Genomic DNA, 170,749 nt, shown 5'->3' with positions numbered 1-170,749 from the left:
TGGAAGAACCCCGAGGACCTCACCGAGAACCAACGCGCCAAACTCGAATGGATCGCGGCCACCAGCCCCAAGCTCCACCGCGCCTACCTGCTCAAGGAAGGCCTACGCCACGTCTTCAAAGTCAAAGGCGAACAAGGCAAACAGGCACTCCAACAATGGCTCGCCTGGGCCAGCCGAAGCCGGATCAACGTCTTCGTCGTCCTCGGCCGCAAGATCCGCCGCCACCTACCCGCGATCCACGCAACACTCACCGAACGGATGTCCAACGCCATCGTCGAGTCAGTCAACACCAAAATCCGACTCCTCACCCGAGTCGCCTTCGGATTCCACGGCCCCGAACCCCTCATCGCCCTCACCATGCTCAACCTCGGCGGCTACCGCCCCAACCTCCCAGGCCGAACCTGACCCACGGATCAGTCACAACAGCCGGAATTTCCATGGTGAACGTGGTCATTTTTGCGGAGCGGATCATGTGAGGTCGAGGAGGCGGTCGAGGAACGGGCGCTGCCCGGAGACGATCTTCTCGCGTGCGGTTGCCGGCGTGAACCACTCGACCCGGTCAACCTCGGGGAACCGCTGGACGCGCCCGGAGCCGCGCGGCCACTCCAGCTCGAACGTCCCCGGCGTGACCGAGGCCGGGTCCAGGTCGCCCTTGAGCGCCCAGACCGTCACCGTCTTCCCGCCGGACTGGCGGACGCTGCCGAGCTCGACCAGCTCGCCGTCGGGAACGGGCAGCCCCAGCTCCTCGGCGAACTCGCGCCGCGCCGCGGCCTGCGCAGTCTCGTCCTCGCCGTACTCGCCCTTCGGCACCGACCACGCGCCGGAGTCGCGCCGCGCCCAGAACGGCCCGCCCATGTGGCCCAGCAGGACCTGGACGTCACCGCCTGTGCGACGGAACAGCAGGATGCCCGCGCTACGTTGGCCCGACATGCCGAACAGTGTGCCGCACCCCGACGACATGGTCGCCTCCGGTCACGGTCGACACCACGACCCGAGCCATTGGGCGGACGTGGGCCGTTCGCTCGTGACGAGTCCCGGCGTCCACCGGCCGTCGACGTTCTCGGCGCTGCTGGCCTCGACGCTCGGTGACACCGGCGGGAGAGTGGTCGTCGACGCCGGCTGCGGTGCGGGCCTCGTGACACTGGCCGCGCTCGCGGCCGGCGCCGAGCACGTCGTCGCGCAGGACACCGACCCCGCGTCGCTGGCGGACACCGCCGCCAACGTCGAAAGTGTCCTCGGAGTCGAGGCGCGCTCCAGGCTGACGTTCTGGGAGGCGGACTGGCGGCTGCTGGCGCCGATGCACGCGGACGTGCTGGCGGTGAACCCACCCCAGCGCCCGGCCGAGGTGCTGGCCGACGTGGACGCCGAGGTGCTTCATCTGCACGACGGCGGCGGGCGCGACGGGTTCGACGGGCTGCGTCTCGTGCTGGCGCACACGAGCGCGTCGACGGTGCGGACCACGGCGACCTCGGTCCTGGACCTGCCGGCGGCCCTGCGCGGGTTGCTCGAGCTCGGCTGGGACGAACCGCGGGTGTTCGGTTCCGCCGAGCTCGAGCACGATCCCGCGTGGCGTCGGCTGCTGCCGGGCCTGCGTGCCCGGGTGGACGTCCTGGAGTTCAGCCGGCCGGCGTGACCGGCCGGGCCACCAGGACGCCGGCCCGGCCGGCGACGCGGGTGACCACGAACGTGACGACGCCGTCTCCGCGGGGCCGGACGGCGGCGCGCAGCTTCTCCGGCACGACGTCCACGCCGCGCTTCTTCACCGTCACGACCCCGATGCCGTGCTCGCGGACATACCGGCGCAGCACCTTCACGTCGTAGGGCAGCGTGTCGGTGATCTCGTAGCCGCGCGCGAACGGTGTCGGCGCCGGCCGGTCGGCGCTGACGTAGGCGATGGTCCGGTCGAGCTGCCAGCCGTCGACGAGGCCGGCCACGGCGGTGACGAGGCCGGCGCGGATCACCGACGGGTCCGGCTCGTACAGGTAGCGTCCGGGCGGACGAGGCTCGGCCGGGCCCGGATCGTCCGCGTCGGTCAGCGTGTCACCGCCGGGCAGCAGCGTGGCGCGCCGCGTCACGCCGGATCCGCTCAGATCGCCGGCCCACAACGCGGCTTCCTTCAACTCGCCCCGGTCGGACACCCACTCCGCCTCGACCGCGGCGGGAACCCGCTCGTGCGGGATTCCGGGCGCGACCTTCACGCAGGCGGTGCCGCTCAGCAGGGTGCGGACGAACGCCCACGGCGGCGTGTAGGCGTCCGGGTCGAACGTGCGCCCGCGCCCGCCGCGACGGGACGGGTCGCACAGCACCGCGGCGAACGGCGAACGGTCGACCGTTGTGACGTCCGCCTCGACGACCCGCGCTGTGCGCTCCAGCCCGAGGGCCGCGACGTTCGCACCCGCCACCGCCGCCGTGACCGGGTCGTCGTCGACGCCGGTCACGTCGAGACCGGCCCGTGCGGTGGCGATCAGGTCGCCGCCGATGCCACAGCACAGGTCGGCCACGGCCGCGCCGGCACCCAGGGTCGCGGCCATCCGCGCCGCGCGGTGCCCGGCGACGGCGGCACGGGTGGCCTGCTCGTAGCCGTCCACGGTGAACAGCATGCGAGCGGCGTCGCCGGCGTCGAACTTGTCCGCCGCGCGGGCGCGCAGCCGGGCCTGAGTGAGCGCGGCGGCGACGAGCTCCGGCGGATGGTCGCGCCGCAACCGGGTTCCCAGCGCGAACTCGTCCTCGACGCCGTAGCGGCGTGTCGCTTCGGCGAGCAACGTCGCGCCGTCCGTCGTCAGCAGGGCGCGTACGGCGTCCAGATCCACCCCAGCACCCTCGCACGGATGGGGAGTACGGCGTGAGCCGCCGGCCCCGCCCGCGGCTCGCTCGTTCCTCGCTCGCCGATGCCCGTCCGAACCCTGGCCGGCGTCCCACGCCGCACTCGATTCACGCGTCCGTGCGCTGGTGGCTCGCTCGCCGATGCCCGTCCGAACCTTGGCCGGCCCTCACGCGTCCCACACCCTCACGCTCGCGGCTCACTCGTCCGCGGAGAACACGCCGGACTCCACCGCCGTGACCGCCAGCGCGGTCCGGGACGACACCCCCAGCTTGCGCATCGCCGAGCGCAGCTGCTGGTCGACGGTCGCCGGCGACTTGGCCAGGATCCGGCCGATCTCGCGGTTGGTCTTGCCGGCGACGACCAGCCGCGCCACTTCGAGTTCGCGCGGCGAGAGCCGGTCGCCGTACCCGTGCCGGCCGCCCCGCCACAGGCGCGGCACCACGGCGTCGTGCTCGCGGAGCCGCTGCGCGACCCGGTCGGCGTCACCACGGGCACCGAGCCGGAACAGGTGCTCGTACACCTGGGCCAGCAACTCGCGTCCCTGCCGGCCCCGTCCCGCCGCGAGCAGCGCCTCGGCCCGCCGCTCGCGGGCGAGCATCGCATCGTACGGCCGCGGCAGCGTGTCCCAGGCCCGCGCGGCGCGCGCGAAGCCGGTGCCCGCGCGGGCGTGGTCGCCGTCCGCCACCGCCAGCAGCGCGCGGCACACCGCGAGCGCCGCGCGCGGGCCGGGCGCGGTGCGGCCACGCAGCCCTCGTGCGAACCGGTCGGTGAGCCTCGCCGCCTGCTCGGCCCGTCCGGCAGCGACCTGCGCCTCGACGCGCGCCGGGGCGATCTCGCTCGCCCACACCCACACGCCCTTCGCCTGGACCGTGCGCATCGGCTCGTCGGTGATCCGTAGCGCCCGGTCGATCTGCCCGTCCGCGAGCCGGATCCGGGCCAGTGCCGCGGCCGCCTCCACGGTGTCGTCGGCGGCGCCGAGCCGGGCGGCCTCGTCGAGCACGAGCTGGAACCGCTCCTCGGCCTCTCGCCGTCGACCGGCGGCAGCGGACAGCCGGGCGGCCAGCCTGACGCCGGCCAGGTAGAGGCTCAGCCGGTCACTGTTGGACTCGGTGAGCGCCTCCGCACGCTGGGCAAGCTCGTCCCACCGGCCGGTGAACCAGTCGAGGTTGGCCTGTTCGAGCAGGATGTTGTAGCGCAGCCGCTCCGCCTGCTCGGTCTCGGCGAACGTCATGGCTGCTTCCAGGTGTCTGTGCGCCTGCGCGTACCGGCCCCAGACCAGCGCCCCGGTTCCGATGTTGGCGTTGATGCGGGCCAGGTCGAGGCGCTCGGCCGGGGTCGCGCCGCTGTCCGGGATCTCGGCCACGACGTCCCAGGCCTCCTCCTCGCCGAGCATCAGCAGCGCGGCCGCGCGGTTGCCGGCCAGCGACAACCGGTCGGCGGCGCTGCTGATGCCGGGGGTGAGCTCGGCCGCGCGGCGCAGCCAGCGCAGATGTGTCGACGCCGGCCACGGGCCGGCATAAGCCCAGCCGAGGTAGGTCATCGCTCGGGCCGCCTCCACCGGATCGTGGTCGAGGTGCGCGACGGCCTGTTCGAGCTCGTTCAGCGCGGCCTCGGCCTCACCGCCGTTGATCAGCAACCGGCCGAGCGGGTTGCGGATCTCCGCCTGCTGCCGGTCCGTGAGACCGCCCGAGTCGAGCACGTCCCGCAGCGTCCGGACCAGGTGATGGTGCAGCTCGTCGACCGGCTCCCGGCGGCCCAGGGCCGCCAGCGCGGCAGCGCGCGCGATCCGGGTTCGGTCCGGCGCGGGCAGTTCCGCGGCGGACAGCAGGTCGTGGAGCAGGACGACCGCGGCGGTGTGGTCGCCGGAGGCCATCGCTCGCTGCGCGCCCTGCTCGGCGTACGACGCCCACAGCGTGGCGACGCCGGCCTCGCGGAAGTGCCGCGCGAGCTGTGCGACCGGCGGCGGGTCGAACTCCGCCAGCGCCCGGCCGGCGCGCAGGTGCATCTCTCGCCGGTCGGCCGGAGGCATGGCCTCGTGAACCGCGGTCGCCGCGAGCATGTGGCGGAACCGCCACCGGCCGCGGTCGTCCCCGTCGAGCATCCCGGCCGCCGCTGCCTCGGTGACTCCGTCCCGGCACACCGGTGTTTCCAGGCCGGCAGTGGCCGCCAGCGTGTCCTCCCCGGACGGCTCGGCGAGGGCCGCCGCGGCTCGCAGCACCCGCTGCGCGGCGGGCGACAACCGCCCGACCCGCTCCCGGGTCGAGTCGCGCACCGTAGGCGGCACCTGCAGCTCGCTCAGGCTCAGCCGCACCCACTGCCCGGCGCGGAACACCAGGTCCGCGCGGTCGCAGAGCAGACGCACCGACTCCTCCACGGCCAGCGGTATGCCGTCGGTGCGCTCGTGCAGGAACGCGGCGAACTCCGCCGACATCGGCTCGCCGGCCAGCATGGACGACACGAGCGTCGCCGTCCCGGCTCGGTCGAGCGGCGCCAGACTGAGCCGCAGCTGGGTGACGCCGGCCGGTATCCGCGACGACAGCCGCAACAGCAGTGACCGGTCGCCCACCTCCTCGGGCCGGTAGGTGACCACCAGGTTGGGCCCACCGGTCTGCTGGCGGGAGGTGAGGAACAGCAGGAACTCCAGCGTCACCTCGTCCGCCCAGTGCGCATCCTCGACCACGAGCAGATCGACACCGAGAGCGCGGATCAGTTCGTCGAGCGCGCGGAACAGCCGGTGCCGCGCGGCCTTGGCATCGCCCGGCGACTCCGGCGCGGGCGGCAGGTCCGCCGACCATTCCGGAAACAACGGCCGCAGCGCACCGGCCAGTTCGGTGAGCGCCAGGTCGGGCACCCGCGGGCTGGTCCCGCGGAACGCGTCGACGATGGGGCCGAGCGTGAACGAGTCGCGCAGCGGCGGGCACACCGACACCAGCGCGTTCGGCCGCAGCGGCGAGGCGGCAGCGAGCGACTCCTGCAGCAGTCGGCTCTTGCCGATGCCGGCCTCGCCCTCCACCAGTACGAGCGCGGGTGGCCGGGACAGCGCGTCCACCAGCGACGCCACCTGGCGGTCACGGCCCACGAACTCCGGCGTGGACACCGCTGGCGGATCTCTGACGTCGATCGCCGGCGGGAGCTGAACCATGCGTGATGATCTCGCGCCGGGTCAGCGCTGCGCAAGCCTGCGGTGCTACCCCGGCCGGCGCTGTACGACGTCGGCGACCACCGTCGTCACGAGCCTGTGCACGGTTGCCGGGCTCGGCGAGCCGGGGCCGGGATCCGGGTCCGCCGACAGGAGGTGCCCGCCCCCGACCAGCGAGAGGGTGAGTGAGTCGATGTCGGCGTCTGGTGCGATGCGGCCCAGGTCGCGCTCGTCGGCCAGGTAGGCCGAGACCGCGGCCGAGGCCTGCGAGAGGACGGCGATGCCGCCGCCGGGCATGGCTCGCCGCAGCCGGGCGCGCAGCTCGTCCCGGAAGGTGATCAGCGGGATGATCGCTGCGGGGACCGGCCCGAACAGAGTGGTCAGCGCGGTGGTGAGATTGTCGGCCACCGTGCCGGTGCCGGCGGACTCGCGCAACGCACTCACCTGTTGTTCGAGCCGCGCGGCCCGGTCGAGGACGAGGTCGGTGAGGAAGGCGTCGAAGTCGCTGAAGTGCCGGTGCAGGACGCCCTTGGCGCAGCCCGCCTCGTCGGTGACGGCCCGGCCGGTCAACGCGCTCGGCCCTTCGCGCAACAACACGCGTTCGGCAGCGTCGAACAGTTGCTGGCGCGCGTCCTGAAGGTGCACCCCGGTCGGCACTGGGCGATCCTCTCGTCGGTCGGGTGTCGATTGTCTAGTGGGCGCATGCCCACTAGAGTGACCACATGCCCACTTTACCGCCCGAGCAGCCCGGAACGTCTCCTGTCGAGATGCACCGAGCCCGGCGTACGGCCGAGTCGTTCGGCGCGGACGCGCAGCGCTACGACCAGGCTCGACCGCGGTACCCAGAGGCGCTCGTGGCGCGGATCGCCGCCGGGAGCCCCGGACCCGACGTGCTCGACGTCGGCTGCGGCACGGGTATCGCGGCCCGCCAGTTCCGGGCCGCCGGGTGCGCGGTGCTCGGTGTCGAGCCCGACGCGCGGATGGCCGATGTCGCCCGAGCACACAGCCTGCCGGTCGAGGTGTCGACGTTCGAAGCGTGGCAGCCGGCCGGCCGGACGTTCGACGCCGTCGTCGCCGCCCAGTCGTGGCACTGGGTGGACCCGGCCGAGGGTGCCGCGAAGGCGGGCCGGGTGCTGCGCCCGAACGGGCGGCTGGCGGTCTTCGGGCACGTGTTCGAGCCGCCGGTCGAGGTGGCCGAGCCGTTCGCCGCCGCGTTCCGGCGAGTAGCGCCCGACTCCCCGCTGAACGATCAGCAGGCCCGGCGTCCGCTCGAGGCCTACCAGTCCGCATACGCGACGTTCGCCGACAGGATCCGTGCGACCGAACGCTTCGACGAGCCCGAACAGTGGCGCTACGACTGGCAGCGGTCCTACACACGGGACCAGTGGCTGGACCTGCTGCCCACCACCGGCGGCCTCACCCGGCTCGAGCCCGACCAGCTGGCCGAGATCCTGGACGCGGTCGGGCGCGCCATCAACGCCCTGGGCGGACGGTTCACGATGCACTACACCACGCTGGCCGTGACCGCCGTGCGGGTTCGGTTGTGATGGTGGTGCGTTCACCAGCGCCGGTGGACGCACCACCATCACATGCAGGTCAGGTCGACGGTTGCCTCGTCGCCAGCACGCGGCGGAGGACGACGCGTTCGACCAGCGTCCACGTCGTCGTCGTGACCAGGTAGACGACCGCGGCCAGCGGCACCACCGGAACCGCAACCACCACGAGGAACGGCAGCACACCGGTCACTCGCTGCATCGTCTCCGCCGCCTCGGTCTCGGGCTCGACGGGCGCAGGCGGCGTGGTCCGCCGCTGCAGCCAGGCGACGACCCCCAGTGCGAGGCCGAGCCCGGCGAACAGCGCGACCGCGACCGGGTCGCCGGCGGCCGCCATGAGACGCTCTCCCAGCGGCACGCCGAACACCGTCCCGGCCAGCAGGGTGTTCGGCTCGCCGTGCACCTCCGGCGACAGGAACAGGCCGTAGACAGCGAGGAACACCGGCGCCTGCAGCAACGCCGGCAGACAGCCGGCCAGCGGCGACGTGCCCTCGTCGCGGTACAGCCGCATGGTCTCCTCGCGGAGCCGTTGCGGGCGGTCACCGTACGTGCGGCGCAGATCGGCCAGCCGGGGCGCCAGCCGGCGGCGGGTGAACTCGGCGCGCACCTGGCTCCAGCCGACGGGCACCAGGGCGGTTCGGACGAGCAGGGTCAGGACGACGACGGACAGGGCGGGCGCGGCGGCACCGGCCAGCGGGGACAGCAACCCGACGAGGGCGGTGACGACCGAGGAGACGAGACCAACGAGAAACGCGACAGGACCGAACGTGTACATGCGTGGATGAGCCCTTCGGTGCGGCGGGACGACGGCACACGGGTGCGTCTCCGCGGCAGATGCGGCCTACGGCCCGAAGGAGAGAGTCGAGGGAGAAGTCGAGGTGGCCGGCGCCGCTACGCGGAGACGACCATGCGTCCCGGTGCTCGCGGCCGAGGGCGGCCGGGCGCGTCGGGATCGCGGACGACGATCCTGCCCAGGCGTGCGGCGTGACGGCGCAGCGACCGCGACCGGACGGTGGCGTCGGTACCCCGGACCGCGGGCGCGACCCGCACCAGCAGGGCGGCGACCAGGACCACTACCGCCACCGACAACACGCCGGCGGTCAGCCCACCGGGGACCGCGGCGCCGGGACCGGCGCCGAACAGTGCCACGAACGTCGCCGTGAGCGCGAACAGCACCTGAGCCTCCGGTGGTCGGGAGATACTCCAGATTACCCCCGGCCGAGCGCGACCGTCGTCGTCACGGCTCCGTCGTCCGAGCCCGCTTGCGCCACGGGTCGCCGGTCCAGTTGCCGGCGTGGATCATCCCGACGGCGAGCCATCCGAGCCCGAAAGCCACGCCGCCGGCCACGGGGCGCGCGGGGATGTCCGCCAGCCACGCGCAGGTGGCCCCGACGGCAATCGCGATCGTTCCGACGGCGACGGCGGCGTGCGGGGAATCCGGGAACGGCGACGGGTTGGCACCACGTCCGGCGCTCCCCTCGAGGTAGTACGGCAGTCCGTTGCCGATCATGAAGCCGGCGACGAACGCGAGAGCGACGGTCACGAGCACAGCGGCACCCCTTCGGATCCTTGTCGACGACGTCCGTGATCATTCAGTACCCTTCGAGTCCGCCTCCGGTGCCGTCCGGCACGCCGGCGAGACGGGCGCTGTCCGCCCAGAGCCTGGCCATCACGTCGTCGTCCAAAGCCAGTTCGGATGGGTCGGGCCAGGTGAGAGCGCCACGGCGGAGTGCGGCGTAGACGCGGCCCGAAGGTGCGCGGTGCCGGCGCAAGGCGAGGCCGGCCAGCGTCCGACCGGCGACGTCCACGTCGGAGAACCGGGGTTACCGCGCGTCCCAACGGGCTGCTGAAGAGCCACGACGCGAACCACAGGGCGGCGGAGCCGTCACGGGCGAGGTCCGTGCCGGGCGTGGATCCCGGGTCGTACGCGACGGCGCAGATGCCACGAGTCGCGGCGATCGGACGTGCGGCGAGCGCCCGCGCCGTCAGGACGGAGCACAGCTTGGATGCCGCGTAGGCACGTCCACCGGCCTTCCTCGAATCGCCGTCGAGGTCAGGGTCCTGCTGTGCATGCTCGACAGGTCGAGTGATTCGACCGGCACACCGGCCGGCCCGGGCCGGCGCGCTCCGAGTACGACGTGGACGTCCTCGGTGGCCGCGAGGCTCTGGGCCGCAACGGCGCCGATGCCGGACGTGCCACCGGTCATCACCACCGACGTCATGGCTGTGCCTTCGCCGCGACGAGTTCGAGACGTCCCGGGTGCCGGGGGAGATGGCGGCCGGGCATGAGACCTCCTCGTCTGGCGCGCGTGGCGGCGCGGTGCGCCCCGTGCGTGGCTTCGTGGGTAGGCTTGTGCGGGACGGGCGTCCCGCTTTTACTATACGGGATGGCCGTCCCGGATGTGAAGGTCTCGAAGGGAAGACGGAGGGGCGGGCAGCGTGCGAGCCGATGCGAGGCGCAACAGGGAACGCGTGCTGGTTGCCGCAACCGAGGCGTTCGCGACTGACGGCCCCGGCGTGACCGTCGCCGAGATCGCGCGGCGCGCCGGCGTCGGCACCGGCACTGTCAGCCGGCACTTTCCGACAAAGCGAGCGCTCTACGACGCGATCGTCCAAGACAAGATCGAGAAGCTCGAGACGGAGGCGGCAGCGCTCGCGGAGCGGCTCGAGCCCGGTCCGGCCTTCTTCGCGTACTTCGCGCACATGGTCGACCAGGCCTCGGTGGACTACGGGCTTGCCGGCGCACTCTCTCAGCTCGGTTACGACGTCGAGGAGGCCGCGGCGCGCGCCGGATACGACATCAAGCGCTCGCTCGGCAGCCTTCTGCGCGCGGCGCAGGAGGCCGGGGACGTCCGCGACGACATCGACGTGGACGACGTGAAAGCGCTGATCGCGGGCTGCTTGGCGCGCGACGACAGCACGGATCCGGACGCGCGCCGCCGCGTCCTGGAGATCACCGTCCAGGGGCTGCGCGCGCACAGCTGAAGCGGCCCGAGGCCGCAGCAGCCGGCGGCTATGCCCCCAAGCCGCCGTCAAGGCGGAGAACCGAGCCGGTGACGGTCGTCCCGGGCGCGATGGCGTTGACCCGGATGCCTTCCGGTCCCAGGCTCGCGGCGGCGGATGCCGCGGCCACGGGGACCTGTCCGCGCTGCAGCTCCTGAGCGTCATCGGCACCCAGACGACGGATCCGACCACGTGACGTACTACGCGCCGTCCGCGAACGGTGCCATCCGGAGCATCAGGCGATCCCACAGCCGGTCTCCGGTGGCACGACGCAGCTTGGGCATGATTCGGGCCTGAGCCCCGAGCCGGTAGCGGGTCGGCGGACGCCGCGAGGTGACGGCGTCGACGATCGCGGTGGCGACGTCGTCGGCGGCGAGGACGCCCCTCGCTCCTGGCCGGTGCGCGCGCTCGGTCATGGCGACGACGTTTCGCACGAACGCGTCGTACGCACCGGTGCCGCCCTCGGGGATCTTCGCGCGGCCCGTGTCGATGAAGTCGGTCCGGACGGCTCCAGGCTCCACGAGGACGACGCGGATCCCGAAGGGCGCGACCTCGAGCCGGAGGGCGTCGCTGAGCGCCTCGATCGCATATTTCGACATGCTGTACGCACCGGACGCCGGTGGGGTGACGAGGCCGGCGGCAGAGCCGACGTTGACGATCGTGCCCGCATGCTGCGCGCGCATGCCGGGCAGCACGAGCTGACACAGGCGTGCGGGCCCGAAGACGTTGGTGTCGAACTGCCGCCGCAGAGCTTCGGGCCGAAGATCCTCCAACGCGCCGATCTGGGTGTATCCGGCGTTGTTGACGAGCGCCCCGACCGCCCCGTGCTCGGACTCGACGGACCTGACCGCCGCCACCATGGAGGCGTCGTCGGTGACATCCAGCCGGAGCGTCCGGCACCCTGCGGCAGCCAGATCTGCGAGCTTCTCGGGGTGGCGCGCTGACGCCCACGTCGGCAGACCCGCTCGGGCCAAGGCGAGAGCACTCGCCCGTCCGATCCCGGAGGATGATCCGGTGACGAGCACCGCTGGAGAACGGTCCATGATATCGCTCCTTGGTCGCGAGGCGGACGGTCGAGTTCGGCCGGCGCACGGGTGCGCCGTTCTTGCTGCTCGGCGGCCTGCTCGGAGGCGACGGCGTCGTGCCGCGCGTCGAGACGAGGCCGCACATACGGACCGGAATCGGGATGACGATCCCGCTTATGCTGGATTGTAAACGGGATCGGCATCCCGCTCAAGCGTGGAAGGCACCCGGCGAACTGGTGGACCGGGCCCTGACTGCGCAGCGTCGACGATCGGGACGGGCCGAGTCCTGGCACAATCGGCCCGATGCAGATCGGCGTGCTCGGACCGTTCGAGGTGCGCACGGACGACGGCGTCCTGGCCGACGTGCCGGGCGCGCGGTTGCGCGCGCTGGTGATCGCCCTCGCGCTCGAACCGGGGCACGTCGTCCCGAAGGGGAGGCTGGTCGACTGGATCTGGGGCGAGCACCCGCCCTCCGACGCGGCGAACTCGTTGCAACGGTTGGTCTCGCGGCTGCGGAAGGTGCTGCCGGAAGGATCGGTCGAGGGGCGGACCGACGGCTATCGGCTGGCGGTGGACCCCGATGTCGTGGACGCCGCCCGGTTTGAACGCCTCGTCGGCCGGGCCCGCGAGGACGAGGACGCACGGAAGGCGCCGCTGCTGCGCGAGGCACTCGCGTTGTGGCGCGGCGCGGCCATGGAGGACGTCGGTCTGCATGACAGCGCCGCGTTCGACGCGGCCGTCACCAGGCTCGAGGGGCTGCGCCTGACGGCCGTGGAGGACCGGTTCGAGGCGGAGATCAGCCTCGGCCACGCGGCGGAGCTCGTTCCGGAGCTGACCGACCTGGTGGCGGCGCATCCACTGCGCGAACGGCTGGTCGCCGCGCTGATGCGTGCTCTCGCCGCGGCCCGTCGCGGCAGCGAGGCGCTGGTCGTGTACGAGCGCACGAGGGAGGCCCTGGCCGATGCGCTGGGGGTCGACCCCTCGCCGGAGCTGTCGGCCTTGCACGTCGCGCTGCTGCGGGGCGAGGTGGGGCAGCGGGAGGAGACCCGCACGACCAACGTGCGGGCCGAGCTCACCAGCTTCGTCGGCCGCGACGCTGACGTCGCCGCGGTCCGCGGGCTGGTGGGGGAGCACCGGCTGACCACCCTGATCGGGCCGGGCGGCGCGGGCAAGACCAGGCTGGCCACCGAGACCGCGCGCACGCTGAGCAGCGGCCTGCCTGACGGGGCCTGGCTGATCGAGTTCGCCCCGATCGGCGCCGACGGCGACGTGGCGCAGAAGGCGCTGGCCGGGCTCGGGCTCCGGGACGCGCTGCTCGGCGCGGCACCGAGCGAGGACCCCGTCGAAGGGCTGGTCGCCGCGGTCCGCGATCGCGAGATGCTGCTGATCCTGGACAACTGTGAGCACGTGATCGAGTCGGTGGCGGCGCTGGCCGAACGGGTCCTCGGGGAGTGCCGCCGGCTGCGGATCCTGGCGACCAGCCGGGAGCCGCTCGGTATCACCGGCGAAGCGTTGTGGCAGGTCGAGCCGCTGGCGATGCCCACCGGCGCCGGCCGGGCCGAGTCCGCGTCCTCGCCGGCACTCCGGTTGCTGCGGGATCGTGCCGGCGCGGTACGCCAGGATCTCGGCACCGACGAACACACCGAGGCGCTGATGGTGCGGATCTGCCGGGCCCTGGACGGAATGCCGCTGGCGATCGAACTCGCCGCCGCCCGGTTGCGCACCATGACCGTGGAGCAGCTCGCCAACCGGCTCGACGACCGGTTCCGCCTGCTGACCAGCGGGAGCCGTACCGCACTGCCACGGCACAAGACGCTGCGCGCGGTGGTCGACTGGAGCTGGGAGCTGCTCACCGATGCCGAGCGGACCGTCCTGCGCAGGCTGTCGGTGTTCTCGGGCGGGGCGAGCCTGGAGGCGGCCGAGTGGGTCTGTGTCGGCGACTCCGTCGAGCAGGACCAGGTGCTCGAGTTGCTGACCTCGCTGGCTGAGAAGTCACTGCTGGTCACCGAGGGCGATGACGCCCCGCGCTATCGGATGCTCACCACGATCAAGGAGTACGCCGCCGATCGGCTCGCCGAAGCGGGGGAGCCGGATCAGGCCCGTGGAGCTCACCTGGCGTTCTTCACCGAGCTCGCCGAGACCGCGGAGCCACATCTGCGCCGTGCCGAGCAACTGGAATGGCTCGCCACGCTCGAGGCCGACCACGACAACCTCAGCGCCGCGCTACGGGGAGCGATCGCAGCCGGTGAGGCGCAGGCGGCGATGCGGCTCGCGGCCGCCACCGGATGGTACTGGTGGCTCTGCGGGCGTCGGGCCGAGGGCCTCGAGCTGCTGATCGCGGCCGCCAACGTTCCCGGCGAGGCGTCCGACGACGCCCGGGCGATGGCGTACGGGATGGTGGTGCTCTTCGTGACGTCCGGGCAGGGCGACGAGCACACCGGCGCGGAGTGGATCCGCAAGGGGTATCGGTTCAGCCGGCAGTCCAGCAGCGACAACCCGCTGCTGGAATTCGCGATCCCGCTGGAACGCATGCTGAATGCGCCGGACGAGGCGGTTCCCGCGCTCGAGTCGTTGCTGGACAGCGTCGACCCCTGGGTCCGTGCCATGGCTCGTTGGCAGGCGGCCAAGATGCGGACCATGTTCGGTCAGGGCGGCCGGGAGGTCGAGGCCCAGCTGGAGCTGGCGCTCGCGGAGTTCCGGACGCTCGGTGAGCGGTTCGGGATCTATCTGGCCCTGTCCACGCTCGCGAGCAGACTCGCTGTGCGGGGCGAGTTCGCTGTCGCCTGCGAGTACTACGAACAGGCGGTCACGGTGCTCACCGAGCTCGGCGCCGTCGAGGACGTCATCGAGGTGCGCACCCAACAGGCCCCGCTGTACTGGCTGAACGGCGACCACGACGCCAGCGCGGCCGCGATCGCCGAGGCCGAGCGGAGCGCCGAAGGTGTCACCTGGCCGTACGCGCTGGTCGCCCTGGCGCTGGCCAAGGCGGGGCTCGCACGTCTGCGTGGCGACGCGGCGGAGGCGCGTCGCCAACTCGGCCTCGCGACCACCCTCCTGGGCGATGCCGCGGACCGGCCGCACGTCCGCGCACAGATCCACGATCTGCTCGGCTACCTGGCCGACGATCTCCGCGAGTCGCGTACCCACCGCGTGGCCGCCTGGGAGGCGGCGTCCGAGGGAGGAGCCCCACCCGTCATGGCCCACATGCTGGTCGGGGTCGCGGACCTGGCTGTCCGCCTCGACCGGTACGAGCAGGCGGCGCGGTTGCTCGCGGCCAGCGCCGGCGTACACGGGCTGCCGGATCGCTCGCACCCGGATGCGGCGAGGATCGAGCAGGACGCGCGTCGTCACCTCGGCGACGCGCGGTTCGCCGAGGTGACGCGGGAGGGGACGCAGATGAGCTGGTCCGAGTTGGTCGAGGTGACGCTCGCGTCGTGACGGGTCAGGCGGCCGCTCGCTGAACGGTGATGTCGCCGTGCCGCGTGCGGGCGTGGACCGAGACCTTGGCGTCGGCCGGGCCCGGCGCTGCCTGCGAGGACACGAAGTCGTGCACCGCACCGCGCTCGCTGTCGGCATCGACGGACACGGCGGCGCCCTCGCCGACGCCGACCTCGATGTCTCCCGAGCCGTTCATCAGCTTCGCCCGACCGTTGGTCATCCGGCCGACCCGGACGGTGCCTCCGCCGATCGTGGCGGCGACGTTGCCGTCGGCGCGGTCGATGCCGAAGTCGCCACTGCCGCTGCTGATGTCGACGTCGCCCGAGGCATGACCGATCCAGGTGTGCCCGCCCGCGTTCTCGAGCCCGACGGTGCCGTCGGCCTCGTCGATGCGCAGCTTGAACGTCGCGCCCTGGACGCCGGCCCGCCCGGCGATGCGACCGACCGCGATCTCGCCGCTCGAAAGGTTCGCCTGCAAGGCGCCGACGCGGTCCAGCCGCACCTGACCCGATGCCATGTGCACTTCACAGGTGCCGACCGGACCGTCGACCCGAACGTCCGAGGACCACAGGTAGGCGGCGAGGTCGGATCCGGCGGGCAACTCGATCGTGATGGCGGCGGAGCCCGACTTGTCGCCGGCCTTGGTCGTCTTGACCGACAACCGACCGTCGGCGAGCTCGACCCTGGTGGCCGCGGCCACCTTGACGTCCTTCCGGCTCGCCGGATCGATGGGCTCGACCAGCACGACGGTGTCGGGACGGTCGCTCGCGGTGAGCCGTACGCGCGCACCGGCGACCTCGACGATCGCGGAGATGGGGCCTGGCGTGGTGAATGTGGTCACGATGGATCACGCTCGCTTCCTGAACGTGGCGGACGCCCACAGGTAGCCGCCGAGAGCGATCCCGACGCACCAGCTGATGGCGGTGATCGCGTCGCCGGAGGACGGTGCGCCGGCCAGCAGCCCGCGCAGGGTCTCGATGATCGGCGTGAACGGCTGGTACTCCGCGAACTGCCGCAGCCCCGGCCCCATCATCTCCGCCGGGACGATCGCGCTGCTGAAGAACGGCAGCATGACCAGCGGCACGGCGGCGATCCCCGCCGTTTCGGGAGACTTCGCCGCCATGCCCAGCGCGACGGTGAACCAGCCGGCCGCGAAACCGAGCAGCACGACCATGCCGAGCACGCCGAGCCAGTCGAGCGGACCCGCCGACGGGTCGAATCCGATCAGGAAGGCCGCTGCGACGAGCGCCGCGATGGCGAGCAGGTTGGTCAGCACACTGGCGACGACGTGACCGTTCAACACTGCGCCGCGGGAGACGTCCATGACCTTGAACCGGTTGATGATGCCCTTGGTCATGTCCGAGTTCACCACGGTCGCCAGGCCTCCCAGCCCGTAACAGACCGCCAGCAGCATCAGGCCCGGCGTCGCGTAGTCGACGTAGTCGACGCCGACGTCGAAGGCGTCTCCGAACATGTACACGAACATCAGCAGGATGATGACCGGCATCAGGACCGCGTTGAACACCGAGGTCGGGTTCCGGGTGACGTGTTTGATGTTGCGCCGCAACATCACCATCGAATGGGACTTGCTGTTCGTCGTGGCGCTCATGTCGCCGCCTCCGTTTCCGGCTCCGTGGTGTGGCCCGTCAGGGCGAGGAAGACGTCGTCGAGGTCGGGGGTGTGCACGGTGAACTCCTCGGCGCTGAGCGAGTGCTCGTCGAGCCGGTCCAGCAGCGCCCGCAGCGATTTCGTCCCGCCGTCGCCGGGAATCCGCAGCGCCAGCGCCTCGTCGTCGCGCGTGGAGTCGGGGAAGAGCGGCGCAGCCGCGTCGAGTTCGGCGACGGTGGTGAACCGGAGCCGGACGTGCGTCCCGGGGATCTGACGTTTGAGCTCGTCGGCGGTGCCCTGGGCGACCAGGCGGCCCTGGTCGAGCACCGCGATCCGGTCGGCGAGCTGGTCGGCTTCGTCCAGGTACTGGGTGGTCAGGAAAATCGTCACGCCGTCGGCCACCAGCTCACGGACGATCTCCCACATCGTGCGGCGGCTGCGCGGGTCCAGCCCGGTGGTCGGCTCGTCCAGGAAGATGATCCGCGGGTTGCCGACCAGCGTCATCGCCAGGTCGAGCTTGCGGCGCATACCCCCGGAGTAGGTCGATGCGGGCTTCTTCGCCGACTCCACCAGGTCGAAGCGCTCCAGCAGCTCGGTGACGACCCGGTTGCCGTCGCCGGGCGTCGTCCGGCTCAGGTCCACCATCAGCTGCAGGTTCTCCCGGCCCGTCAGCAGCTCGTCGACCGCCGCGAACTGACCGGTGACCCCGATCGCCGCGCGCACCGCCTTGGCCTCGGTGGCGATGTCGTGCCCGGCGACACGTACCGTCCCGCCGTCAGCTTGCATCAGGGTGGTCAGCACGTTGACCGCCGTGGTCTTGCCCGCCCCGTTGGGGCCGAGCAGGGAGAAGACCGTGCCAGCGCGGACGTCCAGATCGATGCCGTCGAGGACGATTGTGTCCCCGAATGCCTTCCGCAGCCCCGAGGCTGCGATCGCTGTGTTCGTCATGTCGCCACCATCGCCACCCCGGCTGACACCGAGCTGACGCGTGGCTGACACGGACGGTGACACGGACGGTGAGAAGGCTCCCTGGCACTCACCTTGACCGAGTGCTAAGAGGCGACTAGGTTGAGGTTTGGCACTTTCACCATGAGAGTGCCAACGGCCGATGTCGCCGGCACCCGCGACGGCGGCGGCAAGCGGCCCGTCCATCTTCAAGCATGCGCGACATCCCGCGAAAGGGGAGGTCAGACAAGTGTCGGTCTCCATCAAGCCACTCGAGGACCGCATCGTGGTCAAGCCGCTCGACGTGGAACAGACTACGGCATCCGGGCTCGTGATCCCGGACACAGCCAAGGAGAAGCCCCAGGAGGGCGAGGTCGTCGCCGTCGGCGAGGGCCGCTGGGACGACGAGGGTGAGAAGCGCATCCCTGTCGACGTGAACGTCGGCGACGTCGTTCTGCACTCGAAGTACGGCGGCACCGAGGTGAAGTACGGCGGCGACGAGTTGCTCATCCTCTCGGCCCGTGACGTGCTCGCCGTCGTCCAGAAGTGACGCACTGAGCACCGAGTCATGTGAGTGACGGCGCCCCGGTCGTGGCCGGCTCGCGATGAGCCCGCTGACGCATCCGGGGCGCTCTCTCGTTCGAAGGGACCGCTAACCCCATGCCCAAGATCCTCGAGTTCGACGAGGATGCGCGGCGGCGGCTCGAAGCCGGCGTCGACGCACTCGCGAACACCGTCAAGGTGACGCTCGGCCCGCGCGGTCGCAACGTCGTCCTGGACAAGAAGTACGGCTCGCCCACCATCACGAACGACGGCGTGACCATCGCGCGTGAGGTGGAGCTGGAGGACCCCTACGAGGACCTCGGCGCGCAGCTCGCCAAAGAGGTCGCCACCAAGACCAACGACATCGCCGGTGACGGCACGACCACCGCGACCGTGCTGGCACAGGCGATGGTGCACCGTGGTCTGAAGTCCGTCGCCGCGGGCGCCGCCCCGCTCGGCATCAAGCGCGGCATCGATGCGGCGGTCGAGGCCGTGACCGCCAGGCTGCTCGAGTCGGCCCGTCCGGTCGACGAGAAGTCCGAGATCGCCTCCGTGGCGGCCAACTCGGCGCAGGACGAGCACATCGGCAAGCTGATCGCCGAGGCGTTCGACAAGGTCGGCAAGGACGGTGTCATCACCGTCGACGAGTCGCAGACCTTCGGGACCGAGCTCGAGTTCACCGAGGGGATGCAGTTCGACAAGGGCTACCTCAGCCCGCACTTCGTCACCGACGCCGAGCGGCAGGAAGCGGTGATCGAGGACGCGTACATCCTCATCACCCAGGGCAAGATCTCCGCGATGAACGAGCTTCTCCCGCTGCTGGAGAAGATCGTCCAGGAGAGCAAGCCGCTGCTGATCATCGCCGAGGACGTCGAGGGTGAGGCGCTGTCCACCCTGGTCGTCAACAAGATCCGCGGCACGCTCACCACGGTGGCCGTGAAGGCTCCCGGGTTCGGCGACCGGCGCAAGGCGATCCTGCAGGACCTCGCCGTGCTGACCGGTGGCCAGGTCGTCGCCGAGGAGGTCGGGCTGAAGCTCGACCAGGTCGGCCTCGAGGTGCTCGGCAAGGCGCGCCGCATCGTCGTCACCAAGGACGAGACCACGGTCGTCGACGGCGCCGGCGCACAGGCCGACGTCGACGCCCGGGTCGCGCAGATCCGTGCCGAGATCGAGAACAGCGACTCCGACTGGGACCGCGAGAAGCTGCAGGAGCGGCTGGCGAAGCTGGCCGGCGGCGTCGGCGTCATCAGTGTCGGTGCGGCCACCGAGGTGGAGCTCAAGGAGCGCAAGCACCGCATCGAGGACGCCGTCTCGGCGACCCGCGCCTCCATCGAGGAGGGCATCGTCGCCGGTGGCGGCTCTGCTCTCGTGCACGCGCGCAGCGCGCTCGACGGCGGCCTCGGCCTGACCGGCGACGAGGCCACCGGCGTGGACATCGTTCGCGACGCGCTGGTCGAGCCGCTGCGGTGGATCGCCGAGAACGCGGGCGAGAACGGCTACGTGGTCGTCTCGAAGGTGGCCGAAGGGCCGCTGGGACACGGCTACAACGCCGCCACCGGCGAGTACACCGACCTGCTGCCGCAGGGCGTGCTCGACCCGGTGAAGGTGACCCGGTCGGCGGTGGCCAACGCCGCGTCGATCGCGAGCCTGCTGCTCACCACCGAGGTGCTGGTCGTGGACCAGCCCGAGGAGGAGGAAGAGAGCGGGCACAGCCACTGACCCGTCTCGAGTCCTCTCGTGGCCACGGCCCGGACACCGACCAGCGGTGTCCGGGCCGTCGCTCGTTCCGGGTCGACGCGCGGTTGCGCAGGCCGGGTGAGATGATCCGGCGATGGCACGCCGGTGGCTGTGGTCGGTCCTGTTCGTCTGCGTTCTCGCGCTGCCCGGCTGCGGCGACGACGCCGAGGTGCAGCAGGAGCTGGCCGACCGCGCCGCCGAGATCGGCGTCTCCGCGGAGCTGATCCGGGTCGTGGATCTCCCGGACCACCAGCCCGCATGGCAGTCCGTCAGCGCCCCGGCCGGCGCGGTCGACGCCGAGACACTGCGGCAGGCCGTCGAAGGGGCGCACGCCCCCGACGCGGGCGAGCTGGAGGAGCTGTTCCCCGCGGAGCACAGGCCGCCGGAGCGTACCCCCGTCGAACGCGGTGATCTGCCGCCGCACGGTGACGGCGCACCGCAGAACCCCGACGGCACCGGTCAGGAAGGCTGAGCGTCAGCGCCGGCGACCGGTGGCGCCCGAGCCCTCCACCCAGCGATGGCCGTCGCTGTCACGCTGCAGCACGAACGCTGAGCCGGTGAGAGCGTCACGAGCAGATGGCGGCCGGTTGCACGTCAAGAGTCTGGGAACGATCTTGACACATGTGGGATATCTGATGTGGGATGTGTTCGACTCCAAGGAGGGATCACCGTGGGCAGACTCACTCGTCCCCGCACCGTCGCCGGCGTCGTCACCGCGCTGGCCACCGCACTCGCGCTACCGGGAGCCGCCACCGGTGCCGAGCCGGCGCCGGCGGACCAGCAACGCGGCGTCCAGCAGACCGCCGTTTTCGAATCCGGGACGCACGGCTACGACACGTTCCGCATCCCCGCCATCACCCGGGCCGAGGACGGCACGCTGCTGGCCTTCGCCGAGGGCCGAGTCGGCGGTGGCGGCGACACCGGCGATATCGACCTCGTCCTGCGCCGCTCGTCGGACAACGGCAGGACCTGGGGCCCGCTCCAGGTCGTCGGAGACAACGGTGCGAACGTTTTCGGCAACCCGACGCCGATCGTCGACCCCGCCTCCGGCGACATCGTCCTGCTGACCACGCACAACGCCGGGACCGCCAGCGAGGCGGAGATCATGCGCGGCGAGGTCACCGACGAGGAGAGCCGCCGCGTCTTCGTCCAGCGCAGCACCGACGAGGGCGAGACCTGGTCCGAGCCCACCGACATCACCGCGGACGCCAAGCTGCCGCAGTGGCGCTGGTACGCCACCGGCCCGGTGCACGGCATCGCACTGGAACACGGGCCGCACGCGGGTCGTCTGGTCGCACCCGCCAACCACTCGACGAGCCCGCCGCCCGGGTCGGGCGACACCGGGCGGGAGTCCAAGTACTACGGTGCGCACTCCCTGTACAGCGACGACGGCGGGCGCACCTGGCAGATCGGCGGGATCGACACGCCGCGGAACGGGGTGCTCAACCCGAACGAGAGCACGGTCCTCGAGCTTTCGGACGGAACGCTGTACTTCAACACCCGTGACCAGAACGGCACCAGCAGCGGCACCCGCGCCGCGACCACCAGCAGCGACGGCGGCGAGTCCTTCGACGCGCCCTACGAGATGGTCGACGGGCTGAGCGCTCCGGTCGTGCAGGGCTCGGTGCTGAAGCTGTCGCCCCGGGCCGACCGGCACGAGCGCATCGTCTTCTCCGCGCCGGCCGATCCGGGCGCGCGCCGCGAGCTGACGCTGCGCACGAGCTTCGACCAGGCGCAGAGCTGGGAGAGCAGCCTGGTGCTGCACGAGGGCCCGGCCGCCTACTCCGACCTGGTCGAGACGTCGAGCCACGCCCTCGGCGTCCTCTACGAGAACGGGGACGACAGCGCCTACGAGCGGATCACCTTCGCCTCGGTGCGGATCCCGATGCTCGACCGTCCCGACCAGGGCGAGCCGCCCGCCGTCATCACGCCGGACGTGTCCGGCTCCGGGCGCCACGGCGTCGTCGGCGGTGCCGCCGAGGTCACGTCCGGAGCGAGCGGCTCCGCGCTGACGCTCGCCGAAGGTGCGTACGTCGAGGTGCCCGCGTCCGACGGCCTGGGCGTCGGCGACGGGCCGTTCACCGCCGCCGCCTGGTTCCGCACCGAGTCCGGAGCCGCGCAGTCCGTGCTGTGGGCGTACGGCGTCGGCGGCGGAGTGCCGCAGTGGTGGATCCGCGCGGAGCCGGGCAGTGACCGCATCCGCGCGCTGATCGAGACCGACGCCGGCGTGACGTCCGTGGCCGCTCCCGGCGCGTACGCCGACGGCGAGTGGCACCACGTGGCGCTCACCCGCGGCGCGGACGGGGTGACGTTGTACGTCGACGGCGAGGCTGCCGCGACGGCGGGCCCGCTCGGCGGAGCCGTCTCGTCGGAGACCAGTACCGGTCTGCACGTGGGACGGCGCCCGGACGGGGCGAACGCGCTCACCGGCGCCGTCGACGACGTGTGGTACCTCGGCCGGGCCCTGTCGCCGGCGGAGGTCGCGGCCCTGGCCGCCGACGACGCCGCGCCGTCCGGCCGGGCGCTCGTGCACCTGCCGCTGGACGAGCTGCGTCGAGACGTGCCGGCAGGGCCCCGCGAACAGAGCTGACGACCCGGCCGGGAATGCCCGGCTCCCCTTGAAGGGTTGCATCCTCCGTGCTTGCCTCGGGCGGCACGGAGGATGCACGCGTCGAAGGGGAGCCGATGGCGAACGGCGGAGCACGGGTCGGATATGCGGCGATGCTGGAGCGCTTCCACCCGTCGGATGTCGTGGCGCTGGCCGCCGAGGCGGAACAGGCCGGGTTCGACGGCGTCATGGCCGACGACCATTTCCAGCCGTGGACGGCGCACCAGGGCCAGGCCGGGTTCGTGTGGAACGTGATGACCGCGATGGCCGAGCGGACCCGCGGCGTCGTGGGCGTCGGGGCCACCTGCCCGTCGTTCCGCTGGCATCCCGCCGTGGTCGCGCAGGCGGCGGCGACGCTGGAGTCGATGTACCCGGGCCGGCACTGGCTCGGCGTCGGCTCCGGCGAGGCTATCAGCGAACACGTCGTCGGCGGCTACTGGCCGGAGGCGCCGGAACGGATCGCGCGCATGTTCGAGGCGGTCGAGATCATCCAGAAGCTGTTCACCGGCCGCGACGTGCGCCACGACGGGCGCTTCTTCACCCTCGAGCGCAGCCGGCTGTGGACCATGCCGGAAGCCCCGCCGCCGATCTACGTCGCGACCTCCGGCCCGGTCACCGCGCGGCGGGCCGGGGCGAGCGCCGACGGCATCATCACCGTCGCGACGACGCCCGAGAAGGTGGCGACGCTGTTCGCGCGGTTCGACGACGGCGCCCGCTCGGCCGGCAAGGACCCGGACACCCTGACGAAGGTCGTGCAGGTGCACCTCGCCTGGGCGCCCGACGACGCCGAGGCGGCCGAGCAGGCGGTGCGCGAGTGGCCCAACGGCGCGATGCGGTTCTCGAAAGCCGACATCCGCTCGCCGCACGACTTCGAGCAGATGGCCCGGATGGTGCGCCCGGAGGACTTCGACGGCCGGCTGCTGGTGTCGTCGGACCCGGACGCGCACCGGCGCGAGATCCAGAGCTATCTCGACGTCGGCGCGACCCACGTGTACGTGCACAACGTCAACGCCGACCAGCGCACCTGGCTGAAGGTGTTCGGTCGCGAGGTGCTGCCCGCGCTGACCCCGTAGGGCGCCGGCTCTCTCCCATGATCATCGGCACTTTCCTGGCCATGCGGCCGGAAAGTGCCGATGATCATGGGGACTCGGGCAGCGGCGAGAACGTCAGCACCGGGCGACCGGTCCGCGGGTGCGGCTGGACGTCGCAGTCGACGCCGAACACCGCCCGGACGACCTCCGGCACCAGGACCTCCTCGGTGGGCCCCGCCGCGGCGACCCGTCCGCCGTCCAGCACCACCAGCCGGTCGCAGTACGCCGCCGCGAGGTTCAGGTCGTGCAGCGCGGCCAGCGTGGTCACCCGCAGGTTCCGTACCACGTTCAGCAGTGTCAGCTGGTATCGGATGTCCAGGTGGTTGGTCGGCTCGTCGAGCAGCAGCAACCGTGGCTGCTGCGTCAGCGCCCGCGCCAGGTGGACCCGCTGGCGCTCGCCACCGGACAGGGTGTGCCAGTCGCGGCCGGCCAGCTCGGCCATCCCGACCGTGCCCAGCGCGTCGAGCGCGCGGTCCTCGTCGTCGGGGGCGGGTCGGTGCGGCGTGCGTCCCAGCAGGACGACGTCGAGCACCGTCATCGGCACGTCGGTCGTCGACTCCTGCTCGACCACCGCAACCCGCCGGGCACGGTCCTTACGGCGCATGGACAGCAGGTCGTCCTGGCCAAGGGTGACGGCGCCGCCGTCCGGACGGGTCGTCCCGGCGACCGCCCGCAGCAGGCTGCTCTTGCCCGAGCCGTTCGGGCCGAGCAACCCGGTCACCGTTCCGGGCGGCACGCGGACGTCCACGCCGTCGACGATCACCGTGCTGTCGACGGCCCACGAGATGCCGGCGGCGCGCAGCTCCTCGGCGGTCGCGCCGTCCGGGGCCCGGACGTCGTCACGCTCGGCGACGATCGTGTGCTCGGCGGTCATCGGCCCACCTTTCTGCGGCGGAGGAGGAACGCGAACGCCGGCGCGCCGAGGAAGGCGGTGACCACCCCGACGGGCAGCTCGCGCGGATCGAACAGGGTGCGGGCCAGCGTGTCGGCCCAGATCATGAACGTGGCGCCGACCAGCGTGGCCAGCGGCAGCACCCTGCGGTGCCCGGAGCCCGCCACGAGCCGGACGGCGTGCGGCACCATCAGCCCCACGAACCCGATCGCGCCACTGACCGCCACCGCGGCGCCGGTGAGCAGCGCGACCAGTGTCAGCAGCGCCCAGCGGGTGCGGTTGACGTCGATGCCCAGGGTCGCCGCCGTGCCGTCGCCGAACGCGAACGCGTCCAGGGTGCGTGCGCGCGACAGCAGCACCGAACCGACGACGACCACGGCGACGGTCACGATCGCGACGTCTCCCCATTGCGCGCCGCCGAGCGAGCCCAGCAGCCAGCTCAGGATCTCGCGGTACGAGTCGCCGGTCGCCGACCAGAAGATCACGAACGAGGTCGCGGCCGAGCACAGGTACGACACCGCCAGCCCGGCGAGCACGGTGCGCGTGGGCGCGAGCTCGCCGCGGCGGTTGGCCAGCGCCAGCGTGACCATCAGGGCCAGGAGCGCGCCGGAGAACGCGGCGACCGGAAGCGCCAGCTGCCCTACGCCGAGCACCAGGACCAGCACGGCGCCCACCGACGCGCCCGACGACAGCCCCAGCAGGTACGGGTCGGCCAGCGGGTTACGGGTCAGCGTCTGCATCACGGCGCCGCAGACCGCCAGCGCCGCCCCGACCGCGGCCGCGGCCAGCACCCGGGGCAGCCGCAGCTCCCACACGATGCCGTCGCGCAGTGTCGACAACGGCGAGGGTCCGAAGCCCAGCCGGTCGAGGCCGAGGTGCGTGCCGATGGAGCGCCAGACGTCCCAGGCGCCGATGTCCGCGGAGCCGAACGTCACGGTGACCGTCACCGACGCGAGCAGCAGGGCGGCCATCGTGACGACCCAGACCGAGCCGCGGGCCCGCGGGCGCCTCGTCACCGGCGGCCGGCCGTCAGCGCTGGTGGCTCCGGCGGGTGCGCGAGTGGTGTCCGCGCCGGCCTGCTGGACGGTCGTGCGCTCGCTCATCCGGTGCTCTCGGCGCCGAGGTCGAGCCGGCGGAGCTGTTCGGCGAGATCGACGACCGCGGGCGCGTTGCGGACCCCGGCCTCCGCGGCGGGGAAAGGCAGCCTGATGTATCGCTGTTCGGTCACCGCCGGCAGCGCCGACGTGGCCGGGTTGCTCTCGAGCTGGTCGATCTTGTGCTCGGCCGTGTTCCACGCCGCGTCCACCAGCACGATGACATCCGGGTTGCGGTCGACGACGTCCTCCCAGCCGACAGTGGACCAGGTGTCGTCGATGTCGCCGAAGACGTTCCGCAGCCCGAGCGCGTCCATCATCATCGCCGGCGCGCCGATGCCCGCGCCCACGTACGGCGCGTCCGAGCCGGAGCTGTACCACATCGCCGTCAGGCCGTCCCCGGGTGCGTCGACGCTGTCGAGCATGCTGCGCTGTTCGGCGACGAGCTCGTCGGCGCGGCCGGTGACGCCGAAGATCCGCGCGATCTCGTGCATCTGGTCGAACAGCTTCTCGAACGTCATCGGGTCCGGCTGGTACTGCGGATCCTTGCAGGCGGCAGGGGAGACGTAGGTGTCGATGCCGAAGTCCGCCAGCGCGTCGCGCTCGCCGGCGGTGTCGACGGCGAAGTTGCTCTCCCAGCCGCCGTAGACGAAGTCCGGCTCGACGTCGAGCAGTGCCTCCTGGCCGGGCACCTTGTCGGACAGCACCGGGACACCGTCCAGCTGGTCGGCGTAACGCTCCGGAACCGGCCCGTCGGAGAACGCCGTGCCGACCAGGCGATCACCGAGCCCGAGGGCGAGCATCATCTCGGTCGACGTCGACTTGATGGTCACGACCCGTTCCGGCGGGCTGTCCACGGTGACCTCGAAGCCGCAGTTGTCGACGGTGACCGGCTCGGCGCCCGCAGCGCTGCCGGCGGACCCGGACGACCCGGCGGGCGCGGTCTCGTCGGCTCCGGCGCAGCCGGCGAACAGGGCGGATGCGGCGGTGCCGGCGGCGATCGTCACGGTCAGACGCCGGCGGCGCGCGGCCGGGGTCCGGGCAGGTGTGTGCGGACGCGTGCTGCGGTGGGCCACGGGTTCTCCATCGATGGTGCCACCGGCGCCGTGACCACACGGGCACGGATCCGCCGGTGAACGGGACCGGTCGTCGGAGACGGTCAGTCGACCGTCGCACCCGCTACCCACTGATCGGGCAGACGCATCAGGGACACAAGTGGTGGCCCGGGGCTGTCGTCATGATAGGCGCGAATCGTGCGGGCGGGCCAGTCGCGCGCGTGGGCGATCGCCGCTCGCGAACGTGCCGTCGACGCTGCCCGGTGGGTTACGGTGAGGACCGTGCCGCCACGTCAACCCGCGCTCGTCCCGCGGATGAGCCCGTTCACGTCGACGATCTTCGCCGAGATCACCGCGCTGGCCACCAGCACCGGGGCGATCAACCTGGGCCAGGGGTTCCCGGACACCGACGGCCCTCAATCGCTGCTGGACGACGCCTGTGCGGCCATCCAGGGTGGGGCGAACCAGTACCCGCCCGGTCCGGGCGTGCCGCAGCTGCGTGAGGCCGTCGCCGAGCACCAGAAGCGTTTCTACGGGCTCGACGTCGACCCGGAGCGGGAGGTCCTGGTCACCGCGGGCGCCACCGAGGCGATCGCGGCCACCGTGCTCGCGCTGTGCGAGGCGGGCGACGAGGTCGTGACGTTCGACCCGGTGTACGACTCGTACGCGGCGTCGATCGCGCTGGCCGGTGCGGTACGGCGCACCGTCGCGCTGCGCTGGCCGGACTTCGCTCTGGATCCCGACGCGCTGCGGGCGGCGTTCAGCGAGCGCACCCGGGTGGTGCTGGTGAACACGCCGCACAATCCGGCGGGCAAGGTGTTCACGCGGGCGGAGCTCGAGCTGATCGGTTCGCTCGCCCGCGAGCACGGCGCGATCGTGGTGACCGACGAGGTGTACGAGCACCAGGTCTTCGACGACGCGGAGCACGTGCCGATGGCCGCCCTGCCGGGCATGGCCGAGCAGACCGTGACCATCTCGTCGGCCGGCAAGACGTTCTCGGTCACCGGCTGGAAGGTCGGCTGGCTGCACGGTCCGGCCGAGCTGGTCTCCGCCGCGCGGGCGGTGAAGCAGTTCCTGACGTTCGTCAACGCCGGGCCGATGCAGCCGGCCGTGGCCTCGGCGCTGTCGCTCGGCGACGACTTCTACACCGGTCTCGCCTCCGACCTGCGGCGCAAGCGTGACCTGCTGTGCGCGGGGCTGCGTGCCGCCGGGTTCGAGGTGTCGGTGCCGCAGGGCACGTACTTCGTGATCGCCGATCCGACGCCGCTCGGTCACGACGACGGTGTGCAGCTGTGCCGCCGGCTGCCGGAGCTGGCCGGCGTGGTGGCGGTTCCGGTCTCGGTGTTCTACGACGACCCGGAGGCAGCCCGGCCGCTGGTGCGCTTCGCCTTCTGCAAGCGCGACGACGTGCTGCACGACGCCGTCGAGCGGCTCGGGCGGCTACGACCGGCCTGAGCGGCCCGCACACGTCGGGCATCCGGACGGTGGTCGGCCGGCACCGAAGGCCGGTGCATCAGTGCTCACTCGGTGAGCGTGAACTCCAGTGCCCTGCGTGCCGTGCCGGCCGGCGCTCCCTCGGCGACGTGCAGCAGTGCGGCTCGCCACGCCGCGGCCAGGATGACCGCCGCCGCATCGAGATCGTCGGGTAGCAGCGAGCGCAGCAGCCGCCCGACCGGATCCGGCCGGTCGGACGGTGCCGGCTCGCCCAGCAGCCTGCAGGCGTCGAACCGGACCGCGGCGTCGAAAGCGACCAGAATCGCTACCGCGACCGCGGGACGACCGGTGCCGCCGGCAGCGGCGGCCGCGCCCTCCATCCGGTCGGTGATCCGCTTCTCCAGGTCGTCGCGGACCACGGTGTAGAGCCCCAGTTTCGAGCCGAAGTGGTGGTAGAGCGAGCCGGTCGTGACGCCGGCCTTGGCGGCGAGGTCGGTGACGCCCGCGTCCTCGAAGCCCGACTGCTCGAAGTGGTGCAGCGCGGCCTCGATGAGCCGCGCCTTGACCGAGCCCGGTACCGGCACCCACTCCTGCATGGCTTCGAGTATAACGCATTGACGGGATTCCGTAATCGCATTACGGTCGGTGCCATGAGACTTGCGTTCTTCTACCAGTCGGTCCAGGACCTGCCCGCCGCCCTGGCGTTCTACCGGGACGATCTCGGCCTCGACGAGGCCTGGCGCGAGGGGGAGTCCACCGTCGCGTTCGAACTTCCGGGCTCGTCCGTGCAGCTCATGGTCGACCAGCGGCCGAGCGACGACGAGCGGTGGGAGTCGGGTGCGGTCTTCGAGGTCGACGACGTAGAGGCCTTCGTCAAGGAGCGCCATGGCTTCCGGTGGCTCGGCGAAACTCTGGAGATCCCGGGCGGGCGGCTGGCAGCGTTCGCCGACCCGTCCGGCAATGTCATCCAGGTCCTGGACCAGAGCGCCGAAGGTTCCGATCAGAGCTGAGCGGTGCCGCCCCGGCGGCCCTGGCCGATCCTGCCCCACGGCTTGTAGACGGCGAGCACGAAGGCGACCAGCAGCGCGGTCGTGGAGACGACCGGCGGGAAGATCAGATCACCGACCGAGAGCGTCGTGACCTCCCCCGACTCGAACAGGCGGGCACGCTCGGCGGCCTCGGACACACCCGGCCGCAACGCGACCAGGACCAGTGTGGCGAGCAGCACGTTCAGCACCAGCTTGACGGCGACCCACCAGTACCGCACCAGGCCGTACTTGCTGCCGAGCCCGAGAACGACCCCGCTGACGAGGCAGACGACCCCGGCGGTGAACAACGACCAGACCGCGAACATCTCCAGCGCCCGGTAGGTCAGCGCCAGCGTCGTGTCGTCGCCGCTGAGCAGTGCGGTGAAGACGAGCACCGCCATGACGACGTCGATGCCGAGCCAGGCGCCGGCCGAGACGACGTGAACCAGCAGCACGCTCTGGCGTGTCCGGCCGCGCAACCGTCGTGGCCGCGACGTTTCGGCGATGACCTGTGCCATGACCCCACTCCTCATCGGTGACCGTGTGTGTCGTCGGGACACGATCACCCGGCGGGTGCGTCACCGTCGTCGGCAGCCGGACGTATCCCGCGTCTACGCAGACCTGCGCAGGCCCGTGCAGGCAGCCGGACAAGCCCGCGCTGACCGGCCGCGGACGCGACGAGGGGCCGGCACCTGCCGGTGCCGGCCCCTCATCGGTGGCGGGCATTCGCCCGCGAGTGGCTCAGAGGACGCGCACGCCCGTCGCCTGCGGCCCCTTGGGGCTCTGCGACAGCTCGAACTCGACCTGCTGGTCCTCCTCGAGAGTACGGAAGCCCGTACCGTCGATCTCGGAGTAGTGCACGAAGACGTCCGGTCCGTCGGTGCGGGAGATAAAGCCGAAGCCCTTCTCCGCGTTGAACCACTTGACTGTTCCCTGAGTCATTTCTGCTCCTCACAGGGCTGGATGTCGGAGCATGCACTGTGCGATGCCCCGGGCCGGTCCAGACGCGGCTACTCCAGATACCTGAGAGCGAGCGGCGCGCCCGCAACGTCGTTCATTGCGAGCATGCTGAAAACACGAACACAAAAACTACGACCGCCCCGTACAACCCGGGGGTCGACGGATCTATTCCCGGCTCCCGGCGACGATCCGACGCGGGATCTCCGCGGCCGGGGCCGTCACCACACGCCCGTGTACGTCAGCGCGAAGGTGATGCACGGCGCGAGGAACGCGACCGCGAGCACCACGACGTTGCGGAACGACGGCTCGGTGGTGACCAGGCGCCGATAGGCGGCGACCAGCAACGGCACCATGACCACCTCGAGCGCGAGCATGCGCCGCGGGATCACGGTGCCGGTGGCGGCCAGCACGACGGCCAGGACCGCCGCGGCCGTCCACGCCGTGAACCCCAGCATGCGCACGCGCGCGAGGCCCAGCCGGACGGCCACCGTCGTGTAACCGCCGGCCCGGTCGGCGTCGAGATCGGCGACGGTCGTGGGGACGTACAGCGCGACCGCCACGAGCGTGCCCAGCACCGCCATCACCCAGGGGAACGCGCCGACCGGGCGCACCGTGACCCAGCCGGCCAGCAGGCCGAACGCGCCGAGCGCGATCGCGTTCACGGCGATGTCGGCGCCGGGGCGGACCTTGAGCCGAAGCGGCGGAGCGCTGTACGCCCAGCCGACGAGCAACGCCGTGACCGTCCCCAGTGCGAAGGCGAGGCCGACGTTCCAGGCCACCGCCACGGCCAGGGCGGCGGCGACGCCGGCGACACGCTGGGCCGCCGACGGTGTCATCCGCCCGCTGGCCAGCGGCGTCCCGGCCTTGCGGGGGTTGAGCCGGTCGCCGGCGACGTCGTGCGCGTCGTTGACGGCCAGCACCGCCCACCACATCAGCGGCCCGATCACCAGTCCTCCGGCGGCCACCTCCGGCAGCGCGGACACCGGTGGCAGCAGCCGGCGCGTCGCCAGCACGACGCCGACGTAGTAGGGGACGAGCGACACCGGCCAGAACCACGGCCGTCCCAGCGCGACCACGTCGCGGACGAAGCGGGCCGGCGCCGGCCGGGAGACGGTGCTCGTCATGGAACGATCCTCGCGGCGGCGCCCCGGTGCCGGCCTCCCTCTCGAGAGGGAGCGGGATGCTCCCGCCGGGGGAGCCACGGCCGGGAAGCCACGGCCGGGAAGCCACGGCCGGGAAGCCATTGCCGGGGCGCCACGGCCGGCGAAGCCCGGCCGCGTGCCGTGGAATGTGGGCATGCGGTGGAAGCGTTGCGCTGGCAGGCCATACGATTGGCCCACCGCCACCGACGACCACTCAGGATCGTGTCATGGACCCCATGCAGTCCGGCATGCCCGAGACGCTCGCGCCTCTCGGGCTCACCTTCGACGACGTGCTGCTTCTGCCCGCCGAGTCCGACGTCATTCCCAGCGAGGCCGACACCACGTCCAAGGTGTCGCGCAACGTCACCGTCAGCGTGCCGCTGCTGTCCAGCGCCATGGACACCGTCACCGAGTCGCGCATGGCCATCGCCATGGCGAGGCAGGGCGGGCTCGGGGTGCTGCACCGCAGCGTCTCCATCGACGAGCAGGCCCGGCAGGTCGACCTGGTCAAACGGTCCGAGTCCGGCATGGTCACCGATCCGGTCACCATCGGCCCCGACGCCACGCTGGCCGAGATGGACGCGATGTGCGGGCACTACCGCATCTCCGGGCTTCCGGTGGTCGACGACGCCGGCGTCCTCATGGGCATCGTCACCAACCGCGACATCCGCTTCGTCCCCGCCACCGAGTACGACCACCGGCTCGTCCGCTCCGTCATGACGCCGATGCCGCTGGTCACCGCGCCCGTCGGTATCAAGCCCGACGACGCGTTCGCGCTGCTGGGCGAGCACAAGATCGAGAAGCTGCCGCTGGTCGACGGCGACGGCCGGCTCAAGGGGCTCATCACCGTCAAGGACTTCGTCAAGTCCGAGGAGTACCCGAACGCCACCAAGGACGCCGAGGGACGCCTGCTGTCGGCGGCGGCGGTCGGGTTCTTCGGCGACGCGTGGGAACGGGCCATGACGCTCATCGACGCCGGCGCCGACGTCCTCGTCGTCGACACCGCGCACGGGCACACCAGCGCCCTGCTCGACATGGTCGGCAAGCTCAAGGCCGAGCCGAAGGCCGCGGGCGTCGACGTCATCGGCGGCAACGTCGCCACCCGGGCGGGCGCGCAGGCGCTGGTCGACGCCGGGGTCGACGGCATCAAGGTCGGCATCGGCCCGGGCTCCATCTGCACCACCCGCGTGGTCGCCGGTGTGGGCGTGCCGCAGGTCACGGCGATCAACGAGGCGGCCCAGGCGGCGCGGCCGGCCGGTGTCCCGGTCATCGGTGACGGCGGGCTGCAGTACTCCGGCGACATCGCCAAGGCCATCGTCGCCGGCGCCGACACCGTCATGCTCGGCTCGCTGTTGGCGGGCGTGGCGGAGAGTCCCGGCGAGCTCATCTTCATCAACGGCAAGCAGTTCAAGTCCTACCGCGGCATGGGCTCGCTCGGCGCGCTGCGCAAGCGCGGGGCGTCGGACACCGGGTCGCGCGACCGCTACTTCCAGGCCGACGTCGTCGCCGACGACGAGCTGGTGCCCGAGGGCATCGAGGGCCAGGTGCCGTTCCGCGGACCGTTGGGCAGCGTGACCCAGCAGCTCATCGGCGGGCTGCGGCAGTCGATGTTCTACACCGGCGCGAGCGGCATCACCGAGCTGCAGCAGCGGGGCCGGTTCGTGCGCATCACGTCCGCAGGGCTGAAGGAGTCGCACCCGCACGACATCCAGATGACGGTCGAGGCGCCCAACTACTCCGGCCGCCGCTGAACCGTCCTCTGATGATCAGGTGACGAACGCGCTGCTTCTCCGCGCGATGTTGCACCTGATCGTTTTCTGTCCGGGTCGTGGACATGATCAGGTGACGTGCGGGACCGACACGCTGCGGTGATGTGCTGCTGGCGACACCTGATCGCCGTCGCAGCGATGATCAGGTGAAACAGCGACGATCAGGTGACGGATGACGGGAGCGGGCTCGGGCGACCGTCCGGTCACGGATGCCCGGGGCCTCCGATAGCCTGGTCCGCGTGGCGGAGATCGAGATAGGCCGCGGAAAGCGCGGTCGCGAGGCGTATTCGTTCGACGACGTGGCCATCGTGCCGTCGCGGCGCACCCGCGACCCCGAGGAGGTGTCGACGCACTGGCAGATCGACGCCTACCGGTTCGAGACACCGATCGTCGCGGCACCGATGGACTCGGTGATGTCCCCGGCGACGGCCATCGCGCTCGGCAAGGCCGGTGGCCTCGGCGTTCTCGACCTCGAGGGGCTCTGGACCCGTTACGAGGATCCCGAGCCGCTGCTCGAGGAGATCGCCGGACTGGAAGAGGGCAAGGCGCTCAACCGGCTGCAGGAGATCTACGCGGCGCCGGTCCGTGAAGAGCTGATCGCCCAGCGGCTCGGCGAGATCCGCGCCGCCGGTGTCACCGTCGCCGGCTCGCTGTCGCCGCCGCGGGTCAAGCGCTACTACCAGGCGGTCGTCGAGTCCGGCGCCGACATCGTCGTCATCCGGGGGACCACAGTGTCCGCGGAGCACGTGTCCGGCCGCGCGGAGCCGCTGAACCTCAAGCAGTTCATCTACGAGCTGGACGTCCCGGTCATCGTCGGCGGCTGCGCCACGTACCAGGCGGCGCTGCACCTGATGCGCACCGGCGCGGCCGGCGTGCTCGTCGGGTTCGGCGGCGGCTCGTCGCACACGACGCGCTCGGTTCTCGGCGTGACGGTGCCGATGGCCACGGCCGTCGCCGACGTCGCCGCGGCGCGGCGCGACTACCTCGACGAGTCCGGCGGCCGGTACGTGCACGTCATCGCCGACGGGTCCATCGGGCGCTCCGGCGACATCGCCAAGGCGATCGCCTGCGGGTCCGACGCGGTGATGGTGGGCTCGCCGCTGGCCAGGGCGGTCGAGGCGCCGGGCCGCGGCTGGCACTGGGGCTCGGAGTCCCACCACGCCGAGCTGCCGCGCGGCGAACGGATGGAGGTCGGGACCATCGCCTCGCTCGCGCAGATCGTCGACGGCCCGTCGTTCCTGCCGGACGGTTCGATGAACCTGGTCGGCGCGCTGCGCCGGGCCATGGCCACGACCGGCTACACCGAGGTCAAGGAGTTCCAGCGGGTCGAGGTCACCCTCCTGCGCTGACCGCCGGGAACGACCACGTTCACCATGGAATTCCCTGCGTCACCACCCGTACAGGCCTGGTGACGCAGGCACACGCCTCGTGATGCGGCCGCGCCTTGGCGTGCCGCCCGACCGCGCCCCACTCGTCGAGCCCTCCCGGATGTCGGCGCCACACCGTACGCTGTGCACGATGAGCATCACGGCCGTCAGTGTCGACGACGTCGTCGACCGCCAGACCCTCGACCGGCTGACCGATCGCGTCGTCGCGACGCCCCGGGCGGAGCGGGCCGACGCCGTCGCCCCGTTCACCGGCCGTGCGTTCACCGACTTCCCGCTGTCCACGCCCGAGGACGTGCGCACCGCCGCGGCCGCCGCGCGCGATGCGGCGGCCGGATGGGCGGCTCGCCCGGTCGCCGAGCGCGCCCGCATCGTCGGCCGCGTCCACGACCTCGCCCTCGACCGGCGGTCCGAGCTCGCCGACCTGGTCCAGGCCGAGGCCGGCAAGGCACGCCGGGACGCGTTCGAAGAGATCGCCGACGTCGCGCTCGCGGCACGGTACTGCGCCGCCCGCGGCCCGCAGGTGATGCGCGACCGGCGGCGGCTGGGGCTGATCCCGGGCCTCACCCGCGCGGTCGAGATGCGTCGGCCGAAGGGTGTCGTCGGGGTCATCTCGCCGTGGAACTACCCGCTGACGCTGGCCATCTCGGACTGTCTGCCGGCGTTCGTCGCCGGCAACGCGGTGGTGCACAAGCCGGACTCGCGCGGTGTGCTGACGGCGCTGGCCGCGCGGTCGCTCGCGGTCGAGGCGGGGCTGCCCGAAGCGCTGTGGCAGATCGTCACCGGCGACGGCCCCACCATCGGCGGCGCGGTCGTCGAGCACGCCGACCACGTCTCGTTCACCGGGTCCACGGCGGCCGGCCGGACCATCGCGAGCCGGCTCGGAGAGCGGCTCGTCGGCGCTTCCCTCGAGCTCGGCGGCAAGAACCCGATGCTCGTCCTGGAGGACGCCGACGTCGACCGGGCGGCCGAGTCCGCCGTACGCGCGTGTTTCTCGAACGCCGGTCAGCTGTGCGTGTCGGTGGAGCGTGTCTACGTCGCTGCCGCGGTACGCGACTCGTTCCTCGACCGGTTCGTGAGCAGGGTCCAGGCGCTGCGGCTCGGGCCCGCGTTCGACTATTCCTGCGACGTCGGCTCGCTCGCGTCGCAGGAACAGCTCGACAGGGTCACCGCCCACGTCGACGACGCCGTCGCCCGGGGCGCGCGGGTGCTGACCGGCGGCGTCGCCCGTCCGGAGCTGGGGCCCTGGTTCTACGAGCCCACCGTGCTCGACGGCGTCCGGCAGGGCATGCCCGTCGCCACCGACGAGACGTTCGGGCCGGTCGTCGCCGTGCACGGTGTCGGCTCGGACCAGGAGGCGGTGGACGCCGCGAACGACTCCGCGTACGGCCTGAACGCGTCGGTGTGGACGCGTGACCTGCGGCGTGGCCTGCGGGTGGCGCGACAACTGCGGTCGGGCATGGTCAACGTCAACGAGGGGTACGCGGCCGCGTGGGGCAGCCACGACCTGCCCATCGGCGGCCTGGGCGCGTCCGGGCTGGGCCGGCGGCACGGCCGCGACGGCATCGAGCGCTACACCGACACGCAGGCGGTGGCGGTGCAGCGCGCTCACGGCATCACCCCGCTGCCGGGCATGGACCACGGCGGCTTCGCCGAGTTCATGACGCGGTCGCTGCGGGCGATGCGGAAGGCCGGGCGGCCGTGAGGCTGCACTACGACGTCCTGGTCATCGGCTCCGGCTTCGGCGGCAGCGTCACCGCGCTGCGGCTGACCGAGAAGGGCTACCGGGTCGGCGTGGTCGAGGCGGGGGCACGGTTCGACGACGACACGCTGCCGGCCTCGTCGTGGGACGTGCGCCGCTTCCTTTTCGCGCCCGCGCTGCGGTGCTACGGCATCCAGCGCATCGACACGTTGCGCGACTGCGTGATCCTCTCCGGGGCGGGTGTCGGCGGCGGTTCGCTGGTGTACGCCAACACGTTGTACGAGCCGGCGGACGCCTTCTACCGCGACTCCGCGTGGAGCGGCATCACCGACTGGCGTGCCGAGCTGGCTCCCCATCTGGACCAGGCCACGCGCATGCTCGGCGCCACGACCTATCCGCGGATGTCCCCGTCGGATCACGTGTTCCAGCAGGTCGCGAGCGACATGGGCGTGGGCGGCACGTTCCGCCGGGCGCCGCTGGGCGTGTTCTTCGGTGAACCGGGTGTGACGGTGCCCGACCCGTACTTCGGCGGTGCCGGACCGGACCGCGCCGGCTGCCTGCACTGCGGCGAGTGCATGACCGGCTGCCGGCACAACGCCAAGAACGCTCTCACCAAGAACTACCTCTACCTCGCCGAGCGGGCCGGCGCGCAGGTCCACGAACTGTCCACGGTGCGCTCGTTGCGCCCGCTGCCGGCAGGGGGGTACGGGGCGCTGGTCCGTCGCACCGACGCGCCCGGGGCACAGCCGACGATCATCACCGCCGACCAGGTGGTGCTCAGCGCGGGCCCGCTCGGCACTCAACGGCTGCTGCACCGGATGCGCGACGAGGGCCACCTGCCGCACCTGTCCGACCAGCTCGGGGTGCACACCCGCACCAACTCCGAATCGATCCTCGGCGCCATCGCACCGGACCGGCGGCACGACTTCAGTGAGGGTGCGGCCATCACCTCGTCGTTCCACCCCGACGAGCACACGCACATCGAACCCGTCCGCTACGGGCACGGCAGCAACGCGATGTCGCTGTTGCAGACGGTGCTCACCGAGGGCGACGGCGCACACGTGCGGCTCGGGGCGTGGGCGCGCGAGATGTGGCGGCAGCGGCGCGGCCTCGCCGACCGCTACGACGCGGCGCACTGGTCCGAGCGGACGGTCATCGCGCTGGCGATGCAGACGCGGGACAACTCGATCACCACCTACACCCGCCGGAGCCGCCTGACCGGACGCCGCCGGATGACCTCGCGGCAGGGCCACGGCGAGCCGAACCCGACGTGGATCCCGGTGGCGCACGACGCGGTGCGCCGGATGGCCGCGCTGGTGGACGGTGTCGCCGGCGCGACCCTCGGTGAGCCGTTCGGACGGCCGATGACCGCGCATTTCATCGGCGGGTGCACCATCGGCGCCACGGCCGACGACGGTGTGGTCGACCCGTGGCACCGGGTGTACGGGCATCCGGGTCTGCACATCGTCGACGGCTCGACCATCTCGGCGAACCTCGGGGTGAACCCGTCGCTGACCATCACCGCGCAGGCCGAGCGGGCTTTGGCGTTCTGGCCGAACCACGGCGACGCGGACCCTCGTCCGCCGCTCGGCGCCACGTACCGCCCGGTCGACCCGGTCCCGCCGCGGGAGCCGGCCGTGCCACCCGGCGCCCCGACCGCCCTGCGCCTCACATCGCCGTGACCGGCTGGTCGCGCAGCTGCGCCAGGAGCCGCTCCACCTCGGCGAACTCGTCGGCAGACAATGGGCCGTGTTCCATCGCGCCCGCGTTCTCCTCGACCTGAGCGACCGTCCTGGCGCCCGGGATCGGGATGGTCACGTCGCTTCGCGCCCAGATCCAGGCGAGGGCGCCCTGGGCCAGGGTGCGCCCCGAGCCGGTCAGGACCTCGCGGACGGCGGCGATCGGTTCCAGCCACTCGGGTGCCGGCCGGCCGTCGCGGAAGTAGGCGAGCCACTCGGGGGCGACACCGCGGACGTCGTCCGGTCCGAGCGTCGACGACGCGGTGAACTTGCCGGTGAGCAGCCCCATCGCCAGCGGGCTCCGGTTGAGGCTGGCGAGCTGGTGCGTCTCGCACGCCTCGAGCACCGCCGCCGCGTCGTGCAGCACCGAGAAGGCGTGCTGGACGGCCGTGCAGTGCCGCCCCTCACGCCCCCACGCGCCCGCCCGGTCGGCGTAGTCCGTGCTCCAGCCGTACCAGCGCAGCTTGCCGGACTCGACGAGCTCTTCGAGCGTGCCGAGCAGCTCTTCCGCCTGGGGGATCGGCAGGTCGTTCAGGTGCAGCTCGTACAGGTCGATGTGGTCGGTGCCGAGCCGGTGCAGCGACCCCTCGACGGCGCGGTGCAGGTACTCGGGGGTGGGGTCGGTGCCGGTGAGCTGGCGCGTCTCCTCGTCGATGGTGTTGCCCCACTTGGTGGCGATGACGACGTCGTCGCGGTGGTCGGCGAGGGCGCGGCCGAGGATCCGCTCGCTGTGCCCGGTGCCGTAGGCGTCGGCGGTGTCGAACAGTGTGACGCCGAGATCGAGGGCGCGCCGGACGGTGCGGATCGACTCGTCGTCGTCGACCTCACCCCAGCCGAGCGGGTTCGTGCCCGCCCAGAACGGCCCGCCGACGGCCCAGCAACCCATGCCGAGCGAACTGACCTCGATGACGCTGCGTCCCAGTGTGCGTGTGGTTGCTGTCATGTCGGTAACTTGTCAGTTCGAGCGTGCTCGAAGTCAAGTGCTCCGACGATGGTGTCGGCGGCTTCTCGCAGCGGTACATCGACGACGGACCGACCCAGGAGCGATCACGTGACCTCGAACGGCGCAACGATCGACGGACGAGTCAGGCTGCACGACGGGTGGACGGTGCGCCCGGTGGGCGGCCCGGTGCCCGGGCCGCTCGCGGGCCGGGACGTGCCCGCGACGGTTCCGGGGTGCGTGCACACCGATCTGCTGGCCGCCGGCGACATCGCGGACCCGTTCCTGGACGACAACGAGCGCAAGCTCGCCTGGATCGGATCGTGCGACTGGGAGTACCGCACCCGCTTCACCTGGTCGCCGGACGGTCACGACCGCCACGATCTCGTCTTCGAGGGCTTGGACACGGTGGCCACCGTCACCCTGAACGGCCGGGAGCTGGCGCGTACCGCGAACCAGCACCGCACCTATCGGCTACCGGTCGACGACGTCCTGCGCCCCGGCGAGAACGAGCTCGTGGCGGCGTTCACGTCGCCGGTCAAGCACGCCGACCGGCAGAGCCTGGCGCTCGGATACCGCCCACACACCAACCACCATCCGTACAACGCGATCCGCAAGATGGCGTGCAACTTCGGCTGGGACTGGGGCATCGACGCCGCGACCGTGGGGATCTGGCGCCCGGTGACGCTGCACGCGTGGTCGGGTGTGCGGCTGGCCGCTGTACGACCGGTGGCCACGGTCGACGAGGACGACACCGGGCGGGTCGAGGTCGGCGTCGAGTTGGAGTGGGCCGATGACGCGGCCGGGCGCGACCCGGCGGCCGGTGCCGGTGCGGATGCCGAGGCCGAGGTCGCGGTCGACGTGGACGGGGTCACGCGGCGCGTCCGGGTCGCATCCGGCCGGTCCGAAGCCGTCGCCGAGGTCGAGCTCCCAGGGGTACGGCGCTGGTGGCCTCGTGGTCACGGTGCACAGCCTCTGTACGACGTCACGGTGACCGTCGGCGACGGCGCGAGGGTGAGCGACGACTGGCGGGGCCGGGTGGGGTTCCGGACCGTCCGGCTGGACATGACGCCGGACGATCAGGGCACGCCGTTCGTCGTCGTGGTCAACGACCGGCCGGTGTTCGTCCGTGGCGCCAACTGGATCCCCGACGACGCGTTCGTGCACCGGGTGAGCGCGCGGCAGTACGCCGAACGGCTCGACCAGGCCGAATGGGCGAACGTCAACCTGGTGCGGGTCTGGGGCGGCGGCCTCTACGAGTCCGACGACTTCTACTCCCGCTGCGACGAGCTCGGCATCATGACCTGGCAGGACTTCCCCTTCGCCTGCGCGGCCTATGCGGAGGAGGAACCGCTGCGCGGCGAGGTGGAGGCCGAGGCGCGCGACAACGTCACCCGGTTGCTGCCGCATCCGAGCCTCGTGCTCTGGTGCGGCAACAACGAGAACATCTGGGGTTTCCACGACTGGAGGTGGGAGCCGCGGCTGCGCGGACGGACGTGGGGTCTGGGCTACTACACGGAGCTGCTGCCGCGGCTGTTGGCCGAGCTCGACCCGCAGCGGCCGTACGTCCCGGGCAGTCCGTGGTCGGGGACGCTGGACGTGCACCCCAACGATCCCGACCACGGTGCGGTGCATCTGTGGGACCTGTGGAACCAGCGCGACTACCCGGACTACCGGGCGTACCGGCCGAGGTTCGTGGCCGAGTTCGGCTGGCAGGGGCCGCCGACATGGTCGACGCTGCGGCGGGCGATCTCGGACGACCCGCTCACCCCGGAATCGCCGGGCATGATCGTGCACCAGAAGGCGTCGAACGGCAACGACAAGCTCACCGACGGACTCGTGCGCCACCTCCCGCTGCCCGACGACATGGACGACTGGCACTGGGCGATGTCGCTCAACCAGGCGGTGGCCGTCGGCGTCGCGGTCGAGCATCTGCGTTCGTTGGGTCCGCGCTGCGCCGGCAGCGTGGTGTGGCAGCTGAACGACTGCTGGCCGGTGACGTCGTGGTCCGCTGTCGACGGGGACGGTCGTCCGAAACCGCTGCTGTACGCGTTGAAACATGCCTACGCGGACCGGCTGCTGACGCTGCAGCCGCGGTCGCCGCTGCCGGTTGCCGGGCGCGGCGCGTCGCTGCCGGCGAGCACGGGCAGCGGCGCCGACGGCCTCGCCCTGGCGATCGTCAACGACTCCCCGCAGGCGTGGACCGGCGACGTCGTGCTGCGGCGGCTGTCCTACGACGGCGCCGAACTGGCCACGGTGACGGTTCCGGTGGACGTCGCGGCCCGCAGCACGGACACGCTGGACGTTCCCGGTGATGTCGCGTCGGTCGCCGACGTGAACGGCGAGCTCGTGCTGGCGACCCTGGGCGGCGAGCGGGCGTGGTGGTTCTTCGCCGAGTACCGCGACTCCGAGCTGAGCTCCCCGGATCTACGGGCCGGGGCCGAGCGTGTCGACGGCGGATACCGGGTGCACGTCACCGCGCGGGGCCTCACGCGCGACGTCGCGCTGCTGGCCGACAGGGTGCACCCGGACGCCCGGGTCGACGACATGAAGGTGACGCTGTTGCCGGGGGAGCGGGTGTCGTTCTTCGTCACGGCGCCGGACGGGCTCGACCCCGCGGCGTTCACCGCGCCGACGGTGCTGCGTTCGGCGAACGACCTGCTCGACTGACGGACGGCGCGATCACCGTCGCCCCGGGCCGTCAGTTGCGGAGGGTGCGCACATGGCACCGGATGCCGGGTGTGGTCGCGAGCTTCTCGTCCACCGTCACGAGGTCGACGTTCAAGCTCTCAGCCAATGCGACGTATGCGGCGTCGTAGGGCCACATGTTGTGCCGTAGTTCCCACACTCTGGTGAGCAGCAGGCGTTGGTCGTAGCGCCGTAGGTTCATCGAACGAAGGAGCTCGAGTGCTCGTCCGCCCTCGTCTGCAGGGAGCTTACGGCCGAGAACGAGGTCGCGCAGTGTCGATGCGCACTCCAGATCGACTGCGTGCGGCGCGGCGAGCTGCTCACCCCGGACGCCGTCCCGCACCTTCGCCGCGACGGCGTCCGCACCGACCAGGAACTCGACCAGCGCCGAGGTGTCGAGAACGATCACGCGCCGCGTGCCGCACGTGTCTGTGCGATGGTGTCGGTGACGTCATCGGCCGTCACCGACGATCTCGCCGCTATGGTCCGTGCCTGCTAGGCGGCTTCGTCGAGGGTGAGGACGGCAGCCTCTGTGTCGAGAGCATTCTGCGCCCCACGCAAGCGTTCTGCATCCATGTGCGCGGAGTGCAACCCGTGGCCCGCCGCAACGGTCAGCGGGCCTCGGCCGACGCGGGCGTGCCGTGCCACGACTCCCACAGGGCGGCGTACGCGCCGCGCCGCGCGACGAGCTCGTCGTGGCTGCCGAGCTCGGAGATGACGCCGTCCTCGACGACCGCCACCCGGTCCGCGTCGTGCGCCGTGTGCAGCCGGTGGGCGATGGCGATCACGGTACGTCCGCGCAACACCGCGGACAGTGACCGCTCGAGGTGCCGGGCGGCCCGGGGGTCGAGCAGCGACGTCGCCTCGTCCAGCACCAGAGTGTGCGGGTCGGCCAGGACGATCCGCGCCAGCGCGATCTGCTGTGCGAACGCCGGGCCGACCACGTGGCCGCCGGAACCCACCACCGTGTCGAGGCCGTCCGGCAACGCGTCGGCCCAGTCCAGCGCGTCGACGGCGGCCAGCGCGTGCCGCAGCTCGTCGTCGGAGGCCGACGGAGCCGCCAGCGCGAGATTGTCGCGCAGCGTGCCCACGAACACGTGATGCTCCTGGGTGACCAGGACGACCTCGCGGCGCAACTGGTCGACCGGGAGATCGACCAGCGGCACACCCCCGACGTCGACACTGCCGGTGCGCGTCGGGTGGATCCCGGCCAGCAGCCGCCCCAGTGTCGACTTGCCGGCCCCGGAAGGGCCCACCATCGCCAGCCGTTCACCCGGAGCCAGCCGTAGTGAAACCCCGTGCAGGACGTCCTGTCCCTCGACGTAGGCGTACCGGACGTCGTCGCCGCGGATGTCCTCGCCGTCGGGCTCGGCGCCGGACGCCTGCCGGTCCGGCGGCACGTCGGCGACGCCGATGACCCGCGCGAACGACGACATGCCGACCTGCAGCTCGTCCAGCCACGACACCAGCCGGTCGACCGGGTCGACGATCTGCACCATGTACAGCACGACGGCCGTGACCTGCCCCGCCGTGGCGTGCCCGGCGGAGGCCAGCCACGCACCCCAGGCGAGGGTGGCGACGACGGGCAGCACGTACGCCATCTCCGCGGTGGGGAACCAGACCGTGCGCAGGAACAGCGTGCGTCGTTCGGCGGCGTAGGCCTCGCGGAGGTCGTCGTCGGTGCGGGCGACCCGGACCTCGCTCAGCCCGAGCGCCTCGATGGTGCGGGCGCCGTCGACGGTCTCGGAGACGGTGCCGTCGAGCGTCGCGTACGCGGCCCGCTCCCACAGGTACCCGTCGCGGGCACGGTTGAGGTACCAGCGGGTGCCGGCGTAGAGCAGCGGCAGGCCGACGATTGCCCCCACAGCGACCAGCGGCCCGGCGACGACCGCGGCGCCGAGCGTCAGCACGGTCGTGACCACGGCGACCAGGATCTCGGGGATGGCGAAGCGGACCGTGCGCGACATCGCGTCGATGTCGCCGGTGGTGCGCGCGACCAGGTCGCCGGTACCCGCGCGCTCGACCGTGGACAGCGGCAGCGACAGCACGCGCGCGATGAACGTCTCTCGCAGCTCGGCGAACACCCGCTCACCCAGGATCAGTGAACGGTTGATGGCGACCCGGGTGAGCAGCGCCTGCACGATGATGAAGCCCGCGAGCAGCGCCGCCAGCAGGTCGACCCGGCCGGTGGAGGGGTCCCGGGTGACGCTGTCGATGATCCGGCCCAGCAGGAACGGCCCGGCCAGCCCGGCGGCGGCCGCCACGACGTGCACCGCGAGCGCGGCGCACAGCTGCCGGCGGTGCCGCAGGAACAGGCGGCGTGCCTCGGCGCGAACCTCGGCCGGGGACGCCACGGGCAGGGCGCTCACGCGGGTTCCTCCTCTCGGGTGACGGTGCGGCGGTAGGCGGGTGTGGTGGCCAGCAGTTCGTCGTGGGTGCCGGTGGCGGCGACGCGTCCCCGGTCGAACCAGACGACGGTGTCGGCGGTGGACAGCAGCAGCGGGCTCGCGGTGACGACGACGGTGGTGCGCCCGGCCCGCGCCGCCCGCAGGCGTTCGGCGACGGCGGCCTCGGTGTGCGCGTCGACCGCGCTGGTCGGTTCGACGAGCACGAGCACCTCGGGGTCGCTGACCAGCACGCGGGCGAGCGCGACGCGTTGGCGCTGGCCCCCCGACAGCGACCGGCCGCGTTCCTCGACCAGCGAGTCGAGCCCGGCGCGCAGCGTCTCGAGGACGTCGCCGGCCGACGCGGTGGTCATCGCGTCGACGAGGCGGGCGTCGTCGTGCCGGCCGTGCGGGTCGAGGCCGCTGCGCAGCGTCCCGGTGAACAGCGTCGGCTCCGGCTCGCTGACGACGACCCGGCCGCGGACCTCGGACAGCGGGAGACGGTCGACGGGGACGCCGTCGAGCAGCGCTCCGCCCTCGGGGACCAGCCGGCCCAGCCGGTCGGCGATCGCGGCGGTGAACGACGCGTCGTCGGCCACCAGCATGGTCAGCTCACCCGGAGCGGCCCGCAGGCCGGTCGCCGGGTCGGCGAGCTCGCCGGCGGCGGTGGCTACCGCGTCGGTGCCGGTCACCGGCGATCCGGACACCGTGGCGCCGTTGACGGCGGGTCGCGGCCTGCCGTCGTCGTCGCTGCCCGCACCGGTGTCCGTTCCCGCATCGGCGTCGTCGCGGACGTCGCGTTCGACGGACAGCACCCGCAGCACCCGGCGCGCCGCGACACCGGCGCGGGTGAGCGCGAAGGCCATCTCGCCCGCCGTGCGCACCGGCAGCACGAGGAAGAAGGCGTAGCCGTACAGCGCGACCAGCGCGCCGGGCTCCACCGTCCCGTCCAGCACCAGCCGGGCGCCGACCCAGGTGAGCAGCACGAGGAAGATGCCCGGGAGCAGCACCAGGACCGCGTCCAGCATCGCCTGCGTGCTGGCGACCCGCACGCCGGATGCGCGGACGGCCTCGGAGCGTTCGGCGTAGCGCCGGTTGAACACTTTCTCGCCGCCGATGCCGCGCAGCACCCGCAGCCCGCCGACCGTGTCCGCGCCCAGCGCCGTGAGGTCGCCGAGCGCCTCGCGCTGGACGTGCTGGCGTTGCTGAAGCGGGCGGACCAGCGGCCCCAGGGCGACGACCAGCAGCGGGACGCCGATGAGCACCATCAGCCCGAGCGCGACCGAGGTCTGCAGCACGATGACCGAGACCACCACGTACGAGACCACGGACCCGGCGAAGCGCGGCGTGACCTCCATGGCGTGCCCGATGTGCATGGAGTCGCTGGACGCGGTGGCAACGATCTCGCCGGTGGGCATGGTCGCCGGCACCGCCGGTCCGCCGCGCGCGCTCTGCCGGCCGACCAGCTGGATGACGCGGAACGCCGCGTGCAGCCAGTTCCGGACCGCGGCGCGGTGACGCATCATGCCGGACAACGCCTGCGTGACACCGAGAACACCGACCAGCGCCGCCCAGCGCCAGGTGGATTCGGTGTCGTCGGCGACGATGCCGTCGATGCCGTGCCCGATGGCCCAGGGCATCAGTGCCTGGGCGAGCATCCAGGTGATGCCGAAAACGGTGCCGAACGCGAGCGTGCGCCATTGCCGCGCCGCGATCCATGCGAGGAACCGCGGCCGGGAGCGGATGTCCGGAATGCCGGGGTCGGTCAGTGGAAGGGGGCGCACGGTTGACCACGGTACGAAGCGGTACTGACAGCCGCACCTGAATTTCGCCGCGTGGACACGCGTCCGCCGAGGCCGTGAGCAGGGTGATCGGGGTGCCGGGACGTGGCGGAGAAGGCCACTCGTGCGGATGTGCCAGCCGGCGCGGTCTCCGATACGCTCAGGCGGGTGGTCGACACCTCACATGACACAGTCCTCGTCGTCGATTTCGGCGCCCAGTACGCGCAGCTGATCGCCCGCCGGGTGCGCGAGGCCCGCGTGTACTCCGAGATCGTCCCGCACACCATGCCGGTGGAGCAGATGCTCGCCCGGAACCCGAAGGCCATCATCCTCTCCGGCGGGCCGGCCAGCGTCTACGCCGACGACGCGCCGTCGGTCGATCCGCGGCTGTTCGAGACCGGTGTCGCCACGTTCGGTATCTGTTACGGCTTCCAGGCGATGGCCGCGGCACTCGGAGGGCAGGTCGCGCGCACCGGGATGTCCGAGTACGGCCGCACGTACGTCGAGGTCGACCGCCCCGGAACGCTGCTGCAGGGCGTGGACAGCGGGGCGACGGTGTGGATGAGCCACGGCGACTCGGTCACCCGGGCGCCGGGCGGGTTCGACGTGCTCGCCGCCACCGACGGCACGCCGGTCGCCGCGTTCGAGGACCCCGAACACGGGTACGCCGGCGTCCAGTGGCATCCCGAGGTGCTGCACACCGAGCACGGCCAGGCGGTGCTGGAGCGCTTCCTGTACGACATCGCCGGGGCGCGTCCCACGTGGACCATGGTGAACATCGTCGAAGAAACCGTGGAGAAGATCCGGGCGGTCGCCGGCGACAAGCAGGTGATCTGCGGCCTGTCCGGCGGTGTCGACTCCGCCGTCGCCGCCGCGCTGGTGCAGCGGGCCGTCGGCGACAAGCTGACCTGCGTCTTCGTCGACCACGGCCTGATGCGCGAGGGCGAGGCCGAGCAGGTCGAGCGCGACTACGTCGCCGCCACCGGGGTGGACCTGCACGTCGTCGACGCCGTGGAGCAGTTCGTTTCCGAGCTCAAGGGCGTCTCCGACCCGGAAGAGAAGCGCAAGATCATCGGGCGCGAGTTCATCCGGGTCTTCGAGCACGCCGCACGCGACATCGTCGCGAAGGCCGGCGCCGAGGGCGACACGGTGGAGTTCCTGGTCCAGGGGACCCTCTACCCCGACGTCGTCGAGTCCGGCGGTGGCGAGGGCGCGGCCAACATCAAGAGCCACCACAACGTCGGCGGCCTCCCCGAGGACCTCCAGTTCACCCTGATCGAGCCGCTGCGCACCCTGTTCAAGGACGAGGTCCGTGCGGTGGGCGAGCAGCTGGGGCTGCCGGCCGAGATCGTGTGGCGCCAGCCGTTCCCCGGGCCCGGGCTGGCGATCCGGATCATCGGCTCGGTCGATCACGCCCGGTTGGAGGTGCTGCGCCGCGCCGACGCCATCGCGCGCGCGGAGTTGACGGCGGCCGGGCTCGACCGCGACGTGTGGCAGTTCCCGGTCGTGCTGCTCGCCGACGTGCACTCGGTCGGGGTTCAGGGCGACGGACGCACCTACGGGCACCCGATCGTGCTGCGGCCGGTGTCCAGCGAGGACGCCATGACCGCGGACTGGTCGCGGCTGCCGTACGAGCTCATCGAGCGGATCTCCACCCGCATCACCAACGAGGTCGGCGAGGTGAACCGGGTGGTTCTCGACGTCACGAGCAAGCCGCCCGGCACCATCGAATGGGAGTGAGGCGAGCACCGGCCGGCTGAGGGTCGCCCCCGTGCTGTCGTGCCGGTTGTGCCTGGTTCGGCACCGCCGTTCGGCGCCGTGTCACGGCCCGTTCGGGGCGTGGTGGCCGCTGTGACACGGTCGCTCCGTAGTCTGACCAGCGTGTTCCGCACCTCCACAGGACCCGCGGCACCGGTCGTCGTCGCGCACCGCGGCGCTTGTGGCTACCGCCCCGAGCACACCCTCGCGGCTTACCGGCTCGCGATCGACCTGGGCGCCGACTACATCGAGCCGGACCTCGTGCTCAGCGCCGACGGTGTCCTCGTCGCCCGGCACGACGCTGAGCTCGCCGCGTCCACCGACGTGGCCGACCGGCCCGAGTTCGCGGCGCGGCGACGGACCGCGACGGTGTCCGGCCGCGAGGTGTGCGGGTGGTTCGTCGACGACTTCACCGTCGCGGAGCTCAAGACGCTGTCCATGCGCGAACGCATCCCCGGTTTGCGTCCGCGCAACCGGGCCTACGACGGCCGGTTCCGGATCCCCACGTTCGACGAGATCGTCGACGAGGCGATCCGGGCGGGACGCGAGCGCGGCCGTCCGGTCGGGCTGTACGTCGAGCTGAAACGGGCGACCGACCTCGCCGAGGCGGGGCGGGAACCCGAGGACGCGCTACTCGACGCGTTGCGGGGGTTCCGGCTGGAGCGCGCGGGCGTGCGCGTCCTCGTGGAGAGTTTCGAGCCGTCCGTGCTGCGCCGGCTGGCCCGGCGGTCGTCGCTGACGCTGGTGCAGCGTGTCGACATCGCCGGACGGCCGTACGAATGGGAACGCGCGAGCGACGGCCGCCGGTACGCCGACATGCTGACCCCCGGCGGGCTGCGGGAGATGTCGTCGTACGCGTCCGTGCTGGGAGCGCACAAGTCGCTGCTGCTGCCACGCGACCCGGAGGGCCGGCTCGGGCGGCCCGGTCGGCTGATCGGCGACGCGCACGAGCTCGGTATGGCCGTGCACGCCTGGACGTTCCGTAACGAGAACACGTTCCTGCCGGCCGAGCACCGGCGGGGGAGCGAGCCGGGCGCCCACGGCGACGCCGCCGGCGAGTACGCCGCGTTCTTCGCGGCCGGGGTCGACGGTGTCGTCAGCGACCATCCGGACACGGCACTGGCCGCACGCGCCGAGTACCTCGCGGGTCAGACCCCGGCGTCGTCCGGTTCGCGCTCGCGGCGCAGCTTGTTCAACGACGCCATCAGGCCGGCCAGGCCGATGGAGACCAACAGGACGGGTGCGGCGACCTCGAGGCCGGACAGGCCCAGGACGTCGTAGTGCATCAGCGGCCACATGGCGCTCACTCCAAGGAACAGAAGTCCGAAGACGAGGGATACGACGTCGGTGTCATGGCGTTTCATCGGGTCACCTCGAGATCACCCAGGCCTACTTCGAGGTCGAGTGTGATGGTCCCGCCGCCGGGACCGTCCGGGCCCCGGTTGATCGTGTCGATGCTCCGCTGGACCCCTTCCTGCGAGTTGCCGAAGACGACCATGTCGCCCGCATCGAGCGTCGCTGTGACGTCGACGTCGGCGTCCCGGGGAACCACGACGGTCATGTCGCCGGCACCCAGCTGGACCTGCAGCGTGACGGACTCGCCGTCGGCCAGTGCCAGGTCGGACAGGTCGTAGTTGACGGTCCCCGCGCCGCGGGTGATGACGTTGTCGGGTATCTGCTCGGGCCGGGTGAACCGGACCATCTCGTCGGAGCCGAGGTCGTTCATGTCCCATTGCGACGCCCACGTCGCGGGCACCAGCATGATGGTCAGCAGGACCCCGAGCACGATGAGCCCGCGCGAGCGGCCGCGCCAGGTTCCGACCAGCAGACCGACCGAGACCACGGCCAGCGGGAGCGCCACGTACGCCGCCACCGGAATGGCCGCCCAGTACACGTCCTGGACGGCCAGGACACCGACAGCGACGATCGCGCTGCAGAACGTGAGCGGCCCGAGCGTCGAGCGTGTCTTCGGCGCCGGTGCGGGCGCAGGCTCGGGCGGGGGAACCGGCTGCCGGCTGATGCCCCAGTCCGGTCCCTCCGGCCAGCCGCTGGACGGTCCGACGTTCGCCGGTGCCGCCGTGACGTGCTCCGGGGCGGCGGTGTTCGCGTCGGCGGCGCTCGCGTCGGCGGTGCTCGCGTCGGCGGTGCTCGCGTCCGCGGTCTCCGCGGGGGTCGTGTCCGGGTGTGTCGTGTCCGCAGCGGCGGCGTCGTGGCCCGGCACCACCGGGCCGGTCGTGGACGGCGCGCTCTGCGACCCGGCGGCCGGGCGGGCCGCGTCCGCACCGGACAGGCGCCACCCGGTCGTGGGCTCGGTGGCCAGGCCCGGCGGGCGGACGTCCGACGGGTCCGGCTGCCCGGTTGCCGGTGCGGCGCCGAACCCTGCCTGCTCGGGTGGCGGGGTGGCGGCGCCGGCGGACGCGTCGTCGTCGTCACGCCGGCGGATCAGGGCGAACAGGCCCGCGGCGGCGAGCAGCAGGAGCACGCCGCTGTCCCAGGACCCCGCGATGATCCCGGACGCCGTGACCACCCCGAGCAGCGTCAGGCCCAGCGCCAGTGGAATCGAACCGGAGCGCCGGTCCTCGCGCCGGCCCAGCGCATGGTCCAGAACCGAGCCGTCCTCGTCCTCGGCCGGTATGAGCAGCCACGCCACGGAGTAGAGCAGCACGCCGATGCCGCTGAAGATGGCCAGCACGACGGTGGTGATGCGCAGCAGGACCGGGTCGATGCCCAGCCTGCGGCCGAGCCCCCCGAGCACGCCGGCGACCACGCGGTCCGACCGGCTGCGCCGCAGTGAGCGGAACTGCTCGGACACCCGCGGCGGCTGCTGCGTCGGCGAGGGAGGCGGTAGATCGGTCATGTCATCGATGATGCATCGGCGTTTCACCTGCGTGCATCGGGGAACACCCGGAGTTCGTCCTGGATTCGACTCGGGGGCCTCCCTCATGGCACCGGGCGTCCGCGCGTGTGAGTATCGAGGGCATGAGCCCGGTTCCGACGCCTCGGCTTGCCCGCCGGTGGGCAGGCCGGGTCCTGCGCGGGTCCGGGAGCGACGGACGCGACGACGGCGAGCGCGCGGCGGGGGACGGCGTCGCTGGTGAGCGCACCGCGGAGGACGGCACCGGCGGCGACCGCACGGCGGGGGATCCGTCCCGTCCGGACGGGACCGGCGTCCACGACGAGTCTCCGGAGTCCGGCAACCCCTACACCGTGCCCGGGTCCGACGCGAGAGCGCACCGAACGGCCCGCGGTGACGGACGCGGACAGGCCGGGACGCACCACGAGGACCCGGCGGCGCCGCCGACATTCGCGCGCCGCTCGGACGGACGGATGGTCGCGGGCGTGGCGGTCGGCCTGGCCGCCCAGCTGAAGGTCCAGCCGCTGACCGTCCGCATCATGTTCAGCCTGCTGAGCGCCGTGTCCGGGTTCGGCATCGTCCTCTATCTCGCGTTGTGGATCTTCACTCCGCTGGACCAGACCGTCCAGCGCGAGGCCGACGACGCCTCGCCCGCCGGAGTCGCCGCGGCCACCAGGTCGGGCAAGCGCCGGCGTGGCCGGCTGGCCCAGCGCACCGGTGACCTCGGACAGCTGGCCGCGCTGGTGCTGCTGGGCGGCGGGGTCTGGCTGCTCGTCCAGCAGACGCCGCTCGGTATCAGCCCCGGGCTCTTCTTCCCGTTGCTGCTGGCCGCCGCCGGGCTGACGATGGTGTGGCGCACCGCCGACGAGCAGGAGCGCCAGCGGTTGTCCGTCCTGTCGCCGTCGGTGCCGTGGCTCGCGGCCGTCACCGGGGGCGGCGGCTGGCTCGCGGCCATGCGCATTCTCGCCGGCGTCAGCGTCGTCGTGGCCGGCGTGGTGGTGTTCCTGGTCGGCCAGGGCCAGCTCGACGCGACGGTCGACGCGCTCGGCGGGTTCATCGTCGTGCTGGTCGGCATCGGACTGATCACCGGGCCGTGGCTGTGGCGGATGTGGCGCAACCTCGAGTCCGAGCGGCGCGCGCGCATCGTGTCGCAGGAACGCGCCGACATGGCCTCGCACCTGCACGATTCGGTGCTGCAGACGCTGGCGCTGATCCAGAAGCAGGCGCACGACCCGCGCGCGGTCGTGCGCCTGGCCCGTAGCCAGGAGCGTGACCTGCGGTCCTGGCTCTACAGTGACCTCGTGGACGACGGATCGTCGCTGGCGGCGGCGCTCACCAAGACGGCCGCCGAGGTCGAGGACGCCTTCGGTGTGCCGGTGGAGGTCGTCACCGTGGGCGACGCCGAGATCGACGACGCCGCCAGGGCCATCCTGAAAGCGGCTCGCGAGGCCACGGTGAACGCTGCCAAGCACTCCGGCGCGGACAAGGTCGACATCTTCGTCGAGGCGGGCGAGGACGGCGTGGAGCTGTTCGTGCGTGACCGGGGCGCCGGGTTCGACCCGGACTCCATCCCCGACGACCGTATGGGTGTGCGACGCTCGATCATCGACCGGATGCAGCGGCACGGGGGCGAAGCCACCTTCCGCTCCGCCCCCGGAGAAGGAACCGAAGTCAGACTGTCGACGAGGAGTAGCTCGTGAGTGAGACACCACCAGAGGAGCAAGGGTCCGGTCGGTCCGGTCCGGTGTCGGTCGTCCTCGTCGACGACCACGCCATGTTCCGCACCGGCGTGCGAGCGGAGCTCGCGCAGTCCGCGGACGCGGTGACCGTCGTGGGCGAGGCGGAGGACACCGCTGGGGCGGTCACCGTCGTGACCGAGCAGCGCCCGGAGGTCGTGCTGCTGGACGTGCACCTGCCGGGCGGCGGCGGTGCGGAGGTCATCCGCCAGGTCCATGCGGCGGCGCCGGACGTGCGCTTCCTCGCGCTGTCGGTCTCGGACGCGGCCGAGGACGTCATCGGCACCATCCGGGCGGGCGCACGGGGGTACGTCACCAAGTCGATCACCGGAGACGACCTCGTCGCGGCCATCGGCCGGGTCGCCGACGGTGACGCGGTTTTCTCGCCCCGGCTCGCCGGCTTCGTGCTGGACGCGTTCGCCGGGTCGGAGGCGCCGAGCGTGGACGACGATCTCGACCGGCTGACCCAGCGTGAGCGCGAGGTGCTGCGGCTGATCGCGCGCGGGTACGCCTACAAGGAGATCGCCAAGGAGCTGTTCATCTCGGTCAAGACGGTCGAGACGCACGTGTCGGCGGTGCTGCGCAAGCTGCAGCTGTCCAACCGGTACGAGCTGACCCGCTGGGCCGCCGACCGGCGGCTGGTCTAGGGCCGCCGTACCGAGGCGTCGCCCGCCGAGGCGTCGCCCGCCGAGGCGTCGCCCGCCGAGGCGTCGCCCGCCGGTGCGTCGGCGCCGGCCGTTTCGTCTCGCGTGCCGGCGTCCGGAGCGCCGGGTTCCTCCGCCTGGTGGACCATGACCACCAGGTCGCCCCCGGCGCCGTCCGGCTCGATCGCTCCACCGGGGACGGTGCGGGTCGCGACGAACGACTCGGACTCGTACAGCGAGCGGGCGCGGACGTTGGTCGTCTTCACGTCCAACCAGACCTTGGACGCGCCGTACTGGTTGTAGGCACGCTCGACGGCCGCGTTGATCAGCACCCTGCCGTACCCGTGCCCGCGCATGTCGTCGCCGACGACCACCCGGCGGATCTCGACGACGCGGTCACGCCGCAGCAGGCCGGACAGGACGGCGAAACCGACCGGCTTGCCGTCCTGCTCGACCAGGAGATGTTCCTGGTCCGGGTCGGCGAAGCTGCGCCGGTGCCACTCCAGACCGGTCTCGCCGAGCCAGCGGATGGTGTCGTGGCTGGTCTCCAGGGCGGTGACGGCCTCGAGGTCGGTCAGTGCTCCGCGGCGGGTGGTGCTCACGTCGTGGACTATAGTCCGCCATCGTCGTGTACGACAGTCCGTAGTAGTGTGATCACCCCGTCGTGTGGAAGGTGATCATGGAGTACGTCTACGACCTCGTCCTGGTGCTGCACTTCGTCGGCCTCGCCAGCCTCCTGGGCGGAGCCATGGTACAGATGTCGGCCCGCGACGGCAGAACGATCAACGCCGCCATGGTGCACGGGGCGTTGACGCAGCTCGTCACCGGTGTCGCGATGGCCGGGATGGGCGACGCGGTCGGTTCGCTGGACATCGACGTCAACCACGCGAAGATCGGGGTGAAGCTCGCGATCGCGCTGGTCGTCACGGTCCTGTGCTGGGTGAACCGCCGCAAGGACACCGTGGCCGGCGCGCTGTACGCCACCGTGTTCGCACTGACGCTGGCCAACGTCGTCGTTGCCGTGTTCTGGGGCTGAGCGTGCTCGCCGGCGGGTGCTGCGGGCCGTCCGTGCCGGGTGCGGCGTGCGGACGCTGTCCGGCCTGACGCTGTCGGTGTGGAGGCATAGGCTTGGTGCGCGATGAGCGCACTTTCCGACGACCTCAGCCTGCCCACGTCCGCGGCCTCCGGCGACGCGGCGAAACGCCCCGCGGACGGTGCGGAGTCGTACCTCGACGGTCTCAACCCGCAGCAGCGGCAGGCGGTGATCCACGAGGGCGGTCCGCTGCTCATCGTCGCCGGTGCCGGTTCCGGCAAGACCCGCGTGCTCACCAGGCGTATCGCCTACCTGCTGGGCCAGCGGGACGTGCATCCGGGGGCCGTGCTCGCCATCACGTTCACCAACAAGGCCGCCGGCGAGATGAAGGAACGGGTCGCCGAACTGGTGGGCCGGCGGGCGCGGGCGATGTGGGTGTCCACGTTCCACTCCGCATGCGTGCGCATCCTCCGCAGTGAGGCGAAGCGGTTCGGTTACACGTCGTCGTTCTCCATCTACGACCAGGCGGATTCCCAGCGGCTCATGACCCTCGTCTGCCGCGAGCTGGACCTCGACCCGCGGCAGTACCCGCCGCGTCAGTTCAGCTTCGCCGTCAGCAACTTCAAGAACGAACTGATCGACTACGAGACGGCAAAGGCGCAGGCCGAGTCGCACAAGGCGAAGATGCTCGCCGAGGCGTACGAGCTGTACCAGCGCCGGCTGACCGAGGCCAACGCGTTCGACTTCGACGACCTCATCATGACCACGGTTCACCTCCTGCAGGCGTTCCCCGAGGTCGCCGAGAACTACCGGCGGCGGTTCAGGCACGTCCTCGTCGACGAGTACCAGGACACCAACCACGCCCAGTACGTGCTGATCCGCGAGCTCGTCGGCAAGACCGCCGACGCCTCCGTGCCGTCATCGGGGGACGGCGACGCGGGCGCGGGCGCCGCCGCCGTCGAGCCCGCGGAGCTGTGCGTGGTGGGCGACGCGGACCAGTCCATCTACGCCTTCCGTGGCGCGACCATCCGCAACATCCTGCAGTTCGAGTCCGACTATCCGGACGCCACGACCATCCTGCTCGAGCAGAACTACCGGTCCACCCAGACCATCCTGTCGGCGGCCAACGCCGTCATCTCCCGCAACGCCGGCCGCAAGCCCAAGCGACTGTGGAGCGAGGGCGGCTCCGGCGCGAAGATCGTCGGTTACGTCGCCGACGACGAGCACGCCGAGGCGCAGTTCATCGCCGACGAGATCGACCGGCTGAACGACGAGGACCTCGCCAAGCCCGGCGACATGGCGGTCTTCTACCGCACCAACGCGCAGTCGCGTGTGCTGGAAGAGATCTTCGTCCGCGTGGGGCTGCCGTACCGCGTCGTCGGCGGCACCCGCTTCTACGAGCGGCGCGAGGTGCGCGACGCGCTGGCCTACCTGCGGTTCCTGGCCAACCCCGACGACACCGTCTCGCTGCGCCGCATCCTGAACGTGCCCAAGCGGGGCATCGGCGACCGGGCGGAGGCGACGGTCGAGGCGCTGGCGCAGCGCGACGGCATCAGCTTCTGGCAGGCGTTACGGCGGGCCGCCGACGCTCCCGGCATCGCCGCGCGTTCGGTCAAGGCCATCGAGGCGTTCGTCGCGATCATCGACGACCTGCGGTCCATGGTCGAGAACGAGTCCGGGCCCGCCGAGATCCTCGAGGCGGCGCTGGACCGCTCCGGCTATCTCACCGAGCTGTCCGAGTCCGACGACCCGCAGGACGAGACCCGCGTCGACAACATCCGCGAGCTGGTCGCCGTCGCCGGCGAGTACGAGGCCGGCGAAGAGGCCGAGCGGACACTGACCGGGTTCCTCGAACAGGTCAGCCTGGTCGCCGACGCCGACGAGATTCCCGAGGGCGACGACCACGAGGGCGTCGTCACGCTGATGACGCTGCACACCGCCAAGGGCCTGGAGTTCCCGGTGGTGTTCCTCGCCGGCATGGAGGACGGCGTCTTCCCGCATCAGCGCTCGCTCGGCGGTGACGCGCACGACCTGGAGGAGGAGCGCCGGCTGGCCTACGTCGGCATCACCCGGGCACAAGAGCGGCTCTACCTCACCCGCGCGCTCATGCGCAGCGCGTTCGGCGCCCCGAGCCACAACCCGGCGTCGCGGTTCCTGCCCGAGATCCCCGAAGAGCTGGTCGAGTGGCAGCGTACCGAGGCCGACCAGACGAAATGGCGGACGCCGCCCCCGCCCCGCCGCCGTCCGGCCGGCGGCGGGCAGACCCGTGAGGTGCCGGCCCTGTCCACCGGCGACAAGGTCAACCACGACACGTTCGGCCTGGGCACGGTCATCGCCACGTCGGGCAGTGGTGAGCAGACCCAGGCGACGGTCGACTTCGGCGAGTCCGGGTTGAAGACCCTGCTCCTGCGCTACGCCCCCGTCGAGAAGATCTGAGAGCCCGTCCCGGAGCCCGCGAGTCTCCCGAGGCCTCCGTCCCGGCCCTGGGCCTCCGTCCCGGCCCTGGGGTCTCCCTGGGCGCCCTGCCTCTGCCTCGGTGGTTGATCGTGGAGTTCTTCGGGCGCACACCTGCGCCCGGGTGACTCGCCATTCAGGTCACCTGATCGTCATTTGTGCACCTGATCGACGGTGAGCGGACGATCAGGTGACGCAAGTTTGCCGCGACCGGGAAGACCTCGAGCGGGATGTCACCTGATCATGTCCGGCATACGGATGGCAAATGATCAGGTGACATCCCGCGACCCACGGGCGGTCATTTGTCACCTGATCAAGATTCGACCCGGTTCGTTTGTCATACCGACGGCCGTCCACAAGCAAGTCGAGGTAGGCGATCGATCCACAGATCCGCCTGCGGACCTAGCGGCCGACCGTCCTCCCTCCGGAACCTGGCAGACATGACCAGCCGGGCCAACAGCGCCGTTCACACACACGAGCACCTCTCGCGACTGATCCAGGAGAACGCAGGTGTTCTGCACCGTCGGGAGATCCCGCCGGACATCGTGCCTCTCGTGCGTCGTGAGCTGAACGCGGGCCGGTGGCAGCAACTTGGTCGCGACGTCGTCGTGACACACAACGGGCCGCTCGACCAGGAACAACGCCAACTTGCGGCACTGAAGGCATCCCCACCGCGCTCGGCGCTGTCGGGCTTGACAGCGGCGGAACTCGACGGCCTGGTCGGATTCACATCACCCGTCATCCATGTGACGCAGCCTTGCGGCACACGCCGGTCCAGGATGTCAGGCGTCGAAGTTCACTATTCGCGCATCTTGTGGTCGGAAGACGTCCACCCGCTCAAGGTGCCGCGCCGGACGCGGCTACCAAGGAGCCTGGTGGATGCCGCCTCGTGGTACGACCCCGAGCGGATGACTCGGGCTGTCATTCTGGCGGGCGTACAGCAAAGGCTGGTCACGCCCGCTGGGCTGCAAGAGGCACTTTCGCGGCGAGGACCGTGTCGACGTCATGCCCTGATCAGCGAGGCTATCGTGGACGCCGAGGGTGGCCTTGCGTCCGTGCCGGAACGGGACTTCGACGTCATCGTCCGGCGATTCGATCTTCCCGAGCCGACGTGCCAACGTGTGCTCCGTCACCCTGACGGCCGCCGTTATCTCGATGCCGATTGGGCCGAGTTCGAACTCGCGGCCGAGATCGACGGTCGGCCGCACATGAGCGTGGAACTCTGGGACGCTGATCTGGACCGTGCCAACGAGATAGCCATGGGCTCCAGGACCTTGCTGCGCTTCACGTCGTACGCGGTCCGTCACCGGTCAGTGTCCGTGGGCACGACGTTGACGCGGGCGCTGATGGCGCGGGGATGGCCTGGTCCCTCACGGACGTGATGGCGTCGACTCTCACGGTTGATCCACGAGCTGCGAGTTGGCATTCCCAAACGATCAGGTGACATGAGAGCGTCTCCCGGCGCCGGTCAGTCACCTGATCGTTTTCCGCCCACCATATGGACATGATCAGGTGACGCGCCGCGCCCGTAGGGCTGCTGTCTCGGTCACCTGATCGCCGCACCCGTGATGATCAGGTGAAAAAACGACGATCAGGTGACCGAGAAGGGGTTGGCGGTCAGCCGCGGCGGAACAGGAGGGCGCGTTTGACCTCCTGGATCGCCTTGGTGACCTCGATGCCGCGGGGGCAGGCGTCGGTGCAGTTGAACGTCGTGCGGCAGCGCCAGACGCCGTCGCGGTCGTTGAGGATCTCGAGGCGCTGCTCGGCGCCCTCGTCACGGGAGTCGAAGATGAACCGGTGCGCACCGACGATCGCCTGCGGTCCGAAGTACTGGCCGTCGGTCCAGTACACCGGGCAGGACGAGGTGCAGGCGGCGCACATGATGCACTTCGTGGTGTCGTCGTAGCGGGCGCGGTCCTCGGGCGACTGGCGGCGCTCGCGCGACGGATCGTTCCCCGAGGTGACGAGGAACGGCATGATCGAGCGGTATGCCTCGAAGAACGGCTCCATGTCGACCACGAAGTCCTTGAGCACCGCCAGGCCCTTGATCGGCTCGACGGTGACGGGCTTGTCCAGCGGCAGGTCCTTCAGCAGCGTCTTGCACGCCAGCCGGTTCCGGCCGTTGATCCGCATCGCGTCCGAGCCGCAGATGCCGTGCGCACACGAGCGCCGGAACGTCAGCGACCCGTCGATCTCCCACTTGATCTTGTGCAGCGCGTCGAGCACCCGGTCGGTGCCGTACATGGTCAGGGTGTGGTCTTCCCAGCGCGCCTCGGTGTCCTGCTCCGGGTTGAACCGGCGCAGCCGCATCGTGACCTGGAACGACGGCACCGCGTCGGCCGCGGCGGGTGCTTGCTCGACAGTGGCGGTCGCCATCAGAACTTACGCTCCATCGGCTGGTAGCGGGTGACGACGACGGGCTTGAAGTCCAATCGGACCGTGGCGTCGCCGTCGGAGGACTCGGTGCGGTAGGCCATCGTGTGGCGCATGTAGTTGACGTCGTCGCGATTCTGGTAGTCCTCGCGGAAGTGCCCGCCGCGCGACTCCTTGCGCTCCAGGGCGCCGGTGACGATCACCTCGGCCAGTTCGAGCAGGAACCCCAGCTCCACCGCCTCGAGCAGGTCGGTGTTGAACCGCCGGCCCTTGTCCTGCACGGACACGTTCGCGTAGCGCTCACGCAGGGCGTGGATGTCGGCGAGCGCCTGCTTCAGCGTCGCCTCGGAGCGGAAGACCTGCGCGTTGGCGTCCATGGTCTCCTGCAGCGCACGCCGCAGCGCCGCGACCCGCTCGCCGCTCTCACGCTCGCGGATCCCCTCGAGCAGCGCGACGGTGTCGGCCTCGGGCGATTCCGGCAGCTCCACCCAGGGCGCGCGTTCGACGAACTTCGCCGCGGCGATACCGGCGCGCCGGCCGAACACGTTGATGTCCAGCAGCGAGTTCGTGCCCAGGCGGTTGGCTCCGTGCACGCTGACGCAGGCGACCTCGCCCGCGGCGTACAGCCCGGGCAGCACGTGGTCGTTGTCCGCCAGCACCTCGGCGTCCACCGTCGTCGGCATCCCGCCCATCGCGTAGTGGGCCGTCGGGAAGACGGGCACCGGCTCGGTGTACGGTTCCACGCCCAGGTAGGTGCGGGCGAACTCGGTGATGTCCGGGAGCTTCGCGTCGATGTGGGCCGGCTCGAGGTGGGTGAGGTCGAGCAGCACGTAGTCCCTGTTCGGCCCGGCGCCGCGGCCCTGCCGGACCTCGTTGGCCATCGCCCGGGCGACGACGTCGCGTGGGGCCAGGTCCTTCAGGGTCGGCGCGTACGTCTCCATGAATCTCTCGCCGGCCGCGTTGCGCAGAACGGCGCCCTCGCCGCGGGCGGCCTCGGACAGCAGGATGCCGAGCCCGGCCAGACCGGTCGGGTGGAACTGGAAGAACTCGAGGTCCTCCAGCGGCAGCCCGCGCCGGTAGGCGATGGCCATGCCGTCGCCGGTCAGCGTGTGAGCGTTCGACGTGGTCTTGTAGACCTTCCCGGCGCCGCCGGTGGCGAACACCACCGCCTTCGCGCGGAAGACGTGCGTCTCGCCGGTGGCGAGGTCGTAGGCGACCACGCCGGCGGTGCGGCGGACCCCGTCGACCTCGTTGAACAGCAGGTCGAGCACGTAGTACTCGTTGAAGAACGACACCTCGTGCTTGATGCACTGCTGGTAGAGCGTCTGCAGGATCATGTGCCCGGTGCGGTCGGCCGCGTAGCACGACCGCCGGACGGCCGCCTCACCGTGCTTGCGGGTGTGCCCGCCGAACCGGCGCTGGTCGATCATCCCGTCCGGGGTGCGGTTGAACGGCAGCCCCATCTTCTCGAGATCCAGGACGGCGTCGATGGCCTCCTTCGCCATCACCTCGGCGGCGTCCTGGTCGACGAGGAAGTCACCACCCTTGACGGTGTCGAAGGTGTGCCATTCCCAGTTGTCGTCCTCGACGTTGGACAGCGCGGCGCACATGCCGCCCTGGGCCGCGCCGGTGTGCGAGCGGGTGGGGTAGAGCTTGGTGAGCACGGCCGTACGGACGCGTTTCCCCGATTCGAGGGCGGCGCGCATCCCGGCGCCGCCGGCACCCACGATCACCACGTCGTACTGGTGCGTCTGCATGGTCGAGCCTTCCTTGGAGCGAGTGCGGCTAGGGAGCCGGGCAGAACGACGGCAGCAGCTCGGCGGCCGCGTCCGGCGGGCACGGGTCGAACGTGAAGATCACCAGGGTGCCCAGCACGATGGTGACGGTCGTGGCGGTGTACAGCCCGACCTTGAGCCAGAACCGCAGCTGGTCTCGTTCGGCGTAGTCGTTGATGATCGTGCGCAGCCCGTTGGTGCCGTGGATCATCGCCAGCCACAGCATCATCAGGTCCCAGATCTGCCAGAACGGGCTGGCCCACTTCCCGGCGACGAACGCGAAGTCGAGAGCGTTGATCCCGTCGCCGACCATCAGGTTGACGAACAGGTGCCCGAAGATCAGCACGACGAGCAGCACGCCCGACACGCGCATGAACATCCACGCGTACAGCTCGGTGTTGGTGCGCCCGCGCAGCCGTCGCGGGGTGCGGGGGGCCGGGACGGACGGAGTGGTCGGCATCGCCATGAGCGCGGATCAGCCCCCGAACACGTGAGAGAGGTGGCGGACGACGAACGGCGCCATGAGCGCCACCCACAGCGCGCCGACGCCGACGAGCATCCGGCGCTGGTGCCGCGGGCCCTCGGACCAGAAGTCGATCAGGACGATCCGCAGCCCGTTGAGCGCGTGGAACAGCACGGCGCCGACCAGGCCGACCTCCATGACGCCCACGATCGGGTTCTTGTACGTGCCGATGACCTCGTTGTACGCCTCCGGCGACACCCGGACCAGGGCGGTGTCGAGCACGTGCGCGAACAGGAAGAAGAAGATGCCCACCCCGGTGACCCTGTGGGCCACCCACGACCACATGCCTTCACGGCCGCGGTAGAGCGTGCCTGCCGGTGCCTTGGGCACTCTCGCCTTGCCTTCCGATCTCGATGTCGGCCCGGTGCGGACGCGGTGCGCGGCCAGCCGGGCCGGCCGGCGCATGCTTGCCCGGCCGGCGTTCATCGTACTGACGGCGTCGGCAGAGCTCCGTGGTGGATGTCACGAATAGGCAGTTCAGCCGGGTGAGAGGGCGGTGACATCGGTCACTGAGGGTGACCTCACTCTGCGCTCACGCTGCGGCGAGTTGGCCGTGCTGGGCGATCGCGGTGTCGTAGTGGCCGAGCAGCTCGTCGCAGGTGGCTTCCCAGGAACGGCGGTGCACCGAGCCGCGGGCCGCGGCCGCCATGTCGCGGCGTAGTGGGGCGTCCGACGTGATCCGCTCGACGGCGGTGCGCAATGCGTCCGGGTCGTCCGGGTCGACGAGATAACCGGACGTGCCGTGGTCGACCAGGTCGACCGGCCCGCCCGTGTCCGGAGCCACCACCGGGACGCCGGACGACAGCGCCTCCTGCACGGCCTGGCAGAACGTCTCGGCCGGCCCTGTGTGCACGAAGACGTCCAGGCTCGCGTAGGCACGGGACAGGTCCGCGCCGGTCCGGAAGCCCAGGAACGCGGCGTCGGGCAGTTCGGCGCGCAGCTCCGGCTCGCTGGGGCCGCCGCCGACGACGACGAGCCCTGCGCCGGGCATGTCACGCAGCGCGGTCAGCGCACCGACCCGTTTCTCCGGGGCGAGCCGTCCGACGTAGCCGACCAGCGCCTCGCCTGCGGGCGCGAGCTCACGACGGAGCTCGTCGTCGCGGTACGCCGGATGGAACCGCTCCAGATCGACGCCGCGGCCCCAGCGTCGTACCCGTGGGAAGCCGTGCTCGACCAGCCGCCGGGCGGTGTCGGTGGAGGGTGCGAGCGTGACGTCGGCCTGGTCGTGGATGCGCCGCAGCCACGACCAGATGGCGTCGTCACCGATGGAGCGCCACAGTCGGTAGCCGCGGGCGAACCCGGCCAGGTCGGTCTGGAACACCGCCACCGTCGGCAGCCCGAGCCGCACGGCCGCGTTCATGCCCGCTTTGCCCAGCCACACCGGCGAGGCGAGGTGCACCACGTCGGGCGCGAAGTCCCGCAGTGTCCGAGCGACACGTCGCCGGGTGGACAGGCCGACCACGCTGTCGTCGTTGCCGGGCAGGGTGAACGAGGCGACGCGTGCGACGGGCTGGCCCGCGTAGCTCGACTCGCCCTCACCGGGCGCCACCACCAGCACCGTGTGCCCGCGGCGAGTGAGTTGTTCGACCACGCGGCACACCGAGTTCGTGACACCGTTGATCTGGGGTAGGAACGACTCCGTGACGATCGCGACCCGCATGACCATCACGGTTGCCGGGCGCGGTGGCGTCGTGGCGAGACCGGCATGAATGGAGGGTGACGTGCGGACGTCGGCTCGTGGATCACCGGTGTTCGACGTCTCAGTATCAGAGATGCCCGGTCCCCACCGGTGGCGGCAGCGTTCAAGATCGAAGTGACCGGGGTGTCGACAGGGAGTAGCGGGTGACGACGGAGATCGGAACGCCTGCACGGGTACTGCTCGTCGGGAAGAGAGTCCGGGTTCTCGACGAACTGGGGACGGCATTGCGCGCTGTCGGCATGGTCGTCCGGGAGGAGACCGACGTCGACCGGGCCACCACCGGCATCGACGGCGCGTCCGTCGACGTCCTGGCGCTCGGCCGGACGTTCACCGGGTCCAAGCGCGACCGCATCGTCACCGCGCTGCGCGCGCAGAACCCCCGGCTCAAGGTGGTCGAAGGGCTGGCCCCGATCCCGGAGCTGATGGTGGCGCAGGTGCGCGAGGCCGTGGGCACCCCGGACCGGGACAACCGCATCGTCGGCGCGGCGGCCTACGAGCGTGGCGACAACAGCATCGTGCTCATCCTGCGCCGCGCGGCGAACCTCGACGTCACGCTGTACCGGCTGGACCCGATGTACCGCGTCCATCGCCTCGAGGCGTTCACCGGCCCGCTGGGTCCGGGCAAGCAGCGGTTGCCCCTGGGCAGGCGCGTCGGCCGCGGCGAGCGGTTCCTGGTGGTCCAGGCCGATCAGGAGACGACGGTCCATCCGCTCGGCTAGCGCCGGGTGTGGACAAAGTCACCTGCCTGGTCACCACCCGGCGGTACCGGTGAGTCACTACCGTGGTGGCACGCTCGTCCGATCAGGCGCGCTCACAGCGCTCTCGGCGACGCGGCCGCAGCGAGGACGAGGAGGTTCCGCGTGACCAGCCGAACGGAGTCCGGGCTGCCCATCGAGCCCGTGTACGGGCCGCAGCACCGGTCGGGCCGGCCCGAGGACGAGCGGCTGGGCGAACCGGGCGGGTATCCGTTCACTCGCGGTGTCTACCCGACGATGTACACCGGCAGGCCGTGGACGATGCGCCAGTACGCCGGCTTCGGCACCGCCGAGGAGTCCAATCGCCGCTACCACCAGCTCGTCCAGGCCGGCACCGGTGGGCTGTCCGTCGCGTTCGACCTGCCGACGCAGATGGGGTTCGACTCCGACGCCACGGTGGCCTCCGGCGAGGTCGGCAAGGTGGGCGTGGCCATCGACTCGCTGGACGACATGGAGCGGCTGTTCGACGGCATCCCGCTGTCGGACGTGTCCACGTCGATGACGATCAACGCCCCCGCCGCGCTCCTGTTGCTGCTGTACCAGCTGGTCGGCGCCGAACAGGGGGTCCGTGGTGACCAGCTGACCGGGACCGTGCAGAACGACGTGCTCAAGGAGTACGTCGCGCGCGGGACCTACATCTATCCGCCCGCGGAGTCGCTGCGGCTGACCAGCGACATCTTCGGCTACTGCCGGGCTGAGCTGCCGCGCTGGAACACCATCTCCATCTCCGGTTACCACATGGCCGAGGCGGGGGCGACGCCTGCGCAGGAGGTCGCGTTCACGCTGGCCAACGCGCGCGAGTACGTGCGAGCCGCGTTGTCCGCCGGGCTCGCCGTCGACGAGTTCGCACCGCGGCTGTCGTTCTTCTTCGTCGCACGGACGACGTTGCTGGAAGAGGTCGCCAAGTTCCGGGCGGCGCGACGGATCTGGGCGCAGGTCATGCGCGAGGAGTTCGGCGCGGCCGACCCGAAGTCGCAGATGCTGCGGTTCCACACCCAGACCGCGGGCGTCCAACTCACCGCGCAGCAGCCCGAGGTCAACATGGTGCGGGTCGCGGTGCAGGCACTGTCCGCCGTGCTCGGCGGCACCCAGTCGCTGCACACGAACTCCTACGACGAGGCCATCGCGCTGCCCACGGAGAAGGCGGCACGGCTGGCGTTGCGGACCCAGCAGGTGCTGGCGTACGAGACCGACGTGGCCAGGACGGTCGATCCGTTCGCCGGGTCGTACGCCGTCGAGTCGCTCACCGACGAGATCGAGGGCGCGATCCGGCAGCTGATGGACCGGGTGGAGGAGATGGGCGGCGCCGTCGCCGGCATCGAACGCGGCTTCCAGAAGACCGAGATCGAGAAGTCCGCCTACGCCGTCGCGACAGAGATCGACACCGGCGAGCGCACGGTCGTCGGCGTCAACGCGTACACCGACGACGGCGACGAGCCCTACGAGCCGCTGCGGGTGGACCCCGCCATCGAGCGAGGCCAGACCGACCGGCTCGCGGCGCTGCGCTCCGGGCGCGACTCCGACGCCGTCGAGCGCTCTTTGGATGCCCTGCGCGCGGCCGCGTCGGGAACGGACAACGTGCTGTATCCGATGCGCGACGCGCTGGCCGCGCGCGCGACGGTGGGCGAGGTGTGCACGGCGCTGCGTGACGTCTGGGGTGTGTACACGCCGCCGACGGGGGTGTGATCCGGGCCGCTCGTCGCCCCTAGGATGTGCCCCAATCTGTCGGAAGACATGTGTGAAGACGTCGTGTCGGGTGCGAGGGCCGTTGCATGAAAAGACGTGTACTGGGGCACGTGTGCGCCGTCGTCGCGGTGTGTGCCGTCGTCGCAGGCTGCTCCGAGCCGGACCAGCCTGCGGGGCTGTCCGCGGAGACGTCGGACGGGAGCGGCGCGTCCGGGACACCGCCGGCGTCGGATGAGCCGACGTCCGGTGCGGCGTCGGGCGCATCGGGCGAACCTGGGGAACCGACGGGGTCGGGGGAACCTGCCGAACCCACGGAGCCGAACCCGTCGTTCACGCAGCCGTTCGTTCCCGGCGAGCCGAGCGTCATCGAGCTGCCGGAGCAGTTGCCGATCGAGGTGCCCGACGACGCGACGGCCGCGGAGAAGGCCGTGCTCGACGCCGCCGGGGAGTTCATGGCCAGCTGGGACGCGGTGCTGTTCGGCGCCGGCGTGGAACGCTCCAGGATCCGTGAGACCGCGACCGGTGAACAGTTGCAAGGGCTGCTGAGCTACGGGCGGAAGTCCCCGTTGCGGGCCCGGGTCACCGTGGGCGAACCCACCGCGATCGATCTGATGGACGTCTCGGTCGACGGCGACACCGCAGAAGTGGACATCTGCATCACCATGACCGACTGGGTGGAATACAACGCGGGTGCGGCGGAGGAGCTCGACGAGGTCGAGCGGCAACTGCTGACGATGGTCCGCAAGGACGGCGACTGGCTCGCGTCGAACTCGGAGGAGAAGGACGACGCGTCCTGTTCGTGAACAAGGGGCTGACGGTCCGCAATATCGGATGCTATTTTCAGCGTCGAACTCGGCGCGCGACTCGATCAAGGATGGGTGTCCCGTTATGCACCGCAGTGCCCGAATCGCCGTGTCTGTGTCGGCCGCCGCGCTCGCGGCGGCGGTCGCCGCGCCGCTGCCGGCTGGGGCTCGCGACGACGGGACCGGAGGTGAGGGCACCGGCAACGGCTACGAGGTCGGCGTCGAGGTCACGATCAGCGGCGACGGTGCGCCGGGGACGGGCGGCACCATCGAGGTCTCGTTGCCGCCGGTGTGCTGGTGGGAGCCGATCCCGAGTAACGTCGCAGATCCGCCGGTCGACGCGACAGATCCGAAGTCAGTGTACGAGTGGTTCAAGGACATTCTGCCGCATCTCTCCGGTCACGCCGCCTCGGGCAGGCTGGCGTTCCCGGACACCCAGGTGTTCAAGGACGCCATCAAGCGGGAGAAGGCAGGCGAGGACATCACCTGGTACCAAATCTCGTCGAACTCGAAAGACGTGAAGCCGTGTTCGCCAGAAGTGCATGACGTCCCGCCACAGCGCGGTGACGAGGTCGCTCAGATTTACGCGCCGTTCGTTGCCGGCGAGCCGCCGGAGCCCGCGGTCGATCCGGAGACGCTGGCGATCGAGGCGCGTGAGCTGATGGTCATCGACGAGCCGGATGTGGAGCGCAACCCGAAGATCGACGGCAGTGGTCCCGTCGGTGCCACTTTCGTGAACATTCCGACATGGTTCTGGGTGACCGACCCGGAGATGGTCGGCGGGGCCGAGGGCACCCGGACCATCCGCGCCGAAGTCCTCGGGACGGGTGTCTGGGCCGAGGTCACCGCGGAGACCGGCGGACTGTCCGTGGCGTACCCGGGTGGGTCGCAGCAGTGTCCGCCCGAGGTGGCGCTGCGCGAATGGTCACCCGGCTCGTCCGACGCCGCAGGTTGCACCGTCTCGTTCCCGCGCGCGTCCGTCGGCTTCCCCGACGGGTACCCGGTCGAGGCGTCGACGCAGTGGAACGCCACCTGGGAGGGCGAGACCGGCGACGGCGAGTCCGTCGGCGGCGAGCTGGACCCGCTGCAGCGCTCCACGACGGTGAACGTTCCGGTCGCCGAGGTGCAGACGTTGGTGCAGGGCGCGCGCTGACCAGCACGGCAAAACCTTGTTCGACCGGTCGTGAGGCGGCGGTTCGACGGCGAGTAGGTCACATCTCGGTTGCGGGCGTGGTGCTGGTGTTCAGTCCTTGAGATTCGCAGATATCCTGCGGCGATACTGAGAACGTCTCGGGGGCATGGAGGACTTGTGAAGACAGCAGCGCGTTCCGTCGCCGTGGCCGGAGCGGTGGCCCTGTTCGCCGCCTCGTGTGGCGAGGCACCAGAGGACGAAGGCAGCGACAGCGCCACCGGTAGTGCCGCCACGGGGTGCATGGTCTCGGACGAGGGCGGCATCAACGACAAGTCCTTCAACGAGACTTCGTACAAGGGACTCCAGCAGGCCGAAGAAGAAGGCATCATCAGCGAGGTGAGCTTCGCCGAGTCGCAGTCGGAGGCCGACTACGAACCGAACGTGCGCGAGATGGTGCAGCAGGACTGCTCGATCATCGTCACCGTGGGGTTCGCGTTGGCTGCGGCCACCGAGCAGGCGGCGAACGCCAACCCGGACGAGAAGTTCGCGATCGTCGACTACCAGTACAAGGACGCGAACAGCGAGGTCTACGAGATCGACAACGTCAAGCCGCTCGTGTTCAACACGCACGAGGCGGCGTTCCTCGCCGGCTACGCCGCCGCGGCGTACACGAAGACCGGCAAGGTCGGCACCTGGGGTGGCGCCAAGTTCCCCACCGTCACCATCTTCATGGACGGCTTCTACGACGGCGTGCAGTACCACAACCAGCAGAAGGGCACCAACGTGCAGGTGCTCGGCTGGGACAAGGAGTCGCAGGAGGGCCAGTTCGTCGGCGACTTCGAGAACACCGGGCTGGCGAAGCAGATCAGCGACAACCTGATCAGCCAGGGCGCCGACGTGCTGCACCCGGTGGCCGGGCCGCTGGCCGCCAACGCCGCCACCGCCGCGCAGCAGGCCGGCGACGTCGCCGTGATCTGGGCCGACTCCGATGGGTTCGAGTCCGCGCCCGAGTTCAAGGACGTCATCCTGACCAGCGTGCTCAAGGGCATGGACAACGCCGTCAAGGCTGCGGTCGAAGAAACGGTGAACGGCAACTTCAGCAACGAGCCGTACGTCGGCACGCTCGAGAACGGCGGTGTCGGGCTGGCCCCGTTCCACGAGTTCGAGGACGAGATCTCACAGGAGACCAAGGACGAGATCGACCAGATCCGCGAGCAGATCATCTCCGGTGACCTGGTCGTCGAGTCGCCTGCGGCCTTCTAGGTGATCGCACCCGCCCCGACCGGCCGACGCGGCAGCAGGTCACGTCGGCCGGTCGGGGCGCGGTCGCGCGAGGTACTGACGGCACCAGCCGCACATGCCGCGAACCGGGAGTTCGCACCACAAGGAAGGCGGTCGGTCGATTGAAGCTGGAGCTGCGGGGAATCACCAAGCGATTCGGCCCGCTGGTGGCCAACGATCACATCGATCTGACGGTTGAACCCGGAGAGATCCACTGCTTGCTCGGCGAGAACGGCGCCGGGAAGAGCACGTTGATGAACGTGCTGTACGGCCTGTACCAGCCGGACGACGGCAAGATCACCGTCGACGACACGGAGGTCGTCTTCGACGGGCCGGGTGAGGCGATGGCGGCAGGAATCGGCATGGTCCACCAGCACTTCATGCTGGTACCGGTCTTCACCGTCGCCGAGAACGTGATGCTCGGCCAAGAACACGTCGGGCGCGGGGGGCTGCTCGACATGGCGGCGGCCCGGCGCGACGTCACCGAGATCTCCGAGCGCTACGGGTTCCACGTCGAGCCGGACGCCACCGTCGAGGACCTTCCGGTCGGGGTGCAACAGCGAGTCGAGATCATCAAGGCCCTCGTCCGGCGCGCCGACGTGCTGATCCTGGACGAGCCGACGGCCGTTCTGACTCCGCAGGAGACGGACGAGCTGATGGCCATCATGCGCCAGCTCAAGGCCGACGGCACATCGATCGTCTTCATCACGCACAAGCTGCGTGAGGTACGCGCGATCGCCGATCGCATCACGGTCATCCGTCGCGGGGCGGTCGTCGGCGAGGCACAGCCGGACGCGACCGAGGCGGAGCTGGCGTCCATGATGGTGGGCCGCGCGGTCAGCCTGACCGTGGACAAGGAACCGGCCGAGCCCGGCGCGGCGTCGTTCGTCGTGTCCGGCCTGACGGTCGCCGACGATCAAGCCAACATCACCGTCGACCACGTCTCGTTCGACGTCCGCGCCGGCGAGATCGTGGCTGTCGCCGGGGTGCAGGGCAACGGACAGACCGAGCTCGTGGAGTCGATCCTCGGGCTGGAGGAGCACGTCACCGGATCGGCCCGGTTGGCCGGGCAAGAGCTCGTCGGGCGCAGTGTCGACCAAGTCCTGCGCGCGGGGGTGGGCTTCATTCCCGAGGACCGCACGGTCGACGGCCTGGTGGCCGGCTTCTCCGTGGCAGAGAACCTCGTGCTCGATCTGTACCGGCGCCGGCCGTATGCCCGCGGACTGTCACTCAACGGTTCGGAGGTCGCCCGCAACGCCGAACGACAGGTCGCCGAGTTCGACATCCGCACCTCGAGCGTCAGGGCCCCCGCGGGGACCCTGTCCGGCGGAAACCAGCAGAAGGTCGTGGTGGCGCGGGAGATGTCCCGTCCGCTCGAGCTGTTGATCGCGGCCCAGCCGACGCGCGGACTCGACGTCGGCTCGATCGAGTTCGTGCACAAGCGCATCGTCGAAGAGCGCGACCGCGGGGTCCCGGTACTCATCGTGTCGACCGAGCTGGACGAGATCAGCGCCCTCGCGGACCGCATCGTCGTGATGTATCGCGGCGGCGTCGTCGGGATCGTGCCCGGCGACACCGACCGGGACGTCCTCGGCTTGATGATGGCCGGCGTCTCCGCGGACGAGGCCGGGGCCGTCGCGTCGGCGCACCCCACCCAGGTCGAGCATTCGGACTCGCTCGACCTGCCGGTGGGGCGGACGGACGGCGGGCGCGCGAGCGACGCGACCGCCGGTGAGGACGGTGGCCGGGGTGGAGAGACCTCATGAGTGAGCAACAGCAGACAACGTCCGACGAGCGGGAGGGTGAGGAGCCCTTCACCCAGCGTTTCGTCCGTGAACTGACGACCGGCAGCGTCATGGTCACGTTCCTGTCGGTGGTGCTGGCGTTGATCATCGGGGCGATCCTGATCGCGGTGTCCGACCCCGAGGTGCAGGACTCGGTGGGCTACTTCACCGACCGGCCCAGCGACACGTTCTCGGCGATCGGCGATGCCGTCGGCGGCGCCTATTCGGCACTGTTCACCGGGTCGATCATCGACTTCAGCGAGTACACCGTGGGACGGGCGCTGCTGCCGTTGGGCGAGACGCTGACCAACGCGACACCGCTGATCGCCGCCGGGCTCGGTTTCGCGTTGGCGTTCCGGGCCGGCCTGTTCAACATCGGTGGCGAGGGGCAGATCATCCTCGGCGCCATTTTCGCCGGGTACGTCGGGTTCGGCATGGACCTGCCGGTCGGCATCCACCTCGTCCTCGGTGTGGCCGCCGGCATGCTCGGCGGCGCGTTGTGGGGAGGCATCGTCGGTTTCCTCAAGGCACGTACCGGTGCACACGAGGTCATTGTGACGATCATGTTGAACTACATCGCGCGGTTCCTCATCGCCTACCTGCTCACCACCTCCGTGTTCCAGCGCGCCGGTGCCTCGAACCCGGTGAGCCCACAAGTGCACGACAGCGCCGTGCTGCCGACCTTCTTCGACAGTTCCCGGCTGCACCTCGGGTTCATCCTGGTCTTCGCGGCTGCCGCCGGAGTGTGGTGGCTGTTGTCGCGCAGCACCGTCGGATTCGAGTTCCGCGCGGTCGGCGCCAATCCGCACGCGGCCCGCACCGCGGGGATGTCCGTCGCCCGCGCGTACATCCTGGTGATGGTGCTCGCCGGTGCGCTGGCCGGGCTGGCCGGTGTGGCGCAGGTGCTCGGCACCGAGCGCTACCTCACGTCGGGCATCTCCTCGGGCATCGGATTCGACGCGATCACCGTCGCGCTGCTCGGGCGGGCGAACCCGTGGGGGACCGTGGCGGCGGGCCTGTTGTTCGGGGCGCTACGGGCCGGTGCGGTGACCATGCAGGCGAGCACCGGGACGTCGGTCGACATCATCCTGGTGATCCAGTCGCTGATCGTGCTGTTCATCGCGGCGCCACCACTGGTCAGAACAGTCTTCCGGGTCCGGGTACGTGACACCGGCGGAGTCGGCGCGCGGTCGATGGGGTGGGGTTCGTGAGCCAGACAGTCCAGGCCGCGCCGGACGAGAGCCGGCAGACCGTGGTTCGCCCCGGGTGGAAGACACCGATCGTGCTCGTGGTGTTCGCCCTGGTGGCGTTCGTGTTCTTCGGACTGCTCGGCGACTCCGGCCGCACCAGCACGTTCCGCGTCTCCACCTCGGCAGACGCGTGGCAGATCGAGCCACTGGCGCTGTCGTCCCGTCCGGTGGCGTTGGCTTTGAGCGCGTTGTGCCTGGCCATCGCGGTGTATGCGATCGCACTGGTGCGGCGCGGGCAACAGGTTCCGTTGTCGTTGACGGTGATGTTCGGCGTCGCGTTCGTGCTGGCGTTCCTGGTGTGGGCCGTCGCCGGCGAGCAGATCTCGCTCACGAGCTTGCTGCAAGGCGCGCTGGCGCTATCGGTGCCGCTGGTGTTCGGGGCGATGTCCGGCCTGCTCTGCGAGCGTTCCGGGGTCATCAACATCGCCATCGAGGGTCAACTACTGGCCGGCGCGTTCCTCTCCGCGGTGGTGGCCAGCCTGACCGGGAGCGTCGTGGCGGGGCTGGTGGCCGCGGTGGTCGCCGGTCTGCTGGTGGCGTTCGTCCTGGCCACGTTCGCGATCAAGTACATCGTCAACCAGATCATCGTCGGCGTCGTGCTCAACGTCCTGGTGCTGGGCGTGACCAACTTCTTCTACAGCCAGTTGCTGGCTCCCGAGAGCGCGACATGGAACAGCCCGGACACGCTTTCTCGCGTGCGGATCCCGCTGCTCAGTGAGATCCCGGTGCTCGGCCCGGTCATGTTCAACCAGACGGTCATCGTGTACATCATGTACATCACGGTGATCGGCATCCAGGTGTCGTTGTTCCGCAGCCGCTGGGGGCTGCGGGTGCGTTCCGTCGGCGAGCACCCCGAGGCGGCCGACACCCTGGGGATCGACGTCAATCGGACGCGTTTCCGTAACGTGCTGCTGGGCGGCATGGTGGCCGGGTTCGGCGGTGCGTTCTTCACGCTCGGCAACGTCGGTTCGTTCAGTCAGGACATGTCAGCAGGACAGGGGTTCATCGCGTTGGCGGCGATGATCTTCGGCCGGTGGAACCCCATCGGTGCGCTCGGCGCGGCCCTGCTGTTCGGGTTTGCGAACAACCTGCAGAGCGTGCTCGGCATCATCGGCACGCCCATCCCGGGCGAGTTCATGCTGATGCTGCCCTACGTGCTGACGATCTTCGCGGTCGCCGGGCTGGTGGGCCGGGTGCGGGCTCCGGCCGCCGACGGACGGCCGTACGTGAAGTCATGACCGTCGACTGGGATGCGCTGCGCGCGGCTGCCACCGAGGCGGCTGCGCACGCGTACGTTCCGTACTCGTCGTTCCCGGTCGGAGCTGCGGCGCTCGTCGACGACAGGCGCGTGGTGACCGGCTGCAACGTGGAGAACGCGTCCTACGGGGTGACGCTGTGCGCCGAGTGCGGGCTGGTGTCGTCGCTGGTGGCCGGTGGTGGTGGGCGGCTCGTGGCGTTCACCTGTGTCGGCGGCGCCGAGCGCCGGGTGGTCATGCCGTGCGGCCGCTGCCGGCAGCTGTTGTGGGAACACGGCGGGCCGACGCTGCTGGTCGAGACTCCGCACGGTGTGCTCACCATGGACGAGGTCCTGCCCCAGGCGTTCGGCCCCGACGATCTCACCTCCTGACCGTCGCCGCCGTGGAATGATCACGTTGACCATGGAATTCCCTGCGTCACCACCCGTGTAAGCCTCGTGATGCGGTGGGAATCCTGGTGATGGCCACCCCACGACCGACCAGCCCACGGAGGACCTGCGGATGCACCTCGAGAGCGCACGTGAGATCAAAGCCGAACTGCGTCGGGAGGCAGCGCGGGTGCGTCCCGTCCCGGTCGAGCCGCGCACCGTGTCCGGAGGCGTGGCCGTCGGCATCTGCGTCCGCGGATCCGGCACGTACGGTGTCGCCGTCCGCTCGTTCGGTCGGTCCGAACTGACTGACTTCGTCTCCGTCCGCGGGCAGGAACTCGCCGGCGACGAGTGCGACGTGCGTGACGTCGGCATCGTCCGTGCACTGCAATGGGACCCGGCGGAGCTGCAGCGTCGACAGCGACCGCTTCGGCCCGGCCTGTCGGTGGCGCACGTCGACGTCACGGCCGGCACGCTCGGCGCGTTCGTCACGTCCGCCGACGGCGACGGTACGGACCTGCAGATCCTGTCGAACAACCACGTACTCGCGAACTCCGGACAGGCACGGGTCGGCGACGCGGTGACGCAGCCCGGCGCGGCCGACGGCGGCACGGACCCGGCGGACCGTGTCGGCACCCTGTCACAGGTCATCGAGCTGCGCACCGACGGGACGAACGTCGTCGACGCGGCGACCGCTGAGCTCGCCGAGGGCTCGGAGATCGAGCCCGCCTACCCGAGCGGCGTGCTCGACAGCTGGTCGGACGTGCGTGACGACCTGGAGGTGGAGAAGGTCGGCCGCACGACCGGAACCACCCGGGGACGTGTGACCGCCATCGAGGTCGACGACGTGGGCGTCGAGTACCCGATCGGTGTCGTGGACTTCGAGAACCAGATCGAGGTCGGCGGTATTGGTGGCAGCGCGTTCTCCGCCGGTGGTGACAGCGGCTCGATGGTGTACGACGTCGCCGGTCGCTCGGGGGTCGGGTTGCTGTTCGCGGGCAGTGAGCGCGGGGGCGAGGACGGGCTGGGGCTGACGTACTGCAACCCGATCGGCGATGTGCTGCGCATGCTGGGTGTGCGGCTCGTGGCCGGGGAGGGGTGAGACGGAGGCGGCGTCCGTCCCGTCCGGGCTGGGGCTTGTGCATCACGAGGCGTTCGCATGCGTCACGAGGCTTGCAGGGGTGGTGACGCAGGGAATTCCATGCGGGACGTGATCATTCTCGGCGCGGTGGGCGGGGCGGCATGGCCGGGTGGAGAACGATCCGGGATGATCGGCGTATGAACGACGCCGCGAGTGGGACAGAGCCGTTCGACGTGGTCGACGTCATCCGGGCCAAACGCGATCACGCCGAGCTGCCGGACGCGCAGATCGACTGGGTGGTCGACGCGTACACGCGCGGCATCGTGGCGGACGAGCAGATGTCCGCTCTGGCCATGGCGATCCTGCTGAACGGCATGTCGCGGCGCGAGATCGCCCGGTGGACCGAGGCCATGATCGGCACCGGCCGCCGCATGGACTGGTCGGGCGTGCAGCGGCCGACCACGGACAAACACTCCACCGGCGGTGTGGGCGACAAGATCACGCTGCCGCTGGCGCCGACGGTGGCGGCGTGCGGCGCCGCTGTGCCGCAACTGTCCGGGCGCGGGCTCGGGCACACCGGAGGGACCCTCGATAAGCTCGAGTCGATCCCCGGCTGGCGGGCGTCGCTGTCCCCGGACGAGATGCTGTCGGTGCTGCGCGACACCGGCGCGGTCGTCTGCGCCGCCGGGGCCGACCTGGCGCCCGCCGACAAGCGGTTGTACGCGCTGCGCGACGTCACCGGAACCGTCGAGTCGATTCCGCTGATCGCGTCGTCGATCATGAGCAAGAAGATCGCGGAGGGTACGGCGGCTCTCGTCCTGGACGTCAAGGTGGGGTCGGGCGCGTTCATGAAGGACGTCGAGTCCGCGCGTGAGCTGGCCGAGACGATGGTGGCGCTGGGTACCGACGCCGGGGTGCGGACGGTCGCGCTGCTGACGAACATGGCGACGCCGCTCGGGCTGACGGCGGGGAACGCCCTCGAGGTCGCCGAGGCCGTCGAGGTGCTCGGCGGCGGCGGCCCGGACGACGTCGTCGAGCTCACCGTCCGGCTGGCTCGCGAGATGCTGGAGGTGAGCGGCCAGGGAGGAGCCAAGGACCCCGCCGACGCGCTGCGCGACGGGACGGCCATGGACGTGTGGCGTCGCATGATCGCCGGCCAGGGCGGCGATCCGGACGCGGATCTGCCCCGGGCACGTGAGACCCACACAATCCTCGCGCCCGCCGACGGCACCCTCGCCTCGCTCGACGCGTACCAGGTGGGGGTCGCCGCATGGCGGCTGGGCGCGGGGCGCGGTCGGCAGGACGAGCCGGTGCAGGCAGCGGCCGGGGTCCGGATGCACGTCAAACCCGGTGCGGTGGTGCGTTCCGGGGAGCCGTTGCTCACCCTGCACACCGACGAACCGGCGCGCATTCAGCGGGCCGTCGACGCTCTGGACGGCGCGTACGTGATTGCTCCCGCGGGCTCGCGGCCGGATCTGCTCCCGCTGGTCGTCGACCGCGTCTCCTGACGCCCGGCGCACGCCCGGCGGATCGACGGGGCCACGGCGACTACGCTCGGCTCATGATCAGCCACATCACGACACCACAGCGCGTGCCCGTCCCGGGCGGCAAGATCATCGACGAGTACGTCGGGCGGGCGTCGAGCGGCGACGAGAACGTCTCCGTCGCCCGCATGAGCGCACCACCGGGATGGGACGAGCCGGCTCAGACGCCACGGTTCGACGAGGTGACGCTGGTGATCAGCGGCAGTCTGATGGTCGAACACGACGGCGGGAGCACGGAGATCGCCGCCGGAGAGGCGGTCCGGACCCCTGCCGGGGAACGGGTCCGCTATGTCGCCGGCGAGCGCGGGGCGGAATACGTCTCGGTCTGTGTTCCGGCATTCGAGATCGGTCTCGCCGGTCGTGAGGACGGCCCGGGGCCGGCTGCGTGATGCACACGTGCCTGCACGTGAACTCCGGCCTTCTGCATGTGCATGTCGTCATTCCTGCGCACGCTGAAAATCCGGATGCATGTGCAACAGCGAGTGCTGGCGGTGGCATTCGACCGTGGTGAGCACCCGAATGAATCGGACATTTCGGCATAAAGTGTCGCAGGCTCACCAGTCGTCGCCGGTCGCGGTCGGGTCGACGAGGCCGGGTGGCGCGTCGACCTGATCGGCGTCCGGGTCGAGGCGGATGATCCACTCGCCGTCACGCCGGATCGGCCGGGCCTCCCAGCTGTGCTCCGCTGCGTTCCAGGTCAGAACGTACTCGATATCGCGGCGAAGCATCCGTGAACCCCCAAGTCCCCGTGGTTGAACTCGGCGGGTTGCCGGGATCGGGGTGGTATCACCGGCAACCCGCCTCAAGTCACGGCATCCATGAACGGTGTCGAATCGGGAGAAAAGCCACCGGCCATGACTCGTAAAACGATCATTTCTCCGAAAACCCGTGATCGCCAGGGTGGTGAGGCGGGAGGATTCGGGGGATGGTTCGGGATTTCGGCCATCTCCTGACAGTACGAGTTCGACAATGTCACCATGGTCTTCCCCGCATATGTGGAGACATGGTGCGCGAACCGAACGATCACCTACGGACAGCCCGAGAGAACGTGCCGTCGCGGGACGTCCCGGGCGTGCCGATGTCTCGGCAGGAGCTGGCCGATCAGGTCAACGCACACCTGCTCGAGTCCACCGGACGCGTGCACGAGCTGGACGACAACTACATCGGCAAGCTCGAGCGCGGCGTCATCCGGTGGCCGCAGTCGTCCTATCGCGAAGCACTGCGAGCGGTGCTGGGCGTCGGCTCCGACCGCGAGATCGGTTTCGTCAACACCCGACGACTGGCCGCTGCCGCAAAGCCGCCGGCCGCCACGGCGGCGACGGAGCCGGACGTGAAGCGCCAGGAGTTCCTCCGCGCGGCGTTCGTCGGCGTGGGCGCGCTGACCTCACCGTCGGCGCTGCTGGAGATGCTCTCCCCGCTACGCTCCAGCGACGCACCCCAGCGGGTCGGCTCCGGCGACGTCGAACAGGTCCGTGGCGCGGCCGAGCTGCTGGTCAGCTGGGGGCACAGCCACGGGGGTGCGGGTGTGCGCGAGGCCGCGTACGCGCAGCTGCGCTGGTTCGCCCAGTTGCTCAACGCGCGTAGCTCGGCCGACGTCCGCGTCGAGGTGCACGAGGCCGTCGGCCTGCTGGGACATGCCACGGCGCACATGGCGTTCGACGCCTGCGCGTACGACGAGGCGCGGCAGACGTTCCGGTTCGCGCTCGCGTGCTCCGAAGAGGTACAGAGCTGGCACCTGCGGGCCAAGGTGCTGTCGTCGTTGGCGCGGCAGGAGATCTGGCGCGGCAACCCGGACGAGGGCCTGACGTGGGCCGAGCTGGCCCTCGTCCGTGCCGATCGGCTGACGGGCTCCGAGCGGGCGATGCTGCACACCGCACGTGCCCGGGCACTGGCGAAGATGGGCCGCTACGACGAGACGTTGCGTGCCGTCGGCGCCGCCGACGACGCCTTCGGGCACGCCGAACCGTCCCACGATCCGCCGTGGATGTCGTACTACGACGCCGCCCAGCACGCCGGCGACACCGGGCACGCGTTGTTCGACCTGAGTATCCAGGGGCACAGCACGGACGCCGCCGACAGGCTCAAGACGGCGATCGACGGGCACACCGCCGAGTACGCCCGCTCGCGAGCGATGTCACAGACCAAGCTCGCCTCGCTGACCATGGCCACCGGCGATCCGCACGAGGCGGCGCAGGTGGGGTTGGTGGCGGTCGACGACGCCGGCCGGCTGCACTCCCGCCGTGCCGCGATGGATCTCGCCGAGCTGCGTGACTACGCCGGCAGGCATCGCGGCCTCGCCGAGGTCGGCGAGCTGCGGCACCGGCTCACCGCCACCTTGACGTGACCCGGCACGGCCTCGATCAGGTCCTCGATCACGCGTGCCGTCGCGCCGGTCTGGACGTGCGGGGTGCGGAGCGGATCCGGGTGGCGGAGAACGCCGTGTACCGCCTCGCCGGCGGCGTGATCGCACGGGTGAGCCGGGCCGGCCAGACCCCCGCCGCCGTCACCGAGGTCCGCGTCGCCCGTTGGCTGGAGCGCTCGGGGCTCCGAGCGGCCCGCGTGGTGCCCGGCATCGAGCAACCGGTCGACGTCGACGGCACCGCCGTGACCTTCTGGCGGGAGCTACCCGCCCACCACGACGGTGAGCACCTGCACGTCGCGTCCGTGCTGCGGAGGCTGCATGGGCTGCAGCCTCCGCAGGAGTTCCGGCTGCCGCCGCTGGCGCCGTTCGTCCGGGTGCGCGATCGGCTGGGTTCGGCGGAGACGATCTCCGCGGCGGACCGGACGTGGCTGCTCGCGTATCTCGACGACCTCGAGCGGCGCTATGCCGAGCTGCCGGCCGGTTTGCCGCACGGCGTCGTCCACGGGGACGCGTGGGTGGGGAACGTCCTCGTGGACGACGAGGGCACCCCCTGGCTGATGGATCTGGAGAGGTTCTCGGTGGGGCCGCCGGAGTGGGACCTCGTCTCCACGGCAGTGCGGCTGACGTCGTTCGGCACGTTGGACGCGCGCGAGTACGAGGCGTTCTGCATCGCGTACGGCCATGACGTCACGCAGTGGGCCGGGTTCGCGACGCTGCGCGACATCCGCGAGCTGCGCGCCTGCTCGTACATGCTGCAGCACGCCGCCACCGGGGCCGCCGCGCGGGACGAGGCCGCACGGCGCGTCGCGTGCCTGCGCGGGCATGGCGGGCCGCGGCCGTGGCGCTGGAAGCGCATCGTGTGACCGGCTTCGTGTGACCGATGCCGTGCGCGGGCGCGGGCCGGGCGGCGGCGTCCTCAGCGGAGCCGGTCGACCAGACCGTAGGTCTGCGCTTCTTCGGCCGAGAGCACGCGGCCGGTACGCAGGTCGGCGCCGACGTCGTCCGGAGCGCGGCCGGTCGTGGTGGCGACGAGGTCGCGCAGGCGCGCGCACTGGCGTTCGTGCTGCTGGGCTTGGACGGTGAGCTCGTCGGCGGTTCCGTCGGCCGAGCCGCGCGGCTGCGAGAGCACGATGGTCGTGCCGTGATGCGCGACGCGTTCGTCTCCGGCGCACGCGACCGCGACGGCCGGCCCGCAGACCGTGCCGTGCATGAACACGCTCACCGTCGCCGAGACCGTCTCGACCGTGTCCGCGAGTGCGAGAGAGGCGTCGAGCTCGCTGTCGCGGCAGGTCAGATGGAGCTCGATCGGGGCGTCGTCGCGCCGGTCGAGCAGGAGCAGTTGGCTCGCACCGCGGTTGGCCAGCGCGGTGTCGAGAACCCCGCCGAGGTACACGATGCGCTGCTGCAGCAGCCGGTCGGTGAGGTCGTCCCCGGGCGGCGCCGGCACGGCTTCCTCCCAGCTCGGCACCGTCGGGCCGGGCGCCGGGGGTTCGGGCTGGTGCGGCGACGGATGCCAGGGCGGACGCGGATGCGACGGCGGTGGTATCTCCTGGCCCGCCGGTGGGCCGCCGAAGGGGGTCGTGTGGATCATCGAATAGCACCTCCGCGCGAGGGTGGGGCTCACCACCAGCATGCGCGCGACCTGCTCACGCCGTCCACGGGTCGACGCGCAGGAGGAAGCCGCGGATCTCCAGGAAGTCGGCGAGGAACTGCCGGTGCTCGCCGCAGGCGGCCCAGACCTTCTCACGCTCGGGGGTGTGGACCTTGGGGTTGTTCCACACGACGGCGTACTCCGCCGTCGCCCGGCAGCCCTTGGCCGAGCAGGTCGCGGGCTCACGTGCCGCCGACGATGCGTCGCTCACACCGACCACCCTGCCACGCCGGCGCACGCGTCGTCGTGCCGGACGGTCGTGTGCCGGAGCCAGGGCCGGGGCCGGCACCGGGGCGGGTGCCGTGGCCTCGAGCGTCACACGCATGTGCCCACGGAACACGCATGTGCCCTCTTCCCATGCTCGACCCAGGAACGGATGATGGTCGCTGTTACAAACCATTCCCCAAGGAGACGATCAATGACCAACAACGGGTACGGGCCCGGCACCGGTCCGCCGCCACGGCGGCCGAGCGAGGACGAGCTCGTGAACATGGTGGCAACGGCCGGGTCCGGCGTGCTGGCCGTGAACACACCGGACGGACATCCGCATCTGAGCACCATGCTCTACACCTGGGATCCCGCCGAGCGGATCGCGCGGTTCTCGACGACCGCGAAGCGGCTCAAGACCCGCCATCTGCGCCGCGACCCGCGCAGTGCCCTGCACGTCTACGGCTCGGGGCTGTTCGCGTTCGCCACCGCCGAAGGGACGGCCGAGCTCTCCGACGTCAGCACCGAACCCGGCGACGCGGCGGGACGCGAGCTGCTGGCGTCCACGAGCATGCCGGTCGATCCCGGCGACGAGGACGCGTTCCTGCGGCAGATGGTCGCCGACGAGCGTCTGGTGATCAGACTGCGGGTGACGCGCCTGTACGGCGTCGTCTTCGACGAACTGGTGCAGTAACGTGCAGGCCCCATGAGCACACTACTGCGGCTGAGTGACGGAAGCTCCACCCGCTGGGTCGTCCGGCGCGACGGCGTGGACGCGGAGCTGGACCTCTCGCTGGCCGAGCTGTTGCGGCTGCCGGTGACCGACGCACGTGCCCGGATCGACGCCGCGGTGCCTGGCGCCACTGCCGGCGACGCCGCCGTACTGGCTCCGGTCGACCGGCAGGAGGTGTGGGCCGCCGGTGTCACCTATCTGCGCAGCCGGGACGGGCGGTCCGAGGAGTCCGGCCACGGGGACATGTACCAGCGGGTGTACGACGCCGACCGTCCGGAGATCTTCTTCAAATCCGTCCCGGAGCGGGTGGTTCCCGACGGTGCCGCGGTCGGCGTCCGCACCGATTCCGGGTGGGACGTGCCCGAGCCGGAGGTCGGCCTGGTCCTGAACTGCTACGGCGAGCTCGTCGGCTACGTGCCCGGCAACGACATGAGCAGCCGTTCCATCGAGGGCGAGAACCCGCTCTACCTGCCGCAGGCGAAGATGTACGAGCGGTCGTGCGCGCTGGGCCCGGGGATCGTGCCGGCCTGGGAGGTTGGCGAGCCGCTGCCGGTGTCGCTGCGCATCGAACGCGACGGTGCCGCGGTGTTCGAGGGGACGACGTCGACCGCGTCGATGAAGCGCAGCTTCGGCGAGCTCGCGGACTGGCTGTTCCGCGCCATGGACTTCCCGGACGGCGCGGTGCTGCTGACCGGCACCGGGCTGGTTCCGGGCGCGGAGTTCACGCTGCGCGCCGACGACGTCGTCGTGGTCGACGTCATCGGGGTCGGCACGCTGCACAACCCGGTCGCCGTCGTGGGCCGGTGAGACGTCGTCCCTCGGGGGTGTCTGGTCAGTCTGCCGAAACAGTCCGCGGGATGGAAAGCCGCCCGGGGCCATCACCAGGATCGTGCACGCGTCACCAGGGCTGGTAGAGCGGCGGCGACGTCAGGCGGCGGCGACGTCCAGCGCCTGCCGGGCGATCTCGAACTCCTCGTCCGTGGGCACGACCAGGACCGCCACCTCGGCCCCGTCCGGCGAGATGATGTGCGAGCGGCTGCCGGCGAACGAGTTCCGCACGTGGTCGACCTCGATGCCGAGGCGGCGCAGCCCGGACAGCGAATGGGAGCGCACCCACGCGTCGTTCTCGCCCACGCCGGCGGTGAAGACGACCGCGTGCGCCTGGCCGAGAACGGCGAGGTACGCGCCGACGTAGTGCCGGACGCGGTGGCAGTACACCTCGCGAGCCAGCCGCGCGTCCTCGTCGCCGGCGCGTGCGCGACGGTGTACCTCGCGCATGTCGTTGGCCCCGGCCAGGCCCAACAGCCCGCTCTGCCGGTTGAGCAGGTCGTCCAGCTCGTCGATACCCAGGCCTGCCTCACGGCGCAGGTGCGACAGCACTCCGGCGTCGATGTCGCCGGTCCGGGTGCCCATGACCAGCCCTTCGAGCGGTGTCAGGCCCATCGAGGTGTCGACGGAGCGCCCGCCGCGCACGGCCGTGGCCGACGCGCCGTTGCCCAGGTGCAGCACGATCAGGTTGAGGTCCTCGACGGAGCGTTCCATCAGCCGTGCCGCGGCCCGGCTGACGTAGGACACCGACGTGCCGTGGAAGCCGTAGCGGCGCACCCCGTGCTCCGCCGCCGTCCGCGACTCCAGGGCATACGTGTACGCCGACGGCGGCAGCGTCTGGTGGAAGGCGGTGTCGAAGACGGCGACGTGCGGAACGTGCGGCAGCGCCCGGCGAGCCACCCGGACACCGGCCAGGTTCGGCGGGTTGTGCAGCGGCGCCAGTGACGACAGCACGTCGATGCTGTGCTCGACGTCGTCGTCGATCAGCACAGGCTCGGCGAAGCGGTCGCCGCCGTGGACCACCCGGTGGCCCACCGCCGCGAGCTCGACCTCGGACAGCGGGTGCTCTCCGGATTCGAGCGCGCGCAGGATCACGTCCAGCGCGGCCTCGTGGTCGGCGGCGGCGACGTCGTCCTGGACGGTACCGTCCGTGCTGCCCGGGCCATCCTGGTCACCCGTGCCGGCGTCGTCGCGGCGCAACCGCGCGGACGGCTCGCCGATCCGCTCGAGCACCCCCTTGGCCAGGGACTTGCCGTTGGCGACGTCGACGAGCTGGTACTTGATCGACGACGATCCGCAGTTCAGGACGAGCACGGTCGTGGTCATCGGGAGGTTCCGTTCGGTGAGGGGCTGTCGGTGTGGGCGGCTAGCATGCCGCCATGCCTACGAACCGCATGCAGATCGGGTTGTGCTTCGACCGGACGTTCCCGCCGCAGCTCGTCACGGAGCTGGCGCGAGCGCTCGACCGGGGCGGTGCAGGTCAGCTCTGGGTCATCGAGGACTGTTTCTACACCGCCGGGGTCAGTCTCGCAGCTTCGGCGCTGACCGTCACCGAACAACTCGAGGTCGGTATCGGCATTCTGCCGGCGGTCGCGCGCAACCCCGCGGTGACGGCCATGGAGTTCGCGACGCTCGACGGTCTCGCTCCGGGGCGGCTGCTGCCGGGCATCGGACACGGCGTGCAGACGTGGATGGCGCAGATGGGCGCGCGGCCGGCCTCGCCGCTCACCTCGCTCGAAGAGGTGCTGGTCGCGGTCGGCCGGCTGCTCGCGGGCGAGAACGTCACCACGCACGGGCACTACGTCGATCTCGACGGCGTCCAGCTGGACCAGCCGCCGGCGAGCCCGCCGCCGCTGCTCGCGGGCGTGCGCGGTCCGCGTTCGCTGGCGATGGCCGGCCGGGTCGCCGGCGGAGTCGTGCTGGCCGAGCCGGCCGGGCCCGCGTACGTCCGCTGGGCGCTGGAGCAGGCGGGCCGGCGGCCGGACGACTTCCACGTCGCCACCTTCGGTGTGCTGTGCGTGCAGCGTGACCGCGAAGAGGCCTACCGCATCATGGCGCCGTGGCTGGCCCGTGTGCTGGACGAGGCCACCACCGCGATCACGGCCGTGCCGTTCTACGACGACCTCGCGGCGCGCTATGCGGAGAAGGGGCTGGACGGCCTGGTGAGCATGCCGCCGCAGTGGTGGACCGAGCTGGCTCCGATCGGCACCATGGACGACGCGTTCGAGCACGTCGACGCGCTCGAACGCGCCGGTGTCCGCAGCGTCGGGCTGTACCCGTCCCCGGATGTCGAGGTCGCCCGTGGCCAGGTCGCCGACATCGTCGCGCTCGCCGCGCGCTAGGCGCCGGGTCACGTCGGGCTCTCGTGCTCTGCCGCGGCGACCGACTGCGCCTGGATCGCCGTGATCGCGATGGTCGTGACGATGTCGCGCACCGACGCGCCCCGGGACAGGTCGTTGACCGGGCGGCGCAGGCCCTGCAGTACCGGGCCCACGGCCACCGCACCGGAGCTGCGCTGCACCGCCTTGTAGGTGTTGTTGCCGGTGTTGAGGTCGGGAAAGATGAACACGGTGGCCCGGCCCGCGACGTCGCTGCCGGGCATCTTGGTGCGGGCCACACTCGCGTCGACGGCGGCGTCGTACTGGATCGGCCCCTCGACCGACAGGTCCGGTCGCCTGTCGCGTACCAGCGTGGTGGCCTCGCGCACCTTGTCCACGTCCGAGCCGGAACCGGACTCACCGGTCGAGTACGACAGCATCGCGATCCGCGGCTCGACACCGAACTGGGCCGCCGTGCTCGCCGACGAGATCGCGATGTCGGCCAGCTGCTCGGCGGTCGGGTCCGGGTTGACGGCGCAGTCGCCGTAGACCAGCACCCGGTCGGGCAGGCACATGAAGAACACGCTGGACACGACCGACACGCCCGGGACCGTCTTCACCACCTCGAACGACGGGCGGATGGTGTGCGCGGTGGTGTGCGCCGCACCGGACACCATCGCGTCGGCGAGGCCGAGCAGCACCATCAGCGTGGCGAAGTAGGACACGTCGGCGACCTGTTCGCGCGCGGCCTCCATGGTGACGCCCTTGTGCTCACGGAGGGCGGCGTACTCGCGGGCCAGACGTTCGCGGGGTTCGGCGCCGGCCGGGTCGACCACCTGCGCGGCGTCGAGGTCGAGCCCCAGCCGGACGGCGGCGGCGTCGACGTCGTCGCGGCGTCCCAGCAGGGTGACGTCGGCGATGCCGCGGCGCAGAACCGTGTCCGCCGCCTGCAGGACGCGGTCGTCGTCGGCCTCGGGCAGCACGACGTGCCGGGGGCCGGCGCGGGCGCGCTCGATCAGCTCGTGCTCGAACATCAGCGGCGTGACGACGTCGCTGCGGGCGACGTCGAGGCGGTCCAGCAGCTCCGCGGCGTCGACGTGATCGTCGAACAGGGCGAGCGCGGTCTGCACCTTGCGGGTCGAGTCGTGGGTCAGCCGGCCGCGCACCGCGGCCAGCGTCGTCGCCGTCTGGAACGTGTCGCCGGGCACGGTGACGATCGGCAGGCCCAGGTCGAGGCCGTCGATCACCTGGACGATCTGCGGCGGCAGCTCGAAGCCGCCGTTGAGGACCACGCCCGCCAGTGTCGGGAAGGTCGTCGACGCGTGCGCGGTCAGCACGCCGAGGACGACGTCGGTGCGGTCGGCGGGGGTGATGACGACGCCGTCGTCGACCAGCCGGTCCAGCACGTGCGGCACGGTCATGCCGGCGACGACGAGACCGCCCGCCTCGCGCCCGAGGCGGGCGGGGTCGCCGCGGAACAGCTCGCCGCCGGAGGCGTGGAGCAGGTCGCCGACCGTGGGCGCGGACAGCAGCGGCCTCTCCGGCAGTGCGTACGCGGTGCCGTGGTCGCGGAGCGCGGCGCGGACGGCGTCGAGGCGTTCGGGCCGGACCCGGTTGGCGACGACGGCGACGAGCGTGCCGTAGTTGGCCGCCAGTTCGGTGGTGGCCATCTCGGCGACGGCGCGCACGTCGTCGGCGCTGCGGTCGCGGCCGTTCAGCACCAGGATCACCGGAGCGCCGAGGTTCGCCGCCACGCGCGCGTTGAACGAGAACTCGGTGGGACTGTCCACGTCGGTGTAGTCGCTGCCCACCACGACGACCGCCTCACAACGCGCGGCGACCTCGCGGTAACGGTCCAGGATGGTGCTCATGGCTGCGTCCGCGTCGGCGTGCACCTCGTCGTAGGTCACGCCGGCGCAGAGCTCGTAGGGCAGGTCGACGCCGTCGTGCTCGAGCAGCAGCTCGAGCACGTAGTCCGGCCGGGGTCCGGAGCGCACGATCGGCCGGAAGACGCCGACGCGTCCGAGCCGCCTGGTCAAGGCTTCGAGGACGCCGAGGGCGACGGTGGACTTGCCGGTCTCCCCGGTGACCGACGCCACGTAGACACTGCGGACCACGAGCGCGAGGCTATCCCGCGCACGGAGTAGCGTCGAAGCATGACACCCACCCAGGACGAGATCGCGACGGCGCCGAAGGTCTTGTTGCACGACCACCTCGACGGCGGGCTGCGACCCGAGACGGTGCTGGAGCTGGCGGCGGACGTCGGTTACGAGCTCCCGGCCGGAGACGCCGAGAGCCTGCGGTCGTGGTTCGTCGACTCGGCGTATTCCGGGTCGCTGGAGCGCTACCTCGAGACGTTCGCGCACACGGTCGGCATCATGCAGACCAGGGAGGCGCTGACCCGGGTGGCGGCGGAGTGTGCCGAGGACCTCGCCGCCGACGGCGTCGTCTACGCGGAGGTGAAGTACGCGCCGGAGCTGCACGTCGCCGGCGGACTGAACCTGGAGGAGGTCGTCGAGGCGGTGGAGGCGGGGTTCCGTCTCGGCGAGTCGCGGGCGGCCGCGGCGGGCCGGCCGATCCGCGTCGGTTCGCTGCTGGCGGCGATGCGCCAGGCGGCCCGGTCACGCGAGATCGCCGAGCTCGTCGTGGAGCACCGTGACGCCGGCGTCGTCGGCTTCGACATCGCCGGGGCGGAAGCGGGGTTCCCTCCTACCCGGCATCTCGACGCGTTCGAGTTCCTGCAGCGCGAGAACGCGCACTTCACCATCCACGCCGGTGAGGCGTTCGGGTTGCCGTCCATCTGGGAGGCGCTGCAGTGGTGCGGGGCGGATCGGCTGGGACACGGCGTGCGCATCGTCGACGACATGACGGTCGCCGCGGACGGGACGGCCACGCTGGGACGGCTGGCGGCCTACGTCCGCGACAAGCGCGTCCCGCTGGAGCTGTGTCCGTCGTCGAACATCCAGACCGGCGCGGCGGACTCCATCGCCGAGCACCCGTTCGGCCTGCTGGCGAGGCTGCGCTTCCGGGTCACCGTGAACACCGACAACCGGCTGATGAGCGGGACGTCCATGTCGCACGAGTTCGCGCTGCTGACCGACGCGTTCGGGTACGACCTCGACGACTTCCAATGGTTCACGGTGAACGCCCTGAAGAGCGCGTTCATCCCGTTCGACCAGCGCCTGGCGCTGATCAACGACGTCGTCAAGCCCGGGTACGCGGCGCTGAACGCGAACCGCGCGTTCGCCCACGTGCGCGCGCCGTCGTCCTGATCGGGCGAGGCTCAGCCGCCCTCTTTCGGCATGATGATCCACAGCGCGATGTAGACCAGCACCTGGGTGCCGGGCAGGATGCACGAGGCGATGAAGATCACGCGCATCGTGGTGGTCGTGGTGCCGAACCGCCGTGCGAGTCCGGCGCACACACCGGCGATGATCTTTCCGTCGCGGGGGCGGACGAGGTTCCGTCGGCCCGAGTGATTCAGGCTCATGGTTCAACGGTAGACCTGTGCGCGGCGGCGTTCATCCCACTCGTGGATGGCCGTCCCCCGAGGTCGGAGTTCAGGGCATCCCGGACGGCGCCTCGGTTGCGGCCCTGATGGCGGCCCGGACACCGTCGGCGCCGACCGGCCGGGCGCCCAGCGTCAGCTGACGACGGACGAGCGCCCGCTCTCGCCGGGCCAGGCCGATGCCGCGGCGTACGAGTGTCAGCGGTGGTTTGCGGCGCTCGGCGAGGTCGCGTGCCAACCGGCGGAGAAAGTTCTTCCATGGGCTGCGGCGCACGACGAGGGCGTCGGCCAGGATGCCGCGCTCTCGACACGCCGCGACGATCTCGCCGGCGAACAGCCCTTCGGCCACGATCACCGCGGCCGCGCCCACGTCGACGGTGTGGCTGCCGGTGGCGCTGTCGACGCTGATGTCGTAACTGGGAATCTCGGCGGTGCCGGTCCGGCACAGGTCGGCGAGCGTGTCGCAGGCGCGTTCACCGTCCCAGGCGCGCGGGTCGTCCCAGTCGATGATGCCCAGGTCGGGATCGCGTGGCATGCCGGGGTGGTCGCCGTCGTGGTAGAAGTCGTCGAGGTTGACCACCGGTAGCCCGCTTTCGCAGGCGAGCCGGGACTTGCCACTGCCGGACGGACCCGCGAGAAGAACGACTCGACGCACGACAGACAATTGTCGCACGGAGCAGGCGTCCGGAACGGCCGACTATACCCGCCCCGGGTATACACTCGAGGGGCGCGATCCGACGAACCCAGGAAGGGGCTGACCGTGGACGACATGCCGCAGCTGGATCGGCACGCCGACGAGCACGGTGGCACGCACGGCTACATCCACCGCAAGGACGACTACCTGAAGCGGCTGAGCCGCATCGAGGGTCAGGCCCGGGGACTGCAGCGGATGGTGGACGACGAGAAGTACTGCATCGACATCCTCACCCAGGTCTCGGCGATGACCAAGGCGCTGCACTCGGTGGCGCTCGGGCTGCTCGAGGAGCACCTCAGTCACTGCGTGCTCGAGGCGGCGCGCTCCGGCGGGCCGGAGGCCGACGAGAAGGTCAAAGAGGCCTCCGACGCCATTGCGCGACTCGTGCGATCATGACCGACCATGGATGCGGACACGTCCGGGGCGTCGTCCTCGTCCGCCACCGACGACGCTGATCCCGGCGACGACACCGTCGCGGCGCCGGGCCGCCGTCTGCGCGCTGTTGAGCCTGCCGGTCGTGGCCCTGACGACGATCCCGGCCCTGCGGTTCACGTCGTGGCAATGGCTGTCGTTGGCATTGACGGCGGTGGTCGTGCTCTGGGGCGGTTGGGACATTCACCGGACCACGTGGACGAACCTGCGCCACTACGTCTACACCCGGGACGTGCCCGTGTCCCTCGGCACGTGGCTCGCGCTCGGATGGTCGGTGTACATGCTCGTTTTCGGCTCCGCCGGCGAGCCGGGGACACATGGGTTCGAGCTCACGGTGCCGCGCACCGACGGCGAGCCGGCGATCTACTTCGGCGCCGCCGGCGGCCTCACCACGGTGGTCGTGGCGGGACGCTACCTCGACTGCGGGTCGCGGCAGCGCTGGCGGCGTCATCCGTTCCGGAGTCCCTGGCACAGGTCACGATGCGTGCCGAAGACGAGGGTGACACGGTTGTCTTCGTCGGCTGGGACGGCGCCACGCGCGGCGTGCTCGTCGTCGCCGACATCGTCGACGAGACCGCGGCACGAGCCGTCGCCGAACTGCGTGACCTCGGTCTGAACCCGGTACTGCTGACTGGCGACGACGAGTCGCCCCCGTGGTCGGTGGCCGAACAGGTCGGCATCGACGAGATCGTGCCGGAGATGCTGCCGGCCGGACAGCTCGAGCCGGTCGCCCACCTGCACGAACGCGGCGCGGTGGTCTCCATGGTCGGCGATGGTGTGAACGACACGGCGGCCCTGGCCGGATCCGACCTGGGACTGTCCATCGGCACGTGCCCGGACGTGGTGCCAGAGGAGCAGGACGTCACGCTCGTGCGCGGCGACCTGCGGACGGCCGCCGAGGCCGTCCGGCTGTTCCGGCGCATCCTTTCCATCGTCAAGGCGAACGAGTTCTGGGCGTTCGCGGTCCACTTCGCGGCCCTGCCGTTGGCGGCGACGGGAATGCTGAGCCCGCTGGCCGCGGTAGCGGTGACGGCGATGTCGGCTGTGGTCGTGGTGGTCAACAGTCTCCGTCTGCGCTGGTTCAGGGCTTCGGCGCCACTGACGTTCCGTTGCAGTTCGCGGGCCCGGCCTCGTCCACCGACGTCACCGGTCGGGCAACGGCCGAAGATCGGTGCATGAGCGCAGCGACGCGAAATCGCCGGACATCTGCTCGGCATCAGCACCGGTGACGAAGTCGGGCAGTCCGTCGGAGCCGATCCGCGCCGGCGTCCAGGTGGCGTCGGTGACGCCGGTGCCGTCGGCCGTGACGGTGAGCACGCCGGTGGGCGACGTCGTCGGGCTCTGCGTGTACCAGGCGAAGTTGCCCAGGCCATAGGCGACGTAGGTGCCGTCGAGCGTGCCGGCACCCTGAAGGCGGTGCGCATGGCTGCCGACGACGACGTCCGCGCCGGCGCCGGCGAGGGCAGAGGCAAGATCGCGCTGGCTGTCGCTCGGGCAGCGCTCGCCCTGGACGCCCCAGTGCAGATAGACGGCCACGACGTCGGCCGTGTCGCGTGCGTGCCGGACGGCGGCGAGCAGCCGTGCGGGGTCGAGCGCCACCGCGACGCCTCCCGACGACGCGGTGGCCGCCCAGTGCGCCGTCGGATCCGCGGTCGGGTCGTCCGGCAGTGACGCGCCGAGCACGGCGACCGTCGTGCCGCCCACCTCGTGCAGTGCCGGGGCGAAGGCGTCGTCGGTGTCGCGGCCGATGCCGACGACGTCGATCGCGGGCTCCCCGGTTCGCGCGTCGTCGGCGGCCGCCAGGGTGTCGGCCAGGCCCGCGGCGCCGAAGTCGAGCCCATGGTTGTTCGCCATCGTCGCCACGTCCACCCCGGCCGACGCCAGAGCCCGCAGCGCGGACGGCGGCGCCTGGAAGGTGTACCGCTTGTCCGCGGCCGGCCGCCCGGAGTCGCCGATGGACGTCTCGAGGTTGGCGACGGTCAGGTCGGCGGCCGACAGCGCCGGTTTCGCGGGGGCGAGCGCGTCGGCCGGGTCGTCCAGGCGGGCGCGCAGCTCACCCTCGAAGTGGATGTCACCGGCGAACGCGAGAGTGACCGGCGCCGGGGCGGGTGGAGACGGGGAGGTTCGAGACGAGGCGGGTGGCGACGCCTCGGGTGGCGCCGGTGCGCGCGGAGACGGGGACGTGGTGGCGGGCGTCGTCGAGGGCGATGCCGGGCCGGTGTCCGGCGGCCGCGTCGTCGACTCGCCGGGTGCGGTCGGCCGCGCGGCCGTGTCGTCCCGCCCGTCGCCGGCGCACCCGACGGTGACGAGTCCGGCCGCCGCGAGGCTCGCCGCGACCCGCACCAGAGCCGGTCGCCGGTGTGCAACCGTTCGGCCAGCCATGTCTTCGAGGGTATGGCCGGCGGCCACGTGGCACGCCAGTGGATGGTTGGCGCGACGCGCCCGACGTGTCGGTTGTTGCGCGGTACTGCGCATAACGGAATACTCTCCCTCGCGCAGCAAAGGAGGGACGCCATGGACACCAGCCAACTTCTCAAGGGTGTGCTCGATCTCGCCGTGCTCTCCGTTCTGCGGGACGAGGACGGGTACGGCTACGACGTGGTCCGGCGCCTGCGGGTCGCCGGCCTCGACGAGGTCGGCGACGCCTCGGTGTACGGGACGCTCCGGCGGCTGTACCGTGCCGGCGCGTTGACCACCTACGTCGTGCCGTCCGAGACCGGCCCGCACCGCAAGTACTACAGCGTCAACGGAACGGGGCGCGACATGCTCCGGCGCTCGTCGAAGACGTGGCGCGAGTTCGCGGGGGTCATGTCCGGCCTGGTCGACGAGGAAACGGAGGCAGCGTGAGCGATCCGCAGAGCACTGCGCACCCGGCCGTGGTGGCCTATGTCGCGGCAGTGCGCGACGAGCTCGGCGACCTGCCGCCCGAAGAGGCGGCCGAGATCGTCGAGGACGTGCGTGAGCATCTCGACCAGGTGGCCGCCGAGTACGACGGTGCGGTGACACACGCTGAGCTGGTCGACCGGCTGGGTGCGCCGGCGGAGTACGCCGCGGAACTGAGATCGTCCGCCGGGCTCGCCGAACCGGAGCCGGTCGCGCAGCCGTCGCGTGCGGCGTTCGGCCGCCGGTTGCTCCGGGTGATGGCCTCGGCGTTCATCGTCGCGACCATCGGTTTCGGGGCGATCGCGGTGGTCGACACGGTGTTCAGCCTCAGCGGTGCGCCGGCCATGTTCGCCGGGCCGGCCGTGGTCGCCTTCGTCGCGGCCACGGCATGTGTGCTGTTCCTCGGGCTGGGGCAGGTCCGGCCGCTGGACGAGTTGCGCCGCCTCCCTGGGGCGGGACGGGTGGACGAGGCGCTGCGTCAGCTCCGGGCGATGCCGTGGGGCCAGCCCGCGATCGAGTTCCTTGGCTCGTTGCAGACCGCGTGGTGGGTGGCCCGAGCGGCTGTGGTCGGTGCCGCGGCCGCCTATCTCGGGTCACTGCCGCTGGGCGCCGCGGTGTTCCTGCTGGCGCTGGCCGTGTCCATCCGTTTCGGCCGGCTGACCCAGTCGAGCGGCGTGGGCGGGCAGCGGCAGCTGGCCGTGTACGGCGCGAACGCCGCGCTCGTGGTCGGCGGCGCCGTCGTCGCGCTGGCGATCTTCGACTACGTGCAGCAGCGGGACGCGTACCTGGACGCCGTGGCGGACGACGCGTACACGGACGAGTACCCGTACGGCGAGCCGTACCAGGACGGATTTGGCGGGCCGGACGGGCTCCCGGTCGACAACATCTTCGCCTACGACGCCGACGGCGCCCTGCTCGAGAACGTGCGCCTCTACGACCAGAGCGGGAACCCGATCGTTCTCCCCGAATCGGAACCGTGCTACGAGGGCGCACTGCCGGAGGAGACGTTCGTGGTGACGAACCCGTGGGGGACGAACGTGTACCCGCGGCTCACCTACCAGGTGGACGAGCGCGGGGAGTGCGGGGAAGCGACACTGGACGCACCGTTCGGCTCGCACCTGCCCACGCCGCCCGCCGCCGACCCGGCCCCGGACGGTGCGGGCGAGGGATCGGCGCTCGACGCTCCGCGGTCGCCCGGTGCCGGGACGGCGACACCACCGCCCCCGGCGAAGGGCTCGTGACCGGACGGGTGGTGAGGCGGTGTGCGTCCATGGTGCGGACGGGCATCGGCGAGCGAGGAACGAGCGAGCCGCGGGCGAGGACGCGCACCGCCCCACCACCCCGCCAGGGACCATCTGCCCGGCCGGTGGCGTCAGATGCCGACCGGATGCCAGACGGTCTTGGTCTCCAGGTGGGCGGTGATGCGCTCGAGGCCGGGCTCGGCGGTCCAGTCGGGCTCGGCCCCGGGCGCGCGGACGACGCGCTTGAGATTCTCCGCGGCGGCGAGCTCCAGCTCGTGGGCGTGCTCGGTGTCGCCGGCGGCCCCGGCGAGGTCGATCGCGTTGACGTCCATGTGCGAGGCCAGCGCGGGGGCGGTGTCGCCGACCCGGCCGGTGAGGACGTTCACGACGCCGCCGGGCACGTCGGAGGTCGCCAGCACCTCGCTGAGTGTGATGGCCGGCAGCGGCCGCTCGTACGACGCGGCGAGCACGACGGTGTTGCCGCTGACCACGGCGGGCGCCAGCACCGACACCAGCCCCAGCAGCGACGAACGCTGCGGCGCCAGTACCGCGACGACACCCGTGGGCTCGGGAACCGAGAAGTCGAAGTAGGGCCCGGCGACGGAGTTGCTGGAGCCGACGACGTGGGCGATCTTGTCCGCCCAGCCCGCGTACCAGACCCAGCGGTCGATCGCCTCGTCGACCGCCTTCTCCGCGCGCTGGCGGGCGAGGCCCTCGCCGCGGGCGACCTCGTCGACGAACTGGGCGCGCCGGCCCTCCATGACCTCGGCCACCCGGTAGAGCACCTGCCCGCGGTTGTAGGCGGTGGCGCCGGACCAGCCGGGGAACGCCTTGCGCGCGGCGGCCACGGCGTCTCGTGCGTCCTTGCGCGACGCCCAAGCGGCGTTCGCGAGGAACTCGCCGGCCGAATCCGCGACCTGGTAGGAGCGTCCGGACTCCGACCTCGGAAACTTCCCGCCGATGGCGAGCTTGTAGGTCTTCTTCACGGCCAGCCGCTCGCTCATTTCTCCTCCGTGTTCAGGTACGACAGCAGGCCGTGCCGGCCACCCTCGCGGCCGTAGCCGGATTCCTTGTACCCGCCGAACGGCGACGCCGGGTCGAACTTGTTGAACGTGTTCGCCCAGACCACGCCGGCGCGTAGCTGTTGCGACATCCACAGGATCCGCGAGCCCTTCTCGGTCCACACACCGGCCGACAGCCCGTACGGCGTGTTGTTGGCCTTCTCGACCGCCTCGGCCGGGGTGCGGAACGTCAGCACGGACAGCACCGGACCGAAGATCTCCTCACGGGCGATGCGGTGTGCCTGCGAGACCCCGGTGAACAGGGTGGGCGGGAACCAGTAGCCGCGGTCGGGAAGCTCGCACGCCGGTGACCACCGCTCGGCCCCCTCCGTCTCGCCGACGTCGGAGAGCTCACGGATGCGGGCCAGCTGCTCCGCGGAGTTGATCGCGCCGACGTCGGTGTTCTTGTCCAGCGGGTCACCGAGACGCAGCGTGCCGACGCGGCGCTTGAGCCGGTCGAGGACCTCGTCGTACACGGACTCCTGGACCAGCAGCCGGGAACCGGCGCAGCAGACGTGGCCCTGGTTGAAGAAGATGCCGTTGACGACGCCCTCGACGGCCTGGTCGAGCGCGGCGTCCTCGAACACCACGTTGGCGGCCTTGCCGCCGAGCTCCAGGGTCGCCTTCTTCGAGGTGCCGGCGACGCTGCGGGCGATGGCCTTGCCGACGTCGGTGGAACCGGTGAAGGCGACCTTGTCGACGTCGTCGTGCTCGACGAGCATCCGCCCGGTGTCGCCGGCCCCGGTGATGATGTTGACGACGCCGGGCGGGAGGTCGGCCTGCTGGCAGATCTCGGCGAACAGCAGCGCGGTCAGCGGCGTGGTCTCGGCCGGCTTCAGGACGACGGTGTTGCCCGCCGCCAGCGCGGGCGCGATCTTCCACGACAGCATGAGCAACGGGAAGTTCCACGGGATCACCTGGGCGGCGACACCGTACGGCCGCGGCGCCGGGCCCGCTCCGGCGTACTGGAGCTTGTCCGCCCAGCCGGCGTAGTAGAAGAAGAACGACGCCACCAGCGGCACGTCCACGTCACGGGACTCGCGGATGGGCTTGCCGTTGTCGATGGACTCGAGCACCGCGAGCTCGCGCGAGCGCTCCTGGATGAGCCGGGCGATGCGGAACAGGTACTTGCCGCGGTCGCGCCCGGACATCGTCGACCAGGTGTTCTCGTACGCGGTGCGCGCGGCGGCGACGGCACGGTTCACGTCCGCGGCGCCCGCTTCGGCGACGTCGGCGAGAACCTCCTCGGTGGCCGGGTTCACCGACTTGAACGAGGTGCCGTCGACCGGGTCGACGAACGTGCCGTCGACGAACAGGCCGTACGAGCTCTTGATGTCGACGATCGCGCTGGACTCCGGCGCCGGCGCGTACTCGAACTTCGTCATGAAAGCATCAGGCCGCCTCGGTCGAGCGTGGTGCGTCGTTTCGTCACGCTCCTCAGCGTAGACGCTCACGTGGACCAGATTCCTTTGGCGGTGTGGGATGATCTGTTGACACAGCACGAGCCCTGCCGAGCTCGACCGTCAAGCGGAGTCCGAGGCCCTAGGCTAGTCGAGCGTGAAGTAGTCCGGGCCGGCGTAGCGCCCGGTGGCCAGCTTCTGCCGCTGCATCAGCAGGTCGTTGAGCAGGCTGGACGCGCCGATCCGGAACCAGTCGGGGTCGAGCCAGTCCTCGCCGGCGGTCTCGTTCACCACGACGAGGTACTTGATGGCGTCCTTGCTGGTGCGGATGCCGCCGGCGGGCTTCACGCCGACCTGCCGTCCGCTGGCGTCACGGAAGTCGCGCACCGCCTCGAGCATGACCAGCGTCACCGGCAGCGTCGCCGCCGGCGAGACCTTGCCGGTGCTGGTCTTCACGAAGTCGGCCCCGGCGAGCATGGCCAACCAGGACGCGCGCCGGACGTTGTCGTAGGTGGCCAGCTCGCCGGTCTCGAGGATGACCTTCAGGTGCGCGGCCCCCGCCGCCTGCTTGACGGTGGCGATCTCGTCGAAGACCTGCCGGTAGTGGCCCGCGAGGAAGGCCCCACGGTCGATGACCATGTCGACCTCGTCGGCGCCGGCGGCCACCGCCTCACGGGTGTCGGCCTCCTTCACCGCCAGGCTGGTTCGGCCGGACGGGAACCCGGTCGCGACGCTGGCGACCTTCACCCCGCTGCCGGCCAGCGCCTCCGCGGCCACGCCCACGAGGTCCGGGTAGACGCACACCGCCGCCACCCGGGGCACGTCACGGTCGGTGGGGTCCGGGCGCAGCGCCTTGGCGCACAGCGCACGGACCTTCCCCGGCGTGTCCTGACCCTCGAGCGTGGTGAGGTCGATCATCGAGATCGCGAGGTCGATGGCGAACTGCTTCGCCGTGGTCTTGATCGACCGGGTGGACAGCCCGGCCGCACGGGCCTCGGCCCCGACCTCGTCGACGCCCGGCAACCCGTGCAGGAACCGGCGTAGGGAGGCCTCGGACGTGGTCACGTCGGCGAGGTGCGCATCATCGAGCGCGGACAGCACAGTCACCTTCCCGAGTCTAGGTGCCATGGAACCAACCAGGCGGTCCGTCCTGTGGTGCCGCGTCCGCCACCAGTGGCGGTAGCTGTACGGCGGGCATTCGTCGAGCGTGACGATTCGCGTCTGCCGACCGTCGGCGTTCCACCACTCACCCCGCCGTCCGGCATCAGCACGGTGAAGCGCAGTTCGCACGTGGCCACGGCTCGGTTGATGACCGACCACCGCGGCGACGACCGGTTCCTCTCGATGCGTTCGATAGCGGAGTGCGCGAGCCGGGCGCGCTCGGCCAGAGGCCGGAGACGGGCCAAGTGTCAGCTCGCTGGTGCGGTGACGGCGAGAACGCTGTCACCGCACCAGCAGCCGCAAAGGTACCCCGGCGACGTTCGTAGGCGCAGCGCACAGGCACAGCGGCCGTGGACCTTGACACGATCCGGGCGATCGGACGTCGATCCCAGCCGACGCCGAGATACCACCCGAGCCCACGACTCTCGGCTCACAGGCCGAGTGAGGCGGCCACGTCGGCGCGGAGCATGTCGAGGCGACGCCGGGCGATCGACCGGGCGGCGGTCACCGTGCCTCGGACGTCGACGATCACCTCGAGATAGCACTTCAACTTGGGCTCGGTGCCGCTGGGGCGTACGACGACGCGGGCGCCGTCCTCGGTCAGCAGGCGCATCCCGTCCGTGGGCGGAAGCTCGCCTGCGCCGTCGGCAAGGTCGTCCACCGCCGTCACCAGCGAACCGGCGAGCCGGTCGGGCGGAGCCTGTCGCAGCCGCGTCATGGCCGCGGTGATCAGCGACAGGTCGTCGACCCGCATGGAAAGCTGGTCGGTCAGGTGCAGGCCGTGCCGTACGGCCAGCTCGTCCAGCAGCTCCCACAGCGTCCTGCCGGCCGCCTTGGCCCGTGCGGCGAGCTCGGCCACGAGGACCGCCGCGGAGATACCGTCCTTGTCGCGTACCAGGTCGGGCGCCACGCAGTATCCGAGGGCCTCCTCGTAGCCGTACGTGAGGCCGGGCACCCGCGAGATCCACTTGAACCCGGTGAGCGTCTCCGTGTGCTTCAGGCCGTGCGCCGCCGCGATCCGGCCCAGCAGCCGCGACGAGACGATCGAGTTGGCGAGCACGCCGTCGCGTCCCCGGGCCGCCAGGTGCTCACCGAGCAGTGCGCCGACGTCGTCGCCGTGCAGCATCCGCCAGGTGTCGGTGCTGTCCGGTGCGGGCAGCGCGACGGCACACCGGTCGGCGTCCGGATCGTTGGCGATGACGATGTCGGCGTTGATGTCCTGGGCCAGCACGACGGCGAGGTCGACGGCGCCGGGCTCCTCCGGGTTCGGGAAGTTGACCGTCGGGAAGTCCGGGTCCGGGTCGGCCTGCTCCGGGACGGTGTGCACGTCGGCGAACCCGGCGCGGCGCAGCGCTTCCAGCGTCGTCGTCGCGCCGACCCCGTGCAGTGCGGTGTGCACGATGGTGACGTCGCCGGTGCGGTCCTCGCCGACGATCCCGGCCACCGATTCCAGATACGCCTCGACGACGTCGGCGCCGACCTCGCTCCACCCGTCCGGGGCCATCTCGACGGCGGAGACACCGGGGACGGCCTCGATGTGCGCGGTGATGTCCGCGTCGGTCGGCGACACGATCTGCGATCCGCCGTCCGGCCCGCCGAGGTAGACCTTGTAGCCGTTGTCCTGCGGCGGGTTGTGGCTCGCGGTGACCATGACGCCGGCGTCGGCATCGAGGTGGCGCAGCGCGAACGCCAGCAACGGCGTCGGAAGTTCGCGCGGCATCACCAGCGCCTTCATGCCCGCTCCGGTCAGGACGGCGGCCGTGTCGTCGGCGAACGCGCGAGAGCCGTAGCGGGCGTCGTAGCCGATGACGACGCGGTGCCGGACGCCGTCGACGGGGGTGCGCGCGGCCCGCAGATAGCCGGCGAGACCAGCCGCGGCGCGGATCACCACCGCGCGGTTCATCCGGTTCGGCCCGGCTCCGAGCGCGCCCCGCAGCCCGGCGGTGCCGAACTCGAGGAACCCGGCGAAGCGGTCACTGAGCTCGGCGCGCGCTTCGTTGTCGCCGTTCTCCGCGTCGTCGATCAGCCCTTGCAGTTCGGCACGGGTCGCAGCGTCGGGGTCGTCGGCGAGCCAGGCGTGCGCTCGGTCGATCACGTCCTGCATCGACACCATAACCTCCCGGCGGACGGGCCACGCCCGCGTGACTTCGGCAGACCCTCATGGTGACAGAGCCGTCACCGGCAGCGGCGTCAGCCGAGACGAGGGATGATCTCGGCGAGCAGGGCGCTGATCCGCGGGCCGGCCTCCCGGCCCGCCTCGAGGACCTCCTGGTGGCTCAGCGGGGTGGCGCTGACACCGGCCGCGAGGTTGGTGACCAGGGACAGCCCCAGGATCTCGAGGCCGGCCTCGCGTGCCGCGACGGCCTCCAGCGCGGTGGACATGCCGACCAGGTCGCCGCCGATCCGGCCGGCGAAGCGCACCTCGGCCGGAGTCTCGTAGTGCGGGCCGCGGAACTGGACGTAGACGCCCTCGGCAAGCGTCGGGTCGACCTCGCGGGCCACGGCACGCAGCCTGGCCGAGTAGAGGTCGGTCAGGTCGACGAACGTCGCGCCCTCCAGCGGTGACGTCGCCGTCAGGTTGATGTGGTCGCTGATCAGCACCGGTGTGCCGGCCGGCCATTCCTCGTGCAACCCGCCGCAGCCGTTGGTGAGCACCAGCGTCCGTGCCCCGGCAGCGGCGGCGGTGCGCACCCCGTGCACGACGGCACGCACGCCGCGTCCCTCGTAGAGATGCGTGCGGGCTCCGAGTACCAGCGCATGCCGTCCGGTGTCGCCGATGCGCACGGATCGGACGGTGCCGACGTGCCCGGCGACCGACGGCGCCGCGAACCCGGGGATCTGCGAGCTGGGTAGCTCCGCGACCGTCTCGCCGACGAGATCGGCGGCCGCGCCCCAGCCGGAGCCGAGGACCAGCGCGACGTCGTGGTGCTGGACACCGGTCGCGGCGGCGATGTGGTCCGCGGCGGCCTGTGCCTGTGCTCCGGCGTCCTCGGTCGTGCTCGTCGTCTCGTCCACGCCGGGACTGTACCGTGACGTCACTGCTCCGGCTTGTCGTCCCCGTGGTGGCGCCGGCCGTCCACGCCGATGCCTTTCAGCGTCAGCAGGGCGATCGCGACGGCCGCTGCGGTGATGGCGATGTCGGCGACGTTGCCGACGAAGAATCCCGCGTAGTCGATGAAGTCGACCACGTGCCCCTCGGGGAAGCCCGGCTCGCGGAACAGCCGGTCGACGAGGTTCCCGAACGCTCCGCCGAGCAGCAGGCCGAACGCGACGGCCCAGCCGCGCGACCCGAGCTTCGCCGACACGCGGATGACGACCCCGACGACCACGACCACGACGAGCGTGAGCAGTCCGGTCAGGTCGGTGCCGATCGAGAACGCGGCACCGGAGTTGTAGAGCAGCCGCAACTGGATGAGCTCGCCGATCACCTCGATCGGGTCCCTGCCGGACAGGGCCGACACCGCCCAGTACTTCGTGAGCTGGTCGACGGCCAGCACGACGCCCGCGAGCCCGGCCATCCAGCCGATCAGGCGCCGGTCGGGGCCGGTCGGCCGGGACGGTCCATCGGAGACAGGCTCGGACATCGACACGAGGAGCAGGGTTTCACGTCCCGTGGGCGCACCGTGCACCGGCCGCGCCCCGGCGAGTGTCGCGGATGCGCCACAATGGCGGGCGTGACACGTGTGGCGATTCTCGGCGGCGGTCCCGGCGGCTACGAGGCTGCACTGGTGGCGGCCCAGCTCGGCGCGGAGGTCACGCTGATCGACAGGGACGGCGTGGGCGGTTCGGCCGTCCTGACCGACTGCGTGCCGAGCAAGACGCTGATCGCCACCGCGGAGATCGTCACCGAGATGGACGAGTCCGCCGAGCTGGGCGTCGTGCCCAGCGCCGAGTCCCGTGCCGGCGGAATGGGCGTCGGCGTCGACCTGGCCCAGGTGAACCGGCGGGTCCTGTCGCTGGCGAAAGCGCAGTCCGCGGACACGGCGAGCGCGGTGGAGAAGGCGGGGGTGCGCATCGTCCGCGGCAGTGGCCGGCTCGCGCCCGGCGACCGCGTCGTCGTCGACGAGCCGGACGGCGGCAGCCACGAGTTCGAGGCCGACGTGGCGTTGCTCGCGACCGGTGCGCGGCCGCGGATCCTGCCGGAGGCAGTACCCGACGGCGAGCGGATCCTGTCCTGGGAGCAGGTGTACGGCCTCACCGAGCTGCCCGAACGGCTGATCGTGGTCGGCTCCGGCGTCACCGGCGCGGAGTTCGCCAGCGCATACAACGCCTTGGGCTCCGACGTCGTGCTGGTGTCGTCGCGGGAGCGGGTGCTGCCCGGCGAGGACGCGGACGCGGCCTACGTGCTCCAGGAGGTGTTCGCCCGCCGCGGGCTGACGGTGCTGTCGCGTTCACGCGCGGAGTCGGTGCGCCGGGACGGCGACGGCGTCGTGGTGACGCTCACCGACGGGAGCACGGTCGAGGGCTCGCACTGCCTGATGGCGGTCGGCTCGGTCCCGAACACCGAAGGGCTCGGGCTCGAGGAGAGCGGTGTCCGGCTCGACGAACGCGGTTACGTCGACGTCGACCGGGTGTCGCGCGCGTCGGCCCGCGGTGTCTACGCGGCCGGCGACGTCACCGGGGTGCTCATGCTCGCCTCGGTGGCGGCGATGCAGGGCCGCACGGCGATGTGGCACGCGCTCGGTGATGCGGTCACGCCGCTGAACCTGAAGACGGTCGCCGCGAACGTGTTCACCGCCCCCGAGATCGCGACCGTCGGGTGGAGCCAGGCCGCCGTGGACGCGGGTGAGCTGGACGCGGTCGGTGTCAAGTTGCCGTTGGCCACCAACGCGCGAGCGAAGATGCAGGGTATCCGGGACGGGTTCGTCAAGCTGTTCTGCCGCCGCGGCACCGGCATCGTCGCAGGCGGCGTCGTCGTCGCCCCGCGGGCCAGCGAACTGATCCATCCCATCTCGATGGCGGTCGAGGCGTCGCTGACCGTCGATCAGGTCGCGCGGACGTTCAGCGTCTATCCGTCGCTGTCCGGGTCTATCGCCGAGGCCGCCCGCCGGTTGCACCTGCGCGACTGACACCGGCCCGCACCCGCACGGCCGACACCGGCGGCGCGTCGTAGGAGCGCACCAGCGCTTCGAGGTCACCGTCGTTCACCGCGCGGACGTAGGCGGCCGCGCCGTCCGACAGCGTCGGCCGACCGAGGTCGGCGGACCTGCTCGACGACGGTTCTGTGCCGGGCGACGCCGGCGATTCGACGGACGGCCCGGAGCCGGCGGGGGAGGCGGTGTCGTTGTCCGGAGACGTGGAACAGGCGGCGGTGAGCAGCAACACGATCGGTGTCAGCCGCCCTGCGGATGTGGAGGTCATGACAGCAACGCTGCGTTCGCTCCGCTCGGGCGTCCAATACCTGTGTTGATCGCCGCCGGTTATCTACCACCTGACAGGCTCGTGCGGGTCGCCTCGACCAGGGCACGTAACAGCGGTCGCCGGTCGCTTCGCCGCCAGGCCAGGACCAGTTCGCTCGGGCGGACACCGGTGACGGGCCGGATGGCGATGTCGTCGCTGCGGAACAGGGGAGCGTTGCCGGCGGCCATCAGCGCGACGCCGAGACCGGCGACGAGAGCCTCCCGGGTCTCGTCCGTCGACGCGATCTCGGCCCCGATCACCGGCGGCCGGCCGCCACGGCTGTCGGTGGCGAGCCAGAAGTCGCGGGCGGCGCCGGCCTCGGCGGGCAGGGCCAGGAACGGTTCGTCCAGCAGGCTCTCGAAGGCGATCGTCTCCTGGGCGGCGAGCGGCAACCACACGAACGCCGCGTCCGCGTCCGGCTCCGGGCCCGCCAGCCCGCCGGTCGGTTCCGTCCAGGTGACCTGGCGCACCTGGAGGGTGGCCCGGGGCGCGGCCGCGCCGAACCTGGCCCGCACCGCCGGCAGCAGCCCGCGGCCGAGCCCGGTGCTGATGCCGACGGTCACCGTGGCGCTCGCGTCGACCACAGTCTTGGCCAGGTCGCGCTGGGCGTCGCGCCAGGTGGACAACAGCGCCTGTGCCCCGGGGAGCAGCGCTGCGCCGGCGGGAGTGAGCCGTGGGAGTCCGTCGCCTTCGACACGACCTTCGCCGACGGCGGGGACCACCACTGAGGGCGACTGCGCTATGCGCCCGCGGGCGTTCGGGGCTCAGGTGACGACCGCGGTGTCCGTCGTCCCCGAGCGTTCCCACTGCGGCCCGGTGCCGGGATCGTGGCGCTGGAAGTCCGGCGCCGCCTCGAGCGCGCGCTCCTCGCCGCCGGGCGAGTAGGTCACGACGAGCCGCAGCTGCCGCCAGGTCCGGTTGAAGGTGGAGTGGAACGTCCCGGCCGGGATGTGCACGGCGTCGCCCTCACGGATGGTGAACGGCGCGCCGTCGCCGACCGTCTGCTCCGCCTCGCCGGACACCACGTAGATCAACTCCTCGGCGCCGGGGTGGTGATGGCGCTCGTGCCCCTGACCGGGCAGGATGACGACCTCGCCCTGGGTGGTGGCGGCGCCTTCGACCGACGTCGGCGTGACGAACCACTTGATGGTTCCCCAGCCGAAGCTCACGGTGTCGACGTCGTCCGGGCGGATGTGCATGTGGACCTCCACGGGGTACGGGGACGGGACTCGGTCAGAAGGACAGGTTCTTGAACGCCGCCACTTGGGCGGTGATCGCCAGCTCGGTGGGAAGCCGCTCGACGGACGACGCGCCGAAGAACCCGACGACGCCCTCGGTCCGCTCGAGCACGTACTGGGCGTCGTCGGGCTCGGCGATCGGCCCGCCGTGGCACAGCACGAGGATCTCGGGGTTGACGGTGACGGCGGCGTCGCGCATGGTCTGGACCCGTTCGGCGGCCTGGTCCAGCGTCAGTGCGGTGCTCGCGCCGATGCTGCCCTTCGTGGTCAGCCCCACGTGCGGTACCAGGACGTCCGCGCCCGCGGCGGCCATCTCCTCGGCCTGCTGGGCGTCGAACACGTACGGTGCGGTGAGCAGGCCGCGCTGGGCGGCCAGCCGGACCATCTCGACCTCGAGGTCGTAGCCCATGCCGGTCTCTTCGAGGTTCTGCCGGAACACCCCGTCGTACAGGCCGACCGTGGGGAAGTTCTGCACGCCCGCGAAGCCCATCCGGACGAGCTCGTCCAGGAAGACCGGCATCAGCCGGAACGGGTCGGTCCCGCAGACACCGGCCAGCACCGGTGTGTCCCGCACGACCGGCAGCACCTCGGCGGCCATGTCGACGACGACCTGGTTCGCGTCGCCGTACGGCAGCAGCCCGGCGAGCGAACCACGGCCGGCCATCCGGTAGCGCCCGCTGTTGTAGATGATGATCAGGTCGACGCCGCCGGCTTCGGCGCACTTCGCGGACAGCCCGGTGCCGGCTCCGGCTCCGACGACGGGCTTGCCGGCGGACACTGTGTCGCGCAGCCGGGCGCGGACCTCGTTCCGTGTCATGTGAGCGCTCCTTCGATCATCGTGTGCAACCGGTCGGCGGCCGTGGTGGCGAACGACTCGTCGTTGATGTGCCGGTCCAGCTCGACCAACTCGACCCGCGTCGACTCCAGGCCGGCGCGCAGGGCGGCGAAGCATCGCCGGTCCGCCTCCGGGTCGGCGAACGGTTGCCCGTCGCTGTCGAGTGCGGAGACCCCGCGCAGCGGGACGAACATCGCGGTGGGCCCGTCGGCCGCGGCCAGTTTCGTGGCGACCCGGCGGCCGAGCTCGTCCATCTCGTCCGGCGTGGTGCGCATCAACGTGACCGTCGGGTTGTGCACGTAGAGGTTGCGCTCGGCGAACTGCGGCGGCACGGTGTCCGACGGGCCGAAGTTCACCATGTCCAGCGCACCCGGCGCGACCACCTGCGGCACCTTCCGCCGGCCCGCCGCGGTGAGCCGGTCCGGCCCGGCGGAGAGCACACCCCCGACGAGGTCGTCGGCCAGTTCGGTGGTGGTGAGGTCGAGCACGCCGGCCAGCATCCCGCTCTCGGCCAGGCCCTCCAGCGCCCGGCCGCCGGCGCCGGTGGCGTGGAAGACGAGCACCTCGTAGCCCAGCTCCTCGAGGCGCGCCCTGGCGGCCTCGACCGCGGGGGTCGTGACGCCGAACATCGACGCCGCCACCAGCGGCCGGTCGCCCTCGACCGTGTGCGGCCGGCTCGCGTACGCCTGCGCGGTGCCTGCCGCCGAAGCGGCCGCGTTGTCGAGGATCTGCCGTGAGAGCCGGTTGATCCCGGAGATGTCGACGACGCTGTAGCTCATCGCGACGTCCTTGGCGCCGACGTAGGGCCCGACGTCGCCGGCGGCCATGGTGGAGACGATCAGCTTCGGCACGCCGATCGGCAGGTCGCGGACCGCGCGGGCGGCGATGGACGATCCGCCGCTGCCTCCCAGCGCCAGCACGCCGTCGAGCCGTCCGGTGGCGTGCAGCTGGGCGAGGACGCCGGCGGCTCCCTCGCCCATGGCGGCGACGGCCGAGCCGCGGTCGTCGTCGGCGCGCAGCGTGCTGAGATCCGCGCCACCTGCCCGGGCGACCTGGGTGTTGCTGACGTCGGGTTCCGTCCCGACGGGGGCGTGCACCCCGGCGTCGACGGTCAGCACGTCACACCCGAGGTCGCGGATCCGGTCGCGCAGCCAGGCGTACTCGTGCCCCTTGGTGTCCAGCGTGCCGACGAGCACAACGGTGGGCATGTGTCAGCTCCTTGATCCTCGGTGGGTGTGCACCGCCGGCGGCGTGAACCGGGTGGCGGCGTCGCGGTCGGCGGCGGATCGGAGTCTGCCGTGCTGATCCGGCCGCAGCGGCGGCAGTGCGTCCGGCGGGAACCAGTCGACCGCGAGCGATTCGTCGTCGTTCACCCGCGCGGTGCCGCCGGCGGCGCGGCACCGGAAGGTGATGTCGAGGTACTGGACGACGTCGCCGTTGGGGTAGGTCATCGGCTCGCCAGCGCCGACGCTCGCGACCCGTTCGACGACCACGTGCACGCCGGTCTCCTCGTAGGCCTCGCGTGCCGCAGCCTGCGCGGGCTGTTCGCCGGGCTCGAGGATGCCGGAGATCAGCGACCACGTTCCGGTGTCCGACCGCTGGTGCAACAGGACCCGGCCGTCGTCGTCGAAGATCACGGCGGTCACGCCGGACAGCCACAACAGGTCGTGGCCGACGTGCTTGCGCAACTCGCGGACGAAGTCGGGCGTCGGCATGAGGAGAGTCTGCCTGACACCCGGTCGGTCTCAGAACCCGCCGTCGAAACCTCCGCCGAATCCTCCGCCGTCGAAACCACCGCCGAAGTCGCCGCCGCCGTCGCCCCCGGCCCCCGCATCGGCCATGCCGCCGTCGACATAGACCGGGTCGGCCATGGCCGAGCCGAGCATCGTCCCCATGAGCATGCCGGGCAGGAAGCCGCCGAAGTATCCGCCGGCCCAGCCGCTGTATGCCGGACCCGCGTCCCAGTACGGCCGGCGTTCGTCGTCGCCCACCGGGACCGTCCGGATGTTCGGGTCGCCGCCGTTCTTCACCCGGAGCGCGTCCGCCGCGCACGCCGGCACCGTGCGGACCGTCCCGCCCGGAGGCGCCCACTCGATGTCCTCGGCGGAGGGGCCGTGGCTGGGGTCGAAGAAGCACGGCAGCCGCCGCTCGGGCAGCGGTTCGTGCTTGAGCCGGGCGTCGACGCAGCCGAGCAGCCAGCGTCCCTCCTCGAGCGCGTGCGTCACCGGCTTCAGGTCGGTGGGCTTCTCGGCGCGGTCGGAGAACACCTTCGCCCGCTCGTAGAGGTCGAGCGCGCGGCCGTACTCGTCGCGGGCCTCCACCGGGACGGCGGAGGTGGTCTGCACGTCCAGGTCGAGAGCCGACAGCTGCTCGCCGTAGGCGGTGATGTCCTCTTCCAGCGCGCCGCGGACCTGTTTGAGCTGGGCGCGTTCTTTCGAGCGCTTGTTGCGCCGGTATAGCAGGAACCCACCGCCGCCGGCGGCCAGCAGGATGGTCAGCGGCACCCAGCCGCCGCCGGTGGAATCGGCCGAGTCTCCCGCGCCCTCGTCCGCGAGGGACTCGAGCCGGGGCACGAGGTCGTCGACGAACTCCGAGACGTTGAACGCCTGCTCGGACGCGGTGATCGCGGCTTCCCGTGCGGCGTCGCGGTCGAGGACGGTCGAGCTGGCGGTGGCCTGGCCGTCGGAGCGATAGGCGACGTATGTGCCCTGTTCGTCGACGGCGTTCGCCACGCCCTGGAGCGTGACTTCCTGTCCGAAGTCCTGCGCGACGACGACGAGGAAGATCGGTGTCTCGGCGCCCGAGAGCATGCGGCGCACGTCGGCTCGGGCACCTGTGTCGAACGGTGCGCCGGCGTCGGCGAGTTCGCGTTCGGCTGCCGGGTAGACGTAGAGCCCTGAGTCTCGGAGCTCGGCTGCCGCTTCCTCGTAGGCTCCGCTCATACACCCATCATCCACGGTTCCGGCCGCCGTGCCATGGTGCCGAGCACGCCGGCCGGAACGGGTGCGTGACGGGCGGCGGTCAGGAGCCGTCCGGTGCGATCTCCAGCAGCCGGTCGACCTTCACCCGCACGGTGACGCGCTGCTCGCCCTCCTTACGGAACGGGTAGCTGTCGGCGTCGAGATACTTCTTCGCGAGGCTGTCGATGACCCGGTCGCCGTCATCGGTGCTGAGACTGGCCGGCCCGCTCACGCTGGCCCAGTGCCACGCGTGCTCCGGGTTGAGCACGCTGACGGAGACGGTCGGGTTGTCCTGCAGGAAGCGCTCCTTGACCCGGCCCACCGCCGTGTTGAACAGGACCTCGTCGCCGTCGACGTCGACCCACACGACGGAGCTGTGCGGCACGCCGTCGTCGTCGATCACCGTCGCCCAGCCCGGGATGGCGCGGGAGAACAGGTCGCGTGCGTTGTCGGACAGAGCGGGCATCGGGAATGTCGTCCTCTCGGAGGGGGTCGGGCCTGGTCTACGGGTGGCGGAACACGCTGGCGCCGGTCGTTTCTTCCCGCACGATCGTGCGGGCTGGGCCCCTGGCGCCAACGTGACACCAAGGAAGCTCGGTGTCGCTATGGCGACAGTGTGGAAGCTCGGTGTCGTGACCGGAGCACGTCGCGGGCGGTGCCGCCTCAGTCGGCGATGGTGCAGATGACGGTGCCGTTGCTGATGGTGGCGCCGACGTCTGCGGTCAGCCCGGTGATCGTGCCGGTCTTGTGCGCCGTGATCGGCTGCTCCATCTTCATCGCCTCGAGCACGACGACGGCGTCGCCCTCCTCGACGTGCTGCCCGTCCTGGGCGGCGACCTTGATGATCGTCCCCTGCATCGGCGAGGTGAGCGCGTCGCCGCCGACGGATCCCGTCCCCGAGCTTCCGCGCGCCCGTCGCACCGGCTTGCGCGCCGAGGACTGCGCGGCGCCGGCCGAGCCGAGCCCGCCGGGCAGCACGACCTCGAGCCGCTTGCCGCCGACCTCGACGGTGACGCGCTCGCGCGCGGGCTCACCGGAATCGGGGGCGCCACCTCCGGGCGACGGCGTGACCGTGTTCACCCACTCGGTCTCGATCCAGCGTGTGTGCACCGAGAACGTGGCGGCGGGGTCGTCGGGCACGAAAGCGGTGTCGTCGAGCACGGCGCGGTGGAAGCCGATCACGGTGGCGAGCCCGTCGACCTCGAACTCCGCCAGGGCGCGGCGGGCGCGCTGCACCGCCTGTGTCCGATCGGCCCCGGTGACGATCAGCTTGGCCAGCAACGAGTCGAAGTTCTGCCCGATGACGTCACCCGCGTCGACCCCCGCGTCGACGCGGACACCCGGCCCCGCCGGCGTCCGGAACGTGCGGACCGTGCCCGGCGTGGGCAGGAAGTTGCGGCCGGGGTCCTCGCCGTTGATGCGGAACTCCAGCGAGTGCCCGCGGATCGGCGGGTCCTCGTAACCCAGCGGTTCGCCCTCGGCGACGCGGAACATCTCGCGTACCAGGTCGATGCCCGTGACCTCCTCGGTGACCGGGTGCTCCACCTGCAGGCGCGTGTTCACCTCGAGGAACGAGATGGTGCCGTCGACGCCGACGAGGAACTCGCAGGTGCCCGCCCCGACGTAGCCGGCCTCGCGCATGATCGCCTTCGAGGCGCGGTACAGCTCGGCGTTCTGCTCGTCGGTGAGGAACGGCGCGGGGGCCTCCTCGACCAGCTTCTGGTGCCGGCGTTGCAGCGAGCAGTCCCGGGTCGAGACGACGGCGACCCCACCGTGCCGGTCGGCGAGGCACTGCGTCTCCACGTGCCGCGGGCGGTCGAGGTAGCGCTCGACGAAGCATTCGCCGCGGCCGAACGACGCGACCGCCTCGCGCACCGCGGAGTCGTACAGCTCGGGAACCTCGTCCATGGTCCGCGCCACCTTGAGTCCCCGTCCGCCGCCGCCGTACGCCGCCTTGATCGCGATGGGCAGTCCGTGCTTCTCGGCGAAGGCCACCACCTCGTCGGCGCCGGCGACCGGGTCGGACGTGCCCGCGACCAGAGGAGCTCCCGCCCGCGCGGCGATGTGGCGGGCGCTGACCTTGTCGCCGAGCGCGTTGATGGCCGACGGCGGCGGGCCGATCCAGATCAGCCCGGCGTCGATGACGGCCTGGGCGAACTCGGCGTTCTCGGCGAGGAACCCGTAACCAGGATGAACAGCGTGGACGTCAGCTCGTGTGGCGACGTCGAGCAGCTTGGCGATGTTCAGGTAAGTCTGTGCGCTCGTCTCGCCGTCGAGGGCGTAGGCCTCGTCGGCCAGCCGTGCGTGCGGTGCGTCGCGGTCGCCGTCGGCGTAGACGGCGACGCTGCCCAGCCCGGCGTCGCGGCAGGCCCGGATCACCCGGACCGCGATCTCGCCACGGTTGGCGATGAGGACCTTGCTGATCCGGCGGTCTTCCACGGTCACGTCGCGATTCCTCCTTCGAACTGCAGGGCGAGTCTAAACATCCGCTCGCGTCCGCGGTGGTCGCGGCCGCACCCGGCCGGCGCCGGGCTGTCGCCGGGAGATGCGCGCGGATCACGCCGGATCGGACATGTCCGTCCGCAGCGCGTCCAGGTCGGTGCGGCAGCGGCGCTCGACCTCGTCGAGCTCGGCCAGGGTGGCGTCGATGTCCCTGCGACGCTGCTCCAGTTCGGCACGGCGCACCGCGATCTGGTCGAGCAGGTAGCGCAGCTGTCCGGCCTCGCCGGGCTCGGCGTCGTACATCCCGATGATCTTCTTGATCTCGTCCAGGCCGAACCCCAGCCGCTTGCCGCGTAGCACCAACGCGAGCCGGACCCGGTCGCCCTCGTGGAACACCCGGTGCGCGCCGTTCCGGGCCGGGGTGAGCAGCCCCTGCTCCTCGTAGAAGCGGATGGTGCGCAGCGTGATGCCGTACTCGTCGGCCAGCTGCGTGATCGTCCAGGTCCGCTCGTCACCCACGTCCGTCCTCCCTGGAAATGATCACGTTCACCATGGAATTCCATGCGTCACGACCCTTACAGGCCTGGTGACGCGTACGAACGCCTGGTGATGCACCCGACCACCTCGCGTCTTTAGCCGTACTTACGTTAACGTAAACGTCAGGCTCACCACGAGGGAAGCGAGGACGATGACGTTCGAGCTGTCTGACGAGCACGAGGAGTTCCGCGGCGTGGTCCGCGACTTCGCGCGTGCCGAGATCGCGCCGCACGCCGCCCAGTGGGACCGCGAGCACCTGTTCCCGGTCGACACCGTCCGGGCGATGGGTGAGCTGGGCCTGTTCGGGCTGACCGCACCGGAGGAGTACGGCGGCGCCGCGGCCGGCTTGACGAGTCTGTGCGTGGCCATCGAGGAGATCGGCCGCGTCGACCAGTCCATGGGCATCACGCTCGAGGCCGCCGTCGGGCTCGGCATCGCCCCGATCGCGAACTACGGCACGCAGGAGCAGAAGCAACGGTGGCTGCCTGACCTGGTCGCCGGCCGCGCCCTGGCCGCGTTCGGGCTGACCGAGCCCGGGTCCGGTTCCGACGCCGCCGCGACGGCGACACGTGCCGTCCGCGACGGCGACAGCTGGGTCATCGACGGCGCGAAGCAGTTCATCACCAACTCGGGGACCGAGCTGACCAGCTGCGTCACCGTCACCGCCCGCACCGGCCTGAACGCGGACGGGTCCGCCGAGATCTCGTCGATCATCGTCCCGGCCGGCACCGACGGGTTCATCGTCGAGCCCGCGTACGACAAGCTCGGCTGGCACGCCTCGGACACGCACCCGCTCACGTTCGACGGCGCGCGGGTGCCGGCCGACCATCTGCTGGGACGCCAGGGGGCCGGGTTCGCGCAGTTCCTCGCGGCGCTCGACGACGGCAGGGTGGCCATCGCCGCGCTGGCCGTCGGGTGCATCCAGGCCATGGTCGACGCCTCGGTCGCCTACGCCGGTGACCGTTCGGCCTTCGGGACGCCCATCGGCACGAAACAGGGCGTCGCCTTCCAGATCGCCGACCTGCAGGTGATGGCCGACGCGGCACGGTTGCTGACGTACCGGGCGGCGGCGCTTCGAGACGCGGGCGCTCCGCAGGACCAGGTCAAGCAGGCCGCCGCGGCGGCGAAGCTGTACGCCACCGAGTCGGCCGTGGCCGCCACCCGAACCGCGACTCAGGTCCACGGCGGGTACGGGTTCATGGAGGAGTATCCGGTCGCTCGTTTCTACCGCGATGCGAAGATCCTCGAGATCGGTGAGGGGACCAGCGAGATCCAGCGGCTGATCCTCGCGCGGGGGCTGGGCTTGCCCGTCGAGTGACGGCCCGGGCATGATCAAGAGTCCGGCCGAGAGGGGGCAGAGCGTGGAGCGCGACCACTACGCCGACGTGGAGGCTGCCCGGAAGGCGACCCGGTCGCCGTCGGGCGACGCCGCGGCCAAACTGGACCGGCAGCACAAGCTCTACGTCCGCGACCGCCTCGACCTGCTGTTCGACGAGGGCACCTTCGTCGAGGACGGCCAGCTGGCCAACGCGCTGGCCGGCGGGCTCCCGGCCGACGGTGTCGTCACCGGCCGCGGGCTGGTCGAAGGCCGTCCCGCGCTGGTCGTGGCGAACGACCCGACCGTCAAGGCCGGGTCGTGGGGCGCGCGGACGGTCGAGAAGATCATCCGCGTCACCGAGACCGCGCTGCGCGACGAGATACCGGTGTTCTGGTTCATCGACTCCGCGGGCGCCCGCATCACCGACCAGGTGGACCTGTTCCCGGGCCGGCGTGGCGCGGGCCGGATCTTCCACAACCAGGTGGCGTTGTCCGGCAAGGTGCCGCAGATCTGCTGTCTGTTCGGCCCCAGTGCCGCCGGAGGCGCGTACATCCCGTCGTTCTGCGACCTGGTGGTGATGGTCGAGGGCAACGCGTCGATGTACCTGGGGTCGCCGCGGATGGCCGAGATGGTCATCGGCGAGCAGGTCACGCTGGAAGAGATGGGCGGCGCGCGGATGCACGCCACCGTGTCCGGGTGCGGCGACAACCTCGCGGCCGACGACGCCGAAGCCGTCGAGCAGGCGAAGACCTTCTTCTCGTACCTGCCCGGGTCCTGGCGCGCGGCGCCGCCGTCGTACGCCGGTGGCGAGCCCGCGGCGCGGTTCACTCGCGAGCTGGTTCCGGCCGAGGACGCGGTCGGCTACGACATCCACGACGTCATCGACGCGCTGCTGGACGACGGCTCGTTCTTCGAGATCAAGCCGCAGTTCGCCGCCGAGCTGGTCATCGGCTTCGGGCTGCTGGAGGGCCAGGTCGTCGGGGTCGTGGCGAACCAGCCCGCGGTGAAGGGCGGCGTCCTGTTCGTCGACTCGGCCGACAAGGCCGCCCGGTTCATCTGGATGTGCGACGCGTACAACGTGCCGCTCGTCTACCTGGCCGACGTGCCGGGGTTCATGATCGGCTCGCAGGTCGAGCAGCAGGGGATCATCCGGCACGGCGCCAAGATGATCACCGCGGTGTCGGAGGCGACCGTCCCGACGGTGTCGGTGATCGTCCGCAAGGCCTTCGGCGCCGGGCTGTACGCGATGTGCGGGCCGGGGTTCGGACCCGACGCGTGCCTCGCCCTGCCGACGGCGAAGATCGCGGTGATGGGGCCCGAGGCGGCCGTGAACGCCGTCTACTTCAACAAGATCGCCGCCATCGAGGACGAGACCGAACGGGCCGCCTACGTGGCCGGCCTGCGCGACGAGTACGAGGCGGACATCGACATCGTGCGGCTCGCCTCCGACCTGGTCATCGATGCGATCGTGGACCCGGAGGCGCTGCGCGGGGAACTTGTCGCGAGGCTCGCCGCCGCGTCGGGCAAACAGCGGGACTTCTCGGATCGGCGTCACGGCGTCCCACCGGTGTGACGCGTGGGCGTAGCCTCGAAGTGTCGGGGATGACCGCATTCGAGTCGAGGGGGTCGTCGACGTGACGCTGAGCAGGGCCACGCTCCGGAACCTGACCGGGATGAACGACGAGATGGGCGTGCTGTCCATCTATGCGAATGCCGACCCGCGTGCGGAACACACCCAGGATCCCGCTTGGCAGAAGCGGCTCAGGTCCGAGTTGGGTCAGCTGAAGGACGGGCTGAAGACGACCGGCTCGAGGGAGCAGTGGCAGGCGTTCGCGCACCGGGTGAACTCCCTGCGCGACGATCTCGACTGGCTGCTCGACCGGTCCGAGCCGGGACAGGGACGCGCGCTGTTCACCGGCATCGCCGACGGCGCCACCGAACGGGTGTCGTTGCAGACGCCGCTGGTGAACCGGGTCGTGTTCGACCCGCGGGCGCACGTGTGGCCGCTGGTCAGCGCGTGGAGCAGCTGTGGTCCGGCCGGCGTGGTCGCGGTGAGCGCGGACATGACGCGGTTGGTGGACGTCCGGTTCGGGACGACGTACGAGCCGGCGAACGTGCGCTACGACCCGGGTGCCGAGACGCGGGAGCTGAAGGGCCCGCGGGCGGCCCACCCGGGAGCCGCCCAGCACAGCGCGCCGCAGCACGACCTGTACGAGCGGCGCGAGAGCGACCGGCTGCTGCGGCGTGTCCGGCAGGTCGGTGCGGACGTGGCGTCGTTCGCGACGGAGTACGGCTGGGAGTACGTGGTCGTGACCGGCGAGGCGAACCTGACGCACGCGGTGGTCGAGGGGCTGCCCGCCGGGTTCACGCCCACGGTGGTCGAGCTCGAGCACCCGGTCCGGGCCGTGCCCGCGCCGAAGCTGGCCGAAATGGTGCAGCCGGCGTTGGCCCAGGCGCGCCGCCGTCGGGGTGCCGAGCTGGCGCGGCGGGCCTGTGACGACGCGAACTCCGGCAACGCGGCCGCGTGTGGGTTGCCCAAGACGCTGCTCGCCCTGAGCGAGGCGCGGGTGGCGCACCTGTTGCTCGCCTCCGACGGCGAGTGGCGCGGCCGGCGGATGCCCGACGGCAGCTACGTCCCCGCCACGACGGAGACCGTGCCCGGCGACGTCGAGCCGTTCCTGGGTGAGCGGATGATCGAGGCCGCCCACGGCGAGCGCGCCGCGGTCACGGTGGTCGACGGCGAAGCCGCCGTGCCGCTCGAGGACGGTGTCGGCGCGATCCTGCGCTGGTGACGGCCGAACCGCTCCGTACCCGAACGGTCACGCCCCGCAGCGTCCGGAGTCCACGCCGCGTTCGGCCCGGCGGGCCCGGCGACGCAGCGGCTCATGGTCCGGATCGGCACGCCAGAGGTCGGTGATCGACACGCCCATGTCGGCCAGTAGCGTGCGTAGCAGCGGCAGTGAGAGGCCGACGACGGCGTGGTGGTCTCCCTCGATGCCGGTGACGAACGCGCCGCCGAGTCCGTCGACGGTGAACGCACCGGCGACGCGCAGCGGCTCGCCGGTGGCGACGTAGGTGTCGATCTCGGCGTCGGTGATGTCGGCGAAGTGCACGGTCGTGGTGGCGGTGGCGCCGAACGACTCGCCGCTGCCGCCGTCACCGGACTCGCGCAGATCGATCACCCAGTGCCCGGTGTGCAGCACACCGGACCGTCCGCGCATGAGCCGCCAGCGCGCGGCGGCGTCGTCCGGCCCGGACGGCTTGCCGTACACCTGGCCGTCGAGCTCGAGCAGCGAGTCGCAGCCGAGCACCACCATGTCGGTGAACGTGCGGTCGGCGACCTGTTCGGCCTTCGCCCGGGCCAGCAGCAGCGGGATCTCGCCGGGACGCAGTGGTCCGCGGCGCGCGACCGCCTCGTCGAGCACGGCGTCCTCGTCCACGCCGGAGACCTGGACCACCGGTTCGATGCCGGCGGCGCGGAGGGTGGCGAGTCGCGCGGGCGACTGAGAAGCCAGGAGCAGGCGCATCACGACGCCTCACGTTACCGAATATTGATCATTCGTGGTCGGTTCTTCGGTGAGACGGATCCGAGTGATCGGCGCCGTACCGCTCGGAGCCGGCGATCGGCGGCGGTGACGATCACCCGGATCTCGTCCGTCCACGTCCTGTGCCTACGCCGGTCAGGCCGGGGCCAGGGCCGGCTCCTCGTCCTCGCGTGCGTCGTCGTCGGTGAACGCGTCGTCGCTGTGCCTGGAGTTGTAGACGTCCACGTCCAGCAGTCCTTCGCGCTTGGCGACGAGCGTCGGCACCAGTGCCTGACCGGCGACGTTGACCGCGGTGCGGCCCATGTCCAGGATCGGGTCGACGGCCAGCAGGAGACCGACGCCGGCCAGTGGCAGGCCCAGCGTCGACAGGGTCAGCGTCAACATCACCGTCGCGCCCGTCGTCCCCGCGGTGGCGGCCGAGCCGACCACGGACACCAGCACGATCAGCAGGTAGTCAGTGATCGAGAGATCTATGCCGAAGAACTGGGCGACGAAGATCGCCGACACGGCCGGGTAGATCGCGGCGCAACCGTCCATCTTCGTCGTCGCGCCGAACGGGACGGCGAACGAGGCGTACTCCCGGGCGACGCCGAGGTTGCGTTCGGTGACCTGCTCGGTCACCGGCAGCGTCCCCACCGACGAGCGCGACACGAACGCGAGCTGGATGGCCGGCCACGCCCCCGCGTAGTACTTCAACGGGTTCAGCCCGTGCGCGCGCAGCAGGATCGGGTAGACCGCGAACAGCACAAGCACCAGGCCGGCGTAGATCGCCAGCGTGAACCGGCCGAGCGAGCCGATGGCGTCCCAGCCGTAGTCGGCGACGGCGTAGCCGAGCAGGCCGGCGGTGCCGATCGGCGCGAGCCGGATGATCCACCACAGCACCTTCTGGATGATCGCCAGCGCCGAGCGGTTGAACGCCAGGAACGGCTCGGCCTTCTCGCCGAGCTTGAGCGCCGCGATGCCGATGGCCGCGGCGACGACGATGACCTGCAGAACGTTGAAGCTCAGCCCGGTAGTGGCTTCGGTGCCGCCGCCGGTGGTCTCGACCGACGTGTCGGCGGCCAGCCCGAGGAAGTTCGTCGGGACCAGGCCGGTGAGGAACGCCCACCAGTCACCCGTGCTGCCGGGCTCGGCGGCGCTGTTCTCGGCGACGGACGTGTGCTCGCCCGGTTGCATCACCAGGCCGAGAGTGAGGCCGATCCCCACCGCGATCAGCGCGGTGATGGCGAACCACAGGATCGTCTGCCCGGCCAGGCGGGCGGCGTTCGTGACGTTGCGCAGGTTCGCGATGCTGGCGACGATCGCGGTGAACACCAGCGGGATGACGGCGGTGCGCAGCAGGTCGACGAACAGTCCGCCGACCGTGTCCAGCGTGCTGGTCAGCCAGTTCGGTGTGCCGTCGGCGACGGGGCCCATGGAGCGGGCGACGAGGCCGAGAGCGACGCCGAGCACGAGGCCGATGATGACCTGGACGGAGAACGAGGGAAGGCGCTTTCGCCTGGGTGCGGGCGCGGTCGCTGTCGCGTCAGCGGTAGTGGACACGAGAGGGGAAGCCTTTCGGTGCGGTCCTGGATGAAGCCGGGCGGAAGTCGTCTGCGCCCCGGCGTCGTGCCGGGCGCGGGGCTACCGCGCCGGACAGGCCGCGCTCGCCTGCCGTCGCAGATCGACGTGCAGGCGGTTCGTCAGTCCCCAGATGTTCACCATGCCGACGTGGCCAACCAGGACGGTTCGGGATCTATTCCGCGTCGTATTCCGTGGTCTGTGTCACACCCGTACTTCGGCGTCACACCCGTGCGTCGGCGTCACAACCGGGCGAGCGCCGTCCGCAACGGGTCGAGGCCCAGCGAGCCGAGATCCAGCGCGGCCCGGTGGAACTCTTTGAGATCGAACGAGTCGCCCTGACGGCGACGTGCGTCCTCCCGGGCGGCGAGCCAGATCCGTTCGCCGACCTTGTACGACGGCGCCTGACCGGGCCAGCCGAGATAGCGATCGAGTTCGAACCGCAGTGACTCGTCCGGCATGCGGCAGTGCGTCCGCAGGAACGTGAACGCCGAATCCGGGGTCCACCGGCCCGGCGCGAGCCCGTCCGCGCGCACCAGCGAGTCGGGCACGTCCTTGCCGAGGTGGACCCCGATGTCGACGACGACCCGCGCCGCGCGGAACCGCTGCCCGTCCAGCATGCCGAGCCGGTCGCCGGGATCGTCGAGGAAACCGAGATCCGCCATCAGCCGTTCGGCGTACAGCGCCCAGCCCTCGCCGTGCCCCGAGACCCACGACAGCAGCCGCTGCCAGCGGTTCAGTTGATCGCGACGGTGCAGCGCCTGGCCGACCTGGAGGTGATGCCCCGGGACGCCCTCGTGGAACACCGTCGTGGTCTCGCGCCAGGTGGTGAAGTCGTCGACGCCCTCGGGTACCGACCACCACATCCGGCCGGGACGTGAGAAGTCGTCGCTGGGCGGCGTGTAGTAGACGCCGCCTTCTCGGGTGGGGGCGATGTGGCACTCGAGCCGGCGGAGCGGCTCGGGGATGTCGAAGTGCACGCCGCCGAGCGCCTCGAGCGTCCGGTCCGAGAGCTCCTGCATCCACGCCTGCAGGGCGGTGGTGCCGGCGATGGCGCGGCCGGGTTCGGCGTCCAGCGCCGCGACGGCGTCGTCGACCGAACCACCGGGGACGATGCGCTGCGCCACGTCGGCCATCTCGGCCTCGATCCGGGCGAGCTCGTCCACGCCCCACTCGTAGGTCTCGTCGAGGTCGACCTCGGCGCCCAGGAAAGACCGGGAGGCGACGGAGTAGACGTCCCGGCCGACGGCGTCGTGCTCGCCGGACCGCGGCGCGATCTCGTCGGTGAGGAACCGGCCGAAGTCGGCGAACGCGGTGGCCGCGCCGGCGGCGCCCGCGTCGAGTTCGCCGCGCATCGTCTCCGGTCCGGACGCGGCGAACTCCGCGAAGAACCCGTCGGCCAGCCGCCGGCACTGCTCCGAGACCGCGACGACCTGCCGGACCGCGGGTGCGTGGCCGCTGTCGGTGTCGGCGCGGATGGTCCGGCGGTACTGCTCCAGGGCGGTCGGCACGGTGCGCAGCCGCGTGGCGATGTTCGCCCACTGGTCGGCGGTGTCGGTGGGCATGAGGTCGAACACCTCACGTACCCAGTGCATCGGGCTCTCGATGACGTTGAGCGCGCGATTGAGTCCCGCGTCGTGCATCTCGAGGTCGAGGCCGAGACGCTCGCGCATCGCGTCGGCGGCGACCTGTTCGCGGTGGTCCCGGGCCGTCGCGCCGTCGAGCGCGCGCAGGGTGCGCTCGGCCAGGGCCCGGCGCTCGGCGAACCCGTCCGGCGACAGGTCGGTGGCCTCGGCGTCGTGGCCGTCGACGCCGATGTAAGTGGCGATGTACGGGTCGAGGGCGGCGTAGTCGTCGACGTAGGCGTCGGCGATCTCGTCGACGGTGGGCGCGGTCGCTGCGGCGGCAGTGGTGTTCTGCGGAGTGGTCACCGGCCGACCCTAGGCCGCCGGAATCACGGCGAGCATCCGGATTTTCGCCTCGTGCGCGCCGGGCTAGCGCGGCAGCGCGCTGCGGCGCCAGGCGTCGACTCCGGGGGTGACCGGCGGTCGGTGCGAGTTCCAGTACGCCGACCACGTCGAAGGGTGGCTGGCGGTCGCCGGCCGGGCGGCTCGTGCCCTGGCGGACACCACGGTGACCAGGGCGGCCAGCTCGTCGTCCGTCGGCGCGCCGTTGACAACGCGCAGCACCGGTTCGTCGTCGCTCACGACAGCCAGGGTAACGGTCCGGGCGTCAGAGCGGGATGTTGCCGTGCTTCTTCGGGGGCAGGGTCTCGCGCTTGGTCTGCAGGGCGCGCAGGGCCTGGGCGATCGACAGGCGGGTCCGCGACGGCGTGATGACCGCGTCGACGTAGCCGCGCTCAGCCGCGACGTACGGGTTGGCAAGCGTGTCCTCGTACTCGGTGACGAGCTCGGCACGGCGTTCCTCCGGCTCGGGCGCCGCGGCGATGTCCCGGCGGTACAGGATGTTCACCGCGCCCTGGGCGCCCATGACGGCGATCTGCGCGGTGGGCCAGGCCAGGTTGACGTCAGCGCCCAGGTGCTTCGAGCCCATGACGTCGTAGGCACCGCCGTAGGCCTTGCGGGTGATGATCGTCACCAGCGGCACGGTCGCCTCGGCGTAGGCGTAGATCAGCTTGGCGCCGCGGCGGATGATGCCGCTGAACTCCTGGTCGGTCCCAGGGAGGAAACCGGGCACGTCGACGAACGTCAGGATCGGGACGTTGAACGCATCGCAGGTGCGCACGAACCGGGCGGCCTTCTCGGACGCGTCGATGTCCAGCGTCCCGGCCAGATGCATCGGCTGGTTCGCCACGACGCCGACGGCGCGTCCGTCCACCCGGCCGAACCCGACGACCATGTTGGTGGCGAACAGCGGCTGGATCTCCAGGAAGTCCGCTGCGCCCTCGTCGGTGGTGTCGACGACGGCCTCGATCACCCGGTGCATGTCGTACGGCTGGTTGGCGCTGTCGGGGATCAGCGTGTCGAGAGCGAGGTCGTCGTCGGTGACGTCGACGCCCGCAGCGGCGTCGTCGAACGACGGTGCCGGCTCGAGGTTGTTCTGCGGCAGGTACGACAGCAGCGCCTTGACGTAGTCGATCGCGTCGTCCTCGTCGCCGGCCATGTAGTGCGCGTTGCCGCTGCGGGTGTTGTGCGTGTGCGCGCCGCCGAGTTCCTCCATCGTGACGTCCTCGCCGGTGACCGTCTTGATGACGTCCGGGCCGGTGATGAACATCTGCGAGGTCTGGTCGACCATCACGGTGAAGTCGGTCAGCGCGGGGGAGTAGACGTGCCCGCCGGCGGCGGCGCCCATGATCAGCGAGATCTGCGGGATGACGCCCGAGGCGTGCGTGTTGCGGCGGAAGATCTCGCCGTACAGGCCCAGCGAGACGACGCCTTCCTGGATGCGCGCGCCGCCGCCCTCGTTGATGCCGATCAGCGGGCAACCGGTCTTCAGCGCGAAATCGATGATCTTGACGATCTTCTCGCCGTACACCTGGCCCAGGCTGCCGCCGAAGACGGTGACGTCCTGGCTGAACACCGCGATCTGGCGGCCGTCGACGGTGCCGAACCCGGTGACGACGCCGTCGCCGTACGGGCGGTTCGCCTCCATGCCGAACGCCGTCGACCGGTGCCGCGCGAGTTCGTCGAACTCGACGAACGACCCCTCGTCCACCAGCAGTTCGATCCGCTCTCGCGCGGTCTTCTTGCCACGGGCGTGCTGCTTCTCGACCGCCCGCTCGGACCCGGCGTGCACTGCGTCGTCGATCCGGTTGCGCAGGTCGGCGAGCTTCCCCGCGGTCGTGTGGATGTCCGGCTCGTCCTGGTTGGCGGTCATGTATCCCTCCGGTCGGATGGTCGCCTAGCAGGTTAAGCCACCGGTCTCGGGTGGCGTCATCGCTGGTCCTCGGCTGTGCGTGACGGTCCGGCGTCCGCCGGCGCCGCATTTGATCACGTGCGTCCGCGGCCATCACCAGGCGAGTGTGTGCGTCACGAGGCCTACAAGGGTGGTGACGCAGGGAATTCCATGCGGAACGTGATCATTTGCATCGCGAGTGGGTGTCTCGGAGTGTGAGGCACGCTGTCCGGCATGCGGCCTGGTCACTAGGCTGGGCGCATGCCCTCTACTGCTACCGGATCCCGCGAGGCTGCCCGCTTCGAGATGCCCGAGCAGCTGCGTGGCGATGTCCGCCGACTCGGTGACGCACTCGGCGAGGTGCTGCGCGAGTACGGCGGTCCCGCGCTGCTGGCGGACGTCGAGCGGCTGCGCGAGCTGACCATCGCTTCGCACCACGAGGACCGGACCGTGGCCGACGATGCCGCGGTGCAGGCTGAAAGCCTGGTGGCGTCCTGGTCGCTGGAGCGCGCCGAAGAGGTCGCTCGTGCGTTCACCGTCTACTTCCACCTGATCAACGCTGCCGAGGAGTATCACCGGGTGCGTGCGCTGCGCGCCGGCGACCGTCCCGACCGTCCGCTGGCGGGAACGGTCGCGCAGGCCGTCGGCGAGGTGGCCCGGCTGGCCGGCGCCGAACGCGCCGAGCACCTGCTCGACGGGCTCGAGTTCCGTCCGGTGCTCACCGCCCATCCCACCGAGGCCCGCAGGCGTGCCATCGTCACCGCGATCCGCCGGGTCGCGAACCTGCTCGAACGGCGCGACGACCCGCGCCTCGGCGCGTCCGAGGACAACGAGACGCAGCGGATGCTGCTGGAGCAGATCGACGTGCTGTGGCGCACGGCTCCGCTGCGCGCGCAGCGCCCCGGCCCGCTGGACGAGGTCCGCACCGCGATGTCGGCCTTCGACGACGTGCTGTTCCAGGTCGTCCCGCAGGTGTACCGCCGCGCCGAGATGGCGCTGCGCCGCAACGAGCACGGGGACGGGCACGAGGGCGCCGACGCCGAGGCCGATGCCGACGCGCCGGTCGCCGCGCCGCGCGTGCCCGCGTTCGTCCGGCTCGGTTCCTGGATCGGCGGGGACCGGGACGGCAACCCGCACGTGACCAGCGCCATCACCCGGCAGGCCATGGCGATCCAGTCGGACCACGTGCTGTCCGCGCTGGAGAACGCCTGCACCCGGGTGGGGCGCGCGTTGACCCTGGACGCCGGGACGACGCCGCCGTCGGCGGAGCTGCGCCGGGTGCTCGAGGACGCCGAGGCGGCCCAGCCCGAGCTGTACGCCGAGACCGCGTCGCGCTCGCCGAACGAGCCGCATCGCATCGCGCTGCTCTACACCGCCGCGCGGGTGTCGGCCACCCGGCGCCGCGACGCCGACCTGTCGTACGGTTCCGCGGCCGAGCTACTGGCTGATCTGCGCACCATCCAGGCCAGTCTGGCCGAGGCCGGCGCCGCGCGGCAGGCCTACGGTGAGGTGCAGGGCCTGGTGTGGCAGGTCGAGTCGTTCGGCTTCCACCTGGCCGAGCTGGAGGTACGCCAGCACAGCGCCGTGCACCGCAAGGCGCTGGACGAGATCCGCGCCGGTGGTGAGCGGTCCGAGACCACCGAGGAAGTCCTGGCGACGCTGCGGGTCATGGCCCAGATCCAGGCCCGGTTCGGGCCCGAGGCCTGTCGGCGCTACGTCGTGTCGTTCACCCAGTCCGCCGACGACGTCGCGGCGGTGTACGAGCTGGCCCGGCACGCGCTGGACGGCAGGCAGCTGCAGATCGACGTGGTGCCGCTGTTCGAGACCGGGGCCGATCTGGACGCCTGCGTGGACGTGCTGAACGGCGTTCTCGGACTGCCGGACGTACAAGCGCGGCTGGACGCTACCGGGCGCCGGTACGAGATCATGCTCGGCTATTCCGACTCGGCCAAGGACGTCGGGCCGGTGTCCGCGACGCTGGCGCTCTACGACGCCCAGGCCCGGCTGACCACCTGGGCCGCCGACAACGACATCACGCTGACCATGTTCCACGGCCGCGGCGGCGCACTGGGCCGTGGCGGCGGCCCGGCCAACCGGGCGGTGCTGGCGCAGGCGCCCGGATCCGTCGACGGCCGGTTCAAGCTGACCGAGCAGGGTGAGGTCATCTTCGCCCGCTACGGCGACCCGGCCATCGCCCGCCGGCACATCGAGCAGGTCACCTCCGCCGTGCTGCTGGCGTCCACACCCGAGGTCGAGGACCGCGCGTCCGCGGCGGCCGTGGAGTTCGAAGACGTCGCCCAGCGGATGGACGAGGCGGCTCGCGAGGCGTACCACTCGCTGGTGCACTCCGAGGGGTTCGCTGCCTGGTTCGCTCGGGTGACCCCGCTGGAGGAGGTCGGTTCGCTGCCGCTGGGCTCGCGCCCGGCCCGGCGCGGGCTGAGCGTCTCGTCACTGGACGATCTGCGGGCCATCCCGTGGGTGTTCTCCTGGTCGCAGACCCGCGTGACGCTGCCCGGCTGGTACGGCCTCGGGTCCGGCCTGGCCGCGGTCGGCGACCTGGACCGGCTGCGCCGCGCGTACGAGGAGTGGCCACTGTTCACGGTCATGATGGAGAACGCCGAGATGTCGCTGGCGAAGTCGGACCGGCGCATCGCGGCCCGGTACCTGGCGCTCGGCGACCGCCCGGAGCTGACCGCGCGGATCCTCGACGAGCACGATCGCACCACGCAGTGGGTGCTCGACGTCACCGGGCACAGCAGGCTGCTGGAGGATCGCCGTGTGCTCGGCCGGGCGGTCGCGCTGCGTAACCCGTACGTCGACGCGCTGTCCTACCTGCAGATGCGCGCGTTGCACACGCTGCGCAAGACCGACCTCGAGGCGGGCTCGGACGCCGAGGCGGCCACGCGCCGGCTGCTGCAGATCAGCGTCAACGGCGTGGCCGCCGGCCTGCAGAACACCGGCTGATCCGCCGTGCGCCGGACGGTCGAGGCGTGTAGACGATCAGGTGACAGATCGGCGCGATTTCGCGCGCGGTGTGCACCTGATCGTTTTCGGTCCGAATTCCGAGACGCGATCAGGTGTCCGGCTGGCGCGAACGTCTGCGTCGTCCCGGATCTTCTGCACCTGATCACCTCGGCTCGGACGATCAGGTGCAGAAATGGTGATCAGGTGTCGTCATGTGGTCGGTGAGGTGGGTGGCGAGTACCGGGTCGACCAACGCGGACGTCGCCGCGGCGGCCCGGGACGGAACGGCCGAAGGGCTGCTCGTCGTCGCGGATCATCAGACCGCCGGGCGGGGCAGGCTGGACCGGCGCTGGGAGGCACCGGCGGGGGCGTCTGTCGCGATGTCGTTCCTGCTGCGGCCCGACGACGTGTCCGTCGTCCGGTGGCCGTGGCTTCCGCTGCTGATGGGGGTCGCCGTGGTCGACGCGGTCGACGCGGCCGGTGCTCGCGACGTGCGGCTGAAATGGCCGAACGACGTGCTGGCCGGCGGGCGGAAGCTGGCGGGGATCCTGGTCGAGCGGGTGGACACACCACTGGGGCCGGCCGCCGTCGCCGGCGTCGGTATCAACCTGTCCCAGGCCGAGGAGCAGTTGCCGGCCGGTGCGACGTCGCTGCGGCTCGCCCGCGCCGACGTGAAAGCCGTCTCCGGCGCTGACGCCGTCTCGGGTACCGAGATCGACCGCGAGGACGTCGTCGCCCGCGTGAGCAGCAGCCTCGAACAGCACTACACGGACTGGCACGCCGCGGCCGGTGACCCCGCGGCCGGACTGGCGGCAGCGTACGCGCAGCGCTGTGACACTCTCGGGCGCGACGTCCGCGTCGAACTGCCCGCCGGCGGGGACATGACCGGCAGGGCGGTCGAGATCGACGAGTTCGGGCGGCTGGTGCTGGACACCGGGGGTGCGACGACGGCCGTGGGCGCCGGCGACATCGTGCATCTGCGCCCGGCCGCGGCCGGCTGAGCCCGCCACCGGCGTCAGAGCCACGTCGCAGCGCCGTCGTTCACCCGATCGGCACGTCGTCGTGCCAGGATTCGCCCATGGGGTTTGCGGAGAAGTACCTCAGTGACGACGAGCAGGTCATCTACCACCTGCGCACGCACGCCAAAGCGCTGATCCTGCCGGTCGTGGTGTTGTTGCTGCTCGCCGCCGGTATCGGGTTCGGCCTGGGCGCGCTGCCCGACGACGAGACGATAGGCACCGTCGGGCGCTGGGCGATCCTCGTCGTCGGCGTCGTCGTCCTGATCGGGTGGGTCGTGTGGCCGTTCCTGGCCTGGTTGACCACGACCTACACGGTGACCAGCGAACGGCTGCTCACCCGCCGTGGCATCCTCACCCGGACCGGCCGTGACATCCCGCTGCGCGTCATCAACGACGTCGCCCACGAGAGGAACCTGAACGACCGCATCCTGCGGTGCGGCACACTGGTGGTCTCGGCGGCCAGCGAGCAGGGGCAGGTGCGGCTGCGTGACGTCCCGCGGGTGTACGAGGTGAAGCTACGGCTGAGCGAGCTGGTGCGTGAGGCGCACGACGAGGACGAGCGGCAGTGAGGCGGCACGGAACCCGGTGACCATTCCCCCTGACCCGTCGCGGCGTCCCACGCCCGACGAACTGGAACGGCTGCTGCTCGGCGCCACCCGCCGTTACACCCGCGAGCAGGTCGCCGAGGGCGCCGGGCTGAGCGTCGCCGAGGCGCAGCGGTACTGGCGCGCGCTCGGATTCCCCGATGTCGGCGACGAGCAGGCCTTCACCGTGTGGGACATGGAGGCGTTGCGAGCCGTCGCCGACCTGGTCCGCGACAGCGTCGTGGACGAGGCCACCGCCGTGCAGATGGTGCGTGCGCTGGGCCGGATGACCGGGCGGCTGGCCGAGTGGCACGTCGAGACGCTGGCCGAGATCGTCGAGGAGGCCGAGGCCGGGAACAAGGGCACCGGTAGCCGGCTCACCTCCGGGTACCTGGTGGCGCAGAAGCTGCTGCCGGAGTTCGAACGGCTGCTGATCTATGCTTGGCGCCGAAAGCTGGCCGCGTCGGTGAACCGGCTGGTCGCGATCGGGCGGATCGGGGAGGCTCCGCTGCTGGCGGCGCCCGCGTCCGTCGGATTCGCCGATCTGGTGTCGTTCACCCGGCTGTCCCGCGGGCTCAGTGTCGAGGACCTCGGCGAGCTGGTCGAGCGGTTCGAGGCCACGACGAACGACGTCATCTTCGGCAGTGGCGGCCGGGTGGTGAAGACGCTGGGCGACGAGGTCGTCTTCGTCGCGGAGAGCCCGCAGACCGCCGCGGAGATCGGCTGCCGGCTCGTGGCGGAGATCGGCGACAACCCCGAGCTGCCGGACATCCGTGTCGGCATCGCGACCGGGCCCGTCGTCGCGCGGCTGGGTGACGTGTTCGGCACGCCGACGAACCTGGCCGCCCGGCTGACCGCGGTGGCCGAACGGAACACCGTGATGGTCGACGAGGCGACCGCCGACGAGCTGTCGGACAACACGCGCTTCGCGCTGCGTGCGCTGCCACCGACGACGGTGCGCGGGCTCGGCGCCGTGTCGACGTACACCGTGAGCGCCCGCCGCTGACGACGGATCGCACCATGCGCCGGGCGCGGCGGGGACGGCATCGATCGGCGGCGATCGCATTCCGGTAAGGTCCGCGGCATGGCGAGCGCGGCGGCGGTGCGACAGGCAGTGATCTTGGCCGGTGGGACGGGCTCGCGGCTGCGACCGTACACCGACACCGTCCCCAAGGCCATGATCGAGATCGCCGGGCGCTGCATCATCGACCACCAGATCGAGTGGTTGGCCGAGGCCGGGGTGCGTGACGTCATCGTGTCCGCCGGGCATCTCAGCGATGTCCTGTCCGACCATCTGGCCGCCGCCGGTCAGCCGCTGCGCGTGCGGGTCGTCGTGGAAGAGGAACCGCTTGGCCGCGGTGGCGGGCTGAAGTTCGCCGGTTCGCACCTGCCCGAGCCCGAGCACACCTGGTTCGCGCTCAACAGCGACATCTGGACCCGCTTCGACCTGCAGGCCATGGCGGCGCACCACGTGGAGCGGCACGCGGTGGCCACCATCGGGCTGGCCCGGCCGCGGATGCCGTGGGGCGTGGTCGAGGTGGACGAGTTCGGGCGAGTGGCCGACTTCGTCGAGGCGCCCCCGTCGCCGTACCCGATCAACGGCGGCATCTACGTGTTCGCCGCCGAGATGCTGGACCTGCTCCCTGGCGTGGGCGACCACGAGCGCAGTACGTTCCCGCTGCTGGCCAAGCAGCGCCGGCTCGCGGGGTTCCCGATCGAGGGTTACTGGCGGGCCATCGACACGCCCAAGGACGTCAGCGAGGCCGCCAAGGACATCGGTGCCACCTCCCCATGATCATCGGCACTTTCCTGGCTATATGGCGGGAAAGTGCCGATGATCATGGGGGACGGGCAGTAGCGATCAGCTCGTGAACGGGATCGACAGTACCGAGCTCGGGTCGTCGGGTGCGTCGGCGAGTACGTCGCTGGTCTGGTTCCCGATGGCGCTCCAGAGCTCCAGCCGGACCGTGCCGCTGTCGAGATCGCCCCACGACCCCGAGGCGTCCCGCAGCCCCTGCTCGTCGCGGTACTCCTCCCAGCCCGGGAGGTCGTTCGTGGCGAAGTAGGCGTAGGTCTCCACGCGATCGAAGGTGCCGTCGCCCTGCAGGTCGTACGACACCCGCGCCTGGACCGCGTTGCCGACGTTCGCTCCGGAGTCGACCTGCAGTGTGAAGCCGGTGCCGTCGCCGGTGTGCGTTCCGGTGAGTCCGGTCGCCTCCAGGACGACGGGCCGGTACGGCGTGCCGTCGTGGTTGGCGCCGTCGGCGGAGGGGACGGTGACGGTCGACGCGACGGTGCGCTGCTGTGTCGACAGGTGGTCGGCGCGCAGGTGGAGCGTGCCGTCGCCGACGTTGCCCGGATCCCCGGGGTCACCGGGATCACCCGGGTCACCGGGATCGCCGCCGGCGCCGGACGAGGTCGCCAGCTGTCCCGGCGGTACGGACAACGTGGTGCCGTCGGAGAACGTGACGGTGCGCGGGGCGTCGCCGGCGTTGAACGCGACGTGGGTGCGGGTCGCGCCGTCGGAGAACACGGCATAGTGGGGCGTGTCCGCGGTGACGGAGGTGTCCACCTGGCCCACCTCGGCGAGCGTGGACACCCACTGGTACGTGTGCGCCTTGGACGAGCCCGACTCCGGTTCGTAGTCCTGCCACTGCGCCTCGAACGCCGCCAGGGCCGCGTCGCCGTCCGACAGTGCGCGCTGTGCCCAGTGGATGTCGCGCCAGACCTGCGGCTCGCGCCCGAGGCGCTCGACCAGCGACGCGTACATCTCGGCGGCATGCTGCGGGTCGTAGCCCAGGTAGAGGGAGCCGGCGGTGATCGGCAGGTAGTTGATGCCGTAGTGCTCCTCGTCGCTGCCGTCCCACCAGATGCGGTAGTCGCCGCCGTCACCCCACACCATGCCGACCACGTCGTGGGCGAAGTCGGCCGGGAACGTGTCGCCGTCGGAGTTCTGCCAGTACCGGCTCATCGCCGAGGCCTGCGTGGTGTGCATGTACACGCCGAGGTCGCGGATCTGCTCGTCGCCCAGCAGTGAACCGAGTACCGCGGTGCTGGCGGCGAAGTGCATCGCCTCCGACGACGACTCCTGGTTGTTGCCGGCGGCGAATCCGGCGTGCCCCGACGCCCACCCGTGTCCCGCGTACGGCGAGAACGAGCGTAGCCACGGGAACCGGGTGTCGCTGCGGTCCGGATTGTTGGCGTCCTTGAGCACGGTGGTGACCATCGGTCCCCACTGGTCGTCGGAGATCCACGCGGGGCGGTAGCGCCCGATGGTCGCAGCAGCTGTGACGAAGTAGCCGTAGTGGAAGTCGTGGTCGTTGAGCTCCTGGTCGGCGCCGTAACTGGACGGGTAGCCGATCAGGGTGTCCCAGGTGGCGTCGTAGTAGAACCGGGCGTCGTCGCCCGCGCCGCCGGCGGTCAGCCAGTCCTCCATCCGGGTCTCGAGCAGGTCGAGCAGGCCGTCGCGACCGGCGGTGTATCCGATCGAGTCGGCTATCGGCACCAGCTGGGCGAGCCTGCCGAGCGCCTTGCCGGTCCAGTAGGTGTCGACGGCGCCCTTCCACGGGTCGTCGGCGTTCAGCTCGGCGTCGATGAGCGCCCGCAGCCGGTCGTGGTCGGCGGAGTCGACGGTCGGCAGGCTGGGCAGGATGCCCTGGGTGGTGAGCTCGGTGACGAAGTGGCCGCCCTCGACCACCCGCATCGGCCCGCGCGGCGAGGCGTAGCGCAGCCCGGTCAGCCCGGTGGTGGTCTCCTTCCACTGGTGCGGGTACAGCGCCAGCAGCGTGCCGGTGGCCGTGCCCTCGCGCGCCTCGGTGGTGACGGAGTAGAGGCTGGTGAGGGTGGCGGCTGCCGGGTCGTAGTCGTAGCTCAGCTCACTGCCGGTGACGAACGAGTACGCGTACGGCTCGAACGTGGCCAGGTCGGCGGGGTCGGGGAGGACGGCGACGGAGACGTACCCGGCGCCGTCGGCGGTGAACGTTTCGCCGGAACGCGACCAGGCGATTCCCGACGGGGCGAACAGCGCGTAGTGTGTGTCCCCGACCGTCACGCCGACGGTGGAGCCGTCGTCGTGCCACACCTGCGGCGCCGAGGTGAACGTCGCGGTCGCCGGGCCGCCGGAGATGTCGGCGTAGGCGAACGGGAGCCCTTGGCCGATGGTCGCGCGCATGGTGCGGGTGCTGTCGGACAGGTCGGTGGTGACGGTCCAGTCGCTGTAGCCGGCCACCCGGGCGCTGGGGGCGTTCAGCCCCTGGATGCCGAGAGTGAGGTCCGGCCGGTGCGGGAACTCGTACTTGTTGGCGTTGCCGACGATCTGATGCGACGGGCTGTGCCCGATCTCGAGTCCGCCCGCGCGCGCCTTGAACGTCAGCGGGTGCGCGTGCAGGTTCTCGCCGTACGGGTTGTCCGGATAGCGCTGGAAGATCAGCGACGACCACCAGTCGTTGGTGGCGACCGGCTGGTCGAAGTCCGGCGTGACCTTGGGGGTGACCGCGGCGCCGGTCAGGTCGCTCGGGCCGCTGGTGCCGGCCGGCTGGTCGGTGGTGTAGCTGCCCGCGCCCACCGGAACCTGGTCGGCGGAGGCGGGGGCGGCCTGGGTCAGCAGGGCGGCCGTCATGACGAGTGCGGTGGATGCCGAGGCGGCGGCGCGGGCGAGCGGTGCACGGCGCGGGCGGCGACAGGGTCCGGGCATGAGCGTCTCCTCTGTCGGGAGCGAGATGTGCGAGCGCTGTCGTGTTACACCACACCGCCAGTGACTCTTTGTGTCAACAACTGGAAAGAGGGTTACCTATTCGTTATGTGCGTGGCCGGTGCGCGACCACGGCACGACGGGCGCGGAACCGGCACGACGAGCAGTGGGGACACGCCGTGGACCCGGCCCCGAGTGATCGGCGTACGCTGCCCGGCGTGAACAGCGTGACGATCCTCCGGCCCGACGACGCGCCGGGTGTGGCCGAGCTGGTCCTCGACCGCGCCGAGGCGCTGAACGCGATCTCCACCGAGCACGCCCGAGCCATCGCGGCGGCCACCGCGACGCTCGCCGACGACGCCACCGTGCGCGCCGTCGTCGTCTCGTCGGCCTCCGACCGGGCGTTCTGCGTCGGCGCGGACCTCAAGGAGCGCAACACGCTGGACGACGACGGTCTGCGCCGCCAGCGCCCGGTGTTCCGCGCGGCGTTCACCGGCGTGCTCGACCTGCCGGTGCCGACGGTCGCCGCGGTGCACGGGCATGCGCTGGGCGGCGGCCTGGAGCTCGCGCTGTCCTGTGACCTGATCGTCGCGGACGAGACGGCGACGTTGGGGCTGCCGGAGGTGTCGGTCGGCGTCATCCCGGGTGGGGGCGGTACCCAGCTGCTGACCCGCAGACTCGGGTGGTCGCGCGCCGCCGACCTGGTGTTCACCGCGCGGCGGATGGACGCGGCGGAGGCGTACCGGCTGGGGCTCGCCGACCGGCTGGTGCCGCCGGGCGGGGCTCGGGACACCGCGCTCGAGCTGGCGGCCACGGTGGCCGCGCACTCGCCCGTCGGCGTACGCAGCTCCAAGCGCGCCATGCGCCTCGGGTTCGACGCAGATCTGCGGGCGGGGCTGGAGATCGAGGACGCCGCATGGCGCACCACCGCGTTCAGCGGGGATAGAAAGGAAGGGGTCGCCGCGTTCAACGAGAAGAGGCGTCCGGATTGGCCGGGTGAGTGACGATGAACGAGCTACCGCAGCGGGTGAGCATGCGCGAGGTAGGCCCGCGCGACGGCCTGCAGAGCGAGGACCCCGTCCCTACCGCGGCCAAGGTGGAGCTGATCGACGCGCTGTCGCGGACCGGCGTGCGCCGCATCGAGGCGGTGTCGTTCGTGCACCCGCGTGCCATTCCGCAAATGGCCGACGCCGACGACGTCTGGCGCCAGGTCACCGTCGCACCCGACGTCACGTACTCGGCGCTCGTGCCGAACGTGCGCGGAGCCCAGCGAGCCCTGGCCGCCGGGTTCACCGACCTCGAGGTGGTGGTGTCGGCGTCCGACACGCACAACCGGGCGAACGTCAATCGCTCCACCGACGAGTCGGTCGGTGAGCTGGCCGAGCTCGCCGAGCTCGTGCACGCCGGCGGTGCCACGCTGCAACTGATCGTGTCGACGGCGTGGGGATGCCCGTACGAGGGAGATGTCAGCGTCGAGCAGGTGCTGCGGGTGGCGCGCGGTGGTGCTGCGGCCGGCGTCGACTCGCTCGCCTACGGCGACACGACCGGCATGGCCACCCCGACGCGGGTGACGCGGCTGGTCGGCGAAACCCGATCGGCCCTGCCCGGTATGCCCCTTGGCCTGCACTTCCACAACACCCGCGGCACCGGGCTGGCGAACGTGTACGCGGCGCTGCAGCTCGGCGTCGACGACTTCGACGCGTCGGTGGGCGGGCTGGGCGGCTGCCCGTACGCACCCGGGGCGTCCGGCAACATCGCCTCCGAGGAGCTCGTGTACATGCTCGAGGACATGGGCATCGACACCGGCGTCGACCTCGAAGCGCTGATCGAGGTCGCCGGCCTGGCCGAGCGTCTGATGGGGCGGCAGCTGCCGTCGCAGGTGCTGCGGGCCGGGCCCCGGACCAGAACCACGGCGCCGACGGCCTCGGCGTGACGCCGCTGCCTCAGGCCGAGTCGGTGGCCGGGCGGCGCGACTCGTGGGACGGGAACACCCACGTGCGGTAGGACCAGAACCGGAACAGCGTGCCGAGGCCGAGTCCGACCACGTTGGCCGCGATGTTGTCCGCGAGCGGGCCGGACAGGCCCAGCACGTAGCGGGAGAAGCCGAGGCACCCCAGCGCGATGCCGAGGCCGATCCCGTTGAGCAGGAAGAACAGCGAGTACTCGCGGGCCAGCCCGGTACGGGCGCGGTGCCGGAACGTCCACAGCCGGTTGCCGGTGAAGGTCACGGCGGTGGCGGCGGCGACCGAGACGGTCTTGGCCCACAGCGGGGAGTCGTGCAGCGGCCCGCGGCCGTCGGCGCCGCTGAACAGCAGCGCGTTGAAGATCACCAGGTCGACGACGAAGCCGACGCCGCCCACGGTGGCGAATTTGGTGGCCTCGCGGATCAGGTGGTGCAGGCCGTACCAAACACGCGTCGCCGCACCCAGCAGTCGCGAGGTGCGGCGCGGCGGCGGCGCGGTCTCGAGCACGCGGCCAAGGGTAAGCCACAATGCGACTTTCGTCCTACTGGCCGCTGGGCCAGCGCGTTGACCTGCGCGGATGCTGGCGGCATCCGGACTGGCCGACGGTCCGGCAACGGCCGTCACGTACCCTCGTCCCTCGTGGGAGACGAAGCGACGTGGCCCGTGGTCGGCATGGTGGGCGGCGGGCAGCTTGCCCGGATGACACAACCGGCCGCCCTGACGCTCGGGGTCCGGTTGTCGGTGCTCGCCGCCTCGGCGCAGGAGTCCGCGGCCCAGGTGGTCAACGGTCCGGTGGTGGCCGACGAGAAGTCGTACGCCGATCTGCGTGCCTTCGCCGACGGATGTGACGTGCTGACGTTCGATCACGAGCACGTGCCGCCAGAGCACCTGACCGCGCTGGAGACCGCCGGCGTCCCCGTCCGTCCGGGGTCGGGTGCATTGCTGCACGCTCAGGACAAGGGCGTCATGCGGGCGCGGCTGGGTGCACTGGGCGTGCCCTGCCCGAGACACCGTGTCGTCACCGGGCCGGACGACGTCGCCGCGGCGGTCGCCGAGCTCGGCCCGCGGATCGTGCTCAAGACCACACGTGGCGGTTACGACGGCAAGGGCGTCTGGCCGGTCGACGCGGACACGCCGGCCGAGGCCGTCGCCGAGCCGTTCCGCGCGGGCGTGCCGGTGCTGGCCGAGGAACACGTCGACTACGCACGTGAGCTGTCCGCGGTGATCGCCCGCTCGCCGCACGGGCAGGCGGTGGCCTATCCCGTCGTCGAGTCCGTGCAGCGCGACGGGATCTGCGTCGAGGTCGTGGCGCCGGCACCCGGGCTGGACGGCGAGCTCGCCGCCCGGGCTCAGCACATCGCGCTGACCGTCGCCGCCGAGCTGGACGTCGTCGGTGTGCTGGCGGTCGAGATGTTCGAGACGACGGACGGGCGGCTGCTGGTCAACGAGCTGGCGATGCGGCCGCACAACTCCGCGCACTGGACCATCGACGGTGCGGTGACCAGCCAGTTCGAGAACCATCTGCGCGCGGTTCTGGACCTGCCGCTGGGTTCCCCGGCCGCCCGCGCGCCGTACACCGTCATGGTGAACGTCCTCGGCGGTGACCTGCCGGACGTCTATCCCACCTACCGTCATGTCATGGCCCGGGATCCGGAGCTGCGGGTGCACTGGTACGGCAAGGGCGTGCGGCCGGGCCGCAAGGTCGGGCACGTGACCGCCTGCGGCGACGACCTTCCGGTGCTGCGGGAGCGGGCCTGGCACGCCGCCGACTACATCCGCGGAGTGATCGATGAGTGATCCGGGAGACACGACCGAGCTGGTCACCGCGCGCGGTGACGGGCAGCCGCTGGTCGGGATCGTCATGGGCTCGGACTCGGACTGGCCGGTGATGTCCGCGGCCGGCGACGCGCTCGACGAGCTCGGCGTGCCGCACGAGGTCGGCGTGGTCTCGGCGCACCGGATGCCGCAGGCGATGCTGGACTACGGCTCGTCCGCGGCCGAACGCGGCCTGCGGGTGCTGATCGCCGGCGCCGGGGGAGCGGCGCACCTGCCCGGCATGCTGGCGGCGGTGACGTCGCTGCCCGTGGTGGGGGTGCCGGTCCCGCTGAAGCACCTCGACGGCATGGACTCGCTGCTGTCGATCGTGCAGATGCCGGCGGGTGTTCCGGTGGCGACGGTGTCGGTGGGTGGGGCGCGCAACGCCGGGTTGCTGGCCGCGCGGATTCTCGGCACCTCCGACGCTGACCTGCGCGGACGGATGGACGCGTTCCGGTCGGTCCTCGACGCCGGTGCTCGTGCCAAGGGCGAGGCGCTGCGCGACCGGCTCGGCTGAGCACGGGCCGGCTGCCGGGCCGGGGGTTGGGCGAGTCGCCACCAATGGGTTAGATTAGGCATCCCTTACGCTTTTCCGTCGCCGAGCAGGGAGCCGAACGTGCCGTCCACGCTTGTCGCCGACTCCGTCCATGCCGGATACGACTCCGCTCCGGTGCTGCGCGACGTCAGCGTCGACCTCACGCCCGGCGGAGTGACCGTTCTGGTCGGGCCGAACGGCTCCGGCAAATCGACGCTGCTGCGCACCCTGGCCAGGCTGCACGACCCTACGGCCGGCGCCGTCACCGTCGACGGCGAGGACGCCGGCCGGCTGCGCGGACGTGAGCTGGCCCGCCGGCTGGCGTTCCTGCCGCAGGGCTCACCGATCCCCGCCGGGCTGACGGTGCGCGAGCTCGTGGGCCACGGCCGCTATGCCCATCGCGGTGCTCTCGGCCGGGTGCGCGCGCACGACCACGACGCCGTCGACTGGGCACTGGAGGTCACCGGCACCACCGCGTTCGCTGGACGGCACGTCGACGGGCTGTCCGGCGGCGAGCGGCAACGGGCCTGGATCGCCATGGTGCTGGCCCAGCAGACCGGTGTGCTGTTGCTGGACGAGCCCACCACCTACCTGGACCTGCGATACCAGGTCGAGGTGCTCGCGCTGGTGCGCAGCCTCGCCGACGAGCACGGCATCACGGTCGGCCTGGTGCTGCACGACCTCAACCAGGCGGCCGCCTACGCCGACCAGGTCGTCGTGCTGTCCGACGGCACCGTCCTGGCTTCCGGCACGCCCGATCAGGTGCTGACCGGCGCCACGATCGAGACCGCGTTCGGCCTGCCCGTCCACGTGGTCGCGCATCCGCTGACCGGCCGCCCCACCTGCCTGCCCTACGGATCGCCCGCGCCTGCCGCGATGGCGAGCTGACCCCGCCCGGCGTTGCCGATCTGTCGCACCCCTGCATCACCACCAGCACGCTCATCACGAAGGAGACCATCCGACCATGCGACGTCTTGCGTCTGCCGCCGCGAGTGCGGCCTGCCTCTCGCTGCTGCTCGCCGCCTGCGGTTCCGACGACTCCACCGCCGAGACGTCGGGCGGATCGGGCGGGGCGGGCGACGGCGGCGTGTCCATCGACACGCTGCACGGACCGGTCAGTCTGGACGAGCCCGCGACCGACGTCGTCGCGCTCGAGTGGTCGCTGGCCGAGGACCTGCTGGCGCTCGGGGTCGAGCCGGTGGGCGTCGCCGACGTCGAGGGCTACGGGACCTGGGTCGCGGCCGGGCCGCAGCTGCCGGACGACGTCGTCGACGTCGGCACCCGGCAGGAACCGAGCCTCGAGCAGATCCGGGCGCTGGAGCCGGACCTCATCCTCACCGACGACGACCGCTCCGCCGGAAACCTCGCCGACCTCCAGGACATCGCGCCGACGTACTCGTCGGACTTCTACGGCCAGGAGGGCGGGCAGCTGCAGGCGATGCGCGACACGTTCACCAACATCGCCACGCTGACCGACACCGAGGACACCGCCAAGGACGTCCTGGCAGAGCTCGACGCGCGCACGAAGAAGTTCGAGACCGCGCTGGCCGAGTCGGACGCGCCGAAGACGTTCGTCCTGGCGCAGGGCTACACCTACGAGGGCGCCGCGACGGTGCGCATCTTCGGTAAGCCGACGATGGCCTCGGAGCTGCTCGAGAGCGCCGGGATGACGAACGGCTGGAGCGGCAAGACCGACGACTACGGGCTCACCGACACCGACGTCGAAGGGCTGACGAACGCCGACCCGTCCTCGTCGTTGATCTACGTCGCTCAGGAAGGCGACAACATCTTCACCGGCAAGCTGGCGGACAACCCCGTCTACCAGGGCCTGGAGTTCGTCAAGAACGACCGTGTCCACCCGATCGACCCGGGCACCTGGCTGTGGGGCGGCCCGGTCACGGCCGTGACGGTGTTCGACGAGGTCTCCGCAGCGCTCGGGCTGTGAAACCGGCGCCGCGCCAGGGCGGGCGCGGGACGCTGCTGCTGTGCGGTGCGCTGGCCGTGCTGCTCGTGGTGGCGGTCATCCACGTCGGCCAGGGCAGCTCGGGCATCGGCTGGGGCGAGCTGATCGGGCTCGTGACCGGCGACGCGTCCGACGAGGTCCGTGCGATCTTCACCGGGAGCCGGCTCCCGCGCCTGCTCACCGGCCTGGTCGCGGGCTCGGCGCTGGCCGTGTCCGGGGCGCTGGCCCAGGCGGTCACCCGCAACCCGCTGGCCGCGCCGGAAACCCTTGGTGTCAACGCGGGTGGCTACCTGGCCGTGGTCGCGGTGGCAGCCGCCGGCGTGAACCTGGGCGCGTTCGGCTCGGTCGGGCTCGCGACCGTCGGCGGGCTCGTCTCGGCCGCGGCCGTGTGGGCGCTGGCCGGACGGCGCGGACTGACGTCCGGCGGCCGGGTGCTGCTGGCCGGCACCGCCATCACGATGGCGCTGATGTCGCTGGCCACGCTGTTGCTGGTGTTGTTCGAGCAGAGCACCCAGGGGTTGTTCTTCTGGGGCAACGGATCCATCGCGGCCATCTCGTCGACGCGAGCGCTGCAGCTCGGCGTCGTCCTGCTGGCGGTCGGCGCGGCGACGGTGACGCTCGTCCGCCCGCTGGACCTGCTGGCGGTCGGCGACCAGGGCGCGCAGGCGCTGGGAGCACGGGTGGGCAGGGTCAAGCTCAGCGCCCTCGGGCTGGCCGTGCTCGCGGCGGCGGTGGCGGTGACGGTCGCGGGGCCGATCGCCTTCGTCGGTGTGGTCGCACCGGTCACGGTGCGGCTCCTGGGTGTCTTCCGGCACGCGTTCGTGCTGCCCACCGCGGCGCTGCTGGGGGCGGCGCTACTGCTGGGCGCGGACGTCGTGGCGCGGTCGTTCCTGCGCAGCGCCAGCACCGGGGAACTGCCCGCGGGCGTGATCACCGCTGTGATCGGCGCCCCGATCTTCATCCTGCTGGCGCGGCGGATGCGCATCGGCAACGTCGACGACCAGGCGGCCGTGGTGGCGCGCCGGCGGCTGCCGTTCGTGCCGCTGGCGGTGGGTGGCGGGGTGCTGCTGGTCGTGGCCGGCCTGGCCTCGCTGAAGGTCGGCGACGTCACCGTGACCTGGGCGCAGGTGGCCGGCTGGCTCGGCGGCGCCGACGACGGCGTGGTCGAGGGACGGTTCGGCCGGATGGCCGTCGCGGCCACCGCCGGCGCCTGCCTGGCCGTCGCCGGGGTAGCGGTCCAGGCCGTGGTGCACAATCCCATCGCCGAGCCATCGATCATCGGAGTCACCGGCGGCTCCGGTGTCGGCGCGGTGGCGGCGCTGATGCTCGCGCCGCAGGCACCGGCGTGGGTGCTGCCGCTGGCGGCGCTCGCCGGTGGTGTCGGCGCGATGGTGCTGCTCCTGGCGGCCGCCGGGCGGCGGGAGGCGCGCGGATGGAGCCTCGACCCGACCAGGGTGGTGCTGGTCGGCATCGGCGTCGGCGCGTTCGCGACCGCGGTGATCGCGGTCCTGGCGCTGCAGGCCCAGCTGGCCGTCAACCGGGCGCTGACCTGGCTGGCCGGCAGCACGTACGGGCGCGGCGTGGAGGACCTGCGCTGGCTGGTCGTCCCCGTCTTGGTCGGCATCGTGCTGGCAGCGCTGGGCCGGTCGATGGACCTGCTCGCCTACGGCGAGGACACCCCGCGTGCGCTGGGTCTCGGGCTCGGGCGGATGCGGCTGACCGTGTTGATCGGTGGTGCCGTCCTGGCCGCTGGTGCGGCGTCGGCTGTCGGCACTGTCGGGTTCGTCGGCCTGGTTGCCCCTCACACGGCCCGGGCGCTGGTGGGGCCGTCGCATCGGCGGTTGATCCCGGTGGCTGCGATGTTCGGTGCGGTCCTGGTGGTTGCCGCGGATCTGGTGGGCCGCAGTGTGCTGGCGCCGCGGGAGATCCCGGTGGGTCTGGTCGTGGCGCTGGTGGGCGCGCCGTATCTGGCCTGGCTGCTGCGCCGCTCCAACCGCGGCAGCCTCGTCTGACACTGGCCGGGGCGGCGGGGCGTTCGGGGCGGATCCGTACGCGCCAGGACGGTCCTGGCCGCTTGTGGGTCGTCCTCCCTCTGGCCGGTTCCGTGGGGATCTGAGCGCACCTTGGTGAGAAAACTGACGGATGGCGCGGGTTTTCGTGTCGGATGCGTCGTTTTTCTCACCGAGGTGTGTTCAGGTCCCTGAGGTGAGGTCTGCCAACCAACGCCGGGTGAGGGACGGGCACGCCCGACGGGTCCGTTGTCCACAGGAAGCGGCTCGATCGGCCGATGCCGGGTGACTCGTCCACAGATCCGGTGAGCGGCCTGTCGTACGTCGCACGGGCGGCGCACATTGCATGAATGCCCGGATGCATCCGCACCATCCCGTACGACATCGCCGAACTCCTCGGTCGCGAGGGCGGGGTGGTCACTTCTGCTGTCGCCGGAGCCGCCCGTGTGCACCCCAGCCGGTTGCGACGGCTGCATCGAGCGGGCTTCCTGACCCGTCTGTCGCCCGGCTGCTACGCCTCGAGTGAGGCATTCGCGGCCGCCTCGTTGTGGCATCGCTACCGGCTCCGCGCCCGTGCCTTTGCCATGTCTCAGAAGTCGCCCGTCTTCCTCACGGGATGGTCTGCTGCCGTGACCTGGGAGCTGCCGACGATGGGAGTGCCGCCCGCGCTGCCGGAGGCGGTGCGCTCCAAGGCGCTGCGCCAGTACGGCGAGCGGACCTGCTACGGCGTCGTCCGTGCGGTCGAGGTTCCGCTCGGGCAGGCGCGGCGGCGCGGGCGGGTGCGTGTGATGAGCCGGGAGTGGGCGGTGGCGGAGGTGGCGCGGACCAGCCCGATCCCGCACGCGCTGGTGGTGGCGGACGCGGCGGCGGGTGCGGGTGCCGACCTGCACCTCGCCGTCGGCTACATGGCGCGCTGGGCCGGTGTGCATCGGGCGCGGTGGGTCGCCGAGCACGCGGATCCGTTGGCGGAGTCGCCGATCGAGACGCTGGGCCGGTTCACCTCTATCGAGTTCGATCTGCCGATGCCGGTGTCCAACGCCTGGGTCGGTGCCGAGCGCCCGGAGTTCCGGGTGGACGGGTTGTGGCCGTACCACTGGGTCGTCAGCGAGGCCGATGGTGCGGTGAAGTACGACAACCGTCCGGACGCGTCGCGGATCGTCGCCAAGCAGGGTGAGCGGGAGTGGCGGTTGCGCCGGTTGGGGTTGGACGTGGTGCGTTACGGCTGGGATCTCGCCGCGCATGACCGGGCTGAGCTGGCCGGCCGGTTCGCTGCGCTGCTGCGGGACAGCCCGGCCAGAGCGCAGCCGATCCGGTGGTGGAAGCACGTGTCCGGTGTCGGTGCGGTCGAGCCGGGACCGGGCGACTGGCCATCGCCGCGGCCGGCCTCGATCGTCCTGCCCGCCGGCTGGAGCGGCTGAACACGCCGGTCGCTACGTCAGCTGCGAGGCGCCGAGGTGGAGGAACGAACCACCAGCTCGGGCCGCAGCAGCAGCGACCTTCCAGGCGTCGGGCCGCCAGCCTCGACGCGGGTCTTGAGTTCAGTGATCGCGGCCGCGGCCATTTCGGTCATCGGCTGGCGGACGGTCGTCAGTGGCGGGTCATAGAGGTCGGCGAGGACGATGTCGTCGAAGCCCACCACCGAGACATCGGTGCCGACCTCCAGCCCGGCGTCGCGTACGCCGCGGCATATGCCCAGCGCGCACATGTCGTTGATCGCCACGATTCCGGTTGGCGGGGTGTCGCTGGACAGCAGCTCATGCGCCGCCCTGCGGCCGAGTTCGGCGGACTCGACGTCGCCGAAGCGCCAGTCCGACGCGCCGGGCCACAGGATCGTCTTGTCGACGGACAAGCCGGCCTGCTCCAGCGCGTTCGCGAACCCCCGGTAGCGGTCCTTGCGGTTGACGCTGCCAAGTGCGCCGGAGACGAACGCGAGCCGCCGGTGGCCCAGGTCGGCGAGGTGTGCGGTGGCCAGTTGCGACCCAACAGCGTTGTCGATGCTGATGCTGACGAGGGCCTCCGGATCGTCGGCCTGCGCGGCGCGATCGAAGGCGACGAGGTGTAGGCCGCGCTGCATCACCGGCGCGACGTGCTCCAGGGATGGCAGGGACGAGCACAGGACGACGCCGCGGATGCCGTCGGACCACAGCTCCTCGATGTATCGGCGTTCTCGGTCCGGATCGCGCTCGCTGTTGCACAGCAGGACGTGGTAGCCCTCCTCGAGAGCAGCCGACTCGAGTTGGCGCGCGAACGAACCCCAGAATGGATTGCCGACGGACGGCACAACCAGGCCGATGGTCTGCGTGCGCCCGGTGCGGAGCTGACGAGCCGCGCGGTTGGGCCGGTACCCGAGCTGTTCGATGGTGTTCTCGACCCGAACGCGGGTCTCGGGCAACATCCGGTGGGCTCTGCCGTTCAGCAGGTTCGACACGGTGCTGGTCGACACCCCGGCCGCCTTCGCGACCTGCTGGATGGTGACCTCTGCCATGGGTTCGCTCCGGTGTTCGTACGATGCCCGCCTCGTCACGCCGCACGGTGTAACGATGAAGTGATATCGCCGTCAGACTAGTCCCTGGCGTATCCAGAGTCCAAATTTCATGCTCTTGACGGCGCAGAAGGTCGCCTCTATCTTCGGTACATCGTTACACCAGACCACCACACGGCAGCCCAACCCCCACGGAGACCGCCGTGCAACCTGGCCCGTTGACTCCGCGAAAGGAGCACAGCGCACATGAGGATCTGGAGACACCGACCGGGCAGCGCGATGCTGGCGGCAGTTGCCGCGTTGTCGCTGTTCACGGCCGCCTGTGGCAGTGACGATTCCGAGGCTTCCGGCGGCGCCGGAGGCGAAGGTGAGGTGAGCGGCGAGATCACTCTGCTCACCCCCATCTACGAAGGAACCGACGGCGAAAAACTGCTGGAGGAGGAGCTTCTACCGAAGTTCTACGAGCAGTATCCCGATGTGAGCGTGAGCGTGGACTACACCACCTACGGCACGCTGAACGAGAAGCTCACCACGGCCGTCGCCAGTGGGCTGGTCCCTGACGTGATGATGATGGGCGTCGGCTGGATCGAGGGTTTCGCCGACAAGGGCGTGCTGCGTGAGCTCTCCGAGTTCGGCATCACCGGCGAATCGCTCAAGGAGTCCTACACCGAGCAGATCGTGCAGGCGGGCATGTATGACGGCGGTGTCTACGCGGTACCGATCATGTTGGACACGCGCTTCGCGGTCGCCCGGAAGGACATCCTCGCCGAGGCCGGATTCGACAAGCCGCCGAGTTCGTGGGAGGAACTGCGCGAGTACGCGATCGCGCTGACCGAGCGCGACGCGGACGGCACCCTAACCCGCGCCGGGTTCGACATGCTTTCGCATGATCTGCGGCAGATGTTCGAAGTATTCCTCTTCTCGTCCGGCGCGTCCCTGTTCAACGATGATGTCACCGAGCCGACGTTCAACTCGCCGGAGGCGGTCGAGGCGCTGCAGTTCATGACCGACCTCATCAACGAGCACAAGGTCGAGGACGTCGGTTTCTCCAGTACCGACGCGCAGGTGCATCCGCTGATCAACGGGCGCGCGGCGATGGGCCTGGCGCACAACAACCTGTGGCTGCAGGTGCAGGAGTCCGCGCCAGAGCTGGCGGACCAGCTGGTGCCGTTCCTGATCAACGGTGAGCAGCCTGGCATGTTCTTCGGCGGCACTCTCGCCACCGTGTCGGCGAACTCCGAGCACCCGGAAGCGGCGGCAGCACTGCTGGAGTTCCTGTCCAGCCCGGAAGCGGCACTGGCTGCAAACGAACAGCGGGGCAACGTGCCGGCCCTGACCGAGTTGCTGGACAGCGAGTACGTCCGGCAGAACAAGATGGTCCAGTTCGCGATGGAGAACCTCGAACACGCGCAGAACGAGGGCGGGCCGCCGCAGTGGCTGGAGATCCGCGGTGAGTTCACCCCGGCCATCGAGGCAGCGCTGCTCGGCGAGAAGACTCCGCAGCAGGCTCTCGACGACCTCGCCGCGACCGCACAAGAGGCCATGGACCGCTGACGTCGATGTCCATGACGACGAAATCGCTCGAGACGACCGCCGGCGATGTCCGGGACCGGGCTCGTCGACCCGCCCGTGGCCGGCGGTCGTCGGGACGCAAGTTGCGGCGTGCCGGCTGGCTGATGGTGATGCCGGCGGTGGCCCACACCATCGTGTGGATCGCCATCCCGGTCGTCGCGACGTTCGTCCTGAGCTTCACCGATTACGAGGTCTTCTCGGCGCCGTCGTTCATCGGTCTGGACAACTACGTCGAGCTCTGGAACGACGACATCTTCCGCAAGGCCACGTGGAACACCGTTGTCTACACGTTCTTCACCGTCCCGTTCTCGATGGCCGTCGCCGTGGTCGTGGCGGTGTTCCTGAACCAGAAGATCCGGTTCCGGGCGGCTTTCCGGGCTACGTTCTTCCTGCCTCAGGTAACGGCGACGGTGGCGATCGCCATGGTCTGGCTGTGGATGTACAACCCGCAGTACGGACTGATCAATGCGGTGTTGTCGTTCTTCGGGCTGCCGAGCCAGGCCTGGCTGGACGATCCGGACCTGGCGCTGTGGTCGGTGATCCTGGTCGGCATCTGGCAGGGCATTGGCATGAAGATGCTGATCTACCTGGCGGCGTTGCAGAACATCGACCCGAACCTCTACGAGGCGGCGTCACTGGACGGCGCGTCCAGCGTGCGGCAGTTCTTTTCGATCACGTTGCCGATGCTGAAGCCGGCGACGTTCTTCGTCTTCGTCGTGTCGATCATCGGCGCTTTCCAGGTGTTCGACCAGGTCTATGTACTGACCGACGGCGGTCCGGCGAACGCGACGACGATGATGACCTACGAGGTCTACCGTGCGGCGTTCCAGGACTTCCGGATGGGTCTGGCTTGTGCGCAGTCGGTGGTGCTGTTCGCTTTCCTGCTGGTGCTCACCGTGATCAACCGGCGGTTGACAGGTGGTGACGACCAATGAGCGGCGAGGGGACGAGCGAGCGGAGTGGCCGGCGGAGCGCAGCGGAGCCGTCCGCGGAGCAAGCGAGGAGCCGAGCGCGACCGGGGGATACGAGCGGCGAGGGGACGAGCGAGCGGAGTGGCCGGCGGAGCGCAGCGGAACCGTCCGCGGAGCAAGCGAGGAGCCGAGCGCGACCGGAGGACACGAGTATCGCCGAGCGTCGGCCGGCCACGACCCGCCAGCGTGGACGCGCCCGAAACGTCGTCCTGACCGTCGTGCTGGGCGTCGGTGCCTTCACCATGATCGTGCCGTTCCTGTGGATGGTGCTGACCTCGGTGAAGAGTCCCGAGGACCTGGCGACCTTCCCGCCTTCGTTCTGGCCTGACGAATGGGTCTGGAGCAACTACACCGATGCGCTGGACGCGGCGCCGTTCGGGACGTACTTCCGCAACAGCCTGATCATCGCCACCGGGCACACCAGCATCACGCTGGTGTTCGCGGCGATGGCCGGTTACGCGCTGGCGCGGATTCCGTTCCGCGGCCGCGAGTTCGTTTTCATGGGTTTCGTCGCGATGCTGATGATCCCGACCTACACGAAGATCGTTCCACAGTTCTTGATCGTGAAGTTCATGCCGCTCTTCGGTGGCAACGACATTCTCGGTCAGGGCGGTAGCGGCTGGTTGAACACCTGGTGGGCACTGCTCATCCCGGGCGGGTTGAGCCCGTTCGCGATCTTTCTGTTCCGGCAGTTCTACCTCTCGCTGCCACGAGAGCTCGAGGAGGCGGCCCGGATCGACGGTCTGGGCGAGCTGCGGATCTGGGCGCAGGTCTACACGCCGTTGATCAAGCCCGCCATCGCGACGGTCGCCCTGCTGACGTTCCAGGACAGCTGGAACAACTTCCTGTGGCCGCTGCTGGTCACCACGCGCGACGACCTGCGCGTCATCCAGGTCGGCTTGGCCGTGTTCCAGCAGCAGGAGTCGACTGCGTGGGCCTACCTGATGGCTGGGACGACGCTGGCCACCGTCCCGATGGTCCTGCTGTTCCTGGTGGCTCAGCGCTACTTCATCCAAGGCTTCGCGAACGCCGGAATCAAATGACCCCGATCGAGAGGACACTCATGCGGATCGACTTGACCGGACGGCGCGCGCTCGTCACCGGCGGAGGCAGTGGAATCGGCGCGGCGATCGCCCGAACGCTGGGTGGTTGCGGCGCCGACGTCGCCGTGCACTACGCGTCGAGCGCGGACGGTGCCGAAGCCGTCGTCAAGGAGCTCGTCGCCGACGGCCGGCGTGCCGTGTCGGTGCCGGCCGATCTCACCGACGCGCGGCAGGGAACGCAGGTCGTGGAGCGGGCGGTGCAGGAGCTCGGCGGCCTGGACGTCGTCGTCAACAATGCGGGTCATCTCGTCGGCCGGGCGGAGGTGGCCGACATGACCGACGAGCATTGGGCCGAGGTGATGGATGTCAACGTCACCAGCACATTCGCCATCACCCGTGCGGCGATTCCGCACCTTCGCCGCTCCGAATCCGGGAGCGTGGTGCTGATGGCGTCGCTGGCGGCCGAGAACGGTGGCGGCAAGGGCTCGGTGGCGTACGCCGCGGCCAAGGCCGCCGTCATCGGCTTCGGCCGCGGCCTGGCCAAGGAGCTTGCACCCGACGGCGTGACCGTCAATGCCGTTGCTCCGGGCTTCATCGGCCAGACGGCATTTCATGACACGTTCACCCCGGTCGACGCACGGCCCGGCATGGTCGCCGGGATCCCGCTCGGTCGCGAGGGGACGCCAGGTGACGTGGCGGGCGTGGTGGCGTTCCTGGCCTCACCGCTTTCGTCGTACGTGACCGGGCACGTCGTCGACATCAACGGAGGGCAGTTGTTCCGGTGACCTCGATCCCCTGGACCCGCGGCGGTTGGTGGCACGACTACGTCTGCCCCAGTCACGGCACGGAATTGTGCCCACCGACCGCCGAAGGTCATCCGTGCCCGCACGGCTGTGTGCTGACCGGACAACGCTACGCGTCCGCCTGGGCGGTTCTGGACCATCAGGCGCGGGCGCGGGAGCTTCGGCTGTGTGCGCGGCGGTACCGGGCATCGCGGGAACCCGGCGACCTGGACCGTGCGCTCGACCTGCTCACCGCCTACGCGCGGCTGTACGAGGAGGTGGCCGGATCCGGGTGGAGTGGGCAGGCCGAGGCGTGGATGCTGCGCGGAAAGCTGTTCTCGCAGGCGTTGACCGAGGCGCTGTGGGGTGTTCAGGTCGCAGACGCCGTCGCCGTCCTGGCGGCGGATCCAGCGTCGCGTGCCTGGCTCGACGAACCGGTGACCGCGCTGCTGCGCGAGCTGATGACGACGGTCGCGGACGCACGTCGGCTGCTCGTCGACGAACGTGGTGAGCTGCGCAGCAACTACACCGCATGGCTCGACTGCGCCGGCGCCACCGCGGCACGGGCGCTGCGGGCACTGGGCGAGCCGGAAGACCCGAGGCCGTGGACGAAAGGCGGGTTCGAGCAGTTGCGGGCGGCGGTTGGCGACGATGGCTGGGAGTGGGAAGCAGCCACGTACTACCACGTGTTCGTGCTCCGGGCCCATCTGCTCGCGTTGCACGGCGTCGAACCGGCTGCGCTGCCACGCGACGTGGCCGATCGGCTGGCCGGAATGGTGCGCGTGCTGTCGTCGCTCGCCGCGCCCGACGGGGATGTGCCGGTGCTTCACGACGGCCCGTACCGCCGTGACGGCGCCCTGCTCGAGCTGATCGAGGTGTGTGTGCTCGCGCGCCAGCTGTGGACGTCCACCGGCCTGGACGGCGTCGAGAGGCACGCCCGGAGGGCGCTGTCGGCGCCGCACGACGGACTCGAGGACCTGTTGGACGGGTGGTTCGCCGGGCCACCACGACCCCCGCTCACCCCGGACCGGGGGTCGGTACGTTTCGCCGATGCCGGCATCCTCGTGCTGCGCGACCCGGACGACACGTGGCAAGCCGTCGTCGACGCCGGGGCGCACGGTGGTTCGCACGGACATCTGGACAAGCTGGCGCTCTATCTGTACGGCCCGGACGGTCCATGGCAACCCGCACCCGGCGTTCCGCCGTACGGCAGTCCGCTGCGGCGTGGGCATTACGCTCGCACGCTCGCTCACCCGACGGTGCGGGTCGGCGACGCCGACCAGGCATCATGTACCGGCCGGATCGAGGAGTGGAACGCCGCCCCGCCGGCGCGGGCCGTGGTCAGCGCCGACGACGCATTCCCCGGCGTGATGCTACGCCGGTCGCTGATCATGACCGAGGACTATCTGCTCGACGTCGTACGGGTGCGCACGGAGTCCGGAGAGGAGCAGAAGGTCGTTCTGGGCTCGCGGCCCGCCGCTCGCCTCGACGTGCGGTCGATGGGTGACGGGTGGCGGACCCGCTGGGCGTCTGCGAACGGCGGCACGTCCCTTTCCGGCATCCATGCCGCGTCCGTACCTGCGGTGCTGGATGTCGTGCCCGGCCGTGGGCCCTCGGTCGACCCTGCCGCGTTCCTCGCCGCGGCGGACTGGACAGCCACGGCCGCCGACGTCACGTTCGTGAGCGCCTACTGGCCGGGCGTCGACGAACGGATCGCTGCCCTGGAAGCGCGGCCGGACCGCCTGCGCGTGCAACGGGCGAGCGGACATGTCGACGAGTACCCCCGGGAGGACGCATGAGTACCCAGCCGCTGCTGCTCGCCGGACGTCTCGATCGGCTACGCCAGGAGGCATCCGGGGTGCGAGGGCGACAGTTCCGTCGCCTGCTCGACGAGTGTGATCGTTACCGCAGCGAGGTGCCGCCGGCCGAACACCCGCGGGCCAGCATCACCTACTTCGGTCCCGTAGCGGCCAACCTCGCTCTGGCGTACCGGCTGACCGGACAGCGGCATCATCTCGAGCAATTGCGGCGATGGTTGGCGCCACCGGTGTCGTTCCCGCACTGGGGCAAGGCGCACATGCCCGATCACGATCTCGACGCCGGCTGGCTGTGCCACGGGCTGGCACTGGCCTACGCCTGGGCGGGAGCCGACCTCCCCGCGGCCGAGCGCGATGCGCTGTTCGACAAGCTCGTGCTGCAGGGTACCCGGCTGTACGACTTCGCCGTGGCCTCCGAGGGCAGCTGGTGGTCGGCGTCGTACTGGCAGAACCACAACTGGATCTGTTACGCGGGCCTCGCCACGGCTGGTTACGTCCTCGCAGCGGACCACCCGCCCGCTCACGCGTGGACCGAGCGGGCCAAGCAGAACTTCGCCACCGTCCTGGACCTGTTGCCTGACGACGGCTCCAACTGCGAGGGGGTCGTCTATTGGCGTTACGGCGTGCCGTGGATCGTCTCGTACCTCGACGTGCTGAAGTCAGCCGAAGGTATCGACTGGTTCCCTCGCAGCGCTTACCTCCGTGAGACCTTCTGGTACCGCCTCTACCAGGCCGCGCCCGACCTCGAGCGGATCGTCGACCACGGCGACTGTCACGACCGGCGTAGCGGCCACTCGGTCGCGTTGTACTACAAGCTCGCCGCGGAGTACCGCATACCGCAGGCACAGTGGCTGGCCGAGCGGGTCGCCGGCGACTTCTTCTGGCGGGAGGCGTACGAGAGCGGCGTCAAGCCGGGGGTGCGCCCGGAGGCCTACCAGGAACTGCTCTGGTACGACCCGACGGTGCCCGCACGCGGTCCGGAGTCGCTGCCGCTGGGCCGGGTCTTCCCCGACCTGGGCCTGGTAGCGGGCCGGACGTCGTGGGACCCGCAGGCGTGCCTGGTGTCGTTCAAGGCCGCACCGGGCGGCGGGCACAAGGCGTGGGAGACGTCGCACCGGTTGGCGGACGAGAGAGGGTGGAGCACGCTCAATGCTGGCCATCATCACCCCGACGCCGGCAGCTTCGTTCTGTTGGGCCACGGCTCGTACCTCGCCGTCGACGAGGGATACTCGAACCGCAAGCGCACGGCGCACCACAACGCGGTGCTCGTCGACGGGCACGGCTTCGTCAATGACGACCGTTACCACGTGTACAAGGATCTGCCTCGCGAACACGTCGCCCGGATCCGGACGGCGACGATCGGCGACGGGTGGGTGTACGCCGTGAGCGAGGCCGCGTCGATGTACGACGCGGCCCTCGATGTCCGGCGTCTGGACCGGCACCTGGTCATGTCGCCGCGCGGCACGCTGATCCTGGTGGACGATCTCGCCGCGGGCGTGCCGCGGCGGTGGACCTGGCTGCTGCACACCGACCACCGTGCCGAGCACGTGGGTGACGGCCGGTGGGTGGCCGACGCCGGCTCGGCCCGGCTGCGGGTCAGCGCGCTCGAGCCGACGACGACCCACGCCGACGTCGTGGAGACACCGATCGCGGCGAACCCCACGTCGAGCACCCCCAGCCTGGCCATCGAGAAGGTCCAGTACACGCTCCGCCGCGCCACCGGTCCGGCGGAGGAAGTCCGGTTCGTGACCGTAGGCGAGCCGTTGGCGTGGGACGACGCCGAGCCGTCGGAGATCGAGGTGCACTCGGACGGACGACGGGTGGTGGTCGAGGTCGAGCGCGGCGGCGACGTCGAACTGGTCGCGATCGACCTGGACGGCAAGGATCCGTCCGGTGCGCTCGGCGCTGTCGCCGACATCGCCGGTGACGGCTTCGCGGCCCGGTCGGAGTCGAAGACGTGATGACCGTGGCGACCCCTGACGGCGCGCGCCGGAACCGCTGGGAGCACAGGGTGCTGGCCGCGCTGGCCTATCCGGCCAACCTGGCGTTCGCCGGGGTTGCGGCGTTCCTGCTGGCGCTGCCGATCGTGACCTGGTTGCCGGCATCGGTGGCCGCCGGGCGGGCCATGCACGGTTGGCTCACCGACGGCGACGACCGTGTGTTCACCACCACGATGCGCGAGTTCGCCGCGACGTGGCGCCGGACGATGCCGGCCGGCCTCGTGGCGACAGCCGTCGCCACGGTGTTCACCATCAACCTCGTGTTCCTCGGCAGCCGGGACGCGCCGGTCGCGTTCCTGCTCGCGACGGCGATGCTGCCGTTCGCCGCGGCGTTCGTCCTCGTGATCGTCATGCTCCCGGTCGCCGCGGCGCGTTGGCCCGACGCGTCGATGCGGCGGTGGTTGACCGAAGCGGTCGCGCTCGCGGCGGCGCGCCCGGTGGCCTCCGCCGCCCTCGTCGTCATCGTGGCGGCATTCGGGCTGACCTGCGTGCTGGTGCCGACGATCGTGCCGTTCTTCGGCCTGTCGGTGCCGGTCTGGCTCGGCCTCGCGACCGCGCGCGTCACCCGTGGTCCACAGACGTAGTGGCCGAGTGGCCGTGGGCCAGGATTCGCGGAATCCCGGGCGCCCTCTGGGTTCTCTACGCCGACACCTTCACCATGGCGCTGGGGTTCTTCATGCTGATCCCCTTGCTCGCCTATCACCTGCTGGAGAACCTCGCACTGTCGGTGGCCGTGGTAGGAGCGTTGTCGGCGGTGCGGACCGCGGCGCAGCAGGGGCTCATGCCGTGGTCGGGGTGGATCGCCGACCGGATGGACTACCGCCGCGCGATCGCCGTCGGTGTCCTGATACGCGCGGCGGGATTCACCCTGCTCGGTGCGGCCGACAGCGTCCCCGCACTGGCGGTGGCATGCGTGCTCACCGGAGCCGGCGGCTCGCTGTTCCATCCGGCGAGCTACGCGGCGTACGCGGCTCTGGCTCGTGGCCGGGATCACGTGACCGTGTACTCGACCCGCGAGACGCTGTCGAACCTCGGCTTCGTGCTCGGGCCGGTCGTCGGTGGACTGCTGTCGGCATTGGAGTTCCGTTGGGTGTGCTATGGCGCGGCGACGCTGTTCGGAATGTCCTTCGTCATCACGCTGGCGGGGCTGCCGAGTGGCCTGTCCGGTGCCGGCAGCAATCGACGAGTGCGGCTGCGGGCGGTCGTCGCTCATCGTGCGTTCGTCCGGTACTGCCTGCTGGCGGCCGGTATCTGGTTGCTGATCTCGCAGCTGTATCTCGCGGTTCCGGTGCGCGCGGCTTCCGTGCTGCCGGATGCCGTCGGCGTCGGCGTGGTCTACTCCTCGGCCGCGGTCGTGATGGTCGTCCTGATGGTTCCGCTGACCGGCCTGGCCCGGCGGCGCTGGCCCACAGGCCGGATCCTGGCCACCGGCGCCGCCGGGCTGGGCGGCGGGCTCGCGGTGATGGGCGTGTGGGATTCGGCCGCCGGGCTGTTCGCCGGCGTGGCCGTCTTCACGGTCGGGCAGATCCTCTCCCAGCCGGTGATGAACGCCGTGGTCGCAGATTATGCTCGCGAGAACGGTGTGGCGTCGTACTTCGGCGTGCACGGCCTCGCCCTCGCGGTTGGCGGAGTGGCCGGCAACGTCGGTGGGGGATTCCTCTACGGCCTGACCGGCGGTTGGTCGCTCCTGTCCTGGGCGGTTTTCGCCTCGTGGGCAGTCGTCCTGATCTGGCTGTTGCGCCGCCCCGGGTTGGTCCCTTGAGGTCAACGGACGACGACGTCGGCGCTGTCGTCGATACGCAGTTGCTCGTCGGTGTTGCCCCGCACCACGTTGCCGTCGAGGACGATGCCGGTGCCGGCGTCGATCCGCACCCCGTTGGTGTTCGCCGCCACGACGTTTCGTTCGATCAGCACGTCGGTGGGGATGCCGGCGGCGTGGCCGTCGTCGCCGGGGTCCTCGGTCAGCCGGACGCCCCAGAACCCGTCGGCGCGGTTCCCGGTGATCGTGTTGGAGCGGACGACGGTCCCCGGGGCGTTGCGTACCTCGATGCCCACCTCGGCGGGCGACCGGTGTCCGCGGACGATCACGTTGTCCTCGATCAGCGTGTCCGGGGAGCCGATATGCACGAGGACGCCTTCGCGGTTGCCCTGCAGGACGTTGCCATGGATCCAGTTGCCCGGGCCGGACGCGTCGTGCTGGGTGGCCGTCCCGCCGGTGTTGCCCAGAGCGATGCCGGCGGCGCGGCTGCTCACGACCGTGTTGGCGCGTACCTCGTTCAGGTACTCGTCCTCGCCGTGCAGGTCGATCGCGTCGAGGACGGTCCCGGTGATCCGGTTGCCCACGACGAGGTTGTTGTGCGTGTAGTACTGGAGCAGGATCGCGTGCCGGAGGTACGGGCCCTCGAACGTGTTGTTCTTGACGATGTTGTGCCGCGAGTCGTCCGGGTAGGCGTACCGGTCCTCGAGGGGCGTGCCCTGTATCGTCACGCCGTAGCCGGCACCGCCGTCGCCGACGCTGGTGGCGTTGCGGAAGGTGCAGCCGCGGACCACGACCTCACGGCTCTTCTCGATCCGCACGCCCATCCGCTGGTAGCGCTCCACGGTGACGCCGTCGACAACGACGCGCAGGCTCGGCCGGATGCCGAGGTTGGACACGAAGATGCCGTACGAGGGGCCACCGCCCGCGGCGGCGTCCGGGTCGTCGGAGAACGGGCCGTCGAAGGTGGACGTGACGGTCAGGTCCGAGATGATCACGTCGGTGACGCCCATGCCGCGGATCACCTTGCCGGACGACGTCTCGGGTGTCAGCGCCGAGCGCAGGATCGTATCGTCGGTACCCGCGCCCCGCAGATGGATGCCCGAGCGCAGGGCGATGTTGGTGGTGGGATCGGCCGGGACGGTGGTGTCGAGGTCGTAGATGCCGGGCGGCAGGAACACCTCGTCGCCCGGCTCCGCCGCCGAGATGGCGGCACGGATCGCCGCGGCGTCGTCGCCGGTGCCGTCCGCCGGGTCGGCGCCGTAGTCGAGCACGTCGAGCGTGCGGCCGATCACAGGAGCCGGCGGCGTGAGTACGTGCGGCTCGCCGCCGGGCTCGACGAGTCCTGGGGCTGTCCAGGGTTCCGCGTCGGGATCCGGCTCGGGAAGCGTCGAAGCCAGCTCCTCGACTACCGCGCCGTCCGGATCGGGCGGGTACACACGTACCTCGTTGACGGAGTTCCAGTCGTTGCCAGAGCTGTTGCCGTAGCCGAGATAGCGGACGTACCGCGCTTCGAGGCCGGACTCCGGTGCGACGCCGAGTTCGACCGGCTCGAGGTCGGTGGTTCCGCCGGAGCTGCTCGCATCGTCGACGACCGTCGTCCAGGTGGACCCGTCGTCGGAGACCTGCAGGTCGAACTGCGACGTCCGCCGGTCGCCCTGATGCCAGGCGATTCCCACATAGCCCACCGTGCGAACCTCGCCGAGGTCCCACCGGATCCATTCCGGGTTCGCCGGGTCCGTCGTCTTCGCCGACCAACGCGTCGTGAGGTCACCGTCGATCGTGTTCTCCGGCAGGTTGCCGTCGCTGCTCGACGCCGTCACTTCGTGCACGGGGAGTGGCTCGGGCGGCTCAGGGGCTGCCGCGGACGTGGCCGCAGGGCCTGCTGCGGCGAGTGCGGTGACGCCGGTCGCGATCAGAGCAACGAGGGAACGCGGGCGTTCAAATTGATGTACGAGCATCATGTATATGAACAGTGGGAGAGAAGTGCAGGAATGTCAATCCCTGCCCGTGCGTTGAATTCCGGCTCCGGCGCGGGTCAGGTCCGCGGTGACAGGAGCCGTTCGTTGGCCTGAACGAGCACGTCGATGATCCGTTGTTCGGTCCGCGTATCCAGGCGCAACGTCGGCGCCGACACACTGACGGCGTCGACCGGAGGGCGGCTGGTGCGCAGACTCACCGCGAAGCAGCGGATGCCTTCGCTGTTCTCCTCGCGGTCGATGGCGTAACCGACGGCACGGATGCGGTCGAGCTCGGCGAGTAGATCGTCGCGGTCGCCGATGGTGTTGAGGGTCAGTGTCGGCAGCCGCGCCGGCAGGAGGTCTGCTACCTCACCATCGTCGCGGGCGGCGAGTAGGGCCTTGCCCAACGCGGTGGCGTGCGCAGGCAGCCGGCGTCCGATCGCGGAGTACATCCGTAACGGGTGCGACGACTCGCGCTTGGCCAGGTAGACGACGTCGGAGCCGTCCAGGCGCCCCAGGTGCGTGGTCTCGCCGACCTGAGCGTTCAGCCAGTCCAGCAGTGGCTGTGCCCGGGTGACGGCGTCGTCGCGGTCCACGTACGAGGCACCGACCAGCAGCGAACGCACACCCAGGCCGAAGAGCTGGCCGGAATCATCGGTCTCGACCCAGCCTCTGCGCACCATGGTGCGCAGGATGCCGTGCAGGCTGCTCTTCGGTATCGACAGTGTCCTGGCGAGGTGGCCGAGGCCGATGCGCTCCGGGGCGTCGGCGAGAACCTCGAGGATCTCCAGTGTCCGGTCGGCGGACTTGACCGGCTGGAACTGCGCATCTGTCACTGGTCCATCGTATGGCGGGCGTTCACGTGAATGACCGACATTCATGAGCTCCGTACCGCCCCGCACACACGGAACCGGCCGGCAACCCCTGACCCCAGGGCTGCCGGCCGGTTCCGTCGTCGCGTCTGCTGGCTCGCCGCTCAGCAGCGTCGGTCGATCACTCGATCAGCGGCCGCCTCGTCCGGCGCGGCCGTCGCTGACGATGCCGATCGACGCGGTCGCCGGGTCGCCGACCTGGTATCCGGAGCCCGGATCGACGGTGATCTCGACGGAGCGCTCCCGTGGGCTCGGTCCACGGCGGTCGATCACCCCGACGGTCTCGGTGACCGTGGTCTCGCCGGCGGGGAAGGTCACCTCGCCGTCCAGCGGCTCGTAGTCGCGCCCGGGCCGGGTGTAGCGGCTGTCGGTGACCGAGTACGACACCGTGAGCTCGCCTCCGGCGGCGCCGGCCGGCCGGGTGAAGGTGACCACGCCGTCGGTGTCCGGCTCCACGGCGTCCTGCGTGGCCGAGACCGTCACCGCCGGTGTGTCGACCGTGACGTCGGCCGCGGCCGTGACCGGTTGCGCGCCGGGGTTGTCGGTGACGTGCACGGCCTCGTTGGTGAGCACCCGGCCGTCGGCGACGTCGTCGTCCACGGTGACGTCGTAGCTGATCCGCACCGGCTCGAGGTCCGGGCCGGCGTAGTCGGCGCACACGACGGTCCCGTCGGTGATGACACCCTCGGCGCTGCCGTTGTCGACCAGCGCGGTGCCGGCGGTGCCGTCGGCGTTCTCGGTGCCGACGGTCAGCGGGCCGGAAAGCGGACCGGTGACGTTGTCGTAGGCGAACACCAGGTCGCTGCTGCCCGCTACGGCGAACGCCTCGACGTCGTAGGTGCCCTGGGTGCCGTCCGGGTCGTCGGCGAGCCGGACGTCGTCGTACTCGACGATCGCCAGGTCGCCGGCGGTGGCCAGCGAGACACCGGTGTTGGCGTCGGCGTCGTGGTCGATGCGCATGTCCTGCCAGAGCATGGCGGCGACGTTGTTCGGCCGTGCCGGATCGGGCAGCGACTGCGGTGTGCCGGGCTGCCCGCCGTAGTTCGCGGCGACGTCGTACGAGAGGAAGCCGTCGTCGGTGAAGCCGAGGCCGTCGTACAGGTCGCCGTGGAAGCCGAACCCGGTACCGGCGAACGCGGTGTAGGCGACGCCGTCACCGCTGATGCCCGCGTTCGCCGGGATGCCGAACTCCTCCAGGTTCGTGTATCCGGCGGTCCCGGTGAACGGGTTGACGCAGGTCTCGTCGTCGGCGCTGGTGGTGATGTCGTAGCTGCCCGGGGCGCCGACCGGTGTCGGCATGGTGCCCTCCCACTCGAGCACGCCGTCGGTGACGGTCGCTCCGCCGGTCGCCGAGCCCTCGACGTAGGTCATGCCCTCGGGGAGGGTGTCGCTGATCGTGTAGCTCAGGTCCCGCGGGGTGACGTTGGGTCGCACCGTGAGCGTGTACGTCACGGTCTCGCCCGGCGCAGCGGTGTCCACGGACGCGGTCTTCGTGACGTCGTCGGCGTGCCGGTGCACCGTGACCGGCAGCGTGCCGATGTCGCCCGGTGAGTCCGGGCTCGAGCCCAGGGTGACGGCGCCGTACCAGGTCTGGCCGGCCTCCATGGCCGGCTCGTCGTAGCTGGTGCGGATGGTGAACGGCTCGCCGATGGGCTGCTGCTGCGGCCCGTCGACGGTCATGTTGCCCGCGTCGCCGCCGACGACGGCGGTGCCGAGCGTGACCGTGTCGGTGCCGCCGGCGGCGGACGCCTCCCAGTTCTGCGCCACGACCCACCAGGTCCCGGCCTCCGGGTCGGTGATGTCACAGAACTCGTCGGCCGTCGAGCTGGTGCTGGAGCAGACCTCGGTCGCGGCGCTCGGCTCGCTGCCGGTGCCCACGAACAGGTCCATGTCCGGCGCGGTGGCATCCGACAGCGACGCGATCAGCCGTGCGCCGTCCGCCGGCACCTCGATCAGCGTCGTGTGGGTGCCGTTGCCGTCGTAGGGGTCGTCGTTGGTGGAGTCCTCAGGCACCGACACCTCGTCCTCGGCCGCCGGCACCAGGCCCGCGACACTCGTCGTCAGATCGGTGATCTCGATGGCCTCGATCGGCGCGGACTCCTGCGAGCCCGCGTCCCGGCGGGTGTCCACCGAGATCTCGCCCGGGAGCACCCCGGTGGACGGCAGCACGGCGACCGGCAGATGCGCCGGCGGCGCGGCCGACCCGTCCGGCGGGGTCAGCACCACGGTGGCGTACTGGTAGTCCTCGGTCGCGGCGCCGGTGACGTCGACGGTGACGGTCAGTTCGACGTCCTCGCCCTCGGCGATGGTGAACGTCGAAGGCTCGACGGAGACGGTGACGCCGTCGGTGGTCGACTCGGCGCTGGCGGCCCACGTGCCGGCGCCGGTCGCGGTGCCCGTCACGGTGCGGGTGAACGTGCAGGTCTGCAGGCACTGGCTGTTCGCCATGCTGGGCAGGTTCAGGGTCTTGACGTCGCCGCCCTGGGCCGGGTCGGCGGCGACGTAGTCGGCGTAGGTCTCGTCCATGACCAGGCCCGCGCGTGCCGCGACGTTCAGGTCGACGCGGCCGGAGCCCATGTCGTGCCAGTCGGCGGCGGTGCCGTCGATGTCGGTGACGTCGGTGTGCGCGGTGGTCATCAGCGCGGACTGCGCCTCGGCCGGGCTCCACGCGTCCCCGTGCACCCCTTTGAGCAGGGCGAACGATCCTGCGACGTGCGGGCTGGCCATCGACGTGCCGGAGATGAACTCCCACGCGACCTCGTTGCCGGCGCCGCCGGCGGCGAGGATGTCCACGCCCGGCGCGGTCACGCTGGGGGAGACGATGTCGAGCGCGTTGTTCGGGCCGCGGCTGGAGAAGCCCGCCATGACGTCGCCGAGCTCGTCCGAGATCACCTCGATGCCGCCGGACAGCGCGGCCTGCTCACCGGTGACGCCGGCCATCCACTCCTTCAACGCGACGCCGTCCGCGTGCGTGATGTGCACGGCGGGCAGCTCGTGCGCGTCGGCGTTCAGTGAGCTGCCGTTGGCCTCGTCGTTCGCCAGGACCATGCCCTCGGCTCCCAGCGCGGCGAGGTTGCCACCCTTGGCGACCCGGGCGATCTCGCCACGGTCGCAGACGACGATCTTCCCGGTGAGGTCCTGGCCGGCCAGTCCGTCGGCCTTGCACAGCGGGCTGCCGAGGTCACCGGCGTAGATGAGGTCGAACGCACCCCCGGTCGGTGCGCTGAAGCCGAGGCCGCGGATGGCCGGAAGCGTCTCGCCGCCGTCGGCGGCGATGCCGTTGATCTCGGCCTGCCACTGCCGGTCGTGCTGGGCGGCGCCGACCGACGTGACCCAGGGGACGTCCGCCGGCGAGCCGACGGTGTTCGCGCCCGGCCCGTCGTTACCGGCGGACGTGGCGACGTGGACGCCGGCGGCACGGGCGTTCAGGAAACCGACGGCGTCCGGGTCGGTCCACGCCGCCGACGGCGAGGAGCTGCCGATGGAGTAGTTGATGACGTCGACGCCGTCGGCGATCGCCTGGTCGATGGCCGCGACGATGCCCGCGATCGAGCAGCCGTCGGTGGTGCACACGTCGTAGGCGATCAGGTTGGCGTGCGGCGCGACACCGGAGATGGTGCGGGTGGCGCTGAACTCGTGCTCGGTGCCGCGGGCGCTGTACGTGGTCGCCTCGACCTGGTTGCCGGCGCTGGTGCTGGCGGTGTGCGAGCCGTGGCCGTTGTCGTCGTAGGGACTGCCCGGCTCGCCGCTGGTGAAGCTCCAGGCGCCGATCAGCTTGTCGTTGCAGCCGAAGTCGGGCACGTGGATGTCGGTGTTCGCCGGGTCGCAGACACCGACGTACGTGCCGGAGCCCAGCGGGTTGGTGTGGTCGTAGCCGTCGCCGCCTTCGGCTTCGGGCACCGAGTCGGCGAACGACGGGTTGGCGGGGTTGATGCCGCTGTCGAGGACGCCGACCACGACGCCCTCGCCCTTGGTGGCGCTGGTTCCGCCGGGTGTGCCGGACCCGTCCCACAGGGCGGGCGCGCCGATCCAGTCCGGGCCGTGGTCGGTCTGCAGCTCACGCTGTTCGTCCACCTGGACGGCGGCGACGCCGGGGAGCTCGGCGACCGCGCGCGCCTCGTCGCGGGTCAGTTCGACGGCGATGCCGTTCATGGCGTCGGTGTAGGTGTGCCGGACGTCCGGGCTGCGTCCGGTCTCGTCGCCGATGGCCGTGACCAGCTCGGCCTGTTCCTGCCGGAGGTGCTCGCGGTACTGCCGCGGCGCATCCGCGTCGGCGTCCAGCCGCTGGGTTCCCCTGGCCTCGGGCGCCGTGGCCGGTATCCCGTCGATGCCGCCGTCGTAACTGGGGACCGCCGGTTCCTTCAGGCGCACCAGATAGAGCTCGGGCCGTTCGGTGGCGCTGCCCAGCGCCATGACCGGTCCCTTGTCGAGCTGTCGTTCGACGACGTCGGTGACCTCGGTGGGGGTGTCCGGGAACGGTGGATCCGGCGGCGCCGCGGCGGCACCCTGGGCCAGCCCCAGGGTGAGTGCCGCCACGGCGGAGAACGTCAGGGAACGGCGCAACATCGTGACTCCTTACTGAACGACCCACTGGACGTCGAGGTGGTCGAGCTGGGGTCGGCTCGCCGCTGGTCGCGGTGCGATCGGCTCCGGTGCCGGTACGGCGGGATGCGGGAACGACCGGGGACTGGTGATCATGTGCCCGAGCCGGAGCGACGGCAGACACATCACGCGCCTCCTCGTGACTGACCTGGTCGGTGTTCCCGAACAGACGAGTCAAGCTGCCGCTCCGGGTATCCGGCGAACCTAGACGAAGCTGTCACCACTGTCAATGGTGACAGTAGGGTGATGAATGTGGATATCACATCCCAGCTCTCCGGTCTCGTCGACCTGGGGCTGACCCGGTACGAGGCGGGCGCCTACGTGGCGCTGATCGGGCGGCAGGAGGCGACGCCCGCGGACGTCGCCCGCATCGCGTCCATCCCGCGCCAGCGCGCCTACGACGTGCTGGCCTCACTGGCCGAGCGCGGCGTCGTCGTCCAGGTGCCCGGCAGCGGCGTGCGTTACCGGGCGCAGCCGCCGGACCGGGTGGCGCAGCTTCTGCTGGCGGTGCGCCGCCGGGAGCTGGACCGGCTGACACAGCGCACCGACGACGTCGTGGACGAGCTGCTGGCGCGGCATCGCGCGGCGCAGGGCGGCGACGACCGCAGCGACCACGTCGAGGTGCTGCGCGATCGCGAGCACGCGGTGGAACGGATCGAACAGCTGTGGTCCGAGGCGCGGACGGAGATCCTGTCGCTGGTGCGTCCGCCGTACCTGGCGCCGCCGGAACCGGAGGACGTCCGCGTGGTCGAGGGCGTCGTGCAGCGCGCGATCTACGAACGGTCGCTGTTCGACGACGCGGTGATGGCCGCCGTCGTCCGTGCGTACGCGGACCGTGGCGAGCAGGTGCGGGTGGCCGACGAGCTGCCGCTGAAACTGACCCTGGTGGACGGTCGCTCGGTCGGGTTCAACATGCCGCACGCCGTGGACGGCGCCGGCGCCGCGACCACCGTCGTCGTGTACCACGAGGCGCTGGCGGCGACGCTGAAGCTGGCGTTCGAGGTGCTGTGGCAGCAGGCGACGCCGCTGGACGCATGAGGACGGCACCGCTGAGGAGCCGTCCGGGACGTCACAGGCCGAGGCGCGGGCCCTCCATGGCGGGACAGGTGTCCATGACGACGTCGAGCCCGGCAGCGCGGGCACGGTCGGCGGCGTCGTCGTCGATGACACCGAGCTGCAGCCACACCGCGCCGATGCCCAGCCGGTCACGCTCGGCGATGGCATCGTCCACCACCGCGCCGACGCGCTCACTGTTGACGAAGCAGTCCACCACGTCGACCGGAGCGGGCACCTGCGCCAGGTCGGTGTAGCCGGTGAGCCCCAGCGCGTCCTCGCCACGGGGATTGACCGGCACGACACGCATGCCGAGGCCGTCGCGGACGTACTGCGAGACGCCGTAGGCGGTGCGAGTCCGGTTGCCGGACAGTCCCACGACCGCCCAGGTGGCCCGGGTGGTCAGCAGCCGGCGGATGGTGTCGGGGTCGTTGACGTGTCTCACCCACCCAACTGTGCCACGTCGCCCGGGCGGTAGGACGTCAGCCAGTCGCGCAGCAGCTGCACCCGGGCGCGGTTGGCGTCGTCGCCGACGATCACCGGCTCCTCGTTGTAGGCCATGGTGTCCGACCGGCGGCGCAGCTTGACGTACAGGCCGGACGCCTCGATGGCGTAGCGCTCCATGTCGTCCTGCAGCGCCCCGACGACGGTGATGTTGTGGTCGTTGCCGATGCGCTCGAACAGCGCGACCGCCTCCCGGCGGTGCTGCTTGCCCAGGTTGCGTCCGAGCTCGTCCAGGATCAGCAGCAGCGGGCGGTCGCCGCCGCGGGCGAGGGCCGCCGCGCAGACCAGCTTCACCGCCTTCTCGTCCATCTGCGCGGTGTTGCTGCGCAGCGTGTACGCCGACATCCGCTGGCCCTCGGCACGCCGCCACTTCGGCGTGACCGTCCAGCGCCACGGCTTGTCCGGCTCGGCCGGCGGCTCCGGCTCGGGAAAGTCCAGGCCCGCACCGTACCCGCCGTACTCCTGGTCGAGCCGGTCGAACTCGGCGCCCACCTTCGTGAGCATCGCCTTGATGCCCGACGCCAGCGACGTACGGTGCGCCCGGGCGGTCTGCTCGGCCTCAGCCAGGCCGAGCCGGGCGGCGGAGAGGTCGTTGCTGCGGCGGGTGCGCTGCTCGGTGATCTGCTGCCGCTGGTGCTGGTCGTGCTCCTCGGTGTCGTCGAGGTGGGCGCGCAGCGCCCGCTGCAGCGGCTGTACGAGGCCGACCCGGGTCTCGAGGCTGCCGCCGTGCCAGTTCTGCGTGACCAGCAGCTCGCGCAGCTCGGCGGTCATCTCGTCGTTCGGCGTGCTCGGCGGGAAGCACCCGACGGCGACCTCGTTCGTGAGCCGGCAGGCGTACTCGTCCCACTCCGCCGTGGTGCGGCTCTGCTCGTCGCCCAGCTCGCTCAGATGCTGTTCGGCCGCCTCCGGCGTGTCGCCCCAGGCCTTCTCGCGGTCCAGCAGGCCGATCGCGTCGCGCTCCTCGGTGAGCCGGAACATCTCGGCCTCGCGCTCGGAGAGCGTGTGCTCGAGGCGCTTGCGGGTCTGGCGCAGGCCCGCGATGCGCTCGTCGCGGGAGTCGCGCACGCCCAGTTCGCGGGCGTAGACGTCCTCCGCCTCGGCGAGCTTCGGCGCGAGCTCGTCTCGGCGCGCCTGGCGCTGTTCGTTGGCCTCGCGCAGCTCGGCGATCTCGGACCGGACGGCGTCGGCCTCCTCGGCGGCCCGGGCGGCGCGGGTTCGCGACTCGGCCGTGTCCAGAGCGGCACGAGCGGTGTCCAGGGCGGCGCGCGCGTCCTCGACGGCGGCGACGCGTGCGCGGTGCTCCGATTCGGCGGCGGCGACCCGGCTCGCGCGCCCGGTGATCGGTTCGGTGAACCCGCCGACGACGAGTACCCCCGCCTCACCGTCGACCACCGCCTGCTCGCCCGAGCGCTGGGCGACCGCGGCCAGGAACGCCGACAGGTCGAACGTCGCGGGGGTCTCCGTCGCGCCGTCGGCCGTCGCGGCGTCGTCCGCGGCCGGCTCGTCCCCCGCGGGCTCGGCCATCACGACGACGGAACCGGGCAGGTCGGCCAGGGCGGCACGGGCGCGCTCGGCGTCGGCACGGGCGACGACCACCGCGTGGCGGTACGGCGTCAGCCGCGGCTCCCAGCTGTCGCGCTCGTCCGGCGCCACCTCGACCACGTCCACGAGCGCGGCCGCGGGCACACCGGCCTCGCGCAGGCGCTCGCGCTGCTCCGTGGCGACGTCGTCACCGGCCTCGGCGGCGGCGATGCCGGTCCGTGCCTGCGCCTCGGCGGCCTTGGCCACGCCGTGCGCGGCGATCGCCTCCTCCAGGGCGGTTTTCGCCTCGGCCTCCTCGGCGCGGGCGGTCTCGACGTCGCGGCCGTCGGTGGTCCGCGCCGCGTCGGTCAGCTCGCGCAGCCGGGTGGTGAGGCGTTCCAGGTTCTGCGTGGCCGCCTGGTGGCCCGCGTCGAGCTCGCGGTCGCGGCCCAGCAGCTCCTGGCGGGCCTTGCGGGCGGCGTCGAAACGGCGCACGGCACCGTCGTCGTCGCTGAGCGCGGCCAGCTGGTCGTCGACGCCCTGGATCTCGGCACGGATCTCGTCGATCGACTCACTCAGCGTGTTCAGCCGCGAGCGCAGGTGATGGGCCTGCTCGACACCGTCGAGCAGGTGCCGTGCGCACCGTGAGCGCCACGCCTGCCGGGCCTCGTCGAGCAGCTCGCGGGCCTTGATCCGGCGCGCGATGCCGGCCTCGACGACGGCCATGTCGCGTTCCCAGTCCGCGAGGTCCTTCTCGGCGTCGAGCACGGTCGTACGGTGGCGGTGCTCGGCGGAGCGCAGCACCTGCTCGTGGTCGAGCTCACGGTCCAGGCCGGTCAGCGTGGCGATCGCGTCGAAGATGCGTTGCGGGGCGAGGTCGTTCAGCGGCTGGGCCAGCAGGTTCGCGGTCGGGCTGGACCGGACCGAGGTGGACAGGAACGACACGCACCGTGCGTGCTGACCGAACAGCACCTTGGACAGCTGGTTCGCGTGGAAGTCGGTGCGCCCGTTGCTGCGGGGCAGCGAGCGCCACATCTCGTCGGCGCGGCCCGCGCGGTCGCTCTCGGACTCGCCGTACGGAACGTACAGACCGTCGTGCCAGCGCAGATCGATGTAGGGCGCCTTGCGGTTGATCCGCAGCCACACCGTGACCGTGTCGTCGGCGAGCTCCTCGGCGCTCGTCGCGCCCGGCATCGCGAACACGCCGATCAGGTACCCGCGGTCGACGTTGGACCACCGGCTCTCCTGCGCGGCGAGCTCGGCGGTGAACAGCAGCTCGGCCGCACCGGAGGCGCCGCTGGCCAGGCGCCACTGTTCGTCGGCGTGCAGCAGGCTGAGCGCGGCGATGAACGACGACTTGCCCGCCCCGTTGGAGTCCTTCGGACCTTGGCCCGCGACGGTCACCAGGCCCTGCGTGGTCACCGGTACCGGGTGCGTGGACAGCCGTGAGATGTCCACCACCTGCACGCCGACCAGGACCCGGTCGCCCACGACGTCGAACGGGCCGGTGGTGCCGGCGGCGGCCGATCGTGCTGTGCTCATCGGTCTCCATCCGTGTGTTCCGAGGCCGCCTGCTTGGCCCGGATCGACGCGGCCAGCGGACTCTCCGGGGCCGCGGCGAGGATCAGCTGGTGCTCGAGCCGCTGGCGGGCCGACGGCGTCAACCGGTTCAGCGCCGGCCCGGGCAGGTACGCGGTGCCGGTGTCGGGCCCGCGTCCGCGCCACGGCGCGGACTGCACCAGGCCCGCCGCGCGGAGGCGCTGCAGCGCCGGACGGATCTCGCCGCGCGGCAGCTGGGCGTATCTCACCAGCTCGTCGGCGGAGGTCGGGTGCGCCGACGTCCACGAGTCGCCGCTGAGCAGCCCCTGGCTGCGCGGGATCGCCACCGAATGGACGAGCACGAGCACCAGGACCGCACGGTCGATCGCCGGCAGCGGCTGCCAGCCCTCGGCGGACAGCCGTGCCGCGACGTCGTCCGCGTAACCCGACGTCCAGTGTCCGTTGCCGACCTGCACCAGTGTCCGCCCGACCCGGTCGAGCAGCCGGCGCAGGTGCCGGCGGAGCGTGGCGTCGCGCAGCGCCGCCAGCTGGGCCTCCGGCACCGGGTCGCGGCCGTGCTCGACCGCGGCGAACGCGGTGAGCACCTCGTCACGATGCCGCTCGTTCAGCTCGGACAGCACCGGGCCGAAGACGGGGTGCTGTCCGTCGGTGGTCGCGGTCACGGCATCGACCGCCAGAGCTCACGCAGCGTGCTCAGTTCGGCGGCGTTCCAGGCCGCGACCCTCGGGCCGAGCCGGACGGTGCGCTGTTCCTCGTCGAAGCCCACCCATCCCGAGGCCGCCAGCCTGCGCACGGCGCCGAGCAGCGCGGCGTGCCGGGCGCGGTCGTCGCGGGTGTCGGTGATGGCGCGGAACGAGGCCGCGACGTCGTCGAGGGACGCGCTCGTGCCCGGCCAGATCGGACCGGACGGTTCGGACCAGCAGCAGCGTAGGCAGGACGCGAGCACACGCGCGGTGTCGCCGCGCTGGTCGACCGGGAAGCCGGACAGGCCCAGCTCCTCCAGGACGTCCGGGCGGGCGTTGTCCGGCAGGTCCGGCAGCAGCCACACCGCGCGGGCGTCCGGTTCGACCAGCCGGGTCATCCCCGCGGGATAGGCGCTGTCCGGCGTGACCCGCTGCGGACCGCCGGAGCGGACCTTGGCCCACCACAACGCGTCGTCGTCGCTCATCGCTCGTCCTCGTCCTCGTCCTCGGACACCCGGGTGAACGTGCCGGCGGACACCCACGACGGGCTGCCGGCATCGTCGACCCGGAGGCCGTCGGACCAGGCCAGCGCGTACGGCAGGTCCGGGTGGTGGTGGATCGCGGTCAGGTCGGCGAGCATCCGGCGTCCGGCCATCCAGTCGTCGGTGCCGTCCAGAACGCCGGTGACGGTGACCGACCGGGCGTCGGCCAGCAGCCGCTCGGCGAGATCGTGCAGCTGCTCGCGGTCGTCGGCGGGAACCGGCTGCGGGTCGGGCTCCGCGGTGGCGGACTCCGGCCGCGGCGGTGGCTGGCGGACCGGACCGGTGTGCCGGCCGTCCTCGACGGCCTCGGTCAGCTGATGCGGCGAGAACCAGGGGGCGGGGGCGTCGAAGACGAACCCGTCCAGGACCGCGGCCAGCGACTCGGTGCTGGAGCCGCGGGCGAACGACAGCCACGACTCCACCGGCAACAGGCCCAGCGCGCGGGTCGTCCCGGCCTGTTCGATCAGCCGGCCCGCGGCCGACTCGACGGCGTCGCCGTAGGCGGCCAGGGCGATGCGCAGCGTGGCGCACTCGCCGTCCAGCTCCGGCCATCGGTCGAGGACGACCGCGTGTACCTCCTCGGCCTGCGTGATGAGCGACTTGTTGCCCCAGAGCAGCTGCGCGTGCTCGCCCAGCTGCTCGGCGGTGCTGCCGGCGGCCAGGATCGCCAGCTCGTTGCCGAGGTGACGGAAGATTCTGGTCAGCCTGTTGACCGAGGTCCGCCCGACCGCCGCCGTGGCGTCGGTGGCCTGGACGTTCACGTGTTCGAGGGTCAGCAGCTGGTGCAGCTCGGCCTGGCCGCCCCGCTCGGCCATCCGGCGCAGGAACAGCAGCATGACGTAGGGCGCGAACGCGGCCCGGTGGAATCGTTCGTTGGGCCGGTCGACCACCTTGCTGATGGCGCCGTACTCGCGCAGGACCTCGAACCGCCGGCCCACGAGCTGCGGATCGAACGGCCTGCACGCGGCGACGGCCTGCTCCACCGTGAGGCCATCGCGCCCGGCGTCGGCGAACGCGTCCAGAATGGCCTCGTCGACGTCGAGAAGATCGACATCGGCGATCATCGCGCCGGACTCGCGGGCCAGCACCGCGAACACCTGACGGTAGAGCCGGACCACGGCGGCGTCGCCGGCCAGCTGGTCAAGCGTCGGCTCGTGCCCCCCGGTCATGCGGGACAGGATGCCATCACCGGCGGGCGGGTTGTCCAACCGGGCGTGGAGCCCGGAACGCCTGCAATTCTCTTCCACGGAATCGTGGAAGAGGTACGGTACTGGCAATTCTTTCCAGAAGGACTCTTACCAATGGGGGTCTGACGTGTCGCGACGACCTGGCACCCCGAGCCTGCTGCGTGCCATGAACGACCGCAGCGCGCTCGACCTGCTGCTGCACGAGGGACCGATGACCCGCGTGGAGCTCGGCAAGCGTACCGGCCTGTCGAAGGTGACCGCGTCCCAGTTGCTCGCTCGGTTGCAGGAACGGAGCCTGGTGGAGGTCGTGGGGAGCCGCTCGACCGGCCGCGGTCCGAGCGCCGAGCTGTACGGGCTGCGGCCGGACTGCTCGTACAGCGTCGGCGTCGAGCTGCGCCCGGACCGGGTCACGGCCGCCGCGGCCGACGTCACCGGCACGGTGGTCGGCCGGGTGGAACGCGCCGTGGGCGGGTCGGCGGACCCGAAGCAGCTCATCCACGACACGACCGTCGCGGTCGCGCGCGAGGGCGGTGTCGTGGCCGACGCCGTCGACGCCGTCGTGATCGGCATGCCGGGTGTCGTGGACCCCGAGACCGGCGACATCGAACTCTCCTTCGACCTGCCGGGGTGGCATCGTGGCCTGCGCCAGGCGCTCGCCGCCGACCTCGGGTGTGGCGTGACGTTCGACAACGACGTCAATCTCGCGGCCGTGGCCGAGCGCGAGGTGGGGGCGGCCCGCGACGTGGACGACATGGTGCTGCTGTGGGTGGGGCGCGGCGTCGGCCTCGCCGTCGTGCTCAGCGGCCACCTGCATCGCGGCGCGACCGGAGCCGCGGGCGAGATCGGGTACCTGCCGATGCCGGGAGTCCCGTCGCGCGCTGACGTGGACCGGCCCGCGAAGGGCGCGTTCCAGGCGCTGGTCGGCGCCGGCGCGGTCGCCGAGCTGGCCGCGCGGCACGGCATCGTCGCCGACGGGGCGGCCGCGGCCGTCGCGGCGGCTCTCGCCGGGGGAGACGCCGCCGAGGGGTTCCTGCACGAGCTGGTCGAGCGGCTGGCCCTGGGCGTGGCGTCGGTCTGTGCGGTCGTCGACCCGGCGCTGGTGGTGGTCACGGGCGAGGTCGGCGCGGCCGGCGGCGAGCGGCTGTGCGCGATGGTCGCCGAAGCCGTCCGGCACATCGCGCCCGTGCACCCGCAGGTGGCGCCGACGGCTGTGGCTGACGGCCCGGTGTTGCGCGGCGCCGTCATCCGGGCGGTGGAACAGGCTCGCGACGAGCTGTTCACGGTCGACTGACCGGCTGCTGCTGTCGTGGCCCCCGCCTGTGGATCGTCGCCGGTGGACAGGTCCCGGACCAGCTCACCTTCGTTCGCGCGGTTCAGGCTGGCGTTGGCCACGCCGTGGGGCGATCAGGTGACGGATCGGCTCCTGAGGGCGTCATGCGGTCACCTGATCGTTTCGTGTCCATTTTGTGGAGATGATCAGGTGACCGCATGGGGGCGATTCAGCGGGGGCGCTGCACGTCTCGTCACCTGATCGTCCGACGGTACACGTCTCGTTACGGAACTGTGACCGGCAAGACTGATAACAAACCTTACAGTGGTGACCATTACTGGAAGGAAACTTGTCAGTAGGCAGGATGCCCACCGTTCTCAGGAGGATCGCCGTGTACAGAGTCCGCCTCGCCACTGCCCTCGTCGCCGCCGCGGCGCTCGCGCTGAGCGCGTGTGGCGGCGACGCCGAGAACGACACCGAAAGCGCCGGGGCCAACGCCGACGGCGACGGGGGAACTCCGGAGCCCGCCGACATCCGGCTGTGGCTCAACGGCCCCGACACGCCCGACTCGATGCGCGAGTGGCTGGTCACCGAGTTCGAGAAGCAGAACCCGGGCTCCACGCTGACCATCGAGGAGCAGCAGTGGGAGGGCCTCGTCGACCGGCTCACCACGTCGCTGGGCAGCGAGTCCGAGACGCCCGACGTCGTGGAGGTCGGCAACACTCAGGCACCGACGTTCACCACCGCCGGGGCGTTCAGCGACATCTCCGACATGGTTCCCGAGCTCGGTGGCACCGACCTGCTGCCCGCGTTCGTCAACGCCGGCAGCGTGGACGGCAAGGCCTATGCCGTTCCGCTCTACGCGGGCTCGGCCTACGTCTTCTATCGCAAGGATCTGTTCGCCGAGTCCGGGCTCGAGGTCCCCACGACGATGGAACAGTTCGTCGACGCCGCCGTCACTCTCAAGCAGGACAACGCCGGCAACAAGAACTTCTCCGGGTTCTGGCTCCCGGGGCAGGACTGGCGCGACGGCGCCGCGTTCCTCTGGGACGCCGGCGGCGCGTTCGCCGTCAACGAGGACGGCCAGTGGTCCGGCGCACTGTCCACCCCGGAGTCGCAAGAAGGTCTCGAGCTGGTGCAGCGGCTGTTCACCGAGGCCTCCGGTGCGCCCAAGGACGGCAACGAGGCGGACGCGCACGTGCCGTTCTGCGCCGGTGACATCGGCATGATGCTGCGGCCCGGCTGGATGATCGGGAGCATCGACAACGAGGAGATCGGCTGCCCGAAGATGGTGCCGAACGTCGGCGTCTTCGCCCTCCCCAGCTCCAACGGTGAGCCGGCGCCCGTGCTGCTCGGCGGCTCGAACATCGCGGTCTCGGCCAACTCGCCGAACCAGGAGCTTGCCCGGAACCTCGTCGAGCTCATGCTCAGCGACGAGTTCCAGCGCCAGTACGCGGAGAACGGCCTGACTCCGGCGAAGGTGTCCCTGGCCGAAGGCCTCGGTGACGACCAGTTCGCGCGCGCCGCGATCGACGCCGTCAGCAACGCGAAGCTCACCCCGCCCGCGGCCGGCTGGGCGACGGTCGAGGGGGCACGCATCCTCGAGGACCTGTTCGTCGGGATCGCGAACGGCGGTGACATCGAGCAGCTCGCCGCGGAGGCCGACGTCGCCATCACCGAGCAGCTGAACGACTGACGCGATGTCGGACGTGCGCGTGGCGGCGCCCGACGTTCCCGAACGCCGCCGGGGCACCAGTCCCGGCCGTCGGGGCCGCCGCCGGTGGACGCCGTACCTGCTCCTGGTGCCGGTCCTACTGGTGCTGGCGGCGGCGCTCGGGTACCCGCTGTTCCGGCAGGCCGTCATGTCCTTCCAGGAGTACGGCCTGGCGCAGCAGTTCGGGCAACCCCCGCGATGGATCGGGCTGCAGAACTACCGCGAGCTGGTGACGGACTCGTACCTGTGGGTCGTCGTCGCACGGTCGATCGCGTTCTGCCTGGCCAACGCCGCCGTCACGATGGTCGTCGGAACCGCGCTGGCGGTGCTGATGACGGTGATCGGGCGCGGGCCGCGGCTGGTGCTGCAGATCGGGCTGCTGCTGGCGTGGGCGATGCCGCACCTGGCGTCGCTGACCGTGTGGCAGTGGCTGTTCGACTCGCAGTACGGCGTCGTCAACTGGGTGCTGGTCCGGCTCGGCCTGGAGGGGTTCGCGGGCCATTCGTGGCTGATCGACCAGCTGTCGTTCTTCGTGGTGGCCACGATCGTCGTGGTGTGGATGAGCGTGCCGTTCGTCGCCTTCGCGGTGTACGCGGGGCTCACCCAGGTGCCGGGCGAGCTCTACGAGGCGGCGCAGATCGACGGGTCGACGGCGTGGCAGCGGTTCCGCGCCGTCACCGTCCCGCTGGTCCGGCCGGTGCTGCTGATCGTCGGCCTGCTGCAGATCATCTGGGATCTCAAGGTGTTCACGCAGATCTTCGTGCTTCAGGACGCCGGTGGCATCACCGGCGACACCAACCTCATCGGCACCTACATCTACCGGCTCGGCCTGGGTGAGGGCAGGTTCGGGCTGGCGGCGGCCGCGTCATGGTTCGTGCTGCTGATCACGGTCGCGCTGAGCCTGTACTACGTCCGTGTCCTGGTTCGTGAGGAGGACCTGTGAGCACGCCGACCACCGTGGAAGAGCGCACCGACATGCCGGGACGCCCGGCCGCACCCGGCGCGGGCCGGCGCCCCGTGCGTCCGCGCCGGCGGCGCCGTCGGGGTTACGACCTCCTGGCCCTCGTTCTCGCGGCGGTGTGGACGTTCCCGGTCTACTGGATGATCAACAGCTCGTTCCTCCCGATCAACCGGATCCGCGGCGAGACGCCGACGTTCGTGCCGGTCGGCGGCACGTTGTCGGCGTACGCGCGGGTCTTCGACAGCGACTTCCTCAGCACCCTGCGGATCAGCCTGGCCGTCACCCTGCTGACCGTGGGTGCGGCGCTGCTGTTCGCCTTCCTGGCGGCGCTCGCGCTGTCCCGCTTCCGGTTCCGCGGCCGCAAGAGCTTCGTGCTGGCGGTGCTCATCGTGCAGATGATCCCGGCGGAGGGGCTGTTCATCTCGCAGTTCAAGCTGCTCGAAGGGTGGCAGCTGCTGAACAGCGTCGCCGGGCTGTCGCTGCTGTACGTCGCGGCCGTCGTCCCGTTCACCATCTGGATGCTGCGCGGGTTCGTGAACGGTGTGCCGCGCGAGCTGGAGGAGGCCGCGCTGGTGGACGGGTGCAGCCCCGCGCAGGCGTTCTTCCGGATCACGCTGCCGCTGCTCGCGCCGGGCCTGGTCGCCAGCGGCGTGTACGCGTTCCTGCAGGCGTGGAACGAGTTCACGCTGGCACTGGTGATCATGACCCGGCCGGAGCAGATGACGTTGCCGCTGTGGCTGCGGACGTTCACCGAGGCGAACCGGGCCAGTGACTGGGCCGGTATCATGGCGGGCTCCGTACTGATCGCCGTACCGGTGATGATCTTCTTCCTGTTCGTCCAGCACCGGATGACCTCGGGTCTGGTGTCGGGGGCGGTGAAGGGCTGACATGACGCACATCCGGCACGACCCCGCGCGCCTGCGCGGTCTGGCACTCGCGACGCTGTTCCCCGGGTTCGAGGGGCGGACCGCGCCGCCGGCGTGGCTGGCCCGGATGGCCGCCGAAGGGCTGGGCGGCGTCGTCCTGTTCGGCCGCAACATCGACCCCGACCGCGGTGACGCCGGGGTCGCCGCGCTCACCGACGCGCTGCACGCCGCCGGCCCGGACCTGCTGGTCGCGGTCGACGAGGAGGGCGGCGACGTCACCAGGCTGGACGTCGCGCACGGGTCGTCGCTGCCGGGCAACGCCGCGCTGGGGGTCCTGGACGACCCGGCGGCGACCGAGCAGGTGGCTGCCGAGCTCGGGTCCAGGCTGCGCGCCTGCGGGGTGGACCTGAACTTCGCGCCGGTCGCCGACGTCGACGCCAACCGGCACAACCCCGTCATCGGCGTGCGTTCGTTCGGGTTCGACGCCGACCTGGTGGCCAGGCACGTGGCCGCGTTCGTCACCGGGCAACAGAGCCAGGGTGTCGCGGCGACCGCGAAGCACTTCCCCGGGCACGGCGGCACCACCGAGGACAGCCATGTGACGGTGCCGGTGCTGGACGAGCCGCTGGACGTCGTCCGCGGGCGGGAGCTGCCCCCGTTCGAGGCGGCGGTCAAGGCCGGTGCCGGTGTCGTGATGACGGCGCACATCCGGGTCCCGGCGCTGGACGACGTGCCGGCCACGTTGTCGCCCGCGGTGATCACCGGGGTGCTCCGCGACGAGCTGGGTTACGACGGCGTGGTCATGACCGACGGCCTCGACATGCACGCCATCAGCCGCACCGTGGGGCACGCCGAGGGGGCGGTGCTGGCGCTGTCGGCCGGGGTGGACGCGTTGTGCGTCGGCGGTGACACGACCGGCCCGGAACTGATCGAGTCGATGGTGACGGCGCTGGTCGACGCGGTCCGGTCCGGGCGTCTCCCTGAGCGCCGGCTGGCCGAGGCGGCCTCGCGGGTCCGGTCGCTGCGGCGCCGGCTCGGCGACGTGACACCCGCGCCGCTGGCCCGGGGCGCGGCGGCGACGGCCGCCGGCCGGGTGGTCGTGGCGCACGGTGACGTGGCCCTCGGCGGCTCGCCGCTGGTGCTGGAGCTGCAGGAGCGGCTGTCCTTCGCCGCCGGGCGGATCCCGTGGGGTGTGGGCACGTCGCTGGCGGCGCGGGTGGCCGGGACGGTGGTCGTGCCGGTGACCGCGGACGGCCCGGACGTCCGGCGTGCCGTGGCCGCCCATCCGGACCGGCCGGTGGTGGTGGCCGTGCGCGGGGTGCGGCGCGAGCCGTGGCAGGTCGACGCCGTCTCCCGGCTGCGCGCGGAGCGGCCGGGTCTGGTGGTCGTCGACCACGGTGTGGACACGCCCGCCGAGGTGCTGGGGGAGCGGTACGTGCTGGCGCACGGCGCGTCCAGGGTCACCGCCGAGGCCGCCGCGGACCTGCTGGCCGCCGATTCCCCATGATCATCGGCACTTTGCCGCTCATACGGCAGGTAAGTGCCGATGATCATGGGGAGTGCGCGGTGAGCTGCTGCCGCCGCTGCAGGGCGCGTCCGGCCGGGAAGTGCGCCGCCATACTGCGCAGAAGCGTCAGTGCCGGTTCCGTCGGCTGGTCTCCGACGAGCTCGGCGAGCATCCCGTCGAGTTCGTCCTCCACAGCGTGCACCTGCGCGGCCCGATCACGGCCGAGCGGCGTCACCGTCAGCCGGACCTGCCGGCGGTCGTCCGGGTCGGTCTCGCGTTCGACCAGACCGCTGGCAGCTAGCCGGTCGACGATGCGGCTCGGGTTCGTGCCCGAGTCGCAGACCAGGAGGCCACCGAGACCGTTCAGCGTCATCGGCTCGTGGGTGGCGATCAACGAGAGAGCCTCGCCCTGGGCAGGGGTCAGGTCGAGCGGACGCAGGCCCGCAGCGAACCGTCGGTTGCCTTCGCGCTGCAGCGCCAGGATCAGGTACCGAAGCTCCTCGACGTCGTTCATC

General features: G+C 71.2%; 149 protein-coding genes. 77 read left to right on the top strand and 72 right to left on the bottom strand.

Going from position 1 to position 170,749, the window contains the following annotated elements:
* Window positions 1-405 (top strand): transposase (locus CLV30_RS13250; RefSeq protein ID WP_146154795.1); only part of this gene is annotated, 405 nt, incomplete at its 5' end.
* A gap of 63 nt (window positions 406-468) precedes the next feature.
* Here CLV30_RS13250 and CLV30_RS13245 read toward each other — a convergent pair.
* Window positions 469-930 (bottom strand): NUDIX hydrolase, encoded by a 462-nt coding sequence (locus CLV30_RS13245; RefSeq protein ID WP_106537709.1) that lies wholly within the window; start codon window positions 928-930, stop codon window positions 469-471.
* On the opposite strand from CLV30_RS13245, the gene CLV30_RS13240 reads away from it, so the two are divergent.
* On the top strand, window positions 929-1,633 hold the full coding sequence (locus CLV30_RS13240; protein ID WP_170119646.1) for a 50S ribosomal protein L11 methyltransferase: 705 nt from the start codon (window positions 929-931) through the stop codon (window positions 1,631-1,633). The genes CLV30_RS13245 and CLV30_RS13240 overlap by 2 nt on opposite strands.
* Here CLV30_RS13240 and CLV30_RS13235 read toward each other — a convergent pair.
* From CLV30_RS13235 to CLV30_RS13225, 3 genes are all read right to left on the bottom strand, one after another.
* Window positions 1,617-2,810, bottom strand: coding sequence for a class I SAM-dependent methyltransferase (locus CLV30_RS13235; protein WP_106537673.1), 1,194 nt, complete (start codon window positions 2,808-2,810; stop codon window positions 1,617-1,619). The genes CLV30_RS13240 and CLV30_RS13235 overlap by 17 nt on opposite strands.
* Before the next feature lie 210 nt (window positions 2,811-3,020).
* Complete coding sequence (locus CLV30_RS13230) at window positions 3,021-5,966, bottom strand: helix-turn-helix transcriptional regulator (protein WP_106537672.1); 2,946 nt, start codon at window positions 5,964-5,966, stop codon at window positions 3,021-3,023.
* Between the two features lie 45 nt (window positions 5,967-6,011).
* On the bottom strand, window positions 6,012-6,620 hold the full coding sequence (locus CLV30_RS13225; protein ID WP_106537671.1) for a TetR/AcrR family transcriptional regulator: 609 nt from the start codon (window positions 6,618-6,620) through the stop codon (window positions 6,012-6,014).
* Window positions 6,621-6,685: 65 nt separating this feature from the next.
* On the opposite strand from CLV30_RS13225, the gene CLV30_RS13220 reads away from it, so the two are divergent.
* Window positions 6,686-7,510 (top strand): class I SAM-dependent methyltransferase, encoded by an 825-nt coding sequence (locus CLV30_RS13220; protein ID WP_106537670.1) that lies wholly within the window; start codon window positions 6,686-6,688, stop codon window positions 7,508-7,510.
* Window positions 7,511-7,559: 49 nt separating this feature from the next.
* On the opposite strand, the gene CLV30_RS13215 is transcribed toward CLV30_RS13220, so the two are convergent.
* The 4 genes from CLV30_RS13215 to CLV30_RS26970 all read right to left on the bottom strand — a co-directional run bounded on the left by CLV30_RS13215 (window position 7,560) and on the right by CLV30_RS26970 (window position 9,324).
* On the bottom strand, window positions 7,560-8,291 hold the full coding sequence (locus CLV30_RS13215; protein WP_106537669.1) for a YidC/Oxa1 family membrane protein insertase: 732 nt from the start codon (window positions 8,289-8,291) through the stop codon (window positions 7,560-7,562).
* A gap of 116 nt (window positions 8,292-8,407) precedes the next feature.
* A complete protein-coding gene (locus CLV30_RS13210; protein WP_205740698.1) occupies window positions 8,408-8,692 on the bottom strand; it encodes a DUF6412 domain-containing protein in 285 nt (94 codons plus the stop codon).
* 61 nt (window positions 8,693-8,753) lie between these two features.
* On the bottom strand, window positions 8,754-9,059 hold the full coding sequence (locus CLV30_RS13205; RefSeq protein WP_165358547.1) for a hypothetical protein: 306 nt from the start codon (window positions 9,057-9,059) through the stop codon (window positions 8,754-8,756).
* 49 nt (window positions 9,060-9,108) lie between these two features.
* The gene (locus tag CLV30_RS26970) at window positions 9,109-9,324 is read right to left on the bottom strand and encodes a hypothetical protein (RefSeq protein ID WP_205740697.1); all 216 of its coding nucleotides are present in this window, start codon (window positions 9,322-9,324) and stop codon (window positions 9,109-9,111) included.
* A gap of 664 nt (window positions 9,325-9,988) precedes the next feature.
* Here CLV30_RS26970 and CLV30_RS13195 point away from each other — a divergent pair.
* Entirely contained in the window at window positions 9,989-10,501 is a 513-nt protein-coding gene (locus CLV30_RS13195) for a TetR/AcrR family transcriptional regulator (RefSeq protein ID WP_205740696.1), read from the top strand.
* Window positions 10,502-10,719: 218 nt separating this feature from the next.
* Here the strand turns inward: CLV30_RS13195 and CLV30_RS13190 are convergent, their stop codons facing one another.
* Window positions 10,720-11,562, bottom strand: a complete 843-nt coding sequence (locus tag CLV30_RS13190) for an SDR family NAD(P)-dependent oxidoreductase (RefSeq protein WP_106537666.1) — start codon at window positions 11,560-11,562, stop codon at window positions 10,720-10,722.
* A gap of 285 nt (window positions 11,563-11,847) precedes the next feature.
* On the opposite strand from CLV30_RS13190, the gene CLV30_RS13185 reads away from it, so the two are divergent.
* Window positions 11,848-14,982 carry an ATP-binding protein gene (locus tag CLV30_RS13185; protein WP_106537665.1) on the top strand — a complete coding sequence of 1,045 codons (3,135 nt, stop codon included), beginning with the start codon at window positions 11,848-11,850 and terminating at the stop codon, window positions 14,980-14,982.
* 4 nt (window positions 14,983-14,986) lie between these two features.
* Here the strand turns inward: CLV30_RS13185 and CLV30_RS13180 are convergent, their stop codons facing one another.
* The 3 genes from CLV30_RS13180 to CLV30_RS13170 are packed head-to-tail and all read right to left on the bottom strand — an operon-like array spanning window position 14,987 to window position 17,538.
* Window positions 14,987-15,823: a DUF4097 family beta strand repeat-containing protein gene (locus CLV30_RS13180; protein WP_106537664.1), complete on the bottom strand. Its 837-nt coding sequence runs from the start codon at window positions 15,821-15,823 to the stop codon at window positions 14,987-14,989.
* Between the two features lie 6 nt (window positions 15,824-15,829).
* The gene (locus CLV30_RS13175) at window positions 15,830-16,591 is read right to left on the bottom strand and encodes an ABC transporter permease (RefSeq protein ID WP_106537663.1); all 762 of its coding nucleotides are present in this window, start codon (window positions 16,589-16,591) and stop codon (window positions 15,830-15,832) included.
* Complete coding sequence (locus tag CLV30_RS13170) at window positions 16,588-17,538, bottom strand: ATP-binding cassette domain-containing protein (RefSeq protein ID WP_106537662.1); 951 nt, start codon at window positions 17,536-17,538, stop codon at window positions 16,588-16,590. The genes CLV30_RS13175 and CLV30_RS13170 overlap by 4 nt, the downstream gene beginning before the upstream one ends.
* Window positions 17,539-17,785: 247 nt before the next feature.
* Between CLV30_RS13170 and groES the strand changes: the two genes are divergently transcribed.
* From groES to CLV30_RS13145, 5 genes are all read left to right on the top strand, one after another.
* A complete protein-coding gene (groES, locus tag CLV30_RS13165) occupies window positions 17,786-18,085 on the top strand; it encodes a co-chaperone GroES (RefSeq protein WP_240723242.1) in 300 nt (99 codons plus the stop codon).
* Between the two features lie 110 nt (window positions 18,086-18,195).
* A complete protein-coding gene (gene groL / locus CLV30_RS13160) occupies window positions 18,196-19,797 on the top strand; it encodes a chaperonin GroEL (protein WP_106537660.1) in 1,602 nt (533 codons plus the stop codon).
* A gap of 112 nt (window positions 19,798-19,909) precedes the next feature.
* Complete coding sequence (locus tag CLV30_RS13155; protein ID WP_106537659.1) at window positions 19,910-20,287, top strand: hypothetical protein; 378 nt, start codon at window positions 19,910-19,912, stop codon at window positions 20,285-20,287.
* A 198-nt stretch (window positions 20,288-20,485) separates the two neighbouring features.
* Entirely contained in the window at window positions 20,486-22,405 is a 1,920-nt protein-coding gene (locus CLV30_RS13150) for a sialidase family protein (RefSeq protein WP_129710944.1), read from the top strand.
* 95 nt (window positions 22,406-22,500) lie between these two features.
* Entirely contained in the window at window positions 22,501-23,496 is a 996-nt protein-coding gene (locus tag CLV30_RS13145) for a TIGR03557 family F420-dependent LLM class oxidoreductase (RefSeq protein ID WP_106537657.1), read from the top strand.
* A 64-nt stretch (window positions 23,497-23,560) separates the two neighbouring features.
* On the opposite strand, the gene CLV30_RS13140 is transcribed toward CLV30_RS13145, so the two are convergent.
* The 3 genes from CLV30_RS13140 to CLV30_RS13130 are packed head-to-tail and all read right to left on the bottom strand — an operon-like array spanning window position 23,561 to window position 26,576.
* On the bottom strand, window positions 23,561-24,388 hold the full coding sequence (locus tag CLV30_RS13140; protein WP_106537656.1) for an ABC transporter ATP-binding protein: 828 nt from the start codon (window positions 24,386-24,388) through the stop codon (window positions 23,561-23,563).
* Window positions 24,385-25,509 (bottom strand): putative F420-0 ABC transporter permease subunit, encoded by a 1,125-nt coding sequence (locus tag CLV30_RS13135; protein WP_205740695.1) that lies wholly within the window; start codon window positions 25,507-25,509, stop codon window positions 24,385-24,387. The genes CLV30_RS13140 and CLV30_RS13135 overlap by 4 nt, the downstream gene beginning before the upstream one ends.
* A complete protein-coding gene (locus CLV30_RS13130) occupies window positions 25,506-26,576 on the bottom strand; it encodes a putative F420-0 ABC transporter substrate-binding protein (RefSeq protein WP_205740694.1) in 1,071 nt (356 codons plus the stop codon). Before CLV30_RS13130 ends, CLV30_RS13135 begins: the two co-directional genes overlap by 4 nt.
* Window positions 26,577-26,837: 261 nt before the next feature.
* Between CLV30_RS13130 and CLV30_RS13125 the strand changes: the two genes are divergently transcribed.
* Entirely contained in the window at window positions 26,838-28,010 is a 1,173-nt protein-coding gene (locus tag CLV30_RS13125; RefSeq protein ID WP_240723241.1) for a pyridoxal phosphate-dependent aminotransferase, read from the top strand.
* Between the two features lie 65 nt (window positions 28,011-28,075).
* On the opposite strand, the gene CLV30_RS13120 is transcribed toward CLV30_RS13125, so the two are convergent.
* Entirely contained in the window at window positions 28,076-28,585 is a 510-nt protein-coding gene (locus CLV30_RS13120) for a TetR/AcrR family transcriptional regulator (RefSeq protein ID WP_106537654.1), read from the bottom strand.
* A gap of 54 nt (window positions 28,586-28,639) precedes the next feature.
* On the opposite strand from CLV30_RS13120, the gene CLV30_RS13115 reads away from it, so the two are divergent.
* Window positions 28,640-28,999 carry a VOC family protein gene (locus CLV30_RS13115; RefSeq protein ID WP_106537653.1) on the top strand — a complete coding sequence of 120 codons (360 nt, stop codon included), beginning with the start codon at window positions 28,640-28,642 and terminating at the stop codon, window positions 28,997-28,999.
* On the opposite strand, the gene CLV30_RS13110 is transcribed toward CLV30_RS13115, so the two are convergent.
* The 3 genes from CLV30_RS13110 to CLV30_RS13100 form a co-directional block, all read right to left on the bottom strand.
* Window positions 28,990-29,535, bottom strand: a complete 546-nt coding sequence (locus CLV30_RS13110) for a DUF2269 family protein (protein WP_106537652.1) — start codon at window positions 29,533-29,535, stop codon at window positions 28,990-28,992. The genes CLV30_RS13115 and CLV30_RS13110 overlap by 10 nt on opposite strands.
* A 223-nt stretch (window positions 29,536-29,758) precedes the next feature.
* Window positions 29,759-29,959, bottom strand: coding sequence for a cold-shock protein (locus CLV30_RS13105; RefSeq protein WP_106537651.1), 201 nt, complete (start codon window positions 29,957-29,959; stop codon window positions 29,759-29,761).
* 236 nt (window positions 29,960-30,195) lie between these two features.
* Window positions 30,196-31,101, bottom strand: a complete 906-nt coding sequence (locus CLV30_RS13100; protein WP_106537650.1) for a UbiA prenyltransferase family protein — start codon at window positions 31,099-31,101, stop codon at window positions 30,196-30,198.
* A 245-nt stretch (window positions 31,102-31,346) separates the two neighbouring features.
* On the opposite strand from CLV30_RS13100, the gene guaB reads away from it, so the two are divergent.
* The 4 genes from guaB to CLV30_RS13080 all read left to right on the top strand — a co-directional run bounded on the left by guaB (window position 31,347) and on the right by CLV30_RS13080 (window position 37,657).
* A complete protein-coding gene (gene guaB, locus CLV30_RS13095) occupies window positions 31,347-32,870 on the top strand; it encodes an IMP dehydrogenase (RefSeq protein WP_106537649.1) in 1,524 nt (507 codons plus the stop codon).
* 257 nt (window positions 32,871-33,127) lie between these two features.
* A complete protein-coding gene (locus CLV30_RS13090) occupies window positions 33,128-34,237 on the top strand; it encodes a GuaB3 family IMP dehydrogenase-related protein (RefSeq protein WP_205740693.1) in 1,110 nt (369 codons plus the stop codon).
* Window positions 34,238-34,406: 169 nt separating this feature from the next.
* Window positions 34,407-35,978, top strand: coding sequence for a succinic semialdehyde dehydrogenase (locus CLV30_RS13085; protein WP_106537705.1), 1,572 nt, complete (start codon window positions 34,407-34,409; stop codon window positions 35,976-35,978).
* 2 nt (window positions 35,979-35,980) lie between these two features.
* Window positions 35,981-37,657: a GMC oxidoreductase gene (locus CLV30_RS13080; protein WP_106537704.1), complete on the top strand. Its 1,677-nt coding sequence runs from the start codon at window positions 35,981-35,983 to the stop codon at window positions 37,655-37,657.
* On the opposite strand, the gene CLV30_RS13075 is transcribed toward CLV30_RS13080, so the two are convergent.
* Window positions 37,644-38,657 carry an aldo/keto reductase gene (locus CLV30_RS13075; protein WP_106537647.1) on the bottom strand — a complete coding sequence of 338 codons (1,014 nt, stop codon included), beginning with the start codon at window positions 38,655-38,657 and terminating at the stop codon, window positions 37,644-37,646. The genes CLV30_RS13080 and CLV30_RS13075 overlap by 14 nt on opposite strands.
* A gap of 108 nt (window positions 38,658-38,765) precedes the next feature.
* Between CLV30_RS13075 and CLV30_RS13070 the strand changes: the two genes are divergently transcribed.
* A complete protein-coding gene (locus CLV30_RS13070; RefSeq protein WP_205740691.1) occupies window positions 38,766-41,324 on the top strand; it encodes a glycoside hydrolase family 2 protein in 2,559 nt (852 codons plus the stop codon).
* Window positions 41,325-41,355: 31 nt separating this feature from the next.
* Here the strand turns inward: CLV30_RS13070 and CLV30_RS13065 are convergent, their stop codons facing one another.
* The 3 genes from CLV30_RS13065 to CLV30_RS13055 form a co-directional block, all read right to left on the bottom strand.
* Complete coding sequence (locus CLV30_RS13065) at window positions 41,356-41,751, bottom strand: type II toxin-antitoxin system VapC family toxin (RefSeq protein WP_106537645.1); 396 nt, start codon at window positions 41,749-41,751, stop codon at window positions 41,356-41,358.
* A 202-nt stretch (window positions 41,752-41,953) separates the two neighbouring features.
* Entirely contained in the window at window positions 41,954-43,711 is a 1,758-nt protein-coding gene (locus CLV30_RS13060; RefSeq protein WP_170119645.1) for an ABC transporter ATP-binding protein, read from the bottom strand.
* The gene (locus tag CLV30_RS13055) at window positions 43,708-45,510 is read right to left on the bottom strand and encodes an ABC transporter ATP-binding protein (protein WP_106537644.1); all 1,803 of its coding nucleotides are present in this window, start codon (window positions 45,508-45,510) and stop codon (window positions 43,708-43,710) included. The genes CLV30_RS13060 and CLV30_RS13055 overlap by 4 nt, the downstream gene beginning before the upstream one ends.
* Window positions 45,511-45,675: 165 nt before the next feature.
* On the opposite strand from CLV30_RS13055, the gene guaA reads away from it, so the two are divergent.
* Both guaA and CLV30_RS13045 read left to right on the top strand, forming a co-directional pair.
* A complete protein-coding gene (gene guaA, locus CLV30_RS13050) occupies window positions 45,676-47,247 on the top strand; it encodes a glutamine-hydrolyzing GMP synthase (RefSeq protein WP_106537643.1) in 1,572 nt (523 codons plus the stop codon).
* A 141-nt stretch (window positions 47,248-47,388) separates the two neighbouring features.
* The gene (locus CLV30_RS13045) at window positions 47,389-48,546 is read left to right on the top strand and encodes a glycerophosphodiester phosphodiesterase family protein (protein ID WP_205740690.1); all 1,158 of its coding nucleotides are present in this window, start codon (window positions 47,389-47,391) and stop codon (window positions 48,544-48,546) included.
* A 79-nt stretch (window positions 48,547-48,625) separates the two neighbouring features.
* Here the strand turns inward: CLV30_RS13045 and CLV30_RS25995 are convergent, their stop codons facing one another.
* The gene (locus CLV30_RS25995) at window positions 48,626-50,122 is read right to left on the bottom strand and encodes a PspC domain-containing protein (protein ID WP_165358546.1); all 1,497 of its coding nucleotides are present in this window, start codon (window positions 50,120-50,122) and stop codon (window positions 48,626-48,628) included.
* Between the two features lie 122 nt (window positions 50,123-50,244).
* On the opposite strand from CLV30_RS25995, the gene CLV30_RS13025 reads away from it, so the two are divergent.
* Together CLV30_RS13025 and CLV30_RS13020 are read left to right on the top strand one after the other, a co-directional pair.
* Window positions 50,245-51,819, top strand: coding sequence for an ATP-binding protein (locus CLV30_RS13025; RefSeq protein ID WP_106537641.1), 1,575 nt, complete (start codon window positions 50,245-50,247; stop codon window positions 51,817-51,819).
* Window positions 51,816-52,502: a response regulator gene (locus CLV30_RS13020; RefSeq protein ID WP_106537640.1), complete on the top strand. Its 687-nt coding sequence runs from the start codon at window positions 51,816-51,818 to the stop codon at window positions 52,500-52,502. The genes CLV30_RS13025 and CLV30_RS13020 overlap by 4 nt, the downstream gene beginning before the upstream one ends.
* Here the strand turns inward: CLV30_RS13020 and CLV30_RS13015 are convergent.
* Window positions 52,499-53,101: a GNAT family N-acetyltransferase gene (locus CLV30_RS13015; protein WP_106537639.1), complete on the bottom strand. Its 603-nt coding sequence runs from the start codon at window positions 53,099-53,101 to the stop codon at window positions 52,499-52,501. The two genes, CLV30_RS13020 and CLV30_RS13015, sit on opposite strands and share 4 nt — an antisense overlap.
* Before the next feature lie 77 nt (window positions 53,102-53,178).
* Between CLV30_RS13015 and CLV30_RS13010 the strand changes: the two genes are divergently transcribed.
* From CLV30_RS13010 to CLV30_RS25990, 3 genes are all read left to right on the top strand, one after another.
* A complete protein-coding gene (locus CLV30_RS13010) occupies window positions 53,179-53,535 on the top strand; it encodes a hypothetical protein (RefSeq protein WP_106537700.1) in 357 nt (118 codons plus the stop codon).
* Window positions 53,536-53,637: 102 nt separating this feature from the next.
* Window positions 53,638-55,968, top strand: a complete 2,331-nt coding sequence (gene pcrA / locus CLV30_RS13005; protein WP_106537638.1) for a DNA helicase PcrA — start codon at window positions 53,638-53,640, stop codon at window positions 55,966-55,968.
* A gap of 458 nt (window positions 55,969-56,426) precedes the next feature.
* Window positions 56,427-57,368, top strand: a complete 942-nt coding sequence (locus tag CLV30_RS25990; protein ID WP_129710942.1) for a hypothetical protein — start codon at window positions 56,427-56,429, stop codon at window positions 57,366-57,368.
* Window positions 57,369-57,603: 235 nt separating this feature from the next.
* On the opposite strand, the gene CLV30_RS12995 is transcribed toward CLV30_RS25990, so the two are convergent.
* From CLV30_RS12995 to CLV30_RS12975, 5 genes are all read right to left on the bottom strand, one after another.
* A complete protein-coding gene (locus CLV30_RS12995) occupies window positions 57,604-58,362 on the bottom strand; it encodes a succinate dehydrogenase iron-sulfur subunit (protein WP_106537636.1) in 759 nt (252 codons plus the stop codon).
* Window positions 58,362-60,116, bottom strand: coding sequence for a succinate dehydrogenase flavoprotein subunit (gene sdhA / locus CLV30_RS12990; RefSeq protein WP_106537635.1), 1,755 nt, complete (start codon window positions 60,114-60,116; stop codon window positions 58,362-58,364). Before sdhA ends, CLV30_RS12995 begins: the two co-directional genes overlap by 1 nt.
* 28 nt (window positions 60,117-60,144) lie before the next feature.
* Complete coding sequence (locus CLV30_RS12985) at window positions 60,145-60,600, bottom strand: succinate dehydrogenase hydrophobic membrane anchor subunit (protein WP_205740689.1); 456 nt, start codon at window positions 60,598-60,600, stop codon at window positions 60,145-60,147.
* A gap of 9 nt (window positions 60,601-60,609) precedes the next feature.
* Window positions 60,610-60,987, bottom strand: coding sequence for a succinate dehydrogenase, cytochrome b556 subunit (sdhC, locus tag CLV30_RS12980; RefSeq protein ID WP_240723240.1), 378 nt, complete (start codon window positions 60,985-60,987; stop codon window positions 60,610-60,612).
* Window positions 60,988-61,189: 202 nt separating this feature from the next.
* Window positions 61,190-62,317 (bottom strand): glycosyltransferase family 4 protein, encoded by a 1,128-nt coding sequence (locus CLV30_RS12975; RefSeq protein WP_205740688.1) that lies wholly within the window; start codon window positions 62,315-62,317, stop codon window positions 61,190-61,192.
* 182 nt (window positions 62,318-62,499) lie between these two features.
* On the opposite strand from CLV30_RS12975, the gene CLV30_RS12970 reads away from it, so the two are divergent.
* The 12 genes from CLV30_RS12970 to CLV30_RS12915 all read left to right on the top strand — a co-directional run bounded on the left by CLV30_RS12970 (window position 62,500) and on the right by CLV30_RS12915 (window position 75,685).
* Entirely contained in the window at window positions 62,500-63,075 is a 576-nt protein-coding gene (locus CLV30_RS12970) for a hypothetical protein (protein ID WP_106537632.1), read from the top strand.
* Between the two features lie 141 nt (window positions 63,076-63,216).
* Window positions 63,217-64,797, top strand: coding sequence for an acyl-CoA mutase large subunit family protein (locus CLV30_RS12965; RefSeq protein WP_106537631.1), 1,581 nt, complete (start codon window positions 63,217-63,219; stop codon window positions 64,795-64,797).
* Window positions 64,798-64,883: 86 nt separating this feature from the next.
* Window positions 64,884-65,600, top strand: a complete 717-nt coding sequence (locus tag CLV30_RS12960) for a hypothetical protein (RefSeq protein ID WP_129710941.1) — start codon at window positions 64,884-64,886, stop codon at window positions 65,598-65,600.
* Window positions 65,601-65,709: 109 nt separating this feature from the next.
* Window positions 65,710-66,753: a hypothetical protein gene (locus CLV30_RS12955; protein WP_170119644.1), complete on the top strand. Its 1,044-nt coding sequence runs from the start codon at window positions 65,710-65,712 to the stop codon at window positions 66,751-66,753.
* 156 nt (window positions 66,754-66,909) lie between these two features.
* On the top strand, window positions 66,910-67,995 hold the full coding sequence (locus CLV30_RS12950; protein ID WP_106537628.1) for a BMP family lipoprotein: 1,086 nt from the start codon (window positions 66,910-66,912) through the stop codon (window positions 67,993-67,995).
* 140 nt (window positions 67,996-68,135) lie between these two features.
* Window positions 68,136-69,779 carry an ABC transporter ATP-binding protein gene (locus tag CLV30_RS12945; protein WP_106537627.1) on the top strand — a complete coding sequence of 548 codons (1,644 nt, stop codon included), beginning with the start codon at window positions 68,136-68,138 and terminating at the stop codon, window positions 69,777-69,779.
* Window positions 69,776-71,008, top strand: coding sequence for an ABC transporter permease (locus CLV30_RS12940; RefSeq protein WP_106537626.1), 1,233 nt, complete (start codon window positions 69,776-69,778; stop codon window positions 71,006-71,008). Before CLV30_RS12945 ends, CLV30_RS12940 begins: the two co-directional genes overlap by 4 nt.
* Window positions 71,005-72,285, top strand: a complete 1,281-nt coding sequence (locus tag CLV30_RS12935) for an ABC transporter permease (RefSeq protein ID WP_106537698.1) — start codon at window positions 71,005-71,007, stop codon at window positions 72,283-72,285. The genes CLV30_RS12940 and CLV30_RS12935 overlap by 4 nt, the downstream gene beginning before the upstream one ends.
* Window positions 72,282-72,674: a cytidine deaminase gene (locus CLV30_RS12930; RefSeq protein ID WP_106537625.1), complete on the top strand. Its 393-nt coding sequence runs from the start codon at window positions 72,282-72,284 to the stop codon at window positions 72,672-72,674. Before CLV30_RS12935 ends, CLV30_RS12930 begins: the two co-directional genes overlap by 4 nt.
* 130 nt (window positions 72,675-72,804) lie before the next feature.
* The gene (locus CLV30_RS12925; protein WP_106537624.1) at window positions 72,805-73,773 is read left to right on the top strand and encodes a hypothetical protein; all 969 of its coding nucleotides are present in this window, start codon (window positions 72,805-72,807) and stop codon (window positions 73,771-73,773) included.
* 176 nt (window positions 73,774-73,949) lie between these two features.
* Entirely contained in the window at window positions 73,950-75,260 is a 1,311-nt protein-coding gene (locus tag CLV30_RS12920) for a thymidine phosphorylase (RefSeq protein ID WP_106537623.1), read from the top strand.
* A 53-nt stretch (window positions 75,261-75,313) separates the two neighbouring features.
* Window positions 75,314-75,685 carry a cupin domain-containing protein gene (locus tag CLV30_RS12915; RefSeq protein WP_106537622.1) on the top strand — a complete coding sequence of 124 codons (372 nt, stop codon included), beginning with the start codon at window positions 75,314-75,316 and terminating at the stop codon, window positions 75,683-75,685.
* A 165-nt stretch (window positions 75,686-75,850) separates the two neighbouring features.
* Here the strand turns inward: CLV30_RS12915 and CLV30_RS26465 are convergent, their stop codons facing one another.
* Window positions 75,851-76,024, bottom strand: coding sequence for a hypothetical protein (locus tag CLV30_RS26465; RefSeq protein WP_165358545.1), 174 nt, complete (start codon window positions 76,022-76,024; stop codon window positions 75,851-75,853).
* Between the two features lie 278 nt (window positions 76,025-76,302).
* On the opposite strand from CLV30_RS26465, the gene CLV30_RS12910 reads away from it, so the two are divergent.
* Window positions 76,303-77,640 carry an NsdA family TPR-like regulatory protein gene (locus tag CLV30_RS12910; RefSeq protein WP_211300056.1) on the top strand — a complete coding sequence of 446 codons (1,338 nt, stop codon included), beginning with the start codon at window positions 76,303-76,305 and terminating at the stop codon, window positions 77,638-77,640.
* Entirely contained in the window at window positions 77,637-78,521 is an 885-nt protein-coding gene (locus CLV30_RS12905) for a phosphotransferase enzyme family protein (RefSeq protein WP_106537621.1), read from the top strand. Before CLV30_RS12910 ends, CLV30_RS12905 begins: the two co-directional genes overlap by 4 nt.
* A 53-nt stretch (window positions 78,522-78,574) precedes the next feature.
* Here the strand turns inward: CLV30_RS12905 and CLV30_RS12900 are convergent, their stop codons facing one another.
* Entirely contained in the window at window positions 78,575-79,249 is a 675-nt protein-coding gene (locus CLV30_RS12900; RefSeq protein ID WP_165358544.1) for an ATP-dependent Clp protease proteolytic subunit, read from the bottom strand.
* A gap of 55 nt (window positions 79,250-79,304) precedes the next feature.
* Window positions 79,305-79,520, bottom strand: a complete 216-nt coding sequence (locus CLV30_RS12895) for a hypothetical protein (RefSeq protein ID WP_106537696.1) — start codon at window positions 79,518-79,520, stop codon at window positions 79,305-79,307.
* Between the two features lie 207 nt (window positions 79,521-79,727).
* Between CLV30_RS12895 and CLV30_RS12890 the strand changes: the two genes are divergently transcribed.
* A complete protein-coding gene (locus CLV30_RS12890) occupies window positions 79,728-80,210 on the top strand; it encodes a TIGR03618 family F420-dependent PPOX class oxidoreductase (protein WP_106537619.1) in 483 nt (160 codons plus the stop codon).
* A gap of 12 nt (window positions 80,211-80,222) precedes the next feature.
* Window positions 80,223-81,056, top strand: a complete 834-nt coding sequence (locus tag CLV30_RS12885; protein WP_106537618.1) for a fumarylacetoacetate hydrolase family protein — start codon at window positions 80,223-80,225, stop codon at window positions 81,054-81,056.
* A 120-nt stretch (window positions 81,057-81,176) separates the two neighbouring features.
* Here the strand turns inward: CLV30_RS12885 and CLV30_RS12880 are convergent, their stop codons facing one another.
* A complete protein-coding gene (locus CLV30_RS12880) occupies window positions 81,177-82,403 on the bottom strand; it encodes an acetate/propionate family kinase (RefSeq protein WP_106537617.1) in 1,227 nt (408 codons plus the stop codon).
* A 53-nt stretch (window positions 82,404-82,456) separates the two neighbouring features.
* Between CLV30_RS12880 and CLV30_RS12875 the strand changes: the two genes are divergently transcribed.
* Window positions 82,457-83,419 (top strand): LLM class flavin-dependent oxidoreductase, encoded by a 963-nt coding sequence (locus CLV30_RS12875; protein WP_205740686.1) that lies wholly within the window; start codon window positions 82,457-82,459, stop codon window positions 83,417-83,419.
* Between the two features lie 8 nt (window positions 83,420-83,427).
* Here CLV30_RS12875 and pta read toward each other — a convergent pair whose 3' ends face one another.
* Window positions 83,428-85,512, bottom strand: coding sequence for a phosphate acetyltransferase (gene pta / locus CLV30_RS12870; protein ID WP_106537616.1), 2,085 nt, complete (start codon window positions 85,510-85,512; stop codon window positions 83,428-83,430).
* Between the two features lie 39 nt (window positions 85,513-85,551).
* Between pta and CLV30_RS12865 the strand changes: the two genes are divergently transcribed.
* Window positions 85,552-86,667, top strand: a complete 1,116-nt coding sequence (locus CLV30_RS12865; protein ID WP_106537615.1) for an adenosine deaminase — start codon at window positions 85,552-85,554, stop codon at window positions 86,665-86,667.
* A gap of 11 nt (window positions 86,668-86,678) precedes the next feature.
* Here the strand turns inward: CLV30_RS12865 and CLV30_RS12860 are convergent, their stop codons facing one another.
* Together CLV30_RS12860 and CLV30_RS12855 are read right to left on the bottom strand one after the other, a co-directional pair.
* Window positions 86,679-86,885 (bottom strand): PspC domain-containing protein, encoded by a 207-nt coding sequence (locus CLV30_RS12860; RefSeq protein WP_106537614.1) that lies wholly within the window; start codon window positions 86,883-86,885, stop codon window positions 86,679-86,681.
* A 70-nt stretch (window positions 86,886-86,955) separates the two neighbouring features.
* Window positions 86,956-87,558, bottom strand: coding sequence for a uridine kinase family protein (locus CLV30_RS12855; RefSeq protein WP_205740685.1), 603 nt, complete (start codon window positions 87,556-87,558; stop codon window positions 86,956-86,958).
* A 114-nt stretch (window positions 87,559-87,672) separates the two neighbouring features.
* Between CLV30_RS12855 and CLV30_RS27545 the strand changes: the two genes are divergently transcribed.
* Window positions 87,673-87,993 carry a metal-sensitive transcriptional regulator gene (locus tag CLV30_RS27545; protein ID WP_106537694.1) on the top strand — a complete coding sequence of 107 codons (321 nt, stop codon included), beginning with the start codon at window positions 87,673-87,675 and terminating at the stop codon, window positions 87,991-87,993.
* A gap of 516 nt (window positions 87,994-88,509) precedes the next feature.
* Window positions 88,510-89,208: an HAD-IC family P-type ATPase gene (locus tag CLV30_RS26460; RefSeq protein ID WP_165358543.1), complete on the top strand. Its 699-nt coding sequence runs from the start codon at window positions 88,510-88,512 to the stop codon at window positions 89,206-89,208.
* Here the strand turns inward: CLV30_RS26460 and CLV30_RS12840 are convergent.
* Window positions 89,173-90,411: a CapA family protein gene (locus CLV30_RS12840; protein ID WP_129710940.1), complete on the bottom strand. Its 1,239-nt coding sequence runs from the start codon at window positions 90,409-90,411 to the stop codon at window positions 89,173-89,175. The genes CLV30_RS26460 and CLV30_RS12840 overlap by 36 nt on opposite strands.
* Before the next feature lie 132 nt (window positions 90,412-90,543).
* Here CLV30_RS12840 and CLV30_RS12835 point away from each other — a divergent pair, with 132 nt between their 5' ends.
* Both CLV30_RS12835 and CLV30_RS12830 read left to right on the top strand, forming a co-directional pair.
* Entirely contained in the window at window positions 90,544-90,876 is a 333-nt protein-coding gene (locus tag CLV30_RS12835; protein WP_106537611.1) for a PadR family transcriptional regulator, read from the top strand.
* Window positions 90,873-92,153 (top strand): DUF1700 domain-containing protein, encoded by a 1,281-nt coding sequence (locus CLV30_RS12830; RefSeq protein ID WP_106537610.1) that lies wholly within the window; start codon window positions 90,873-90,875, stop codon window positions 92,151-92,153. The genes CLV30_RS12835 and CLV30_RS12830 overlap by 4 nt, the downstream gene beginning before the upstream one ends.
* A gap of 131 nt (window positions 92,154-92,284) precedes the next feature.
* Here CLV30_RS12830 and CLV30_RS12825 read toward each other — a convergent pair whose 3' ends face one another.
* The 6 genes from CLV30_RS12825 to lspA form a co-directional block, all read right to left on the bottom strand.
* Window positions 92,285-93,157: an aldehyde dehydrogenase family protein gene (locus CLV30_RS12825; RefSeq protein ID WP_106537609.1), complete on the bottom strand. Its 873-nt coding sequence runs from the start codon at window positions 93,155-93,157 to the stop codon at window positions 92,285-92,287.
* Entirely contained in the window at window positions 93,154-94,599 is a 1,446-nt protein-coding gene (locus CLV30_RS12820; RefSeq protein WP_106537608.1) for an aldehyde dehydrogenase family protein, read from the bottom strand. Before CLV30_RS12820 ends, CLV30_RS12825 begins: the two co-directional genes overlap by 4 nt.
* 162 nt (window positions 94,600-94,761) lie before the next feature.
* Complete coding sequence (deoC, locus tag CLV30_RS12815) at window positions 94,762-95,715, bottom strand: deoxyribose-phosphate aldolase (RefSeq protein ID WP_420841981.1); 954 nt, start codon at window positions 95,713-95,715, stop codon at window positions 94,762-94,764.
* Between the two features lie 490 nt (window positions 95,716-96,205).
* Complete coding sequence (locus CLV30_RS12810) at window positions 96,206-97,888, bottom strand: phospho-sugar mutase (RefSeq protein ID WP_106537606.1); 1,683 nt, start codon at window positions 97,886-97,888, stop codon at window positions 96,206-96,208.
* A 77-nt stretch (window positions 97,889-97,965) separates the two neighbouring features.
* Complete coding sequence (locus tag CLV30_RS12805; protein ID WP_106537693.1) at window positions 97,966-98,790, bottom strand: purine-nucleoside phosphorylase; 825 nt, start codon at window positions 98,788-98,790, stop codon at window positions 97,966-97,968.
* Between the two features lie 20 nt (window positions 98,791-98,810).
* Window positions 98,811-99,359, bottom strand: coding sequence for a signal peptidase II (gene lspA, locus CLV30_RS12800; protein WP_106537692.1), 549 nt, complete (start codon window positions 99,357-99,359; stop codon window positions 98,811-98,813).
* An 81-nt stretch (window positions 99,360-99,440) separates the two neighbouring features.
* Between lspA and CLV30_RS12795 the strand changes: the two genes are divergently transcribed.
* Window positions 99,441-100,844: an NAD(P)H-quinone dehydrogenase gene (locus tag CLV30_RS12795; protein ID WP_420841979.1), complete on the top strand. Its 1,404-nt coding sequence runs from the start codon at window positions 99,441-99,443 to the stop codon at window positions 100,842-100,844.
* Here the strand turns inward: CLV30_RS12795 and CLV30_RS12790 are convergent.
* From CLV30_RS12790 to CLV30_RS12745, 10 genes are all read right to left on the bottom strand, one after another.
* Window positions 100,804-101,136, bottom strand: a complete 333-nt coding sequence (locus tag CLV30_RS12790; RefSeq protein WP_106537605.1) for a hypothetical protein — start codon at window positions 101,134-101,136, stop codon at window positions 100,804-100,806. The genes CLV30_RS12795 and CLV30_RS12790 overlap by 41 nt on opposite strands.
* Before the next feature lie 59 nt (window positions 101,137-101,195).
* A complete protein-coding gene (locus CLV30_RS12785) occupies window positions 101,196-101,900 on the bottom strand; it encodes a LysR substrate-binding domain-containing protein (RefSeq protein WP_165358542.1) in 705 nt (234 codons plus the stop codon).
* A 39-nt stretch (window positions 101,901-101,939) separates the two neighbouring features.
* Window positions 101,940-102,374 carry a cupin domain-containing protein gene (locus CLV30_RS12780; RefSeq protein WP_205740683.1) on the bottom strand — a complete coding sequence of 145 codons (435 nt, stop codon included), beginning with the start codon at window positions 102,372-102,374 and terminating at the stop codon, window positions 101,940-101,942.
* Window positions 102,375-102,408: 34 nt separating this feature from the next.
* Window positions 102,409-103,230 (bottom strand): phosphoenolpyruvate hydrolase family protein, encoded by an 822-nt coding sequence (locus CLV30_RS12775; protein ID WP_106537602.1) that lies wholly within the window; start codon window positions 103,228-103,230, stop codon window positions 102,409-102,411.
* Window positions 103,227-104,456, bottom strand: a complete 1,230-nt coding sequence (locus tag CLV30_RS12770) for a Tm-1-like ATP-binding domain-containing protein (protein WP_106537601.1) — start codon at window positions 104,454-104,456, stop codon at window positions 103,227-103,229. The genes CLV30_RS12775 and CLV30_RS12770 overlap by 4 nt, the downstream gene beginning before the upstream one ends.
* A 3-nt stretch (window positions 104,457-104,459) precedes the next feature.
* Complete coding sequence (locus CLV30_RS12765; protein WP_106537600.1) at window positions 104,460-104,963, bottom strand: NUDIX hydrolase; 504 nt, start codon at window positions 104,961-104,963, stop codon at window positions 104,460-104,462.
* 30 nt (window positions 104,964-104,993) lie between these two features.
* Entirely contained in the window at window positions 104,994-106,190 is a 1,197-nt protein-coding gene (locus CLV30_RS12760; RefSeq protein WP_106537599.1) for a hypothetical protein, read from the bottom strand.
* 79 nt (window positions 106,191-106,269) lie between these two features.
* Window positions 106,270-106,674: a PPOX class F420-dependent oxidoreductase gene (locus tag CLV30_RS12755; RefSeq protein WP_106537598.1), complete on the bottom strand. Its 405-nt coding sequence runs from the start codon at window positions 106,672-106,674 to the stop codon at window positions 106,270-106,272.
* Window positions 106,675-106,871: 197 nt separating this feature from the next.
* Complete coding sequence (locus CLV30_RS12750) at window positions 106,872-108,632, bottom strand: acetyl/propionyl/methylcrotonyl-CoA carboxylase subunit alpha (RefSeq protein WP_106537690.1); 1,761 nt, start codon at window positions 108,630-108,632, stop codon at window positions 106,872-106,874.
* Between the two features lie 132 nt (window positions 108,633-108,764).
* Complete coding sequence (locus CLV30_RS12745; RefSeq protein WP_106537597.1) at window positions 108,765-109,169, bottom strand: MerR family transcriptional regulator; 405 nt, start codon at window positions 109,167-109,169, stop codon at window positions 108,765-108,767.
* A 169-nt stretch (window positions 109,170-109,338) separates the two neighbouring features.
* Here CLV30_RS12745 and CLV30_RS12740 point away from each other — a divergent pair, with 169 nt between their 5' ends.
* The 3 genes from CLV30_RS12740 to CLV30_RS12730 all read left to right on the top strand — a co-directional run bounded on the left by CLV30_RS12740 (window position 109,339) and on the right by CLV30_RS12730 (window position 113,297).
* Window positions 109,339-110,505 carry an acyl-CoA dehydrogenase family protein gene (locus tag CLV30_RS12740; RefSeq protein ID WP_106537596.1) on the top strand — a complete coding sequence of 389 codons (1,167 nt, stop codon included), beginning with the start codon at window positions 109,339-109,341 and terminating at the stop codon, window positions 110,503-110,505.
* A gap of 10 nt (window positions 110,506-110,515) precedes the next feature.
* On the top strand, window positions 110,516-112,078 hold the full coding sequence (locus tag CLV30_RS12735; RefSeq protein ID WP_205740682.1) for an acyl-CoA carboxylase subunit beta: 1,563 nt from the start codon (window positions 110,516-110,518) through the stop codon (window positions 112,076-112,078).
* Between the two features lie 61 nt (window positions 112,079-112,139).
* On the top strand, window positions 112,140-113,297 hold the full coding sequence (locus CLV30_RS12730) for a baeRF10 domain-containing protein (RefSeq protein WP_106537595.1): 1,158 nt from the start codon (window positions 112,140-112,142) through the stop codon (window positions 113,295-113,297).
* A gap of 27 nt (window positions 113,298-113,324) precedes the next feature.
* Here the strand turns inward: CLV30_RS12730 and CLV30_RS12725 are convergent, their stop codons facing one another.
* From CLV30_RS12725 to CLV30_RS12705, 6 genes are all read right to left on the bottom strand, one after another.
* Window positions 113,325-114,032, bottom strand: a complete 708-nt coding sequence (locus CLV30_RS12725; protein WP_106537594.1) for a Maf family protein — start codon at window positions 114,030-114,032, stop codon at window positions 113,325-113,327.
* A 153-nt stretch (window positions 114,033-114,185) separates the two neighbouring features.
* Window positions 114,186-115,592, bottom strand: coding sequence for a dicarboxylate/amino acid:cation symporter (locus tag CLV30_RS12720; protein WP_106537593.1), 1,407 nt, complete (start codon window positions 115,590-115,592; stop codon window positions 114,186-114,188).
* Between the two features lie 81 nt (window positions 115,593-115,673).
* Window positions 115,674-115,754: a putative leader peptide gene (locus CLV30_RS27860; RefSeq protein ID WP_420841980.1), complete on the bottom strand. Its 81-nt coding sequence runs from the start codon at window positions 115,752-115,754 to the stop codon at window positions 115,674-115,676.
* A gap of 98 nt (window positions 115,755-115,852) precedes the next feature.
* Window positions 115,853-117,541 carry a DUF885 domain-containing protein gene (locus CLV30_RS12715; protein ID WP_106537592.1) on the bottom strand — a complete coding sequence of 563 codons (1,689 nt, stop codon included), beginning with the start codon at window positions 117,539-117,541 and terminating at the stop codon, window positions 115,853-115,855.
* Window positions 117,542-117,604: 63 nt separating this feature from the next.
* Window positions 117,605-117,817, bottom strand: coding sequence for an acyl-CoA carboxylase subunit epsilon (locus tag CLV30_RS12710; RefSeq protein ID WP_106537591.1), 213 nt, complete (start codon window positions 117,815-117,817; stop codon window positions 117,605-117,607).
* Between the two features lie 25 nt (window positions 117,818-117,842).
* Entirely contained in the window at window positions 117,843-119,447 is a 1,605-nt protein-coding gene (locus CLV30_RS12705) for an acyl-CoA carboxylase subunit beta (protein ID WP_106537590.1), read from the bottom strand.
* Between the two features lie 279 nt (window positions 119,448-119,726).
* Between CLV30_RS12705 and CLV30_RS12700 the strand changes: the two genes are divergently transcribed.
* The 5 genes from CLV30_RS12700 to CLV30_RS12680 all read left to right on the top strand — a co-directional run bounded on the left by CLV30_RS12700 (window position 119,727) and on the right by CLV30_RS12680 (window position 125,827).
* Window positions 119,727-122,429, top strand: a complete 2,703-nt coding sequence (locus tag CLV30_RS12700) for a phosphoenolpyruvate carboxylase (protein WP_106537589.1) — start codon at window positions 119,727-119,729, stop codon at window positions 122,427-122,429.
* A gap of 212 nt (window positions 122,430-122,641) precedes the next feature.
* Window positions 122,642-123,430, top strand: coding sequence for a biotin--[acetyl-CoA-carboxylase] ligase (locus tag CLV30_RS12695; protein WP_205740680.1), 789 nt, complete (start codon window positions 122,642-122,644; stop codon window positions 123,428-123,430).
* A gap of 77 nt (window positions 123,431-123,507) precedes the next feature.
* Window positions 123,508-124,017: a PH domain-containing protein gene (locus CLV30_RS12690; protein WP_106537588.1), complete on the top strand. Its 510-nt coding sequence runs from the start codon at window positions 123,508-123,510 to the stop codon at window positions 124,015-124,017.
* 16 nt (window positions 124,018-124,033) lie between these two features.
* Window positions 124,034-125,038 carry an adenylate/guanylate cyclase domain-containing protein gene (locus CLV30_RS12685; protein ID WP_170119643.1) on the top strand — a complete coding sequence of 335 codons (1,005 nt, stop codon included), beginning with the start codon at window positions 124,034-124,036 and terminating at the stop codon, window positions 125,036-125,038.
* Window positions 125,039-125,116: 78 nt separating this feature from the next.
* On the top strand, window positions 125,117-125,827 hold the full coding sequence (locus tag CLV30_RS12680; protein ID WP_106537586.1) for a nucleotidyltransferase family protein: 711 nt from the start codon (window positions 125,117-125,119) through the stop codon (window positions 125,825-125,827).
* A 66-nt stretch (window positions 125,828-125,893) separates the two neighbouring features.
* Here CLV30_RS12680 and CLV30_RS12675 read toward each other — a convergent pair whose 3' ends face one another.
* Window positions 125,894-128,725 (bottom strand): glycosyl hydrolase, encoded by a 2,832-nt coding sequence (locus CLV30_RS12675; RefSeq protein WP_106537585.1) that lies wholly within the window; start codon window positions 128,723-128,725, stop codon window positions 125,894-125,896.
* Between the two features lie 215 nt (window positions 128,726-128,940).
* On the opposite strand from CLV30_RS12675, the gene CLV30_RS12670 reads away from it, so the two are divergent.
* Both CLV30_RS12670 and CLV30_RS12665 read left to right on the top strand, forming a co-directional pair.
* The gene (locus CLV30_RS12670) at window positions 128,941-129,726 is read left to right on the top strand and encodes an enoyl-CoA hydratase/isomerase family protein (RefSeq protein ID WP_205740678.1); all 786 of its coding nucleotides are present in this window, start codon (window positions 128,941-128,943) and stop codon (window positions 129,724-129,726) included.
* Between the two features lie 2 nt (window positions 129,727-129,728).
* Window positions 129,729-130,655, top strand: coding sequence for a hydroxymethylglutaryl-CoA lyase (locus CLV30_RS12665; RefSeq protein WP_106537584.1), 927 nt, complete (start codon window positions 129,729-129,731; stop codon window positions 130,653-130,655).
* Between the two features lie 10 nt (window positions 130,656-130,665).
* Here the strand turns inward: CLV30_RS12665 and CLV30_RS12660 are convergent, their stop codons facing one another.
* Complete coding sequence (locus CLV30_RS12660; protein ID WP_205740677.1) at window positions 130,666-131,193, bottom strand: GtrA family protein; 528 nt, start codon at window positions 131,191-131,193, stop codon at window positions 130,666-130,668.
* Between the two features lie 132 nt (window positions 131,194-131,325).
* Between CLV30_RS12660 and CLV30_RS12655 the strand changes: the two genes are divergently transcribed.
* The 6 genes from CLV30_RS12655 (at window position 131,326) to CLV30_RS12630 (ending at window position 138,426) form a co-directional block, all read left to right on the top strand.
* Entirely contained in the window at window positions 131,326-132,483 is a 1,158-nt protein-coding gene (locus CLV30_RS12655) for a 5-(carboxyamino)imidazole ribonucleotide synthase (RefSeq protein ID WP_240723238.1), read from the top strand.
* Window positions 132,476-133,018: a 5-(carboxyamino)imidazole ribonucleotide mutase gene (gene purE, locus CLV30_RS12650; protein WP_106537583.1), complete on the top strand. Its 543-nt coding sequence runs from the start codon at window positions 132,476-132,478 to the stop codon at window positions 133,016-133,018. The genes CLV30_RS12655 and purE overlap by 8 nt, the downstream gene beginning before the upstream one ends.
* A gap of 99 nt (window positions 133,019-133,117) precedes the next feature.
* Complete coding sequence (locus CLV30_RS12645; protein ID WP_106537582.1) at window positions 133,118-133,924, top strand: ABC transporter ATP-binding protein; 807 nt, start codon at window positions 133,118-133,120, stop codon at window positions 133,922-133,924.
* Between the two features lie 76 nt (window positions 133,925-134,000).
* Window positions 134,001-134,981 carry an ABC transporter substrate-binding protein gene (locus tag CLV30_RS12640; protein WP_106537581.1) on the top strand — a complete coding sequence of 327 codons (981 nt, stop codon included), beginning with the start codon at window positions 134,001-134,003 and terminating at the stop codon, window positions 134,979-134,981.
* A complete protein-coding gene (locus CLV30_RS12635; RefSeq protein ID WP_205740676.1) occupies window positions 134,978-137,011 on the top strand; it encodes an iron ABC transporter permease in 2,034 nt (677 codons plus the stop codon). Before CLV30_RS12640 ends, CLV30_RS12635 begins: the two co-directional genes overlap by 4 nt.
* Window positions 137,012-137,358: 347 nt before the next feature.
* Window positions 137,359-138,426 (top strand): type IV toxin-antitoxin system AbiEi family antitoxin domain-containing protein, encoded by a 1,068-nt coding sequence (locus CLV30_RS12630; RefSeq protein ID WP_106537579.1) that lies wholly within the window; start codon window positions 137,359-137,361, stop codon window positions 138,424-138,426.
* A gap of 17 nt (window positions 138,427-138,443) precedes the next feature.
* On the opposite strand, the gene CLV30_RS12625 is transcribed toward CLV30_RS12630, so the two are convergent.
* Window positions 138,444-139,493: a LacI family DNA-binding transcriptional regulator gene (locus CLV30_RS12625; protein ID WP_106537578.1), complete on the bottom strand. Its 1,050-nt coding sequence runs from the start codon at window positions 139,491-139,493 to the stop codon at window positions 138,444-138,446.
* A gap of 243 nt (window positions 139,494-139,736) precedes the next feature.
* Between CLV30_RS12625 and CLV30_RS12620 the strand changes: the two genes are divergently transcribed.
* From CLV30_RS12620 to CLV30_RS12585, 8 genes are all read left to right on the top strand, one after another.
* Entirely contained in the window at window positions 139,737-141,044 is a 1,308-nt protein-coding gene (locus tag CLV30_RS12620) for an ABC transporter substrate-binding protein (RefSeq protein WP_205740675.1), read from the top strand.
* Between the two features lie 11 nt (window positions 141,045-141,055).
* Window positions 141,056-141,997 carry a carbohydrate ABC transporter permease gene (locus tag CLV30_RS12615; protein ID WP_205740674.1) on the top strand — a complete coding sequence of 314 codons (942 nt, stop codon included), beginning with the start codon at window positions 141,056-141,058 and terminating at the stop codon, window positions 141,995-141,997.
* Between the two features lie 254 nt (window positions 141,998-142,251).
* On the top strand, window positions 142,252-143,076 hold the full coding sequence (locus CLV30_RS12610; protein ID WP_205740673.1) for a carbohydrate ABC transporter permease: 825 nt from the start codon (window positions 142,252-142,254) through the stop codon (window positions 143,074-143,076).
* 20 nt (window positions 143,077-143,096) lie between these two features.
* Window positions 143,097-143,861, top strand: coding sequence for an SDR family NAD(P)-dependent oxidoreductase (locus CLV30_RS12605; protein WP_106537575.1), 765 nt, complete (start codon window positions 143,097-143,099; stop codon window positions 143,859-143,861).
* A 110-nt stretch (window positions 143,862-143,971) separates the two neighbouring features.
* Window positions 143,972-145,657: a heparinase II/III domain-containing protein gene (locus CLV30_RS12600; RefSeq protein ID WP_106537574.1), complete on the top strand. Its 1,686-nt coding sequence runs from the start codon at window positions 143,972-143,974 to the stop codon at window positions 145,655-145,657.
* A complete protein-coding gene (locus CLV30_RS12595) occupies window positions 145,654-147,636 on the top strand; it encodes a heparinase II/III domain-containing protein (protein ID WP_106537573.1) in 1,983 nt (660 codons plus the stop codon). The genes CLV30_RS12600 and CLV30_RS12595 overlap by 4 nt, the downstream gene beginning before the upstream one ends.
* Window positions 147,637-147,641: 5 nt before the next feature.
* Window positions 147,642-148,259, top strand: a complete 618-nt coding sequence (locus CLV30_RS12590; RefSeq protein ID WP_165358541.1) for a DUF624 domain-containing protein — start codon at window positions 147,642-147,644, stop codon at window positions 148,257-148,259.
* On the top strand, window positions 148,259-149,437 hold the full coding sequence (locus tag CLV30_RS12585) for an MFS transporter (RefSeq protein ID WP_106537571.1): 1,179 nt from the start codon (window positions 148,259-148,261) through the stop codon (window positions 149,435-149,437). The genes CLV30_RS12590 and CLV30_RS12585 overlap by 1 nt, the downstream gene beginning before the upstream one ends.
* 2 nt (window positions 149,438-149,439) lie before the next feature.
* Here CLV30_RS12585 and CLV30_RS12580 read toward each other — a convergent pair whose 3' ends face one another.
* The 3 genes from CLV30_RS12580 to CLV30_RS12570 form a co-directional block, all read right to left on the bottom strand.
* A complete protein-coding gene (locus CLV30_RS12580; RefSeq protein ID WP_165358540.1) occupies window positions 149,440-151,263 on the bottom strand; it encodes a discoidin domain-containing protein in 1,824 nt (607 codons plus the stop codon).
* Between the two features lie 206 nt (window positions 151,264-151,469).
* Window positions 151,470-152,228 (bottom strand): IclR family transcriptional regulator, encoded by a 759-nt coding sequence (locus CLV30_RS12575; protein WP_211300054.1) that lies wholly within the window; start codon window positions 152,226-152,228, stop codon window positions 151,470-151,472.
* A 165-nt stretch (window positions 152,229-152,393) separates the two neighbouring features.
* A complete protein-coding gene (locus tag CLV30_RS12570) occupies window positions 152,394-156,830 on the bottom strand; it encodes a S8 family serine peptidase (protein WP_106537568.1) in 4,437 nt (1,478 codons plus the stop codon).
* A gap of 288 nt (window positions 156,831-157,118) precedes the next feature.
* Between CLV30_RS12570 and CLV30_RS12565 the strand changes: the two genes are divergently transcribed.
* On the top strand, window positions 157,119-157,904 hold the full coding sequence (locus CLV30_RS12565; RefSeq protein WP_165358539.1) for a TrmB family transcriptional regulator: 786 nt from the start codon (window positions 157,119-157,121) through the stop codon (window positions 157,902-157,904).
* 31 nt (window positions 157,905-157,935) lie between these two features.
* On the opposite strand, the gene CLV30_RS12560 is transcribed toward CLV30_RS12565, so the two are convergent.
* Genes CLV30_RS12560 through CLV30_RS12540 form a run of 5 tightly spaced genes read right to left on the bottom strand, consistent with a single transcriptional unit; the run spans window position 157,936 to window position 163,898 of the window.
* Entirely contained in the window at window positions 157,936-158,364 is a 429-nt protein-coding gene (locus CLV30_RS12560; protein ID WP_106537566.1) for a CoA-binding protein, read from the bottom strand.
* On the bottom strand, window positions 158,361-161,486 hold the full coding sequence (locus CLV30_RS12555) for a coiled-coil domain-containing protein (protein WP_106537565.1): 3,126 nt from the start codon (window positions 161,484-161,486) through the stop codon (window positions 158,361-158,363). The genes CLV30_RS12560 and CLV30_RS12555 overlap by 4 nt, the downstream gene beginning before the upstream one ends.
* Window positions 161,483-162,166: a hypothetical protein gene (locus CLV30_RS12550; protein ID WP_106537564.1), complete on the bottom strand. Its 684-nt coding sequence runs from the start codon at window positions 162,164-162,166 to the stop codon at window positions 161,483-161,485. The genes CLV30_RS12555 and CLV30_RS12550 overlap by 4 nt, the downstream gene beginning before the upstream one ends.
* Window positions 162,163-162,672 (bottom strand): hypothetical protein, encoded by a 510-nt coding sequence (locus CLV30_RS12545; RefSeq protein ID WP_106537563.1) that lies wholly within the window; start codon window positions 162,670-162,672, stop codon window positions 162,163-162,165. Before CLV30_RS12545 ends, CLV30_RS12550 begins: the two co-directional genes overlap by 4 nt.
* Window positions 162,669-163,898, bottom strand: a complete 1,230-nt coding sequence (locus CLV30_RS12540; protein ID WP_106537684.1) for a hypothetical protein — start codon at window positions 163,896-163,898, stop codon at window positions 162,669-162,671. The genes CLV30_RS12545 and CLV30_RS12540 overlap by 4 nt, the downstream gene beginning before the upstream one ends.
* A 184-nt stretch (window positions 163,899-164,082) precedes the next feature.
* On the opposite strand from CLV30_RS12540, the gene CLV30_RS12535 reads away from it, so the two are divergent.
* The 5 genes from CLV30_RS12535 to CLV30_RS12515 all read left to right on the top strand — a co-directional run bounded on the left by CLV30_RS12535 (window position 164,083) and on the right by CLV30_RS12515 (window position 170,234).
* Window positions 164,083-165,207: an ROK family transcriptional regulator gene (locus tag CLV30_RS12535; protein WP_106537562.1), complete on the top strand. Its 1,125-nt coding sequence runs from the start codon at window positions 164,083-164,085 to the stop codon at window positions 165,205-165,207.
* Between the two features lie 370 nt (window positions 165,208-165,577).
* Window positions 165,578-166,882, top strand: coding sequence for an extracellular solute-binding protein (locus CLV30_RS12530; protein WP_205740672.1), 1,305 nt, complete (start codon window positions 165,578-165,580; stop codon window positions 166,880-166,882).
* A gap of 4 nt (window positions 166,883-166,886) precedes the next feature.
* Entirely contained in the window at window positions 166,887-167,843 is a 957-nt protein-coding gene (locus CLV30_RS12525; protein WP_106537560.1) for a carbohydrate ABC transporter permease, read from the top strand.
* Window positions 167,844-167,875: 32 nt separating this feature from the next.
* Window positions 167,876-168,748, top strand: a complete 873-nt coding sequence (locus CLV30_RS12520; RefSeq protein WP_106537683.1) for a carbohydrate ABC transporter permease — start codon at window positions 167,876-167,878, stop codon at window positions 168,746-168,748.
* A 1-nt stretch (window position 168,749) separates the two neighbouring features.
* On the top strand, window positions 168,750-170,234 hold the full coding sequence (locus CLV30_RS12515) for a glycoside hydrolase family 3 protein (protein WP_106537559.1): 1,485 nt from the start codon (window positions 168,750-168,752) through the stop codon (window positions 170,232-170,234).
* A gap of 43 nt (window positions 170,235-170,277) precedes the next feature.
* On the opposite strand, the gene CLV30_RS12510 is transcribed toward CLV30_RS12515, so the two are convergent.
* Window positions 170,278-170,748 (bottom strand): MarR family winged helix-turn-helix transcriptional regulator, encoded by a 471-nt coding sequence (locus tag CLV30_RS12510; RefSeq protein WP_106537558.1) that lies wholly within the window; start codon window positions 170,746-170,748, stop codon window positions 170,278-170,280.
* Window position 170,749: the final 1 nt, after the last annotated feature.

The sequence above is a fragment of the Haloactinopolyspora alba genome (assembly GCF_003014555.1).
GTDB lineage: Bacteria > Actinomycetota > Actinomycetes > Jiangellales > Jiangellaceae > Haloactinopolyspora > Haloactinopolyspora alba.
The sequence above is the reverse complement of the archived record's forward strand: the minus strand, read 5'-3'. Positions and strand labels throughout refer to the sequence as shown.

Excerpts from the sequence above, each read along its gene's own strand:
- CLV30_RS12930 (WP_106537625.1), top strand. The coding sequence starts at position 72,282 with ATGACCGTCGACTGGGATGCGCTGCGCGCGGCTGCCACCGAGGCGGCT.
- CLV30_RS12795 (WP_420841979.1), top strand. The coding sequence starts at position 99,441 with ATGGCGGGCGTGACACGTGTGGCGATTCTCGGCGGCGGTCCCGGCGGC.
- CLV30_RS12915 (WP_106537622.1), top strand. The coding sequence starts at position 75,314 with ATGATCAGCCACATCACGACACCACAGCGCGTGCCCGTCCCGGGCGGC.
- CLV30_RS13230 (WP_106537672.1), bottom strand. The coding sequence starts at position 5,966 with ATGGTTCAGCTCCCGCCGGCGATCGACGTCAGAGATCCGCCAGCGGTG.
- CLV30_RS12775 (WP_106537602.1), bottom strand. The coding sequence starts at position 103,230 with ATGACACGGAACGAGGTCCGCGCCCGGCTGCGCGACACAGTGTCCGCC.
- purE (WP_106537583.1), top strand. The coding sequence starts at position 132,476 with ATGAGTGATCCGGGAGACACGACCGAGCTGGTCACCGCGCGCGGTGAC.
- CLV30_RS12690 (WP_106537588.1), top strand. The coding sequence starts at position 123,508 with ATGGGGTTTGCGGAGAAGTACCTCAGTGACGACGAGCAGGTCATCTAC.
- CLV30_RS12570 (WP_106537568.1), bottom strand. The coding sequence starts at position 156,830 with ATGTTGCGCCGTTCCCTGACGTTCTCCGCCGTGGCGGCACTCACCCTG.
- CLV30_RS13100 (WP_106537650.1), bottom strand. The coding sequence starts at position 31,101 with ATGACGAGCACCGTCTCCCGGCCGGCGCCGGCCCGCTTCGTCCGCGAC.
- CLV30_RS13145 (WP_106537657.1), top strand. The coding sequence starts at position 22,501 with ATGGCGAACGGCGGAGCACGGGTCGGATATGCGGCGATGCTGGAGCGC.
- CLV30_RS13135 (WP_205740695.1), bottom strand. The coding sequence starts at position 25,509 with ATGAGCGAGCGCACGACCGTCCAGCAGGCCGGCGCGGACACCACTCGC.
- CLV30_RS12790 (WP_106537605.1), bottom strand. The coding sequence starts at position 101,136 with ATGACCTCCACATCCGCAGGGCGGCTGACACCGATCGTGTTGCTGCTC.
- CLV30_RS27860 (WP_420841980.1), bottom strand. The coding sequence starts at position 115,754 with ATGGTGAACATCTGGGGACTGACGAACCGCCTGCACGTCGATCTGCGA.
- CLV30_RS13140 (WP_106537656.1), bottom strand. The coding sequence starts at position 24,388 with ATGACCGCCGAGCACACGATCGTCGCCGAGCGTGACGACGTCCGGGCC.
- CLV30_RS12640 (WP_106537581.1), top strand. The coding sequence starts at position 134,001 with ATGCGACGTCTTGCGTCTGCCGCCGCGAGTGCGGCCTGCCTCTCGCTG.
- CLV30_RS12630 (WP_106537579.1), top strand. The coding sequence starts at position 137,359 with ATGCCCGGATGCATCCGCACCATCCCGTACGACATCGCCGAACTCCTC.
- CLV30_RS12995 (WP_106537636.1), bottom strand. The coding sequence starts at position 58,362 with ATGGCGACCGCCACTGTCGAGCAAGCACCCGCCGCGGCCGACGCGGTG.
- CLV30_RS12765 (WP_106537600.1), bottom strand. The coding sequence starts at position 104,963 with ATGCCGACGCCCGACTTCGTCCGCGAGTTGCGCAAGCACGTCGGCCAC.
- CLV30_RS12810 (WP_106537606.1), bottom strand. The coding sequence starts at position 97,888 with ATGGTGTCGATGCAGGACGTGATCGACCGAGCGCACGCCTGGCTCGCC.
- CLV30_RS12890 (WP_106537619.1), top strand. The coding sequence starts at position 79,728 with ATGACCAACAACGGGTACGGGCCCGGCACCGGTCCGCCGCCACGGCGG.
- CLV30_RS12755 (WP_106537598.1), bottom strand. The coding sequence starts at position 106,674 with ATGCCCGCTCTGTCCGACAACGCACGCGACCTGTTCTCCCGCGCCATC.
- CLV30_RS12985 (WP_205740689.1), bottom strand. The coding sequence starts at position 60,600 with ATGGCGATGCCGACCACTCCGTCCGTCCCGGCCCCCCGCACCCCGCGA.
- CLV30_RS13025 (WP_106537641.1), top strand. The coding sequence starts at position 50,245 with ATGAGCCCGGTTCCGACGCCTCGGCTTGCCCGCCGGTGGGCAGGCCGG.
- groL (WP_106537660.1), top strand. The coding sequence starts at position 18,196 with ATGCCCAAGATCCTCGAGTTCGACGAGGATGCGCGGCGGCGGCTCGAA.
- CLV30_RS13075 (WP_106537647.1), bottom strand. The coding sequence starts at position 38,657 with ATGACAGCAACCACACGCACACTGGGACGCAGCGTCATCGAGGTCAGT.
- CLV30_RS12960 (WP_129710941.1), top strand. The coding sequence starts at position 64,884 with ATGAAAAGACGTGTACTGGGGCACGTGTGCGCCGTCGTCGCGGTGTGT.
- CLV30_RS13185 (WP_106537665.1), top strand. The coding sequence starts at position 11,848 with ATGCAGATCGGCGTGCTCGGACCGTTCGAGGTGCGCACGGACGACGGC.
- guaB (WP_106537649.1), top strand. The coding sequence starts at position 31,347 with ATGGACCCCATGCAGTCCGGCATGCCCGAGACGCTCGCGCCTCTCGGG.
- CLV30_RS13010 (WP_106537700.1), top strand. The coding sequence starts at position 53,179 with ATGGAGTACGTCTACGACCTCGTCCTGGTGCTGCACTTCGTCGGCCTC.
- CLV30_RS12595 (WP_106537573.1), top strand. The coding sequence starts at position 145,654 with ATGAGTACCCAGCCGCTGCTGCTCGCCGGACGTCTCGATCGGCTACGC.
- CLV30_RS12605 (WP_106537575.1), top strand. The coding sequence starts at position 143,097 with ATGCGGATCGACTTGACCGGACGGCGCGCGCTCGTCACCGGCGGAGGC.
- CLV30_RS13190 (WP_106537666.1), bottom strand. The coding sequence starts at position 11,562 with ATGGACCGTTCTCCAGCGGTGCTCGTCACCGGATCATCCTCCGGGATC.
- CLV30_RS12700 (WP_106537589.1), top strand. The coding sequence starts at position 119,727 with ATGCCCTCTACTGCTACCGGATCCCGCGAGGCTGCCCGCTTCGAGATG.
- CLV30_RS12900 (WP_165358544.1), bottom strand. The coding sequence starts at position 79,249 with ATGATCCACACGACCCCCTTCGGCGGCCCACCGGCGGGCCAGGAGATA.
- CLV30_RS12825 (WP_106537609.1), bottom strand. The coding sequence starts at position 93,157 with ATGAGCGAGCGGCTGGCCGTGAAGAAGACCTACAAGCTCGCCATCGGC.
- CLV30_RS12555 (WP_106537565.1), bottom strand. The coding sequence starts at position 161,486 with ATGAGCACAGCACGATCGGCCGCCGCCGGCACCACCGGCCCGTTCGAC.
- CLV30_RS12695 (WP_205740680.1), top strand. The coding sequence starts at position 122,642 with ATGTGGTCGGTGAGGTGGGTGGCGAGTACCGGGTCGACCAACGCGGAC.
- CLV30_RS12625 (WP_106537578.1), bottom strand. The coding sequence starts at position 139,493 with ATGGCAGAGGTCACCATCCAGCAGGTCGCGAAGGCGGCCGGGGTGTCG.
- CLV30_RS12620 (WP_205740675.1), top strand. The coding sequence starts at position 139,737 with ATGAGGATCTGGAGACACCGACCGGGCAGCGCGATGCTGGCGGCAGTT.
- CLV30_RS12975 (WP_205740688.1), bottom strand. The coding sequence starts at position 62,317 with ATGCGGGTCGCGATCGTCACGGAGTCGTTCCTACCCCAGATCAACGGT.
- CLV30_RS12875 (WP_205740686.1), top strand. The coding sequence starts at position 82,457 with ATGCCTACGAACCGCATGCAGATCGGGTTGTGCTTCGACCGGACGTTC.
- CLV30_RS12735 (WP_205740682.1), top strand. The coding sequence starts at position 110,516 with ATGATCAAGAGTCCGGCCGAGAGGGGGCAGAGCGTGGAGCGCGACCAC.
- CLV30_RS12880 (WP_106537617.1), bottom strand. The coding sequence starts at position 82,403 with ATGACCACGACCGTGCTCGTCCTGAACTGCGGATCGTCGTCGATCAAG.
- CLV30_RS27545 (WP_106537694.1), top strand. The coding sequence starts at position 87,673 with ATGCCGCAGCTGGATCGGCACGCCGACGAGCACGGTGGCACGCACGGC.
- CLV30_RS25990 (WP_129710942.1), top strand. The coding sequence starts at position 56,427 with ATGACCAGCCGGGCCAACAGCGCCGTTCACACACACGAGCACCTCTCG.
- CLV30_RS12920 (WP_106537623.1), top strand. The coding sequence starts at position 73,950 with ATGAACGACGCCGCGAGTGGGACAGAGCCGTTCGACGTGGTCGACGTC.
- CLV30_RS12740 (WP_106537596.1), top strand. The coding sequence starts at position 109,339 with ATGACGTTCGAGCTGTCTGACGAGCACGAGGAGTTCCGCGGCGTGGTC.
- CLV30_RS12515 (WP_106537559.1), top strand. The coding sequence starts at position 168,750 with ATGACGCACATCCGGCACGACCCCGCGCGCCTGCGCGGTCTGGCACTC.
- CLV30_RS12780 (WP_205740683.1), bottom strand. The coding sequence starts at position 102,374 with ATGCACATCCGCCCGGACGACGTCGACACCGTGAGCTTCGGCTGGGGA.
- CLV30_RS12705 (WP_106537590.1), bottom strand. The coding sequence starts at position 119,447 with ATGACCGCCAACCAGGACGAGCCGGACATCCACACGACCGCGGGGAAG.
- CLV30_RS13155 (WP_106537659.1), top strand. The coding sequence starts at position 19,910 with ATGGCACGCCGGTGGCTGTGGTCGGTCCTGTTCGTCTGCGTTCTCGCG.
- CLV30_RS12860 (WP_106537614.1), bottom strand. The coding sequence starts at position 86,885 with ATGAGCCTGAATCACTCGGGCCGACGGAACCTCGTCCGCCCCCGCGAC.
- CLV30_RS12615 (WP_205740674.1), top strand. The coding sequence starts at position 141,056 with ATGACGACGAAATCGCTCGAGACGACCGCCGGCGATGTCCGGGACCGG.
- CLV30_RS13115 (WP_106537653.1), top strand. The coding sequence starts at position 28,640 with ATGAGACTTGCGTTCTTCTACCAGTCGGTCCAGGACCTGCCCGCCGCC.
- CLV30_RS13105 (WP_106537651.1), bottom strand. The coding sequence starts at position 29,959 with ATGACTCAGGGAACAGTCAAGTGGTTCAACGCGGAGAAGGGCTTCGGC.
- CLV30_RS13120 (WP_106537654.1), bottom strand. The coding sequence starts at position 28,585 with ATGCAGGAGTGGGTGCCGGTACCGGGCTCGGTCAAGGCGCGGCTCATC.
- CLV30_RS12865 (WP_106537615.1), top strand. The coding sequence starts at position 85,552 with ATGACACCCACCCAGGACGAGATCGCGACGGCGCCGAAGGTCTTGTTG.
- CLV30_RS12885 (WP_106537618.1), top strand. The coding sequence starts at position 80,223 with ATGAGCACACTACTGCGGCTGAGTGACGGAAGCTCCACCCGCTGGGTC.
- pcrA (WP_106537638.1), top strand. The coding sequence starts at position 53,638 with ATGAGCGCACTTTCCGACGACCTCAGCCTGCCCACGTCCGCGGCCTCC.
- CLV30_RS12510 (WP_106537558.1), bottom strand. The coding sequence starts at position 170,748 with ATGAACGACGTCGAGGAGCTTCGGTACCTGATCCTGGCGCTGCAGCGC.
- CLV30_RS12770 (WP_106537601.1), bottom strand. The coding sequence starts at position 104,456 with ATGCCCACCGTTGTGCTCGTCGGCACGCTGGACACCAAGGGGCACGAG.
- CLV30_RS13175 (WP_106537663.1), bottom strand. The coding sequence starts at position 16,591 with ATGAGCGCCACGACGAACAGCAAGTCCCATTCGATGGTGATGTTGCGG.
- CLV30_RS12835 (WP_106537611.1), top strand. The coding sequence starts at position 90,544 with ATGGACACCAGCCAACTTCTCAAGGGTGTGCTCGATCTCGCCGTGCTC.
- CLV30_RS13085 (WP_106537705.1), top strand. The coding sequence starts at position 34,407 with ATGAGCATCACGGCCGTCAGTGTCGACGACGTCGTCGACCGCCAGACC.
- lspA (WP_106537692.1), bottom strand. The coding sequence starts at position 99,359 with ATGTCCGAGCCTGTCTCCGATGGACCGTCCCGGCCGACCGGCCCCGAC.
- CLV30_RS13240 (WP_170119646.1), top strand. The coding sequence starts at position 929 with ATGCCGAACAGTGTGCCGCACCCCGACGACATGGTCGCCTCCGGTCAC.
- CLV30_RS12540 (WP_106537684.1), bottom strand. The coding sequence starts at position 163,898 with ATGACCGGGGGGCACGAGCCGACGCTTGACCAGCTGGCCGGCGACGCC.
- CLV30_RS26460 (WP_165358543.1), top strand. The coding sequence starts at position 88,510 with ATGCGTGCCGAAGACGAGGGTGACACGGTTGTCTTCGTCGGCTGGGAC.
- sdhA (WP_106537635.1), bottom strand. The coding sequence starts at position 60,116 with ATGCAGACGCACCAGTACGACGTGGTGATCGTGGGTGCCGGCGGCGCC.
- CLV30_RS12820 (WP_106537608.1), bottom strand. The coding sequence starts at position 94,599 with ATGACGAAGTTCGAGTACGCGCCGGCGCCGGAGTCCAGCGCGATCGTC.
- CLV30_RS12940 (WP_106537626.1), top strand. The coding sequence starts at position 69,776 with ATGAGTGAGCAACAGCAGACAACGTCCGACGAGCGGGAGGGTGAGGAG.
- CLV30_RS12925 (WP_106537624.1), top strand. The coding sequence starts at position 72,805 with ATGCACCTCGAGAGCGCACGTGAGATCAAAGCCGAACTGCGTCGGGAG.
- CLV30_RS12725 (WP_106537594.1), bottom strand. The coding sequence starts at position 114,032 with ATGCGCCTGCTCCTGGCTTCTCAGTCGCCCGCGCGACTCGCCACCCTC.
- CLV30_RS26465 (WP_165358545.1), bottom strand. The coding sequence starts at position 76,024 with ATGCTTCGCCGCGATATCGAGTACGTTCTGACCTGGAACGCAGCGGAG.
- CLV30_RS12535 (WP_106537562.1), top strand. The coding sequence starts at position 164,083 with ATGAACGACCGCAGCGCGCTCGACCTGCTGCTGCACGAGGGACCGATG.
- CLV30_RS12675 (WP_106537585.1), bottom strand. The coding sequence starts at position 128,725 with ATGCCCGGACCCTGTCGCCGCCCGCGCCGTGCACCGCTCGCCCGCGCC.
- CLV30_RS12525 (WP_106537560.1), top strand. The coding sequence starts at position 166,887 with ATGTCGGACGTGCGCGTGGCGGCGCCCGACGTTCCCGAACGCCGCCGG.
- CLV30_RS13170 (WP_106537662.1), bottom strand. The coding sequence starts at position 17,538 with ATGACGAACACAGCGATCGCAGCCTCGGGGCTGCGGAAGGCATTCGGG.
- CLV30_RS12665 (WP_106537584.1), top strand. The coding sequence starts at position 129,729 with ATGAACGAGCTACCGCAGCGGGTGAGCATGCGCGAGGTAGGCCCGCGC.
- CLV30_RS12760 (WP_106537599.1), bottom strand. The coding sequence starts at position 106,190 with ATGAGCGGAGCCTACGAGGAAGCGGCAGCCGAGCTCCGAGACTCAGGG.
- CLV30_RS13245 (WP_106537709.1), bottom strand. The coding sequence starts at position 930 with ATGTCGGGCCAACGTAGCGCGGGCATCCTGCTGTTCCGTCGCACAGGC.
- CLV30_RS13220 (WP_106537670.1), top strand. The coding sequence starts at position 6,686 with ATGCCCACTTTACCGCCCGAGCAGCCCGGAACGTCTCCTGTCGAGATG.
- CLV30_RS13215 (WP_106537669.1), bottom strand. The coding sequence starts at position 8,291 with ATGTACACGTTCGGTCCTGTCGCGTTTCTCGTTGGTCTCGTCTCCTCG.
- CLV30_RS13110 (WP_106537652.1), bottom strand. The coding sequence starts at position 29,535 with ATGGCACAGGTCATCGCCGAAACGTCGCGGCCACGACGGTTGCGCGGC.
- CLV30_RS12545 (WP_106537563.1), bottom strand. The coding sequence starts at position 162,672 with ATGAGCGACGACGACGCGTTGTGGTGGGCCAAGGTCCGCTCCGGCGGT.
- CLV30_RS12520 (WP_106537683.1), top strand. The coding sequence starts at position 167,876 with ATGCCGGGACGCCCGGCCGCACCCGGCGCGGGCCGGCGCCCCGTGCGT.
- CLV30_RS12840 (WP_129710940.1), bottom strand. The coding sequence starts at position 90,411 with ATGGCTGGCCGAACGGTTGCACACCGGCGACCGGCTCTGGTGCGGGTC.
- CLV30_RS25995 (WP_165358546.1), bottom strand. The coding sequence starts at position 50,122 with ATGACCGATCTACCGCCTCCCTCGCCGACGCAGCAGCCGCCGCGGGTG.
- CLV30_RS12680 (WP_106537586.1), top strand. The coding sequence starts at position 125,117 with ATGGCGAGCGCGGCGGCGGTGCGACAGGCAGTGATCTTGGCCGGTGGG.